The 230,686-nt window shown below is 35.4% G+C and carries 192 protein-coding genes, 10 tRNA genes and 11 pseudogenes (1 of these 213 running past the window's edge); 68 read left to right on the top strand and 145 right to left on the bottom strand.

What is annotated here, in order from left to right; all coding sequences use genetic code 11:
• Positions 1-234: 234 nt before the first annotated feature.
• Genes sfsA through radC form a run of 3 tightly spaced genes read left to right on the top strand, consistent with a single transcriptional unit; the run spans position 235 to position 2,583 of the window.
• Positions 235-948 carry a DNA/RNA nuclease SfsA gene (sfsA, locus tag BAR153v2_RS03130; RefSeq protein ID WP_078680275.1) on the top strand — a complete coding sequence of 238 codons (714 nt, stop codon included), beginning with the start codon at positions 235-237 and terminating at the stop codon, positions 946-948.
• On the top strand, positions 941-1,771 hold the full coding sequence (map, locus tag BAR153v2_RS03125) for a type I methionyl aminopeptidase (RefSeq protein ID WP_078680274.1): 831 nt from the start codon (positions 941-943) through the stop codon (positions 1,769-1,771). The genes sfsA and map overlap by 8 nt, the downstream gene beginning before the upstream one ends.
• Before the next feature lie 17 nt (positions 1,772-1,788).
• The gene (radC, locus tag BAR153v2_RS03120) at positions 1,789-2,583 is read left to right on the top strand and encodes a DNA repair protein RadC (protein WP_078680273.1); all 795 of its coding nucleotides are present in this window, start codon (positions 1,789-1,791) and stop codon (positions 2,581-2,583) included.
• Between the two features lie 42 nt (positions 2,584-2,625).
• Here the strand turns inward: radC and BAR153v2_RS03115 are convergent, their stop codons facing one another.
• Positions 2,626-2,838: a DUF3126 family protein gene (locus tag BAR153v2_RS03115; protein ID WP_078680272.1), complete on the bottom strand. Its 213-nt coding sequence runs from the start codon at positions 2,836-2,838 to the stop codon at positions 2,626-2,628.
• 769 nt (positions 2,839-3,607) lie between these two features.
• Between BAR153v2_RS03115 and tyrS the strand changes: the two genes are divergently transcribed.
• Together tyrS and BAR153v2_RS03105 are read left to right on the top strand one after the other, a co-directional pair.
• Positions 3,608-4,861 (top strand): tyrosine--tRNA ligase, encoded by a 1,254-nt coding sequence (gene tyrS, locus BAR153v2_RS03110; RefSeq protein ID WP_078680271.1) that lies wholly within the window; start codon positions 3,608-3,610, stop codon positions 4,859-4,861.
• Between the two features lie 145 nt (positions 4,862-5,006).
• Positions 5,007-5,486 carry a peroxiredoxin gene (locus tag BAR153v2_RS03105; protein WP_078680270.1) on the top strand — a complete coding sequence of 160 codons (480 nt, stop codon included), beginning with the start codon at positions 5,007-5,009 and terminating at the stop codon, positions 5,484-5,486.
• A gap of 10 nt (positions 5,487-5,496) precedes the next feature.
• Here BAR153v2_RS03105 and prfB read toward each other — a convergent pair.
• From prfB to BAR153v2_RS03090, 3 genes are all read right to left on the bottom strand, one after another.
• A protein-coding gene (prfB, locus tag BAR153v2_RS03100) for a peptide chain release factor 2 (RefSeq protein WP_143245207.1) occupies positions 5,497-6,622 on the bottom strand; the annotation gives its coding sequence in 2 pieces (ribosomal slippage) (positions 5,497-6,552 and positions 6,554-6,622; 1,125 coding nt in all).
• A gap of 152 nt (positions 6,623-6,774) precedes the next feature.
• On the bottom strand, positions 6,775-9,240 hold the full coding sequence (locus BAR153v2_RS03095) for a penicillin-binding protein 1A (RefSeq protein ID WP_078680268.1): 2,466 nt from the start codon (positions 9,238-9,240) through the stop codon (positions 6,775-6,777).
• A gap of 156 nt (positions 9,241-9,396) precedes the next feature.
• The gene (locus BAR153v2_RS03090) at positions 9,397-10,626 is read right to left on the bottom strand and encodes an N-acetylmuramoyl-L-alanine amidase (protein WP_078680267.1); all 1,230 of its coding nucleotides are present in this window, start codon (positions 10,624-10,626) and stop codon (positions 9,397-9,399) included.
• Between the two features lie 576 nt (positions 10,627-11,202).
• On the opposite strand from BAR153v2_RS03090, the gene BAR153v2_RS03085 reads away from it, so the two are divergent.
• Positions 11,203-13,800: a ribonuclease E/G gene (locus BAR153v2_RS03085; RefSeq protein WP_078680266.1), complete on the top strand. Its 2,598-nt coding sequence runs from the start codon at positions 11,203-11,205 to the stop codon at positions 13,798-13,800.
• A gap of 89 nt (positions 13,801-13,889) precedes the next feature.
• Here BAR153v2_RS03085 and BAR153v2_RS03080 read toward each other — a convergent pair whose 3' ends face one another.
• A complete protein-coding gene (locus BAR153v2_RS03080; RefSeq protein ID WP_078680265.1) occupies positions 13,890-14,507 on the bottom strand; it encodes an invasion associated locus B family protein in 618 nt (205 codons plus the stop codon).
• A 407-nt stretch (positions 14,508-14,914) separates the two neighbouring features.
• Between BAR153v2_RS03080 and BAR153v2_RS03075 the strand changes: the two genes are divergently transcribed.
• The gene (locus tag BAR153v2_RS03075) at positions 14,915-16,636 is read left to right on the top strand and encodes an extracellular solute-binding protein (protein ID WP_143245227.1); all 1,722 of its coding nucleotides are present in this window, start codon (positions 14,915-14,917) and stop codon (positions 16,634-16,636) included.
• Positions 16,637-16,680: 44 nt separating this feature from the next.
• Here the strand turns inward: BAR153v2_RS03075 and BAR153v2_RS03070 are convergent, their stop codons facing one another.
• The 24 genes from BAR153v2_RS03070 to BAR153v2_RS02955 all read right to left on the bottom strand — a co-directional run bounded on the left by BAR153v2_RS03070 (position 16,681) and on the right by BAR153v2_RS02955 (position 42,656).
• Complete coding sequence (locus BAR153v2_RS03070; RefSeq protein ID WP_078680263.1) at positions 16,681-16,995, bottom strand: hypothetical protein; 315 nt, start codon at positions 16,993-16,995, stop codon at positions 16,681-16,683.
• Positions 16,996-17,003: 8 nt separating this feature from the next.
• Entirely contained in the window at positions 17,004-17,564 is a 561-nt protein-coding gene (locus tag BAR153v2_RS03065) for a hypothetical protein (RefSeq protein WP_078680262.1), read from the bottom strand.
• Positions 17,565-17,692: 128 nt separating this feature from the next.
• Positions 17,693-21,193, bottom strand: a complete 3,501-nt coding sequence (gene mfd, locus BAR153v2_RS03060) for a transcription-repair coupling factor (RefSeq protein WP_078680261.1) — start codon at positions 21,191-21,193, stop codon at positions 17,693-17,695.
• Positions 21,194-21,198: 5 nt separating this feature from the next.
• Positions 21,199-21,489, bottom strand: a complete 291-nt coding sequence (locus BAR153v2_RS03055) for a succinate dehydrogenase assembly factor 2 (RefSeq protein ID WP_078680260.1) — start codon at positions 21,487-21,489, stop codon at positions 21,199-21,201.
• Positions 21,490-21,562: 73 nt separating this feature from the next.
• Complete coding sequence (locus tag BAR153v2_RS03050; protein WP_078680259.1) at positions 21,563-22,243, bottom strand: ABC transporter ATP-binding protein; 681 nt, start codon at positions 22,241-22,243, stop codon at positions 21,563-21,565.
• Positions 22,243-23,511: a lipoprotein-releasing ABC transporter permease subunit gene (locus BAR153v2_RS03045; RefSeq protein WP_078680258.1), complete on the bottom strand. Its 1,269-nt coding sequence runs from the start codon at positions 23,509-23,511 to the stop codon at positions 22,243-22,245. Before BAR153v2_RS03045 ends, BAR153v2_RS03050 begins: the two co-directional genes overlap by 1 nt.
• Positions 23,512-23,522: 11 nt before the next feature.
• A complete protein-coding gene (proS, locus tag BAR153v2_RS03040; RefSeq protein ID WP_078680257.1) occupies positions 23,523-24,848 on the bottom strand; it encodes a proline--tRNA ligase in 1,326 nt (441 codons plus the stop codon).
• 226 nt (positions 24,849-25,074) lie between these two features.
• The gene (locus tag BAR153v2_RS03035; protein ID WP_078680256.1) at positions 25,075-26,751 is read right to left on the bottom strand and encodes a ribonuclease J; all 1,677 of its coding nucleotides are present in this window, start codon (positions 26,749-26,751) and stop codon (positions 25,075-25,077) included.
• 52 nt (positions 26,752-26,803) lie between these two features.
• Positions 26,804-27,613: a biotin--[acetyl-CoA-carboxylase] ligase gene (locus BAR153v2_RS03030; RefSeq protein ID WP_078680255.1), complete on the bottom strand. Its 810-nt coding sequence runs from the start codon at positions 27,611-27,613 to the stop codon at positions 26,804-26,806.
• A complete protein-coding gene (gene nuoN, locus BAR153v2_RS03025; RefSeq protein WP_078680254.1) occupies positions 27,613-29,067 on the bottom strand; it encodes an NADH-quinone oxidoreductase subunit NuoN in 1,455 nt (484 codons plus the stop codon). The genes BAR153v2_RS03030 and nuoN overlap by 1 nt, the downstream gene beginning before the upstream one ends.
• A 17-nt stretch (positions 29,068-29,084) precedes the next feature.
• On the bottom strand, positions 29,085-30,554 hold the full coding sequence (locus BAR153v2_RS03020) for an NADH-quinone oxidoreductase subunit M (protein ID WP_078680936.1): 1,470 nt from the start codon (positions 30,552-30,554) through the stop codon (positions 29,085-29,087).
• Positions 30,554-32,518: an NADH-quinone oxidoreductase subunit L gene (nuoL, locus tag BAR153v2_RS03015; protein WP_078680253.1), complete on the bottom strand. Its 1,965-nt coding sequence runs from the start codon at positions 32,516-32,518 to the stop codon at positions 30,554-30,556. The genes BAR153v2_RS03020 and nuoL overlap by 1 nt, the downstream gene beginning before the upstream one ends.
• A gap of 6 nt (positions 32,519-32,524) precedes the next feature.
• Positions 32,525-32,833 carry an NADH-quinone oxidoreductase subunit NuoK gene (gene nuoK / locus BAR153v2_RS03010; RefSeq protein ID WP_078680252.1) on the bottom strand — a complete coding sequence of 103 codons (309 nt, stop codon included), beginning with the start codon at positions 32,831-32,833 and terminating at the stop codon, positions 32,525-32,527.
• A 13-nt stretch (positions 32,834-32,846) separates the two neighbouring features.
• Positions 32,847-33,467, bottom strand: coding sequence for an NADH-quinone oxidoreductase subunit J (locus BAR153v2_RS03005; protein WP_078680251.1), 621 nt, complete (start codon positions 33,465-33,467; stop codon positions 32,847-32,849).
• 96 nt (positions 33,468-33,563) lie between these two features.
• Complete coding sequence (gene nuoI, locus BAR153v2_RS03000) at positions 33,564-34,055, bottom strand: NADH-quinone oxidoreductase subunit NuoI (RefSeq protein ID WP_078680250.1); 492 nt, start codon at positions 34,053-34,055, stop codon at positions 33,564-33,566.
• A 13-nt stretch (positions 34,056-34,068) separates the two neighbouring features.
• The gene (gene nuoH, locus BAR153v2_RS02995; protein ID WP_078680249.1) at positions 34,069-35,115 is read right to left on the bottom strand and encodes an NADH-quinone oxidoreductase subunit NuoH; all 1,047 of its coding nucleotides are present in this window, start codon (positions 35,113-35,115) and stop codon (positions 34,069-34,071) included.
• Between the two features lie 25 nt (positions 35,116-35,140).
• Positions 35,141-37,210, bottom strand: a complete 2,070-nt coding sequence (gene nuoG, locus BAR153v2_RS02990) for an NADH-quinone oxidoreductase subunit NuoG (protein WP_078680248.1) — start codon at positions 37,208-37,210, stop codon at positions 35,141-35,143.
• Positions 37,211-37,274: 64 nt separating this feature from the next.
• A complete protein-coding gene (gene nuoF, locus BAR153v2_RS02985; protein ID WP_078680247.1) occupies positions 37,275-38,582 on the bottom strand; it encodes an NADH-quinone oxidoreductase subunit NuoF in 1,308 nt (435 codons plus the stop codon).
• A 118-nt stretch (positions 38,583-38,700) separates the two neighbouring features.
• Complete coding sequence (gene nuoE / locus BAR153v2_RS02980; protein ID WP_078680246.1) at positions 38,701-39,378, bottom strand: NADH-quinone oxidoreductase subunit NuoE; 678 nt, start codon at positions 39,376-39,378, stop codon at positions 38,701-38,703.
• A complete protein-coding gene (locus BAR153v2_RS02975; RefSeq protein ID WP_078680245.1) occupies positions 39,378-40,568 on the bottom strand; it encodes an NADH-quinone oxidoreductase subunit D in 1,191 nt (396 codons plus the stop codon). Before BAR153v2_RS02975 ends, nuoE begins: the two co-directional genes overlap by 1 nt.
• 155 nt (positions 40,569-40,723) lie before the next feature.
• On the bottom strand, positions 40,724-41,332 hold the full coding sequence (locus BAR153v2_RS02970; RefSeq protein WP_078680244.1) for an NADH-quinone oxidoreductase subunit C: 609 nt from the start codon (positions 41,330-41,332) through the stop codon (positions 40,724-40,726).
• Between the two features lie 13 nt (positions 41,333-41,345).
• Positions 41,346-41,927 (bottom strand): NADH-quinone oxidoreductase subunit B family protein, encoded by a 582-nt coding sequence (locus tag BAR153v2_RS02965; protein ID WP_078680243.1) that lies wholly within the window; start codon positions 41,925-41,927, stop codon positions 41,346-41,348.
• On the bottom strand, positions 41,918-42,283 hold the full coding sequence (locus tag BAR153v2_RS02960) for an NADH-quinone oxidoreductase subunit A (RefSeq protein ID WP_078680242.1): 366 nt from the start codon (positions 42,281-42,283) through the stop codon (positions 41,918-41,920). The genes BAR153v2_RS02965 and BAR153v2_RS02960 overlap by 10 nt, the downstream gene beginning before the upstream one ends.
• A gap of 296 nt (positions 42,284-42,579) precedes the next feature.
• Positions 42,580-42,656: transfer RNA gene (locus BAR153v2_RS02955), tRNA-Asp, on the bottom strand.
• A gap of 215 nt (positions 42,657-42,871) precedes the next feature.
• Between BAR153v2_RS02955 and BAR153v2_RS02950 the strand changes: the two genes are divergently transcribed.
• A tRNA-Val gene (locus tag BAR153v2_RS02950) sits at positions 42,872-42,947 on the top strand.
• Between the two features lie 336 nt (positions 42,948-43,283).
• Here the strand turns inward: BAR153v2_RS02950 and BAR153v2_RS07675 are convergent.
• Together BAR153v2_RS07675 and BAR153v2_RS02945 are read right to left on the bottom strand one after the other, a co-directional pair.
• The gene (locus tag BAR153v2_RS07675; protein ID WP_371325860.1) at positions 43,284-43,373 is read right to left on the bottom strand and encodes a hypothetical protein; all 90 of its coding nucleotides are present in this window, start codon (positions 43,371-43,373) and stop codon (positions 43,284-43,286) included.
• Positions 43,374-43,503: 130 nt separating this feature from the next.
• Positions 43,504-43,746, bottom strand: coding sequence for a hypothetical protein (locus tag BAR153v2_RS02945; protein WP_078680241.1), 243 nt, complete (start codon positions 43,744-43,746; stop codon positions 43,504-43,506).
• 248 nt (positions 43,747-43,994) lie between these two features.
• On the opposite strand from BAR153v2_RS02945, the pseudogene BAR153v2_RS07525 reads away from it, so the two are divergent.
• Positions 43,995-44,183 (top strand): annotated as a pseudogene (locus BAR153v2_RS07525) (integrase); the annotation flags it as partial.
• Positions 44,184-44,231: 48 nt separating this feature from the next.
• Here BAR153v2_RS07525 and BAR153v2_RS02935 read toward each other — a convergent pair.
• The 6 genes and pseudogenes from BAR153v2_RS02935 to BAR153v2_RS02910 all read right to left on the bottom strand — a co-directional run bounded on the left by BAR153v2_RS02935 (position 44,232) and on the right by BAR153v2_RS02910 (position 50,769).
• Positions 44,232-44,633, bottom strand: coding sequence for an SUF system Fe-S cluster assembly protein (locus BAR153v2_RS02935; protein WP_078680239.1), 402 nt, complete (start codon positions 44,631-44,633; stop codon positions 44,232-44,234).
• Positions 44,626-45,870, bottom strand: coding sequence for a cysteine desulfurase (locus tag BAR153v2_RS02930; RefSeq protein ID WP_078680238.1), 1,245 nt, complete (start codon positions 45,868-45,870; stop codon positions 44,626-44,628). Before BAR153v2_RS02930 ends, BAR153v2_RS02935 begins: the two co-directional genes overlap by 8 nt.
• Positions 45,871-45,880: 10 nt before the next feature.
• Entirely contained in the window at positions 45,881-47,149 is a 1,269-nt protein-coding gene (gene sufD, locus BAR153v2_RS02925) for a Fe-S cluster assembly protein SufD (protein WP_078680237.1), read from the bottom strand.
• Positions 47,150-47,160: 11 nt separating this feature from the next.
• The gene (gene sufC / locus BAR153v2_RS02920) at positions 47,161-47,916 is read right to left on the bottom strand and encodes a Fe-S cluster assembly ATPase SufC (RefSeq protein ID WP_078680236.1); all 756 of its coding nucleotides are present in this window, start codon (positions 47,914-47,916) and stop codon (positions 47,161-47,163) included.
• Positions 47,917-47,955: 39 nt separating this feature from the next.
• Positions 47,956-49,467, bottom strand: coding sequence for a Fe-S cluster assembly protein SufB (gene sufB, locus BAR153v2_RS02915; protein WP_078680235.1), 1,512 nt, complete (start codon positions 49,465-49,467; stop codon positions 47,956-47,958).
• Between the two features lie 148 nt (positions 49,468-49,615).
• Positions 49,616-50,769: pseudogene (locus tag BAR153v2_RS02910) on the bottom strand (cysteine desulfurase family protein).
• Between the two features lie 168 nt (positions 50,770-50,937).
• On the opposite strand from BAR153v2_RS02910, the gene BAR153v2_RS02905 reads away from it, so the two are divergent.
• The gene (locus BAR153v2_RS02905) at positions 50,938-51,624 is read left to right on the top strand and encodes an alpha/beta hydrolase (RefSeq protein ID WP_078680234.1); all 687 of its coding nucleotides are present in this window, start codon (positions 50,938-50,940) and stop codon (positions 51,622-51,624) included.
• A gap of 199 nt (positions 51,625-51,823) precedes the next feature.
• On the opposite strand, the gene BAR153v2_RS02900 is transcribed toward BAR153v2_RS02905, so the two are convergent.
• The 3 genes from BAR153v2_RS02900 to BAR153v2_RS02890 form a co-directional block, all read right to left on the bottom strand.
• A complete protein-coding gene (locus BAR153v2_RS02900) occupies positions 51,824-52,597 on the bottom strand; it encodes an alpha/beta fold hydrolase (protein ID WP_078680233.1) in 774 nt (257 codons plus the stop codon).
• On the bottom strand, positions 52,594-53,115 hold the full coding sequence (locus tag BAR153v2_RS02895; protein ID WP_078680232.1) for a DUF192 domain-containing protein: 522 nt from the start codon (positions 53,113-53,115) through the stop codon (positions 52,594-52,596). The genes BAR153v2_RS02900 and BAR153v2_RS02895 overlap by 4 nt, the downstream gene beginning before the upstream one ends.
• Positions 53,116-53,209: 94 nt before the next feature.
• Positions 53,210-53,785, bottom strand: coding sequence for a cold-shock protein (locus BAR153v2_RS02890; RefSeq protein WP_078680231.1), 576 nt, complete (start codon positions 53,783-53,785; stop codon positions 53,210-53,212).
• 326 nt (positions 53,786-54,111) lie between these two features.
• Between BAR153v2_RS02890 and BAR153v2_RS02885 the strand changes: the two genes are divergently transcribed.
• The 5 genes from BAR153v2_RS02885 to BAR153v2_RS02865 all read left to right on the top strand — a co-directional run bounded on the left by BAR153v2_RS02885 (position 54,112) and on the right by BAR153v2_RS02865 (position 58,964).
• Positions 54,112-55,281, top strand: a complete 1,170-nt coding sequence (locus BAR153v2_RS02885) for an ABC transporter substrate-binding protein (protein WP_078680230.1) — start codon at positions 54,112-54,114, stop codon at positions 55,279-55,281.
• A gap of 73 nt (positions 55,282-55,354) precedes the next feature.
• The gene (locus BAR153v2_RS02880) at positions 55,355-56,431 is read left to right on the top strand and encodes a branched-chain amino acid ABC transporter permease (protein WP_078680229.1); all 1,077 of its coding nucleotides are present in this window, start codon (positions 55,355-55,357) and stop codon (positions 56,429-56,431) included.
• A complete protein-coding gene (locus BAR153v2_RS02875) occupies positions 56,431-57,492 on the top strand; it encodes a branched-chain amino acid ABC transporter permease (RefSeq protein ID WP_078680228.1) in 1,062 nt (353 codons plus the stop codon). Before BAR153v2_RS02880 ends, BAR153v2_RS02875 begins: the two co-directional genes overlap by 1 nt.
• Complete coding sequence (locus BAR153v2_RS02870) at positions 57,485-58,267, top strand: ABC transporter ATP-binding protein (protein WP_078680227.1); 783 nt, start codon at positions 57,485-57,487, stop codon at positions 58,265-58,267. The genes BAR153v2_RS02875 and BAR153v2_RS02870 overlap by 8 nt, the downstream gene beginning before the upstream one ends.
• A complete protein-coding gene (locus BAR153v2_RS02865; protein ID WP_078680226.1) occupies positions 58,254-58,964 on the top strand; it encodes an ABC transporter ATP-binding protein in 711 nt (236 codons plus the stop codon). The genes BAR153v2_RS02870 and BAR153v2_RS02865 overlap by 14 nt, the downstream gene beginning before the upstream one ends.
• 1,423 nt (positions 58,965-60,387) lie before the next feature.
• Here BAR153v2_RS02865 and gatA read toward each other — a convergent pair.
• Entirely contained in the window at positions 60,388-61,878 is a 1,491-nt protein-coding gene (gene gatA / locus BAR153v2_RS02860) for an Asp-tRNA(Asn)/Glu-tRNA(Gln) amidotransferase subunit GatA (protein ID WP_078680225.1), read from the bottom strand.
• 30 nt (positions 61,879-61,908) lie between these two features.
• Positions 61,909-62,196 carry an Asp-tRNA(Asn)/Glu-tRNA(Gln) amidotransferase subunit GatC gene (gene gatC / locus BAR153v2_RS02855; protein ID WP_078680224.1) on the bottom strand — a complete coding sequence of 96 codons (288 nt, stop codon included), beginning with the start codon at positions 62,194-62,196 and terminating at the stop codon, positions 61,909-61,911.
• A gap of 152 nt (positions 62,197-62,348) precedes the next feature.
• On the opposite strand from gatC, the gene ruvX reads away from it, so the two are divergent.
• Entirely contained in the window at positions 62,349-62,840 is a 492-nt protein-coding gene (gene ruvX, locus BAR153v2_RS02850) for a Holliday junction resolvase RuvX (protein WP_078680223.1), read from the top strand.
• On the opposite strand, the gene BAR153v2_RS02845 is transcribed toward ruvX, so the two are convergent.
• Positions 62,814-64,442, bottom strand: a complete 1,629-nt coding sequence (locus BAR153v2_RS02845; RefSeq protein WP_078680935.1) for an acyl-CoA dehydrogenase family protein — start codon at positions 64,440-64,442, stop codon at positions 62,814-62,816. The two genes, ruvX and BAR153v2_RS02845, sit on opposite strands and share 27 nt — an antisense overlap.
• A gap of 125 nt (positions 64,443-64,567) precedes the next feature.
• On the opposite strand from BAR153v2_RS02845, the gene BAR153v2_RS02840 reads away from it, so the two are divergent.
• From BAR153v2_RS02840 to dprA, 4 genes are read left to right on the top strand one after another with little or no spacing between them, the layout of a single operon-like run.
• Positions 64,568-65,533: an aspartate carbamoyltransferase catalytic subunit gene (locus BAR153v2_RS02840; RefSeq protein ID WP_078680222.1), complete on the top strand. Its 966-nt coding sequence runs from the start codon at positions 64,568-64,570 to the stop codon at positions 65,531-65,533.
• A complete protein-coding gene (locus BAR153v2_RS02835; RefSeq protein ID WP_078680221.1) occupies positions 65,530-66,849 on the top strand; it encodes a dihydroorotase in 1,320 nt (439 codons plus the stop codon). Before BAR153v2_RS02840 ends, BAR153v2_RS02835 begins: the two co-directional genes overlap by 4 nt.
• Positions 66,842-67,468 (top strand): glycerol-3-phosphate 1-O-acyltransferase PlsY, encoded by a 627-nt coding sequence (plsY, locus tag BAR153v2_RS02830; protein ID WP_078680220.1) that lies wholly within the window; start codon positions 66,842-66,844, stop codon positions 67,466-67,468. Before BAR153v2_RS02835 ends, plsY begins: the two co-directional genes overlap by 8 nt.
• Positions 67,443-68,627: a DNA-processing protein DprA gene (gene dprA, locus BAR153v2_RS02825; RefSeq protein ID WP_078680219.1), complete on the top strand. Its 1,185-nt coding sequence runs from the start codon at positions 67,443-67,445 to the stop codon at positions 68,625-68,627. Before plsY ends, dprA begins: the two co-directional genes overlap by 26 nt.
• On the opposite strand, the gene BAR153v2_RS02820 is transcribed toward dprA, so the two are convergent.
• On the bottom strand, positions 68,587-68,793 hold the full coding sequence (locus tag BAR153v2_RS02820) for a hypothetical protein (RefSeq protein WP_078680218.1): 207 nt from the start codon (positions 68,791-68,793) through the stop codon (positions 68,587-68,589). The two genes, dprA and BAR153v2_RS02820, sit on opposite strands and share 41 nt — an antisense overlap.
• Positions 68,794-69,038: 245 nt before the next feature.
• On the opposite strand from BAR153v2_RS02820, the gene topA reads away from it, so the two are divergent.
• From topA to BAR153v2_RS02790, 6 genes are all read left to right on the top strand, one after another.
• Complete coding sequence (gene topA / locus BAR153v2_RS02815) at positions 69,039-71,633, top strand: type I DNA topoisomerase (protein ID WP_078680217.1); 2,595 nt, start codon at positions 69,039-69,041, stop codon at positions 71,631-71,633.
• A gap of 3 nt (positions 71,634-71,636) precedes the next feature.
• Positions 71,637-73,904, top strand: a complete 2,268-nt coding sequence (gene rnr / locus BAR153v2_RS02810; RefSeq protein WP_078680216.1) for a ribonuclease R — start codon at positions 71,637-71,639, stop codon at positions 73,902-73,904.
• Positions 73,905-74,452: 548 nt separating this feature from the next.
• On the top strand, positions 74,453-75,625 hold the full coding sequence (locus BAR153v2_RS02805; protein WP_078680215.1) for an MFS transporter: 1,173 nt from the start codon (positions 74,453-74,455) through the stop codon (positions 75,623-75,625).
• A 102-nt stretch (positions 75,626-75,727) separates the two neighbouring features.
• Positions 75,728-75,895 carry a 50S ribosomal protein L33 gene (rpmG, locus tag BAR153v2_RS02800; protein ID WP_005767215.1) on the top strand — a complete coding sequence of 56 codons (168 nt, stop codon included), beginning with the start codon at positions 75,728-75,730 and terminating at the stop codon, positions 75,893-75,895.
• A 446-nt stretch (positions 75,896-76,341) separates the two neighbouring features.
• Positions 76,342-76,914, top strand: a complete 573-nt coding sequence (locus tag BAR153v2_RS02795; protein ID WP_078680214.1) for a thermonuclease family protein — start codon at positions 76,342-76,344, stop codon at positions 76,912-76,914.
• 43 nt (positions 76,915-76,957) lie between these two features.
• Positions 76,958-77,593 (top strand): uracil-DNA glycosylase family protein, encoded by a 636-nt coding sequence (locus tag BAR153v2_RS02790; protein WP_078680213.1) that lies wholly within the window; start codon positions 76,958-76,960, stop codon positions 77,591-77,593.
• Positions 77,594-78,253: 660 nt separating this feature from the next.
• On the opposite strand, the gene cobT is transcribed toward BAR153v2_RS02790, so the two are convergent.
• The 6 genes and pseudogenes from cobT to BAR153v2_RS02760 form a co-directional block, all read right to left on the bottom strand.
• Complete coding sequence (cobT, locus tag BAR153v2_RS02785) at positions 78,254-79,243, bottom strand: nicotinate-nucleotide--dimethylbenzimidazole phosphoribosyltransferase (protein ID WP_078680212.1); 990 nt, start codon at positions 79,241-79,243, stop codon at positions 78,254-78,256.
• A 353-nt stretch (positions 79,244-79,596) separates the two neighbouring features.
• The gene (gene dusA, locus BAR153v2_RS02780) at positions 79,597-80,577 is read right to left on the bottom strand and encodes a tRNA dihydrouridine(20/20a) synthase DusA (RefSeq protein WP_078680934.1); all 981 of its coding nucleotides are present in this window, start codon (positions 80,575-80,577) and stop codon (positions 79,597-79,599) included.
• A 1,558-nt stretch (positions 80,578-82,135) separates the two neighbouring features.
• Positions 82,136-82,211: transfer RNA gene (locus BAR153v2_RS02775), tRNA-Thr, on the bottom strand.
• Between the two features lie 156 nt (positions 82,212-82,367).
• A pseudogene (gene accC / locus BAR153v2_RS02770) lies at positions 82,368-83,725 on the bottom strand (acetyl-CoA carboxylase biotin carboxylase subunit).
• A gap of 15 nt (positions 83,726-83,740) precedes the next feature.
• A complete protein-coding gene (gene accB / locus BAR153v2_RS02765) occupies positions 83,741-84,223 on the bottom strand; it encodes an acetyl-CoA carboxylase biotin carboxyl carrier protein (protein ID WP_078680211.1) in 483 nt (160 codons plus the stop codon).
• Positions 84,224-84,439: 216 nt separating this feature from the next.
• Positions 84,440-85,309 carry a DsbA family protein gene (locus BAR153v2_RS02760; RefSeq protein ID WP_078680210.1) on the bottom strand — a complete coding sequence of 290 codons (870 nt, stop codon included), beginning with the start codon at positions 85,307-85,309 and terminating at the stop codon, positions 84,440-84,442.
• 263 nt (positions 85,310-85,572) lie between these two features.
• On the opposite strand from BAR153v2_RS02760, the gene glpD reads away from it, so the two are divergent.
• On the top strand, positions 85,573-87,078 hold the full coding sequence (gene glpD, locus BAR153v2_RS02755) for a glycerol-3-phosphate dehydrogenase (RefSeq protein ID WP_198934315.1): 1,506 nt from the start codon (positions 85,573-85,575) through the stop codon (positions 87,076-87,078).
• Positions 87,079-87,863: 785 nt separating this feature from the next.
• The gene (locus tag BAR153v2_RS02750; RefSeq protein WP_078680208.1) at positions 87,864-88,646 is read left to right on the top strand and encodes an N-acetylmuramoyl-L-alanine amidase; all 783 of its coding nucleotides are present in this window, start codon (positions 87,864-87,866) and stop codon (positions 88,644-88,646) included.
• Between the two features lie 637 nt (positions 88,647-89,283).
• Here BAR153v2_RS02750 and BAR153v2_RS02745 read toward each other — a convergent pair.
• From BAR153v2_RS02745 to folE, 4 genes are all read right to left on the bottom strand, one after another.
• On the bottom strand, positions 89,284-89,799 hold the full coding sequence (locus BAR153v2_RS02745) for a hypothetical protein (RefSeq protein ID WP_078680207.1): 516 nt from the start codon (positions 89,797-89,799) through the stop codon (positions 89,284-89,286).
• A gap of 140 nt (positions 89,800-89,939) precedes the next feature.
• The gene (locus BAR153v2_RS02740; RefSeq protein ID WP_078680206.1) at positions 89,940-91,121 is read right to left on the bottom strand and encodes an alpha/beta hydrolase; all 1,182 of its coding nucleotides are present in this window, start codon (positions 91,119-91,121) and stop codon (positions 89,940-89,942) included.
• A gap of 202 nt (positions 91,122-91,323) precedes the next feature.
• Positions 91,324-91,408 (bottom strand) — tRNA-Leu (locus tag BAR153v2_RS02735).
• A 154-nt stretch (positions 91,409-91,562) separates the two neighbouring features.
• Positions 91,563-92,177: a GTP cyclohydrolase I FolE gene (folE, locus tag BAR153v2_RS02730; protein WP_078680205.1), complete on the bottom strand. Its 615-nt coding sequence runs from the start codon at positions 92,175-92,177 to the stop codon at positions 91,563-91,565.
• Positions 92,178-92,294: 117 nt separating this feature from the next.
• On the opposite strand from folE, the gene BAR153v2_RS02725 reads away from it, so the two are divergent.
• The 3 genes from BAR153v2_RS02725 (at position 92,295) to thrS (ending at position 95,167) form a co-directional block, all read left to right on the top strand.
• Positions 92,295-92,732, top strand: coding sequence for an iron-sulfur cluster assembly scaffold protein (locus tag BAR153v2_RS02725; RefSeq protein WP_078680204.1), 438 nt, complete (start codon positions 92,295-92,297; stop codon positions 92,730-92,732).
• On the top strand, positions 92,725-93,069 hold the full coding sequence (yidD, locus tag BAR153v2_RS02720) for a membrane protein insertion efficiency factor YidD (RefSeq protein WP_078680203.1): 345 nt from the start codon (positions 92,725-92,727) through the stop codon (positions 93,067-93,069). Before BAR153v2_RS02725 ends, yidD begins: the two co-directional genes overlap by 8 nt.
• A gap of 133 nt (positions 93,070-93,202) precedes the next feature.
• Entirely contained in the window at positions 93,203-95,167 is a 1,965-nt protein-coding gene (thrS, locus tag BAR153v2_RS02715) for a threonine--tRNA ligase (RefSeq protein ID WP_078680202.1), read from the top strand.
• 42 nt (positions 95,168-95,209) lie between these two features.
• Here thrS and BAR153v2_RS02710 read toward each other — a convergent pair whose 3' ends face one another.
• The 5 genes from BAR153v2_RS02710 to BAR153v2_RS02690 form a co-directional block, all read right to left on the bottom strand.
• The gene (locus BAR153v2_RS02710; protein WP_078680201.1) at positions 95,210-95,713 is read right to left on the bottom strand and encodes a MerR family transcriptional regulator; all 504 of its coding nucleotides are present in this window, start codon (positions 95,711-95,713) and stop codon (positions 95,210-95,212) included.
• A 172-nt stretch (positions 95,714-95,885) separates the two neighbouring features.
• Positions 95,886-96,197, bottom strand: coding sequence for an integration host factor subunit alpha (locus tag BAR153v2_RS02705; protein WP_078680200.1), 312 nt, complete (start codon positions 96,195-96,197; stop codon positions 95,886-95,888).
• A gap of 74 nt (positions 96,198-96,271) precedes the next feature.
• Positions 96,272-97,243 carry a beta-ketoacyl-ACP synthase III gene (locus tag BAR153v2_RS02700; RefSeq protein ID WP_078680199.1) on the bottom strand — a complete coding sequence of 324 codons (972 nt, stop codon included), beginning with the start codon at positions 97,241-97,243 and terminating at the stop codon, positions 96,272-96,274.
• Positions 97,244-97,280: 37 nt separating this feature from the next.
• Positions 97,281-98,354: a phosphate acyltransferase PlsX gene (gene plsX, locus BAR153v2_RS02695; protein ID WP_078680198.1), complete on the bottom strand. Its 1,074-nt coding sequence runs from the start codon at positions 98,352-98,354 to the stop codon at positions 97,281-97,283.
• Positions 98,355-98,484: 130 nt separating this feature from the next.
• A complete protein-coding gene (locus tag BAR153v2_RS02690) occupies positions 98,485-99,042 on the bottom strand; it encodes a DUF177 domain-containing protein (protein ID WP_078680197.1) in 558 nt (185 codons plus the stop codon).
• Positions 99,043-99,268: 226 nt separating this feature from the next.
• Between BAR153v2_RS02690 and BAR153v2_RS02685 the strand changes: the two genes are divergently transcribed.
• Positions 99,269-99,784 carry an outer membrane protein assembly factor BamE gene (locus tag BAR153v2_RS02685; protein WP_078680933.1) on the top strand — a complete coding sequence of 172 codons (516 nt, stop codon included), beginning with the start codon at positions 99,269-99,271 and terminating at the stop codon, positions 99,782-99,784.
• Between the two features lie 52 nt (positions 99,785-99,836).
• Here BAR153v2_RS02685 and nusB read toward each other — a convergent pair whose 3' ends face one another.
• From nusB to glyA, 6 genes are read right to left on the bottom strand one after another with little or no spacing between them, the layout of a single operon-like run.
• Positions 99,837-100,307, bottom strand: coding sequence for a transcription antitermination factor NusB (gene nusB / locus BAR153v2_RS02680; RefSeq protein ID WP_078680196.1), 471 nt, complete (start codon positions 100,305-100,307; stop codon positions 99,837-99,839).
• A 2-nt stretch (positions 100,308-100,309) separates the two neighbouring features.
• Positions 100,310-100,768, bottom strand: coding sequence for a 6,7-dimethyl-8-ribityllumazine synthase (locus BAR153v2_RS02675; RefSeq protein ID WP_078680195.1), 459 nt, complete (start codon positions 100,766-100,768; stop codon positions 100,310-100,312).
• 30 nt (positions 100,769-100,798) lie between these two features.
• Positions 100,799-101,416, bottom strand: a complete 618-nt coding sequence (locus BAR153v2_RS02670; RefSeq protein ID WP_078680194.1) for a riboflavin synthase — start codon at positions 101,414-101,416, stop codon at positions 100,799-100,801.
• Positions 101,398-102,522 (bottom strand): bifunctional diaminohydroxyphosphoribosylaminopyrimidine deaminase/5-amino-6-(5-phosphoribosylamino)uracil reductase RibD, encoded by a 1,125-nt coding sequence (gene ribD, locus BAR153v2_RS02665; RefSeq protein WP_078680193.1) that lies wholly within the window; start codon positions 102,520-102,522, stop codon positions 101,398-101,400. The genes BAR153v2_RS02670 and ribD overlap by 19 nt, the downstream gene beginning before the upstream one ends.
• Complete coding sequence (gene nrdR / locus BAR153v2_RS02660) at positions 102,515-102,997, bottom strand: transcriptional regulator NrdR (protein WP_078680192.1); 483 nt, start codon at positions 102,995-102,997, stop codon at positions 102,515-102,517. The genes ribD and nrdR overlap by 8 nt, the downstream gene beginning before the upstream one ends.
• Before the next feature lie 12 nt (positions 102,998-103,009).
• The gene (gene glyA, locus BAR153v2_RS02655) at positions 103,010-104,323 is read right to left on the bottom strand and encodes a serine hydroxymethyltransferase (RefSeq protein WP_078680191.1); all 1,314 of its coding nucleotides are present in this window, start codon (positions 104,321-104,323) and stop codon (positions 103,010-103,012) included.
• Positions 104,324-104,637: 314 nt separating this feature from the next.
• On the opposite strand from glyA, the gene argC reads away from it, so the two are divergent.
• The gene (argC, locus tag BAR153v2_RS02650) at positions 104,638-105,570 is read left to right on the top strand and encodes an N-acetyl-gamma-glutamyl-phosphate reductase (RefSeq protein ID WP_078680190.1); all 933 of its coding nucleotides are present in this window, start codon (positions 104,638-104,640) and stop codon (positions 105,568-105,570) included.
• A gap of 18 nt (positions 105,571-105,588) precedes the next feature.
• Here the strand turns inward: argC and BAR153v2_RS02645 are convergent, their stop codons facing one another.
• The 4 genes from BAR153v2_RS02645 to hfq all read right to left on the bottom strand — a co-directional run bounded on the left by BAR153v2_RS02645 (position 105,589) and on the right by hfq (position 110,297).
• The gene (locus BAR153v2_RS02645) at positions 105,589-106,665 is read right to left on the bottom strand and encodes a COX15/CtaA family protein (RefSeq protein WP_078680189.1); all 1,077 of its coding nucleotides are present in this window, start codon (positions 106,663-106,665) and stop codon (positions 105,589-105,591) included.
• Positions 106,666-106,813: 148 nt separating this feature from the next.
• Entirely contained in the window at positions 106,814-108,541 is a 1,728-nt protein-coding gene (locus BAR153v2_RS02640) for a hypothetical protein (RefSeq protein WP_078680188.1), read from the bottom strand.
• A gap of 141 nt (positions 108,542-108,682) precedes the next feature.
• Positions 108,683-110,017, bottom strand: coding sequence for a GTPase HflX (hflX, locus tag BAR153v2_RS02635; RefSeq protein ID WP_078680187.1), 1,335 nt, complete (start codon positions 110,015-110,017; stop codon positions 108,683-108,685).
• Positions 110,018-110,057: 40 nt separating this feature from the next.
• Positions 110,058-110,297: an RNA chaperone Hfq gene (hfq, locus tag BAR153v2_RS02630; RefSeq protein ID WP_078680186.1), complete on the bottom strand. Its 240-nt coding sequence runs from the start codon at positions 110,295-110,297 to the stop codon at positions 110,058-110,060.
• A 743-nt stretch (positions 110,298-111,040) separates the two neighbouring features.
• Here hfq and BAR153v2_RS02625 point away from each other — a divergent pair.
• From BAR153v2_RS02625 to mazG, 8 genes and pseudogenes are all read left to right on the top strand, one after another.
• Entirely contained in the window at positions 111,041-115,630 is a 4,590-nt protein-coding gene (locus tag BAR153v2_RS02625) for a hypothetical protein (protein WP_078680185.1), read from the top strand.
• 326 nt (positions 115,631-115,956) lie between these two features.
• Positions 115,957-118,311, top strand: a complete 2,355-nt coding sequence (locus BAR153v2_RS02620) for an NADP-dependent malic enzyme (RefSeq protein ID WP_078680184.1) — start codon at positions 115,957-115,959, stop codon at positions 118,309-118,311.
• Positions 118,312-118,485: 174 nt separating this feature from the next.
• Complete coding sequence (locus tag BAR153v2_RS02615; RefSeq protein WP_078680183.1) at positions 118,486-118,770, top strand: acyl carrier protein; 285 nt, start codon at positions 118,486-118,488, stop codon at positions 118,768-118,770.
• 10 nt (positions 118,771-118,780) lie between these two features.
• Complete coding sequence (locus tag BAR153v2_RS02610; RefSeq protein WP_078680182.1) at positions 118,781-119,956, top strand: beta-ketoacyl-ACP synthase; 1,176 nt, start codon at positions 118,781-118,783, stop codon at positions 119,954-119,956.
• A gap of 15 nt (positions 119,957-119,971) precedes the next feature.
• Complete coding sequence (locus BAR153v2_RS02605) at positions 119,972-121,246, top strand: beta-ketoacyl-ACP synthase (RefSeq protein WP_078680932.1); 1,275 nt, start codon at positions 119,972-119,974, stop codon at positions 121,244-121,246.
• A gap of 56 nt (positions 121,247-121,302) precedes the next feature.
• Entirely contained in the window at positions 121,303-122,331 is a 1,029-nt protein-coding gene (locus BAR153v2_RS02600) for a zinc-binding dehydrogenase (RefSeq protein WP_078680181.1), read from the top strand.
• A gap of 5 nt (positions 122,332-122,336) precedes the next feature.
• The gene (locus BAR153v2_RS02595) at positions 122,337-123,266 is read left to right on the top strand and encodes a lipid A biosynthesis lauroyl acyltransferase (RefSeq protein WP_078680931.1); all 930 of its coding nucleotides are present in this window, start codon (positions 122,337-122,339) and stop codon (positions 123,264-123,266) included.
• Positions 123,267-123,289: 23 nt separating this feature from the next.
• Positions 123,290-124,105 (top strand): annotated as a pseudogene (gene mazG, locus BAR153v2_RS02590) (nucleoside triphosphate pyrophosphohydrolase).
• Positions 124,106-124,168: 63 nt separating this feature from the next.
• On the opposite strand, the gene BAR153v2_RS02585 reads toward mazG, so the two are convergent.
• Positions 124,169-124,549 (bottom strand): iron-sulfur cluster assembly accessory protein, encoded by a 381-nt coding sequence (locus BAR153v2_RS02585; protein WP_078680180.1) that lies wholly within the window; start codon positions 124,547-124,549, stop codon positions 124,169-124,171.
• Positions 124,550-125,088: 539 nt separating this feature from the next.
• On the opposite strand from BAR153v2_RS02585, the gene BAR153v2_RS02580 reads away from it, so the two are divergent.
• Positions 125,089-125,165 (top strand) — tRNA-Pro (locus BAR153v2_RS02580).
• A gap of 194 nt (positions 125,166-125,359) precedes the next feature.
• Here the strand turns inward: BAR153v2_RS02580 and BAR153v2_RS02575 are convergent.
• Positions 125,360-125,863 carry an Hsp20 family protein gene (locus BAR153v2_RS02575; protein WP_078680179.1) on the bottom strand — a complete coding sequence of 168 codons (504 nt, stop codon included), beginning with the start codon at positions 125,861-125,863 and terminating at the stop codon, positions 125,360-125,362.
• A gap of 255 nt (positions 125,864-126,118) precedes the next feature.
• Between BAR153v2_RS02575 and BAR153v2_RS02565 the strand changes: the two genes are divergently transcribed.
• From BAR153v2_RS02565 to BAR153v2_RS02555, 3 genes are all read left to right on the top strand, one after another.
• Complete coding sequence (locus tag BAR153v2_RS02565) at positions 126,119-127,015, top strand: serine aminopeptidase domain-containing protein (RefSeq protein ID WP_078680177.1); 897 nt, start codon at positions 126,119-126,121, stop codon at positions 127,013-127,015.
• Positions 127,016-127,390: 375 nt separating this feature from the next.
• Complete coding sequence (gene cpdR, locus BAR153v2_RS02560) at positions 127,391-127,753, top strand: cell cycle two-component system response regulator CpdR (protein WP_078680930.1); 363 nt, start codon at positions 127,391-127,393, stop codon at positions 127,751-127,753.
• Between the two features lie 93 nt (positions 127,754-127,846).
• Positions 127,847-127,921, top strand: a tRNA-Val gene (locus BAR153v2_RS02555).
• A gap of 311 nt (positions 127,922-128,232) precedes the next feature.
• Here the strand turns inward: BAR153v2_RS02555 and BAR153v2_RS02545 are convergent.
• From BAR153v2_RS02545 to BAR153v2_RS02460, 18 genes are all read right to left on the bottom strand, one after another.
• The gene (locus BAR153v2_RS02545; protein WP_078680175.1) at positions 128,233-128,460 is read right to left on the bottom strand and encodes a hypothetical protein; all 228 of its coding nucleotides are present in this window, start codon (positions 128,458-128,460) and stop codon (positions 128,233-128,235) included.
• Positions 128,457-129,122, bottom strand: coding sequence for a lysozyme (locus BAR153v2_RS02540; protein ID WP_078680174.1), 666 nt, complete (start codon positions 129,120-129,122; stop codon positions 128,457-128,459). The genes BAR153v2_RS02545 and BAR153v2_RS02540 overlap by 4 nt, the downstream gene beginning before the upstream one ends.
• Before the next feature lie 14 nt (positions 129,123-129,136).
• A complete protein-coding gene (locus BAR153v2_RS07635) occupies positions 129,137-131,227 on the bottom strand; it encodes a hypothetical protein (protein WP_198934314.1) in 2,091 nt (696 codons plus the stop codon).
• A gap of 19 nt (positions 131,228-131,246) precedes the next feature.
• Positions 131,247-131,501: a hypothetical protein gene (locus BAR153v2_RS02530; RefSeq protein ID WP_078680173.1), complete on the bottom strand. Its 255-nt coding sequence runs from the start codon at positions 131,499-131,501 to the stop codon at positions 131,247-131,249.
• 9 nt (positions 131,502-131,510) lie between these two features.
• Positions 131,511-132,491 carry a phage tail protein gene (locus BAR153v2_RS02525; RefSeq protein WP_078680172.1) on the bottom strand — a complete coding sequence of 327 codons (981 nt, stop codon included), beginning with the start codon at positions 132,489-132,491 and terminating at the stop codon, positions 131,511-131,513.
• Positions 132,484-133,308, bottom strand: coding sequence for a transglycosylase SLT domain-containing protein (locus BAR153v2_RS02520; protein ID WP_078680171.1), 825 nt, complete (start codon positions 133,306-133,308; stop codon positions 132,484-132,486). Before BAR153v2_RS02520 ends, BAR153v2_RS02525 begins: the two co-directional genes overlap by 8 nt.
• Positions 133,305-135,692: a hypothetical protein gene (locus tag BAR153v2_RS02515; RefSeq protein ID WP_078680170.1), complete on the bottom strand. Its 2,388-nt coding sequence runs from the start codon at positions 135,690-135,692 to the stop codon at positions 133,305-133,307. Before BAR153v2_RS02515 ends, BAR153v2_RS02520 begins: the two co-directional genes overlap by 4 nt.
• Complete coding sequence (locus tag BAR153v2_RS02510; protein ID WP_078680169.1) at positions 135,685-137,478, bottom strand: hypothetical protein; 1,794 nt, start codon at positions 137,476-137,478, stop codon at positions 135,685-135,687. Before BAR153v2_RS02510 ends, BAR153v2_RS02515 begins: the two co-directional genes overlap by 8 nt.
• A complete protein-coding gene (locus BAR153v2_RS02505; RefSeq protein WP_078680168.1) occupies positions 137,478-138,509 on the bottom strand; it encodes a tail fiber domain-containing protein in 1,032 nt (343 codons plus the stop codon). The genes BAR153v2_RS02510 and BAR153v2_RS02505 overlap by 1 nt, the downstream gene beginning before the upstream one ends.
• A 1-nt stretch (position 138,510) precedes the next feature.
• On the bottom strand, positions 138,511-138,894 hold the full coding sequence (locus BAR153v2_RS02500; protein ID WP_078680167.1) for a hypothetical protein: 384 nt from the start codon (positions 138,892-138,894) through the stop codon (positions 138,511-138,513).
• A 41-nt stretch (positions 138,895-138,935) separates the two neighbouring features.
• On the bottom strand, positions 138,936-140,396 hold the full coding sequence (locus BAR153v2_RS02495; RefSeq protein ID WP_078680166.1) for a hypothetical protein: 1,461 nt from the start codon (positions 140,394-140,396) through the stop codon (positions 138,936-138,938).
• Positions 140,396-141,091 (bottom strand): hypothetical protein, encoded by a 696-nt coding sequence (locus tag BAR153v2_RS02490; protein ID WP_078680165.1) that lies wholly within the window; start codon positions 141,089-141,091, stop codon positions 140,396-140,398. The genes BAR153v2_RS02495 and BAR153v2_RS02490 overlap by 1 nt, the downstream gene beginning before the upstream one ends.
• A gap of 53 nt (positions 141,092-141,144) precedes the next feature.
• The gene (locus BAR153v2_RS02485; RefSeq protein WP_078680164.1) at positions 141,145-141,576 is read right to left on the bottom strand and encodes a hypothetical protein; all 432 of its coding nucleotides are present in this window, start codon (positions 141,574-141,576) and stop codon (positions 141,145-141,147) included.
• A 30-nt stretch (positions 141,577-141,606) separates the two neighbouring features.
• A complete protein-coding gene (locus BAR153v2_RS02480) occupies positions 141,607-142,722 on the bottom strand; it encodes a N4-gp56 family major capsid protein (RefSeq protein ID WP_078680163.1) in 1,116 nt (371 codons plus the stop codon).
• A 91-nt stretch (positions 142,723-142,813) separates the two neighbouring features.
• Positions 142,814-143,707 carry a hypothetical protein gene (locus tag BAR153v2_RS02475; RefSeq protein ID WP_078680162.1) on the bottom strand — a complete coding sequence of 298 codons (894 nt, stop codon included), beginning with the start codon at positions 143,705-143,707 and terminating at the stop codon, positions 142,814-142,816.
• A gap of 11 nt (positions 143,708-143,718) precedes the next feature.
• The gene (locus BAR153v2_RS02470; protein WP_078680161.1) at positions 143,719-145,761 is read right to left on the bottom strand and encodes a portal protein; all 2,043 of its coding nucleotides are present in this window, start codon (positions 145,759-145,761) and stop codon (positions 143,719-143,721) included.
• Entirely contained in the window at positions 145,746-147,071 is a 1,326-nt protein-coding gene (locus tag BAR153v2_RS02465) for a PBSX family phage terminase large subunit (RefSeq protein WP_078680160.1), read from the bottom strand. Before BAR153v2_RS02465 ends, BAR153v2_RS02470 begins: the two co-directional genes overlap by 16 nt.
• On the bottom strand, positions 147,052-147,387 hold the full coding sequence (locus BAR153v2_RS02460) for a hypothetical protein (protein WP_078680159.1): 336 nt from the start codon (positions 147,385-147,387) through the stop codon (positions 147,052-147,054). Before BAR153v2_RS02460 ends, BAR153v2_RS02465 begins: the two co-directional genes overlap by 20 nt.
• Positions 147,388-147,737: 350 nt before the next feature.
• Here BAR153v2_RS02460 and BAR153v2_RS02455 point away from each other — a divergent pair, with 350 nt between their 5' ends.
• Positions 147,738-148,694 carry a hypothetical protein gene (locus BAR153v2_RS02455; protein WP_143245206.1) on the top strand — a complete coding sequence of 319 codons (957 nt, stop codon included), beginning with the start codon at positions 147,738-147,740 and terminating at the stop codon, positions 148,692-148,694.
• 256 nt (positions 148,695-148,950) lie between these two features.
• On the opposite strand, the gene BAR153v2_RS02450 is transcribed toward BAR153v2_RS02455, so the two are convergent.
• From BAR153v2_RS02450 to BAR153v2_RS02395, 13 genes are all read right to left on the bottom strand, one after another.
• A complete protein-coding gene (locus BAR153v2_RS02450) occupies positions 148,951-149,178 on the bottom strand; it encodes a DUF6290 family protein (protein WP_078680157.1) in 228 nt (75 codons plus the stop codon).
• 96 nt (positions 149,179-149,274) lie between these two features.
• The gene (locus BAR153v2_RS02445) at positions 149,275-149,811 is read right to left on the bottom strand and encodes a hypothetical protein (protein WP_078680156.1); all 537 of its coding nucleotides are present in this window, start codon (positions 149,809-149,811) and stop codon (positions 149,275-149,277) included.
• 8 nt (positions 149,812-149,819) lie between these two features.
• Positions 149,820-150,275, bottom strand: a complete 456-nt coding sequence (ssb, locus tag BAR153v2_RS02440) for a single-stranded DNA-binding protein (protein WP_078680155.1) — start codon at positions 150,273-150,275, stop codon at positions 149,820-149,822.
• Between the two features lie 189 nt (positions 150,276-150,464).
• Positions 150,465-150,848: a helix-turn-helix domain-containing protein gene (locus tag BAR153v2_RS02435; protein ID WP_078680154.1), complete on the bottom strand. Its 384-nt coding sequence runs from the start codon at positions 150,846-150,848 to the stop codon at positions 150,465-150,467.
• A 31-nt stretch (positions 150,849-150,879) separates the two neighbouring features.
• Positions 150,880-151,746 carry a DNA adenine methylase gene (locus tag BAR153v2_RS02430; protein WP_078680153.1) on the bottom strand — a complete coding sequence of 289 codons (867 nt, stop codon included), beginning with the start codon at positions 151,744-151,746 and terminating at the stop codon, positions 150,880-150,882.
• Between the two features lie 2 nt (positions 151,747-151,748).
• Positions 151,749-151,916 carry a hypothetical protein gene (locus tag BAR153v2_RS07340; RefSeq protein WP_158078273.1) on the bottom strand — a complete coding sequence of 56 codons (168 nt, stop codon included), beginning with the start codon at positions 151,914-151,916 and terminating at the stop codon, positions 151,749-151,751.
• Positions 151,913-152,362, bottom strand: a complete 450-nt coding sequence (locus BAR153v2_RS02425; protein ID WP_078680929.1) for a hypothetical protein — start codon at positions 152,360-152,362, stop codon at positions 151,913-151,915. The genes BAR153v2_RS07340 and BAR153v2_RS02425 overlap by 4 nt, the downstream gene beginning before the upstream one ends.
• Positions 152,363-152,540: 178 nt before the next feature.
• Positions 152,541-152,933, bottom strand: coding sequence for a hypothetical protein (locus BAR153v2_RS02420; RefSeq protein WP_244548622.1), 393 nt, complete (start codon positions 152,931-152,933; stop codon positions 152,541-152,543).
• Entirely contained in the window at positions 152,917-154,137 is a 1,221-nt protein-coding gene (locus BAR153v2_RS02415; RefSeq protein ID WP_078680151.1) for a DUF1376 domain-containing protein, read from the bottom strand. Before BAR153v2_RS02415 ends, BAR153v2_RS02420 begins: the two co-directional genes overlap by 17 nt.
• Complete coding sequence (locus BAR153v2_RS02410; RefSeq protein ID WP_078680150.1) at positions 154,127-154,606, bottom strand: crossover junction endodeoxyribonuclease RuvC; 480 nt, start codon at positions 154,604-154,606, stop codon at positions 154,127-154,129. Before BAR153v2_RS02410 ends, BAR153v2_RS02415 begins: the two co-directional genes overlap by 11 nt.
• The gene (locus BAR153v2_RS02405) at positions 154,596-154,928 is read right to left on the bottom strand and encodes a dATP/dGTP diphosphohydrolase domain-containing protein (RefSeq protein WP_078680149.1); all 333 of its coding nucleotides are present in this window, start codon (positions 154,926-154,928) and stop codon (positions 154,596-154,598) included. The genes BAR153v2_RS02410 and BAR153v2_RS02405 overlap by 11 nt, the downstream gene beginning before the upstream one ends.
• 29 nt (positions 154,929-154,957) lie before the next feature.
• Positions 154,958-155,296: a hypothetical protein gene (locus BAR153v2_RS02400; protein ID WP_078680148.1), complete on the bottom strand. Its 339-nt coding sequence runs from the start codon at positions 155,294-155,296 to the stop codon at positions 154,958-154,960.
• Positions 155,297-155,338: 42 nt separating this feature from the next.
• Complete coding sequence (locus BAR153v2_RS02395) at positions 155,339-155,638, bottom strand: helix-turn-helix transcriptional regulator (RefSeq protein ID WP_078680147.1); 300 nt, start codon at positions 155,636-155,638, stop codon at positions 155,339-155,341.
• A 93-nt stretch (positions 155,639-155,731) separates the two neighbouring features.
• Between BAR153v2_RS02395 and BAR153v2_RS02390 the strand changes: the two genes are divergently transcribed.
• The 7 genes from BAR153v2_RS02390 to BAR153v2_RS02360 all read left to right on the top strand — a co-directional run bounded on the left by BAR153v2_RS02390 (position 155,732) and on the right by BAR153v2_RS02360 (position 160,135).
• Positions 155,732-156,031, top strand: a complete 300-nt coding sequence (locus BAR153v2_RS02390; protein ID WP_078680146.1) for a helix-turn-helix domain-containing protein — start codon at positions 155,732-155,734, stop codon at positions 156,029-156,031.
• 211 nt (positions 156,032-156,242) lie between these two features.
• Positions 156,243-156,623, top strand: a complete 381-nt coding sequence (locus tag BAR153v2_RS02385) for a hypothetical protein (RefSeq protein ID WP_078680145.1) — start codon at positions 156,243-156,245, stop codon at positions 156,621-156,623.
• Between the two features lie 56 nt (positions 156,624-156,679).
• The gene (locus tag BAR153v2_RS02380; protein ID WP_078680144.1) at positions 156,680-157,222 is read left to right on the top strand and encodes a hypothetical protein; all 543 of its coding nucleotides are present in this window, start codon (positions 156,680-156,682) and stop codon (positions 157,220-157,222) included.
• Positions 157,223-157,347: 125 nt separating this feature from the next.
• Positions 157,348-158,139: a phage recombination protein Bet gene (bet, locus tag BAR153v2_RS02375; RefSeq protein WP_078680059.1), complete on the top strand. Its 792-nt coding sequence runs from the start codon at positions 157,348-157,350 to the stop codon at positions 158,137-158,139.
• 1 nt (position 158,140) lies between these two features.
• Positions 158,141-158,764 (top strand): lambda exonuclease family protein, encoded by a 624-nt coding sequence (locus tag BAR153v2_RS02370; protein ID WP_078680060.1) that lies wholly within the window; start codon positions 158,141-158,143, stop codon positions 158,762-158,764.
• Between the two features lie 111 nt (positions 158,765-158,875).
• Positions 158,876-159,088, top strand: a complete 213-nt coding sequence (locus BAR153v2_RS02365) for a hypothetical protein (RefSeq protein ID WP_078680143.1) — start codon at positions 158,876-158,878, stop codon at positions 159,086-159,088.
• A 9-nt stretch (positions 159,089-159,097) separates the two neighbouring features.
• A complete protein-coding gene (locus BAR153v2_RS02360; RefSeq protein ID WP_078680142.1) occupies positions 159,098-160,135 on the top strand; it encodes a tyrosine-type recombinase/integrase in 1,038 nt (345 codons plus the stop codon).
• A 54-nt stretch (positions 160,136-160,189) separates the two neighbouring features.
• Here BAR153v2_RS02360 and BAR153v2_RS02355 read toward each other — a convergent pair whose 3' ends face one another.
• From BAR153v2_RS02355 to BAR153v2_RS02335, 5 genes and pseudogenes are all read right to left on the bottom strand, one after another.
• Entirely contained in the window at positions 160,190-160,489 is a 300-nt protein-coding gene (locus BAR153v2_RS02355) for a HigA family addiction module antitoxin (RefSeq protein ID WP_078680141.1), read from the bottom strand.
• Between the two features lie 17 nt (positions 160,490-160,506).
• The gene (locus BAR153v2_RS02350; protein ID WP_078680140.1) at positions 160,507-160,788 is read right to left on the bottom strand and encodes a type II toxin-antitoxin system RelE/ParE family toxin; all 282 of its coding nucleotides are present in this window, start codon (positions 160,786-160,788) and stop codon (positions 160,507-160,509) included.
• 702 nt (positions 160,789-161,490) lie between these two features.
• Positions 161,491-162,882: an amino acid permease gene (locus BAR153v2_RS02345; protein ID WP_078680139.1), complete on the bottom strand. Its 1,392-nt coding sequence runs from the start codon at positions 162,880-162,882 to the stop codon at positions 161,491-161,493.
• A gap of 421 nt (positions 162,883-163,303) precedes the next feature.
• A pseudogene (locus BAR153v2_RS07670) lies at positions 163,304-164,730 on the bottom strand (aromatic amino acid lyase).
• Positions 164,731-164,773: 43 nt separating this feature from the next.
• Positions 164,774-164,850: transfer RNA gene (locus BAR153v2_RS02335), tRNA-Arg, on the bottom strand.
• Positions 164,851-165,122: 272 nt separating this feature from the next.
• On the opposite strand from BAR153v2_RS02335, the gene BAR153v2_RS02330 reads away from it, so the two are divergent.
• Together BAR153v2_RS02330 and BAR153v2_RS02325 are read left to right on the top strand one after the other, a co-directional pair.
• Positions 165,123-165,896, top strand: coding sequence for an NAD kinase (locus BAR153v2_RS02330; protein WP_078680138.1), 774 nt, complete (start codon positions 165,123-165,125; stop codon positions 165,894-165,896).
• Positions 165,897-166,047: 151 nt separating this feature from the next.
• Positions 166,048-167,445 carry a DEAD/DEAH box helicase gene (locus BAR153v2_RS02325; RefSeq protein ID WP_078680928.1) on the top strand — a complete coding sequence of 466 codons (1,398 nt, stop codon included), beginning with the start codon at positions 166,048-166,050 and terminating at the stop codon, positions 167,443-167,445.
• Between the two features lie 48 nt (positions 167,446-167,493).
• On the opposite strand, the gene gltX (BAR153v2_RS02320) is transcribed toward BAR153v2_RS02325, so the two are convergent.
• The 5 genes from gltX (BAR153v2_RS02320) to rpiA form a co-directional block, all read right to left on the bottom strand.
• Positions 167,494-168,882 (bottom strand): glutamate--tRNA ligase, encoded by a 1,389-nt coding sequence (gltX, locus tag BAR153v2_RS02320; protein WP_078680137.1) that lies wholly within the window; start codon positions 168,880-168,882, stop codon positions 167,494-167,496.
• A gap of 11 nt (positions 168,883-168,893) precedes the next feature.
• The gene (locus tag BAR153v2_RS02315) at positions 168,894-170,570 is read right to left on the bottom strand and encodes an NAD+ synthase (RefSeq protein WP_078680136.1); all 1,677 of its coding nucleotides are present in this window, start codon (positions 170,568-170,570) and stop codon (positions 168,894-168,896) included.
• Positions 170,571-171,787: 1,217 nt separating this feature from the next.
• Positions 171,788-173,170, bottom strand: coding sequence for a glutathione-disulfide reductase (gene gor / locus BAR153v2_RS02310; RefSeq protein WP_078680135.1), 1,383 nt, complete (start codon positions 173,168-173,170; stop codon positions 171,788-171,790).
• A gap of 179 nt (positions 173,171-173,349) precedes the next feature.
• Positions 173,350-173,907 (bottom strand): DUF2059 domain-containing protein, encoded by a 558-nt coding sequence (locus tag BAR153v2_RS02305; RefSeq protein ID WP_078680134.1) that lies wholly within the window; start codon positions 173,905-173,907, stop codon positions 173,350-173,352.
• Between the two features lie 62 nt (positions 173,908-173,969).
• Positions 173,970-174,674, bottom strand: coding sequence for a ribose-5-phosphate isomerase RpiA (gene rpiA / locus BAR153v2_RS02300; protein ID WP_078680133.1), 705 nt, complete (start codon positions 174,672-174,674; stop codon positions 173,970-173,972).
• A gap of 466 nt (positions 174,675-175,140) precedes the next feature.
• Between rpiA and bfr the strand changes: the two genes are divergently transcribed.
• On the top strand, positions 175,141-175,626 hold the full coding sequence (bfr, locus tag BAR153v2_RS02295; RefSeq protein ID WP_078680132.1) for a bacterioferritin: 486 nt from the start codon (positions 175,141-175,143) through the stop codon (positions 175,624-175,626).
• 67 nt (positions 175,627-175,693) lie between these two features.
• Here bfr and BAR153v2_RS02290 read toward each other — a convergent pair whose 3' ends face one another.
• Positions 175,694-177,958, bottom strand: coding sequence for a ComEC/Rec2 family competence protein (locus BAR153v2_RS02290; RefSeq protein WP_078680131.1), 2,265 nt, complete (start codon positions 177,956-177,958; stop codon positions 175,694-175,696).
• Positions 177,959-178,072: 114 nt separating this feature from the next.
• Between BAR153v2_RS02290 and gltX (BAR153v2_RS02285) the strand changes: the two genes are divergently transcribed.
• From gltX (BAR153v2_RS02285) to BAR153v2_RS02260, 6 genes and pseudogenes are all read left to right on the top strand, one after another.
• Positions 178,073-179,488, top strand: coding sequence for a glutamate--tRNA ligase (gene gltX, locus BAR153v2_RS02285; protein WP_078680130.1), 1,416 nt, complete (start codon positions 178,073-178,075; stop codon positions 179,486-179,488).
• A gap of 264 nt (positions 179,489-179,752) precedes the next feature.
• Positions 179,753-181,057: a citrate synthase gene (gene gltA, locus BAR153v2_RS02280; RefSeq protein WP_078680129.1), complete on the top strand. Its 1,305-nt coding sequence runs from the start codon at positions 179,753-179,755 to the stop codon at positions 181,055-181,057.
• Between the two features lie 719 nt (positions 181,058-181,776).
• Positions 181,777-182,529, top strand: a complete 753-nt coding sequence (locus BAR153v2_RS02275) for a transporter substrate-binding domain-containing protein (RefSeq protein WP_078680128.1) — start codon at positions 181,777-181,779, stop codon at positions 182,527-182,529.
• 80 nt (positions 182,530-182,609) lie between these two features.
• Positions 182,610-183,324: pseudogene (locus BAR153v2_RS02270) on the top strand (ABC transporter permease).
• 4 nt (positions 183,325-183,328) lie between these two features.
• Positions 183,329-184,036: an ABC transporter permease gene (locus BAR153v2_RS02265; RefSeq protein ID WP_078680126.1), complete on the top strand. Its 708-nt coding sequence runs from the start codon at positions 183,329-183,331 to the stop codon at positions 184,034-184,036.
• 79 nt (positions 184,037-184,115) lie between these two features.
• Complete coding sequence (locus BAR153v2_RS02260; protein ID WP_078680125.1) at positions 184,116-184,895, top strand: amino acid ABC transporter ATP-binding protein; 780 nt, start codon at positions 184,116-184,118, stop codon at positions 184,893-184,895.
• 9 nt (positions 184,896-184,904) lie between these two features.
• On the opposite strand, the gene lpxB is transcribed toward BAR153v2_RS02260, so the two are convergent.
• The 13 genes and pseudogenes from lpxB to BAR153v2_RS02195 form a co-directional block, all read right to left on the bottom strand.
• Positions 184,905-186,098, bottom strand: coding sequence for a lipid-A-disaccharide synthase (gene lpxB, locus BAR153v2_RS02255; RefSeq protein WP_078680124.1), 1,194 nt, complete (start codon positions 186,096-186,098; stop codon positions 184,905-184,907).
• Positions 186,091-186,963, bottom strand: a complete 873-nt coding sequence (locus BAR153v2_RS02250; protein WP_078680123.1) for an LpxI family protein — start codon at positions 186,961-186,963, stop codon at positions 186,091-186,093. Before BAR153v2_RS02250 ends, lpxB begins: the two co-directional genes overlap by 8 nt.
• A gap of 2 nt (positions 186,964-186,965) precedes the next feature.
• A complete protein-coding gene (lpxA, locus tag BAR153v2_RS02245; protein ID WP_078680122.1) occupies positions 186,966-187,790 on the bottom strand; it encodes an acyl-ACP--UDP-N-acetylglucosamine O-acyltransferase in 825 nt (274 codons plus the stop codon).
• A gap of 15 nt (positions 187,791-187,805) precedes the next feature.
• Positions 187,806-188,273, bottom strand: coding sequence for a 3-hydroxyacyl-ACP dehydratase FabZ (fabZ, locus tag BAR153v2_RS02240; protein ID WP_078680121.1), 468 nt, complete (start codon positions 188,271-188,273; stop codon positions 187,806-187,808).
• A 1-nt stretch (position 188,274) separates the two neighbouring features.
• Positions 188,275-189,320, bottom strand: a pseudogene (gene lpxD / locus BAR153v2_RS02235) (UDP-3-O-(3-hydroxymyristoyl)glucosamine N-acyltransferase).
• 67 nt (positions 189,321-189,387) lie between these two features.
• Positions 189,388-191,784 carry an outer membrane protein assembly factor BamA gene (bamA, locus tag BAR153v2_RS02230; RefSeq protein WP_078680120.1) on the bottom strand — a complete coding sequence of 799 codons (2,397 nt, stop codon included), beginning with the start codon at positions 191,782-191,784 and terminating at the stop codon, positions 189,388-189,390.
• 168 nt (positions 191,785-191,952) lie between these two features.
• Complete coding sequence (gene rseP / locus BAR153v2_RS02225) at positions 191,953-193,125, bottom strand: RIP metalloprotease RseP (RefSeq protein WP_078680927.1); 1,173 nt, start codon at positions 193,123-193,125, stop codon at positions 191,953-191,955.
• A 20-nt stretch (positions 193,126-193,145) separates the two neighbouring features.
• Positions 193,146-193,955: a phosphatidate cytidylyltransferase gene (locus BAR153v2_RS02220; RefSeq protein ID WP_078680119.1), complete on the bottom strand. Its 810-nt coding sequence runs from the start codon at positions 193,953-193,955 to the stop codon at positions 193,146-193,148.
• 429 nt (positions 193,956-194,384) lie between these two features.
• Positions 194,385-194,945, bottom strand: a complete 561-nt coding sequence (frr, locus tag BAR153v2_RS02215) for a ribosome recycling factor (RefSeq protein ID WP_078680118.1) — start codon at positions 194,943-194,945, stop codon at positions 194,385-194,387.
• Between the two features lie 37 nt (positions 194,946-194,982).
• A complete protein-coding gene (gene pyrH, locus BAR153v2_RS02210) occupies positions 194,983-195,702 on the bottom strand; it encodes a UMP kinase (RefSeq protein WP_078680117.1) in 720 nt (239 codons plus the stop codon).
• A gap of 150 nt (positions 195,703-195,852) precedes the next feature.
• Positions 195,853-196,775 (bottom strand): annotated as a pseudogene (tsf, locus tag BAR153v2_RS02205) (translation elongation factor Ts).
• Between the two features lie 105 nt (positions 196,776-196,880).
• The gene (gene rpsB, locus BAR153v2_RS02200; RefSeq protein WP_078680926.1) at positions 196,881-197,681 is read right to left on the bottom strand and encodes a 30S ribosomal protein S2; all 801 of its coding nucleotides are present in this window, start codon (positions 197,679-197,681) and stop codon (positions 196,881-196,883) included.
• A gap of 161 nt (positions 197,682-197,842) precedes the next feature.
• Positions 197,843-198,667, bottom strand: a complete 825-nt coding sequence (locus tag BAR153v2_RS02195) for an EipB family protein (protein WP_078680116.1) — start codon at positions 198,665-198,667, stop codon at positions 197,843-197,845.
• Positions 198,668-198,798: 131 nt separating this feature from the next.
• Between BAR153v2_RS02195 and BAR153v2_RS02190 the strand changes: the two are divergent.
• The 4 genes and pseudogenes from BAR153v2_RS02190 to BAR153v2_RS02175 all read left to right on the top strand — a co-directional run bounded on the left by BAR153v2_RS02190 (position 198,799) and on the right by BAR153v2_RS02175 (position 202,394).
• A pseudogene (locus BAR153v2_RS02190) lies at positions 198,799-199,259 on the top strand (RidA family protein).
• Positions 199,260-199,388: 129 nt separating this feature from the next.
• Positions 199,389-199,823, top strand: coding sequence for an HIT family protein (locus BAR153v2_RS02185; RefSeq protein ID WP_078680115.1), 435 nt, complete (start codon positions 199,389-199,391; stop codon positions 199,821-199,823).
• Positions 199,824-200,737: 914 nt separating this feature from the next.
• Complete coding sequence (locus BAR153v2_RS02180; RefSeq protein WP_078680114.1) at positions 200,738-202,087, top strand: D-alanyl-D-alanine carboxypeptidase; 1,350 nt, start codon at positions 200,738-200,740, stop codon at positions 202,085-202,087.
• Positions 202,088-202,118: 31 nt separating this feature from the next.
• Positions 202,119-202,394, top strand: a complete 276-nt coding sequence (locus tag BAR153v2_RS02175; protein ID WP_078680113.1) for a hypothetical protein — start codon at positions 202,119-202,121, stop codon at positions 202,392-202,394.
• Positions 202,395-202,770: 376 nt separating this feature from the next.
• On the opposite strand, the gene BAR153v2_RS02170 is transcribed toward BAR153v2_RS02175, so the two are convergent.
• The 15 genes and pseudogenes from BAR153v2_RS02170 to BAR153v2_RS02100 all read right to left on the bottom strand — a co-directional run bounded on the left by BAR153v2_RS02170 (position 202,771) and on the right by BAR153v2_RS02100 (position 220,980).
• The gene (locus tag BAR153v2_RS02170; protein WP_078680112.1) at positions 202,771-204,168 is read right to left on the bottom strand and encodes an L-serine ammonia-lyase; all 1,398 of its coding nucleotides are present in this window, start codon (positions 204,166-204,168) and stop codon (positions 202,771-202,773) included.
• Between the two features lie 320 nt (positions 204,169-204,488).
• The gene (locus BAR153v2_RS02165; protein ID WP_078680111.1) at positions 204,489-205,175 is read right to left on the bottom strand and encodes a nitroreductase; all 687 of its coding nucleotides are present in this window, start codon (positions 205,173-205,175) and stop codon (positions 204,489-204,491) included.
• 882 nt (positions 205,176-206,057) lie between these two features.
• On the bottom strand, positions 206,058-206,444 hold the full coding sequence (locus tag BAR153v2_RS02160; protein ID WP_078680110.1) for a MerR family DNA-binding transcriptional regulator: 387 nt from the start codon (positions 206,442-206,444) through the stop codon (positions 206,058-206,060).
• 452 nt (positions 206,445-206,896) lie between these two features.
• A pseudogene (rpoC, locus tag BAR153v2_RS02155) lies at positions 206,897-211,107 on the bottom strand (DNA-directed RNA polymerase subunit beta').
• A 170-nt stretch (positions 211,108-211,277) separates the two neighbouring features.
• Positions 211,278-215,426 (bottom strand): DNA-directed RNA polymerase subunit beta, encoded by a 4,149-nt coding sequence (gene rpoB, locus BAR153v2_RS02150; RefSeq protein WP_078680109.1) that lies wholly within the window; start codon positions 215,424-215,426, stop codon positions 211,278-211,280.
• A 288-nt stretch (positions 215,427-215,714) separates the two neighbouring features.
• Positions 215,715-216,083, bottom strand: a complete 369-nt coding sequence (gene rplL, locus BAR153v2_RS02145; protein ID WP_078680108.1) for a 50S ribosomal protein L7/L12 — start codon at positions 216,081-216,083, stop codon at positions 215,715-215,717.
• A gap of 111 nt (positions 216,084-216,194) precedes the next feature.
• A complete protein-coding gene (gene rplJ / locus BAR153v2_RS02140; protein ID WP_078680925.1) occupies positions 216,195-216,704 on the bottom strand; it encodes a 50S ribosomal protein L10 in 510 nt (169 codons plus the stop codon).
• A 355-nt stretch (positions 216,705-217,059) separates the two neighbouring features.
• Complete coding sequence (gene rplA, locus BAR153v2_RS02135; protein ID WP_078680107.1) at positions 217,060-217,764, bottom strand: 50S ribosomal protein L1; 705 nt, start codon at positions 217,762-217,764, stop codon at positions 217,060-217,062.
• Positions 217,765-217,768: 4 nt separating this feature from the next.
• A complete protein-coding gene (rplK, locus tag BAR153v2_RS02130; RefSeq protein ID WP_078680106.1) occupies positions 217,769-218,197 on the bottom strand; it encodes a 50S ribosomal protein L11 in 429 nt (142 codons plus the stop codon).
• Between the two features lie 161 nt (positions 218,198-218,358).
• A complete protein-coding gene (gene nusG, locus BAR153v2_RS02125; protein ID WP_078680105.1) occupies positions 218,359-218,889 on the bottom strand; it encodes a transcription termination/antitermination protein NusG in 531 nt (176 codons plus the stop codon).
• Positions 218,890-218,909: 20 nt separating this feature from the next.
• A complete protein-coding gene (secE, locus tag BAR153v2_RS02120; protein ID WP_078680104.1) occupies positions 218,910-219,122 on the bottom strand; it encodes a preprotein translocase subunit SecE in 213 nt (70 codons plus the stop codon).
• 211 nt (positions 219,123-219,333) lie between these two features.
• Positions 219,334-219,406, bottom strand: a tRNA-Trp gene (locus tag BAR153v2_RS02115).
• 47 nt (positions 219,407-219,453) lie between these two features.
• Positions 219,454-220,629 carry an elongation factor Tu gene (tuf, locus tag BAR153v2_RS02110; protein WP_078680074.1) on the bottom strand — a complete coding sequence of 392 codons (1,176 nt, stop codon included), beginning with the start codon at positions 220,627-220,629 and terminating at the stop codon, positions 219,454-219,456.
• A 169-nt stretch (positions 220,630-220,798) separates the two neighbouring features.
• A tRNA-Gly gene (locus tag BAR153v2_RS02105) sits at positions 220,799-220,872 on the bottom strand.
• 24 nt (positions 220,873-220,896) lie between these two features.
• Positions 220,897-220,980: transfer RNA gene (locus tag BAR153v2_RS02100), tRNA-Tyr, on the bottom strand.
• 195 nt (positions 220,981-221,175) lie between these two features.
• Between BAR153v2_RS02100 and rlmB the strand changes: the two genes are divergently transcribed.
• The gene (gene rlmB, locus BAR153v2_RS02095; RefSeq protein ID WP_078680103.1) at positions 221,176-222,006 is read left to right on the top strand and encodes a 23S rRNA (guanosine(2251)-2'-O)-methyltransferase RlmB; all 831 of its coding nucleotides are present in this window, start codon (positions 221,176-221,178) and stop codon (positions 222,004-222,006) included.
• Positions 222,007-222,041: 35 nt separating this feature from the next.
• Here the strand turns inward: rlmB and BAR153v2_RS02090 are convergent, their stop codons facing one another.
• Positions 222,042-222,827: an ATP12 family chaperone protein gene (locus tag BAR153v2_RS02090; protein WP_078680102.1), complete on the bottom strand. Its 786-nt coding sequence runs from the start codon at positions 222,825-222,827 to the stop codon at positions 222,042-222,044.
• A gap of 1,418 nt (positions 222,828-224,245) precedes the next feature.
• On the bottom strand, positions 224,246-225,229 hold the full coding sequence (locus BAR153v2_RS02085; protein WP_078680101.1) for an RluA family pseudouridine synthase: 984 nt from the start codon (positions 225,227-225,229) through the stop codon (positions 224,246-224,248).
• Positions 225,230-225,439: 210 nt separating this feature from the next.
• Here BAR153v2_RS02085 and BAR153v2_RS02080 point away from each other — a divergent pair, with 210 nt between their 5' ends.
• Positions 225,440-227,227 (top strand): glucan ABC transporter ATP-binding protein/ permease, encoded by a 1,788-nt coding sequence (locus BAR153v2_RS02080; RefSeq protein ID WP_078680100.1) that lies wholly within the window; start codon positions 225,440-225,442, stop codon positions 227,225-227,227.
• A 94-nt stretch (positions 227,228-227,321) separates the two neighbouring features.
• Here the strand turns inward: BAR153v2_RS02080 and alaS are convergent.
• Positions 227,322-229,990: pseudogene (alaS, locus tag BAR153v2_RS02075) on the bottom strand (alanine--tRNA ligase).
• Between the two features lie 204 nt (positions 229,991-230,194).
• A protein-coding gene (gene recA, locus BAR153v2_RS02070; protein WP_078680099.1) for a recombinase RecA crosses the window boundary here: on the bottom strand, positions 230,195-230,686 show its end. The gene runs 552 nt beyond the window's last position; the window shows 492 of its 1,044 coding nt (coding positions 553-1,044); the start codon falls outside the window, past its right edge — the gene reads right to left on this strand; its stop codon occupies positions 230,195-230,197.

The following is a 230,686-nucleotide window of genomic DNA, read 5'->3' as shown; positions in this document are numbered from 1 at the left end:
AAATGAATATTTCATAAAATAACCTTATTGAGGACAGCCATAACTAATTTATCTTTGCAAATGATGCTTCTATTGATTGAATAGTCAATAGAATAATGAGCTTTGAAAGAAAAATAACTAAAATATTTATAACAATAATTATAAAGACGCTATTTAAGCGCTAAGCTAAAGTTAGTATAACTCTTTATTATGATCCGAGTTGAATTAAAAAATCATATATTTTAATAAGGTCGTATGTTCTTTGTTTCCAAACTTCATCCTGCAAAACTTATTTGTCGTTATAAACGCTTTCTTGCTGATGTTAAAAAGAATGACCAACACATCTTTACGGTTTCTGTTCCTAATACTGGCTCGATGCTTGGATTAACAACTCCTGATTCTAATGTTTGGCTTTCCTATAGTGATGATCCAAAACGGAAATATCCGTATCGCTTAGAAATTGTTGAAACAGATAATACCTTAGTTGGTATTAATGCAACTTTAGCAAATAAACTTGCTTTGGAAGCAATTCAAGATGGGATATTGCACGAATTTAGTGATTATAAAACAATTTTGAAAGAACAACGCTACGGCCAATCACGTATTGATTTTCTCTTACGCAATAACGATTTGTCTGAGTGTTATTTAGAAGTAAAAAATGTCCATTTTATTCGCCAAAAGCAATTAGCAGAATTTCCTGATACCATAACAAAACGTGGTGCACGCCATCTTGAAGAACTGATAAAAATTGTGCAACAAGGAAAACGAGCTGCCATGTTATATGTAATTCAACGAGAGGACTGTTCCGCTTTTAAAATTTGCCATGATCTTGATCCCATTTATGGATGTAAATTTGATTTAGCACTAAAATCAGGGGTAGAATTTTATGCTATAAAATGCCACGTAAGTGTCGAAGGTATTTTTCCGATTCATCAAGTAAAGATAGAAAATAATAAAAAAAATGGTTAGTTATATTGAATATAATAAAGCTCCTTTAAAATTTAATGGTCAAATCCGTATTTTCGATGATTATGCTTTTTCTCAAATGCGTAAAGTTGGTCGAATTGCAGCAGAATGTCTTGATGCACTCAGCGACATTATTAGGCCAGGTGTTACAACACAAGAAATTGATGATTTCGTTTTTGTTTTTGGAGCTGAGCGAAATGCTTTGCCCGCTGATCTGAATTATCATGGGTATGGTCATTCGTGTTGTACATCTATCAATCATGTTGTTTGCCATGGAATACCAAATGAAAAACCCTTACAAGAAGGTGATATTGTTAATATTGACGTGACATTTATTCTCAATGGTTGGCATGGAGACTCAAGCCGTATGTATCCTGTTGGAAAAATCAAGCGTGCTGCAGAACGCTTATTACAGATAACTCATGAAAGCCTCATGAGAGGAATTGCTGCAGTCAAACCTGGAGCAACGACAGGTGATATTGGTGCTGCTATTCAACATTATGCAGAATCGGAACGCTGCTCCGTTGTAAGAGATTTTTGTGGGCATGGAATTGGTCAACTTTTTCATGATGCACCAAATATTTTACATTATGGAAAACCAGGCGAAGGTGCAGAGCTTAAACAAGGCATGATATTTACTATCGAGCCTATGATTAATCTTGGCAAACCACAAATTAAGGTTTTATCGGATGGTTGGACTGCTGTTACCCGGGATCGCTCTCTGACGGCACAATACGAACATACAATTGGCGTAATAAGTGAAGGATGTGAAATATTCACTCAGTCTCCTAAAAATATTTTTTATACTTTAAATTCATGTAATTAAGTAAATGTAGAAATATCATGGCAAAAAAGACTAATAAAAATGGAGTCGCCGAAAATAGTTCTTTTGAACTAACATCAACTGTTCCAGCTCATCCAGTACCACAAAGGAATAATAAAAAAATTAAGAAAAATTCAAAAGTATATAGACATTATCAAGGACATCGTGAACGTCTTCGTAAACGCTATTTAAAAACAAAGGGTAACGCGATTGAAGATTATGAATATCTTGAACTATTACTTTCTCGTACTATTCTTCGAGCTGATATAAAACCAATAGCTAAAAATTTATTAGCGAATTTTGGTTCATTAGCCGATGTGTTGACAGCAGATATTCATCGACTTCAAGAAATTGAAGGATGTGGTCCAGCTACTGCTATCGATCTAAAAATTATTTCAGATGTAGCAGGACGCCTTGCTCGTGCACAATTGTATAAGCGTGATATTTTTTCTTCATGGGATAAAGTATTAGCTTACTGCAAAGCCGTAATGGCTCATGAAACGCGTGAGCAATTCCGTGTGTTATTTCTTGACAAAAGGAACGGTTTGATTTCCGATGAAGTACAACAAACTGGAACTATTGATCATACCCCTGTTTATCCTCGCGAAGTAATTTCTCGAGCTTTGCAATTATCGGCATCAGGATTGATCTTAATTCATAACCATCCTTCAGGTAATGCTTCACCTTCTAAAGCAGATATATCGATGACACATAGATTAAAAGACGCTGCAAACGCATTAGAAATTACTATTCATGATCACATTATTATCGCACGTAATAATTATACAAGTTTTAAAGAATTAAAGCTTATATAAAAATTCAATTAGAGAGAAATTCTATTTAATTACAATCATATATCAATTATCTAAGTCGATACCTAATATAGCCATAGAAAAATTGTAAGATACTTCATTGTCCTCTTCATCGCGATAAATAATACCTAAGAATTCATCTCCTATATAGACTTCGCAAGAATCATTCTTTTTAGGTCGTGCCTTTATTTGTAAGGATGAATTTTGAAATTTGGTTTTAAAATAACTATCAAGTTTTTTGATTTCATCAACATTCACTGTACTCTCCTCTATTTTCAAATTACTAACTTAAATACATTATTGTATCAATAAGCTGCTCTTATTACCATTGGTAAAGATAGAAAGTTTTGTCTAAATCCTCAATCAATAATACATGTATAAGCAAGATTACTTTTTATAAACTTTACTAAATGATCTTTACATAAAATTTGTAATGCTAAAATCTATCCGATAAATATATGGCGTAAAGGCTTTTTTTTGATGCATAAAAAAATCTTAGCACTCATTACATCTTTTAGAACTGTTATGATAGATAGATTCTATATTTCTTTGAATATACCACACGTTATTACTTACCTTTTATAAAATCTTATGGAAAATTTTTATTTAGATTTTTACTCATTCTGATATTAAAGAATAGATAATTTATTCAATGAATTAGTATTATTGATCTTCTAAAGCTAAGATTATAAATTCATTCTAAGTTCAATATCATACATTTTAATTATTACAATTATTCGTAAATCTCGTAATTGCGATTATTGTAATTTTTTTATAAAAGCTTGTATATTGGCGTTTTTTATCAAAAGCGAGCAATTGTATTATGCATAAAAATATAAGAATTTGATAAGGACACAAAAAATAAAAACATAATTTATTGTTTTTTATATATTTTTTCTTTTTATCAATCTATCATTATATTCGCTAAAATTCTCGTTTCTTGTGAAAAGTGTACCATTTGATAATAAAAATTGTATTAAGTGCATAATATATAAACAGATATTACAGTTAAGAGGGAATGAGATTCATGTTTGCTTTTAAATCTGAATTTTTGCATACTATAAGCGAACGGGGTTTCATTCATCAAATTTCAGATGAAAAAGGCTTAGATGACCTTTTTTTAAAGGAAACCGTAACTGCTTATATTGGGTTTGATCCAACAGCTTCGAGCCTACATGCTGGAAGCCTTCTTCAAATTATGATGCTTCATTGGTTGCAGAAAACTGGTCACCGCCCTATTATATTAATGGGTGGTGGAACAGGCTTAATTGGTGATCCTTCCTTTAAAGACGAAGCTCGGCGTCTTTTAACACACAATGATATTATTGAAAATATCATGAGCATTAAAAAAATATTTACGAATTACTTAACATTCGGTAATAAAAAAACTGATGCATGTATTGTGAATAATGCTGAATGGCTATGCCATTTAAACTATCTAGAATTTTTACGCAATGTAGGAAAATATTTTTCAATTAATCGCATGTTATCATTTGATTCTGTTCGACTAAGACTCGAACGTGAACATTCTTTATCATTTCTTGAATTCAATTATATGATTCTGCAAGCTTATGATTTCGTAGAGCTTAATAAGCGTTATGGCTTACGGGTACAAATGGGTGGTTCTGACCAATGGGGTAATATTGTAAATGGTATTGAATTAGGACATCGCTTAGGAACACCCCAATTATACGCATTAACTTCACCATTACTTACAACTTCTTCTGGTGCCAAAATGGGTAAGTCACTCAATGGTGCTATATGGCTCAATGCAGATATGTTTTCTCCTTATGAATTTTGGCAATATTGGCGTAATACAGAAGATCTTGATGTTACACGATTTTTAAAGCTTTATACTACATTACCAATGACCGAGATCGCTAAACTCTCTGCATTAAAAAGTGCTGAAATTAATGAAGCAAAAAAGATTCTAGCAACAGAAGTTACTGCAATGCTACATGGTCGCACTCTCGCAAATGAAGCTTTAGAAACCGCATGTAAGACCTTTGAAGAAAAAATGTTTGGAGAAAATCTTCCCAATATTAAAATCAATGCTACAGAATTAAAAGCAGGCATTGGAGTGCTTACTCTTTTAGTAAAAGCAGGGCTCGCTAGATCAAATAGTGAGGCACGTCGATATATCCAAGGCGGTGGTGTACGTGTAAATGATCAAATTATTGAAGATGAAAAGCATCTTATTGTTGAAAAAGATGTCAATGCAAATGAAGTAATTAAGCTGTCTTTTGGTAAGAAAAAACATGTTTTAATTAAACCAATATAATCATTTATAATTATTTTAGTTATATTAGTACACTATATTATGATAGAGAAAAGTTTTCTGAGGAATCTATCCTATAATTGAATAATTTTTTGCTATACATTCATATCTTATGCAATGATTTTACATAACAAAGAGAGATAATGTAATGACAAGACTAATGAAAGGTGATACCGCTCCTAATTTTAATTTACCGCGTGATGGTGGAGGGCAATTAAGCCTTTCTGATTTTAAAGGAAAACCAGTTGTTTTATATTTTTATCCAAAAGATGACACAAGTGGATGCACAAATGAAGCGATCGATTTTACCCGATTAAAAGAAAAATTTAATGAAATCGGAGTCACGATCATTGGTATGTCTCCAGATAATATTGCTAAACATGATAAATTTAAAATAAAACATAAACTTGATATTATCCTTATTTCAGATGAAGAAAAAACTACACTTGATGCTTACGGCGTTTGGGTTGAAAAAAGCATGTATGGACGTAAATATATGGGTGTTGAACGGAGTACTTTTCTAATTGATTCAACTGGAAAAATCGCTGAAGAATGGCGTAAAGTTTGTGTATCCGGACACGCTGAAAATGTTTTAGCCGCCGCATGTGCTCTGTGTGCTGTAGGATAATGCTACATAATTAATTAATATCTCTCAACTCTTGTTTCCCGTGAACGCGTTGAGCAAGTGCGGCTTCTATGAATGCATCTAAATCACCATTGAGTACAGTTTGTGGATCAGTATTTTCAAGTCCTGTACGCGAATCTTTAACAAGCTGATAGGGTTGAAGAACATAAGATCTAATTTGATGTCCCCAGCCAATTTCTGTTTTAGACGCCTCAACTGCGTTAGTTTCTTCTTCTCGTTTTTTAAGTTCTTCTTCATAAAGGCGTGCGCGTAACATTGACCAAGCTGTTGCTCTATTTTTGTGTTGAGAGCGTTCTGTTTGACATTGAACAACAATACCAGTTTTTATATGCGTAATACGTACTGCGGAATCTGTAGTATTAACATGTTGGCCTCCAGCTCCTGATGCACGATACGTATCAATACGAACATCTGCTTCTGAAAGGTCAACTTCAATATTTTCATCAACAACCGGATAAACCCAAATACTTGCAAAAGAGGTATGTCGTTTTGAATTTGAGTCATATGGCGAAATACGAACTAAACGATGAACACCTGATTCAGTCTTTAACAAACCGTAAGCATTATGTCCTTTTACAAGAATAGTAGCTGATTTTATACCTGCTTCTTCACCATCATGAGTTTCTAGTACTTCAACTTTCATTTTATGCTGTTCAGCCCAACGAGTATACATACGCAAAAGCATAGAGGCCCAATCTTGGCTTTCTGTTCCCCCTGCTCCAGCATGGATCTCTAAATAAGTATCGTTTGAATCTGCTTCTCCTGAAAGAAGCATCTCAATTTGTCGCTTGTCTATTTCGCTTTTAAGTTGACGTATTGTATTTTCAGTTTCAGCGATAATTCCTACGTCATTTTCTTCTTCACCCATTGCTATTAGCTCAATACATTCCTCAAGCCTTTGTGCAAACAACTGAGTGCTATTCATCGAGTCTTCGAGATTTTGACGTTCACGCATCATATCTTGTGCTTTTTGAGCATCATTCCAAAGCAACGGATCTTCTGCCTTTTGATTGAGATACTCAAGGCGTTTTAGTGACTCCTCCCAGTTAAAGATGCCTCCTTAGCAAACTAATCGCCTGCTGAATTTCATCAACTAATGTTTCTATTTCTGCTCTCATAATTTAATACCTTAGTCATTATTTTTAAAATAATAATTTTTTTGAATTTTTTATTCTAATAATTTTACAAAGTTATTTATTACATCTCAATTATGAACAACACGGCGAATATTATTCATATCTGTTAGCCTATCAAAAGAATTTTTTTCAAATCAATATAATCCACCGCTACCATCTTGAAGAGCTTTATTAACTTGTGGAGAAGTAGTGACGGCTGGAACCCCTTCTTGAAAAAAGTCTGTTCCACCAATCACTTGATATATATCAGCAGGACCAGTTCCTGGTTTAAATGCTTCTATGATAACATCGTTATCTCCTGCTTGAGCAAGCATACCTGTTTTGCGATTAATTGGCATTAAAATCATATCTTCTGGCACTTTAAACGGCACGTCTGGTTTGCCTTGCAGAGCAGCTTGTATAAATTCACCAAAGACTGGTACTCCTAATGAACTTCCTGTTTCGTTATATCCCAATGAAGCTGGTTGATCATATCCCATGAAAACACCAACAACAAGGTTAGGTGTAAATCCTACGAACCATATATCCTTAGAATTATTGGTTGTACCCGTTTTACCAGCGATATGCCGATTAAGATAACGTAAACGTGCAGCTGTCCCACGTTGAACAGCTCCTTCCATCATAGATGTAATTTGATAAGCTGTCATAGAATCAAGAACTTGATCTCGTTCATCGATTAATGTCGGTTCGCTTTGATTATCCCACGATTGAACATTACAATTCTCACATAGACGGTTATCGTGACGGTAAATAGTTCTGCCGTAACGATCTTGAATTCGATCTATAAGAGAAGGTTTAATAGAACGTCCACCATTAGCAATAACTGAATAAGCTGTTACCATCTTTAAAAGTGTTGTTTCTCCAGCTCCTAAAGCCATGGGAAGATAAGGTTGCAATTTATCTGTAAGACCAAAACGTTCTGCATACTCAGCAACAATAGACATGCCCATATCATTGGCAAGCCGCACAGTCATAAGATTACGAGAGTGTTCAATTCCATAACGTAATGTAGAAGGTCCTGCAAATGTACCACCATAATTTTTAGGTCGCCAGATTTGCCCATTAGTTTGACGTACTTCAACGGGACCATCTAAAATTACTGATGCTGGTGTATATCCATTGTCAAGCGCTGCGGCAAAAACAAAGGGCTTAAAAGCAGAACCTGTTTGGCGATAAGCTTGCGTTGCACGATTAAATTGAGATTCAGAAAAGGAAAACCCCCCTACCATTGCAAGAACACGTCCTGTATGAGGTTCCATAGCAACAATAGCCCCTTCAATTTTTGGGATTTGTTGTAAACGATAAGTATTATTACTATTTGATATTTTTTCGACAAAAATAACATCTCCAACCTGCAAGACACTCGATAAACTCTGAACAGTTTTCCGATTACCATTTTTGTCAATAACACTCAGTGCCCATTTTGATTCAGATTCGGATAATGTAGCAATTTCTTTTTTTTGTGATAATAAACCTGAATTTTGATGCTGTGGCTGTAAACCAATTTTTACTGTATTAATGTCAGTAGAAAGAACAACCGCTAAACGCCATTCAGGTACATCACTTAATCTAGCAATACCTTTGAGTACAATATCCCAATTATCTTGGATATTGATATGTTTATAAGGCCCACGCCATCCTTGCAAATGATCAAATCTAATTAAACCATTTCTCAAAGAACGTTGTGCAATAAGTTGAAAATTTGGATCAAGTGTTGCACGAACTGAAAGCCCACCTTCATAAAGTGTTTTGGTTCCATAGAGATTCATTAAATGACGGCGTATTTCTTCGGTAAAATAATCAGCAGCAAAAACATAGCTATCACGACCGCGTATCACTGTTCCCAAAGGCTTTTCTTTAGCTTTCTCACCTCGTTCTGGCGTTACATATCCATTTGCAACCATTCTATCTATAACCCAATTTCTCCGTTCAATGGCGCGCTGTATATGCTTGAATGGATCGTAATTTGCTGGACCTTTAGGAAGAGCCGCCAAATAAGCACATTCTTCTAAAGTAAGTTCACTCACAGGCTTATTAAAATAGGTCAATGATGCTGCCGCAACACCATAAGTACCACGACCAAGGTAAATTTCATTGAGATAAAGTTCAAGAATATGATCTTTTGAATAAGTTTTTTCAATACGCATTGCTAAGATGGCTTCTTTTAATTTACGCTCAAATGTTGCATCTGAGCTTAAAAAAAAGTTTTTAGCAACCTGCTGTGTAATAGTTGAAGCTCCTTGCGGACGTTGGCCAGAACCAATATTCATAATGTTTTTGATTAGAGCTCTAAAAAGCCCAGCAGGATCTAAGCCAAAATGATGATAAAAATTTTTATCTTCAGCTGCAATAAAAGCTTCTTTAAGAATTCTCGGTATTGTTTTGATAGGTAAATAAAGGCGATATTTGTTAGCAAATTCGGCCATAAGATGACCAGTCGCAGCATGAACACGAGTCATCACAGGTGGCTCATATAATGAAAGCACCTCATAATCAGGAAGCTCTTTAGCTTGATTAGGAGTCATTATTACCCACATCATTATTCCACAAAGCGCAATAACTTTAGAAAAACTCAAAAAACATCTAAAAAAAATTATCATTGAAATGGGTATCACTCTCTTTTAAATTTATCAGACGGAACATACTTTAATTTACCGCTAATAAAGTGTAATTTTTACCAATATTGAGACAAATATAAGACTATTATTTGTTTTCATATAAGATATTAATATTATTCACTCTATCACCCTATATACTTAAAGAGATTGTGTAGTTTTCTGCCGATCTGCTGCAAATTGGCGAATAGAGTTAGCGATAGCAGTAACCATTTTTTTTCTCCATTGGGAATCATTTAGTAATTGTTCATCTTCTTTATTAGATAAATAACCTATCTCTATCAAAATAGAAGGGATATATGAAGCTTTTAAAACTAAAAAATCAGCATATCGATGAGGTTTATTTATCAAATTGATTTTATTTTTCGATAAATTTAAAATAACACGATTAGCAAAATCAACTGAGAATATCTGAGTTTCACGTCGAATAAGATCAATTAAAATATCTGTAACTTCAGCTGCTTCTTCTGCTATTAATCCATCAAGAAAATCTACTTTATTTTCATGATCAGCTAAAGACTTTGCAATAGCGTCAGAGGCTTTATCAGAGAGAGTATATACTGTAACACCACGAAGAGAAGGAATATTAATGCTATCTGCATGAATGGATATAAAAAGATCAGCGTCAAAATCTTGTGTTTTTTTGACTCTTTCGCTTAACCTTAAAAATTCGTCAGAGTCACGTGTTAAGATAATCTGAATATTAGAGTCTTTTTTTAATTCCTCCCGTAATGCACGAGCAAAAACAAGCGTTATATTTTTTTCTAAAACTCCAGTAAAACCTTTTGCTCCACTATCAATTCCGCCATGACCAGGATCAAGAACAACGCGAAAATGACTTTCTGAACTTATTCGTTTTTTTATATCACGATAAATTGTTTCTTGAGTTTGTAGTGATTCGTTAAAAGCTTTCTCTGAACTTTGAGTAATATCAATTAATATTTGCCATAAACCATTATCTAATTTTTCTACTCTACTATTTTTTATAGAAAAGGCAGTTTTGCTTGTAAGAATAATACGTGAATCTCGCATATCAGAAAAATCATAATGTACATCTAATAGCATATCTGACAAAATATTTTTTTTGTTTAGAGATTTATCTTGTGCTGAAAAATCAACTATAGGTAAATTAATAACCAGACGCGTAGGCGTATTTAAAATCTCTAAATAAAAATTTGGTTCAGCATTAAAAAGTGCAATAATACGTGTAGACGAATTAACATTAACGGTTTGCAAATTAATAAATTTTAATGCGTTAGCAGCTTGAATATGAGGCTGATACATTAAAAAAAGTAGTAAATAGCATATAAGATGCAAAAAAACATTTCTATAACCAATTTTTGGCTTTTTATTAAAGAATCTTTTAATCATAAGTGAAATGCTTTTTTTGTATTTTCTATTAATTTTAAAGTATATATTATTTTTTAAATTTAAGCATTGAATCTTTTAGCCACAAAATATCAAAAAAATCAAATTTAAGACAGTGATTATATTGTATTATTCAGAAATTACATTATCACTTGCCAAAAGCATAATATCAACATAAAAGAATATATTAAGATTCTTAGGTGATGTAACTATCTAGTATTGGTAAAATTATTGATAATTCATATTAAGTTGTCTTTAAAAGATTTATCGCATACTATGCGTTTATGCTTTTTATAAGTAAAAAGTCTTTATTCCTCAATACAGTAGGATTCGTGATTTAAGATTCGTTGGTTTGGTTATCCAAACTATTATCGAAATTGTTTTGCCGGAGACTTAAAAATATGAGTCATATAAAACAGACAAGAGCAATGAAAGTAAATGCTGTAATGTGTTTGCATATGCCAGTCTGTTTAGCTATATCGGCCTCCCTTTTTTATGGCAGACAGCTCTTTATTTTTGCAAATAATTATACTGTTTATTTAAATAAAGTTATACATGTCGCCTTCAGGATTTTAACTTATGTCAAACAAAATGCTTATCGATGCCTCTCATCCAGAGGAAACACGTGTTGTTGTCGTTCATGGTAATAAAATTGAAGAACTTGACTTTGAGTCAGAACATAAAAAACAACTTAAAGGGAATATTTATTTAGCGCGTATTACGCGTATAGAACCATCGCTACAAGCTGCTTTTATTGAATATGGTGGTAATCGCCATGGTTTTTTAACCTTTGCCGAAATTCATCCTGATTATTATCAAATTCCTGTTGCCGATCGTCTTGCTCTCCTTGAAGAGGAGAAAGCTGTTATTAATGAAAATTATGAGGATGCTCCCATTGAGGAAACAACCCTCAATAAAAAACGCTTAAAAAAAAATAAAAATAATAAAGTTATAGCAACGAATATTGAAAACGATCTTATATCTGAAGAAATTATAGCTGATGATGTTGAAGAAATACTGGATTTTTCCAATGATGATATCGAAATGGTTGGAGCAGAAGATGCACTTGAAGAATTACCTGCCTATCCGCGTAAACAGGGTCGTCAATATAAAATTCAAGAAGTCATTAAGCGCCGTCAAATTTTATTAGTTCAAGTAATCAAAGAAGAGCGTGGTAATAAAGGCGCAGCACTCACGACTTATTTGTCTCTAGCGGGTCGCTATTCTGTTTTAATGCCTAACACAGCTCGAGGTGGCGGTATTTCACGGAAGATCACTAATATACAAGATCGCAAACGTCTTAAAGATATTGTAAAAGAACTAGAAGTTCCCAGAGGTATGGGAGTTATTTTACGAACAGCTGGAGCAAATAGAACAAAAGCTGAAATTAAACGTGATTATGAATACCTCATGCGCCTATGGGATACTATTCGCACTTTAACACTTAAATCAACGGCGCCGTGTTTAATTCACGAAGAAAGTAATCTTATAAAGCGTTCTATTCGTGATCTTTATGATAAAAATATTAATGAAATTCTTGTTTCGGGAGATCAAGGATATCGTGAAGCTAAAGACTTTATGCGCATGCTCATACCAAGTCATGCGAAAGTTGTTCAACCTTATCGTGATACTACTCCTATTTTTACGCATCATAATATCGAAACTCAACTTGATAAAATGTTGCATCCGCAGGTTAATTTAAAATCTGGAGGTTATTTGGTAATTAACCAAACAGAAGCACTCGTCGCTATTGATGTAAATTCTGGTCGCTCTACTAAAGAGCATTCTGTTGAAAAAACAGCCTTACAAACTAATCTTGAAGCTGCAGAAGAAATAGCACGCCAATTACGTTTGCGTGACCTTGCAGGTTTAATTGTAATTGATTTCATTGATATGCTAGAAAATCGGAATATTAAGCTTGTTGAAAAAAAATTAAAAGATTGTTTAAAGCAGGATCGCGCTCGCATTCAAGTTGGTCATATTTCACATTTTGGTCTTATGGAAATGAGTCGTCAACGTATTCGTGTATCCGTTCTAGAAAGCACTACACAACCTTGCCCACATTGTGCTGGAACCGGAAATATACGCTCGGAATCATCGATCGCGTTACATGTTATGCGTTCAATTGAAGAATATTTACTTCACAATTCACAACATAATATTATTGTACGCACACCCCTAACAATAGCACTCTATGTACTAAATCATAAACGCCATATTCTTGTTAATTTAGAAACACGTTTTGGGCTCAGTATTAACATTGAAGCAGATGATAGTGTTGGAACACAACACTTTGCTATTTCTAAAAGCTCAATAGCAAAAGGAGATCCTTTTTCTTCAACAGTTATTGAAGATAATGATATAAAAGAAATTGAAAATACTGTCCTAATTAAAAACAAAACCGTTGAAAACAACAAACAACGTCAGCGTAAAAAGCACCAGATTGAATCTAATAATGATAGTATTTCTTCTGCTACTGACAAAGATGATGCTCCCAATGGTGAAGATACTCATCGCCGCGGGCGTCGTCGTGGACGCCGTGGAGGCCGGCGTAATCAGAGTAATAATTATCAGCCTCGTGTTTCCTATGCAGAGCCTGTTGGAGATTTTGCTAAAAAAGCTTTAGAAGAAATTAAAGCAGAATATCACCAGTATCATAAGATTCCAGCCGCTGAGACTGTTGGTTTCAATGAAGACAGCCACTATAAAAACCATTTAAGCAGTACACAGAAAAATGAAATTATAGAAAGTTCTACTGCTATTAAATCTAAAAAGCGTAATGTAAAATCTTCAGAAGTTTTACAAAATAAACAAGTCCTTACAAAGAACAAAAATATAACAACACCAAAACAAGAACTTGTTGAGGAAAAGTTAGTTACCAAGTCTAATCGGAAAAGTAAAATAAAAGAAATAAATGAACTCGCGAATGAAGTGATTTCTACAAATACAAAAAAATTAACATTGAAAATACGAAGAAAAATAGCAACTAAAAAATCTGTACAAACGCCTGAAATGACAGAACAAGAACCTGTGATTGAAAAAAATGTTGAACATATTTCTTCTTCAGTTGCGATAACATCTACTGAACCTATTGTGACATCATCAGAAGCTGAAACTAATAAAAGAACTGAGCGTGTAGGTTGGTGGAAACGTAAAGGTTTTTTCTCAAAAAAATAATTAATAAAGAACCGCTATAAAATATTTTATAGCGGTTTAAACAGATGAATATTAAAAGGTAAATTGACAACCTTTTTAAATTTTTTTCTTTAATTCACTGTTTGTTTTGCTTTCTCTTGTTCAGCTTTCATACGATCTTCAATCTCTTTTTGCTTTGATTGAATAACTTTTTGTAATTTCATTTGTTCTTCTTGAAAAGCTTTTTCATCTATACCAGGCCCTGTATATGCGGCAGTAAAGCCCTTAAGAGAAAATTCTATAGGGTTAGCTGTTCCACGCACATTAACAGTAGTTATAACCATTTTTGAACCAGCTTTCATAGCAGAAATTAGCTTATCATCTAAAATATCGTTGGCAATACAGCTAGTTGCATTACAAACAATATAAGGAATTTTTTTAGAGAAATCATCTCCAATTTGAATATGCACACCTTCTGGTAACAAACGCCCCGTAGGTATTTGAAGACCTATGCGTCGTTCATTTTGTTTGCCTTTTATTTCGACTAAATTAATAGCTGTCAAAGGCTGACCGGTATCTGATACCACTGTGTTCATCGTATTACAAATATCAACATCATGTTGTTTGTTGCAAACTTTATACCATCCTTGAGATAAACTCTGTGCATTTACTGGAGTATGGATAGCAAGAAAAAAAGCAACAGCCCCAGCTAACACTGAAACAAAAAAGTAAGTATTTTTATACGCCATGATTAAGCTAATCCTTTCAATAGGCCTTCAGAACAATTTCTAAGATATAATAACTTTCAGATAGGACATTAAATATAATTTTCAATCAAGTATAATTAAATTATACAATGGTATTTCTTTATTTTACTTACTTTACTACAAAGAAAAAAGTAAACTCTAGAATAAGAAAGCTCATTGAATAACTAATTAACTTTTTATATACTATGTATAGCACACTTTTTTAGCTTATTAGCTTTTTTTTTAAATTGAACATAAATATTCTAATCTTTGAAATAAAATTAAAGAATCGTTGTTAGATTATAACGGAAAAAAACTCTATGTCATGCCATAATGCTCGTTACTTTAAATTTTTTCTTACTTTTGTAATTTTCTTTTGTTGCCATGATGTCATAGCAACAGGTATTGCTATGCATGGAACACCAAAATTATCTGATAATTTTGACTATTTTCCTTATGCTGACCCTAATGCAAATAAAAAAGGAAAAATTACCTATGGAGCCGTTGGGACATTTAATGGGTTAAATCCATTCGTCATCCGTAGTTTTCGTACAACTGCACAAGGTCTTGTGGCTGATGAACGATTTTCTGGCCTTGTTTATGAAACAATGATGGTACGTTCTCGTGATGAGGCCTTTACATTATATAATCTTCTTGCAGAAAAAGTTGAATTAAATGATGAGCGTACTGAAATTACTTTCTTTCTTAATCCAAAAGCTCGTTTTTCAGATGGAAAATCTATAACAGTCGAAGATGTTTTATTCACAATCGAATTGCTGAAAGATAAGGGAAGACCACCTTTTGACCGGTATATGAAACGCATAGAGTCTATCGAAAAAATTGGCTCTCATGGTATTAAAATATGTTTTTTACACTCTAAAGACCGTGAATTTCCACTTCTTTTGGCAAGTGTAATGCCAATATTACCAAAACATGCTATTAATGTTGATGATTTTGAAAAAAACGGTTTAGTTAAAATTCCAGGGAGTGGTCCTTATATTATTGAGCATGTTGATCCAGGTGAACGAATTATCTACAAACGCAATCCTGACTATTGGGGTAAAGATCTTCCTATTAATAAGGGACTAAATAATTTTGATACCATTCAAATAGAGTATTTTCGCAATGATACCGCACACTTTGAGGCTTTTAAAAAAGGACTCATTGATATTTTCGTTGAAGGCAATCCAAATCGCTGGCGACTTTCCTATAATTTTCCAGCTGTTCGTGAAGGGCGAGTTATAAAAGAAAATTTTTCGAAAGGTACACCTGCTGATCTTATTGGTTTTGTTTTTAATACACGCCGTTCTATTTTTAAAGATAGAAAAGTACGACAAGCACTTTCGATGCTTTTTGATTTTGAGTGGGTTAATCATCACCTTTTTAATGGTATCTACACTAGAACAGAAGGTTATTGGGATGGATCTGTTCTCTCATCTATTGGAAAGCCAGCAAGTGAAAAAGAAAAAGAACTTTTAGCGCCTTATCCTGATGCTGTTCTTCCTGAAGTCATGAATGGACATTGGCATATCCCCAAAACAGATGGCTCAGGTATGGAGCGTCAATTTGCTCAGAAGGCTTGGGCACTTCTAGAAGAAGCAGGCTTTACTAGAAAAAACAATAAAGCTATCACTCCTGATGGTTTGCCTTTTAAATTTGAGATTATGACTCAAGCACTTGAAGAAGAAAAAGTTGCGCTTGCATTTCAGAGCAATTTATCACGTCTTGGTATTGATGTTGAAATAAGAACTGTTGATGATAGTCAATATCAAAATCGCTTAGGAATGTTTGATTATGATATGATTATTGGCAAATTAAAAAATTCTCTGTCACCAGGTAATGAACAAATAAATCGGTGGGCTTCTGTTTCTCGAAATTTGAAAGGAAGTTTTAATTTTGCGGGAGCCTCTGATCCTGCTATAGATGCTATGATAACGGCAATACTTGACGCACGCTCAGAAGCTGAATTTATTGCAGCTGTGCGTGCTTTAGATAGAATTTTGATTTCTGGTAGTTATTATATACCGCTTTATCATTTACCTAAACAGTGGGTAGCAAGATGGTCATACCTTAAACATCCTACATATACATCATTATATGGTTATCGCCTTCAAACTTGGTGGCGTGAGTAAAAAAATACAAATGAAAAAACAGCCTATGAGAATTATTGCAAATCTTATTTATCGAAAAAGAGACTTTCAATATAATAGTATATGCGATGTATAATGCTTTTTCTCTTATCTGGAAGCATTATATTGTGTATCTCTTTGTATGCTTTACACTCTGAAGGAATTTCTTTTAGGTGTTCAAAATACCAAGCTTCATCACCTGTAGTGAACTTTTTTATAGTACTCAGCACTTCTTCTTTAAAATCAGAGGAAAGAAAACCTTCATATAAAGGCCTGAATTCATTTTTTAATGCGGGACTTAAAGCGATCGCATCTTTTGCCCAACTAAAGTCTTCGTCTTTCCAAGAGAAATTTTCACGCAATACAGGCCCTATATCACTTTTTTTAATACATCTCCTTGTGCTTTGCACACAAGGGCAGCCTGACACACCTCCAAATAAGAAAACGCCTGTGTCATCTTTTCTGACTTAAACTTGTTCCAATATTTTAGTGCTTTAATCTGTTTTTCCTCATATTCTCCTGTTGCATATTCTTTTGCTATAACACGCTTTTCTAACAGTGAGCGTACAATCCCTATTTCATGAAAAATCACCATACTTTCTGATAAAAGATTAGTTATTCTATTTAAAACTTTATTTTTGTCATCAAAAATATGTTCAGGTATAGGAGAATTTTTAGCTCTACTTTCACGAATTATACTCGTAAAAAAATCATTTTCTTTTTGAAGAGAATCATTTTCATTCTGAATAATTTTCTGTTGCTCTATAAGATACTTGAATCTCTCATCAAGAGTTAAACCAGAAAGGGATTGCTTTAGGGATTGTTTGAGTGATTCTTTACTTAAAATAGCTTCAGAACAAGCATACTTTATTCCCAATATTATATTGAGTAACAAAAGAGTTATAATTAGTAATTTTTTTGATACAATCATATTATAGTTATTTCTTTTCAAATTATTAAAGAAAATCATTACAATATTATACGCATCAATAAAAATAATAAATATATTATTAGAATAAAGTGTAAAGTAAAATAAGTATAAAAACTTTTTAATTTAAACTAAGCAGCACATTCTGTTGCTATTTCTGCAAGTTGTTTCATAATATTTGCTACACCAATAAGTCTTTCATTTACTTTAGTCCAATCACGAATAAAAACAATGCTTTGATCTGGTCGAATTTTTGCCATTGATCCTTGTTTCTCTACCCATTGAATAAGAGCAATACCATTTTCAAAGTAATTATTGCGAAATTGTATAACAATTCCCTTTGGTCCAGCATCTAATTTTTCCACATGTGCTTTTCGACATAATATTTTAATATAAAAGACTTTAAGTAAGTGTTGAACTTCGAGTGGTAAAGGACCAAAGCGATCTATTAATTCAGCTCCAAATTCATCAATTTTTTCTAAATTATCAAGCTCTGTCAAACGACGATAAAGCCCCATACGTAATGATAAATCAGGGACAAAATTTTCTGGTATAATCACTGTTGTACCAAGAGAGATTTGAGGTGACCACTGATTATCCCTATCATGTTGACCATCTTTTAATTCAGCAACGGCTTCTTCAAGCATTTTTTGGTAGAGCTCAAACCCAACTTCTTTGATATGTCCTGATTGTTCTTCACCTAATAAATTACCTGAACCTCGAATATCCATATCATGACTAGCCAGTTGAAAACCTGCACCTAATGTATCAAGAGATTGTAAAACTTTAAGACGACGGTCTGCTACAGGAAGTAAAACTTTACCAGAAGGAAAAGTAAAAAGTGCATAAGCACGTTGTTTTGAACGCCCTACTCTACCACGTAACTGATAGAGTGCAGAAAGACCAAACATTTCAGCACGATGTACAATTAATGTATTAGCTGTCGGAATATCAAGACCTGATTCAATAATAGTGGTTGAAAGTAATACGTTATATTGCCCGTCATAAAACGCATTCATAATATCATCAAGTTGTCCAGCTGGCATTTGGCCATGTGCTATAATAAATTTAAGTTCAGGTACATGTGTTTTGAGATATTCTTCTACATACGAAAGATCAGAAATACGAGGGCAAACATAAAAACTCTGTCCACCTCGATAATATTCGCGCAGTAATGTTTCGCGTATAACCATCACATCAAAAGGTGAAATAAAAGTACGTACAGCCATTCTATCAATAGGAGGAGTTGTGATGAGTGAAAGTTCACGTAGTCCCGATAAAGCAAGGCTTAAAGTTCTTGGTATAGGAGTAGCTGAAAGTGTAAGAACATGAATATCACTTTTTAGTTCTTTTAGACGCTCTTTATGTTTTACTCCAAAGTGCTGTTCTTCATCAATGATAAGAAGTCCTAACCGTGAAAAACTCACTGTGTCATTGAGTAATGCATGCGTTCCGATAACAATATCGATCGTACCCTCTGAAATACCTTTTTTAATTTGCGCCAATTCTTTCGGTTTTACAAGCCTTGACAAATGAGCAATCTTAACTGGTAGCCCTTGAAAACGGACCATGAAGGTCTTGTAGTGTTGTCGTGAAAGCAAAGTTGTGGGCACAACAACAGCAACTTGATAACCATTTAATGCTGCAACAAAAGCACTTCGAATAGCAACTTCTGTTTTGCCAAAACCCACATCACCACAGATTAAACGATCCATTGGTTTTCCTGATGCCAAATCATCTAAAACAGCATTAATCGCATCCATTTGATCATCTGTTTCCTCATAAGGGAAACATGCAACAAATTCATCAAAGAGCCCTGCTGGTGGAGTTAAAGCAGGTGCAGAACGCGTAGCGCGTTCTGCAGCTATACAGATCAATTGACCAGCAATTTTCAATAAATGCTTTTTAAGGCGTGCTTTACGTGTTTGCCATCCAACACTTCCTAATTTATCTAACGTAATATTTGTACTTTCTGATCCATAACGGGATAAAAGTTCAATATTCTCAATAGGTAAAAATAGTCTATCGCCTCCAGCATAGTTGATTTCTAAACAATCACGTAAAATCCCAGTTGCCATGATAGTCTTGAGACCAATAAACTGTCCAATACCATGATCAACATGTACAACGATATCACCAGAATTTAAGGAAGCAATTTCAGAAATAAAATGCGCATTACTTTTACGCTTTTTGGGTGATCTTACTAGTCGATCACCAAGGATATCTTGCTCTGCTATAACAACAAAATCTTCAATTTCAAAACCATGCTCTATCATTAAAACAGCAGCTAAAATCCGATCACGCGGTGTTGCTTTTACAGTCTGCAATGATTTTGTAATTTCTACTTTTTGTAGCCCATGTTCGTTAAGAACTTGCAATAAACGATCCATAGATCCTTCACTCCAAAAAGCCAAAAGTATTTTCTTACCAGAAGACCGCAACGAAGCAATATGCTCAACCACACTTGAAAAAACGTTTTTATCTGGAGCATTACGCTCTTTTATAAAATCATAGCCTTGTGTCGCATTTGTATGAATAACTGTTTGTTTAACTGTTTGTGAAATATTAAAAGGTGTAAAATCAATCCGCAGACCACACTGCTCTATATATGTTAAAACTTGTTCTGGTGTCCAATAAAGAAGATTAGGCTTTATTGGATGATAAGAAACATCATTCTCTTGATTACTTTCGCGTTCTTTGCGAGCACTATAATAATCTACAATAAGACGATATCGTTCAATGAGAGCTTCTTCTATAAGATGCTCAAAAACAACAGGTAGGCTACCACAATGATCAAAAAAGCTATTGAGATTTTCATAAAAAAATGGGAGCCAATGCTCCATACCTGAAAAACGCCTCCCTTGGGAAACAGCCTCATAAAGCATATCACTTTTTTTTGGTGCTCCAAAAGCACGAATATAATTGCTTTTAAATCTGCTGATAAACTCAGGAGTGAGGGTAATTTCACTCATCGGCTGCAAAAATAATTCTGTTTTATTAGCTATTGTTCGTTGTGTTGCTGTATCAAATATGCGAATTGTCTCCAAGGTCTGACCAAAAAAATCAAGACGAAAAGGCTCCGTATAACTAGGAGAAAAAATATCAATAATTCCTCCTCTTACAGCAAATTCACCAACATCACGTACAGTTGCAACGCGTTCAAAGCCATTGCGTTCTAAATAATGAAGCAAATTTATCATATCCATGCATTGACCAACACGCATATGGATAATTTGATCATCAATCATTGCACAAGGTGGTAGTTTTTGAATAATTGTATTGGCTGTTGTTAATATAATAGAACACCGTGGATTTTTACGCAAATCTGACATATGAGCCAAAGCTGAAAGACGACGTGCAGTAATAGCTATTCCAGGTGATACGCGATCATAAGGTAAACAATCCCATGCCGGAAACTGAAGAACAGGTAAATTAGGTTCAATGAAATTTAAAGCTTGCTGTAAATAAGCCATTTTTGTTCCATCACGGACAACGTAAACAAGTGGTTTATCTTGAGCAATTTCTGCACTTAATTTAGCAAGTGCAAAAGCTTCAAATCCATCAACAACACCATCAAAAATCATACAACTATGCATATTTGGGGGAATAATAATTTTTTTTAATATAGTCATTTTGATTAATTAAAATTTATACGAGAACAATAATTTATAATATCGCGAAAAAGTGGACTATCTACTTCAGATGGTACAGAAACTTCCCCTGTAATCCAGGTTAATAAATCACGATCTTCAAAAGACATAATGTATTCAAGTTTAGAAACTGTTTGATCACTCATCTTATTAATATGTGCATCAACATATTGACCAAAAATCAAGTCTATTTCACGAATACCTCGGTGCCATGCACGAAAAATCAATCGGCGACGACGTGAATCTAATTGATTTTCATTAATGGCCAAATTTGTCATAAAATCTCCTAACAGACGAAAATAAACATACACTATACTGTTATTTTTTTAGAATAAATTTTCTATCTCAATATTAAGGAAGTTCAATAATTTTTTTTTCTTTTATTGTAATTCGACGATGCATCTGTTTGGCTAAACCATAATTATGTGTGGCAACAAGAGCTGCAAGACCAGATTGGCGCACAAGTACTGATAAAGCTTGAAAAACATAAGCTGAAGTTACAGGATCAAGGTTTCCTGTAGGCTCATCAGCTAAAAGTACAGAAGGTGCATTTGCTACAGCACGAGCAATTGCGACACGTTGTTGCTCACCCCCCGATAATTCTGCTGGACGGTGCTTAGCTCGATGAGCAACACGAAGATAACTTAATAATTTTAAGGCACGATCTTCGGCAATAGATTTTTTCAATCCTGCGATCATTTGAGGAATCATAACATTTTCTAAAGCCGTAAATTCTGGTAGTAAATGATGAAATTGATAGACAAAACCAATATCGTTTCGTCTGATTGCCGTGCGTTCATCATCAGAACGTTTTGCACAAGAAATACCCCGTAATAAAATATCACCAGCTGTTGGTCTTTCTAATAATCCTGCGATATGAAGAAGTGTTGATTTTCCAGAACCAGACGGTGCCACAAGTGCTACAATTTCTCCACGTTTTAGAACAAAATTAGCTTTGTTCAAAATAACTAAAGGTTTACCATTGTCAAAAAAATGTCTCTCAATCTCAATAAGCTCTAAAATATTAGACATCATTCATACCTTAAAGCTTGTATAGGATCTAATTTAGCAGCACGCCATGCAGGAATGAGTGTTGCAAGAAAAGATAAAAACAAAGCCATCATAACTACCATAGCAGTCTGTCCCCACTCAATTCGAGCTGGCAACTTTGCTAAAAAATAAAGTTGAGGATTAAAAACATCAACATTAAACAGCCAAGATATAAAATCTTGAATATGATTAATATTTATAGTAACTATAATACCTAAAATTAAACCAAGTATCGTTCCAATAAATCCAATTACCATGCCAGTGGTAATAAATATATGCATAATTGCACTTTGATCTGCCCCCATTGTACGCAAAATTGCAATGTCGTGGCTTTTATCTTTTACAAGCATTATCAATCCTGAAATAATATTCAAAGCAGCAACGAGAATAATAAGAGAGAGAATGAAAAACATAACATTTCGTTCAACTTGTAATGCTGAAAAAAAAGCCTGATTTCGCATACGCCAATCAATTATATTAATTGGTTGAATAACTGTTTTCTCTATAATCGGCTTTATTTGATCAATAGCATCAGGATCATTAAGAAATAACTCTAGAGACTGAATTTTTTCATCTAAATTAAAGAAAATCTGTGCTTCATGAAGAGGCATAAAAACAAATATTGAATCATATTCTGACATACCAACCTCAAAGATAGCAATAACTTTATAAGCTTTGACACGCGGCGTAACTCCAAAGGGTGTATCATCACCATTTGGTGTAATGATGCGAAGATTACTTCCAACTGTAAGACCCAATTTTTCTGCCAGAGCACTGCCAATTGCAACACCTTCTTCTTTGTCAAATTGAGCGAGCGTACCTGAGATAATATTTTGGGCTACCGTTTTCAGTTTCCTCAAATCTTCTTGACGTACACCACGAACTAAAGCACCAGTTCCTCCTTCAATATTACCCTGGACAAGAGCTTGTCCTTCAATAATGGGTAGAACGAATTTTATATCCTTGATAGATTCTAGAGAAGAAATAAGAATATTATAATCAGTAAAATTGGAATCAATTGTTTGTACAACAAGATGCCCATTCATTCCTAAAATACGACTGAGGAGTTCTGTCCGAAAACCATTCATGACTGCCATAACAACAACTAAAGCAAAAACTCCTAGCATAATTCCAATTAAAGAAATAATTGAAATAATAGATGTAAACATATGTTTTTTATTAGGAATCATATAACGGAAAGCAATCATCCATTGATAAGATGAAAATCCTTTATTCCTCAAAACATTCATGATATTGCCTATCAAATTACTGCAAATCGGTGGAGTGCAGCTTCAACCGTTAAAACTTCTCTAAAACCTGTTTTTCGGTCTTTAATTTCAACTTCATTTTGTGTAACATTTTTAGGAGAAATAATCATTTGTACCGGCAAACCAATTAAATCCATTGTTGCAAATTTCGATCCAGGACGCTCACTCGTATCATCTAACAATGGATCAAAACCATTACGTATAAGCCCCTGATAAAGAGTTTCACATATATAACTACATTTTTGATCATCTGGTTTCATATTGATGATGCCAAAATCAAATGGTGCAACTGATTTTGGCCAAATAATACCATGTTCATCATGAGAAGACTCAATGACTGCCGCTACAAGACGCGAAGGTCCAATTCCATAAGATCCCATAGAAACCAAGCGCTCTTTTCCATCTTGTCCCATAATTTTTGCTCCCATCGGAGCAGAGTATTTTGTACCAAAATGAAAAATATGCCCTACCTCAATACCACGCGCTGAGAGCTTATTCATAGCAGAGACTTTATTCCATTCTTCTTCATTGTGCATTTCTTCTGTTGCAGCATATAAAGATGTCCATTGTCTAACAACATCAGCCAAAACATCCTTATCAGTAAAATCAATTGAAACAGAGGGGATGGTAAATTCCAAAAATCGTTTGTCACAAAATATAGAACTTTCACCTGTTTCGCTTAAAATAATAAATTCATGACTAAGCTCACCACCAATTGGACCTGTATCAGCACGCATAGGAATTGCTTTCAAGCCAATACGAGAAAAAGTACGTAAATAAGCAACAAACATACGATTATAGGATGTTTTTGCACTCGCATAATCAAGATCAAAAGAATAGGCATCTTTCATTAAGAATTCGCGTGCGCGCATCACACCAAAACGTGGACGAATTTCATCACGAAATTTCCATTGAATATGATAGAGATTAAGTGGAAGATCTTTATAAGAACGAACATATGAACGGAAAATATCTGTTACCATCTCTTCATTGGTTGGACCATAGAGTAAATCACGGTCTTGACGATCTTTAATGCGCAACATTTCAAGACCATAATCATTATAACGGTTACTTTCACGCCAAAGATCAGCAGATTGAATCGTTGGCATCAATATTTCTAAAGCTCCAATTCGTTCTTGCTCTTCACGAATGATCTTACAAATCTTGTCAAGCACTTTCTTACCTAGTGGTAACCAAGAATAAATTCCTGATGTTTGTTGACGTATCATACCAGCTCGCAACATAAATCGATGTGAAACAACTTCTGCTTCTTTAGGATTCTCTTTTAAAATAGGAAGAAAATATTGAGAAAGACGCATTAAAACTATTAACTCCTAATTAGACTTATCAAATTGCAGCAATTTATATGTGATATTTATAGCTATTTCTTAAGGCTGCAAATATGATAATAATATTGAAATATTATCTACTATCTTCTCTTTAACTGCACTTACATAAAAAGTATGGAATATGTGTTTATGCAATAAGCTAGTTGAATAGTTTTATCTCCTTTTTATATAAAAGTACTCGAATACTAAAATACTTTTATTTTGAACGATGTAAAAAAACTACACAAATAGGCTTTTTCCCCCAAATTTTATTAACAGCTGCTCTTACTGCACGCCTCGCAGCTTCTCGGATAAGTTCATTATCTTTTCTTTTGGCACGTGGAATATTATTAATGGCATTTTCAATAACATTTAAAAGAATATTTTCCAATAATTTCCCTGCTCTATCACTTTTAGGAATACCCAATGTTGTAAGAGCAATATCATCAATTAAATCATGCTTGCTATTCATGTGAAGAGAAACAGAGACATGCCCCACATAACTTAATTTGCAACGCTCACGGATTCCTAATTCATCTTCATTACCAAGCAGAAAACCATCTTTATAAATACGACCAACAAAGACTTGATCGATAATTTCTACTGGTTCTGGTGCAAGACGAAATATATCACCATTTCTAATCCTAGCAACAACTTTTATACCAGCTTGCTGCGCTAACGTTGCCTGAGCTGTAAGATGTACTGCTTCACCATGTACGGGAATAAGTATCTGTGGTTTTGTCCAATCGTACATTTGTAAAAGTTCCGAACGACGGGGATGACCTGAAACGTGCACGAGAGCATCACGATTCGTAATAATATTAATACCCTGGTCAATAAAACGATTTTGTATATCAATAATAGCTTTTTCATTGCCTGGAATATTACGTGATGAATAAATAACTGTATCACCGGGAGAAAGAATAATATTTTTCATTTCATTTCGCGAGAGTTTTGCTAATGCAGCGCGTGGTTCACCTTGACTGCCAGTTACCACCAAAACAATATTTTCCCGTGGAATATGCCCATAATCTTCTTCTGTTATAAATGGTGCTATATCATCCATATAATTAAGCTCTTGCGCCACCATAACACTACGCTTTAAAGAACGTCCTACTAAAAGAACCTGACGTCCAACAGATGCAGCAGCAAGAGCAATTGAGCGTATACGGCCAATATTAGAGGCAAAAGTTGTAATAGCAATTCGACCTCTAGCTTTCAAAATAATTTCAGAAATACTTTTCTGAACTTGTTGTTCCGATGGCGCTATACCATCTTGAAGTGCGTTAGTAGAATCACACAACAAGGCTAATACACCTTTATTCCCTAAAGCACGAAACCGTTCCTCATTCGTTATAGCCCCAAGTGAAGGCGTATGATCAATTTTCCAATCTCCAGTATGAATCACACTTCCTAAAGATGTTGTAATAGCTAAAGAAACGGCTTCTGGAATTGAATGATTAACAGAAATAGCTTCAATTGCAAATGGTCCGACCTGAAAGTAATCGCCAGATTGAAAAATATTGACTGGAATTTCATGAAATTCAAAATCTGACTGTCTCTTACTCTCTAATAATCCAGCTGTAAAACAAGTGCAATAAAGTGGAATTTTAAGCTTTGGCCATAAATCAAGAACAGCACCATAATGATCTTCATGAGCGTGTGTTAAAATAAGACCACAGATATTATGTTTTTCACTTTCTAAAAAACGAATATCCGGCAAAATAAGATCTACTCCAGGTAATTCAGGACCTGCGAAACTAACTCCCATATCAACAAGCAACCATTCACGGCAATCTTTAGGACCAAATCCATAGGCAGCGAGATTCATTCCTATTTCTCCGACTCCTCCTAAAGGTAAAAAAACCAATTCATTGTTGTTGGCAACAATCATAAATGTCTCCTAAATTATTAAGATAACTCATGCTGAAATAAAACTTTATAAGTCAATTACGGCCCACATCAGCAGAAGCAGCTAAACCAAAATGAACATCTCCAGATGTTATGATTACCTGCTGACCGTTTTTTTGTTTTACAATACAGTTAAAATCACAATCAAGACCATCAAAAATACCTTCAATGATCCTTTCATCACTGATCACTTTAATAGGTTGCCCAAGATGAGAACAAGATAAAAGCCATTTTTTACGAATTATATCACAACCACAGGGTTGTTTCCAAAGAAGATAATTTTCAGCAAAACATTGCGTTAGAGCCATAAATAATTCTTTTTTATCAATACTCAAACCAATATTCTTTATACTTGAAGTTGGATATGGTGCGTCTTCATAATGGTATTCTACATTCATGCCAATACCAATAACTAATGCATATTTTTGTGAAGTTAGTTTGAAAAGCTCAAGCAAAATCCCACAGCTTTTAGCTCCTTTAAGCAAAATATCATTTGGCCATTTCAAGCTAACAATATTATTAGCTTGTTTTTCATTTTTTATAAATTGTTTGATAGCCTCTAACATACTTACTCCTGCAACAAAACTAAGCTGAGCAGCAGTCTGATCGATAATATCATCAATTAATAAAAGGCTAGAATAAAGGTTTCCTTTTGGACTACTCCATATTCTTCCTCTTCTGGCTCTCCCTTGGGTCTGCTCATTCGCAACAATCCAAAGATAACCATGATGACCAGAATATGCCTTTCGCTGTGCAACAAGATTTGTTGAATCAACACTTTCATATGTCTCAATATCATACCCTTGTTTTTGTGCAAAATCTGACAATACATAAAACATATTCACTAAAACAACACTGCAGCGGCTTGTTCTGCTAATTCAGAAAACAAAACTCCAAAAAATACGTAAAATAAAATGAACAATGCAGAAAGACTAAGACAAAACTTAAGTTCACTTGATAAAGAAATAAAGTCAGCTTTTGCATTATCAAACCACATAATTTTGATGACACGCAAATAATAAAAAGCACCAACCACAGAAGTCAATACACCAACGACAGCAAGCGGAGTAAGACCTGCATGAACAGCTGCAGAAAATGTATACCATTTCCCAAAAAATCCTGCCATAGGTGGTATACTTGCTAAAGAAAAAAGTTGTATTGTCATAATAATAGCCATAAATGGATTGTTTTTTGCTAATCCTGCAAGGTCATAAATATTTTCAAGATTTCCATCATGCGATCGCATACCAAGAATGAAAGAAAATGAACCAAGTACCATAGCAAGATAAATAGTCATATAAATGATAACACCCTTTACTCCAAGCATATTTCCTGCAGCTAACCCGACAAGAGCATATCCCATATGACTAATCGATGAATAAGCCATTAGACGCTTAATATTACTTTGACCAATTGCAGCAAATGCACCTAATATCATTGATGCAATCGCTATAAATATTATAATTTGTTGCCACGCAGGCATAAGATTATCAGAGTTATTAAGTGGAATAAAAGCAGCAACAATTATACGAATAATTAATGCCATTGCTGCAACTTTAGGCGCACCAGCAAAAAACGCTGTAATAGGTGTTGGTGCACCTTCATAAACATCAGGAGTCCACATATGAAATGGAACTGCAGAAATTTTAAAAGCTAAACCAGCTAAAATAAACACAATTCCAAAAATGACGCCTAACTGTAAAGGCTTACCTTTTAAAGCCAATGCAATTTCATGGAAGCCAATCTGACCAGTAAAACCATAAAGCAATGAAATACCGTAAAGCAGTAATCCTGAAGACAATGCACCTAAAACAAAATATTTTAATCCTGCTTCAGAGGATTTAACATTATTACGATTAATAGCAGCTAAAACATACAAGGATAAAGATTGTAATTCTAAGCCCATATAAAGAGACAGCATATTACCTGCTGAAATCATGAACATCATACCAAGGGTCGCAAACAAAACCAATACTGGAAATTCAAATATATCAAATTTTTGAGCACAGGTAAAAGAAACAGACATAATGAGAGCAAATAATGCACCAATAAGCGTTAAGATTTTCATATAGCGGCTAAAAGAATCAATGATGAGCGCATCTGTAAAAAAGAGACCGCTTTTGGGAAAAATTATCATGACAACAATAGTTGCAATAAGAAGAGCAATTGCCAAACCTGTAACAGTTAAATATGAATGTACACCGGAATAAACACCTATTAAAAGTAGTGTTATTCCTCCCAATGCAATTAAAATTTCAGGAACAATTAATACTAATTGAGTTATTATTTCACTTTGCATGAGCGTTCATCTTTTATTTAATGCAGCTGCTTGATCAGAGATTCTACTGCAGATATTGTTGTTTTAAAAATTGGTCTTGGATAAACACCAAAAAATATTGTAAGAATAACCATTGGATAAAGGGTGAATTTTTCTATTGGCGATAGATCAAGAAGAACTTTTAAATTTTCTTTTTCTGAAGAGCCAAAAACGACGCGCCTATAAAGGTAAAGTGCATAAGCTGCTGATAAAATAACGCCAGTTGTAGCAAAAACAGCGACAAATTTATTAGCTTGAAAAACACCTATTAGAGTTAAAAACTCGCCTATAAATCCTGAGCTTCCAGGTAACCCAACATTTGCCATAGTAAAAATCAAGAAAACAACAGCATATTTGGGCATATTATTTACTAAACCACCAAACGCTGAAATTTCACGTGTATGTAAGCGATTATAAATTATTCCGACACAAAGAAATAAAGCTGCTGAAACAATTCCATGCGATAACATCTGATAAATAGCACCTTGAATACCTTGTTCATTAGCAGAAAAAATGCCCATCGTTACGTATCCCATATGCGCCACTGATGAATAAGCAATAAGTTTCTTTATATCATTTTGAACAAGCGCGACTAACGATGTGTAAATAATTGCAATAAGTGATAACGTGAAAACTAAAGAAGAAAAATCAGCTGAAGCAATAGGAAACATTGGTAACGAAAAGCGAATAAAACCATAACCACCTAATTTAAGTAATACACCAGCTAAAATAACAGAACCTGCCGTGGGTGCCTCTACATGTGCATCAGGTAACCATGTATGAAATGGCCACATTGGCATTTTAACAGCAAAAGAAGCAAAAAATGCAAGCCACAACCATATCTGCATATGTGTAGTAAACTGGTAGGTTAACAAAGTCGGTATATCAAGTGTTCCTGCTTCCCAATACATAACCATGATAGCAACCAGCATGAGCACTGAGCCAAGCAAAGTATATAAGAAAAATTTCATACTTGCATAAACACGACGCACTCCACCCCAAACGCCGATAATAATAAACATTGGAATAAGACTACCTTCAAAAAAGATATAAAATAAGATTGCATCAAGAGCACAAAAAACTCCAATAATTGCAACTTCGAGAAGAAGAAAAGCAACCATGTAATCTTTTAATCTATCCTGAATAGTATTCCAACTTGCTAAAATACAGAAAGGTAATAGAAAAGCTGAAAGGACAACAAAAAGTACAGAAATGCCATCGATACCCATATGATAACTAATACCACTACCTAACCAATGGAATTTCTCAACCATCTGAAAATCAGAGTTTGTAGTATCAAATCCTGCCCAAATAACTAAAGAAATAATAAAAACAAACACAGTCGTAAAAAATGCTACATTACGTATATTGCTTTTTGCTGCTTCACTATCATCCTTAATTAACAAAATCAGAAACACACCAATAAGCGGTAAAAAAGTAACAGTAGAAAGAATAGGCCAGTCGGTCATCAATTTAAGCTCCTGATCATCATCCATGTAATCAGTATTGCCACACCAATCAGGATTGCATATGCATAATGATAAAGATAACCTGTTTGCATGCGAACAACTTTATTTGTGATATTAATAATACGCGCCGCAATGCCATTTGGGCCTAAACCATCAATAATCTTATTGTCACCTATTTTCCAAAAAAAGTTGCCAATCCCCAAAGCAGAACGAACAAATAAAATATTATAAATTTCATCAAAGTACCATTTATTATAAAGAAATCGGTATAATATAGGTAAAAATTCAGCAATTCTTTTAGGAATTGAAGGAACTAAAATATAAAATAAATAAGCTAAAATACCCCCCAAAATCATCGCTGTAAATGGTGACCATTTTACCCAGTTGGGTACATTGTGCGCTTCATGAAGAATATGATTATGATTTCCTGTAAATAATGCCTCTTTCCAAAAAGAATCATAAAAGTCACCCCAAAAATAAGGTTGAAAAATTACGCCCGCAAATAGTGCTCCAATAGATAAAACAAATAATGGAATTAACATAACTGGAGCTGATTCATGCACATGATGCATAACATCAACAGTTGCACGCGTCTTACCATGAAATGTCATAAATACAAGTCGCCAAGAATAAAAACTCGTTAATAAAGCAGATAAAATAAGGAGCCAAAAAGCGTATTCTGATACAATATTATGCGATGCAAAGGTAGATTCTATAATAGCATCTTTTGAAAAAAATCCTGCAGTACCAAAAATAGTTCCAGGTATCCCAAAACCGGTTAATGCAATAGTCCCTATAAACATCATCCAATAAGTCGTTTTTATATGTTTATATAAACCACCCATCTTTCGCATATCTTGCTCATCAGAAACAGCATGAATTACAGAACCTGCACCGAGAAATAATAAGGCTTTAAAAAAAGCATGCGTAAAAAGATGGAAAATAGCTGCTCCATAAGCCCCAACTCCTAGGCCAACAAACATATAACCAAGCTGTGAACAAGTAGAATAAGCAATAACACGTTTGATATCATTTTGTACAACTCCTATAGTTGCGGCAAAAAATGCTGTGGTTGATCCAATAACAATGATTACTGTTAAAGCATTTGGAGAAAGTTCAAAAATCGGTGACATACGCGCTATCATAAAAACACCAGCTGTTACCATTGTGGCTGCATGAATGAGCGCAGATACTGGAGTTGGTCCCTCCATCGCATCAGGAAGCCATGTGTGTAAAAGAAATTGTGCTGATTTACCCATAGCACCAACAAATAAAAGAAGACATGTAATAGTAATTACTGTTTGTCCAGCAAAATGACCACCTAAAAACGTCATGCCTTTTATAAAATTATTGTCTGCAGCTTTTGTAAAAATATCTATAAAATTAACTGACTGAAATAAAACAAAAATATTGAAGATTCCTAATAGAAAACCAAAATCTCCAACACGATTAACTATAAAAGCTTTCATTGCTGCTTTATTAGCCGAATCCCGCTGAAACCAAAAACCAATCAGCAAATAAGATACAAGGCCAACACCTTCCCATCCAAAAAACATTTGAATTAGATTATTAGCCGTCACCAACATCAACATCATAAATGTAAATAAAGAGAGATAAGCAAAAAAACGAGCTCTTGAAGGATCATGATGCATATAACCAATTGAATAAATATGGACTAATGCTGAGACACTATTCACTACAACAAGCATAACAGCTGTTAACGTATCAATACGCAAAGACCAATCAAATACTAATTTACCAATACCTATCCATGGCAATAGCGGTATATCAACCGTTGAAGCATTGCCAAAAGTTACACTCAAAAAAGAGATCCATGATAATCCAGCAACAATCAGCATAAAACTAGACGTTACGAGCTCACTGACACGAGGAGCTATAGTCTTTCCAGCTATTGCAGCAATTAAAAAACCTAAAAGCGGGAGAAAAACGATCATATAATACATCAGTTATCAACCCTTCATCACATTAACATCTTCAACCGCAATGGAACCACGATTACGAAAAAAGACAACAAGAATTGCTAGAGCAATTGCTGCTTCAGCAGCTGCTACTGTCAAGATAAATAAAGAAAATACTTGCCCAACTAAATCATGAAGAAAAGCTGAAAACGCAACAAAATTAAGATTGACTGAAAGCAATATAAGCTCAATTGACATAAGAATAACAATCACATTCTTTCTATTTAGAAAAATACCCAAAATACCAATTGTAAATATCAATACAGAAACAATGAGATAATGAACGATATCAATGTACATAATAATTTTTCCGCTAAATACCTTTACCTGATTCAACTTTTTTGATTTCAATTGCATTTTCAGCTGTTCTCGCGACTTGAGCTGCAATGGACTGTCGTTTAATCCCTGATCTGTGACGAAGTGTCAAAACAATAGCGCCAATCATTGCAACTAATAAAATTATTCCTGAAATTTGAAAGTAAAAAACATAATCTGTATAGAGGATATCTCCTAGTGCTTGGGTATTTGTTCGTTGTGCTAAATCTGGCATTGGTTGTGTAATATGAACCCCTGAAACTAGAGAAAAACCGTTGCTAATAAAAACAAAAATAAGCTCTATAGCTATAATAATACCAATAAAAGAACCAATAGGAGCATATTTGAGTGCGCCACTTTTCAATTCAGCAAAGTCAACATCAAGCATCATAACTACAAATAAAAATAATACTGCTACAGCACCAACATATACAACTAATAAGATAAGCCCTAAAAATTCTGCTCCTGCAAGTAAAAATAAAACTGCAGCATTAAAAAACACTAATATTAAAAATAGAACTGAATGAACAGGATTACGCGCAGTAACAACAATGACCGCACTTATAAGCATAATGAAAGCAAAAATATAGAAAAATGCCACCGCTAGACCTGTTAGCATGGACTTCCCCTCAATCAATTAAACAATAGGCATAAAAATTCATACCTGACTATTCTTATCGGATACATTATCCGACTACTCCATTTAACAATACACCTAACGATAAGGTGAATCTATTAATATATTGCGAGCAATTTCTCGCTCCCAACGATCTCCATTATTTAAAAGCTTTTCTTTATTATAATAAAGTTCTTCACGCGTTTCTGTTGCAAACTCAAAATTCGGACCTTCTACAATAGCATCAACTGGACAAGCCTCTTGACAAAAACCACAATAGATACACTTGACCATATCAATATCATAACGAATAGCTCTACGTGTACCGTCATTACGTCGAGGACTTGCTTCAATTGTAATAGCCTGCGCAGGACAAATTGCTTCACATAATTTACATGCGATACACCGTTCTTCCCCATTTGGATAGCGACGCAAAGCATGCTCACCACGAAAACGTGCAGAAACAAAACCTTTTTCATGAGGATAATTAATTGTAGGTTTCGGAGAAAAAAACTGACGCATTGCTAAAAAAAAGGCACTTATAAATTCTAATAAAAGAAGTGATTTTGCTGCTTGAATAAGACTTGACATATAAGATTTCCTCTTAAGCTGAACCAGTATATTGCAAAACAGCAGCAGTCATTACAACCATTGCCAATGAAATAGGAAGGAATACCTTCCAACCAAGACGCATTAACTGATCATAACGATAGCGGGGTACAAATGCTTTAACCATAGCAAACCAAAAAAATACAAAACAAACTTTCAAAACAAACCAAATGACACCAGGGATCCAATTAAGCCACCATACATCAAAAGGAGGTAACCAACCACCTAAAAACAAAATAGTTGTCAATGCACACATTAAAACAATTGCAACGTATTCACCAAGAAAAAAAAGCATATAAGGAGTTGAAGAATATTCAACCATGTGTCCAGCAACAAGCTCAGATTCTGCCTCAACTAAATCAAAAGGGGGTCGATTTGTTTCTGCAAGTGCAGAAATGAAAAATATAACAAACATTGGAAAAAGAACTAACCAATTCCAATCAAGAAAACTACTGAATGGCAAACCAATATTCTTTCCAAAACCATTATTCTGTTCAAGAACAATTACTGTAAGATCTAATGAACCACTTACTAAAACAACTGTAACAAGAACAAGACCAATTGAAACTTCATAAGAAACCATTTGTGCCGCTGAACGAAGAGCTCCTAAAAAAGGATATTTCGAATTCGATGCCCATCCTCCCATGATAACACCATAAACTTCAAGAGAAGAAATAGCCAGTATATACAATAAACCAACATTAATACTTGCAATTTCCCAACCTTCATTAACCGGAACAACTGCCCATGTTGATAAAGCAAGTGCTGCTGAAACAAAAGGAGCAAGAAGAAAAACACCTTTATTAGCACCAGCAGGAATAATTGGTTCTTTAACAGCAAATTTTATTAAGTCTGCGAAAGACTGCAACAGCCCCCATGGACCAACAACATTCGGTCCACGCCGTAATTGTACAGCTGCCCAAATTTTCCTATCTGCATAAAGCAAATAAGCGATCAAAATCAAAAGAACAACTAAAAGAATAAGCGTTTTACCCACTATAATCAATAATGGCAATAGCCAGGCCATAAAGAAATCGCACATAATTGTTCCTTTTTCCCCTTTGTCCTTAGTTCATAGCTTCTGCAGTGTGACTTTTCGCAAGAGATGAACATTCTGCCATAACTGCAGAAGCACGTGCTATTGGATTTGTTAAATAAAAGTCTTTAATCATAGAAGTAAATTTTTGTGGTTTCAGAACAATTATTTGTGAACTCAAAGCTTTAAGATCATTTATACATGAAGGAGCTATATTATCAATGGCACAAAGATGTGGAAAATCATTAAATAAATTTTGTCTCAATTGAGATAATGAATCAAATGGAAGCTTTTTATTTAAAACATCAGATAAAGCACGTAAAATAGCCCAATCCTCCTTTGCTTCACCTGGAGCAAAACCAGCTCGATTTGTCATCTGAACACGACCTTCTGTATTAACATAAAGCCCTGATTTCTCAGTATAAGCAGAGGCCGGTAAAATCACATCAGCAGCATGCGCGCCGTTATCACCATGGCTACCAATATAAATTACAAAGGCTTTTTTATTGGTTAATTCTACTTCATCAGCGCTAAGTAAAAATAGAACCTCACAGGTTTTAACAATATTTTTAACTCCCAATTTATAGGTAAAACCAATATCTAATCCTCCAACAATCGACGCAGCATTATGAAGAATGCCAAATCCATTCCATTCTTCACTAAGAGCTCCAACAATATCCGCTAGTTTTGCAAGATTCTTTAAAACAGATAAACCTTCCTTACCTGAAATGGCACCCTCCCCAATAAGAATAAGCGGCCTCTCAGCTTTTTTTAGTACATCAAAAAATACATTCTCTCCACTAATAAGTGTATCTAATGCATCAGTACCAGCACCAAGATAAGAATATGGATAACGCAAATCGACCTGCTCTCCGATTAACGCAATTGGAATTCTTCCTACTCGTTGACGTTTTAAAATACGTGCATTTAAAACAGCAGCCTCAGCACGTGGATTAGATCCTACAATTAACAATGCATCAGCATATTCGATACCTGCGATAGTAGGATTAAAAATATAACTCGAACGCCCTAATTCAGGTGATAAAACCATACCCCTTTGGCGACAGTCAAAGGCCTTTGAACCCAATGAAAGCAATAATAATTTAAGTGCATACATTTCTTCAATAGATACAAGATCTCCAGCAATTGCTCCAATTTTTTTTGCTGAAGTTTTAGATATAACCATTTTAATTTTTTCAAAAGCTTCCGACCAACTTACAGGCTGAAGTTTACCATCTTTTCGAACATACGGTTTATCAAGTCTTTGAGTGCGCAATCCATCCCAAATAAAACGTGTTTTATCTGAAATCCATTCCTCATTTATATCTTTATTAATGCGTGGCACAATTCGCATAACTTCACGCCCTCGGCTGTCAATGCGAATAGCACTACCAAGAGCATCCATCACATCAATCGACTCTGTTTTAATCAATTCCCATGGACGCGCAGAAAATGCATAAGGTTTTGAAGTTAAAGCACCTACTGGACAAAGATCAATAACATTGCCCTGCAATTCAGATGTCATAGCTCTTTCAAGATATGTCGTAATTTCAGCATCTTCACCACGTCCAATTAAACCAAGATCTGAAACACCTGCAATCTCTGTTGTAAAACGAACACAACGTGTACAATGAATACATCGTGTCATAACAGTTTTTACAAGAGGTCCAATATACTTATCTTCAACCGCGCGTTTATCTTCTGTATAGCGAGAACAATCACGCCCATAAAAAATTGCTTGATCTTGAAGATCACATTCACCACCTTGATCACATACAGGACAATCTAATGGATGGTTAATGAGGAGAAATTCCATAACGCCTTCACGGGCTTTTTTGACCATTTCCGTATTGATAAATATTTCAGGCATCTCACCGTTCGGTCCTAATCGTAAATCACGAACTCCCATAGCACAAGAAGCCTGTGGTTTTGGAGGTCCACCTTTGACCTCAACCAAACACATACGACAATTCCCAGCAATTGATAAAGCTTCGTGAAAACAAAAACGTGGTATCTCAGCACCCGCGGCCTCAGCAGCTTGAAGCAATGTGTAGTGGTCGGGAACTTCAATTTCTTTACCATCAACTTTAATACTTATCATCACAAATCCAACCCGCGAATAACCTACTTAATTTGTATTTCATTATTTTAAAAAACAAAACTCTTTATTTTATTGTTTCCAAAGTAATATTTTTGCTTTGAACTGCACTTCGCGTATAATTATCAATTCTTTGTTCGATCTCTGAACGAAAATTACGAATTAAACCTTGTATAGGCCATGCTGCAGCATCTCCAAGTGCACAAATAGTATGGCCTTCAACCTGTTTAGAAACCTCAAATAGAAGATCAATTTCGCGTTTTTGCGCTCTTCCTTCAACCATACGCCCCAAAAGACGCATCATCCACCCAGTTCCTTCACGACACGGTGTACATTGACCACAGCTTTCATGTTTAAAAAAAGCCGCTATACGCCAAATTGCCTTAATGATATCAGTTGATTTGTCCATGACAATCGCACCACCTGTCCCAAAAGAAGAGCCAACATCCCGCATCCCATCGAAATCCATAATGGCATTTATCATATCTTCTCCACGCACAATCGGACAAGAAGCACCCCCTGGAATAACTGCTAAAAGATTATTCCATCCACCGCGAATACCACCTGTGTGTTTTTCAATCAATTCACGAAAAGAAACACCTAGAGCTTCTTCGAATGTACAAGGCGCATTAACATGTCCAGAAATCATAAACAATTTTGTTCCAACATTGTTTGGTCGACCAATCGATGAAAACCACGAAGCACCTCGACGTAAAATCGTAGGAACAACTGCAATAGATTCCACATTGTTAACAGTTGTTGGACAACCATAAACTCCCATATTTGCAGGGAATGGAGGTTTTAATCGAGGCTGGCCTTTTTTTCCCTCAAGGCTTTCAAGAAGGGCTGTCTCTTCACCGCAAATGTAAGCTCCAGCACCATGATGAACAATAATATCACAAACATGACCATACTTAGTCTTTTTGCCAAGTAATCCCGCTTCATAACACTCATCAATTGCAGCCTGAAGCGCTTCACGTTCACGAATATATTCACCACGGACATAAATAAAAGCAACATTTGCTCCCATTGCAAAAGTAGCAATCACACATCCTTCAATTAAAGTATGGGGATCGTGTCTTAAAATATCACGATCTTTACATGTTCCTGGCTCCGACTCATCTGCATTCACGACCAAATAATGAGGCCGACCATCACTTTGTTTTGGCATAAATGACCACTTCATACCAGTAGGAAAACCAGCACCGCCACGACCACGTAAGCCTGAGGCTTTCATTTCATCAATAATCCAATCACGGCCTTTTTCAATAATCGCTTTGGTACCATCCCAATGTCCACGCAATACCGCAGCTTTCAATGATTTATCTTTCAAACCATAAATATTGGTGAAAATGCGATCCTTATCAGCCAGCATACCCCACCTTTTTTTCTACAACTGAATGCATTTTTAGCATTTTCCTAATTCAATTTTTTAACATTTTTCCAAAAATTTTATTGTATATTTAGATGTTTTATTCAATTCAAAGAAATATTTATCCAACTTCTATGCCTTCATTTCTCTTTTTCTTTGAAGATTTAAATGATTTCATTTTATTTTTATTCCCATCAACTAAAGAAGTTAAACCACTAATAGGTTCTGATGATTTACGATTATTTTGTGGTCCTACAGCTATATTAGAACCTCTACCTGCCTCAAATGCATCGATAATTTCTTCAAGACGCTCAGCTGTAAGATCTTCATAAGTATCTTTGAAAATCATAACCATTGGAGCATTAACACAGGCACCAAGACACTCAACTTCCTCCCATGACAATGTGCCATTTTGATTAGTAACGAAAGGCTTATAATGAATTTTTTTTTGACAAACTTTGATCAATTCTTCAGAACCACGTAGCATACAAGGAGTCGTACCACAAACCTGAATATGCGCCTTTGTTCCAACTGGTTTTAGTTGAAATTGAGTGTAAAAAGTCGCGACCTCTAAAACACGAATATAAGCCATAGAAAGTATTTCAGCAATATGTTCAATTGCAGCACGGGTTACCCAACCTTCCTGTTCTTGAGCACGCATCAATAAGGGGATAACAGCAGATTGTTCACGCCCTACAGGATATTTCTTTATGGTATTTTGCACCCATACTTGATTCTCTTTCGTGAAAGAAAATTTCACTGGCTGATGGATATCATCGGCAAGACGACGTACAGACATTAACGATCAACCTCCCCAAAAACAATATCAATCGAGCCCAAAATAGCTGGTGCATCTGCCAGCATATGGCCTCGAGTCAGAAAATCCATAGCTTGAAGATGAGCGAAACCAGGAGCACGTAATTTAACACGATAAGGTTTGTTTGTTCCATCAGAAACTAGATAAACACCAAACTCACCTTTTGGTGCTTCTACAGCGACATAAACTTCACCAGGAGGAGTATGAAAACCTTCTGTATAAAGCTTAAAATGATGAATAAGCGCTTCCATCGAATTTTTCATCTCACTGCGTTTTGGCGGCACAACCTTATGATCTAAGCTTGATACTGGTCCATTTTTTTCAGAAGAAAGTAAACGATTCACACATTGCCGCATAATTTTTGTTGATTGCCTCATTTCTTCCATACGAATGAGATAACGATCATAACAATCACTATTTTTACCTACAGGAATATCAAATTCCATTTCATCATAACATTCATAAGGTTGGCTTTTACGCAAATCCCATGCTACACCAGCTCCACGAATCATTACCCCAGAAAAACCACGAGCCCAAGCTTCATTAATATTCACCACACCAATATCTACATTCCGCTGTTTAAAAATTCGATTGGGTGTTATAAGGGTATCTAATTTATCAAGAGCAATAAGAAATGGATCAATAAAATTACCAATATCTTCAATTAAATTTTCTGGTAAATCTTGATGCACACCGCCAGGACGAAAATAATTAGCATGAAGACGTGCACCACATGCACGCTCATAAAAAATCATCAATTTTTCACGCTGTTCAAACCCCCAAAGTGGCGGTGTTAAAGCACCAACATCCATTGCTTGTGTCGTTACATTAAGCAAATGATTAAGAATACGTCCAATTTCAGAGAATAGAACGCGAATCAATTGCCCTCGCTTAGGAACCTCAATACCCAATAATTTTTCAATAGCAAGCACAAAAGCATGTTCTTGATTCATAGGAGCAACATAATCTAAACGATCAAGATAAGGTCCTGCCTGAAGGTAAGTTTTTGTTTCCATTAACTTTTCTGTACCGCGGTGCAACAATCCGATATGTGGGTCCACACGCTCAACAACTTCACCATCCAATTCTAAAACCATACGCAAAACACCATGCGCAGCAGGATGCTGTGGACCAAAATTAATATTAAAATTTCGGACATTAACCTCAGGCACTATCAACCCCTTACTTCTCTCAATACATCCTAAAAACTGAATAGCAATAAATATTTGTTATTATAATGCACAACACGAAATAACTATTCACTGTGTATAAATAACTTACATGCAATGATAACTTTCTATACATCACCCCTACTGAAAATGCTCAATTATTTTTCAACACTTTGTTCTTTAACACATGACGAGACATGCTCATTACCTTCCCAAGGTGAAAGAAAGTCAAAATTACGCATTTCTTGTCGCAAAATAATAGGCTCATAAATAACTCGTTTTGTTTCATTATCATAACGACATTCAACAAATCCTGTTACAGGAAAATCTTTGCGCAAAGGATGCCCTTCAAAGCCATAATCTGTTAAAATACGTCTCAAATCCGGATGTCCTGAAAATAAAATACCATACATATCGTAAGCTTCACGCTCATACCATTCTGCTCCAGGATAAATCGAACAAGCAGAAGCAACAGCTACATTCTCATCAGTACGCACTTTAATACGTAAACGTAAATTATATCGTGGAGATAATAACTGATAAGACACATCAAAACGTTTTTCACGAGAAGGATAATCTACACCGCTAATATCGATAATACTAATAAATTGACAACGAGTATCATCGCGAACAAACATTAAAACATCAGTAATTGCATCAAGGCGTGACACAATTGTCAATTCACCAAATTCAAAGATACTTTCCTCTATCTTATCACCCAAATTATCTTTCAAATAGTTAGAAAGCTCAACTAATGTTTTACTCATTATTATAAAGTCCCTATCGCTCTATAGACCCAGTCCGACGGATTTTTTTCTGCAATAATAAGATACCATATAACAGTGCCTCTGCTGTAGGAGGACATCCTGGAATATAAATATCCACAGGGACAATACGATCACATCCGCGCACAACCGAATAAGAATAATGGTAATATCCCCCACCATTCGCACAAGATCCCATAGAAATCACATAACGCGGCTCAGGCATCTGATCGTAAACTTTACGTAAAGCAGGTGCCATTTTATTTGTTAAAGTGCCAGCAACTACCATCACATCTGATTGACGTGGTGAAGCGCGTGGCGCATAACCAAAACGTTCATTATCATAATGAGGCATTGAGCATTGCATCATCTCAACCGCACAACAAGCCAAACCAAAACTCATCCACATCAATGAACCGGTGCGTGCCCAAGTGATTAAAGCATCTGCTGAAGTTACTAAAAAACCCTTGTCTCCTAATTCAGTATTGATATCACTGAAAAACTTATTATTAGAATCTACCAGCTCAGCTGTATTTGGATCAATGATTCCTTTTGATTTTGGAGCAACAAGGATTGAATTATTAAACCTTAATTCCATTCAAGAGCTCCCTTTTTCCATTCATATATAAAACCAATCGTCAAGATAGTTAAGAACACAATCATCGACAAAAAACCAAATATACCTATTGAGGCAAATGAAACAGCCCAAGGAAAAAGAAAAGCAACCTCAAGATCGAAAATAATGAATAAAATTGAAACTAGATAAAATCGAACATCAAATTTCATTCGAGCATCATCAAATGAGTTAAATCCACATTCATAAGCCGATAATTTCTCAGCATCAGGAGCACGATAAGCCACCATATAAGGTATGATTAAAAGAACTCCAGTAATGATTACTGAAATAGCAATGAAAATCAATATCGGTAAATAAGAGCTCAATAAATGAATCATAATTCTTTTCCGCTTTAATGAGGTTTTGAATTAGCCTAATCCTCCAATGTTGTCTAGATAAAAATACAATAATCATCACGCTAATTTCGCTCATACAGCTTAAAGAGCATGCCGCGCAGTATCTAATCTCTTTGTTATAGTTATTGCAAAGAAAAGAAAGACGCAAGTCCTTATTCTGATAAAACTATATGAAAAAAGAAAAAACTAAATATCAGCTAAAAACTCTACAGAATGCGCTGTAATTATTATCATCCACAAAGAGAAAAGCACATGTTAAACAAATCAGGAAATTGAAATGGCGCGAGTGACGGGGCTCGAACCCGCGACCTCCGGCGTGACAGGCCAGCACTCTAACCAACTGAGCTACACCCGCGCACTTCTTTGAACCAATTAATATTGGTATCAACGGTCGTGTAGGACGTTCATTCGTTTCTGTCAAGAAAAATGAAACATTTTTTAAAAAAAATTAAATAAACAATAAAAGCTAACCTAATTCTATAAAAAACATTAATAAATAATATTTTTTATTCTTGCCTTTAATTTTTTTTTTCCTTAATAGGTGTTTATCCAATTGTAAACTATTACATTGGGCGATTAGCTCAGCTGGTAGAGCGCCTCGTTTACACCGAGGATGTCGGGAGTTCGAGTCTCTCATCGCCCACCAGATGCCTTTACTATAAATATAATATACTGATTTCATTGATTCTTTTCAAAGATACAGAATAGTGAAATAAAGGTTAGGGAATTTGAAAATAGGATTTACACTCTCTTTTGTACGCTTTAAAAATCAAAACTTATTTTCAAATAGATTTATAGTGCCTTTATTAAGCAATGTAGAGGGTTGAAAAAGTCGCGTTGTCCTTATAATTATAATGAAGAGTAGCAAACTATTTATCACTTAAGTCTACACAAAGCACTTTCTCTACCACCGCTCGTATTGACGCAAATCGGCTAAAAGCATAATTTGCGCTTTTTTTTGGAATAACCATGCCTTCAACAATCATAGGCTTACCGGCTTTTCTGTATGAGCAGATCCTATGATCCAAACGCCGGAAACATCTTGATAGGCATGAAGCTGTAAACCTGCCACTTCTTTAAATAGTTAAGACAACTTTCAGTGATTTTTCGTGCCATCATTTCATTACATTTTATAGATAAAGCTTGATTAATACGCCACCATCCCTACCCTTTTATTTGATGAATTTTATTTGATGAAGATGTTATATCTTTTCTATGAAAATAATCACCACCATAAACACTATCATTACCTTTAACAGCACAACCACTCCACATGCTAAGGCCACTATTACCGACTTGATTAGCATTTTCTTTATATTATCATCCTTACACACACCTTTTTGATAAGGTTTATTTGAGCCTCCACTCATAATAGATTGAATAACTTTTGTGCTGCTGCCTGTAAGATCACTATGAGTTTTTTGAACTTTTCCAATACTAAGCAAACTCTTTCCAAAAAACTTTTTGCTTTGTTCTTAAGTGTGTATAACTAACAGCAAAACTACTTTTGCCGCCAATGCCATCATAAAGACTATAACTCCCAGTATTGCCATCATCCCAAGCTCATGCCTCAAGCTCTGTCTTATCAGTGACGCCTTCTGCCCAAGGAATATCGGCGTTTCCTGTCATAAAAATTTCAATCGGTTTGCTCTTTCCATTACAATGACAGTTTTTATTGCTATTATTGTTGCTGATATTAAAATCAGCTTATAGTTTAAGAAAATTAGCGACAGCAAGATTTGCAAACTCAGATGCGATAGTAACACAATTTAAAGTAATTTTTAGCTGGACAGATGATACCATGGTAGCTCTTTATACAAAGAATGCTGATCGCAAAAAGTTAGCCATCGAAATGATAAGAAAGCTCAAAAGTGATGTATAGGACGAAAAAATTTAATAAAACATTGATTTTATTATTGTTTTATTTCTTTTAGTACCATCCAACAGCAATCTGTGCTTCTTCTGACATACATTCAGGTGTCCACGGAGGATCAAATGTCATAGTTACTTCAACACTTAAAACGCCTTCAACTGCACTTACAGCATTTTCCACCCAACCTGGCATCTCACCTGCAACAGGACACCCAGGAGCTGTAAGTGTCATTTCAATTTTTACCGAGCGATCATCTTCAATATCAATCCGATAAATCAATCCTAATTCATAAATATCAGCAGGTATTTCTGGATCGTAGACTGTTTTAAGAGCAGCAATAATATCACTCGTCAAACGATTAATTTCAGATTCCGGGATTGCTAATAAACAAGATTCTTCCTTTTCACTCTCTATACCAACAGTCTCAGCCGAATGGCATTTTTTAGTTAATCTAACCATTAAAAAATATCCTTGCTTTTTCTAACGCTTCAACCAATTGATCAATATCTTCGCGATTACTATACATTGCTAATGATGCACGACAGATAGATGTTAAACCAAGATGTTGTAATAAAGGCTGTGCACAATGCGTTCCCGCACGTATAGCAACTCCCTGTCGATCAACAAACATAGCAACATCATGTGCATGAATACCTTCAAGTTCAAAAGATATAATAGTACCTTTGTTAAAGGCGCGTCCATAGATATTTAATGACTGAACTGATGCAAGTCTTTCATGAGCATAATTTAAAAGTGCCATTTCATGCATATAAATTGCATCTCTATCCTTTTCTTGTATATAATCGATAGCTGCTGCTAACCCAATAGCTTCAACTATAGGAGGAGTACCAGCTTCAAAACGGTATGGAGGAACATTATAAGAAACCTTATCAAGTGTCACCTCTTCAATCATTTGTCCTCCCCCCTGAAAAGGACGCATTTCCTCTAGCCGATATTTTTTGCCATAAAGAACACCAATGCCTGTAGGACCATAAATCTTATGACCAGTAAAAACATACCAATCACAATCAAGATCTTGCATATCAATTGTTAAATGTACAGCTCCTTGAGAACCATCAACAAGAACAGGAATAGCATTTTGATGTGCTAATTTAACTATTTCTCTGATAGGAGACACACTCCCCAATATATTTGACATATGTGTAATAGCAACAAGACGAGTTCTATTACTTAAAGCATTTTGAAAATCTTCAATATGTAAAACACCATCCTCATCAACTGGTACAAAAACAAGTTTTACACCTTTTTGTTCACGAATAAAATGCCAAGGAATAATATTTGAATGATGCTCCATAATAGTGAGAATAATTTCATCACCTTCATTTAATTTAAACATTCCCCAACCATAAGCTATAGTGTTAATAGCTTCTGTTGCACTTTTCGTAAAGATAATTTCTTCAACTATTTGAGCGTTTAAAAATGCACGAACTGTTTCACGAGCATCTTCATAAAATTGTGTTGCTGTATTTGACAAATAATGCATTCCTCGATGTACATTAGCATAATGACATCGATAAAAATTATCCATAACATTAAGAACTGATAGTGGCTTTTGAGCAGAAGCTGCACTATCAAGATAAGCTAACCGCTTACCATAAATATTACTCTGAAAAATAGGAAAATCACACCGAATTTCTTCTACATTATAATTCAATGTTTTTATGTTATTTTCCATTTTTTCTACCTTAAACGTTCTTTTCTAACCATTTACTAATGATATTACTCAAAATAGCGTGAATATTATCTTGCTTGATGTCATCAATTAATTCTGAAATAAATCCTTTTACCAAAAGTTCACAGGCAGTTTTAAAAGAGATACCACGCGCCATTAGATAAAAAAGATGATCATGATTAAGTTTAGCAACTGTCGCACCGTGAGCACAAGTAACATTATCAGCAAAAATTTCTAGTTCAGGTTTTATATCAAATTCTGCATCATCAGAAAGAATAAGGCTATTGCAAGCCATACGAGCATCTGTTTCTTGTGCTTTTTGTGCTACGCGTATTACTCCTTGAAAAACACCATGGGCCTTATCTGTAACAACATTACGTACGATTTCTCTCGAAACTGATTTTTCTTCAATATGACGAACAGTCATTGTAAGATCATTATGCGTTTTTCCAGACAATAAATTTATTGCTCGCAATTGAAAATTAGACTTTTTTCCCAACAACTCAATATCAATTTCTTGACGATTAAGTTGGCTACTTATATTAATCACGTAAAGTGTTAACTCAGCATTTTCAGCAAGCACAGCATGAAATTGGCCAAATTGTGTAGTATTGCATCCCCTATCAGAGATAAGAATCCATGTTACATTGCTATTAGCAGCAAGATTTAATGAAAATACTGAACTAACAAAAGTATCTTTATCATTGCCAATTTGACGTTCAATAATGACAGCTTGACTATTTTTTCCAACTTTGATGCTTGAAAAAGTATGTGACTGCCCTCCCATTTGAATATTTTGTAATTCGATTGGTATATCCAATCTAATATTGTCAGCAATCTGGAAAATCCAACCATCGGTAACGAAGGCTGTATTCACTTGCCCAATAAAATTTTCATCAGCAACAGTTAAATTTATTTTAGTGCTATTTTTATCCAACGCCGTTGCAAGATGCTCTACTTCAACACCTGCTATTTTATTTGATGTAAGCGCTTTACCATTTTTAATAGAAAAAACAATATTTTCTGGAAGTAATGTATTAATCTGCTGTTCATCAATAAGTTCTGAAAAATTACTTACAGATTTTAATAAAACGCGTAAATTAGTATAATGCCAATACTCCATTTTGCGTGAAGGAAGACGTGTTTTTTGAAATAGCTCAATAGCTTTCTTACGTACAGCTTGCACTGTTTCATTACCAGGCAAATCATCAATGCGTTGATCAAAATTATTAATAATATCTGCTTCAACTGCTATTAATTCTGATTGTAAGTTTGTTCTCATATTTAATAACCTCAAGCAGTTTTATTTATAATATCAGCATACCCATTTTGTTCCAAATATAGTGCTAAAGATTTATCTCCACTCTTAATAATACGGCCTTTATGAAGAACATGTACCGTGTCAGGAGTAATATAATCAAGTAAACGTTGATAATGAGTAATAACCAAGAATGAACGTTCCTGACTGCGAAGTTTATTAACACCATCTGCAACAATTTTTAATGCATCAATATCTAAGCCAGAATCTGTTTCATCTAAAATGCAAAGCTTAGGTTCAAGTAGAGCCATTTGAAGAATTTCAGCACGCTTTTTTTCCCCACCTGAAAAGCCAACATTCAATGAACGTTTAAGCATAGCCATATCTATTTCAAGTTCAGAAGAAATATCTTTAATACGTTGAATAAACTCAGAAATTTTAAGTTCTTTATCACCTCGAGCTTTGCGTTGAGAATTCATTGCAACTTTTAAAAATTCCATTGTTGCAACACCAGGTATTTCCATTGGATATTGAAATGCTAAAAAAATACCACGTACTGCACGCTCTGTTGGACTCATTTTTAAAATGGATTGCCCATTATAAAGAATATCGCCTTCTGTTACTTCATAATCATCGCGCCCAGAAAGTAAGTAAGACAAAGTAGATTTTCCTGCTCCATTTTGCCCCATAATAGCAGCTACTTCACCATCTCGAATGGTTAAATTTAAACCACAAATGATTTCAGTATTAGTTTCAGAAATACGGGCGTGCAAATTTTTGATTTCTAACATAATTTAATCCTGTTATTGCTGTATTTGCTTAAATAGCAATTAGCCTACACTACCTTCAAGGCTAATACCGATCAGTTTCTGAGCTTCAACAGCAAATTCCATTGGTAATTTTTGAATAACTTCTTTTACAAATCCATTAATGATTAATGCAATTGCCTCTTCTTCAGAAATCCCTCGTTGCATAACATAAAAAAGTTGATCATCAGAAATCTTTGACGTTGTTGCCTCATGCTCAAACTGAGCTGTCGCATTTTTTGTCTCAATATAGGGTACTGTGTGAGCACTGCAATCATTGCCAATCAGCAAGCTATCACATTGAGTAAAATTACGTGCATTCTTGGCTTTTCTGTGTGCAGTCACTTGTCCACGATAAGTATTACTTGAAAAACCAGCAGAAATTCCCTTGGAAATAATACGACTTGATGTATTTTCTCCTAAATGGATCATTTTTGTACCGGAATCAATTTGTTGATAACCATTTGCAACAGCAATAGAATAAAATTCCCCACGTGAATTATTACCTCGTAATAAACAAGATGGATATTTCCAAGTAATTGCAGAACCAGCTTCAATTTGAGTCCATGAAATTTTAGAATTATCTCCTCTACAATCCCCACGTTTAGTTACAAAATTATAAATTCCTCCCTTTCCCTCTTTATCACCAGGATACCAATTTTGTACCGTCGAATATTTAATTTCTGCATTTTTTAGAGAAATAAGCTCGACAACCGCAGCATGTAATTGATTTTCATCACGCTGAGGCGCAGTACACCCCTCCAAATAAGAAACATACGAATCTTCATCTGCAATAATTAGTGTGCGCTCAAATTGTCCTGTATTGCGTTCGTTAATCCTGAAATAGGTTGAAAGTTCCATAGGACAACGCACTCCTTTAGGAATATAAACAAATGAACCATCTGTAAAAACAGCTGCATTTAAGGCCGCATAATAATTATCACCAGCTGGCACAACTGCCCCTAAATATTCCCGAATAAAAGCAGGATGCTCGATAATAGCTTCTGAAATAGAACAGAAAATGATACCAGCACGTGCTAATTCTTCTTTAAATGTTGTCACAACTGAAACAGAATCGAAAACAGCATCAACAGCCACTTTTCCTGCTGCATACATATTATCATCGCGTGTAGAAAGATCCTCCTGTTTTGTTACTCCTGCCAAAATTTCTTGCTCTTTTAAGGGAATACCAAGCTTTTCATAAGTTGCTAATAATTCAGGATCAACCTCATTTAAAGATTTTGGCCCTGTATGATTTTTAGGAGCAGCATAATAATAAAGTTCTTGAAAATTGATTTTTGGATATTCAATTCGTGCCCAACGTGGTTCTTTCATTTTAGACCACCGGCGAAAAGCTTGTAAGCGCCATGTCAACATCCACTCAGGCTCACATTTTTTAGCGGAAATGAATCGAATAATATCTTCATTTAAGCCTTTTGGAGCCTTATCCGTTTCAATTTTTGTTTCAAAACCATATTTATATTGATCAACGTCTATTTCACGTACTTGGCGTATTGTTTCTTGCACTGCCGACATTGACTTTCTCCATTTTTGCCGGCGTCAAGAACCGGTAATCAAAGATAAATACTTATTTCTTCACAAAATTAAAACATGCAGTTTTATATGGCAAAATGGGAGAACTCTATCAAGCTTAATCTTAATTTTTAAGAATAGTGCTCAATTTTTAAATGACTAATTTTATTTTGTTATCTATAATTTGAGAGAAAATCAATAAAAAATCATCAATATCTTTAGAAGTCGTATAACGTCCTGTCGAAACACGGATTGCACCATTCAATATATGATATCCCATTGCTTTCAAAACTCTGCTTTGTTTCACTTTTCCTGAAGAGCAAGCAGAACCCGCTGATACAGAAAATCCCGCTAAATCAAAGCTAATTTGCATCGTTTCAGCTTTTATACCTTGCACAGTAAAATAAGTAGTATTTGGCAAACGTTGAACACCTTTGCCAAAAATTGTAACATCATGACTAATTTTTTGTAAACCATCTTCTAATTTATTACGTAAATAAATTAATTGTTTTATTTCTTCTTCAGTAAAACAATCAGCCATTGCAGCTCCAAAAGAAGCAATAAGTGGTAAAGCTTCTGTTCCTCCACGTAGTCCTTTTTCTTGTCCACCAGCAATAATAAGAGGATGAGGAGTAAGAAGATTGCTACATGAAACAAATGCACCAACTCCTTTAGGCCCTCCAATTTTATGGGCCGATAATATAAAGAAATCACCCCGAAATGATTAATATCAATGAGATGTTTATCTACATACTGGACTAAATCAACAATGAGAGTACCTCTAGCTTCCCGAACAATAGTAGCTATTTCTTGAATATTTTGAATAACACCAGTTTCACCATTTGCAGCTTGAATAGCGATAAGGGGTAAACCCTTTGCATTATCATGCGCCATTAATAAAGATTTTAACTTATCCTGCTGGATCAAACCATGCTGATTAACATCAATTATACTAATCAATTCTTTAGAAAAACGCCCCCCTTCTGCAATAGACGGATGCTCACTCGCACCAATATAAAGGTGAGAAAATTGCACTTCAGAACGTCCCATATGATAAAAAGGTGTTAATAGAGTCATTGCTGCTTCACTGGCACCAGATGTAAATACAACATTATCCGGATTTGCCTTAAGTCTATCAGCAATTTGTCTACGGGATTTCTCTAAAAGCGCTTTAGCAGCACGCCCTTCTGTATGAACAGATGATGGATTCCCGAATATCTCTAAGGCTTCTAATAATGCCGTTCGCGCCATTTTTGTGAGTGGTGCCGTTGCATTATGATCAAGATATCGGCGTTTTACAGCCATTTTAAATCCTAATTATCTATCCTACAAATTGATTAAAAAATAATGCAATTTTCTTGAAAAACGCCTTCAAAAAAGGATATCTAATGATTAATTAAAGAAGATAATGGATTCTATTGTAAAATTTGACCAAGGTCAATGAAAACATTCACAGCTTTAAAGGAGCATTTAATGCCAGAAATCATTTTTAATGGTCCCGCAGGCCGTCTTGAAGGACGTTATCAACCTTCTCAACAAAAAAATGCGCCAATTGCGATTGTTCTGCATCCTCACCCTCAATTTGGTGGAACAATGAACAATAAAATTGTTTATGATTTATTTTATATGTTTCAACAACGTGGTTTTACTACACTGCGTTTCAATTTTCGTGGTATTGGTCGAAGTCAAGGGGAATTTGATTATGGTATAGGAGAACTTTCAGATACTGCCGCTGCTCTTGATTGGATGCAAACACAGCATCCTAATTCTAAAAATTGTTGGGTAGCTGGTTATTCATTTGGTGCCTGGATTGGAATGCAACTTCTCATGCGTAGACCTGAAATTGAAAGCTTCATATCTGTTGCTCCACAACCGAATATTTACGATTTCTCATTTCTTGCTCCTTGTCCTTCATCTGGCTTAATAATTCATGGTGATATCGACAAAGTTGCACCTTCGAAAGATGTTCAAAATCTTGTCGATAAACTAAAAATGCAAAAAGGTATTACTATTACACAAGAAATACTAAAAGGAGCTAACCACTTTTTCAGCGGATATAATGAAGAGCTTATTGAGCGATGTGCACAATATCTAGATAGACATATTGCAAACGACTTATCAACTCCTCCTTCACATAAAAAACCTGCACTTTTAAAATAATAAAATAAAGCTGCTTCAATTTTTAAACATTAATAAATAGAAAGAGCACTTATTGTCTAAATAATTTAAAAGCGGAATTCTTAAAAGAAATAATAAATTTGGGCATTAGAGTTATCCTATCTTTGATAGTTTTAATATGTTGAAGGTATCATAACAAATAGATTATTTTCTAATATATCGAATGCCTTTTAAACAATAGTTAAGTAATAGGATGACGAGCAAGAAAATCGATAACACCTTTTTTATAAACTTTATCTCCAACAGCAAGCATATGATCACGACCAGGAATTTGTAATGCCTCTCCGTGTGGCAACAAAGCTGCTAATGGTTCAGCTTCACCACTAATTTCATCCAATGAACCAACTGCAACAAGCGCAGGCTGCTTGATTTTACAAACTTCATCCTCTGTCAATTCCTGTTTCGACGTCATGATACAAGCAGCAAGAGCACGTCTATCGCTCTTAGTTTGTTCTGCAAATTTACGGAACATTAAACCACGCTGATTGGTAATTGCTGAAATATCTTTTTCTAAAAGAGCCTGAGCAACAGGCTCCCAATCACCTGACCCCGTTACCATACCAATTCCTAAACCACCAAAAATAACACTATGTACATATGTTGGATATAAAAGAGCCATAAATGCGCTAATTCGAGCTCCCATAGAATATCCCATAACATGTGTCTTGGATAACCCTAAATGTTGAAGCAATTTAACCGCATCACCCGCCATAGCTTGAAGCGTATAAAATAAAGGATCATAAATCTTATCCGAATCACCATGACCACGATTATCAAAAGCAATAACACGATAGCCTGCCTCAATAAGGATACGAAACCAACCTGTTACATACCAATTCATATGCGCAGAAGATCCAAAACCATGAATCAATAAAATAGGAGTACCCCGTCCTTCTTCACGGTAAGCAAAACGCAAACCATCGTGTTCAAAAAAACGAATTTCTTCTGCTGTCATGTTTCGCTCCTTTCACATTTCTCATAAATAATAGGATGCATCACACATTGTCCTTGCTTTATCTTTTTATCAATAACCTCACCAGCATTAAGCTCAATAGCAAAAGCTGCAGGTACTTTTGAGGAAATTATATTTTTTGAAAATGGAAGATTATTTTCAATAATTGAAACAATAACTCCCTTAGAATTTAAAAAAAGTATATCTAATGGTAAAGGTGTATGAGCCATCCACATAAACATTTTTTGTTTATCTTCTGCTATACTACCAAGAAAATTCTTGAATAACATAGCACGATTACGAGGAAAATGAGTACGATACATCAAACCAGCACTTGCTTGAGTTTCCGAAAATGCAATCTCTACTTCATAGAAAATTGTATTCTGTTTTGTATTAATTCTTAAAAAAGCCGGATCAACAGGAATCTCTATAGGCTTTCCTGCTGTAACCGTACTCGAAACATTGGCTCCCAAAAACAGAATAAACTGAATAATTTGTTTTCTCTTTAAAAATTTCAAAATTCTTATCCTGCACTATTATTATTTTTTTAAAGATAAATCACGCAGCTTAAAAAAAAACAGAGACGACACTTTTTGCCTTAGTAATATTAGAAATTTAATTTGTAATAAATGGCAGTGCTATATCAGGATAAATCTCTGCTGTCATCAAACCTTTTTTTCCCTTGCCAAAACGCACAAGGACAACCTGACCAGAACGAAGTTCTGCTAAACCAAAACGACGCAATATCTCCATATGAATGAAAATATCTTCTGTTCCCTGCCCCCGGCTAAGGAAACCAAATCCTTTTTCGCGATTGAACCACTTAACAATTGCACGTTCTAAACCACTTTCAGGAGTTACTACAACATGTGTACGTGCCGGAATTTCTGAGGGATGAGTAGCTGATGAGCAATCAATAGACTTAACTTGGATACATTTTAGTCCTCTCTCCGTTTGTTTTACAACACAAATAACTTTAGCTCCTTCTAAAGCTGTCTGAAAACCATCTCGCCGCATCACTGTCACATGCAATAATATATCAGGAAGACCTGGGAAATCAGGAATAATAAACCCATAACCCTTGCTGCCATCAAACCATTTAATGACACCACTAATTTCGATAATTTCACCACAAATACCCAGGTCATCTTCAGATGAAGAATAATCTTTTAATGTATCCTTACTTGTCATAACCAAACGCGATCCTGTAGGTTTGAATTCTACAAATTGATTCTTCTGCGTAAGTAGACATCGTAGTTACACCAACAAGCAAGACCTAAGATAAGATTTCCCCATGTTGTCGTATCTACACCTCGTAATGCCAGCTCATAAATCATAAATTTCGTCCAAGAAAGTCTATACACATCATGCATATAATATTTTAAAGACTTTCTGTATACACTCCACACACACTGATCAACTTTATTAAGACGTATAACTTGCATGATAATAAAGTTCAAGATAATGTGCGGAGTTTATAATAAAAAATTATAAATGAAAATAAGGAAAAGTGTTCAATGCAATTGAGAAAAATCCTTACAATAGCTTTTATAATAAGCGCATTTCTAACAAGCGCCTCTGCAGAAGATCCTATTAAGATTGGTGTTTATCTTCCATTAACTGGACAAAATGCGTTTGGAGGAAAACTCGAACTTGAGGGTATACAATTAGCGCATAAAAAAACTCCAGAAATACTAGGACGCAAAGTTGAACTGATTGTTGTTGATAATAAATCTGATAAAGTAGAAGCAGTCAATGCTGTAGCACGTTTAACCGCTAATGAGAAAGTTAATGGAATCATAGGAACCTATGGTTCTTCTCTATCATTAGCGGGTGGAGAAGTATCTGAAAAAGCAAAAACACCTACTATCGCAACCTCATCAACAAATCCATTGGTTACACAAGGAAAAAAGTATTATTTTCGTGCGTGTTTCACTGACAGCTATCAAGGTATAGGTGCTGCAACTTATGCAATCAAAACTTTACATGCCAAAAAGGCAGCTATCTTAAAAGATATATCTAATGACTATGCAATTGGTCTTGCACGTTATTTTATCAGTTCATTCAAAAAGTTAGGTGGTGAAGTTATTGCAAATTTAAATTATAATTCTGGAGACCAAGATTTCTCAGCTACTCTTATACAAATCATAGCACAAAAACCTGATATCTTATTCATCCCATCTTATTTTTCTGAAGGCGCCATAATTATAAAGCAAGCACGTGAATTAGGAGCAAAATTCCGCATCATGGGTGGGGATGCTATGGACAATCCAGAAACTATTGCAATTGCAGGACGAGCTGCAGAAGGATTTTTGCATACAACACTTCCTTACAATAATGCTATGCCAAACATATCAAAAGCTGCACAAGAATTTACAAATAAATGGAAAACCGTTTATCCCAATAAACAACCAAATATCAATTCAGTTTTGGGCTACACCGCATATATGATGTTTATGCAAGCTATTGAAAATGCTGGTAGTGTTGATCGTGATCAAATTACAACTGAACTGAGCAAATTAAAAGATTTTCAAACTCCTTTTGGAGCTATATCCATAGATGAAAATCATAACCCTCAAGTTTCTATTGGTGTAATTGAAATAAAAAATGGAAAACGTATTTATTTACATGAAATACAGTCTAGTGACTTAAAAAAAACAATTCAAAACAATAAGTTGCTCAATTAAAAGTACAAAATTGGTTAATGTATTTCGAGACTAGACCATTTAGAACAATCATATTTCATAAAAGGAACAAGAGATGAGCACTGAAATGTTGTTTCAATATTTCTTTAATGCGCTAGCATTAGGATCACTTTATGGCCTCATTGCAATTGGTTATACCATGGTTTATGGTGTTTTAAGATTAATTAATTTTGCTCATGGTGATCTCTTGATGTTGGGAGCATATTTTTTTTCCTTTTCCACAATTAGCTTTATGCCTACATGGATTGCTATTTTACTTATATTGTTCGCAGTCTTCATTTATTATTCGATCTTTATTGGATTTCAAAAAAAACAAAAAATTTATTGGATTTCTGTCTTTTTTATTCTTGTTTTAGAGCTTATTTATTACTCACAAATTTCTCCACAAGATTTTAAACCCATCTGGATTCTAGCTATTTTTTTTTCCATTTTTATTACGGGCGCAGTGGGAATTTTTGTAGACCAGTTAGCCTATAAGCCTTTGCGGAATGCTCCGCGTATTTCGGTTCTTATCAGTGCAATTGGCATTTCTTTTCTTATTGAGAGCCTTGCAATCATGTTTTTTAGCAGCATTCCAAAAGCTGTAAAACAACCAGATTTTCTTGTAACACCAATCTTATGGTCTTTCGGACAAGATGCCAAGAGTATCATCCGAATTGCTCCCATGTTTCTCATCGTTCCTATTATTTCATTTATTCTTGTTATTATTTTATTATGTATCATCAATAAGACAAAGCCTGGTCTTGCTATGCGTGCAATATCATATGATATTGAAACAACTCGTTTAATGGGTGTTTCCGTTAATAAGGTTATTGCATTTACATTTTGTATAGGTTCTGCATTAGCTGCCATAGCAGGCATTATGTGGTCTTTACGTTATCCTCAAATTCATCCTTATATGGGTTTGCTTCCTGGATTAAAAGCTTTCATCGCAGCCGTTATTGGAGGTATAGGTTCAATTCCAGGAGCAATGCTTGGAGGCTTACTATTAGGATTTATTGAAATTATGGTCGTTGCCTTCTCCCCGACTTTATCTGGATATAGAGATGCTTTTGCTTTTATCCTATTGATTCTTATCTTATTAATAATGCCAACTGGTTTAATGGGTAAGAAAAATCAGGAGAAAATTTAATGGCAAAATCATTAAACATTTTTCTATCACTTGTTAGCATTATAATTTTTATTAGTTTTTTATTTTATGCTGATAACCATTTTAATGACTACACATTACGCATTATTAATCTTATCGCCATCAATGCAATATTAGCAATTTCACTCAATTTGATTTATGGGTTTACGGGCATGTTTTCTTTGGGACATGCTGGTTTTATGGCTATTGGTGCTTATGTATGCGCAATTTTTCTTCTCTCTCCTGAACAAAAAGAAATGATGTGGATTTTAGAACCAATAGCTGAACCCTTAAAAAATTTGCAATTATCGTTTTTCGTTGCCGTTAATATAAGTGGTTTATCTGCTGCAATTATAGGTTTGCTAATTGCTTTCCCTGTTTTACGTCTTGGTGGTGATTATCTTGGAATCGCAACATTGGGCTTTGCAGAAATTATTCGTGTTCTCATTATTAATGCTATACCTTTAACGAATGGTTCATTAGGAATCAAAGGAATACCTCAATATGCTACATTATGGTGGAATTTTGGTTGGTTAGCATTTACAATAATTTTTATTAGTCTTTTATTACAAAGTAATACAGGTAATGTATTACGTGCTATTCGTGATGATGAAATCGCTGCGAAAATGATGGGAGTAAATACTTTTTTCTATCGCTGTTTTTCCTTTACGGTTGGTGCATTTTTTGCAGGCATTGGTGGTGCATTAACCGCTGCTCTTATTTCAACTATCGACCCCAAAATGTTCAATTTTATCTTAACTTTTAATATTTTAATGATTGTTGTGGCTGGTGGTCTTGGTTCTATTACAGGCAGCGTTATAAGCAGCATTATTATTACCATAGTGCTTGAATGGCTTCGCATTGTTGAAAATCCATTAAACCTAGGCTTTATATATATTCCGGGAGTACCAGGTCTACGAATGGTTATTTTTTCACTTATGTTGCTAGCAATTATCTTATACTGGCAAAAAGGATTATTAGGCCAACGTGAATTTTCATGGAATTGGATTTATAATCTTTTAATGAGAAGAAATCTCTTCAAAAACGAAAAAAATCATGAATGATACGATCCTTTCGCTCAATAATCTTACAATGCATTTCGGTGGATTAATTGCTGTAAACAATGTTAATATGGCTATTAAACGAGGAACAATTACTGGACTAATTGGTCCAAATGGTGCTGGAAAAACAACTATTTTTAATATGATTTCTGGTTTTTACGCACCAACAAATGGAACAATTCTTTTAGATAATAAAAAAATTTGTGGCCTTCCACCTTATACTATCTGCAAACTTCATATTGCACGAACATTTCAGAACATTCGTCTTTTTTCAGGATTAACAGTCTTACAAAACATCATGGTAGGCGCTCATATTCGACAAAAACAACCATGGTTTACTGCAGCGTTATTATTACCAAGCGCACTTAAAGAGCAAAGACAAATTCATAAAAATGCAATGGAACTTCTTAAGAGACTTCAGCTTGATCATCTCGCTAATCAAAAGGCAACCACCCTACCTTACGGAGCACAACGACGTTTAGAAATTGCTCGAGCTTTAGCAACAAAACCAAAACTGCTTCTTCTTGACGAACCTGCAGCAGGTATGAATCCACAAGAAAGTGACGAATTAAGACAATTTATAGAAAAAATCAAAAAAGAATTTGATCTTACAATCCTTCTGATTGAACATGACATGAAAGTTGTTATGAAACTTTGTCAATATATTTGTGTATTAGAATATGGCTGTTGTATCGCTAATGGCACACCTAATGAAGTGCGTAATAATCCTAGAGTTATTAAAGCTTATCTCGGTGGAGATATATATGAATATTCTTGAAATAAAAAATCTTCATGTGCATTATGGTGCGATTAAAGCTGTTCAAGGCCTTTCTATGTCTATAAAAGAAGGAAGCATAGTTACTTTAATTGGAGCAAATGGGGCAGGAAAAAGTAGCACTATAAACTCTATTGTAGGTCTCAATCGATCAACTCATGGAGAAATTATATATAAAGGTAAATCCATCATTGAAAAACAGCCGGAAGAAATTTTGCGATTAGGTATTGCATTAACTCCTGAAGGAAGACGTATTATACCTCATTTTACTGTTTTAGAGAATCTTCAACTAGGAGCTTATATCTGTAATGATAAAACTGTTATTGCTCGCAATATCGAATGGATATTTGATTTATTTCCACGATTGCGTGAAAGATCTCAGCAGTTGAGCGGTACAATGTCAGGTGGTGAGCAGCAAATGTTAGCTGTAGGTCGCACCCTTATGAGTAATCCTGATATAGTTATATTAGATGAGCCATCTCTCGGTTTAGCACCTCTTCTTGTACGTGAAATCTTTTCGATTATTAAAAAAATTAATAATATGGGAAAAACTGTTCTTCTTATTGAACAAAATGCATCTGCAGCACTTTCCATTGCTAATTATGCTTATATTTTAGAAGTAGGAAAAATATTATTTCACGATGAAGGCAAAGCTTTACTTTCCGATCCACGTGTTAAAGATGCATATCTTGGAAATTAAAAAAATTATATTACTTATATCCCTATTATTTAACTTTAATGATTATGCAATTAATTAAAAGCTTCTTCTTGTCGATAAATCATTAGAAATATGTTTTCAAAATGAATAAGTTTTATATATTTAATTAGCTTTCTATTTATTTTTTACATTACCTAAACCAATGTAATTTAATTACTATTATTAAGACATGATAATTATATTGATGAGATGTATTAATATAGATAAAAAACTAGAACTAAATAATATAAATACTCTATATTTTGAATATCATAGCTAATTTATCAGAAATTTTTGCTGTTGAATATACATTCTGAACTGCAAAAAAAATATAATACATTATACAATAAGATAATACTTACCTATCTTGTAATATAATAAAAACATAGCTTTTATGGAATGAGTGCATTTTTGTAAAGATATTTTTAGAGCTCAGAAACTTTTCACAAGCAAGACTTTTTTATCACTATGAAAGCATAACACCTAAGCATAAATCGTATCTGGCGAGCTTTCTGTACATAAGTAATGATAATCTCTTATCATAGTTTTCTTGCATCGTAATACTGATTTTGTATAAATTTTTCTTTGCAAAGATAATCAAAAAAATTAGTGTAATCAGTATTTTTATATACTCCATTCATAATGCTTAGCGTATATTTCAAGATCCATAAGTTTTTTCCTGCTCTTGCAAAAGCCCATTGCATTCTCTAATTCTTTCTTTAACTTCAAGCATTATTTTTATACCATTGTATTTTTTGTTTTGCTGTTTCTATCAAAGCAATCCTGCATGAAAAAAAATAAAACAGTGTCATCCCTATGCTATAATATGATATCCTAACAGCGTATGATAAACCCTGATCGTTTCTCATATATATTTTAGTAAGCTCTTACTCCCATTGAGCGCATCATCTTCATTTACAATGCGGCTTTAATCGTAATCTTTTTTGTTAGATATTAAAAATCTCTACGATTAATGATTTTTTGCATTGTTATCTTAGTATACAAATTAAATTGGCCTATAATACAAAATATTGCTCTTTTAAGCTATTTCACAAAAACTGTTATTCTACTTTTCAATTTTGTACTTAAATATTCAAAGATGAATTTAATTATTACTTTTCATGTTTTATCTTAATTATTTAAATCAAAAACATACATTTAGTTGTTATTCATAACCAAATATCTAAGAGATTTTTAAAGTCTGTACTTTTTACGGTGCACAATTGTTTTTTTGTTAGGTTTTCAAATGTAATAGATTATTTAATTAAAAAAGGGAATGTTTTTACTTTAATTATTTTATTTACTTTTCTAACATAGTTAAAAAATCATAATACACTCATAATGTATCTTTGCTTTAGTTGTGAATTAAAATTACATATTTGATTGTGATTTATAATTATTTTTTAACCGCCATTAAAATTATAAACTATATTTTATGCCACCATTTTTCAGCATTTAGTTTTCCTGCTGCTTGTTCTATAATATATGCTATTTGAAAAATTACTTCCTCAGAAAAAGATCTACCTATCAATTGTAATCCCAGAGGCAAACCATCTAATGATAAACCTGCAGGAACAGAAATTCCTGGCAAGCCAGCCATATTAACTGGCACAGTAAAAATATCATTGAGATACATGGCTATTGTATCATTTTTTATTTTTTCATCTGTAATACTAAAAGCGGATGTCGGTGTTGTAGGCGTTAGAATAGCGTCAATACCAAGTTCAAAACAATGATCAAAATCACGCTTAATTAAAGTTCGTACTTTCTGAGCTTTAAGATAATAAGCATTATAGTAACCCGCTGAAAGAACATAAGTTCCAATCAAAATACGTCGCTTAACTTCATCGCCAAAACCAGATGAACGGGTATTCTCATACATTTCAATAACGTCTTTTCCTGGTATACGAAGTCCAAAACGAACACCATCATAGCGTGCCAAATTAGAGGATGCTTCTGCAGGAGCTACAATATAGTAAGCAGGCAAAGCATACTTTGTATGAGGTAATGAAATATCAATAATCTCTGCTCCTGCATCTTTTAGCCAATTAATTCCTTTTTGCCAAAGATCAAAAATTTCATCAGACATCCCTTCAATATAATATTCTTTTGGGATACCAATTTTCATCCCTTTGATCGATTGACCAAGATAGCTTTCATAATCAGGTACTGGTAAATCAACTGAAGTTGAATCTTTATCATCGAAGGAAGCCATTGATTTTAACATAATTGCACAATCACGCACATCTCGTCCAATAGGCCCTGCCTGATCAAGCGATGAGGCATAAGCTATCATTCCCCAACGCGAACACCGTCCATAAGTTGGCTTTATACCTACAGTCCCAGTAAAAGCTGCTGGCTGACGTATTGATCCACCAGTATCAGTTGCTGTTGCTCCCGCACAAAGACGAGCTGCAACAGCAGCAGCAGAGCCTCCTGAAGAACCACCAGGAACAAGCTTTTCATCTGATTCTTTTTTTCGCCATGGATTAATAGTTGGACCATAGCATGATGTTTTATTGGATGATCCCATAGCAAACTCATCCATATTCAGCTTACCTAACATAACTGCTCCATCTTTCCATAAATTAGCAGTTACAGTTGATTCATATTTCGGTTTAAAACCATCAAGAATATATGAACAAGCCTGAGTGTGTACATCTTGTGTTGCAAAGAGATCCTTAATGCCCAATGGAATACCTTCTAAAATACCAGCTTTTCCTTTCGCCAAACGGATATCAGATTCAGCTGCCATTTTTATTGCTTGTTCTGCAGTTACTGCTACATAAGCATTCAAAATTGGATTAGCCAATTCAATTGCTTTCAAATAAGCTTCTGTTAATTCAGTTGCTTTCAGGTCTCCCTTTTTTAAAACATCACGAGCTTGTGCAATTGTTAAGGTTATTAAATCGGTCATGTTGTTTCTCGAATTTTAAAATGTAAAAAATTATTCGACTACTTTTGGAACAAGAAAAAAATTTTCTTCTGCTAAAGGTGCGTTTTCTATAATATCCGTGGCCTTATTACCATCCGTAACCTCATCTTCACGTTTTCGTAAAGCCATCGGAATTACTGATGTCAGTGGTTCAACTTCATTAACATCAATTTCATCAAGCTGTTTTACAAAATCTAAAATGGTATTAAACTCCTCTGTTATACGCTCAACTTCATCATTATGGATAGCAATACGCGCTAATTTTGCTACCCGCTTGACTGTTTTACTATCAACAGACATATTACACCTTTCTACTTGATTTACTCTAATATTATTAACCTATTCATTTTTTGGCTATACAAGTCTACATCTATAAGCGCAAGAATATTGGTATATACACCCCAATTTTTATTGTAACCAACCAAAATATTATGATACTCTAAGCATACAATATGGCCATCATCAGCATAAATGAAGTTACGATACATCTTTTATTTGGGCAAACAATAGCAAGTTTAGATTTGGGTACCAAAACGATTGGAATTGCTATTTCTGACATTAGTTTAACATTTTCAAATCCGCGACCTGTTATTTATCGAAAAAAGTTCACATTAGATGCTTTGACACTTATAGAAATCTTTAACAATGAAAATGTAGGAGCTATTATCGTTGGCTTACCCATTAATATGAATGGAAGCAACGGTCCACGTGTTCAAGCAACCAAAACTTTTGTTAGTAATATGGCAACATATACAAAAATTCCTTTTATTTTTTGGGATGAACGGTTATCGACAATTGCTGCAGAACGTTATTTCTTAGAAATGAATATGTCGCGCTCTAAAAGAAAATCACGCATTGATTCAGCTGCTGCTGCTTTCATTTTGCAAGGCGCTCTCGATAGAATTAAGACTCTGCAATCAAACAGCAGGATAGAGAACGTCTAATAATTGTGTTGGACTATATCTTGCGATCAACATACCATAAGATGACCTCCATTGTCCTCCAAGACGACTTTCCATATAAGCATTTACAACATGTTCAACTTCTGTATAACGTAACGCTGCACTGGCAGATGCATATGCCATCTGTTCAACAAAAAACCTACCAGCTCCTTCATTTACCGATGCCATATTCACAGCGGATTTAATAATTTCAATCGCTCGTGGACCAGCTTGTCCAATATCAGCTGCAATTTTTTCTAATAATTGCTGAAATAACCCGGGTGCTTTATCACCTATAAGAATTGCATCCCTTACCAATTGATTAACACCACTATTTTTAACTATTCGTGCAGGACTATCACGCAATATTTGCAACAAAGGATTACTATCCGTGAAACTCACTATACCAACCTGTGCAATAATTTCACCAATAATCGGAATAACTAATTGACTGACATGACAAGCAACAATAGGTGTCATAATTCTTGCGAAAGCTGCCTCAGAACGATTATCTGCAGCATTATCAAACGCTCGTGCTAAACGCATAACCAATGCTTGCGAAGCAGCTATATCAAGTGCAATATCCGCAAAAATACGCTCTGTTAATGGTGGGAAAGGCTGATTTGGAGTTTGCTTCCGAAGAAAATCTATACTAAATTGAAGCGCAGAACGCAAAACACCTGCTGATATTATAGCCTGATCGAAACGCATCATGGTTTCGATATCCTTAATCACCTTAGCCCCTTCTCCTATGTTACCGACAAGCCAACCATAACAACCTCGGAATTCGATAACTCCTTCTGGAGCTGAATATTCTCCAGACCGCTGAATTAAATAACGCGTTAATATAACACCATTTAATAAGCCATTTTCTTGTATACGTGGAATTAAAAAGCAGCTTAAAAGGCCATCTATTTCTGCACTTACAATATATCCGTCAGCCATCGGATTAACAACATTAGTTTTTATAATATTTAAACGATATAGATCACGCCCCATTTTTTCATCAAAAGAAATCCTTTGAACAGCTGGAAAATTAAAAGTATATTTTTCACTTTCCTCAATATTATCAAAAGCACAAGTTAGTGAAGCTCCCCTTTTATTCTCAATAGATCTAGAAGACAAATCATATTGGCGTGATAAAAGCGCATCTTGCCATTTTTTAAATAATTCAATATCACCAATTAACACTGCAATAGCAGCACTTGCTACAGTGATCTCATTCAAATGTCCTGTTTCCAAACCAGCCAATAAAGCCAAGCGAATAGCACGTGCCTGATAACGCACTCCATTTTCTGAAGTCGTATTTTCCCAAAGCGAAGAAACTAAACCTGCTTGTCTAGAATATCGTTGAAGAGTATGATAAGAAGGGTGAATATCTAATTCTTCTTTTGATTGTCTCCATCGGTTGTTATAGTGCAACGTGGGTCGGTGACTGTTTGCTAAACGTGCAAGATCCCACGCTTCATCGCTAGCGACAAAAGCTCCTATTTCCTCAAAGCTTGGCAGTAAGGAAGTAGGTAAAGTAGACGCGATACGAAACATAAGCGTATCACTAAGAAATGCATTTTTTCGCTGGGAATTCTCCGTGGATACAACATTCATAAGTATATTCCTATTATTAGAATCACTCATATCATAGACTATTTGCCTTTTTACAGCTAAAAACATTTATTATATTTAAACAAATGCTCATTTAAGCTCTTTAGAGATCTATAGAAAAGAATACTATGCCTCATAATACTATTTTTCCAATTTTTCCTCACCGGCACCTTTTAGGGATTAAGCAGCTTAATGTACAAGAGCTTAATATATTACTCGATCGTGCAGATGAGAATGTACTTTTTTCCAAAAACATTGATAAAAAACAATCTATATTACGTGGGCATACTCAAATTAATCTCTTCTTTGAAGCCTCCACAAGAACTCAATCTTCGTTTGAATTAGCTGGCAAACGATTAGGAGCAAACGTAATGAATATGGCTATTAGCAATTCATCTGTAAAAAAAGGAGAAACATTAATTGATACAGCAACAACTCTTAATGCAATGAAACCTGATATACTAGTTATTCGCCATAGCTGTGCTGGAACTGCAGCCCTTTTAGCACAAAAAGTTGATTGTTGCATAGTTAATGCAGGTGATGGTGCACATGAACACCCAACACAAGCTTTATTAGACGCTCTAACCATTAGAAGAATAAAAGGTCAGATTGAAGGATTAACTGTCGCGATTTGTGGCGATATTTTACATTCACGCGTTGCACGTTCTAATATTATCAGTCTCAATGCTTTAGGAGCTCGCGTTCGCGCTGTTGCGCCATCAACGCTTTTACCTACTGGAATCTCAAATATGAGCGTTGAAGTATTTAATACAATGAAAGAAGGCCTAAAAGATGCTGACGTTATTATGATGCTACGCTTACAACGCGAGCGTATGATAGGTACTTTTATCCCTTCTATTCGTGAATATTTCCATTATTTTGGTTTGCATAAAGAAAACTTAGCGTATGCTAAAAATGATTGTATTATTATGCACCCTGGCCCAATAAACCGTGGTGTAGAAATCGCTTCTGATATAGCAGATAGCACACAAAGTGTGATTCATACACAAGTAGAAATGGGTATTGCTGTGCGCATGGCTGTCATGGAAGCTTTATTAGATTTGCGGCAAAATTGGAGTAAAAAAAAGAAATGACAAAACCAATAGTTTTTCAAAACGCCCGCATTGTTGATCCTTCACGCGCAATTGATGAAATTGGTACAGTTATCATTGAAAATGGACTGATTGTAACCGCAGGAAAAGAAGCCTTAAATCAAGGAGCACCAGAAGGATCAGAAATCATTGATGCACAAGATAAAGCAATTCTCCCTGGGCTTATTGATGCTCAAGTCTTTATCGAAGAACCAGGAGCTGAACATCCTGAAACGATTGATTCAGCAAGCCAATCTGCAGCGGCCGGTGGTATTACCTCATTTCTTATGATGCCTGATACACAGACGATAATTGATAATGTGGCTCTTATTAAACTTATTACATGCACAGCGCATGAAACATCATTAGTTAATATTTATCCAGTTGCTGCTATCACACAAGGTCTGAAAGGACAAGAAATTACTGAATTTGGTTTATTGAAAAATGCAGGAGCAGTTGCATTTAGTGAAGGAAAAAAGACACTGCAAAATTCAGCTATTATGCGGCACGCAATGATTTATGCACGTGATTTTGATATCACATTGATCCACGAAACACAAGACTACGATCTTTCTAATCAAGGCGTTATGAATGAAGGTCTGTTAGCAAGTTGGCTTGGTTTTTCTGGAATTCCGCGTGAAGCAGAAGTCATTCCACTAGAAAGAGATTTACGACTAGCTGTTCTAACACAAACACGCTACCACGCAGCACAAATATCAACAGCTATGTCTGCTGACGCTGTTCGTTTAGCAAAACAACATAGTGAAAAAATTTCAGTTGGTGTATCCATTAATCACTTATCTTTGAATGAAAATGATATTGGTGAATATCGTACTTCTTTCCGCTTAATGCCCCCATTACGTGCAGAAGAAGATCGTATAGCAATGATTAATGCAATAAAAGATGGGACAATCGATATCATTGCTTCTTCCCACAATCCTCAAGGAGTTGATGCAAAACGTTTGCCATTCCAAGAAGCTGCAACAGGCGCTATTGGCATGGAAACTTTGTTAAGTGCGGCTTTACGCCTTTATCACAATGGAACCGTACCTCTTTTACGATTAACTGAACTTTTATCGACAGCACCTGCAAAACTTTTTGGTCTCAATGCTGGAACACTTATGAAAGGTGCTCCTGCAGACCTTATTTTGGTTGATTTAGATGAGCCATGGCTCTTATCCTTAGAGATGCTACATTCACGTTCAAAAAATACTCCTTTCGAAAATGCTCGTTTCCAGGGACGTGTTCTCCAAACTTTTGTAAAAGGACAATCAGTATTTAAAATTAATCAACAAAGCAAACGAGATTCTTATGAGTGAAGTAGAAATACTTTTGCAATTCAATACATGGCTTATTTTCCTGATATCTTATTTCATTGGTTCTATACCATTTGGACTACTTTTTACAAAATTTTCTGAATTTGGCGATATAAGAACAATTGGTTCTGGAAATATTGGCGCAACAAATGTTTTACGAACAGGAAATAAAAAAATCGCAGCTCTTACCCTTTTATGCGATATATTAAAAGGAACTTTTGTTATTTGGATGACAAAATTCTTATTTCACACTGTAGAAATTGCTCTTCTAAGTGGATTTTTAGCCTTCTTAGGGCATCTTTATCCCATATGGCTTAAATTCAAAGGAGGTAAAGGTGTTGCAACTTATCTAGGTATATGCTTAGGTTTTTATTGGTTAGCAGCCCTTATTTTTATTATTGCCTGGATAGGAGCATTTGTATTGACTCGCTATTCTTCATTTTCTGCACTTGTAGCTGTAATTATTACTCCAATTTTTATTTACTGTTATTCCTCTTCTCTCTATGTTGCTTGCATAATAATAACAATGAGCATACTCGTTGTTATAAAACATCATACTAATATTCGCAGATTATTAGCAGGGAAAGAAAATAAAGTTGATACCACAAATAGGAACAAATAAAGGAATTTTGCTTACTGATCAGCAACGGTTAAATTGGTTGCGATTATTACGCAGTGAAAATATTGGAGCAGTTACTTTTCGTAATTTGATTGAGCATTATAAAACAGCAGAAAATGCTCTTGCTATGCTTCCTCAACTTAATAAAAAGGGAGGACTTGCTAAATCTATTCGAATCGCGACATTAGATGATGCTGAGAAAGAGATGCAACAAGCTGAAAAACAAGGCATTCGCTTCATCGGTATAGGGGAACCAGATTATCCACCATTACTCAAAGTAGTGGAAGCATCGCCTCCACTTATTGCTATAAAAGGCGATTGCTCAATTTTTCAAAAACCCTCTGTTGGGATTGTTGGTTCTCGAAATGCCTCTGCAGTTGGCAAAAAATTAACTAGCCAGTTTGCTCATTTTATTGGTAATGCTGGTTTTACGATTGTTTCTGGACTTGCACGTGGAATTGATAGCACTGCTCATCAAGCAAGTTTGCTAACAGGCACAGTTGCGATCATGGCTGGTGGTATTGATTACATTTATCCTCCTGAAAATAAAAAACTCTATGATGATATTCTTACTAATGGTGGAGCAATTATTAGCGAAATGCCCATTGGTTGGAAAGCACGTGCTAACGACTTCTCAAGAAGAAATCGTATTATTGCAGCTCTATCGCTTGGTCTTTTAGTGGTAGAAGCAGCTATGCGATCAGGCTCCTTAATTACAGCACGCCAAGCTGTTGATATGGGACGATTGATTTTTGCTATTCCCGGTTCTCCACTTGATCCAAGAGCAATTGGTACAAATAATCTTATCAAAGAAGGTGCTTTGCTGGTTACACATCCCTCTGATATTATAGAAACACTCACACCGTTAACCTCAAAGACAACCGATCCACAACTCAGCTTTTTTGAAGAAACATATTCAATTCAATTTCCACAAGGAAATGCTCATTCACCTAATAAAATAACTAATGAAACTCCTTTAATTGGAGATGATATAGAACGTGCAGCTGTCCTTTCAGCTCTATCAAGCACTCCAATTGATTTAGATACACTCAGCATTTATTCAGGTGTTTCGTTACAAAAACTCCACCTTTTGCTAATTGAACTCGATCTTGCTGGAAAGCTTATTCGGCACTCTGGTGGTTACGTATCATTGTCGAGTTAGGATCTTCTCCAAGGGCTTCAGCACTATTAATAATACTTTGCCCCTCTTCAGCTACCATATCCAAAAGCAATGCTAAAAGTGGACTATGAGCTTGACGTGCCATCTGGCTCATTTGTTTTGACATATCTGTAATATAGTGGATAATCTTTAAGTGCTTTATAAACATAATCTTTTATCCTTGAGCATTCTCCCCACCTCTCAATAGATGTTATCTTAGTATTTTGCCGTATACTTTTTATATTAGCTGTGGAAAATAAGCTATATGATTTCTTTTATAGGGTGTATTTTAAATAATAACAATCAAAAGTTGTATAATGTAGTTTTTTTTATGTGCTCTTGACCAATTGTCATTAGCTATTCATTTGAAAGAAGTTTATAAAGAGATTTTTGTTTCAACATTCGGATAAAATTATGGATATTGTTATCGTTGAATCTCCAGCAAAAGCAAAAACAATCAATAAGTATCTTGGATCTCAATACAAAGTCATAGCATCATTTGGGCATGTACGTGATTTATCTGCAAAAGATGGCTCTGTTCTGCCTGATAAAGATTTTGCTATGAAGTGGGATATCAATACTGCTTCTGCAAAACGTTTGAATGAAATAGCAAAAGCAGTCAAAGATGCTGATACCCTTATCTTAGCAACTGACCCTGATCGTGAAGGAGAAGCTATTTCATGGCACATCCTCGATGTTCTAAAACAAAAAAAAGTTTTAAATGATCAACTTGTTAAGCGAGTTGTTTTTAATGCAATCACAAAAAAATCCGTTCTTGATGCTATGAAGAATCCACGTGATATTGATATATCACTTGTAGACGCCTACCTTGCACGTCGAGCTCTCGATTACTTGGTTGGATTTACTCTCTCTCCTGTTTTATGGCGCAAATTACCTGGTGCTCGTTCTGCTGGTCGTGTTCAATCAGTTGCCCTGCGTATCATTTGTAATCGCGAATCAGAGATAGAGCAATTCATTAAAGAGGACTACTGGTCAATTAGAACGTACTTGAAAACACTTCAAAATAACATTTTTCATGCGCGGTTAATAGAATTTAACCATAAGAAACTTGGTAAGCTTGATATTCAATCCCAAGAACAAGCTGATCAAATTCTTTTTATGTTGGAAAAAGCAAATTATCGCACATTAAGTATTGAAGCCAAGCCTATAAAAAGGAATCCTTCTCCACCATTTACAACATCTACATTACAACAAGCTGCTTCTTCAAAATTAGGTTTTTCAGCTTCTCGCACAATGCAAGTTGCTCAAAAGCTTTATGAAGGTGTTGAAATCAATGGTGAAACAGCAGGACTTATCACTTATATGCGTACTGATGGAGTACAAATGGTTTCAGAAGCTATTGATGCAGCAAGAAAAGCAATTATTGATTCTTTTGGAAAGCACTATGTTCCTGAAAAACCGCGTTTTTATTCAACAAAAGCTAAGAATGCACAAGAAGCACATGAAGCTATTCGCCCTACAGATTTTACACGTCATCCTAATCAAGTGCGCAATGTTCTCGATAGTGATCAAGCAAAGCTCTATGAATTAATATGGAAGCGCGCTATTGCCAGCCAAATGTGTTCTGCTGAAATTGAACGTACAACTGTCGAAATTGAAGCATTGCAAAAAGAAAATCATGCCCATTTGCGTGCGATAGGTTCTGTTATTTGTTTTGATGGCTTCATTTCTGCTTATACAGATCCAAAAGAAGAAGAAAATAGTGAGGAAGATGAAACAGGACGTCTTCCGCAGATTAATGTTGGAGAATCACTTATAAAAGAAAAAGTTGAATCGATACAACATACAACAGAACCACCTCCTCGTTATTCCGAATCGGCATTAATTAAAAAACTTGAAGAATTAGGAATTGGCAGACCTTCAACTTATGCCTCTATATTAAGCACACTTTGCGATCGTGGGTATATCATAACTGATAAACGCAAACTTATTCCTGATGTTAAAGGACGTATAGTTACAGCCTTTCTTGAAAATTTTTTTAATCGCTACGTAGAATGTGGTTTTACAGCAGCTCTTGAAGAAAAATTAGACCTTATATCAGATGGAAAACTTTCCTGGAAAGATGTTTTACGCGATTTTTGGGATGAATTTAATGCATCTGTTACGAATATACAAGAACTGCGTATAATGAATGTTCTTGATGTTTTAAACATAGCGTTAGCCTCTTTTGCTTTCCCTACGCGTGAAGATGGAAGCGATTGCCGCTCTTGTCCCCTTTGTACAAACGGGCAATTGTCATTAAAATTAGGGCGTTATGGAGCATTCATTGGTTGTTCTAATTATCCTGAGTGTAAATATACATGCCAATTGGGTTCAGATACAGAAGAACAAAGTAAAGCCATGCACAATGATGAACCTGTTATGCTTGGTATTGATCCTGAAACAGGGAAAGATATTTCTCTTCGTAATGGCCGCTTTGGTCCGTATATTCAACTTGGCGAAGGTAAAGAAATTAAGCGTGCAAGCTTACCTAAAGGATGGCAAATAGAAAATATTGATTTTGATAAAGCCTTAGCTTTACTATCTCTACCTCGTGAAGTTGGAACTCATCCTGAAACAGGAAAAATAATTACAGCCGCAATTGGACGCTATGGTCCTTATCTTGCTCACGATGGACAATACACAAATCTTTTTAAGACAGATGAAGTTTTTGATATTGGCATTAATCGTGCCGTTACAATACTTGCTGAAAAAAAAGACAGCGCAACCAATCAACGTAGAATAACGCCTACTGCGCTAGCAACACTAGGAGATCACCCAGAAGAAGGTGGGACAATTACTATACGCGATGGGCGTTACGGTCCATATATTAACTGGAATAAAATTAATGTTACCTTACCAAAAGATAAAGATCCAACTACAATCACACTTGCAGAAGCATTAGAACTTATATCAACTAAAACATCAATTAAAAAAACAGCACAAAAAACTACTTTAAAAAAGAAGGCAACATCTAAACAAACTTCATCCCGCAAAAAGAAGGCATAAATTTTGGCTAAAAGTGAGAAAAAAAAATATTTTCAATCATCTAATATTAAGCAGCTACCTAGTAAATCAGAAATCCTATCCTTTATCACTAATAATCCTAGCCAATCGAGTAAACAAAAAGTTGCTAAAGCTTTTAACTTGAACAGCACTTCTCATATGTGGTTAAAAGATATATTGCGTGACTTAAAAGATAATTATGCAATACCACAAAAACGTAAAAATTTAATCATCAAAAAGGCATTACCATCGATTACTTTGGCCAAAGTTAGTGCTTTTGATAAAGACGGTAATTTTATTGCAGAACCTCTTGAATGGCCCAATGATACAAAGCCTAATATTTTTGTCTCTTCTTCTTATCGCATAAAAGGAGTCAGCATTAGTATTGGAGATCACGTTCTTATAAAAATTTTTCGAAAAACAGTTTTGCAAAATTTTTCCTATACAGGACGAATCATCCGCAAGATTGATAAGAAAAAAAGAAACATGCTTGGTATCGCGAGAAAATTAGAAAATGGCGAATGGCGGCTTGATCCCATAGAACGTAAAAATAATGAACTTATTATTGATATGGCTACGAACATAGATATAAAAGTTGGTAATCTGATCGAAGCTGAAATTAAAGATAGTACTAACTACAGCTTCAAGCAAGCAAAAGTAAGAAATATTCTAGGACACATTGATAATGAAAAAGATCTTTCAATGATTGCCCTTATATCAAAAGAAATTCCTTATATTTTTCCTTCAGATGTCCTTGAGGAAGCCGAAAATGTAGAACCTGATAATACAATTAATCGCGAAGATTGGCGACAATTATCATTTATTACAATTGATCCTGCAGATGCAAAAGACCATGATGACGCAGTTTATGCAATAAAAGATGAAAGCCCTACCAATAGCGGAGGCTGGATTATCGTTGTCGCAATTGCAGATGTTTCTTGCTACATAAAAGCAGGAAGTATTCTAGACCAGGAAGCTTTAAAACGAGGAAACTCTGTTTATTTTCCTGATCGTGTTGTACCAATGCTCCCAGAACGTATTTCTAATGATCGATGTTCATTGCATGAAGGAAAAGATAGACCCGCACTAGCTGTCCGTATGATTTTTGATGCGAATGGAAATAAACGTAAACATAGTTTCCATCGTATTGTAATGCGTACAGCAGCCAAATTATCCTATCAAGAAGTACAATGTGCAATTGAAGGAAATACAAATAAAAAAACAGCTCCCTTGCTTGAAAACATTTTACAACCATTATGGGATGCATATTCCTGCCTTAAAATTGCACGCAATCGTCGACAACCATTAGCATTAGAAATACCAGAAAAAAAAATTATTCTTGATCAAAATGGATATATTAAAGATGTTGTGGTTTTATCTCATCTAGAAGCACATCATTTAATTGAAGAATTCATGATACAAGCTAATGTTGCGGCTGCTGAAACATTAAAAGAATATCACCAACCTCTCATCTATCGTATTCATGATAAGCCATCTCTTGCAAAACAGGAAATGCTCCAGAACTTTCTTAAAAGTCTCGGGATATCACTTGCTCGAGGAACTGAACTTACATCAGCACAGCTTAATAATATCCTTATAAAAGTTATGAATACACAACAACAGGAATTGGTAAATCAGGTTATTTTACGCTTGCAATCTCAAGCCGAATATAATCCTGAAAATATAGGCCACTTTGGTTTAAATCTACTTAACTATACACATTTTACCTCACCAATTCGCCGTTACGCTGATTTAATTATTCATCGAGCACTTATAAAAGCTCTGCAACTAGGAAATGATGCACTCACAGATGAACAAGAGCAAAATCTTGCAAAAATCGCCAATCAGATTTCTTTATACGAACGTCGTGCAATGATAGCAGAACGAGAAACTGTTGATCGGCTTGTTGCCCATTATTTAGCTAATAAAATCGGAAATTCATTTGCAGCCCGTATTTCAGGAGTTACAAAAGCAGGTCTTTTTATCGCACTTGATAAATTAAACGCAGATGGTTTTGTACCTCTTTCTACACTTAAAAGTGATTATTACTATTTTGACGAAGTACAGCATGCCCTTATAGGAAAACATAGCCATAAATGTTATCAACTTGGAGATGCAGTCGAAGTAAAGATTTTAGAAGTACAACCTTTTTCTGGTGCTTTATGTTTTGAAATGTTAACAAAACCTCGCTTGATAACTTTCTCACCTATCTCCTATCACAAAAATAAATCTATAGCGAAAAAACGCAATTATATTTTTTATAAAAGAAGATAGCACTCAATAAAGAATTCAAAAATTAAAATTATATCTCTACATACAAAGATTGAAAGCTATAATAAACTCATAACAATATTTAATTTAAAACCTAATTGATTGTTAACGACATCAGTATAAAAGTGTTTTAAGCTCATTGCTAGACGAACAGTGATTTAAGAAAAATCTTTATTTCAACATCTTTTTTAAAATGTAAGAAGCGTTATATAGTTAATAATTTTAAAGTAAAAGATTATTTAAAAACCTCTTGTCATTGTATTATTATTTGATGCGTACTGTCTTTTAGTTATGTATAATAGCCTGATATGATTCTTTTTTGTTTCAGAAGAGGTCAAAAAGACTTTTATATCGAATATATTAAAGAATATGCAACATATAGACTTATCTAGCTTTTCTAGCTTTTGTCATCTAAAAATCTACACAATTATCGCACAGACTACGTGCTATGCTGTAAATGCTATTTTTTTAACTGCAATTTTCTTTTTCTATTTTCAACTAAATTTATTCCTAACCATATGATCTAAATAATTCATAATTAAACTTCCCTCATGATAAACAAAACTTTCAACTTTCCAAATAGTTCTTTACGTGCAATTATTGCCGCAATTACCACCATTGCTTCTGTCGGTATAGCATTAGGAATGGGAACACAACTTATTTCGTTGCTAATGACTGAAAAAGGCTTCTCAAATAGTATCATCGGTTATAGTGGAGGAGTCAGTGGAATTGCCACAATTATTGCAGCTGCTCTAACTACTCGAATCGCCTTATATTTCGGTGTTGTCGAATCGATATTACTTATGATGGTTATTGGTTCTCTGAGTTTTTTAGGCTTCTATTTCTTTGAATCGATATGGATGTGGTTTATTTTGCGATTTACACTGCATTTCGCCATGACAATTATATTTATTCTATCAGAGTTTTGGATTAATAACGCGTCTCCACCTCATAAACGCAGTTTAGTAATTTCTATCTATGCCATTACTTTAGGTCTGGGATTTATTTTAGGGCCAATGCTTCTTGAAAAAATAGGAACACAAAATTTTACACCCTTTGGTAGCGGCTGCCTTCTTATCATAATTGCTATCATACCCCTTCTTTCTGCCTGGAAATTAAGCCCCAAATTTCAGAGTAAGGAAAATATAGCATTTTTTTCACATATTTTACGTGTCCCCACCTCCACAATGGCAGCACTTATTTATGGTGCTATACAAATGGGAACGCTAACACTTCTAACGCCTTTTAGTTTATCAATTGGATATAATAAAAATGAAACCCTACATTTTATGGAAATTCTTGCTCTTGGTAATATCCTACTTTTAATTCCTATCAGCCTCATAAGTGATTATTTAAAAGATAAACGCTATTCCCTTATGGGCTGCGCTATTTTAGGATTGATTGGAACCCTTATTATACCACAGATAGCAGAGCATAAAATGATTTTTATGATTGATCTTTTTTTTCTTGGTGGTATACCTGCAGGTCTTTATACAATTGGACTTGCACAACTCGGTGAATGCCTTAAAGGACAAGAGCTTGCTGCAGCTAATTCTGCTTTTATTTTTTGCTATGGAATTGGTATATTGATTGGACCAGCTATTATTGGTCAAACAATGGATATTTTAAAACCATTTGGCTTTTCTTTGGCAATTGCCTGTTTTTTTAGCTTATATATTATTTTAGTGCTTATCCAATTAATGAGAAAATTAAACAACTCTTGACTTTTTGTAGAACATCCGTAGTGTCATATGTAAAATGTAATTGCATCAAAAATAAATTTTGATAGCGGAATAGTATTATTTTACTATAATAGGACTCTTATTATGGCTAAGGCAGCAACCATTAAGATTAAGCTTTTGTCAACTGCAGATACTGGCTTTTTCTATGTAACAAAGAAAAATAGCCGCACAATGACAGATAAAATGAGTAAACGTAAATATGATCCAATTGTTAAAAAGCATGTTGAGTTTAAAGAAACAAAAATTAAATAATTAGTCTTTTGTTTAAATTATTTAAATTGAGAAACAGAGAGTGTATTGTAATATTTTTATGATTTAAAGCTTTTTCACAATAGCTCTTTTATTGTTAATCCTTTTAAAAGGGGGTGGAAGTGTAGTTGTACTCTTTTAAGATAAGTGTCTAGCTTTTCTAGCTGAAATTTTGACATTTATTTTTTTGCAAAGTAACTTATTGCTCACACTGATAATAAAGAGCGATATATTACTAAGTGTATTTTATCAAATTATATAAACAATCTTTATTGATACAAACCTAAGCGCTCATAAATAATTATATTATCTTATGATTATTAGTATAAATGCTAACTTAAAATATATAGATAAAGCATAATAAATCCTTTTTAAAATGAAAAAATGAGTACAATTAGCAATGTCTTTCTTGGCTCATACTATAAACGTATTGTTATAATTTCTAGTTCATGAAAATAAATAACTCTCCTTCTAATCCGAATAGTTTTAACAAAAAACTTATTATTTTCAGTATCATTATAATAATTATTGTTCTTATCAATGGAACAATTTACTCGAAATGTACTGCGGCATCTCCTCCCAACATAATTTCTATTTCACCAAAATCTCTAAAAGGTAATGCATTGGTCATTGATGGTGATTCAATCAAGATTTCTAATGTCATAATTCGACTTGCAGGAATCGATGCTCCTGAGCTTAATCAATTTTGCGGCATACAAAAAAAACGCTATGCATGTGGCTTCCAAGCCAAAAAAGAATTAGAAGAACTTATAGCTCATCAATCTGTTACATGTTATTGGTCTAAAAAAGACAAATATCATCGTGTTATTGCTATATGTGGAACCCAAAAAATTAATAATATTAATGCAGCAATGGTGCGTAATGGTTGGGCTATCAGTTTTTATAGCTACCATAAAGAAGAACAAAAAGCCAAAAAAGAAAAAAAAGGAATATGGCAGTCAAGTTTTCAAAAACCGCAAGAATGGCGTAAAGCTCATCCTCGCATAAAAAAAATAAAGTAATTTCTTTACTTCATAAAAATATCTTTCTAATTTCTCATTTATCATGAACAAACAACAATGTGATCATATTATCAAATTAGAAAAAGATATTCATTCTTGTCGTGTTTGTATCAAACATCCACATTATCTTCCTCCCCTTCCCCATGAACCAAGACCTGTTGTCTATTTATCGAATACTGCTTCCATTGCAATTGCAGGCCAAGCTCCAGGATTGCGTGTGCATGAAAGTTTTATCCCTTTTAATGATCGTTCTGGCGTAAGATTACGTAATTGGCTGGGCGTAACCAGTGATGAATTTTACAGTAGATCCCTATTTGCTATTGTTCCTATGGGATTTTGTTTTCCTGGCTATGACCAGAATAAATCCGATTTGCCACCAAGAAGTGAATGTAAAGAAATATGGCATGAAAAAGTATTTCAAGCTATGCCACAAATAAAACTTGTTCTTGCTATTGGAAGTTATGCACACAAATGGCATATCACAAACCTACAACATAAAACTGTCTCGGAGACCGTCAGTGATTGGAAAAATATCTTATCCATACGTCAACCCCGAGGATATAATGTTATGCCTTTACCCCATCCGTCATGGCGAAATACTTTTTGGTTTAAAAAACACCCATGGTTCAATGATGAGCTTATTGTATATCTCCGCTGTTTAGTACGTAAATTCTTATGAATTTGGTGTTATATCAGTTTTTTATCAAACTAGCTAACTTTAATAAAGTTTATAGTGGCACATGAACAATATAACAGATTATCAATGTCAAATATAATGGATTAATCAGGATAGTTTATACTATAAGATCGAACCACTATGCATAATAGCAGCATTCTTATCTGATGTGTTGTAGCACTCAATATCCCACTAAAATTGTTAATAAAAACTCTACTTAGTTAAAATGCTATTATTATAACTAATTGAAATAACATCTAATTTTAAATATAAATTCACTAAAAGAAGATTTTAAATTTATAACCTATAAGATAATATTTTGTTGCATTAGAAGCCGCGAGTAAAGCCAATATACCTAGGATATATTGAAATGATTAGTAATCACTAAAGGCTCCAGCTTACACTCTCAAAATTTAGATATTACGAAAATTTGTAATTCATTCGTGATATGCTTTTTTCAACTGAAAAATACCAATGAAAAATGTGAAACCAGCTAATTAAAATGAAAGAGCAATAATATGAGATATCCATCTTTTAAAATTACACTATCAAAATACCTCTTGATGTGAAAAAATGAATAATTTTAGGAAGCTTAAATTTTATAGTTTGATAAAGTTTTTTAATATTTATGATCATACTTTCACTTTTTAATATTAAATTTTTCTACCCAGGCATTCCCATTTGCGCGTGGACTAAGACGGCTGCTTTAACAACACCAGCTGCTATAGCTGCGCCTGTTCCTTCACCGAGACACATTTCTAAATCCAAAAGTGGTTTTTTCCCAATTTTTTCTAAAAGTTTACGATGAGCTGCTTCAGAAGAAACATGACCAACGAGTGTATGATCAAGAGAGCTTGGATTCATTTTATACAGCACTGCTGCTGCTGCTGTTGCTACAAATCCATCTAAAATAACTGGAATTTTTTCCATTCTTGCAGCTAAAATAGCTCCTATCATAGCAGCAATCTCACGCCCTCCTAAGCGGCGCATAATTTCAAAAGGATCATTAAAATAATTCTTATGTAAAGAGATTGCTGTTTTTACAGCCATGACCTTGCGCTGATAAAATTCTTCGACAGCCCCCATACAAGATCCTATCCATTCCTCAGCTTCTCCACCAAATAAAGCAAGACATAAAGCTGAAGCTATAGTAGTATTGCCAATTCCCATCTCTCCAATACACAAAAGATCTGTTCCTCCGGCAATTGCTTCCATTCCGAATGCCATTGTTGCGGCTGCACTACGCTCATCCATTGCAGCATCTTTTGTAATATTCATTGTTGGATATTCTAATGCCAAATCATATATTTTCAATCCAAGATCATATGCTACACAAATCTGATTGATAGCAGCGCAACCTGTTGTAAAATTTTGTACCATCTGTTGTGTCATAGATTGTGGAAATGGCGTAATACCCTCATCAGTAACCCCATGATTCCCAGAAAAAACAGCAACTAGAGGCTTCATTATAATTGGTTTTTCTTCGCCTCTCCATCCCGCATACCAAACTGCAATATCTTCTAATTTTCCTAATGCACCTTTTGTTTTCACTAATTGTGCATGCCGTTTTTTTGCTAAAGTCATTGTAAATTCATCAGCAACAGGTAAATTTATTAGTAAAGCACGAAAATCATCAAATGGCCTAGCAATCATGAAAATACCTTTTTAAATCTACAATATATAATTAGAATTTTCTTTTATAGATAAGATATAAATAATTTATTGTTTTTTTTTCATGCTACAAATGTAAGATGCACTACTTAATAAGTATTTAGGATGATAAGAGAGCGAATATTGAAAATCTCTTTAAAGGTAACATATTAAACTGATATCTTGCTGTATATAATTATTGTAGCAAACTTTCATATCTTTTTAAATTTTTAACAGAGCTTAACTCTAATCAATTAAGATATTTATTTTATCTCTTCCCTGAAAACTACAATTTTTTCATAATTATTCATAAATTACAATTTATTATACAATATTAAAATTTCTATCAAATTATCTTAACTGATAGCAGCAAAAGCTTCTTTTAAAATATGTGTATTGGCATCCGTCTTTGTTGCATTATGTGATAATATTTGTCGCCATCGTCGCGCACCGTCACGTCCTTGAAATAAACCAAGCATATGACGTGTAATGTGAGAAAGACGCCCTCCTGAAGCTATATGTTTAGCACTATACTCACACATAGCATTAATCAGATCATAATCACTAAGATTATTCTGCGGTTCGCCATATATTTCAGAATCAATAAGGCACAGCCAAATGGGATTATGATAAACTTGTCGTCCAACCATAACGGCATCACATGATCTTAAGTGCTCTTTTATTTCACTGATTGATTTTATCCCACCATTTAATCCAATAAAATTGTTTTCATATTTACGCTTTAAATTATAAACCCTTTTATAATTAAGTGGTGGAATATCACGGTTTTCTTTTGGGCTTAATCCTTTTAACCACGCTTTACGCGCATGTACCCATAGCGCATCACAGCCTGCATTCCATACACGATCAGCTAAAAAGTCTAAAGCCAATTCTTCATCCTGATCATCTACACCAATACGGCATTTAACAGTCACAGCTATAGTAACAGTTCGTTTCATCGCTTCTACAAGCTGCGCCACAACATCAGGATGCAACATTAAACAAGCACCAAATATACCTGCTTGAACACGATCTGATGGACAACCAACATTTAAGTTAATTTCGTCATAACCAAAGTCTTCGGCAATACGTGCAGCTTCTGCTAATTTTTTGGGGTCTGATCCTCCTAATTGTAATGCAATTGGATGTTCTTCATCACTGAAAGCCAATAATTTTTTACGGATGCCATGAATCACAGTATCAGCTACGAACATTTCAGTATAAAGTAGCGCCTTTTTCGTCAAAAGACGATAAAAAAATCTGCAATGCCGATCTGTCCAACCCAACATTGGCGCCACAGCAAATTTTACCAATGGTGGAGAGTGATAAAATGTTATAGGAGTATTATTCATATATTTCTATTATTATCCTATTAAGCAAACAAATAACTTCCTCGTCCTATCTCATCATATAGATATTTTACTCTCTCTCTCATTTTTGAGAAAATAAAAATGCATTCTATATTTACAAAGCTTTTAATTATCTAAATTCTTTCTAATAATTAACAAAGAGATACAATTGCTTATTTAATTATTTGCCTTTTTTTCTAAAATAATTTTTGTATCTGTATACATTATTAGTATTTCTATTTTTTCTAATTAATCAGCTAATATATCTTAAATAGTAAAACTCAATATTATGACTCAACATATTTTATGAAATATATAATATTAAAAATATCTATAATTTATAAGATTTTGTAAGTGAAAATTGAGAATATTATTTTAATATAATTAATCTAACTTTTTAAAAACATCTATAACTTGATATATCTAATAACGTGATATAATTGTATTTATATAAAGAGCACAACCATACCAATATCATTTGTGCATGTGCTTCCTAAAACGATAGGAAAAACCGTAAAATACAAAGATTAAAATCGTCATTATGATAATGAAAAGGCTAAAATACTTTAAATATCTCTAATAGGGGAATAGAAAATTAGTATAAATGAGAATTCTAACTAATTAGCTACCAAAGTAAACTACTGTTAACACTGGCATAAAGAATTAAAGCTTATAGTGTTATTCAAATTACTGTTAAAGCTACAAAATTAATTCAATGCAAGTTTATTATACACTCTTTGAAAAAGAAAACCAGAAATTCCAAAGCTTAAATACTTTTCCATGGAAACTCAATTTTCATCTATCTAAAAAATCTCTTGAGCAATGGATCACACATTTTATTTTTTTGATATCCTTTTCATTTCAGAGCATCTCTAGCTAATCTTATCAGAAGTCATAAATTAATAGGAATCGAATACCAAAGCTAGTAATTCATTTATACTTCTTTACTAAATCTAAATATACTTTTTAAATCCAATCTTTAAATGATGTTTAGAGTACGGAAATAGTGTAATTTTTTGAGCTTTAAGCTTACACTTCACTTATCAGTTATCAGTTTAGGTATCAAAATTTATCTCATTTAACGTTATGCTAAATAGATTGAACATATCAATAAAAATATCGAAGTATTTTTAGAAAAAACAGACAAAGTATGAAAGAAATTTAATCAAATTCTCTGAACATGATGCAAATGTTTCCTAAACTTCGCTCCATTTACATAACCTAAAAATAGAACAGCTACAGCTAATGAAATAATATTTGATGATAAATGATAGATATATAACGACACGTGCATACACGACTTTTTAATGTATCCAAAACAATGCTTCATAATTAAGTACTTCAAAGGGTAGTTCCAGAACCATATAGGTTAGATAGAATAATGAAATAGAAAAAGAAACCCTAGCATTCACCCCAAAGAAAAATATAGAGCAAATAAAAACAAATTAAGTAAAACCGCATCAATCATAAAGGATAGCCTAAAGATGTCCTTAAAAACAAAAATTAAAAGAAAATCTATATCTTTCAAGATGTTAAAGACATAAAATGGTGCCCCCAGAGAGACTCGAACTCCCGACCCCCTGATTACAAATCAGGTGCTCTACCAACTGAGCTATAAGGGCATGCCATATATTGGAAATAGCATAAACTCATAAAAAGGCAAATAAAAAATGATAAATGTAGTTTATATGTTATAAATATATATACCTAAGCCAAATTATTTGGATGCTTTACTGATATTTATATTGATAAACAAGTTTTATATATAAACTTACTATTTATAAGTCGGAAGAGACTAATTTATCAGAAAGATATTTTTCTAACCAATGTATATCATAATTACCATTAGCAATGTCTTGATTGTCAATAAGATCACAAAATAAAGGTAATGTAGTTTTAATCCCATCAACCACAAACTCACTTAAAGCACGCCGTAAACGCATCATACATTCCAAACGTGTACGACCATGAACAATCAGTTTTCCGATTAAGCTATCGTAATAGGGAGGAATACGATAACCTGAATAAGCTCCTGAATCAACACGAACTCCTAATCCCCAGGTGTGTGAAAATGGGTAATAAGTCCTGGAGATGGTATAAAATTAATTGGGTCTTCAGCATTAATACGGCATTCAATGGCATGACCAGAAAAATGGATATCTTTTTGGGTAACTGAAAGCCCTAAACCAGATGCAATATGAATTTGTTCATGAACCAAATCTATACCTGTAATTGCTTCAGTTACAGGATGTTCAACTTGTAAACGGGTATTCATCTCAATAAAATAGAATTCACCATTTTCGTAAAGAAATTCAATGGTACCCGCCCCACGATATCGGAGCTTCGCGCAGGCATTTGCAACAATATTACCAATTTTTTTCCGCTCAGTTTCATTAAGTACAGGTGAAGTCGCTTCTTCCCATACTTTTTGGTGGCGCCGTTGAAGTGAACAATCACGTTCTCCTAAGTGTATAGCATTACCAGCTCCATCACCTATGACCTGAATTTCAATATGACGTGGTTTCTCTAGATATTTTTCAATATAAACTGAATCATCATTAAAAGCAGCGTTAGCTTCTGAACGTGCTGTTTTGAGAGCTGTTAAAAGTTTTTGTTCGGAATGAACAACTTTCATACCGCGTCCACCACCGCCTGCAGAAGCTTTAATAATAACTGGATAGCCAATTTCATTAGCAATGCGTAAAGCTTCTTTTTCTTCAACTATAGCCTCATTAGAGCCTGGGACGACGGGGATACCAAGGTCCTTAGCAGTTTTTTTAGCTTCTATTTTATCACCCATAATACGAATATGTGCTGCTGTTGGACCAATAAATGTAATATTATGAGCTTCCAATACATCTGCAAACTTTGCATTTTCAGAGAGAAATCCATAACCTGGATGAACAGCGTCCGCTCCTGTAATTTCACAGGCCGAAATAATCTGATAAATATTTAAATAAGAATCGCGAGACTGTGGAGGACCAATACATACACTTTCATCAGCAAGTCGAACGTGCATAGCATCAGCATCAGCAGTTGAATGAATAGCTACGGTTTTAATCCCAAGTTCTTTACACGCTCGCAGAATGCGAAGAGCAATTTCTCCTCGATTAGCAATGAGGATTTTTTGAATCATAGCTATCCCTCCGCTTTATTCAACTATAATAAGTGGTTCGTCAAATTCAACTGGTTGACCATCTTCAACTAAAATAGCAGTTACAGTACCTGCATGCGGCGATGAAATTTGATTCATAGTTTTCATTGCTTCAATAATCAGTAAGGTCTGACCTTTAGAGACACTTTGCCCTACTTTTACAAAAGGTTGTGTACCTGGTGCAGGAGCAAGATATGCTGTACCAACCATTGGAGATAGTACTTCATTTTTTGATTTCTCTTTTTTTGTAGAATCTTCAGTTTCTGCAAGTGAAGAAGGAACTACTGTAGAGCCAGAAATAGGTGCATAAACTGTTTGTTCAGAAGAAGATGTGTTTTGTCGCGCTACACAAATTCGAACTCCACCTTGTTCAATTTCAATATTGGTCAAATTTGTATCATTCAAAATTTCAGCAAGGTCACGGATAATTGCTGTATCAATCCCAGTATATTGGTTAATATCTGTTTTTTTTGTTGCCATTTTATTCCAACTCCTTGACCGATAAAATTGCTAGTACTTACTATCCTTATGACTAAATATCTTTTAAATTTTAATGAAACTTTTCCTAATTATTATGTACACATTGTAATTAAATTAATCTGCGATACAAATCTACATTTATAAATCTGTTAACAAAAAATTAAAGAATCAATATATTGATGTATTTTTCAAGAATCTAATTGAGAAAAGAAAAGTCTATTGTGCATTTTCTATTGCTGCTTGCAAAATATTTTTTTCCACAGCTCCAATAAATATTTTATCTCCAATAATATAAGCGGGAGCACCATTGATATTCAAGGCAGAAGCAATTTGAATATTCTCTTGAAAGAATTTCTGTAAGTTTGAGTTTTGCATTGCATTACGTAGTTCTTTTTCATTTGCTCCTAAAGAAACTGCTATTTTTATAGCCTTAGCTTCATTTGTACGACCTTGGCTCATTAAAAGTTTTTTATGAAACTGCAAATACTTCTCTGGAAAGAGTTTTCTAAAAACATATGCAATAATATGTGTTTCTATGGAATCAGACCCTAAAATTGGTAAATCTTTGATAACTATTCGTAGATCTGAGTATTCTCGTGTTAGGCTTATTAAATCGGAATAGGAACGTTTACAATGTCCACAATTGTAGTCAAAAAATTCAACAAGCACTATTTTGCCATTTGGATTTCCTAAAACGGCATCATAAGGAGATTGAAAAATTTCCTTTTCTAATAACTTAATAATTTCAGCTTGTTTTTGCGCTTCCTGTTGGCGACGCTGCTCAAATTTTTCTTGAAGGATAAGTTGCATTTCAATCATAATCTCCGGATTATTAAGTAGATAGCCTCTTATAATCTCTCGAATATGATCATCATTGATATTTTTTGTGCTTTTCTCTCTAAGCTTCGATAAAAAAGCAGAATCTTCCAGAAGTTGTATTTTAAGATTTTCTATAGTCAGATTATTTGATATTTGTTCGTTTGTTTGCGCATATGATAAAAAAGAGTACGTAAAAACACTCAATACGATCGCTATTAAAAAAAATTTCATGAATGGTAATTCAAAATATTGAGCTCGATCGATCATTTATCTATCTTTGTATTTGGCTTAAGTGTTTATAAACTTATATGATCAAGTATCATATTTATGCAACAAACCATTTAAATTATAATATATAATTTAGCAAATTATGAAAGCCTGTTTTTATTATCTAATATATAGAATATTTTCATGCATATTTTTTTATTAAAAAAAATATGCCAATATTTGCTATAAAATACTTATCTTGATCACTCAAATATTGACACCATTAACTCCTGTAAAGCCAACTTAATATGGAAAAAAAGACAATGAAAGCCACCACGCATTACGATCTATTTATTATTGGTGGCGGAATAAATGGATGCGGAGTAGCCAGAGATGCAGCTGGTCGTGGATTTAGTGTTGGATTAGCTGAGATGAATGATCTTGCATCGGGTACATCAAGTGCATCAACAAAGCTTATTCATGGTGGTCTTCGTTATCTTGAACACTATGAATTCAGATTAGTTAGTAAAGCATTGAAAGAACGTGAAATTATTTGCCGTATGGCTCCACACATTGTACATCCTGTACGCTTTATCCTACCTTATCATAAAAAATTACGGTCTTCTTGGATATTACGTTTAGGACTTTTTATTTATGATTATCTTGGTGGTTGGAATCAAATATTTCAGCGTACCAGAATGATTGACTTTTCAAAAAATTTTTGCACCTCTCTTAAAAAAAAATATCATAAAGGTTTTGAATATTCTGATGCAATAGTAGATGATGCTCGCTTGGTCATTGCTAATGCACGAGATGCAGAAAAATGGGGGGCTGATATAAAAGTACGAACAGAAGTTCTATCCTTAACAATAGAAGAGAACAAATGGCTTATTACTCTTCATGACAAATTAAGTGATAAAAAATATTGCGTTACAGCTTCTTATGTTGCAAATATGGTTGGCCCTTGGATTAATCATGTTTTAGAGAATGTTTTAAATTCTACAGAACTTCCACCTATCCGGCTTGTTAAAGGATCCCATATTTTGGTCCCAAAACTTGACACGTATAATCGCGCTTATATTTTACAAAATAGCGATAATCGTGTTATTTTCGCTATTCCATATCAGGAAGAATTCACATTAATCGGAACAACAGATTGTGATTATCAAGGTAATCTTACTGATGTATCTATTAGTGATGAAGAAATCGATTATATTTGTGCAGTAGCAAATGAATATTTCACGCAACCGATATTGCGTGATAGCATTATATGGACCTATTCGGGTGTTCGTCCTCTTTATGATGATGGTACTTCAATAGCTCAAGAAATAACGCGTGATTATGTCCTAAAAGAAATAGGAATAGAAAATACACCCAAAATTCTTAATCTGTATGGTGGGAAAATAACGACCTATCGCATATTGGCTGAAGATGCAATGAAATTTATTGAAAAAGCGCTTGGTTCTAAGAAAGGACCATGGACAATGAATTCTGTACTCCCTGGAGGTGATTTTCCATATAATAGATTAGACCTGATTGAAAAGAGAATTTCTGCTTTACTTCCAGATTTAGATGCTTTTACTTGCCGTAGGCTTGCTCGTTCCTATGGCTTAGAGACATTTATAATATTTGCGAATGGGAATGTGGATAAAGGAAAATATTTTGGACATGGGCTTTATGAAATAGAAGTGAAATGGTTAATGAAAAAAGAATGGGCAAAAACATGTGAAGATATATTATGGCGCCGTTCAAAACTTGGCCTTTTTTTTACTAAACAAGAAACTGACGCTCTTGCTAACTATATAAAAAGTGTAAAAGAAAATGGATAAAACATACCTCTCTTTAAATTATACAAAATTTGATATCTGAGTTTTGATTAGTTTACAAAAAATTATTATTAAAATAATAATAACATTATATATATATCAAAAATAAAAAAATACTTAATAATACTTTTAATTATTTTACTTTTTATATAAATTAAATATTATAAAGCAATGTACAAGAAATATTTAATCTAAGTAAGTCAGTTTATAATTATATGTTAAGCAGCATTAAAGTTTTATATTAGTTAACAAATAAGTCTGAGCACCTAAGGCTATTTTTACTATTACATCAAATATTTCTAATCAGCAAGAATCTCAAAATAAGCAATCTATTCACCTACACAGAATAATTCTCAAATCAAATACAAATCATATTAGTGTCATAATCATCCTCAATTTTTAATCTCTTCTTAATTTAAAACACATATATCTTAAGAGAATAACTGAAATTGCTAAATATTAACATGCATATGAATTATCTGGATTTTAAATCTATACAATAGCCTTAAAGTAATAAAAACAATTTATCTTCATAAATTATAAATAATAATTCTAAATAGAATTTTAAATATATTATTAAATTACTTTTTCATATGTTTCTCGCTTTTTTCTATCAACTACATAATATTTATTAATATGTTATTCTTAATAATAAATATAAAAAAATTTGTTTCTTTTATCTATAAATAAAATTTATTATTATAATAACAAAAGTATTAAATTTATTTAATAAGTTTTTTAATAATTATTATGCTATAGTTTAAAGATTAAATAAAAGGGGATTTATTATGTATAAAATTGATTATAATAGCTATCGTACTGTACAGGGCTTTAATCGTCGAGTTCGTTTTCTAGTAATGCATTACACTGCAGCCAACTTTAAATCATCTGTTGCAACTCTTACAGGACCCTCAGTCAGCGCCCATTATCTTGTTCCTGATCCTTCAGAACAGACTTACATGGATGCAGGTTTTAAAGATGTGCGCATTTTTAATTTGGTAGATGAAAATGAGCGTGCATGGCATGCTGGTGTTAGTTCATGGGCTGGACGTAACAATCTAAATGATACATCTATTGGAATTGAAACAGTCAATCTAGCAACCGATAATAACGGAAAATTTACATTTCCACCTTTTCACCCAAAGCAAATTGATGCAATTAAAGAACTTACATTTAATATTCTTCAACGTTATCCAAATATTTCACCAACTAATGTTGTTGGCCATAGTGATATTGCTCTTGGAAGAAAAATAGATCCAGGTGCGGCTTTTCCGTGGAAAAAACTTTATGATGCAGGTATAGGAGCATGGTATGATGAAGAACAAAAATATGCTTATCAAAAAGAATTTGCTAAAAATCTTTCATCATTTATAAAAGCAAAAACAGAAGTCATAGCTAAACTGAAAAAGTATGGATATGATACTTCAACTGCAAATACTGAAAGCGGGTATAAAAACTTGATTATAGCGTTTCAGCTTCATTTTCGTCCAAAAAATTATGATGGAATTTTGGATACTGAAACCGCAGCAATTATTTATGCATTGGTAGAAAAATATTTCCCATCAAAATAATTTAACTTATTTAATTAAAATATACGAGAGCACTATAGAAGATTTTTTTTTCTTCATAAAATTGCTAGAACTAAAGGCTAGATAGTTTATATTTTTTTGAATATTACAACTATCTATATTGCTTATAGTTATAATTTAAAATAGATAAAAGGAAAGTGCGGAGCTTTTGCAAATCCTTTTATCTTTGATAAGCATAAAGAATTTCTTTTAACCTTAGAATAAATTTTCTAAAAGGGGAAAAAACGATTATATTTTTAGTTCTTAAATCTATAAAATAGTTAATACATAAACTTTAGTTAGATTTCACAATCAATTTAAATTAGAATTTTTGCAGTATTAATGATTTCATGTAAGATTTAATAAATTTTTTCTCAAACCCTTATAATTAAAGAATCAAATAAAAATATCTTTAAATATAATAAAGGTAATAATATTTTTTATTAAATTTCTCTTATAGAATTATTTTTTCAACGATATCAACACTCCTGCTTCTCATTTTTGTTTAATGAAATCTTTTTTCTTCCTTATCAAATTATTTAATAATAAACACAAGAAATTCATGTGCCTTTCCTTAGTGGCATTATCTAATTTAATCCATTTACAAAACTATTTATAAAGCACTAAATTATCATACATTTTAGTTTTTATTTTGAACTGCAGTATTATTTTCAAAGAGATGAGGATTCTCAAAAGCAAGATTCTGCCGTGCCTTTTGTAATTGTTGAATAATATCATCAATTTTAGATGAAGAATAAGACGTTTCCTGATTATTAGTTAATGAATGTTGTTTCTCTTCACCTTCATAAAAATACTGAACTTGTGATTGAATCGTTCGTATTTCTTGGAATAAAAGACGACTAGTTTCTTTAAAACTATTATTAAGTGAAAAAATTTGATCGGAGATTGATATTAAAATTTGTTTTAAAAAATGTTCGCTTTCTTGACGTTTGCGATATTCTAAAACAAGAGCATAACTTATTTCATCTAATTGCTGTTTAGTAGAATCAATTTTATGCAATAAATCTGGCGCTCCATTTATATTAGCTTTTTTTATTTTCAAAAGCATAGCATAAATATTTAATAATCTAACTGCAGAATAAGATAAATAATCAACTAATGTAAGTGTCTTAGTATAGTATTTTTGTTGAACCATTATAATTCTACCCAGTGATTAGTTGTATACATTTATTCCACTATTCATTTTAAATCCTATAGAATCATTCTAAAAAAAGTGCTAAAAAAACCTCTTTTCTAATTTACTTATATTAAATTATTATATTTGATTTTTTATATTTAATAATTAGTTAATGGAGATAAGAGATGTATAGGCGTATAAAGAATAAAATCTGCTGTTCTCTTTAAAATATTGTGACCATCAGCAAGAATCGCCTCACGAGGTGACAATTCTGTCCCTTGCATAATTGTTGAAGCTAAAGATCCTTCTCGAGATAGAGCCATTAATGTTGGTGATGATGCAAATACATTATGCGCGCCACCATCAATATTAGATAAATCAAGAATAGCTATTCCATTCTTCAATAACATTTCAATATTTGAACCATCTCCTACACGAGGATGTCCACCTGTAAGGCGCCCTGAAATAGCAAGAGCTTTATCCTTACGAGATACCAAAATAGCTGTGGGTTGAGGTAATATTTTAATATCATTAAGTTGACGCTCAAATACATCAAAATCAATATCAGGCGCTGCCATTAAAAAACTCGTAATACGATGAATTAGCTTGTACTTTCCTTGTAATGCTAGAGTTCTAAACGCTTCCATCGTAACGAAATTACCCATAGAGTGTGCAATAATTGATACCTTATCAGCATCTGTTTCACTGATAGTCATCAGAAGCTCTATCAGTCCATCACGCGCAAAATTAGCGCTATCACGATCATAAATATAAAGAGGTATTGCACCAGCCGAAGGCCATGAATAATGCACATTAACAACATTCAAAGAATAATCGTAAGCGAACTGAGCTGTACGGAATGTACCATCTGCAAAATTGTTATTATAGCCATGAATAAAAAGAAAAATTTCTTTTTTTCCTTTTGTTTTTTTTGCTAACGCAATATTTAATTGTTGTTTAAACTGTTCTTTATTATCATATTTTTGCAAAGCAACTGCTGCAAAATATTTATCATGACTAGGCTTATAAGCATTTGTCTCAACCATACCTTTCACATGTTGTTGAGGAATTCCTATATCAACACGATTGTAATATACTTTATTTGACCGTTCTGCTCCATAAGGCTGAGAATAATTATCCTGCATCATACGACTTGTAGCAACGTAAACTGGAATAACAGCTTTTGGAAGAATTTGTTTTTCAACTTTTCGCTGTGCAGCAACCATAGACGGTGTTGCATGTATTCCATGCCAAAGTACAGCACGCGACCCACCACACGCAACCAAAAAAGTAACACAAATAAAAAGTACTAAATGCTTTAACAGTAATACATTTTTCACTGTAATACTACCTAATCTTATCAGATAAACAAAAACTCATATTTCGTACCTATAATAATAACACAAGATACAGTTTTCTAATAACCTGCGACAAAGCAATTAATTATATAAGACATTAGAAAAAATGTACACAATTCGCATCTTAATGCTCACTATTACAGCTTTTATCTGCATTTTAAACATCAATCACAAAAAATATAAATGGTGCGGTCGAGAAGACTCGAACTTCCACGAGTTGCCCCACAGCGACCTCAACGCTGCGCGTCTACCAATTCCGCCACGACCGCACATGGTATAAGCAAAATACATTATCTCCGCATTTAACAAATCATACAATAGGGTACAAGTTTATTTTTATATTCTCATAATTTATTTTATTTCACGCTACTTCACATTTAATAATATAAATCCTTAAAGTGCATATTTTACAGATTACCATAATTAGTGTATTAATGACATAAAGCTATCTTGTGCCATTTGATTACTTTGATAATATCCATGAAAACTTGTTGTAATAGTCGTAGCACCTTGCTTTCGTATCCCTCTCATACCCATACACATATGCTCAGCCTCAATCATTACAGCAATACCACGAGGCTTTAGATGTGTCTTTAAAGCATCAACTATTTGAGCCGTCATGTTTTCTTGCGTTTGTAAACGACGAGAAAAAACATCTACAACACGTGCAATTTTTGAAAGTCCAACAACTTTTTTATCAGGGAGATAAGCAATATGGGCTCTACCAATAATCGGAAGCATATGGTGTTCACAATGTGAATAAAAAGAAATATTCTTTAATATAATTGGTTCATTATATCCTGAGACTTCCTCAAAGACTGTATCTAAAATTTCTTTAACTGATTCAGTATAACCAGCAAAAAGCTCACGATACGCTTTAGCAACACGACTTGGAGTATTTAATAGCCCTTCTCGCTTTGGATCTTCTCCTATCCATAATAGTAATGTGTGAATCGCCACCTTCACTTCTTCAATACTAGGCTTTTTTTGCTTAGAGAGAAATAGATTAGTTGCTCCTCCTTTCATGATATCACACATTTAAAAAACTCCAACTTAATTATGTAGTATAAGATATTTATTATTTTTTATATAATCTTTATATAAATGAATTAAAAGCTTAAACAGCAATAACTCTCAAAAATCAGATAATAGCTTATGATTGACAATATCTATAGCAATAAAATACTTGAACATGCTGCACATATAAGCAAAATTGGTCGTCTTAACAATCCAGATGCAACATCAAAAAAGTGTGCACGTTTTTGTGGATCAACTGTTACCGTCGACCTAAAAGTAGAAAATAGCACTATCATAGATTTTGCTCATGAGATATACGCATGTGTACTTGGACAAGCTTCATCTTCTATTCTTGCATATCATATCATTGGTCAAAAAACGCAAGACCTTAAAATACTACATAAAATTATTCAGGATATGTTAACAAAGAACGGCCCTCCCCCTTCAGCCCCATTTGAAGCATTTGCTTGTTTAAAACCTATTAAAGACTATCAAACACGTCATGCATCGATAATGCTTACTTTTGACGCAGTTATAGATTGTATTAAACAAATTGAAGAAAAAATGAATGGCTAAACAACAAATAAAAACAAATAAAACATACACAAGAAACTACATGGGACCTTGGCAGAAAACGCCTGGACGATTAATTGGTATCGGACTAATACGTTTCTATCAAATAACCCTGTCTAGCTTTATAGGCATTCATTGTCGTCACAGACCAACTTGTTCAGAATATGCCTACGAAGCGATTGCACGCCATGGTCTATGGGCAGGCGCATGGATGGGATTTTTTCGTCTTATACGTTGTTGTCCGTTTGGAACAAATGGCTTCGATCCAGTACCAACCTCTATTGAAAATTCCTATAAACCTTGGTACTACTGGAAGATTTCTATCAAACGTAATAAATAGTCTTTTCTTTTTTAATACGTTATGCCTAAAAAAGGGTTGATAAGAAATTAGCCTATTAGCTTTAATTGATTATTGCTAAATGTTCACGAAACCATCTGCAATCGTTAGCAGAATTGGATTAAAAGGGTTCTTTATGTCTTGCTCTATTTTTCTTTCTTTTCCTGATGGTTCAAAGCGCAATTATCCAAGTGAAACAACTGGTTTAGAATTAGCCGCATCTATTTCTAAGTCACTTGCAAAAAAAGCAGTTGCTTACAGTCTTGACGGAGCTCTTAAAGATCTTTCAGATCCATTAGAACAATCTGGACAAGTAGAAATCATCACCCGCGATGATCCACGTGCACTTGAATTGATACGCCATGATTGCGCACATGTTTTAGCTGAAGCAGTACAAGAGCTTTTTCCTGAAACACAAGTTACAATCGGCCCAGTTATTGAAAACGGTTTTTATTATGATTTCGCACGTAAACAACCTTTTACATTAGATGATCTTACTACCATTGAAAAGAAAATGCATGAAATTATTCAACGCAATAAACCTTTCAGAAAAGAAATTTTGTCTCGTGAAAAAGCTAAGAAGATTTTTTCTGAAAAAAATGAATTCTATAAAATTGAGCTTATTGATTCTATCCCTGATGATCAAGATTTGAAAATCTATTATCAAGGCGACTGGTTTGATCTTTGCCGTGGTCCACATATGCAATCTACTGGTCAAATTGGTAATGCATTTAAATTGATGAAAGTTGCAGGCGCTTATTGGCGTGGTGATTCCAATAATCTTATGTTAACAAGAATTTATGGTACAGCATTTACTAATGAAAATGACTTAAAAGCCTATCTTCATATGCTAGAAGAAGCGGAAAAACGGGATCATCGCCGCTTAGGACGAGAAATGGATTTATTTCATTTTCAAGAAGAAAGCCCAGGAATGATTTTTTGGCACCCAAAAGGTTGGAAAATGTTCCAAAATTTGATCAGTTACATGCGTCGTCGCCTTGATAATCATAAATATGCTGAAGTTCAAGCGCCTCAAGTTCTTGATAAGTCACTTTGGGAAATATCAGGTCACTGGGAATGGTATAAAGAAAATATGTTCAAAACAATCCCAGCTGCTGATGACTGGAATAATGAACATATTTATGCTCTTAAACCAATGAATTGCCCTGGCCATGTACAGATCTTTAAACACGGTTTAAAATCCTATCGTGATTTGCCCATTAGACTAGCTGAATTTGGCCTTGTTCATCGTTATGAGCCTTCAGGTTCTTTACATGGACTTATGCGGGTACGTAGTTTCACACAAGATGATGCACATATTTTTTGTACTGAAGAACAATTAGCTGATGAATGCCTTAGCATCAATGATTTGATTTTATCAACCTACGCAGATTTTGGTTTTAAAGAAATCAGTATTAAGCTTTCAACACGCCCAGAAAAACGTGTTGGCTCAGATGAATTATGGGACCATGCTGAAAGTATCATGACATTTGTTCTTAAAACTATTGAGAAAAAATTTTCAGGACGTGTTAAAATAAGCATTCTTCCTGGGGAAGGAGCATTTTATGGACCGAAATTTGAATATACACTGACAGATGCTATTGGCCGCGAGTGGCAATGTGGAACAACACAAGTAGACTTTAATTTACCTGAGCGCTTTGGAGCATTTTATATTGATAAGGATTCAGAAAAACGCCAACCTGTTATGATCCATCGAGCTATTTTTGGATCAATGGAGCGTTTTCTTGGTATATTAATTGAGAACTTTTCTGGGCATATACCATTTTGGCTTGCACCTCAACAGATTGTTGTAGCAACGATTACATCCGATTCGAATGAGTATGCAAAAAAAATAACAGAAAAACTCAAGGCTATCGGTCTTTTAGCAACTTTAGATTCCCGCAATGAGAAAATTAACTACAAAATACGCGAACACTTTTTACAAAAAATTCCTGTAATTTTGGTATGTGGTAAACGTGAAGCCGAAACAAATAGCGTCAATATGCGCCGCTTAGGAAGTGTAAAGCAAACCTTTTTACCTATAGAAAAAGTCTTTCAACAATTGCTGGATGAAGCAACACCACCAGATTTACGTTCTTAATTAACTCCTGATACCATAAAAAGACTATATAACAGATTATTATTATCGGGCTTTGTCAAGAATACGTTTACACTCAATTAAATTAAATAGCACTTCCTGTAGCAATACTTTATCAGTTTTATCTCGATAATTATTTATAGCACCGATAGATGCTTCTCCTTCATTCTTCATAAACCCCAAAAGCCCAAATGCTATCTTTTTTGACTTAGTAGGAACAGATTCAGATTCCTGTTCTGCACATTTTTTTTCTATTAAAATATTCATAGCGTCAAGATCACCATTGCCAAGAGCAATAATAAAAGGAGTTCCCTTTTCTTTTAAAATACGTTGTACACCTTTTATAGTATAACCTTGTCCATAAAGTAATTGTTTTATACCATTGAGTAAATCAATATCATTAGGCCGATAATAACGACGTCCGCCCCCACGCTTCAATGGTTTAATCTGAGTAAACCGTGTTTCCCAGAATCTTAATACATGCTGCGGGAGCCCCAATAGATCAGCTACTTCACTAATTGTGCGAAAAGCATCGGGGCTTTTATCCATTTTATAATACCTCACCTAAAATTATATCAATATTTTACAATGACTGATCAATTTAATATTCTTATTGAGATTGATCACAATACCAAATCTCTTTAATAAGAGACTCTTTACTTAAAATATAAGATTCTTTAACAAAGAACAAACATCTTAATATTGTCTATTTAATATAAAATTATTTTTTCTTTGCACGATGCGTATCTAAAATTCTTTTCTTAAGCACGTTTGCAGCCTTGAATGTTACCACACGCCGTGGTGGAATGGATGCTTCGACACCTGTTTTTGGGTTGCGTCCAACTCGTTCACTTTTATCTCGAACTTGAAAAGTTGCAAAAGAAGATAATTTAACCATTTCACCTTTGACAAGTGAATTGCATATTTCACCCAAGACTAACTCAACTAAATCAGCTGATTCAGTGTGTGACAAGCCCACTTTTCTACAAACAGCGCCAGCCAAATCTGCACGTGTTACTGTCTTACTTGTCATTATTCACCTATTTAAATATTAAAAATTACAAAAAACTTATACGTTTTATTTAAATGTGGTCAAGCCGCTATAACTTACCAGCGGATGAGAATCGCTCCCCATGTAAAACCTCCACCCATAGCCTCTAGCATAATAAGATCTCCTTTTTTAATTCTCCCATCTTGAATAGCAGTCGCTAAAGCTAACGGTACCGATGCCGCAGATGTATTACCATGCTGATCAATGGTAATAACAATCCGATCTTTCGTGATCCCTAGCTTTCTAGCTGATGCTTCAATAATACGCTTATTAGCTTGATGAGGCACAAACCAATCTAATTGAGAAGGCTTCATCTCAACTGCTGCAAAGCAATCATCAACTACATCAGTTATCATACTAACTGCATGTTTAAAAACTTCTCGTCCATCCATGCGTAAATAACCTGTTGTTTGTGTTGTTGAAGGACCACCATCAACATATAGCTTATCTGCATACGCACCGTCAGAACGTAATTTGGCCGACAATATACCAGAATCAGCAAAAGTACCTTCAAACTCTTGTGCTTCTAAAATAGCTGCACCTGAACCATCGCCAAATAAAACACATGTTGTACGATCTGTCCAATCTAAAATTCGAGAAAATGTGTCAGATCCAATCACCAAAATTCTCTTTGCTACTCCACAACGTAAATAAGCATCTCCTGTTACCAATGCAAAAATAAAACCAGAACAAACAGCTTGAACATCAAAAGCAAAGCCATGTTTCATTCCTAAAGCATGCTGAATCTCAACAGCAGAAGCAGGAAAAGTACGATTAGGTGTTGAAGTTGCTAGAATAATACAATCAATATCTTTCACTGTCATACCAGAATTTTTTAGAGCTTCTTGTGCAGCTTTTATTCCTAAAGAAACAGTAGTTTCATTATTATCAGCAATATAACGTTGACGAATTCCCGTGCGTTGAACAATCCACGAATCAGATGTTTCAACAAACTTTGTAATCTCATCATTCGATAAGCTTTTTTTTGGTAAGGCACTTCCTACACTACACATAACTGATCGAATCATGTCGCCTTAACCTTCTCCTTTACACTGCAAATCTCTATCATACTCCCTCCATCATATTCATCTCAGCTTCCCTTTCATCCTCAAAAAGTAATGCTTTACTCTCATGAAAAAGTCGTAAATCTGTGGCTATTTCTTTTAAGAGTCCATTACTTACCATTTCATAACCAACACGAATAGCAGAAGCAAAACCGTTAGCATTAGCACTACCATGGCTTTTTATAACAACACCATTTAGGCCTAAAAGCACACCACCATTAACCCTATCTGGATCCATTTTACGTTTCAATTTACGAAAAGCACTTCGTGATAAAAGATATCCAAAATATGAAAGAATAGAACTACGCATAGCAATATTTAAGGTTTCGGCCATCTGTCGAGCGGTTCCTTCTGCAGCTTTTAAAGCAATATTACCGGAAAACCCCTCAGTTACAACAACATCAACAGTTCCTTTTCCAATATCATTTCCTTCAACAAATCCTTTATATTCTAAACCATCTAATTGTACTTTACGTAATATCATTCCCGCTTTCTTTATTTCATCCAAGCCTTTAACCTCTTCAACTCCCACATTTAACAACCCAACGCTTGGTTTTTCAATATGATATAAAGCACGGAACATTCCAGCACCCATAACTGCTAAATCAACCAATTGACTAGCAGATGCTCCAATTGTCGCGCCAATATCTAAAACAATACTTTCACTACGAAGAGTTGGCCAAATACCAGCAATACCAGGACGTTCAGCTTCTGCCATCATTTTTAAACAAAAGTAAGACATTGTCATGAGTGCACCAGTATTACCGGCAGAAACACAAGCATCAGCTTTGCCATTTTTTACGGCCTCAATCGCATGCCACATTGACGATTTACCACGCCCATTACGAAGTGCTTGGCTTGGTTTTTCATCCATACGTGTATAACCCTCTGTAGGATAAAAGCATGATGCTGCAACCAAATGAGGGTATTTTTTTAAAATCGGTTCAACAACTTGATCTATTCCATAAAACAAAAAATGAATATTTTGTAAATATTTCTGAGCAATTGCAGCTCCCGCGAGAGTAATTTCTGGACCATAATCACCACCCATTACATCCACAGAAATTTTAATCACGCTTGCTTATCCTATATCTTTAAATTTACATCGCAACTGTTTGCTATTAAACAATTATAAAAATTATCGCTACAATTTCTTTTTAGAAAAGTTTACACAAGTATACAATAGACAATTTATATCTTTACAATCACTTCCGCTCTTTCAAAATAGAGAATGGTGAGGAGTTTTGTTTAATTTTTTCTAAATCTTTAACTGTATCTAGACTAGCCCCTTCTTTACGTGGGTATTGATTAATTGATAATTCTAAAAATTCTTCCATGACTGCACCAATATCAATTTTATCTCCATAAAATATTTCTGGTATATCTGGTCCTTCTGCGTCTAAAAATAATTCACCCGTACCTTCTGATATTTTAGGTTTAACTAAATTTGAATCTTCAGGAACAAAAACAACATTAATATTCTCATGGATAATATCTTCTAGCAGCTCTAATGTAATAACGCATGATTGTATTATACGTGCCTTTAATAAACCTTTTACACGTACTCCACGTTTTTTCCATGGTAAAATACAAAATTCTCCCTCAAACAATTTTACATCAACTAAACCATGATTCTTAGCTAAATATGCACATTCCTGTCGATCTGCGCAAATATGGACTCTTATTCCTTTTATAGGTAATGAGCGCACTGATACTGGATAAGTGAAAGCAAATTCCATTCGAGAAATACTTGAAACAGTCATTAGAAACTCCAAGATATAAAAAAGAGTATATTATACTGCGTTTTCTATTTGACCAGATTATATTTATGCTTTTTTTCTTTTCTAGAGAAACTCTATATGGCATTATAATAGTAAAAGTCATCGTAAGATATGGTGAATAATAATTAAATCAAAAATTTAAGAAAGACTTGAGATCACCTTTTCATCATATATTACTAAATGTAAAATGGAGATATCATTGTTTCAAATACCCCACATACTAATCACTAAACGTAAATTACTGATTGCCTTCTCAATAGTAAGCATCATGGGCATCACAGGCTGTAATCCACTTAATTATTTAAACTCAAGTCAAATATATAACTCTCTCAATTCAAGCCAAATATATAAAGAAGGTTATATTCTTGATCAAAGTGCTCTTGATTCTATTTCTGTTGGTTCAAGTCAAGAACAAGTTCTTTTAGCTTTAGGATCCCCCTCTCTGAAAACGCAATATAATAATGAAGTTTTCTATTATATTTCACAAACTCGATACCGAAAAATGCAGTTTATGAAAACCAAAATTACTGATCGCAAAGTTTTGGCAATTTATTTTAACAAAGATCGTCAAGTTATAAAAATAGCCAATTATGGTTTACAGGATGGGAGAATTTTTGATTTCATCACACAAACAACACCAACTGGTGGTAATGATCAACCGTTTTTGATCCAACTTATCAAAGGCGCTCCAGATCCTGCCGATGATCCGGTTGTTAACCATTAGTTTTTACATATTCAATTAAAATCCCAATATTATTGGGATTTTTTTTACAACTTTATTGACACATTTCCTTTGCTATACTGTCAAGAACTGCATTTACAAGCCTTGGTTCATTACTTTCAAAAAAAGCCTTGGCTATATCGACGTATTCGTTCATAATAACAGCAACAGGCACATCTTTGCGGTTGATCAACTCCCATAAACCAGCGCGCAAAATTGCCCGTAATGTAGAATCAAGACGTGAAAGCGCCCATTCTTCAGAAAGTTGTTGATGAAGCATAGGATCAAGCTGCTTTTGGTCTTTTACAACTCCAACAACAATAGAGCGAAACCATTGAAAATCAGCATCAAGGTACTGACTGCCATCAATATCTTTTCCTAAACGATAAGCCTTATATTCAGCTATTACTTCCCTCACACCAATACCAACTATATCCATTTGATAAAGCGCTTGTACAGCAGCGAGTCTTGCTGCCCCTCGTTTATTAGCTAAAATTAAAGAATCTTTGCCTTTTATATCATCCATATTTAATGATTATCTCCAAATTTTTTCTTTAGAGCAATCATAGATAAAGCGGCTTTAGCAGCAAAACCAGCCTTATTTTTTTCATCATTTCTCACACGTTCCCATGCTTGCAATTTATCTTCAACGGTCAAAATTCCATTGCCAATAGCAAGTTGTTGATAAACGGTTAAATCCATTAATGCGCGACAAGAATTATCAGCCACAATTTCAAAATGATAAGTTTCTCCCCGAATAATACAACCAAGAGCTATATAACCATCGTAGTGTATTTCATTATTTTTTTCAGCTAGAGTTATTGCACAAGGAATTTCTAATGCTCCTGGAACCGTCACAATATCATAACTCACTTCAGCTTGTTGCAAAACACTAACCGCGCCTGCAAGGAGAGAATCAGAAATCTCATCATAAAAACGCGCTTCAACAATCAAAACATGCAACTTTTTATGTGTATTTTTTGTCATATGGCCCCCTATCAGAAAAATAAAATAATTTTACACCTTATTCATTTTAAAATCTGAAAGCCTAGCTACATAACGAGCCAATTGATCAACTTCCAAGTTCACCTGATCTCCAACCTTAGCTTGGCCCCACGTTGTCATCTCAAGCGTATGACGGATAATCAGAACATCAAAAATATTATTTTCAATATAATTAACAGTCAATGATGTTCCATTAAGTGCAATAGAACCTTTTTCTGCAATAAACGGAGCTAATTTCATTGGAGCCTGCAGATGAAAACGAGTCGCATCACCTTCATTTTTTTTCTCAAGAATTTCAGCCAAACCATCGATATGGCCAAAAACTAAATGTCCTGCCACTTCATCACCAAGCCGTAATGATCGCTCTAAATTAATAAAAGTTCCTTTTGTCCATTGTGTAAGATTAGTTAAACATAGTGTTTCTTCCCACGCTTCAACAGTAAAACAATGAGCAACTGTGGGCTTTGATGTGCGCTCAACAACTGTCAAACAAATACCTGAACACGCAATTGATGCACCTATCTCTAAGCTCTCCACATCATAATGAGTAGAAATATTTAAACGTATTCCCTGTTTTAAAGGTTGAATATCTTCAACGCAACCAATATCCGTTATGATTCCCGTGAACATAATATCTTACGTCTCCATTTACACAAACGATCATTCCCCAGCATTCTCATTTCAATTTCATTAAACTCTGAAAGATAAGATTGAAAATGAGGGGCCTTAATTCGATCTTTTCCTAAAATAATCGGTGCATAAAAACATATTAAACAATCTACACAACCAGCATCTAAAAATATTTCTCCTGTCTTTGCTCCTCCCTCAAGTAAAACACTATTGATTTTACGCTGATAAAGCAGTTGTAAAATAGTAAAAGGTGATATCACATTATTGTTAGTATCCACTGAACATATGCTCACACCATATTGTTCTAAAGCTATTTTTTTTCTTTTTTTCGAAAGGACTGTACCACAAATAACCCATGTAGGTATATTTGCTGCTGTTTGAACGACTTTCGCATCAAGAGGAATGCGTAAATCCTTATCCAAAATAACGCGTATAGGTGAACGCATTCCAAGTCCTGGCAAACGACAATCTAATTGTGGATCATCTGCTAATATAGTGCCAATACCAACCATAATCACGTTATTTTGAGCACGCAAAATATGAGTTTGTGCACGAGAAATTTCTCCACTAATCCCTACACTACTTTTCCCCTTTTTGCCTATACCATTATCTGCGGAAATAGCCATTTTTAAAGTGACTTCACAGCGCTGTAACTTCTTTACACATAAATAAGCACTTAATGTTTCAAAAGCTTCTTCAGCTAAAACTCCTTCAGTAACTTCAATACCTGCTGCACGTAAAAGAGTAATACCACAACCATAAACTCGCTGATCGGGATCTGAAAGAGCAATGACAACTCGAGTAATACCTGCATTAATAAGTGCATTAACACATGGTGAAGTTTTTCCATAGTGTGAACATGGCTCTAAAGTAACATAAGCGGTCGCACCATAGGCCAAAGGACCAGCCATAAGTAAAGCTTTCACTTCAGCATGAGGTCTTCCTCGAAGAGCAGTTACTCCATAACCAACAATAGAGGAGCCTGTCTCTTTATTTTGTACAATTAATGCACCAACAGAAGGATTTTCACCCGTAAGACCAATGTGACGTTCTGCTAAACGAATAGCGGCAGCCATAAATCGCTTATCTTGTGCTACTTTATTCATCAAAACAAGATTCTATATCCGTTGCACCTTTTGATAATTCATCTATCACATTATGAAAATCAATCGCATTACGGAAATCACGATATACAGAAGCGAAACGAATATAAGCGATATCATCGATACCTTTTAAAGATTCCATTACAAGATGACCAATTTTTTCTGAAGAAATCTCAGGCTCTCCTAAACTCTCAAGTTGTCTCACGATACCGGAAATCGCCTGTTCAATATGCTCAGGATCAATATCACGTTTACGTATTGCTATATTAACCGACCGCATTAATTTATCACGATCGAACAACTCACTCCGACCACTTTTTTTGAGAACAAAAAGTTCACGCAGCTGGATACGTTCAAAAGTTGTAAAACGACCACCACAAACAGAACACACACGTCGACGACGAATGACTGTTGCCTCTTCCGCAGGACGTGAATCTTTAACCTGCGTATTTTCACATTGGCAATAAGGGCACCGCATATTTTCTACACCTCAACAAGACATCAAATAAGAATAAAGAGGAAATTCACTTGTCATATCATGCACCTTCTTTTTGACAGCTATTTCGACTGAAGTATTCTCTCCATCGCTTCCTGCCAAACTAAGACCATCAAGAACCTCTGTAATAAAATTTCCAATTTGAGTGAATTCACTTTCTGTAAAACCACGTGTTGTTGCAGCAGTTGTACCCAAACGAATTCCTGAAGTTATTGATGGCTTTTTAGGATCAAAGGGAATACTATTTTTGTTGCAAATAATATTAGCACGCCCCAAAGCTTGTTCCGCACCCTTTCCTGTTATATTTTTAGAACGTAAATCGACTAAAAATAAATGATTGTCTGTACCACCAGAAACAATATTTAAACCATTACTTTTTAAGCTTTCTGCTAAAGTTTTAGCATTAACAACTACATTAGCAATATAATCTTTAAAAGTAGGTTGCAAAGCCTCTCCCAATGCAACAGCCTTAGCTGCAATGACATGCATTAAAGGACCACCCTGAAGACCGGGAAAAACTGCCATGTTAATTTTTTGGGCTAAAGCTTCATCATTTGTCAATATCATACCACCACGGGGACCACGTAATGATTTATGCGTTGTTGTAGTGATTACATGAGCATATGGTACAGGTGAAGGATGAGCATTTCCAGCGACTAAACCTGCAATATGAGCCATATCAACCATCAAGTATGCTCCAATTTCATCTGCAATTTCACGAAACAATTTCCAATTCCATAAGCGTGAATAGGCTGTGCCACCTGCTAAAATAAGCTTTGGGTTATGCTCTTTTGCTAAACGCTCTATTTCTTCCATATCTAGAAGCTGATCTTCTTGACGCACACCATATGAAACAACATTAAACCATTTGCCTGACATATTAACAGGCGAACCATGGGTGAGATGGCCACCAGAATTCAAATCCAACCCCATAAACGTATCACCAGGCTGTAGCAAAGCTAAAAATACAGCTTGATTCATTTGGCTACCAGAATTAGGCTGCACATTTACAAAAGCTGCGCCAAAAAGCTTTTTTGCTCGCTCAATTGCCAATTCTTCAACCAAATCAACAAAATGACAACCACCATAATAACGCTTTCCTGGATAACCTTCTGCATACTTATTGGTTAAAATAGATCCCTGAGCTTCAAGAACTGCCCTTGAAACAATATTTTCTGAGGCTATCAATTCAATCTCAGAGCATTGACGTCCAAGCTCGCCACTAATTGCATCAAAAACTATAGAATCAGCAACTTGTAAACTATCATTAAAAAAACACTTACGCAGATCATTTGCTTGCTTGCTCATAAAACGTGTCCTAAATTAAAGTAATGGAAGGTAACACAGCAAATCTTATAGACAAAATCTTTTAAAAATTTAAGTTCAAAAACTGTAAATACAGTAAGAGTTCAGCTTATATTTTTTTATAAAAGCAATAAAATTCTATCTTCATAAAAAATAAATGACGTAAAAATTACATGTTAAAACTTATATATGTAATACTATTATACTCTTTTCAAACAAGAAAAATAATAAATTTATATTTCAAGATATTCAGTCATTTAATTAGACAGGGTATTATAAAGTGGGATCACAGAAAAAATTGAATTCAAGGATAATAGATGGCAACAAAAATTTTTATTGATGGTGAACATGGAACAACCGGACTACAAATACAAAAACGATTGGCAAAACGTTCTGATTTAGAATTGCTATCTATCCCTCACGAAAATCGCCATAACCTTGATTCTCGAAAAGACTATCTTAATCAAGCTGACATTGTTATTTTATGTCTTCCAGATGAAGCGGCACGGGAAACAATTAAACTCCTTAAAAACAATAAAAAAATTAGAATTATTGACAGCTCAACAGCACACCGCACTGCTACAGACTGGGTCTATGGCTTTCCTGAAATGACAAAAGGACAGAAAAAACGTATCCAAGAAGCACACTATGTTGCAAATCCTGGATGTTATCCAACCGGTGCAATTAGTTTGATTCGACCATTACGTGAAGCAGGCTTAATAGACTCTAATTACCCAATATCAATTAATGCTATATCTGGCTATACAGGTGGTGGTAGACAATTAATTGCTCAAATGGAAAATCAATCCAGAAAAGATTCTTTGGAAGAAAACTATTTTATTTATGGTCTGAATCTTAATCATAAACATATTCCCGAAATCAAAACTCATGGACAAATTAGCCAAACACCTGTTTTCGTGCCAAGCGTTGGTCGTTTTCCTCAAGGAATGATTGTTAATATCCCCCTACATCGCAATTTATTTACAAAATCAGCTAGCTGTTCTGATCTTCGTGAAATTTTTTATATCCATTACAATGAACAAAATACAATATCTATTGCACCACAAGAAGAAACCGAAGCACTAACTAAACTAAATCCAGAATCCTTAGCACATAAAGATAGTATGAAACTTTTTGTTTTTGGCAATGACAATGATGGTATTTTCAATCTTTGTTCTATATTAGATAATTTGGGGAAAGGAGCATCCGCATCGGCTGTTCAAAATCTTGATTTAATGCTCTCAGGCTGAAATGTTTTTTAAAAATTGTTATTTAAGAGCAAGGTATGCCCCCTTTGTGGCTCGCCAATGAACAACTGAAAAGCATAATACTGCTAACGCAACACTTTGATGAATAAGCCCCCAACTAATTGGCACTTCATTTAACAATGCAATGATACCCAAAAATGCCTGAACAACTATGATAATAAATAACAACAATGCACGACGAGCATGCATTGAACGAGGATTTTTTTTGCTTACATACAAAACATGAACAATCGCTATAATAAACAAAAAATACGCAAAAACACGATGTATAAATTGCACTGTTAAAGGATTTTCAAATAAACTGAGCCAAACGGGATTATAATTCAATAATCCGTCAGGTATAATCTGTCCATCCATTAATGGCCATGTATTATAAACCTTGCCTGCATGAAGGCCTGCAACTAAAGCACCAAAATAAATCTCAACTAAAATGCAAAAAACAAACCAACCTGCGAAACGTTGCACAGCTCGATCTGCCGGTTGTTCTGAATATTCTGTGAGCCCTCGAGATAAATAAGTAACAAAAATAATTACAAAGCATGCCGTTATTAGATGAAGCGCTAAACGATATTGACTAACGCTTGTTAAATTACTTGTCCCCAAACCAGAAGCTACCATCCACCAGCCAATAACACCTTGAACAGCAATAAGAACCGGTACGGATACAAGCTGAAGAAAAATATTTTTTTCAATACGCTTAGTTGCCCAAAACCAAATTAAACCCAACAAAGCTACAAGGCCAACCAAACGACCAAGAAAACGGTGTCCCCATTCCCACCAGAAAATCACTTTAAATGCATTTAAAGTCATATCATGATTGAGTATCTTATACTGCGCTATCTGTTGATACTTCAAGAACTCTTCTTGCCATTGTTCTATACTAATCGGTGGAATTACACCATAAATCGGCTTCCATTCAGTTATTGATAATCCGGATCCCGTTAAACGGGTAGCTCCGCCTATTAAAACAATTGCTAAACAAAGCAGTAAAACAGCATAAAGCCATATCTGTATCTGTTTTCTATTTTGTTTTTGTAGTGGCGTCAAAGCTATCTCATTCAACCTTTTTATTGTCATTTTCGATTATCTCCAGTTCATCTACAACTACAAATTTGCAAAATTTAAACATTAAGCTTTAGTTATTACGACATATTTATTCATCAATTCACTATAAAAACCAAAGTCCTGCTAAGATATAATTTACCACTGCTTTGGTACATTACAACTATGTATTGACACGATAAACCTTTTTGGGGAATTTATATACCATCTGCGCTATCCAATTATGTTTATAAAGTGGAACACCACAAACATAATAATCTGTCCATTCTACAATTTCTTCAAGTCCATATTGAGGCTCGATAGTCATCTCTAAAATAATAAAATCATAATCTTTTTTAAATTCTTGTAATATAATAGGAATAGCATTTGAAAATTTTTTTGCACGCTCAGCACTTGTGATACCACGTGGTAAAATATCAATCCCTGTATCATAATCATGATAAATAACATCATGCAATTGTGCACATCCTGTTAAGACGTCGCTCAATCCTGAACGTGGGCCAATCACTTTTTCTATTTGTTGCCCAGAAATGTCTACCAACAAGATTGTTTTATATTCTTTGATAAGATGAAGAGATAATTTTGCTGCTATTCGTGCAGCTTCTGGTCCGATTATTGAAACAACTGTCGAAACACGTGATTTCAGGAAAGCTGATAATTCCTCTATTGTACTCAAAGTTTCAGAACTTCTTTTTGTCTTGAATAAGGAGATACTAGTATTACATTTAAGACTTTCTTTCTCTGAGTTCTTTTTTTTTGTTCCAGAATATTTTTGCAATAATAGCCCTCCTCCCAAAGCGATTAAGCTTACAAATATAATAACAAAAATATTTCTGCTATAAAAATCCATAAAAGAAATTGAGGTTACTTCTATTGGAGTTATCACATGAATCTTTATATTCTGTAATGAAAGAGTATCCTTACTTATTTCTTGGCTTTGTATATCTATCACTGCTTTTATTTTATTTTCTAACTTATTTAACACCTGGTTTAAGGATTGAGACTGATCCTCCACAAAAGTACTAATTTTCTCTCTTAACTGTGTTTCAACACTCTCTGCAATGATCTCATCTAAACGAGTTTGGTCAACAATCTGCGAAATTTTACTTTCTAACTGAGTAGAGAGTTCCTCTATTTCTGCAATCATTGCCTTGATTTGAGGATGTCCCCAACCTAATTGAACGACCATATGAGCTTTTTGTGTATTCAAGAGATCAAGTTTAGCCTCAAGAGCTATAACAGCAGAATTATCTGCTATAAATGACAAAGATAATAAAGAGTGTCCTTGTTGACGCATCATTTTAATAGTTGAATTTAAACTTTTTAAACGAATACGTCTCAAAATTGTATCCGTTAACTGTGCATAAAGGCTATTTAACTCGGCCTGTTTGGCTTCATGACGAATGGTAGAAACAATAGATGAACGAAATGTTTGAAAAATATGAAAAAGTGTACTTTTATCATATTTTTTATCTCGCTTCATGAGCTTATCAGAAAAGTTAGAAAACCAAGTTTCTAAGCCTTGTCGAGCATCTTCAATAGTTTTTGCTTCAAAAGAAAGATCAATAAAATTGCCTTTGCGTAATAATTGAATATTTTTATAAAAACTTTTTACGTATGAATCATAAGAAATTGCCCTGTCAGAACTTGAATAATTTAGAAGAAGAGGTTGCGAAAACAGTAATGCGATAATATTATTTTCTTTATCAGTCGATAATGGTACCCCACTAGAATCGGATAACATAAATGTTAATGTTGCTTGATAAGTTTTTGGATAAACAAAATAATATAACAAAATTGACAATACACAGTGTATTGTTACTAACAAAGCAATTAGAGCTTTTCGCGGCATTATGCGTGCTAACAGTTTTTTATCGCACTTAAAATTCATTTTTATTTTAATCCCCAAAATACATTACTCTTTTTTATTTAAGAAAAAGTAGTAACTATCCCCTTAACTAAAGATTATATTATTGAGAGATAAGAAAACATAAAAATAATTTTTTTATTTACGATAACTTTATTGCATATTTTATTTTATATAGTGCAATCGTTTTTTTGCTTCAGCAGTAAGTACTGCTTTAACAATAATAGAGCCATCATCATTACTTTTTTGTTCTATTTGACTAGAGTTCTTATAGAACCAATCAATAATCCTCATTTCATTAGGCTTTAAAATCAGCTCAACACTCTGTATGTCTCCAAAAATTTTCTTTTCAATAAGGGCTAACAATTGATCTACCCCTTTACCAGTAAGGGCTGACATCATTAGTACAGAATTTAACATTTTTTTTGAGTTTGTCTGCAAAACACCCAATGCGTGCTGATCCAACATATCAATTTTATTCCAAATTTCCACGATATGATCTATGTTATTAATATCAATCCCAAGACTTGAAAGTATTTCAACAACATCTTGAGCGTGAGCATGATGATCAGGATCGGATGCATCTCTTACATGGAGAATTAAATCAGCTTCTATCACCTCTTCAAGGGTTGCTCTAAACGCTGCAATTAAATGTGTTGGTAAATTAGATATAAAACCCACAGTATCGGATAAAAGAACTGTTTGCCCGTGAGGTAAAACAATTTTACGTAAAGTGGGATCAAGAGTTGCAAACAGCATATTCTTTGCCAACACGTTAGAATTACTTAAACGGTTAAAAAGTGTTGATTTTCCTGCATTTGTATATCCCACCAAAGCAATGACAGGATGAGGTATCTTTTTCCTTTTAGCTCTATGAAGAGCGCGTGTTTTAACAACGGTTTCTAATTCGCGACGAATACTGATAATTTTATTTTGCAAAAGACGTCTATCTGCTTCAATTTGAGTTTCACCAGGACCACCTAAAAAGCCACTACCACCACGTTGCCTCTCTAAATGTGTCCAACTACGAACAAGCCTACTTTTTTGATAAGATAAATGCGCCAATTCTACTTGTAGAACCCCTTCCTTTGTTCGCGCCCGATCACCAAAAATTTCAAGAATCAAAGCTGTTCTATCAATAACCTTACAATTCCATAATTTTTCCAAATTACGCTGCTGCACTGGCGTTAAAAAATGATCAACAATTGAAAGCATAATTTGATGCTCATTTATATAATGTGCAAATTCATTTACCTTACCTATTTTAAACAAAGTTGAAGAACATGGTCTAGCAATATTGATAATTTCATAATGAATAACATTCAACTTAATAGCACGCGCTAATCCTAAGGCTTCTCTTACTCGAGAATCTACTGAGCGTTCAGTGGAAGTCTTTTGCTGCTTGTATCCGTAAGAATAGATCGGTACAAAAATAGCAACACGCATCGGCTTCTCAATCTGTGAAACAAACTTTCCAGATTTCTCATTTTTACCTATCATGATAATTTAAATATTATAAAAAGGATAAAAGATATACAATTTATTTATTATCTTCGTTTTCGAAAAGCTGTACAGATTGCCCTGGCATAATTGTAGAAATAGCATGTTTATAGACTAGCTGCTCATGCCCGTCACGGCGTAGAAGAATACAAAAGCTGTCAAATGATGCTACAATACCTGTCAGTTTAACACCATTCACAAGAAAAATTGTAAGAGAAATTTTTTGCTTACAAACTGTATTTAAAAAAATATCCTGCAGGTGTTGTGATTGTTCTGCCATTATTTTTACACCTTTTGTTGTGAAATGCATAAATATTTATCACAATATTTTCTAATATATATCGACTGAAAGTACTAACTTGTCAATGTATTCGTACTAAAAATTTTATAAGATATTATTTTATATTAATATGACTTATGAGCACAACAATTAGTAAAGTCCAATACAAAGAAAGTATGGTAACCTCTTAGTACTTACTGTACATTAATCAATATTATTTCAAGGCTCACTTTTTATTTTTCGGTAAAATATGATGTTTTTTAATTAAAGAATAAAAACTATATTTATTTTATAAGTAATAAATGATTAATCTATCTAATTCAGAAATACAGTAATAGTAATTTTATAAAATAAACTTGTATTCAAACGCATTTTAAACGTAATTTTTAACATCACGTCTTCTTATACAAAAAAGCAAACTAATATGACTTAGAAATTTCCTCACCATATTTAAATACAATTTCGATTAAATCGACCCCATAAAATGCACTACATTCGTAATGTTTTCTATCAATTCGAGTTATCTATAGATAATTCCGTGATAGTTATAATTTTATTATGATATTGTTTTTAATATATTTTTTATTATTTTTGAGCACAAAAAAAAGTCGCGTTAACTTTATCTTGATAAGTTTTTAAATTTTTCTTTAAACGTATTCCTTTCTAAACAATTAACGGTTAGTATATAGAATTATCTGGATAAGGGCGTATTCCTTTTCCATCTGTAAGAGTATGAGGCGAGTATGGCACGCAGAACCAAATTGCAAACATTTGAAATCGAAGTCGAAGAAGCTCTTGAAAAAGCAATGAACTTTGATTTTGATAACACAGAGATTGAAGAAATAATATCAAGTAACTCTGAAAATCTAATTAATGTAGATGATTTGCTTCAAAAAATTGCAACTTCAGAAGAAGAAATCCTTTCTGAAAATGAAACTTCAGGTCTCACCTCATCTAATATTCATGATAATGCTGTTGTTGATGAATCAGTCGCTGAATTACTTTTTGGGCAAAAACCGATTCATGAACTTTCAGGTGGAACTGTACGTGATACACTATTACCCACACACCCTCTCCCTGCGAATGATGATATAACGGTACCTTTCAATTTCAAATCACTAAAACAAAATGCTGTTTCTCGAATTTATTGGAGCACAACAGCTCTCAGCGCTCTATGGGTAACAGGAGGTGCTTTTATTGCTCATAAACTAGCTCCTTCTGGATTAAGTTCTTTAGCAAATATCATTGCCTTCGTTACATCTCCCCTTGGATTAGCTGTAGCAGCAGGAACTACAATTCCTATCCTTATGTCTTGGGGAGGAGCACAACTAATAAAACGTTCAAATGAATTGCGTAATATTGCCATTCTTATGACCAATGCTGCACAACGCCTTAGCGAACCACAGAATATCTCTGAAAAGAAAGCAATTGCTATAGGTCAAACCATTCGTAAAGAAGTGGCTGCAATGAATGAAGGAATCGAACGCACCCTCAATCGTGCTATTGAACTCGAAGCTATCATTCAAAGCGAAGTTCATAATCTTGAACGGGCCTATTCTGAAAATGAATCACGTATTTATACCTTAATTAAAGAATTAAATAATGAACGTACAGCAATCTTAAACCATGCTGATCGCGTACAAACAGTAATCAAAGGAACACAAGAGCAACTGAGCGACGAATTTGATTTAGCTACTTCCAAAATTGCCACCAATGTCGAAAAACTTGCGCAAACTCTTACTCAAACATTACAAAAACAAGGGGAAGACCTTGTTAAAAAGCTCTCTTACGCAGGTGACGATGTAACAAACCAGCTCTTTGAAAAATTTAATGAAACAACATTACAAGTTCAGCAGAAAAATACAGAATTTTTTCATGTATTAGGGAAGACCTTTGATACTTTTGCAGAGCGTTTTGATAATAATGAAAAACAATTAGAAAAAACTTTCAATGAAACAGCTGCTAAAGCTGAAATGCACATTGCTCAACTTTCAACACATATACAAACTGCAACTGATCAAACTTTATCCAAAGTTGATGAGAAATTTAAAACATTAGATGCAGCAATTATTGGCCGTAATAATCAATCATTACAAGATTTTGATGAAAAAATTATGCAGCTTGATCAACAAGCATATAAACTCTCTTCTAAATTTGATAATATCACCTCAGAAGCAATTGAAGCGTTTGGAAAGCGTTTGGGAAGTGTTGACTTATCTCTAAAAAAACACAGCGATACCATTATCGAATCCTTCGTTGCACGCAGTAAAGAATTAGAAAATAATGCTGAAAAGCTCAGTAACTTTCTGGAAGCTCATGCCTCTCAAATCAACGTAAATCTTAAAGAAATAACTACTGATATTACTAATGTATTTACAAATGGACATGATCAGATTTCTTCTGCAGTTAATGCAAGCAAAAAAGTTTTGCAAGAAGAAATCAAAAATGTTGATAATGCAATTATTGACATTATACATGAACGCTCACAAGACTTCAAAACACAAATCGCCAATCAAAGAGATGTAATGGCGATTATGCTCGATAGCGAGAAAAATAAAATTGCTGACACATTAAAAGATCAAATTGATGTATTGACAAAAAATGTTTCAGATGTTGAAAAAATGCTGAGTCAGAATATTCAAATCGTTGATCAACATGCTAAAGAGCATGCTACTAACATCGTTCAATGTACAGAAAAACTACAAGAATCCATCACGCAAAGCTGTGAAACAACTAAAAATGCTGTAGAAGAACAAATTAAAAATATTGATATACGTGCCGATGCTCTTCGTGATTCCTTAGCTATTAATAGTTTTTCTCTTAATGAAATTCTTGCAGATCAAGCACGTGCACTCGAACAACGTATGGAGACAATTCATAATCTTATCGCTAAAAGCGATATACATGTTGATATGGCATTAAAACAACAAGCAAACTTAGTTGAAAATGCAATTATTAATAATAACAAGGTCGTCACAGAAACTGTTCAAAATCATATAAAAAATCTTGAAGGACATACTGATCTCCTTAAGAATACTCTTTCTCAATCAAATGATTTACTCCTTGATACTCTTCAGACACACATAGGATTATTCGACGAAAATTTGGAAAACCGTGCACGTCAAGTTTTTGAACGCGCCGCTACATTGGAAGAAACGTTATCCGAAAAACTTGAGAAAGTATGCGAAACTATTGACATAAAAACATCCACTTTTGAGGAACGATCCGATAGCCTAAAAAGATCTATGGTTCTTAATAATGAACATAGTCAAACAATCCAAAAAGCGCTAGAAGAAAGCGCAGATAATATACGTATCTCATTAGAAAGTTCTGTTGGTGCAATTACAGGTAGCGTACAAGAAAAGTTCATCAATATTTCTGAAAAATTAGCATCAATAATGGCTAATGAAACAGAAAAGTCAGAGGCTTCTCTTGTCGCTGCTGGTAACCAATTTATTTCATCTTTTGCAGATGTTGCTATTAAAGCAACAAATATTATTTCAGAATCTAGCAACCGTATTACATCAAATGTTGAACAAACAGTCCATGAAACTAGTGAGAAAATCGTTTCTACCCTAACTGAACAGACAACTCATACTGCAAATGCCTTCGCAACAGTAACTAATAATGCGCAAGCACTGATTAATGAAACAATTCATGCTTCAGCAGAAGCAGTTAATCAATTACTCAATGAACGCTCTAATGTTCTTCATCAATCGATGTTAGCTTTTGAAAATAATTTAAATCATCAATTAGCTAATGTAAACAATCTCTTAGAAGAGGCAAAAGATCAAACGTCCGAAAAAATTTCAGGACATATGGCACAATTAACAGAATTAACAGGTTATTTGAATCAAGCTACATATAATACAACTGAATCCATTGGGAATTTAACACAGCAAATTTGTGAACAGCTTTCTCTTTCAACACAAGAAGCTGAACAAAGAATTTATGCGCAAAATGAATCCTTAGTGAATACTCTTGCACAAAAAAATTCCGAAACTATTCAAACCATGGCTACTGTACAAGAAGATCTTATCAATAATGTTTCAGCTGTGCTCGAACAATTAAACCAGTCCATTTATAATATTCATGAAAATAGTAACATATTGATATCAACAGTTCAAAGTCTTGACGGTCAGTTAAATGAAACTGCGAATAATTTCTTCCATAATACCAATCAAGTAGCAGAATACTTATCAACATCAAATCAAGAGCTCAATAGCAACGTAGAGACTCTACAAGGACTTTCTCAAAATACATTTGAGCAAATTAGTCATATAACAAATAATTTTGGTGAACATGCTAAAACGCTTTCTGAAGCTATTCGCGTTCTTGAACAATCAGAAAACACACTTAATATAACACTCCAAGAAAAGCAAAACGCACTTTCTGTATTAAGTAACGCCCTTGTTTCAAAATCTGATGAAGTTAATCAACTTATAAAACATTACGAAAATGTTCTTAGCTTAACCTTTGAGCGTACTGATGAAAATACACGTAACTCTACACATTTAATGCAACGAACACTTCATGAATTAATTAATGAAGCTTCAACACGTTTTTCAGAAGCTGCAGAAAATATACGCTTTTCAGCCAATGAAATTCGCTCAGAATTTTCAAAAATTAATAACGATATTGATGAAAGTATTCAAAAATTACCAGAAAAAGCCAAAGAAACAACACAGACAATTCGACATGCCTTAAGTGAACAAATTACAGCACTAAAAGACCTGACAAATATTATGCAAAATACTGAAAAAGACCAATCAGCAGCAACAATACCCGCGTTGTTAACGTCGAATAGTGTAACTCCTGAAATCAATAAAAAAATAATACCACCACAACCTGTTGTACAACCAGGACAAAACAAAACAAAACAAAACAAATGGGTATCAGACCTTTTAAAGAGGGTCTCACATGAAGAAATATTATATTCAGAAAAAAATAACAATTTCTCTTCTTCACCAGAACAAAAAAAGCCCGATTCTATGAATGAATCTCTTAACTCATTAGTAAATAGTATTGTTCAAACCATTAATCATAATGCGGCTGTTGAGTTATGGAATCGTTATAAACGTGGACAAAAAAATATCGTACTTGAACAGCTCTATACACCGAACGGAAAAATAATATTTGAAACAATTAGAAAAAAATATCTAAATAATATAGACTTTAGAGATTCAGTTAGTCAGTATATTTCAGATTTTGAAAAATTATTACGTGATATATCTCGCAATTCTGGAGATATCCGTTTAGCCCGCCAATATCTGACATCAGATACTGGGAAAGTTTATACTATGCTTGCTCATGCAAGTGGGCGAATTCAATAAAATAAAAAGAAAGGTGAAAAAGAGAAAATTTTTCACCTTTTTTCTTTTCAATTTTATCCATTGTACGTAATTATATTATATCTTTACTGAAAGCTTAATCTATTTAAAGTAACAAACATCATAAAACTTTCCGTCAGAAGGATAAAATAATATACTAATATTAATGAACTTATTAATTAATACACTCTCACAAATTGGTTTCGCAATCTGGAAAAATTAACTTATCCTTATACTTTAATATAAAAAAAATCAGAGCCTGTAGTGGATAAAATTGATTATAGATAACAACGCTTCTGTAAATACATACTAACTCGGATATTATAAAAATGTCTAAAAAACAAAATAGCAATACTCGCTTGCAAGAAACTGAACTTGAAAGTGCAGCACTTTTTTATCACCAACATCCAAAACCTGGAAAACTAGAGATACAAGCAACAAAGCCCTTAGATAATCAACGTGATCTAGCACTTGCTTACTCTCCGGGTGTTGCTGCGCCATGTCTTGCTATTTATAATGACCCACAACTTGCATCTCAATATACTTCTCGTTCTAACTTAGTAGCTGTTATATCAAATGGAACCGCCGTTCTTGGCTTAGGAAATATTGGGCCACTTGCTTCCAAACCGGTTATGGAAGGAAAAGCTGTTTTATTTAAAAAATTTGCAAATATTGATGTTTTTGATATCGAACTTGATGCTCCCGATATCACAAAAATGGTAGAAATTGTGTCTGGATTAGAACCAACATTTGGTGGCATCAATCTTGAAGACATTAAAGCTCCAGAATGCTTTGAAATTGAAGAACAACTTCGTGCTAAAATGAATATTCCGGTTTTTCATGATGATCAACATGGAACTGCTATTATCGCTTGTGCTGCCGTATTAAACGCCTTAAGTCTTGTTAAGAAAAAAATTGAAAATGTAAAAATAGTTTCCTCAGGTGCAGGTGCAGCTGCCTTGGCTTGTATTAACCTTTTAGTCTGCCTTGGAGCAAAAGTTGAAAACATTTGGCTTAGCGATTTAGATGGTGTCGTGTATAAAGGTCGCAAAACACTTATGGATCGTTGGAAAATTAACTACGCACAAAAAACTGATGCGAGAACCCTAGCCGACATTATTGATAATGCAGATATCTTTTTAGGTCTTTCAACAGCTGGAGTTTTGAAACCTGAATATTTAAAAAAAATGGCTTCAAAACCTCTAATTCTAGCGCTTGCCAACCCAATACCGGAAATTATGCCAGAAGAAGTAAGTGCACTACGACCCGATGCAATGATCTGTACAGGACGTTCCGATTATCCTAATCAGGTTAATAATGTTATTTGTTTTCCTTATATTTTTCGTGGTGCATTAGATGTTGGTGCAACTGCAATAAATGAAGAAATGAAAATGGCCGCAGTTCATGCGATTGCTGCCCTCGCTCGTGAAGAAACTTCAGATGTTGCAGCATGTGCATATTCAAAAAAACCACCTAGTTTTGGACCAGAGTACCTCATTCCTTCTCCTTTCGATCCGCGTTTAATACTACGCATTGCTCCTGCCGTTGCCAAAGCAGCAATGGAATCAGGTGTAGCAGCACGACCCATTGAAGACATGGAAGCCTATCATGATACCCTTAATCGTTTTGTATTCCGTTCTGGTCTTATAATGAAACCTGTTTTTGCAGCAGCCAAAACAGCAAAATGTAAACGTGTAATCTATGCTGACGGTGAAGACGAACGTGTTCTTCGTACCGCACAAATTGTTCTTGAAGAACAAACAGCTATTCCTCTTCTTATTGGTCGTCCACATGTAATAGAAACAAGATTAAAACGCTTTGGTTTAAAAATTCGTCCTGGCATAGATTTCGAAATCACAAATCCAGAAAATGATCCACGTTTTCGTGACTATGTTAATTTATTTCTACATTATACAGGCAGACGTGGTGTTTCACCTGAAGCTGCGAAAACAATCGTAAGAACATCAACTACAGCTATTGCAGCTCTTGCTGTTATGCGTGGTGAAGCTGATGCAATGATTTGTGGTCTAGAAGGACGTTTCGAACGTAATCTTGAATTAATTAAACAAATTATTGGACTTAATCCAAATGTTAATCATTTTTCTGCAGTCAGTCTCCTTATCTCTACACGTGGTACTCTCTTTCTAACGGATACTTACGTTAATGAAAATCCTTCCGCAGAAGAAATAGCAGAAATGGCAATCCTAGCAGCACAAGAAATTGAAGCATTTGGTATAAAACCAAAAGTAGCTTTATTATCACATTCAAATTTTGGTTCTAAAAATACAGCGAGCGCACGCAAAATGCGTCGTGCTACCGAAATTCTCGCTGAATTATATCCAAATTTGGAAGCAGATGGGGAAATGCACGGTGACGCTGCACTGTCCAAAATTCTTCGTGACCGTGTTTTCCCTGCTTCACGCCTTACAAGCGAAGCTAATTTGCTAGTCTTTCCAACACTTGATGCAGCTAATATCACGCTTAATATCGCCAAAAATTTAACAAATGCACTGCATGTAGGTCCTATTTTGATTGGAGCTGCACGTCCCGCACACATTCTAACACCTTCAGTAACTTCACGAGGTGTTGTTAACATGACAGCTCTTGCAGTCCTCGCTGCAAATAGAAAAAATCTTACAATAAAACAAACGAAAACAAAAAATCCTCACGTAAATAAAACTTAAAAGTCTCTTATAGAAATACTTTAGAAACCAAGCTAAATTTATTGTAAAGTTATTTTCAATATTGAAAAGACAATTGTATTTTGGATTAAGTCTTTTTTTTTAAGGTAAAAAAGGCTAGATAGAATCGTAATTGAAGTTTTTGGTAAAGCTATTAACATAATAAGGAATCATACATTGTCTTCTACTTTTGACAAAGTCGCTGATATTATTGCAGAAATTAGTGAAATTGATCGCGACATGATTACACCTGAAAGCCATACAATTGATGATTTAGGAATTGATAGTCTTGATTTTCTTGATATTGTTTTTGCCATTGATAAAGCCTTTGGAATTAAAATCCCACTAGAACAGTGGACACAAGGAATCAACGAGGGTTCAATTGCAACTGAAGAGTACTTTGTTCTTAAAAACCTTTGCACAAAAATTGATGAACTCATTGCTTTAAAACAAGCTGACTAATTTTTTGGCTATGCAGAATCATGCTGTATTCATTACTGGTATAGGTATTATAAGCTCTTTAGGTGAAGGGACTGTTCATCATTGGAATCAATTAAATAATCCCGCAATTAAACCAAATCTTGATTGTATAACTTTTGCACCTTATGCTGTTCACCAACTGACAGAAGTTGATTGGAATCTGCAAATCCCAAAACGAAGTGACCAACGGCAAATGGGAATATGGCAACGCCTTGGTACCTATGCAGCTGGTCTTGCTCTTGATGATGCAGGTATGAAAAATGACCAACAGTTAACATCAACAATGGATATGATCGTAGCAGCGAGTGGAGGAGAACGTGACATTGCTGTCGATACACAAATTCTTGCAAAAGCACGTACAATCACTCATTATGAGCCTATGTTAAATTTAACCCTTTCGACTGAACTTCGGCCAACTTTATTTTTAGCGCAACTATCAAATCTTCTAGCTGGGAATATTTCTATTGTTCATAAAATAACTGGGTCTTCTCGTACCTTTATGGGTGAAGAAGGAAGTGGACTTTCTGCTATTCAAATTGCTGCTGCACGTATTCGCTCAGGACAAAGCACACACGTACTGGTAGGTAGCTCCTATAATGCAGAAAGCTATGATATGCTGTTAACTCATGAGCTTGGAGGGCTCTTAACACGTGGTGAATGGACACCAGTTTGGTCACGTAATAATTGCCCTGGTGGTGGATTAATTACTGGCTCTGGTGGTGTTTTTCTTGTTCTTGAAAATGGTGAACAAGCTCAAAAACGTAATGCACGCATTTATGCTGAAATTAGTCAAATTATCACGAATCAAACAAATAGAACAAAAAATTCCCTTAAAGATACAATTACTACAATGTTAAAAACAGTAAAAGCTGAATCTTCCTTTACAATTTCAGCTGCCTCAGGTTGTCATGATGTAACAAGAGCAGAGCAAAGTGCTCTTGACAATGCTAATATATTTTACCGTGGTATTACGACATTATTTGGCTATATGCGAGAAGCACAATTTCCTTTAGCACTTGCATTAGCTGCTATTGCTGTTAGAAAAAAACGTAGCTTTCCACCCCTAAGTTCTCATGAAAAGTTATTTTCTGAAGAAATACGTGAAGCATTTATCACAACCATTGGTATAAAAAGAGCTGAAGGTATAGTACGCCTCACTGTTGCATAAAAGAAAGTTTCTATGATGAAATATAAAGATCATCTCGGACGTCCGCTTGTAGCGATCACTGGAGCAGGAGTTGTAACATCATTGGGACAAGGAAAACAGGAAAATTGGAACAAATTAATTAATGGTGTTAGCGGCATCCATAAAATTACACGTTTTCCTGTTGAAGGATTAAATACACATATTGCAGGAACAATTGATTTTCTTGAAGAAAGTACAATCAGTGCTATAGCTCTTTCCGAAAAACTAGCGCATCTTGCTGCAAAAGAAGCTTTAGAACAAGCAAAACTTGATAAAGAAGATTTTAATGGACCATTGTTTTTGGCTGCTCCTCCAGTCGAACTTGAATGGAAAGCGCGCTTCGCTCTTGATAAAGAAGCCATATCTAATGATGACCCCACTTATGCACATCTTCTTGAAGTTTGTAGCCGAAAACCTCATCATGAGCTTTTTGAAACTACTCAATTTGGGACAATTGCAGAAAAAATTCAAGAAAGATTTAGAACAAAAGGGCTTCCCATTACACTTTCAACTGCCTGCGCATCTGGTGCAACAGCTATCCAGTTAGGTGTTGAAGCAATTCGACGAGGTGAAACAGATCGTTCCCTCACAATTGCCACTGATGGTTCGGTTTCAGCGGAATCCCTTATCCGTTTTTCACTATTATCTGCTCTTTCTACCAAAAATGATCCAGCAGAAAAAGCAGCAAAACCATTTAGCCGCGATAGAGATGGTTTTGTGATGGCAGAAGGATCAGCTGCTCTTGTCCTTGAGTCTGTTCAAAGTGCTTTAGCTCGTAAAGTAGAAATTCTAGGGATTTTGGCAGGCTGCGGAGAAACAGCCGATGATTTTCATCGTACACGTTCAAAGCCCGATGCATCACCTGCAATTGGAGCAGTCCGTAAATCCTTAGCTGATGCAAAAATAACTATCAATGAAATTGATTACATCAACGCGCATGGAACCTCTACACCCGAAAATGAAAAGATGGAATATCTAGCACTATCAACAGTTTTTGGTGATATCTTAAAGCATATTCCAGTCTCTTCTAATAAATCAATGATTGGTCATACATTAACTGCTGCAGGAGCTATAGAAGCAGTTTTTTCGCTTCTAACCATCCAAACAGGGATACTCCCCCCTACAATTAATTATGATGATCCTGATCCTACAATTCCTTTAGATGTTGTTCCTAATCGTAAGCGGAAAGCTTGCATAAATGCAATTTTATCTAACTCATTTGGTTTTGGAGGCCAAAATACCAGCCTTGTTATTACAGCGTATAAAGGATAATTAATTAAATTGATCTGAAAACTATCAATCTTTATAGACACTCAAAGAGAATAATAATGCGTGCACTACAACTAATTAATGAGCGCCAACTTAAAATTACTGATATTACTCCTCCACCACCACCAAATCCGGGTGAAGTCACAATACGTATAAAGACCGTTGCCCTTAACCATATCGATGTATGGGGATGGCGTGGGATGGCCTTCGCGAAAAGAAAAATGCCGCTTATTATAGGTGCGGAAGCTTCTGGTGAAATTGCTCAATTAGGAGATGGCATTGAAAATTTTCAAGTTGGGCAACTTGTTTCAATTTACGGAGCTCATACTTGTGGTCTATGCCAAGCCTGCTGCAAAGGAATTGATAATCTTTGCGATCATGTAAAAGGTGTATATGGTTTTCATCTTGATGGATTTGCATGTGAACTTGTCAATCTGCCAGCGCATTTATTGGTGCCAGCTCCCTTAGAATGTGATGAAATAAAAGCAGCCGTTGCCCCTATTACCTTTGGAACCGTAGAGCATATGCTGTTTGATAACGCGAAATTACAAGTTGGAGAAACAATTCTAATACATGCGGGTGGTTCTGGTATTGGATCAGCAGCTATTCAGATTGCAAAAAAGGCGGGATGTACAGTCATTACGACAGTGGGTTCAGACAACAAAATTGAAAAAGCACAATCTCTCGGAGCAGATCACGTTATTAATTACCGTAAAGAACGTTTCGAAGGTATTGTTCGTAAATTAACTCAAAAAAAAGGTGTTGATGTTGTTTTTGAGCATGTAGGCGCTGATACATGGGCAGGTTCTATGCTGAGCATGAAACGTGGAGCACGTTTAGTAACTTGTGGTTCAACTTCTGGTATTTCAACATCTATAAATTTAATGCAACTGTTTCAACAACAACTGAAAATATTTGGTTCATTTGGTTGTCGTATGGAGAATATGACAAATGCCATGCAGAAAATGGCGCAAGGAATTGTATATCCTGTCATTGATACAATTATTAATTTTGATAAAATCGATATAGCTTTAAAACGCATGGAAAGCCGTGATGTTTTTGGAAAAATCATCCTAATGATTAATTAATTATGATAAAGTGTTATATTAAAATTTTAATGCATCGTATTAAAATTAATACAAAAAATTGTTTTAATTTTCTGTGGGCATACCTATTAATCGGTTTTTTAACCATTCTACGATATCTTCCTGCTAATATTGGCTTTTCTTTTTTTTCCTGGTTAGCAAAAACATTTGGTCCTTTTGTACCTCGCCATAAAATTGTACTTTCTAATCTTCAAGCTGCGTATCCAGAAAAAACAAAACAAGAATTGCGTAGAATTGCAATAGAAATGTGGAAAAATATGGGGCGGCTTCTAGCCGAATATGTTTTTCTTGATAAAATTTTTGATTTCGATCCTAATGCTGATAAACCAGGATTGGTTGAAGTTAACGGCATTGAAATATTTCAACGGCTAAAGAACGAAAAAAAACCATATATTTTTTTTACAGCCCATACTGGAAATTTTGAGCTCCTTCCTATATGCGCTCAAAGTTTTGATCTTAACGTCACAGTATTATTTAGGCCACCCAACAATCCATATATTGCAAAACAAGTTCTTAAAGCTCGCAGAAACTCTATGGGACATCTTGTACCATCCAAAGCTGGCGCAGTCTGGACACTGGCAGCTAAATTAGCAAAAGGTGAAAATATTGGTGTTCTCGTCGATCAAAAGTTCCGTCGAGGTATTCCTGGAACATTTTTTAACCGACCAGTTAAAACAAATCCTTTAATTATAAAACTCGCTCGGCAATATAATTGTGATATTTATCCGGCACGTTGTATCCGACTCCCTGAAGGGCGTTATCGTCTAGATTTATATGAACGTGTAGACTTACCTCTTGACGAAAAAAATGAAATTAATATAGCTGCTGCCATACAAAAATTAAATGATATTGTTGAAGCTTGGGTACGTGAATACCCTGAACAATGGATGTGGTTTCATAGACGTTGGGATGTATAATTATAGCAGATAAAAAAACATTAATGTTAGCATCAAAAGATATTAATGACCTTATTTCAACTGTAACAGCATTACGAAATCATGAGAGTGCTTGCGCTTGGAACATAAAACAAACTTTTGCATCTATTATACCTTATATGCTTGAAGAAACTTACGAAGTTATTGATGGCATTGAATGAGGTAATCGAACAGATCTTTGTGAAGAACTCGTCGAGTTTCTTTTAAAGGTAGTGTATCAGGCTACGATTGCTACAGAAGAAAAAAGTTTTACTTTTGAAGATGTTGTTTATGCAATTACGGAAAAAATAATTCGCCGTCATCCTCATATTTTTGGAAATGCAGAGCAAAAAAAGCCGTGTTTTTTTAGAAGGAATATAGAAACATAGAAAGAAAATGGAAAAAGCTAAACAGACAAAACAATATGAAGAAATAAGTGTAGCAGATAATAGGACTAATAAGTTATTTTATCCAAGAAAATCAGCTCGACCAGCAGATCAAGAAGCACTCGCATTACAAAGCATAGCTGCTAAAGTTGGTTTTGAGTGGTATGAAAATGATCAAATTTTTGCAAAAATCAAAGAAGAAATCAATAAACTCAAAAAAGCAATAAAAATCAAAAAATCCGATATAGAAATAGAATTTGGTAATCTTTATTACACGTTATTGTATCTCGCACGTCACTTGAATATCGATCCCAAAAAGTACTTTAAAAAACTAATATAAAATTTTGAAATCGCTTTGCGAATATTGAAGAAAATCTATCAACTCAATCTAAAATGCTAATCGGTGTATCTTTACAAGAAATGGAAGATCTTTGGAATAAAGCCAAAAATGAATAATAAAAAAATTATTTATAATAGCTTAACAGATATAATTAGAAATATTATATAACCATCTGTTATTTAATTAAATTTATTGTATATTTCATTTATCTTATTTTGTGAGACAGGACGAATCTCTACGGATTCACCGCATCCACAGGCCGAAACTTGATTAGGATTATTAAATATAAAACCTGAGCGCAATGTTGTTATCTCATAGTCCATCTGCGCTCCTAATAAAAATAATACTGCATTGCGTGCAATAAAAACACGAGCACCATTAACTTCAACAACATCAGCATCATGGATCTCTTCTGTTACAAGAGTTATTGTATATTCCATACCCGCACACCCACCTTTCTTGACACCAACAAGAATACCGTATGCATTTTTTGTTTCCATAATAGCTTTAACGCGATCTATGGCAGCTTCTGTCAAATTTATTACTGAAAAACGGCTCATCGTTTATTCTTCTTTCACGAACAAAGATTTTAGCTGCGATAATATTATTTTTAATATTAAAAACAAGGCCGGATTAAACAGATAAAATTATGTATACATCTCTTTAGATTTTTATGGCTACTCCTTTTACACTCTCTTTAAAGTAGTTAAAAAGTTCTTTTTGTTCTATTTAATCTATAACTGTCTCAATATAATTATAATTGATTTATCCTTAAAGCAGATTCTCAGCATACAGAGAAATATGAATGAGAGTTCCTTTCTCTTCCACCAATACCGCAGTTAAAAATCTATCCACTTTTTCTATCATTATACTATAATAATCCTTAAGCTATACATACAGAAGCTACTAAAAATTAGTAAATAAAGAAAAAACTTTGTGATCTGATTACTTATACCAAACAAATTATAAACACTGGATTATAAAATCTTTCTTTCATCATCTTAGTGGTTCTTTCTTGTCACAAAAGACTACTCTGGTAGATTTCATGTTATTTTTTCTTGCCTTTAAAGAAAGAGTTGTTTAGTCGTGCTAAATAGTTCGGAGCGTAGCGCAGCTTGGTAGCGCACTTGACTGGGGGTCAAGGGGTCGTGGGTTCAAATCCCGCCGCTCCGACCATCCTTTAGAATCAAGAAGAGAAAGGGTCTTTTCCTAAAGAAAAAATTTCTCCAATTTTCATATATAATTTAAAAAATCTATCTACTTTTTCAATTATTTATGGCCGTTCTTTACATAAAGAATCTTTAGAATTTCTTTTCAAGGCACCATAAAAAACGCGAGATTTTATCCCGCGTTACTCAAATAACCTTAAACTATAATTGTTCTTTTGCCTTAAGTTTTAAATTTTCTGTACATGTATTGTGATTATTATTATTTTTAGTAGCAGATGGTGATGTTTGCACAACTATTTTTCTTGGCTTTAATTCAGCTGGCATTTCCCTTTTAAGTTGAATATGGAGAAGACCGTCACTCAGTTCAGCTCCAATAACTTTAACATGATCAGCTAAATGAAAACGACGTTCAAAAGCCCGTGAAGCGATTCCTCGATAAAGAAATTCACGTCCTGCACCGTCATTTTCTGGTATTTTCTCACCCTTAATGGTTAGCTGATTACAATGTATTTCAATATCAATTTCATTTTGTGAAAAACCAGCAACAGCCATAGAAATTCTATAAGAATCCTCACTTAAACGCTCAATATTATATGGTGGATAAGAAGAAATATCATCCAATTGTGTCCTGGAATCAAACCAATTAAGAAGATGGTCAAAACCTACTGTTGAACGATAAAACGGTGAAAAGTCTACTTGACGCATAAGCTTGCCCTCCTTTAGAGCGACTATAATTGATCCTTCAAGTCTCCAAATGGCAGATATATTTGCAGACCAACAGTCCCATCACAGCGACTGTAATGTTTATTTGGTAATAAATCTTTTTTATTTCAACTCTTTTGTATTTTAATTTGCAAAAATACACTAAATAACTGTTTTTTAACTCTTCATCAGCATTACAAGTAGCAATTTTTTTATTTTGCATCAACCTGTGCACATACATCAACAAAGGATGCCTAATTGAATACACCTCTTTATTCTCCAGACTATAATTCTTCTCTGTCTAATACATGTAGTAGCTATTTCAAAATAACTAATGGTCGTCAGATTCATTTTGCAATAACAAATTCTGCAATAGAAAAAGCTAAAGGAACGGTTATTATTCTCAAAAACTATGCAGATACTTTAGAAGAATACTTTTTAGCAATGAATGAAATCTCTCAACGCGGTTTTTATAGCACAATATTTGATTGGTTTGATCAAGAAAAAAAACAATTTAATAAACAGAAATGGTATCGACATAATTATTTTAATATTAATAATTATATAAATAATTTATATGAATTTCTTAAAACAATTATTTATCCTAATTATCCTCCACCTTACTACATGCTTACTTATGGTATGGGAGGACTAATAGCACTTAACGGGCTAAGCCTTATCAATCATCAGTTTAACAGAATGCTTTGCGTTTCTCCTCTTTTTGCTCCGTTAGGCAATAAAACAAATAGTTTTCAACATAAAATAACACAATTTTTTTCTGATATAGGCCTTGGCTTTTTACCTATTAAAGATGGAAAAAAATTAAACCGGGAAAATACACAATCTAATCTTTCTTTTAATTCAACCACATCCCAATGCTTGTCTTCAACACTTAATGCAATCGACGCAATGAAAACAAATATATTTCATGGGAAGTTACAAATTCCAACACTGTTTATCCTTGCTAATCAAAATAATATTACGAATAATATTGAAGTACGGCAACTATGTCGATCAACACGTTTAACAGAGAGTATTACAATTATAGGAGCTGAGCTTGATACTATTATGCATGAAGAATACTATTCTAAACAATTTTGGGCTGCATTTGACTCTTTTATTTCTAACAGCCACCAAAAATATAAAATTTTTTAATAAATACATAGTTTTCATATTATCAAAGGTGCTACCTTATCATATAAACTTTCAATATAGAATAAGTTTTTAATATTAGCAGCTCTTAAAACTGATAAAATAATGAAATGTATATAATCAATATAAGAAGTGAAAAGAAATAAAGCTTGCAATTAAGTGAGCTGAAAACTTCTAACTATCTGTTTCTTAAACAAAACTATGTATATAATGAATTTAAAAATTAAAAATAATATGCGAATTCTGAAGAACAAGCTAAGAAATTAACCATTTCGCCATTCATTTTGATTATAATTATTTTATAGCTTTTTCTATAAATGCTCTCATTGTATAAATCAATATGATAAATTCTGATAAACAAAGCAATTGGACATAATGATGAAACGAATCTTGCTTGCAGAAGATGATAATGATATGCGTCGCTTTCTAGCAAAAGCACTCGAACGTGCAGGCTATGAAGTTACTGATTTCGATAATGGAGTTAGCGCATATGAATGTTTACAAGAAGAGCCATTTTCTCTTCTACTTACCGATATTGTGATGCCAGAAATGGATGGAATTGAATTAGCACGACGCGCAACTGAAATTGATCCTGATTTACGAGTAATGTTCATTACAGGCTTTGCAGCAGTTGCATTAAATTCAAATCATGATGCTCCTCCTGATGCTAAAGTACTGTCTAAGCCATTTCATCTACGTGAATTGGTTAATGAAATTGAAAAAATACTTATAGCTGCTTGAAAAAGATATTTTAAATTATTCGTAATTTTATTATAAAAATTCAATCGAGCATTAACATTTATAGTTTTATATGGGATGCTAGCATTATATAATGGGCGTGTAGCTCAGCGGGAGAGCACTACGTTGACATCGTAGGGGTCACAGGTTCGATCCCTGTCACGCCCACCAGGCATGTTTTCTTTTAGCATAAGATATTGATTTTATACATGTTTTTTTAAGGTGCGGGATGCTTAAATAAAGGTTAGGGAATAGGATTTTATGTTTTCTCTAAAATATATTGCCAATTAATGTCTTCTTTTGAGTTATTTTTATCCATCTTTTATCTTTGTGATTCGATTTTTTGTGCACCTTTCCACCCACATACATGAGCGCCTTGTTTATTGTGCTTTAAGATCTCTCTTGCTAAGTGTGAACTGATGGCGTTTAAATCTTGCCGGCTTAAGTAAATAGGCAACCAACCAACACAAGAAGACGCAAGCTTATTTGTCGCGCACCCACTCAGAGAGATCAGCACGCACATCGGCATCATTTTTCTTATTAACTTCATTTTCTATTTCCAGCCGTGTTATTGCTCTTTTGACTATGCTCTCTCTTTGTTTGTGCCGTTCAGTCTTCTTACCCAAACGAAAAACCCTCATTAAAGCTATAAAAAAAGCGGTTAAAACCGCCATCATCACTGCAAAATATTTTTTTCCCAGAAAAATCATAAACGTTGCTCACACAAGCGCTTAACAATAAACACTAACCCTACACAGGATGCAAAAACCATAATCGTCGCTAAAGCCCATTGCATAGGACCGCTCCCTGCTAATAATTCCCCAAATCCCGAAAAAGAAGCTATGATAGGGGCAAGAATTTCTGCTTTGAAAAGCCCTGTGGACTCTAGCTTTTCAACTGGCTGATAATTAGACGAAACATACGCACTCTTAGCCCATAATCCTGCCTCTGCTGCACGACGATGGACGAGACCTTTCAAACGCTTGCCTCCTGCTTTTGTCCATTTCTGCAATTCAATGGGTACAGATTCATAATCCCCTTTATTAAGCTTCCTAAGCAAGGTAGAATTTTGAAAAGCTCTTATCCCTATATTATAACAAAAGGAAACAAGAGCTCCAAACTGCTCATCACTTAAGTTGACATAAACCGCTTTCTCTACCGCCCGCTCATATTGACGCAAATCCGACAAAAGCATAGTTTCCGCCTTTTTTTCTGTAATGACCATGCCTTCAAAAACGATTGGTTTACCGGCTTTTTCCGTATGACCATATCCTATGGTCCAAATGCCAGAAGCATCTTGATAAGCATAAAGCCGTAGCCCTTCCCATTTCTTTAAATAATTGAGACAATTTTTACTGATTTTTCGTGCCATTATTCACTTCCATTCTATAAGTAAACCTTGATTAATACGGCGCCATCGCCACCATCGCCACTAGATGAGGACGTTGCATCTTTTCCAGGAAAATAACCGCCACCGCCACCGCCAACACCATTACCACCACGACCACCCTTACCGCCCCACATGCTACCGCCACCATTACCACCACGACCGCCGCCATGACCACCACCGCCGCCGCCGCCGCCATAAATACTATCACCACCATCACCGCCATTACCACCGCTACGACCGCCACGACCGCCGCCACCACCGCCGCCATAAATACTACTCCCACCACGACCACCCTTACCACCCCAACCGCCATTACCGCTATTGCCGCCACGAAAACCATTACCACCCATCCCCCCTAACCCTCCTCCACCATAAACACTATCACCACCATCACCGCCATTACCACAATTACCTTTGTTAATGGGCAAACCACCGTTACCGCCCTTACCACCATTGGATAAAAAATTATCACCACCATGACCACCACGACCGCCGTTATCACCGCCCTTACCACCCAAACCGCCATTACCGCCATTGCCGCCAAGAAAACCATCACCACCAGCACCAAGTTCAGCATTTTCACCGTCAAATCCACCTGTTTGATGAGGTTGTAATGAGGCTCCACCAAGAGCTATAATAAATTGACCAACTTTTGTTTCTCTGCCACCATGATCATCATCAGTCCTTCCTCCTCTTCCAATTTTCACTGAACTCTTGCCAAGAAACTTTTTCCTTGTTCTTACGTATGTACAACAACCACCAGCACCACCACAGCCAACAGAACTACTAACCCCAGCATTGCCTCCTCCCCAAGCCCATATTTCAAGTTCTGTCTCATCAGTAATACCTTCTGGCCAAGGGATCTCTCCACTTTCTGTCATCAAAATTTCAATCGGTTTCAGAGCTCCGTTACAACTACAACTCCCACCGCCGCTGCTATTGCTGCTATGTGCTTGTATCGAAGCGAGGAGATGAACCGGTGAGATTAGACCACCCTCTGTTTTGGTGCCATTAATCCAGTCTTGCTGTTCAAAAGCTTGCATGAGATCAACTTTTTCCTGCACCTTATCCGCTGTCTCTTTCGCTTTATCAGCTGTTTCTTTCACAGTACTGATGGAATCTTGTGCATCCTGAGCTGTACTTTGTGCAATAGTAGCAATAGCTTGTGCTTCTGAAGCATGAACTTCTGCTTTCTCCGCTCTATTGAAAGCGCTCTCAGCAGTTTCCTTTGCTTCACCTGCAATACTCGCACATCCTTGAGCCGTAGTTTGTGCATCCACAGCTTTAGTTTCTGCACCCTTTGCTATACTTAATGCGCTGTCCGCAGCTTCTTTTGCTTCATGAGCTGTATGAACCCCACATTCCGCTGTCTCTTTGGCATCATGAATGCCTTCTTTAATCGCCTCAATCTCTGCTATCTGTATGCGCTCTTCAGCTGTTAAGATAAAATGCTTCTCTCCCTCTCGCATATTGTCCATATCAAAAGCATCTTTGCCCACTTTTTGTGGATCATAGACCGACTTTGACATCCCAAGAGACTTCGACAACGAAAAGTAATGGATGGTATTTTTCAGATCAACAGGCGAAATAGGATAGTTGATCCCCTCATCGCCTGCATGCCACTTTTCTATCGTGGGACCCAAAGAACTAAGCCACTGCAACTTTAATCTTTCTTCCTCAGACAAAATCTTTTTTGTAGGACCCTCACTCATATTTTCCATCGAAAACGCACTTAACCTGATATTGTCTGGGTCATAAAGTGAGGCTTTCATATCACCAACCTCTAAAGAGGATGGTGTGACCCAACCAGCCCCGGATAAAAGCGTCTCTTCACCAGGATAACCGCTGGCTTCTATATCATAAACTGTGGCTTTATCTTTGTAAGCAAGGGCCCCAATATCTCTCTTAGCAACGGCATCATCGGCCTTTTTGCCTTGAGCAGCGGTTGCAAAATAATTGACAGAATAAGCTGCTGCACTGCCTACTGAAACAGGGGCAAGAGCCTTACTGTCTGAAAGACCTTCTTTGACTTCTTCTTTGGTTGCTGGTTCAAGCGTAAATGTATGTGTATGGTGTGGAAGAGGCATGGCATTCAATTCCTTAAATTCATTTTTGAGGGGGTGTGGAAGGGGAACACTGCAAACGTAACTCATCGATCATTTTTTGTAGAGTTTCCAGGCGTTCATCTGTTGCTTTTTGCTGCTCCATAAAAGCACTGGAAAGATCATGCTGAACATCCTTTTTAATCATAGCGATGATCTTATTTAACGGTGCATGAACTATTCTATGACTGGCATAAAAAAGAACGCGGATTTGCTCCGCGTCAGTAATATCATCAATAGCAGAGGGATGATTAAACATTCAAAAACTTCATGATTTTATGGCATAAACAACCGTTGCATTCACAGGACGGGTTTCTGTCTCACCTGTTGAAGAAAGACTGACCTTATGTGTATGTTCACCAGCAGAATCTGTCGCACTTCTTCTGTAGGTAGTCCTATAAGCTGGATTTCTTGCACCAACATTAGGCCCCCCTTCCATAATGGAATAATAATCAAACCCGTGGTTATGTCTGCCTGATTTTTCAATAGTGCAATTGTGGGTATGCGATTTGATGCTATCTTTCTGCATTTCAGCAAATGTTCTTTTGCTATCTAAGCCACGACCATCATCAAAGCCACGCAAAAACATTCCTCTAAAATCGGGAACTTTAAAGGTTTCATCACTGTCTTTCCCCCACTGAACCCCTATAGCTTTGAATAAGTCTGGATAATCTCTACGCTTATAAACAGCACCATTACAGAGAAGCCAACCACCCGGGAGGTCTTGCATAGCAAATGTCGCGACAAAACCAGCAGGAAAGCTTTTTACCTGGGGCGGAGTTTTGGGTGTAGGATTGATTAAATACCAGCCATCAAGATCTTTTTTTGAAGCATCCTCACTATAAACGATTTCATAAATACCGCCCGCTTGTAATTCACCACCCTCTAAGGAGACAACACCAGCATCCGTTGCTTTGTAAACAGGCTTCTCTCCTATGTTGTTCACTGTGAGTGTTGTCGGACCAATATTGACGCCACAAGCCTTAAAACGCAGAATAAGATCATTTTTATACATCGTTATTGGAGAAACCGTCGTCAGCGTAATGGATGTTGTCTTTTCCTGATCATTCACATTAAAAACCGAATGAAGAGATCCCCCATTATCTGCGAGATATTCCCGCACACGTTGCATCATCGCCCGTGCACTGTCGTTAACAGAACTTGGTGGCTGACCTTCTGCCCAATTGATCAAATCATCTGAGTGTGCATTGGCATCAGCTGTAAGCGACCAGTCATAAATATCAGACATGATAAACCCCTCCTCTCTTTAATAATTCTTCTCGTGAGTGCTTATCTCTTTGCTGGCCAGAAAAAGCAGCAAACTGCCGCCTTGAGGGATCAATTAACGGTGTTAAATCTATAGGAGGACGGGTGCCAAACTGCATCCCCCCTCTCATGCTGGGTTGCTGCTGTGCCCTCTGCTCTTCCTTATTGTATATCTCTGCACTCTGTTTCATTAAGTCAGCGAGTTTCATTAAACCGTTTTTAAAAGAAGGTGTGTTCTTCATCAGGGATTGATCACCCTCAATCGCTTTTTGAAATCTCTCAATTCCTTGTGAAGCTCTTTCTTGCTGTGAATGCGTCATCATATTTGAAGCAGCACCCGTTTTGTTATAAAGCTGATAAACATGATTCATAAAATCACTTGCCGTGTTTTTCATCTGTCCACCATTCAATGTTACCGCCTGTTGACCTAAAAGCTGTCCTGCAGGAAGCGTGGGATTTTTAATCAATCTGGCAGCCCCTGCTGGACCTTGTTGATGCGCTAAATAAAGCTCTGTTTCTGAAGGAGCTCTCCCCAAAGCTGTTTGCAAATAACGCGTATTATCCTTCGTCAATCGCGCCATAGCATCCGTTGCTTCAAAGGGATCAAACTTATTCTTTAAGTGATACTGCTCGGCTGTTGAATCTAAAAATTGATACAACCCTCCTGCACTACTGTTCTTATTTTGTGCAGTGGGATTACCATTACTTTCTATCATGGCCACCCGCTGAAGAAAGCTTTCCGGTAAACCATACTTCTGCGCTGCCTGAGAAATCGCAGACTTAACGTTAGGATGAATCATTTATTTGCAATCCTTCTAACAGCAGTGTCATTCAAAAGAAGAGAAAGAAGACTGATGAATTTTGCAACATCTTCTTTCTTTATTAAGCGTTTCTTTTCTGCTTCATGAAACTTCTTAAGAAGTTCAACCGCTTTTTTCCTTGATAATCCAATATTTCCCTTCTCACGCGCTGTTATAAGAGCTGCAATATCCCTCTCTGTATCTTTGTGGAATCCTCGCATTCCGTTTGCCCATGGTCCTGTAAAAAACTTCATTAATGCCTTACCTGGACTGAGATTCTTTGTATTCTTATCGTTTTGCGCTGCCCTTTCTCCTACTTCTCCTATATGTTTTGGCAGTTGTGCAAAAAGCTTTGATCTCTCCGCCTCTGGTTTCAATATTTTCATCAATTGATCTGCTTTATTCTCACCATAAATATGCTGTAGTTTCTCTTGAGTGTTTTGTGTATCGAACAAACTCAACAAATTATGCTCTGGGTTATTGGCATTTTTTGATGCGGTCTCTATTTGTCCACGAACACCTTTTTTAAAGGCATCTTGTTCCAATGCGCTCATGCCTGCAAGCTGGCTTTTAATCGTATCCAAATCAATATTCTTCTTGAGCGCTTCTTTCCCTTGACTTAAAGCATCACCAATTTCGAGTTCGCTCCGATAAAGGTTCCGCGCTTTAGCATACCCTGGAGAAGAGGTTTCCAAAACATCAAGAAGTTCTTGCTTAACATTCATTAACTCTCTAGAATATCCCCGTTCTCCTTTTATAGCAGCAGAGTTAATCTTATCATCCAGTACTTCTTTCGCCTTGTGCAAAAGCCGCATATCTAACTGTGGACTGCTATTGCTTGCCAGAACCTTTGAATCCAAATCATTAAGCACTCTTACCAGTGCTTTTTCGGAGGCGTCTTGAAATGCAGGTCTTTTTTGCAAAATCCGTAATTTCTCTTGAACAGTCTTAGCAATTGGCATTGCCTTTGCCTTCTCATACAGTGGCCCAGCCTTTGCCTTCGCTCGGTTAATAATCTCCTGTTGTAAATCATTTGTATTGACTTTTGGACCAAGCACCCTTGTTATTCCGTCGTCAATCCGTCGATAAGTTTCATTTTGCCTGGCTCCTAAACGGTTTCTTACAATGGAATAGGCATCATGATCTTTTTGGGCAGCCTCAAAAGCCCGTGCAGCAAGACCATCATGAAGATCAATGATCATTGAGTCAGGACCACGCCGTTTTAATGTCTGTTCAAGATTGTCCATAACATCATCCCCTAAAGAATGACGGATTTCCCTCAATGCTTTAGGGCTTATTCCATGGGTTGCAGGTTGTGTCTTCCTAACCAATTCACCTAAACTACGGAGTGCAGCAGAAGGCATTTCTTTAACAGAAGAAGGTATAGCTTTTGAGATTCCACCAATGGCAAAAGGCGCCGCTACTCCTAGCACTGCTCCAGTGCCTGTTGTGCCTAAAGTATTCCAAAAACCTTCGCCTTCACCACTTCCTGCTATAGCACCATAGATGGCTCCGTTTCCTATTGCACGTCCCCACTTAAATTTTGCAGCCTCTTTGCGTGCTGCTGCTTTCCTTGCGGCAAGAGCTGCTGCTTTTGCGGCTGCTTGTCCTGCACCTTCCGCCAAGGCCGATTGAGCAGCTCTTTCTCCTGCTGCAAGAGCGCTGCTTGTTATTTTTGCTCCTTGATTCCCCACTGCTTTTTCTGCTGCACGCTTTGCAACTTGTTTTGCCCCATCTAATAAAGCTTTACCAGTTAGTTGTCCTTCCGGAGCTGCTATATTTCTTCCAATCTTTGCTGCACGCCTTCCAAGCTTTGCTGCTGCTTGCTCTGCTCCATCTAACAAAGCTTTACCGGTCATTTTTGCTCCCGAAGCTGCTGATCGACCTTTCCAAAGATAGGGTGCAGCACGCATTAGATAGGGTGCAGCACGCATTGCAGAACCAACCACTACCTTCGCTCCTGTAGCTATAGGCGACACAAGTATGTTCATTGCAGAACCAGCCACATTACCCGCAATAGATAAATAAGGATGATCTCTATCCGCCGCTTTTTGATAGTCACGCCATCTCTTCGCTACTTCATCATATTTTTTGACTGCTTCCTTATCACCCTTCCAATATTTTACAGGGCCTGCTGCTAACGCTCCTGCTACTTCATCATCATAACCCCAAGCTGCTCCGTGAACGGCTCCCCATCCAAAAGCACCTGCGGCAGTCGGCTTCAACGCGTCTTTTCCTGTTGCCTCTTTATTCTCTGGAATAGAACCATTAAGCCTTTCTTTATTCTTCGAAAAAAGCTCTTGAAGTTGTTCGGGAGTATAGTCACTGATATGCCCAATGACTTTTGTATTTTTACGATGAATAAGAGGGGGGAGCTCAGCCATTGATTTGTTTCTCCTTAATGTGGCCATCACTATCAACAAACATCATCCCTTCCGGTAATGCTTCGAAATATTTGTTGAATTGATGATCGGATCCTTCACTCTTCTCATCATTTTGCTTATCAGGCGTAATCCCATAGGCTTCTTCAACAAGTTCAACTGTTAATGCTTCTTGCCCAAAAAGAAGAATCTTCGTTGCTCTATTCGCTTTACTGTAAGTCTCAATAATTGTTTGAAGAGATTTTTTCATTTGCTCTGCTGTAAGATTCGTACCCAATGCTGCAATCGAATTCTGCAGCGCTTCAAATTCAACATTTGATAAGTTTCCAAAGCCCGATGCTCCATTCGGAGCCAAAGCTTTCATTTTTTGCAATGTATCAATGGCAATGTTACTTTTCAGAGTCTTCAATATAGCCGCAAAATCAGCTCCGTCCGACCCTGGTATCTTGGAGAGAAGATGACCAATCGTCCCAACGATCTTTGGATTTTCATCAAGGATCTTCATTAAATCTTTTGATGTGTTAACAAGCCGTTCTCCACGGGCAATCCCCTCGGCATAGCGTAATAATGCTTCGTTCTTTTCTTTGATTAATGTACGTTCTGCGGCACTTCCTGTAATGGGTATGGCGCGTAAACCACTCTGTGTACTTTTATCCTTCACAAGCGTGTAACCAGCTTCAGCAGCAGATCTAGAACCCTGCATCCCCTGTACCGGGATGATTTTCCCTGAGCTTGAAACCTGGAAAGGGATATCTTCTGGAAGTCCATACTCCGCCTTTTCTTCTGCTGTAAGCGTTCTATATCCTCCCTCAGGACTTGAAACAGGAATGATTTTCCCCGAGCTTGAAACCTGGAAAGGGATATTTTCCGGAAGTCCATATTCCGCCTTTTCTTCTGCCGTGAGTGTTCTATACCCTTCCTCAGAATTCAAGGTATTTCCAATCATTTTTTGAACAACATCAGGATATTGCATAAGGGCTTTTGCATCTTCAGCGCTATATCCCTTTGAGCGTAAAAATTCTAAAGTTTGCTGACGTTGTGCACGTTCAACATTCCCCTGTCGCAAAGCAATCCCTGCATTGGAAAAACTTTCCTCTGGTGTTTCTCCTTGTGAAAGACCAGAGAAAAAATCCATTAAATGCTCTGAAAACTCCGATTTCTTCAAGCGATCCCAAAAGTTACTCCCGTTTTCACCTTCATCCTTTGCTGTCCGGCCATCAAAAACATTCTTGTCTTGTAAGGCTCGTTCCTCTGTCAAAGGACGAGGAAATTCCTCATTATTGAGTGGAGTGCCCTTATTCTGTAAGTCTTCTTGTGTAGGTTTTCTGTTAATCTCAGAAATATAATCCATCACATTTTTATACTGTGCGTGTTCTTCGTTCTCATCCGCTTTATCAATACTTGAAACAAATGCAGGTTGAGGGCTCAATGAGACACCCTGTTTCGGAAAATTCTGTCTCTCATCCTCTAGGAGCTTATAATTCGAATAATCAGGAAGTGGAGGTGTTTGCTGCTTTAAATCATCCGTTGACATAATCAATGCTGTTGGATTTTTTGTGTTCGATTCCCCGAATACCGTATTAACACCTCGGATCAATGCACTAAGATCGTTTTTTTGCGAATGATCAGATTTTTCAGAATCTGTAATAACCGCAGACGATGAATCTGGAAGCGTAGGCTGTTTGAGAAAATACCCTGGCAATTGAGGAATAACCTCATGCATCAAAGGACGCAAAAATTTGGGATCAAAAAATTTCGAGAAAGAAAAAGATTCTTTTTTTTGCTCCATCACAAAACCCTTTCCATGGTAAAGCCAAGCTTGTTATAGTCAACATGCAAAAAGCCTGTAGCAGTGTTCAAAAAAACGGCCTCAGGATTTGCTTGAAAAACCTCTTGCGCGATGACACCACGATAGCGCTCGGGATAACCCTTGTAGTTATAATCATAAAGCTTATGACCATTTTTCTGTCCCACTGCGATAATGTTTTCTTTTGCCCGCACATCACTAAGCCCAGCCCAGTTTCCAAGAATGCTTCCAGCGTTTCCAAGAATTTTCCAAGGATTTTGTTTTTGCTGTGTAAGCGATGTTTGTGTTCCATAGCCTCCAGCAGCAGCGCCTCCAGCTGAAAGCAACTTACTTAAATGATCCCAATCAAGATTATTCTGTTGTTCCCATTTTTGTCGTTCTGCATCTAATTTTTGTTGATTATTGGCATCAATCAAACTTCCTCCCGTCAAAGCATTCATATTGGACTGACCTTGCCCTTGAAAAAAGTTATTCGCCCCGGCCAATTGATTTTGGTTCGCTTGATCGATTAAACCATTGGCATTCATCATATGACTGACATCTTGGTTATATTGCTGCGATAACGCTTGGGTTGCCATGCCCCCTAATTCATTTGCAAGAACCCCTGTATGGGCACCAGAACCATAACGACCAGCACCCGCCAAGGAACTGTTAATGGAATTCGTCGCTTTGTTTAACGCATTTTGAAGCGCATCATTAAAGTAAGGGTTATTCCCTATTTGTTGGCCAGAAGCCATCTCACTTAAGTTTTTACTGGTTGAATTTTGTCCTGTCGCCAATCCATTCAAATAACTATTCTCATAGTTCTGAGCAGTATTGTTAAGCCCATTGATCGCATTCTTTGTTTGATCACTGAGACCTGTGACACGCTCACCGTCATAAACAGCCTTTCCACTGCCTTTATTATAGAAATTCATGGCATCCTGAGCGGCTTGCTTAAAAATCCCTTGCGCCCATTGAGGGGGGGCACTTGTTTGTGTTGTTGTCTGAGTGGGTTTGGTACTTTTCCCCATGTTAAAGCTGCTTTCTATATTCTAAAAGATTAACGACGTAGCCATGCGATTGAAGAGATTTTTTCCATCCACGCCGGCCTATGATAAGAAGCTCTTTCGCTCCCTTTTCCTTATAATAAGCTTCAATCTGAGGAATAACCTGGCTTAAGTGTTTTCCGCCTCTTCCGCTAAGCGTTACAATAACAGCGCGCAGGGTTCCTGTGATGAGTTTCTGTAATTCTGTTGTGACATGAGCCATAAAATTTTCATGCGCATCAACAATAATCCAAAGAATTTTATCGCCATTCAAAATATCATTTAAAATAGTCTCTGGAGCGTAATCCTCAGCAAACTTCTTGTTAAAGCTAACAATGGATTTTAAGACAGGATCAAAATAGGGTGCCATCTGGTCCGCACTCCATTTTTCCGTATTATAAATCTTAAAGTTCATCTTATGCCTGCGGGTTTAAGCGTCACATCAAAACCCGTCATATGAGTCCATTGGGTCCCTTCTGGAATTCTAAGACGCAAAGCGTGATAACGGGCCCGAGACCGAAGAGTGTACATCCCATTATTATTATAGGCCGCATAGCGTTCTTTGTCCCAGTTTAACTTATTTCTCTTATCAATGATAAATGCAGAGCCAACACTTAAACGACCTTTTATTGTGTCCGCTTGAACAAAGGCTTCCGTCATTAAATTGATCTGTCTTCCTGTGTCTCCTACCGTTTGTGAAGCAATCACTGCTTCCATCGGTGCTCCCGCAAAAAGCCCAAATCTATTGTCTTCAGTAAAAGCTCCCAACACCGGTGCGCCATTTTGCCACATCTTACTATCAAGGGAAGCGGGTAAATCTATAAGGCGCTCTGAGACTTCGTCTAAACCTTCCAATGTATAACCCGCTGCAAAGAGAGGAAATAAAAGGAGATCCTGTCCCTTAATAACACTCCAGATTTGGAGCAGCCAGTCATAAACATAGATACTGCTTCCTGCAATGTCATCATAAAGAGAGAAATAAACCCGTGAATAGATGGGATCAATACACGCTTTCATCTCATCAAGAGCAAAATTACTGTAGAGTGTAAAAATGGTTTTATCCACTTTACCAAAACCAATAGGAACCATTTCTCCTGTACTGTTGATCTGGTAAAAACCATCATCAGAAATAAAAAAAGTGTTGTTGCCACGACTTGCAATAGCCGTACTGCTTTTAGCCCCCATTTTATCTTTTATCTTGGCAAAGCTGAAGATAATTTTAGAGCCCGGAACAAATGTTGCATGATAGATAGCCGAGCGCATAAAAATAAGCGGATTGGTCGCTTCCGTTGAGCCTTGAACATATTCCCCATCGGGAAAATCTTGATAGTCGCAATTCTTTTCACCAACAGTCCACCATTCAGCATCATTCAATCCAGACCACTGAACACGGTTGGGCTTATCGGTCAGCTTCATCAAGCAAACAAAATCTCCCCATACACGAACAAGACCCGCACGTGGGGGATTGCCGCCTAAATCATCAAACTTTTCATCCATCTTCAGCACAAGCTTTTGAGGAACATCGTTGCTATTAACAGCAATGATATGCTCTCCAAAAGAAGCAAAAGACCATGGCGCGTTTTCATTCGCATGATATTCAGTCCCTGGCTTGCTGATATCTTTCCATCCACGCGTACTATTGTTATACTCATACAGCTTTGTCGGTGAACCTATGATAATCCGCACACCATTTAAGGACCGTAGAGCATAAACACCCAAGATAACATCAGGAAAAGGATCCGATGCCGGTGCAACCATTGGAAATGGAATATAGGACTGAGGAGCAGGCAAAACATTTACGATCTCATTCGAATAGCCACTATTAATAAAGGCGATGTCTGGCCGAAATTCAGCAATAGGAATAAAAGTCATCAAAAATCTGTGTGTTGTATCTGAAATAAGTTTTTACGTCGTGAAGTCTCGATGGTCAGGGCTTCTAATTGTTCCTGAAACATCGCAAAAGCCGCTGCAGCCATTTGTGGTTCTTTGAGTATGTTCGTATAAAGTTCGTACTTCGCCCGCGTTTTGATAAGCTCATACGCTTCCAAAAACCAGATGGAATCCTCTTGCATAGTCTCGATCTCTTTTATTCTCATGGGATTAAGAATAAGCCGTATGGAGTAAGCATCATCTGGGATTGGAGACAAGACAAGCTTTTGTTCAAAATAGGCATAACGTGTTGGGATACCACGATCCAATTCATTCTCAGAGCTTTCAAGCATGATCGGGTCTGTCTGCAAAAGCTTGAACTTATGGGAATGCTTATAAAGATAAACATCAACAATCTGAACAGCCTCTGCAATAAAGGGACTGACCTCCCTTCCATAACGATTTTTGCCCCTTAAAGTCGTAAAAACAACCTCACGGCTTTCATTAAAATAAAAGGGCAAGCGTTCACAAAACCGAAGTGCAGAAAAGATCGCCTTCTGTACTTGATCTATATATTCATCGGTTTGATCATCTATTTCATCTTGAATGTCCTTTAACATCTGAATAAAGTTTTTGTTACGCGGAACAAAGGTACCTTTTTCTTCAATCGGACCACTGGTCTGTATCGTTATTGCCATCATCAATGCTTTCAAGAATTTCGGGGGACGAAAGGAGCAAACGTCCCCCTTTTTTAACGATTTGTGTAAAACTCAACAATGACTTCAGCCTCCCCTTGGGTACTTGTCTTATCTCGTGTAACGTAAATCGTGTTTTCAAATTCTAACGGAACGTTTCGCACAGTGAGAGGCAAATCAAGCTCTTCAACACCAGAGGTCGCCAGCGTTGCTGTGCCATAATCACTGTCATGAGGTTTTTTTCCAAACTTTGCTGTTGCGCCATTAAAATCGCTAAGCGTATAAACACTGATGCTCTTAATGAAAGCATCTCGAGGCAAAATACCAACTTGTGTTGTAAGGCCACGATCGGTATGTTTAATCCGAGTCCGAAAAAAACTGACTTGTTGTGTATGGAGATTCCGACCTTGTAAAGCGATCGGCATTCCATCATCCGTTGTCTCAGCACCATCAAAAGATGAACGTGCGAGGGAGTGTTTCTTTTCCATAATTTAATCCTCTTTATGTGCTCAATATTTTTATAGGGCTTCAGAAAAAGATGGGAGAACTATCGTGCCAAAATCTTGCCCTCCTTGCTCAGAATGAGGCAACGTGTAACGTGACTTTTTCATCCCAATAATGGTTTTGGCAGCAATGCCAAATTCGCGTTCATAGTCAAACAATTTCTCTACAAGATGATAACGCGTTTTACCCTTACTATGACCATAAGCCATAATCACACTTTGCGCTCCAAGCAAAACAGCGCGACGAACAGAAAGAACAGGCTCTTGCGTTTTTGAATGAACACCATGAGGAACATGTTCGGACTCCCGTAAAATGACACCGTTATACATGCCCAACGAACCATCAAAAATGGGGTTTTTAGCGCGGCTTCCACTATAAACCGCTTTGGTAATGTCAAGCCACTGGCCAGCATCTGTATTCGTGCGCAATTGTGTCACCTGTTTTGGGTGAAGATACACCACATAGACACTTTCTCCATTGACACGCACCGGTCTAATTTTAGGATTAGCCAATTTCGCACGTTCCACAGCATCATCGATAAGAGATAATGTAAACTTATCTTCTTTTGTGAGTTCTTCATCAGCCTTTTTCTTTCCTGGGCGAATAACGCGCAATTTACTGGGCTCCAATGGCGCATTAAAACCATAATGCACTGGTTCTATCGTCGTTGTACGACCCTCAAACTTCATCCATGGAGCTGTATATCCAGTAGCCTGGATAAAGAACATCATACTCAGTCGATCAGCATACCAATCAACAAGTCCAGTCTTTGCTTCTGCACGCAAATTAAACGGAACACGTTGTTGATCAATTGTTCCTTCATATTTAACACGCGCAGCATGAGAAAGCTCATTGAGCCGCACTGTTTCATTCATAAATTGAAGCCCCTCTTCATTTCCTTCCAGCGTTTGCCCTTCGGTAACACCAGCTCCCATAAGCTGAACACGCAGTCCACTCGTGACTGAATCACCCGCTGTTTTATTCAAGCCTTCCAAAACTTGGATGACATTATTTTTATCTTTTCCCATAAGAGGAGCTATTGGTGTTGCTTTTGAGCTTTCTGCGTTAAGCAGCTTAGCCCAAATCTGAACAGCTAAGGGACTATTAATGTTTACGTTTGTTGTTGCCATTTCAAAAAATACCTTTCTTGGTTTTTAAATGAGCCTTGCGGCATAACCAAGCAACCACTTGGTTATCTCTTCTGCACCACTGCGCATCTCTTCACATCCTGTCCATGATGTGTTCAAATTTTTCTTGATTCTTCTCAACCCATGCAGCTAACTCAGCTTCCGACATGGAAGAGAGTGTTCTTATATCAACACCGCCTAAGGGAACCTGTCCACCACGCGCAGCTAAGGTCCGCGCTGCTGTGTTACGCTCTTGGAGAGCTTCAACTTCATTCTTGTTCTGGGGACCACTATAGCCAAAAGCTTTTGCCTTTTGCACAAGCACCTCGATGGGGTTAAAACCCGATTTTTGGCACTGCTGGCAGATTTGGCGTAATTCAGCACCAATTTGCTGCTGTCTCAGTGCAGGATCTTCCCATTGGGGGTAGAGACTTGCTTGCGCTTTTAATGAATTATCGGCAATCTCATAGAGATAATTTGTGATATTGTCTAAATCTGGATATTTGTCTTGAACCTGGGCCTTGGCTTCTTCAAAATAAGCCCCTAATTGCTGCCTTTCATAGTGCTCTTGATTTATACGCTCCTGCTCCTCTCTCATAACAGAAAACTCATTCAGCAATTTCTGTTGTTCTTGCACTTTATGGCTAAGCCAGGCGATATGCGCTTTAGGATCATCTTCTAAAGTCGGGACATTTTTATCATACTGTTGAGCAATTTCTTCCTGCATAGCAGCATATTGCTGCGCAATCTCAATAGCAAGCTCACGTGCTTCTTCAGCACTTTGCTCTGCCTTTTGGCGGGCTTGTCTCTCCTGTTCTATCGCTTCATAATCATACGGTTTCTGAGGCTGTTCATCGAACACCTGTTCAGAATTCTCATGCGATTCAATCGTGTCAATCACTTGCTCAGGCTCAACAAGCTCAACAGAATAATCATTAGCTTGTGCATCGTAAATCGCTTGTTCTTCTGGCGTCAATTGTTCTTCCATCTTTTGTTCCTTTAATATATTGTTGCTCTTCTAGTTACAGCACGATACTGTTCTGACTGTGCTTGTAATGCTTTACGCTCTAAATCACGCTGCGCTAGCGCATTCTTGGCTCTTTGAAGCTCAAGCTGCATCCGCGCTTGTTCCTGCTTCAAGAAAAGCTCAATATTTTTCTGCTGTAAGGCAGCTTGTTTCTGCTGTGCATCAAGGTGATAGAGAGTGCTTTTTGCCTGTGTTTCCTGCTGTAAAGCTGCAATCTTTGCTTGTTGCTCTGGACTTAACTGTGGCCCCTGGTTTTGTTGCATCATCTGCTGTTGCTGCTGTTGTTCCTGTGCCTGCTGTGCCTTGGCCGTTAAACTCGCCACAAGCGTAGCGGGTAACGGTGAAAGCTTCAGAAGATCGGGGATCATCTCCGGTGTTAAAAAACCACCAAGCAACGGTAACATCTGAGTAATCGCTGCAAAAGTTTTCTCTTTTTCATTCGGACTGGTCGGAGAGTCATCAACAATAATATCGTATTCAAGACTTGTCACAGCTTCACGCGTTAACGGAACATACTGAGCATTCTCAGGACCAGAAATCCGTACTAAACGACCATCAGAAAGATAATTCTGGATCAAATAAAGAATAATTTTTCCTTGCCTGCAACGGTAAAGCTTGAGATTATCAAATAAACTGGCAAGCAAATTCAATGTGGATTGTCGGCGGGTATTTTCCAGGACATTCGCTTGATTAACCTCCCTGGTCCCTATAAACTCAGCAGATAATCCTGTAACATGCGTGATGGCCTCACGCGATTCATTAAATAACTGGAAAAAACCCGAAGGAAACTGCGCACTCGGCTTCGGCTGTATCTTTCCATTGGTCAAAGCTCCATTCTTCAGCCATGTGATCGCATCCGTTCGCGACCAACTGTCCAAAGCCTGACGTTCATCGTCAAAAGCATCGCGTTCAGCCATCAAACCGCCTTTGGATTGGCTGTTGAGGATATACATCACCTGACTAAAATATTTATTAGACCATTTTTGCGGATCTTTTGCAGGACGAACAATCCCGTAAAATTGGTTCTTAAGCTTATCCAATGTGCCTGTAATACATTCCCACCCCAGCTGTCCGTCAGGCGCTAAAGGTCGATCCGGCTTTGCTAAAAGGCGACGGCCAAGAAAAGCGCGCTTGACAATTTTCTTCTGAAAGCGAGCTCCTTGGAGTTCAGGCAGAACAGTCTGAAGCTCTTCAAACTCTTGTTGGCTATAATCGCGCATCTGACCCGTTTGGGGATCCGGTGCCTTATAATAAGTCTCATACTCAAACCAACGACATTCAACAAGGGTCACAAACCGCTTTTCTGAAAACGGTAAGCCTCCAGTGTGAGGATCGCTATAGGCATCAAGCGATACAGGGTAATCTTCAGAACCCACAGCACCCTCTACAGACCAGTCCGCATTCAGATCTTCTAAAGCCATATCAGGAAAAAGATTTTTAGCATCCTCAATGGATTTGCGATCCACATACCACAAGCGCTGCGCATCAACCAAATTCGACCTCACAGCATTCGCATCCCAAACCATTTTTAGCGGATCTAAACGCCTAACTGTGGGCACACCTTCCGGATTTGTTTCATAATCCAAACGTGTATCCGTCCATCCCATGCCACAAATGATCATATCTTGAAAAGCATCGGAATCTGCATATTCAGCTTCCGCTTCATCTCGAAACCATTCCGCTGCTCCCGTTAGCAATTCATTGGGGATTGCAGCACCAACTTGCCGCGGTTGAAACTGTACTTCTCGCTTATTATTCCGCTCCGCTCCAACAATCGCATTCACCAAAGGCGCTATCCGATTAAAGGTCATCACAGGACGCCGTTGCGTTCTTAAAACCGCAAGATCTTCCTCTGCCCACTGACGACCATTGTAAAAATCAAAGTCTTCACGCGCTTGTTCCCGCCATTCATTAACAGGCTTAATATCTTCAGCATACCAAGACTTTAAGCGTCGATAGAGTGCATAATCGTCAAGATATGCTTTCTTTTTATCGTTCTTTAAAAGGCCATCCATGAGGCTGTTTCTCTTTCTATAGCGTAATAACGATTTTGCTGTGTCTTCATGCGTGGCGCTTCATAGGTGATGCACATCAAGCCAAAAGCATCGGCTCCATGGCTCGACCAATCATGTTCAGCTCCTAAACCAATGCCACGTTTGTCATCCCACTTTTCGTGATACCAACTTAATGCCTTGCGGCCACCAACCGTTGTCTCTTCATGAAACCAAACAGACGGTAAAATACGACGCACTGCCTCTATCCGCATCTTGACCGCTCCAGGGCCTTGATTAGGAATAACCTGCGTTTCAAAACCTGCCTCATTCAAGGCACTCTCAAAACTCACATTATGCACGCGATCCTTCGTGGCACCATCATGTGGCAAAATCATCAGTGCCTTCTCATAGCCATTCTGACGCAACCATCCGATATGCTCCGATAACGGCTGTCCTTGTGCTTCGTAATAATCCAAAACACGGATTTCTCTGCCAACAAACTGTGCTATCCAAATCGCCGTGGCATCTGCCTTCGCTCCCGTCCCTCCAATATCCCAAAAGGCACGGAGCTGCATCAGAGGATCACGAGCAACACGCCCGATCCGACCCTCTTGCTCGGCAGCCAACATTTCCTTTTGGAAATAGGCTCCCTGAACCGCTTTTAAATAACCACCTTCCCAAATATGCTGATAGCTCTCTGCACGGTTCTTAAGATCATCCAAACGTGCCTCATTCAATATCTGCGGAAACTTCGGATTGTCTGACCAATTGATCTCAACACCCTTAATCCCTTCATTCTCTGAAAAACGAAACCGCCTCTCAACAGGAGCATTCTCACGTAAAGGATTCCATGTCACCCATAACTCTGCACGCCAGCCATCGCCCTCTTCCCGCAAAGTCGGTATCAGCGTTTGCCAAGCTGTCTCTGTAACAGGCTCTGCCTCATCAACCCAACAAAGCAAAATCCGACCCATCGATTTGATACTGGCTATATTCCGGTCTAGTCCTGAAAACTGGAAAGATATTCGACCATCCTTCGACTTAATCGTGGACTCCCCAACCTTATAATAATCCTTTAAAAAATCATGCGCTTCAACAGCGCGCTTAATTTCCTCCAAGGAACTCTCTGCTAACGAATTCTGAAACTGACGCGCACAAAGGATCGTCCCAGAGATCCCTCCCATACCAAATTGATAACCTTTCAAAGCGGCCATCAAAGCAAAGGATCTTGTCTTCCCTGATCCTCGTCCTCCCCACGCCGCACGCACCGCTGCTCTTCCTGAAAAAATCGGTATGAGCTTGGGAACAATCTTAATCTGTCTTATGGTCATCAACCAAAGGCGCTATTTCAACGCGCCCTATCATTTTAATCGCTCCACCGTCCTCTCCGGTAACCTGTAACGGTAAAACCTTACCAAGCAATGCTAAATAAGCTGCTGGGCAGCTGACAGCTTGCTTTTCTAAATAAGAGACCAATCCATCATTTCCTATTTTATTGCCCGCATTCTCAGCAGCCTTAATCACAGCTTCTTTCAAAAGACGCGTTATTTTATTCGGAACACCTTTGACACGACCACTCCCTGCCTTCGGAGGAATACGCTTCTTAAGTGGTGCTTGAAGAGGCTGAGTGGTATTTTCTGATGTCATTAAATACACCCTCTAAATAACAAAAAACCCCGCATTTGCAGGGCATACAGAAGAAATACAACATAATTTTAGATACAACACGACTAAGTACAGTGACATCATTAAATATGATTTCCTACACAATGTCAACAAAAAAATCTAAATATTGTGCTTTTTTTATTTCCCTCACCTAAATCTAGTGTTTTTAACACCAAATGAGACATTATTGTATCATCTAAACGAATCCATTATACGGTAGCACCAAGTTATTGATTAGCAAAAAGTGGGGGGGAATAATGGGAATAATCATAGTCATAGGAGGAATATTAATAATAGCAACTTTTCTGTTGTCTTTTAGGGGCTATTTAAGAATGAATGACTATGAAGAACAATTCAAGTTACTTCAGGAACAGAAAGATCGAGAAATAGAAGTATACAAAGAACAAATTACGAAATCGGATATAAGTCTTTTAAAGAAGGCTCAAGAAATATCGCGAAAATGGATTAAGCAATGGAATACAGAAATTAGACGGTGGGAAAAGGATATACTAAGAATAAAAGATCCCATAATGATAGGTGAAGATTATGAACATCACCATCCCATCATAAAAGATATCTGTACTCAAGGATATAAAGAAATACCGTTTCTCTATAAGAAAGCTTTGGAAACAGAACCTTCTGCTGAGCATTGCGAAAAAATCAATGTATTCAAGAAACACATAGCTTTTAAGAACAGCTATCTAAAAACAATGCGACTCATGAAAAAAAACGGGATAGTTGTTGAAAAAATCGTAGATCCCCTTACAGAAAAAACATGTCATAAATCTACAATGTTTTTGTTGCATTGGTGGTTATATGTGGTTGATGATATGATCATAGCCGAGTACGAAAAACAAGCGTTACATGGGTTTTATAAAAATGATAAATCGCTTGACATCTACTGGGATGAAATGTCTAAAAATACAGAATACGAAGAGATAGAAGAAATACTGACATCATGGCATTTGCCTCCTAAGTATGAATGCCTAGTAGGGATAAAAAAATATTTACTGACATTGTTGTATGACATTTCGGATGACTATAGAATAGCAAGAGAAATTTTTATTCATTATAAGAGTCTTCTTGAAACTGTTACAGAAGGATATATTGCTTTAGATGAGGATTGCTCTGCCGACGAGGTGAAATGGCAAGTAAATCAGTATAAGGAAAAAGATAAAGAACTTATAAATAAAAAAGATAGCTATAATCTACAGAATTCTGAAGATATTCCAACATTTGAGAGAGCTTATCAACTAGGAGTAATAGAAAGAATTAAATCAATGCTATGATAGGTTAAGCTATTGGAATACACTTATAGGACAAGAGAAGCTAAATATAATATTCAGTGCTGAAAAAATGAAAACATTGAACGAGGCTTTCAACGAAGAAAGCAGACAGTTTAATATTCAAATGCGAGAGGCGATTTTTAAAAATAAATATTTTAATTTCGACAGATCTTACGGACACTTGATACAGTATCTGTTATGATAGAGAAATGATTATATACTTTGGTACAAAATATCTTCTAATTCTAGTTTTTCATATCTAATCGTCCAAGCCAAGCTCTTTCCTCACCTCTTCAGAGCTATAAAAAGTAGCCTCTCCTCTTTGAATGCGCTCTCTTACTTGTGAAGCTAAATAGTAATCTTCTGCTTCCTCTATTCCACGTTCAATAATTTCACGCAAATAAAAAGATTTTGTACGTCCTGTCTTAGAAGCTAAATTATTCAAACGTGTTTCGAGATCACTTGGCAACCGAATAGATATCGTCATAACGCAATCCTCATATTTGTATTCACTGTAATACAAATACAACGTATTGTACAGAAAAACATTTTACGTCATGCTACAAAAAACTTCATAAAACATTTAACATTTAGTTTTTCTGACAAAATATTTCTGAAGCGCATTCAGAATAATCCGCAATGAAGATACAAGATATGGCAATTCTTTATCTTCTATCACAAGATATTGTAGCGCAGCGTAAAGATTATGTTGTCGATAGAAGCCTTGTGTTTCTCTTATGACCTCTTGTACATTTGAAAATTGCTCTGTTACCAATTTAACCCATTTATCCCTTTCCTTCTCATCAGAAGAGGAAGGCATTTCATCATAAACAGCATTAGGCAATCCTTTTGCACAGAGGTAATTGTTTTTGATTTGTAGATACTTTTGTGCTGCGTCATATTGCTCTTGAGTGAGCTCATCTTTCAAACAAAGCCGCCCTATGTAAGTACTGGAAAGTGGATTTTTTGCATCTTGTTTTGTCAAACCAAAATGCTTAGCCCGCATTTCAATCGCTAATTGATCAGCAGCAACAAATGGCTTTTTAGCCCGAGAAATACGTCCATTTGGTTCTCGGAGCTTCCCTAATATTTTGGGTCTTCCTCTTTGTCTCATGACCATCCTGTTGATTAAAACGGCATACCATCATTGAAAGAAGTCTTTGGCATTTCTGAAGGCTTTTGAAAGCTCTGTTCCCATGGCTTTGCTTGCTCTTGTATGGATTCTTCATGATCATCATCTTTAATACTCTCAAGCAACTTTAACTCGCCTTTGTACTGAGGCAGAACAATTTCTGTTGTGGAATGATCTTGTCCATTTTTATCTTTCCATTTACGTGTCTGAAGCTGTCCTTCAAGGTAAACCTTACTTCCTTTCCTGATATATTGGAGAGCAATTTTTGCTAAATGTGGATTAAAAATCACCACAGAATGCCATTCAGTTTTTTCTATTTTTTGATTGGTCTTTTTATCTGTATAGCTCTGCGAAGTAGCCATACGAAAATTCACAATCTCTGAACCAGAAGGCATCATTTTTCCTTCTGGATCAGCACCAAGGCGTCCGATTAATGTCACTTTATTCAGCATGTTTTTCCTGACCTTAAACTTGTATTTTATAGACATAAGATCTTAACATGATTTGCTTATTTTTTCAATTATTTCAATGATATATTATTATAATTTAACATATTAAATTATGTTTTGCAGCGTGTTTATAAGATAAAGAAATTATTTATTTTGCAAGCAACATTTATTTTATCTGTTTCATTAGTTTTTTTATTTTTTATCTTCTGAAGTAATGTTACTCAGCATACCAATCAACAAGAGTTGTTCCACTTCTTTTACTTCATCTTCTGAAGTAATTTTATCTACAATTTTAGCAAACATACGAACAAGTCGACCTTTGGATGAATTAGAAAGCTGTATTGTAACACTCTTACGGCAAGCATCAGCCTCTTTTCTTAAGAGTGAAGCCATATCCTGATCTAAAGCGTACAACTTGATGATTTTTTCTTCCATACCAATGGGCACAGATTTTTTGCCAATCTCGACAGAAGATAAAAACACTTTAGACACACCTAATTTCTTAGCCATATCCAAAAGACGTTCTTCATGATCAATACGGAGTTTTCGTAAGGTTTTTCCAAATGATGTAAGCATTTAATTAAAGCTCCTATTAATGTATCTGCAATCAAGCTGCTTTGAGAAGTGAACCTATATTCTTTTCTGCGAATTGAGGTATTTTGATTTTAGGAGAAAAAATCATGAGTTCGGTAGCTTGTCTTTTCTTTTGTAGAGAATACTGTAAGCTAAATTCTATTGAGGTATATTGCTTATACAAAAATTTAATTTCTTCTACGTTATCATAAGTTATTAGCCAAGGAGCTTTCACATGTTGGGAGATGATATTTTCTAAATTGTGGTGATCATTAGCTTGATAAAACGAAGTATAAAGCCCTTTTCCTTTTTTAAAATAAGGAGGATCCATATAAACAAAGGTATTTTCATCTGTTCCATAACGCAGTAAAAATTCCTGCGCATCCAGTTGCGTTAAATGTATCCTCTCTTTTTGTTTACTTATGCAAAGAATGCGTTCAATTATATTCCCTTTATTAAACCGGCAATCTATTTTATAAGTACCGATTTGTCCTTTTCCTCCAATTGGACCAGCATTTTTAATGATTCCTGATCTATTTGTGCGATTCAAAAAAAGTGCTGCAAATCCTGTGCTAAGCACATCTGCTGTTTCAGGAGAAATTTCTTTTTGTATGTACCATTCTTCTAAACTAATGGTAGTTGTGTTAATTTTTTCTATTAATTCTTCTGTCTTGTGCAAAACACAATGCCAAAAACTCCAAATGAATGGATCATTATCGTTAATGTGAATATCTTTAACATCACCATTTAAAAGAAGCTTTAGAGCAAGCCCGCACCCACCAGCAAATGGCTCTCTATAGGAACAGCCATTTAATGCATTTTTCTCAAATATTTCTTTGACTTTTCCATAAAGTACAGCCTTGCCGCCCGGATACCTTAATGGTGAGTAGAGATGAGTCATTGTTACGTGCCTTTTTCAATAATTTTTTGAACAAAGTCAGCCATAGCGCCTGTTTCTTTAAGAGCATGACAAATTTTCAGAAATATTTCTTTCCAGTTTTTGCCAGAACGCTTAACTTGATTTATTACAACCTTTTGTAAAATAGGTTTAAGCGACCTCAGTACTGTCAAATTTCTTTTGAAATGCTTTTCTTTTTTGCGGATTTCTTAAATTCTTGATGAAGAGCTTTCTCTATCTCCTTTTCCATTTTCTTCAACATTGGTTCATCATCTCGATCGTCCATCACCATCTTTACAGAATGTTTTTTGATGTTTTTGTTCACCTCTTCTATGAGAGGCTCGACATTCAGAATATTCCGTGGCACATTTCCCCCATAGATCCAGGCCTTTACCTGCGCTTTGGTACTGAAATCCGCATTTTCTGGTATGGTATAATACTGGCCACCATCAAACTTTTCACACTCTCTTGTGCCATCTTCATATTCGTAGAGATTGTAAAAATATTCTGCCACTCCATCCCCCCATGGCACATGACCAATTGCCGTTGCTACAAACTTCTTTTGCATCGGCTGTTGACGGTTTGTTAAGAACAACTGTTTTAAATTTAAAATCTGCATCTTTTTTCCTATTTTTGCATCATGCTCTGTTTGACTCAAATTTGACCACACAGCGACTTTCATGTTTCTCATGTGGAATTCATCAAAAAACTATCAAATCTCTTTCGACGGTGCCTTTCTGTCGATTTAAACACATATCCAATCACAAAACGATCAGCACTTTTCACTATTTTGCTGTTTATCCTTCAATCCGTTTTAAAACCTCTTCAAGCTCTTGCTTGTGAATAAGCGTTAGTGGTCTAAAATGCTCTTGCGCTGTTTTTTCTTGGAGTGCTTTCTTACGTGTATTTTCAATTGCTCTACGGACATTTTCGGCTTTTGAAAGAAGCGTATTTTCTACTGTCTGGCAATAAGCTAAGAGCTCTCCACAAGTTGGCATAAACGTTTTTGATATCCCAAGTGCTTGACCAGTTACGATATCTTCAACACCCTTTTTCAGAGCATATGACGAAATGCGATCCAGCATCATGCCATAGGATAAAACCACGGCTTTGGCATCTGTATTTGCAGGGACTCTCATGCTTGAGAGGAGGAAAGAAGCTTGCTCAATCTCCTTAACTGAAGCTTTCACAGAGAGCAACACTTGTAGACGATTGCAAGAATCTAAGGCTTGCTCCTCCTCCTGTTTTGTCAATGAATTCCCAGCTTTCAGCGTCAACGGGTACCCCGGACTGATCATTTCGATAATCTTCTCCAGATGAGAGATGATCTCTGAGTTCGTTGAAGCCTTCTGCAAGCTGTTCTGTGAAAGTTTTCTGAGGGAATTTGCCATAATGATCACCTAACCGTTTTTCCTGTTCTAATCTTGCTTTTTTCTTTGCTAGCATTCCATAGTCGGGATTTGTAACCCAACTGTACCATGTCCTTTGCCAATCCCGTTTGTTTGCATTTTTACTTGGATTTGCTAACCAGTAATTTGTGAACCGCTCAAATTCTAACAGCGCCTCATCATGTGCTAAGCCTTTATCGATTGCGTATTGGAAATTAGGTTTGAAATCCTCAGGCAGTCGACAGCCTCGATCACTTCTCGACCGTTTTGCTTTTTTGGAAATGTTCTCTTGCTCGTGAATGGGAGGTTGGTTGTCTGATGAGGTTGCGATTTGCTCTGGTCGGCTTTCGCAATCACGAACCTCTGTTGGCTCATCAACTAAATCGATAGGTTCTAAACTTTCAGAACCAATTTCTTTTTTTGCTAATACGATAGTATTAGTTTTTTTATTATAACTGTTAATGTTATTGTTATTGTTATATATATAGGCATCATTAAGCATGTCGTAAGCATCATGCTTAGCATCGTTAAGCATACTGTTAGCATCATGCTTAATAACTTTAGCATCATTTTTAGCATAGTTTTCAGGATTTTCAGGGGCTTTAGCATCATCGCAAGCATCATTTTTATGTTTTTCCCATCTTGCCTGCGCTGCTTTTTGTGCTCTCTCCGATAATTTCTTTGACCGAGATGTTTTCGATATCTTCTCTAAACTCTCATTAGAGTTATTGAGTTCTTCTGCAACTTTTAAACTCCACAAATACCCATCATCTAAACGTTCGATATGACCTGTTTTTAACAAAACATCTAACGCTTTCATAAACATTTTTACTGAACAGCCAGTGTAATTAGCCCAGATCTTCATATCATTTAAAAGCGGCTCTCCAGTATAAAGCATTTGCAAACGCAATTTGATATAAACATTGCATTCAATGGGAGATAAACAAGAGAGATCAAGAATCCACTTATCTGCAAAAAGTCTCGTCCAAGGTAATTTACTGGACATGTATACCCCCTTCTTTTTTTAAATATAAAATTGCCAAAGCATCTGCTTCATTATCATCACAAGGTGCATGCCCTTTGGAACACATTGCCTCTATCATCTCTTCTTTCGAAGCATTTCCTTTTCCTGTTGTTGCTTTCTTTATCGTACCAACAGGGATCCCTTCATACGGGATCTGGTGATGTTCACACCACGCTGTTAACGTTGCTAAAAAGCCGCCATAAACATGGGCAGCATCGGTACCAATATGACGTCTCACCTCTTCAAAATATACTGCGTCAATTCTATCAACGGACCGATTGATCTCCATAAGCCACTGCTTAAAACGCAAATAACGCATTCCACCGCCTTCAAAACGGCGTGATGGAAAATGTTCTGTATCACTTATTATATGACCATCTGCACCGCAGAGCGCCCAACCAGTCTTGGTGCCTAGATCAAGGCATAAAATGTTTTGTGCGTTAGTGATCATGATACTTCAGCCTTTCTTTTAGCCGATTATCACAACCAATCTGTTGGGTTTCGTACTCCATGAGAAAAAGAAGACAGCAAACTGCGTGAGCCAAGTGTGGTAATCCGCTTTCAAGGTCCTTATCCTCTCCACCAAACCAAGCTAATAAATGACGTAAAGAAGCTCCATACAAACGGCTCCAATTCATGCCAGAACGCCAATTATTAGCACCATACTTGTTGGCTCCAAATTCCAAAACACGACCAATATCAAGCAATGTAAGTGGTGGAATAAGATCAACACGCGATTTACCAATATCATTCTTATGAGCTTTAAAAACCACGATTATCTCCCCTCAAGACTATAACGTGCTTATATTATGTGTTCACCACATCGTATGTATTTCTGTAAACTATCTATGAAATGCTTTTTGAAACCGTACGCACTACTATATGCCTTTATAGACAATGATGGTCCTAAAGCACTTTTAGCTATTAAATTATCATTTTCATCAAGAGAAAAATCCCAATCAGAATCGCTAAAAACAATTGTGCTGCCATCTGGAAAATGCATTTCTTTTGTTAAATCTTCTAAAATGCAAAAAGTATAAGATAAGTTTTGTATTTTTTTACGAAAGACATAAAAACCAACAAAAAACATGATTACATTGACTATAAAAAGCATAATCATCGCTGCCAAACTGTAATCCATCTTTATTTTCTTTCTTTATATTGAATTATATTATCATACTCTCTAAAGCCGTTGCATATCGTTGCACTCACACTCATCTCTGCAACCAGAAAAATTATCGCAAAATGAAGAGGAAGAGGATATTTCTTTTTTTTGCATTACAGTAGTACAATTTTCTTGATACCAATCACTAGGACTTACATAATTATTCGTAATCTTTGCTATTTTTTTTATTATCTTAGGATGAGGAAATCTCTTGTTACTTACGTAACGTGCTATTGATGTCTGCGTAACACCTACAGAAACTGCAAACTCAGCATAAGTAATATTATTCTTCAACAAATATGATTTTAGCTTAAACATTTATTTTTATTACCATATCGGTAATTTTAATGCAAGAAGATTTTTACCATATTGGTATTTGAAAGATATTTTTTTTTAAATAGGATAAGAATCATGAATAATTTGAAATTTTTCAGAGAAAAAATGGGGTTAAGCTCCAAAAAATTAGCCGAATTAGCAGGCACGAGTCAGCCACAGATTTTTCGCTTAGAAAACGGACATCGAAAGCTAACAAAAGAATGGGCTATGCGTTTAGCTCCTCATTTAGCGGTTACACCTAAGCAATTAATGTTTTCAGAACAACAAACAAATAGCTTAGATGAACAAATAGAAGATATGCTCGAACACCTAAGCTATGATAATAAAGTTAAGCTTCTTGATCTTCTTTCTTCATTTTATCAAGAAAAAAAGTGATAAATTTCTTTTTTTCGTCTTCTGTTAATTTTTTCCAAAATGCTAGTATTTGTGCATTAATCAGTAGATTTTTATCTATCATTTTCCCCTCTTTCAGATATAAAAATACAAAAATAACCATTTTGGTATTGACTAAATATTACCATTATGGTATACATTCATCTATAAACAAAACACAAGCAACTGTCGCAGGGCATTAGAGGGGGTAATAATGAAAAAGCTGATTTTTATTAATTCAGATGAAATTCTTTTAGCAATGTGCAGCAATGAAAGTGAAAACACTGCACGTTCTGGTCCTTTTTACGATGAAACAGAAGTATTGAACTTTTTATCGGGTATCGATGATGTTGAAAAAATTATTCGCATCGAACTCTCAACAAATCGATGGGAAGATATTTCCGAAGAAATTGCTGAAGAATATTTAGATCAAAGCAGATGGATGCTTGATGAAGAAAGCGATGTTCCTCCTTTTGTAGAATACAGTAATGCCTATGAAATCTTTAAAAAAGATCTAGAAAATCAAAAAATTGATGATGAGATCTATGGCACTTATGAAGAGCAGCACCGCCTCAGACTCTCTGATGTGATTTAAAGAGCCTCTAAACTTCCTTTGAAAATACTCTCATCATACTAAGAAATGAATTTATCATGGAAAAGAAATACGAGCTCACTGATGAAACAATTGAAGTTAATGGAAAAACTCTGCACTGTATCAGGGCACTAAGAGACTTTAGAAATGTTAAAAAAGGTTACTTAGGTGGCTTTATACAAAAAGAAGATAATTTAAGCCATGAGGGAAATTGTTGGGTTTGGGATCAAGCCAGTGTTTGTGATAACGCTAAAGTTTTTGGTAATGCACAAATATTTGAAAATGCAAAGATTGCAGACAATGCGCGTGTTTATGACAATGCAAAAGTTTGTGGAGATGCTTGTGTTGAATACGATGCGCAGATTTTCGGCAATACACAAATTTATGGTAAAGCTCGGATTTATGGGCTTGTTTGTGAAAATGCCCGTGTTTTTGGCAATACTTTTATAAGTGATAAAGCACACATTTCCGGAGATGTTATAATTCAAGATAGAGTATATGTTTTCGATTATGTAAGGATTTCTGGTGATTTTGAAATTCGTGGAGAAACTGCAATCGTCTCCAAAAGTAAATATTTAACAAGCTATATAAGCCGTTTCTAACCACACAAACAACTTTTTAACACAAGCGTGTTTCACGAACGGGTGAATTGCGCTTCAATGGAGGAAATCAAGATGAATAAACAAAACACTAACCTAACAGATGTAATTTAAAGAGGAGAATTTACATGACACATTCTCCTTTAGCCCTTATTTCACAAAAATATGGCTTCTCAGAACAAGAGTTTCGTAAAACCATTATTAAAACCTGTATCAGCCATAACTTCTCTGATGAAGAGTTTGCTGCTTTTATTTCCGTCGCTAATACTTATGGACTCAATCCACTCACAAAAGAGATTTACGCTCTTCCTAAAAGAGGGGGCGGGATTATTCCTGTTGTCTCTATTGACGGATGGATCAAGATTATCAAATCAAATCCTCAATTTGATGGGATGACCTTTCAAGATCAACTTGACAAGAATGGCCAGCTGATAGCCATCAAATGTGCTATTCGTTTGAAAGAAATTAAAGATCCTATTGAGGTCACTGAATATCTTAACGAATGCAAACAAAAAACTGACCCGTGGCAAAAGTATCCTGCACGCATGTTGCGTCATAAAGCGGTCATCCAATGTGCCCGTTATGCTTTCGGATTTTCTGGTATTTACGATGAAGATGAAGCTGAACGGATTAATCAAGGCTCTCATTCACAAAGGCAGCTTGTATCCGATGAAATGATCATGGAAATCCAAGGCCTCATGCATGAAACACAAACAGATGAAACAAAAGTTTTGAGCTTTGCAAATGTCAAAAATATAACAGATCTTTCTCTGCAAGAAGGGCAAATTGTTTTGCAGCTCTTACAGAAAAAAAGAGAAAAACAACCCCCTCAAGAACAACAGCCGGTTGAAATTGTCTATGACTATGATGACATCTACAGTCAAGACCGTGTTCATCCCCCAGAGCAAAGGGTGGTGTAAAATGAAGCAAAGAACTGCAGAATGGTTTCAAGCACGTTTAGGGAAAGTCACCTCTTCAAATATTTACAACGTCCTTAGTCGAACTTCTAAAAACTTGCCCACAAGCAAATATGAAGAATACAAAATCAAACTCATAACAGAACGTTTCGTCGGTGAAATAAGCCAATCTTATACAACAGCAGCGATGCAATGGGGCATTGAACATGAAGAGAATGCATTGAAAGAATATGCCTTCATTTACGATACAGAGGTCACTCAATGTGGTTTCATCCAACATCCTACCATTCAAATGGCCGGAGCAAGTCCTGATGGGCTCATTGGTGAGGACGGGTTAGTTGAGATTAAATGTCCCCAGTCTGCAAACCACCTTCGTTTCTGGATGACAGAAACAATCAAACCAGAATATTTAGCACAAATGCACTTTCAAATGGCTTGTACAGGACGTCAGTGGTGTGATTTTGTAAGCTATGATCCTCGGTTTGCAGGACAATCCGCTCACTTACGTCTTAAGGTTCAGCGTATTCATCGCAATGATGAGCAGATTGAAGCCATCAATCAAGCGGTTGAAACCTTTTTAGAAGAAATCGAACAAGACATAAAACAGATTACAGCTCAAGCTGCTTAAAGTTAGGGGGTGCTCTCTCCTCCCAGCACCCCCACCCTTTCCTAAAAACTTTTAAATACAAGCGTGCTTCACGCCACGAGTGAGTTGCATCTCAATGTAAGGAGAAAAAACATGGCACATCGCCTTCCTACTATAACACAACCAGCTATTGCTCGTGCTTTAAGAGAAGCTAAAAAACAAGGATGCGAACTCATAGAAATCAAACCTACGGGGGAACTCCTCATCTATCTCAAATCCGATATCCCAATTCCAAACTCAGCAACACATCCCGATAAATTCTGGAATCTTTCAAACGATGACCACGATTTTGATATCGTCTTATAAGCCCTATCCATGCCCAAACAACGCCCTCCCCACCTTGTCAAGGAAATCACACGCCATGGTAAAGTCATATGGTATGTGCGTATTGGACATGGACAACGTGTTAGAATCTACGGGACTTACGGAGCACAAGAATTTATTGATAACTACAAAAGAGCTATTGCTCAATTGCAAGGACTTATACTTCCTAAATCAAAACCTGGTAAACTTGTTGAAGGATCATTTGCATGGCTCCTTAAACAATATTTTAATAGCGTTAATTGGTATAGTTTAGCCAAAACTACACAAAGGCAAAAAGAACTCATTCTAATGAAAGTTTGTGATTCTGTAGGAAGTATCCCATACAAAGCAATTAACAAAAAACATATCATAGCAGGAGTCGAACGACGTAAAGAAACACCAGCAAGTGCTCGAAATTTTCTAAAAGCACTCAATGGGCTTTTTACGTGGGCAATTGAGCAAAACCTCTTAGATGAGAACCCAACTTTAAATATCAAAAGGCCTCCACTCAAAAACAAAGATGGATTTCCTGCTTGGACAGAAGAGGATATAGAGAAATATTATAAGCAATGGCCTCATGGTACGCATGAACGCGTTTGGATTGATGTTATTCTCTATACAGGATTACGACGAGGTGATGCCATGCGCATTGGTTGGAAAGATGTGAAAGATAACATCATTCATCTTAAAACAGAGAAAAGCAAATTCCAAACAGATGTTTTTCTCCCTATTTTACCAGAGCTCGCAGAAACTCTTAAAATTGGCCCTATCGGAGATGAAACATTCATTTGCGGCAAAGGTAATAAGAAATTAACAAAAGAAAGCTTTGGCAATCTATTTAGAGAAGCTTGTAATACAGCAAGTATTAAAAAATCAGCTCATGGTTTAAGAAAATTAGCAGCAACACGTGCCGCAAATTCAGGTGCTACAGTCTCACAACTCAAAGCAATTTTTGGCTGGACAAATGATAACATGGCCTCTCTTTATACAAAAAGTGCTGATCGTAAAAAACTTGCTCTTGAATCAATCAAAAAACTCCAAAAAAGTTAGCCTCACAAACTCACAGCGTAACAAACCAAATTGTTATCAAAAATATTAACAAAATCAAAGCGGCGGTTGAGCTGAATCAGAAACAAGAGGAGAAATAGATGGTTGTAACTGTTGCATTGTTTGCCACAAGTTATAGTTTGTTTGCATATCCAACCAAAATTTTGCTTTACTAAAACCAGCTAATTCTAATTTAACTGCAAGCTCTGTGCTCATAGAAGCATGACCGTTAATCACTCTAGATAGAGAAGCTCTTGTTATATGAAGATGGTCGGCTAATTTTTGTATTGATAGCCCCATTTCTTCCAAGAAAGCTACTTTTAGAACTTCGCCTGGGTGTGCGGGGTTATGCATCATTTTTTTTATTCCTTTCATCAATGGTAATCTTGATAATCAACAAGTTCAACATCCGTTCCGATAAAGCGAAAGGTAACACGCCAATTACCATTGACCCATATAGAATAGTAACCTGTATAGTCGCCTTTAAGAGAATGCATTTTAAAAGCAGGAGCTTTCAACATTTCAGGACATGTAGCACTTGTTAAAGCCGTTAAGATAACGCGTAATTTTTTTGTGTGAGTTGCTTGAATAGCTTTTGTAGATCCCGTTGTATAAAATAATTTCAAGCCTTTATGTTTAAAACTCACAATTGCCATTACCATTCCTTATCGTATACTATTACTATACGATCAATAGAAATAAGAATCAAGCAGCGTACTAATAAATTTTATTTCACAACAGGCTAAAACAATTGAGATATAAGTCATAAAAAAAAAATCCCAAAAAAGTTAGGGATAAGCCCCAAAAAAACATAATAAAATCAATAACTATAGAATCCCTTACTTTTACAATAAGTATTTGATTTTAATTAATTTTATGCCGCCTGTCACGCCCACCAGATTCTTTTATATATAAAAAAAGATGCAGAAATTAGGATTTTATACTTTCTTCTAACAAGATTTCGTGGATCGATATCTTTTTTGAATTGTTTTTCCATTTTTATAAGTTCTTGAACTTTTATAGCTTAATCTTTTTTAAAATAAAAGAACTAAAGTCAAAATTAAGATGTAGAATTTTCAAACTTATTCTATAATCTGTGATGTTTTTCTATCTTTACTTTTTCAATTGATTTTTTAAACTTTTCTATGTCTTTTTGTTAAAAAGAATTAATAATTATTATAAATATAAAAATAACTTTTCAAGACAAGACAATAAGTATAAAATTCTTAGAAAAGATTACCCTCTCTTCTTAAAATAGCAACGCTATCTTAAAATCACATCACCCAATAATTTTTTTATATTTGAAAGTAATCCCCTCAACTATAGATCATTATATGGAAATTGCACTGCTTTGGATTTTAAACCTTCTTTTCTTTTTGATAGATTTTTCTTTTCTTTAAATTATAAAGTTTAAGTGCATAAAAACAAATAACAAGGGAAGAAAGCCAAATAGCACCTATAATCAACACTGATCTCGTATTATCAAAAAACCATAATAAAACAAAAATAAAGACCATAAATACAGTAGCAAAAATTGATCCTATTGGCCAAAATGGCATTGGAAATTTTAGATCAAGGCGTTCTTCTGAAGACATTTTAAGCCGCATAAAAATTTGCGAAAGCAAAATCATCTTCCAAACAAAAACTGTCGCAAATGTCGCCATTGCTGCAATGAGAAAAAAAAGGTGATTATGATAATAATAATTAAGAATAACACCAAAAAGAAATACGCTAAATATGAGTAAAATAACAAAAATCGGTACACCATTTTTTGATAAATACTGGAATTTCTTAAATGCATAACCTTCCTGAGACAAACCATGTATCATGCGGACTGCACCATACATTTCACTATTAATTGCAGAAACCACGGCTGTAATAACAACAATATTAAGAATATGGGCTGCTGACGAAATACCGAACCTTTCAAAAATTGTAACAAAAGGACTACTAATAAGGGGAATTTCATTCCAAGGATAAAGTGACATTAAAACTGCTAAAGTCATAACATAAAAAAGCAAAATTCGAATTGGAATAGAATTAATTGCTCTCGAGATTGTTTGATTAGGATCCTGTACTTCCATTGCTGCCATTCCAATAATCTCTACGCCACCAAAAGCAAAAACAACAACACTAAAGCAAGCTAAAAAACCAAACAAACCATTTGGAAATACTCCACCATTTTGCCATAAATTATGAAACCCAATAGTAGAGAATGTATTTGTATTCGAATCAAAAAAAATAATTGCTATGCCTAAAATAATCATAGTGATAATGGCGATAATTTTGATGGAAGAAAGCCAAAATTCTAGCTCACCATATACTTTCACTGCTGTTAGGTTAACACCGGTAATGATAAGTGTAATGCTCAATGTCCATATCCAAGGAGCAACGTCAGGATACCAAAAATTCATATAAGTTGCAAAAGCCGTAATATCAGCTAAACCAACAAGTACTACCTCAAAAACATATGTCCATCCTGTTAAAAAACCAGCTAATGGCGATATATAAGTTGTAGCGTAACGAGCAAAAGAACCAGGCAGCGGATTATGAATAATCATCTCACCTAAAGCACGCATAACTATAAAAATAGCTAAACCAGAAATACAATAAGCAATTAAAACACTTGGACCAGCCAGATTAATCGCCTGCGCAGATCCATAAAAAAGCCCTGTCCCAATAGCAGAACCAAGAGCTAAAAATATAACCTGACGCTGGTTTATACCGCGTTTAAGATTATTTGTTGTCATTTCTATCCTTCATCAAATATCATTCCAGCCTTTACAGAACAAAATTGGCAGATTAATAAGAATCAAAACTGATTGAAATGTGAAAAAACTTTAAAATATCTGAAAAACTTGAATTTTTATTTTCTTTAGTTCCATAAAAAAATACAATTCATAACGGCTAAGATGCATAATCTCATCTCGTATGGCAATACAACGTATACCGTTTACAACAAAAAAAAACTGCGCCCTTCCTTCCCCTTCAGCTTTGAGGAAACATGGATAAATTATGTTACGATAATACACATTGCTTTCTTGATTAAGCTAAGTAGCTCCTAAATTTATCAAAAAAAATTTCGATGAGCAAGTATCATTAAAAAAAACGAATCTCTAGTTTTTCTCTATTATAACGTCCTGATCATAGTTCAAAATTAATTGCTTATTACTAATGGTGGAAAATTGTTTTTGTGAAAATCGATAACAAGTATCCTTCGCTCACAAAAATGCACCTGCTTTTCCAAGATCTGAAGCCATGTGTGATCTTGTTCTAGAATCTTAATATGTGCACGTAAATGCTTCATCACAAATTGTAATAAGTAGCTTAAAAGGAATACGGTATTCAATTCCTTGTGCTGCAAAAAATGCCTTAATATCAATAGCCAAGCTTCTCATTTTTCACCAACAACTAACGAACACCGTAACAAGCCATTGAAACATGATCTTCTTGATTTGCCAAAGTTTGTGTCGAATCAACCGAAGCAGGATATGCCATTTGTGCATTTCTAGACAATAAAGTAGCAGCTACCATCACAATACGTCTTTGAAAAATTGCTCATATTTCACATAAAAAGCGTAATCTAATCAGCAGCAAATGTTATACGCTTAACATGAAAATTCCACCGGATACAATATTACCATACCTTATTAGCATACCTTTAAATTAATGGATTATTTGTAACTGCATTTGTTTCAATAATTAGTGTTTGTGCTACTGCCATCAGAATATCAAAACACGCATCCATAATTTGTGCTTGATAACGTATACAACAAGAATCTTGAACACACTTATCTTAACACAAATATGCCTCCCGAATTTCTGAATTTTCTACAAGATTTTCTAATGTTTATGACACAACAATTTTTCTGTAATGGCCACTCAGAATATGAATATAAGGATGAAATAATGTAGTTGAACTCATAGCAACATCTGTTGTTAATGCGCCCGAAAAAATCCGCCACACAGTTTTAATAACATGAAAAAGGCCTGAAAAAGAAAACACTGTCGATGTTTAAGTATCATTGATCAGGGCTAATTCTTCTTACTTTTCTAAAAAATGAGGAATAATCCTTCTTTTTCTAAATCAGCCTTCTCGCTCATACAAATACTTTGAAAAAATTCTTCTCCTTCTTCCATTACCACAGCAGCCATATGAGAAAAAGAAGCCAAACTAACTGATGCGCTCATTGAGCCTTTTCGGAAATGACAGGAATAAGTCCATTTGCAAGCATGTTCTCTAGTAAATACCTAATTGCAGATGAATATTTGAACCCACTCATCCCCGAGAAATAAGCTTCAAGCTCATCATTAATCGTACAACATTTTCAGGAGTAGGCACCCCTACTCTATAACAATGTGACAAAATATGATTCTTTGCAAAATGAACATATTTATCTATATCAATTTTAATCGAAGCTAATTCGCCAAATCCAGTATTAATCCCATAAACTGGTTCACTGCTAACAGCAATTTCAGCAATATGTGCTGCTTCTTTTAATAACCAAATGTATATCATGATAAAGCTTGCTCGTTTTACCATCTCAATAAACAACAGTTTCAAGTTCATCCAAAGTAACTTTACCTGATTTCAATATTTAAAACAGTATTTATAAGAAATATGAAGCAAAGTAGGAAATTTGGTGCACCCGACAGAATTCGAATCTGTGACCTCTGCCTTCGGAGGGCAGCGCTCTATCCAACTGAGCTACGGATGCTTAAAGATAACTATTAAAATTGTTATATTCCTTTAGCTGATCATACTCTCAGCTTCAATAATGAATTACTCCTTTTAAAAACTTAATAAAGAATATATGCTTATTTTGATAAAATTATATTATTTTTTTATCCTATTTTGGATACATATCTATCTATTTTAATAGATTACTTTCCACATAAAATTCTTTCTTTTACCAAAACAATCCTTATATAAACTTTTTAAATTCTAAAAAAATTTTAAAATAAGTTGCGAATATTAGGACAATTCTTAATGACTACACCACCAAGCCGCTTTCATTTCATTTCTGCCGAAACTGAAGAAGCTATTAAAGCTACCAATAAATTAATATCTATTTATGGTCACTCTTCTCTTGAAGAAGCTGATGTCATTGTTGCACTTGGTGGAGATGGAACAATGTTGCAAACAGTACGGGATGTCATGAATACCAACAAACCTATTTATGGTATGAATCGAGGCTCAGTAGGTTTTCTAATGAATGAGTTTCATGAAAAAAAATTACCAAACCGTATTGCTGCTGCACATAAAAAAGAAATTCATCCCTTACGCATGATCGCAAACGCACAACCTCAAGGACATATCGAAGCACTTGCGATCAATGAAGTATCCTTATTTCGTCAATCATATCAGGCCGCTAAAATTCGTATCAGCATTGATAACAAAGTCCGCATGGAAGAATTGATTTGCGATGGTATTCTGGTTGCTACACCAGCAGGTTCAACCGCATATAACTTATCAGCACAAGGGCCTATTTTACCTCTTATGGCACCCCTTATGATTCTTACTCCCGTTAGCCCTTTTCGTCCTCGAGGCTGGCATGGAGCCTTACTTCCAAATACTGCCACAATATGCTTTGATATGCTTGAATATGACAAACGTCCCGTCAATGCAGCTGCCGACAACGTGGAAATGAAATCTGTCTATTCAGTTATTATTTCATCAGCAACAGAAATAACAGTCTCCATCCTTTTTGATCCTGACCATTCTTGGGATGAACGCATCTTATCAGAACAATTTCGTTATTAATTTTTTTATCATTCTTTTTGCGGATATTATAGTAGTTACAGTTGACTTTTTTTTAAATGCACCTTAACCCGTCTTCAAGAGGATGGAATGTTTACTTGGCAAATACCCTAAAAAATCGTTAAAATTGCAGAGTAATCAGCAAGAAGAAAGAATGATACTAGCTTTGGACAGTTTCGATAATTTGGGCCTTTCAAAAAAGGTTATTAATGCTATAAAATCAGCAGGATATACGATCCCAACACCTATTCAAAGTGGGACAATTCCTCATATTCTTCAAAAAAGAGATATTTTAGGGATTGCTCAGACAGGTACTGGTAAAACAGCCTCTTTTGTTCTCCCCATGCTTACCTTACTTGAAAAAGGGCGTGCAAGAGCAAGAATTCCTCGTACCCTCATATTAGAACCAACACGAGAGCTTGCTACCCAAGTTCAAGAAAATTTTGATAAATATGGTGTTAATCATAATTTAAATGTTGCACTGTTAATCGGTGGTGTGTCTTTCGAACAACAAGATCGTAAACTTGAACGAGGTGCGGATGTTTTGATAGCAACACCGGGACGTCTACTGGATCATTTTGAGCATGGTAAATTACTCCTGTTAGGTATTGAAATTCTAGTCATTGATGAAGCTGATCGCATGCTAGATATGGGTTTTATCCCTAACATTGAACGCATTTGCAAATTGACTCCTTTTACACGTCAAACCTTGTTCTTTTCAGCAACAATGGCACCAGAAATTACAAAATTAACAAAGCAATTTTTACATTCCCCCGTATATATCGAAATTACAAAAGCATCTTCAACAGCAAAAAAAATCACTCAACGACTTGTTAAATCTGGAAGTAAACCATGGGATAAAAGAGCTATTTTAAGAGAACTTATTCACAAAGAAGGTGACGAACTTAAAAATGCTATCATTTTCTGTAATCGAAAAAAAGATATTTCTGAGCTTGTCCGATCTCTTATTAAACATAACTTCAGCGTGGGCACGCTTCATGGTGACATGGACCAACATTCACGCACAAGCACATTAGCTAATTTCAAAGACAATAAACTTACACTTCTTGTTGCTTCTGATGTTGCTTCTCGTGGACTTGATATCCCAGCAGTCAGCCATGTTTTCAACTATGATGTACCAACACATGCAGAAGATTATATTCATCGTATCGGTCGCACAGGACGAGCAAAACGTAGTGGTAAAGCTTTCACGATTGTCACAAAAGCCGATGAAAAATATATTAGTGCTATTGAAGAAATAAGCCAAGAAAAAATTGAGTGGCTCAATGGTGATCTTTCTACTTTAATAGATTATGATGAAACAAATGACACTGTTGCACAGACAAAAGTTGCAAGGTTACAACAGAAAACTGCTCAAAAAAAGCATAAAACTCAAACAAAAAAAATACTAGAAAAAGAAAAACTAGCTTACGTTAAAACTAAAGATAATAAAGAGGAATTATCAAACCAATGTCATGAAAAAAAAACTCCTATTCCAATCGGATTTGGCAATGATATTCCAGCTTTTATGCTTATAAAAAAACATACTTAAACTCTCTAATTTTATTACTGAGAAATAATAGCGAGTGCTTTACTAGGCTTAAAGTTTTCCGCTGCATACCGTGAGCAGTCTTTTTACTATCTTTTCACGCCCTAAAAGGGGCAAAAATTTTCCCATTTCAGGCCCATGTGTCATCCCTGTAAGAGCTTGACGCAACGGCATAAACAAAGTTTTTCCTTTACGACCCGTTTTTTCTTGTAATGCCGTCGTCCAAATTTTCCAGCTTTCATCACTCAATACCCCCTCAGGTAAAGAATGAACAGATTGTTGCGCATAAGCGCAATCTTCAGGCAAAGTTATATCAAAGCTCTCATCAGTATGAATAATTTTCCACCATAAGACTGCATCATTCACCTTAGTAATATTGTTTCTTACCGTATTCCAAAAACGTTCTGCTTGTTCTCCATAAATAGAAAATTTCTCAAGTCGTGTTCTAATGTCTTCATAAGTCAATTCATGAACAAAATGCCTATTCAGTACAAGAAGATCAACCATATCAAATTTTGCTGCTGATTTTGATATATCTTGGAGATCAAAATGATTTAAAAGAGCAGCTTGATTAGGGTATGCTTGTACATTTTGCGATGTCCCAAGTAATACTGCAAGACATTGGACAGCCATAGATTCAAAGCCATCTTCGCGCAAAGAACGAATGGAAAGATCACTATTCCGTTTTGAAAGCCCTTCTCCTGAAGCTGTCGTTAATAAATTAATATGACCAAAAATTGGAGGCACTGCATCGAGAGCCTCAAAAAGAGCAACCTGCACACCAGTATTGGTAATGTGATCACTTCCACGAATAATATGTGTAATAGCCATATCTATATCATCAATGATAGAAGGTAGAGTATAAAGATAGCTTCCATCTTCACGAATTAAGATAGGATCTGACATAGAAGCCAAATCAATCGTCTGCCTACCTTTTATAATATCATGCCAATGAACTTCGGTTCGTTTAGTTTGAAACGGATTATTTTCAAAATTAGGCAAAAGAAAACGCCAATGAGGCCTACGACCTTGTTTCTCAAAGGCTTTTTTATCTTCTAATGACAATTTTAATGCATCACGATTATAAACAGGAGGTAATTTACGTGAAAGTTGTATTTTACGACGCCGATTCAATTCCTCTGCCGTTTCATAACAGGGATAAAGAAGTCCACGTTGTTTTAAAATTTCTGCAACTTCATCATATCTATTAAAGCGTCTAGACTGATAATAAACTTCATCTGGTTGAATATTAAGCCACTCGAGATCAACCATAAGAGCGTCAATGTATTCTTGTTTGGAGCGCTCAACATCCGTATCATCATAACGTAAAATAAATATACCATTATGCGCTTTCGCATACAACCAATTAAATAATGCAATACGAGTATTGCCTATATGAATATAACCTGTTGGAGATGGGGCAAAACGAACTTTTATCATCAAAATAATGCTCAACTTTTATCGCGAAAATGATTGGTAATAGGATAACGACGATCGCGTCCGAAGTTTTTATAACTAATTTTTACACCTGGTGCAGATTGTCGTCTTTTATACTCAGCTAAATAAAGCAAATGTTCAACTTTCTCAACTGTTTGCCGTAAATGTCCACGTTTAACAATATCACAGACACTCATGTCATCTTCCACAAGAGATTGCAAGATATCATCTAAAATAGGATAAGGAGGAAGAAAATCCTCATCTTTTTGATTTTCTCGAAGTTCTGCAGAAGGCGCTTTCTCTATAATATTAGATGGAATAATAATTCCTTTTGGTCCCAATAAATTCTGCAAGTAATTTTTATTACGCCACTCAGCTAATTTATAAACCTGCATTTTATAAATATCTTTAATGGGATTAAAACCACCATTCATATCGCCATAAAGTGTCGCATACCCAACAGCCATTTCCGATTTATTACCTGTTGTTATTACCATAGAATCAAATTTATTTGAAAGGGCCATTAAAACACTTCCACGTATACGACTTTGAAGATTTTCTTCTGTAACATCAGTTTGCAACCCCGCAAAAATAGGGGCCATTATGCTCAAAAAACTCTCAACAGGTTTAAAAATGGGTATTACCTCATAACGACACCCCAAAAGATGCGCACAATGTTTAGCATCCTTTAATGATTCCTGTGATGTATAACAATAAGGCATCATCACAGCACGAACCCTTTCAGCTCCAAGAGCATCGACCGCAATTGCAGCACAAAGTGCTGAGTCAATTCCTCCTGAAAAACCAAGAAGAACATCTTTAAAACGGTTTTTATTGACGTAATCCTTTAATCCTAAAACGCAGGCATGGTAATCAGCAGCTATCCCATCTAAAAGCTCTTCATTTGGGCCAGAAATACATTGCCACCCAATAGATTTTCTTTGCCAATGGCTCAAAGAAATATGATTTTCAAAGTGCTTCATTTGAAACACTATTTGACCGTGCTCATCAACTGCAAAAGACCCCCCATCAAATACTAACTCATCTTGTCCGCCTACTTGATTAGCATAAATAATTGGTACATATGATTGAACAGCTTGTGCCCGAACAATGTCTAAACGTTTTTGTGTTTTATTACGCTGATAAGGCGAGCCATTAGGAACGAGAATAATTTCAGCTCCTTTATGGCTAAGCTCAGCACAGATAGAAGGATCATTCCAAATATCTTCACAAATCACAACTCCTAACGTCATCCCACGATAAACAACAGGTTCAGGACGTGGACCAGGAGAAAACACGCGCTTTTCATCAAATTCACAATAATTAGGTAAATCACACTTAAAGCGTTCCGCAATCACCTGTCCATCATCGAGAAGCATGATACCATTATAAAGGTCATTATCACGTTTTAACGGAATACCAATAATAATTCCCGGCCCCTCTTTCGTAAGCTGTGCTAACTTTTTAACAGCATCTTCACATGCTTTTGTAAAAGCATATTTAAGAACAAGATCTTCAGGGGGATAAGCACTTATGAAAAGCTCAGTCAACAAAACAAGATCAGCATCCTGTTCGTAAGCTTTTTGATATGTCATTTCTGCAAGAGCGAGATTTCCTTCAATATCACCAATAATGGGATTTAATTGAGCAATTACAATCCGCAAATTATCTTTTATAAGTTTTTGTGCCATTGCATCAATTTAGTGTGATCATCAATTAGTTTCAATCATCAAAGCATTTTTTATCAAAAGTGCTGAATTCCATAAAAATTAGGAATAAATAACAGGATAGGATTATTATCTAAACCTTCTTTCCGACAATTAACGAATCAGTATCACGGCTTTCTTCAGGAGTTCAGCAACAGAAAAAGTTAATGCAGTGATTGATTCGCACCCAATCTTGGATTATAATGGATACGATAGTAATCAGAAAGATCTTTTTCTGAAAGAGTATTCGTATTATCTGCACATTTAGTTACATTGATTTCTGTCATTACAGAATGGTATTTGGGCGAATAGCTTCATTCTTAATGAACTGAGAAAAATTCCCAACTTCTTTTAAAACATGAGCAAAAGAATGCGTTTATAACCATTAGCCATAATCGTATTGCCATGCATTGAATCATAAAACTAAACACTACTATGCTTCTTGCTTTAAACTGTACGAATTAATTTAGGAATATAATCCTAAACTCTATCATAACTAAAACGGACAATAAGGGTAAGCTAACCTGGTTTACAAAATTGAGAATATCAATTAATTTTAAAAGTTCGTCAGAATTAATAGAAGGATCATATTTGAATCCAATAAAATTTTTAATACTATGAAATATTCTACACGTATATGACCAAGCTGGCACGTACGATCGCTAATCTATATAACTTATGGACTAATGCTACTACTAATCATTAGAGGTTGTATCGGTTGTGTCAGATTCTCTTCATACCCATAATGATATCTCCTTCATAAAATGGCAGCTCCTCTGCACCTTTTCTTTCATATCAGAAAAGCGTGGCTTCTCAAATTGGCTAACAACATAACCAATTTAATAACCAGTTTTAAGCTGCCAAAGATTAAAATAATTGCCATTTGTAAAAATAAATGAAAAAATTATAAAGATTATCAGTCTTATCCGATATAAAGCTTTCTGTATTATAACATTCCTTGCAATAAAAAAGCTTGACCTTCCGCAACCAATACTAATTCATTCTTTAAAATGCACATTTCATCACTAAAAAACAAAAGAGGCTATTTGTCCAATTCCTTTTCAATTTCCGTAATGCAGATTTACCGGAATAAGTTGGAACTTGTTTAATTGGTTTTTATCTTCAAGATTCGCACCCATTTTTTATCATCAAGAGAACCTAATCAGCCTACAGATACAAAAGCTTTCTGTAATTCTCTTTATTTAACTTTCTAATTTTTTTCCATTTTTATATATATAACTTGGTTTATACATCGTCACTAGCTCTTCTGCTGCTGTTGGATGAATTGCCATAGTTTCATCAAATATATCTTTCGTCAGTTTTCCTTTTAGCGCTATTCCAATAAGCTGCGCCATTTCAGCAGCCCCTTCTCCTAAAATATGTGCACCAACAACAATACGACTCTCGCCATCAACAACTAATTTCATAAACATCTTTTCTGAATTACCAGAGAGAGTATTACGCAAAGAACGAAATTGCGTACGATAAATTTCAACATACTTATAACAACGTACAGCATATTCTTCTGAAAGACCAACCGTCCCAATTTCTGGCTGCGAAAAAACAGCTGTCGCAATTAAATTATAATCCGGTATAGTTGGAATTTCCTCAAAAGCAGTTTTAATAAAACACATTGCATCGTGGATAGCAACAGGTGTTAACTGAACATGACCCGTGACATCACCAACAGCCCAAATATGAGATACACTTGTTGTCATTTTTTCATCAACAATAATGGCTCCATTTTCATTAAGTTTAACACCTATTTTCTGGAGCCCTAAATTCTTTGTATTTGGCACACGTCCTGTAGCCAACATAACTTGATCAGTGCTAATAATTTGCCCATTTGATAAAACAACTTTATAGCGATTGTTTTTGGCTTCAACCTGAGCAACTGTAGCCCCATAGATAATAGAAATGCCCTTTTCGATCATCGCATCACTTAGTAATCGCCGCAAATCATAATCAAAATTACGAAGAATTAAATCACCACGATGAACTAATGTTGTTTTCACACCTAATTCGTGAAAAATACTAGCAAATTCAAGCCCAATATAACCACCACCAACAATGACTATTGATTTTGGTAATTTTTCAAGATCAAAAATCTCATTAGAAGTAAGACAGAATTCACTGCCTTTTATTGCAGAATTTGGAGCAATCATTGCTCCTGTCGCGATCAAAATCTTTTCTGCTTTCACTCGCTCGCCAGTTGCAGAAAGCTCTAATGTATGCTCATCAATAAAAACAGCGCGACTTTTATAAATGTGAACATTGTTATTTTTTAATCCCCTACAATAAAGCTCTTCTAACCTCGATATTTCTTTATTTTTGGCTTCAATTAATTTACTCCAGTTAAAAACTGGATCAACACATTTCCACCCAAAACCAGCGCTATCCTTAAATTCGTGTGTATATTGCGAAGCATAAACAAACAATTTTTTAGGAACACAACCGCGAATAACACAAGTCCCGCCTACACGATGTTCTTCTGCTATAGCGACACGCTTACCAAGCTGCCCAGCAAGACGAGCAGCACGTACTCCACCTGATCCCCCTCCAATAACGAACAAATCAAAAAGCATTACATAGTATCCCTTCCCATACATTTTTACTGTACAGGTATTGCTTCTTGTCATCAAATAAAAATTTTTTCTTTTTTCCGAAAATAATTTTTTGTGTAAAGACCAATACTTTCAGTGTGCTCTCTTTTCTTTAAAGCAATAATTAACTACTGCTTTTAAACAAAATACTTATGAAATTATTATATTGGAGATTTGGAAGAAGTAGACTCCATAGGAGTAATAGAATTATTTAAGTTAAGTGTTTGAGACATTTCTTTTTCTACATTTCTTATAAGATTCTGCATTATAGTAGAACACCATGCATCAAATACAGAATAAGCATCGCGTGCAACATCCGGAACTTTCATCAAAAATTTTTTACCAACATCAGAACTATAAAATGCTGAAATTTTATCGAGTTCTTCCTCACTAAAATGTTTTGCATATACATGAGCAACTTCTTTTTCCAAATCAGCACGTCGTTTAGCTAAAGCAAGTGCTTGTTTATCAACAATCGTAGCAATATTTTTTTCTAAGTTTGGATCAGTACTTATTAATTTTTCTTTAATATCACGTGCTGCCATTGGCAAAAAACTATCAAACTGATCAGTTGCACGAATAGTATTAATTACATTTTTGGCTGAATTTAAATGTTTATCACTCACATCTTGCGCATAAGCTATTCCAATATTCACAATCAAAATAGCAACTGCACTAAACGATAATATAAATTTTTGAAAAAAAACTGTTGTTCTCATTATAATGGTGACTCCATAAATATCATAGCTTAAATTTATTATTTTAAATTTCTAACGACTCTTTAATTACCAGATGACTCTAAAACCTTTATTGTACTATCTGCCATAGCTATAATTGCACGAGAAGCAAAACCTAAAAAAAGACCATGTTCAACAACACCAGGGACTCTCAATAACGCATCTGATAATACTTTTGGATTTAAAATAGATCCTAAAAATGCATCAAAAATAAAGTGACCACCATCAGTTTCAAAAGGGATATCTCCATTCATACGTAACCTAATTTCTCCTGAGTGTCCTAAATCATTCACTACTTTTTCAATTGCTTTACATGTAGCATTCATTCCAAATGGATTAACTTCTATTGGCACCCCACAAGCACCAAGTGTTTTTACCATCTTTGTTTCATCAGCAATAATAAGCATCTCGTCAGATACAGATGCTACAATTTTCTCATGCAACAATGCCCCACCTTTTCCTTTTATCAAGGTCATCTTAGGATCAATTTCATCAGCTCCATCAATACAAAGATCAAGCTCAGATACTTCATCTAAAGTAGTGATAGACACTCCAAATTGACGACATAACTGCTCAGAATAATAAGAAGTAGCAACAGCAGTTATCCTTAAACCATCTGCAATGCGCTCACCAAGAAGACGAATAAATTCATTTACGGTGGAACCAGTGCCTATACCGAGACGCATATTATTTTGCACAGACTCAAGTGCTTTAGCAGCCGCTATTTTTTTTAATTTTTGGATATCCATATATTATCCTTTCTTCATATAAATTAGCAATATCCATTATGAATTATAAAAAATGACTTATTGCTCTAATCAGCTATAACTTTATTTGTTGTCTTATTGAAAATAATATTTTTTACATAGAGTATAGTAATTAACTATTTTGTTTTTGTAATAAAAGAGCTATAATTCATTAAACAATTATTTGAAAATCCTAATACAAAGAGCATTCCTGCAAACTTATAAAGCAAATAAGGATCAAAAAAAATACCTACTTTTAAAAAATGATTATTAACTACTGATTCTTTCTAATTAATTTAGAAATTAATGGAATAGGGTAGTAAGATGTGGTAATTATTTTCCTCATGTTATCGGATCTTTAACATTAAGGAGAGAAAAGATTCGCCCACACTTAATCAAAACAATATATAAAATATCATTTCTTGTATTAGTCGTATCTAGTACTACAAAAATAGGACAATAGAATACTATGAAAGGCCACCTACAAGTTATCGAGCAGCTCAACAAAGCCCTTTCTCTTGAGCTTAGTGCTGTTAATCAGTATTTGTTGCATTCTTCTCTTATAGAAAACTGGGGCTATATCAAATTAGCCAAAATAGAACGTAAAGAATCTATAGAAGAAATGGAACATGTAGACAAACTCGTTAAACGTATTACTTTTCTTGAAGGCCATCCAAATATTCAAGTTTCTGGGCCATTACGCATTGGAAAAAACCTCAAGAATATTTTAGAATGTGATCTTGCAAGTGAATATGAAGCTCGAGAACTTTACTTAAAATCACGTGAAATTTGTGCTAAGCTTTCTGATCATATCTCAAAGAAATTATTTGATGGATTGCTTGAAGACGAGGAGAAACACATTGATTTTCTTGAAACTCAACTTCAGCTTTTTAACACAATGGGAGAAGAGAAATATAGTCAGCTCAATGCGAATTCTACTGAATGTGAATGCTAAAAAACCATTGTCTCATCTGTGAAAAGCTTATTATAAATTATTATAGAGGTTATAAATTAGCTAGTTTTTATAAGCTTTTTCTATGAATATTCCATGGTCTATTAAAACCTGAAGAAGACCAAAGAGTGTTTTTATCTTTATTAAGTATAATACTCCCTCGCGATAATAATTGTTGAGGTGTAAATATTATTGCGTTTGTTGTATCGCATGTTCGATTACTTGTTGCATGTTTTCTAATTATAATATCTGCTTTTACACAGTGATCTGTTTCTCCATATAAGATAGCAATTTTAAATCCATTTTCTAATAAAGTTGTACAGATGTTATCATCGCAAATAAATTGTCCTTTGAGAGATGGACCAATCTTTGTTGGTTTAATGGTTTTATTTATGCGAAATGATTTTTCCCATAGAGATATCGTAAACTTAGAAGGATGATAATGATCAATATATAATATATCGTCATTGAGAACACCCACAATTTTCATATTATCTGCTATTATTAATTGTATAGGCGACTGCATTATACAAACTAAAATACCTCCTAAAATAAAGAAACCAAAAAAGAATCTAATAGCTGTTTTTAAAAAAGTGAGTCCAACTAAACCGATGCTTAATAAAATCAATGCAGATAACGGGATAAATCCAGGATTTAAAACAGGAGAAATAGCTTTTACAACATAAGCAATTTTTATCATAAGGCTCGTTCCAAATCCCATAACCTGTAATGGCCACCATTCAAGGCCTAAAAACATTGAAAAAACGGAGAGTAGTCCAAATGGAATGATGAAAATTGATACAATAGGAAAAGCTAAAACATTGCTGATAATACCTAAAAGAGCTACATTAGAAAAATGATAAGCTGCGTAAATCCCACTTGCAGAACCAGCAACCAATGAGGACATGCAAGTTGAAACAACAGATAAAAAGACAAAACGAAGTACCCTTCCCCCAACATAAGAAGGGGCTGTATTTCCTTTATAAGAAAAATGCCCCTCACTCCACCAAGCAAAAGCAGCAATCAAAGCCGCAGTTGCAGAAAATGACATTTGAAAACTAGGCCCTAATATCTCATGCGGACTTATAGCTACAGTTACTAAACCAGCAATAGCAAAATTACGCATTGTTATAGCAGAATGGTTACATAATATAGCAGTCAACATAACAGCAACCATTAAAAAACTTCTTTGTGCGGCAATATTTGAACCAGACAATATCAAATAAAAAGCTGTAACTATTAATGCAGCAATAGCAGCAATTTTTTTAACTGAGTAATAAGATGAAAAGACTGGAAAAAATGCAAAAAAACTCCGTACAATAATAAAAACCACACCACTGAGTAATGCCATATGCAAACCTGATATTGATAAGATATGTGCCAATCCAGCTATACGTAATGCTTCATTAGTATTATTTGAAATCCCCCCTCTCTGTCCTGTTATCAAAGCAGCAGAAACTTTTCCTTCTTCTCCACCAACTGCTTTACTAACTTTCTCAGTCATTTGCATGCGTAAATTTTCAATTTTTTGTAAAACTGTTCCTAACATCGTATTAGGCTGAAAAACCAATATCTTTTTTGGTGTTCCTAAATAAAATCCCTGAGCACCAATTCTTTTAAAATAATTATGAAAACTAAAATCATAACTTCCTGGACGTATTGCTCCAGATAAAGCACGAAGCTTTACTTTTCCATATAAGCCGTCTCCAGGAGTTAACCCATATGGTAAAGACTTTGCGACTAAATGCACTCGATTGAGTTTATAAGGTAAAGTAGATCGCTCTGTCTTCAAAACATCTACTTTTAAATGAAATCCCCCTTTTCCTACAGACTTAATAGAAACAATTCGTCCTGTTAGCATAGTTATAACATCGCAGTTCAACATTGGAGTAGACATATGCCATGTTTCTATTTTTGCTGCCAAAGCGCCTAATACAATACAAAACAAAAACCCAGTTATAATCCATATTTTCTGATAACACCGTAAAAGATATAACAAGCCAGGGAATATAGTAATCAATACAACAAATTGTTTCCAACTCGGTTCTTGCTCTAAACTGAAATAAAAAATAATACCTGTACAAAAAAATACCAAAATTAATGAGAAAAGCAGTCCAAAAGAAATTTCCTGCTTTACGCAATCTATCAGCCATTCCCACAAAAAAACTACTTTTTCCTTTAAAAAAGAAAATAAAGAATCCTCTTGCCCATTATAGGTAGCATTGCTTGCACCATCAATAACAGACGGATCTCCCTTCTGTATCAAAATAAGACGTTTTCTCTGTGAGAAAAGACCTCTTGATAGATCATCTTCAACTTTATTTTGATTTAACATCCGCAAATCCCCACTTTACTTGCAACGCGGCTGTTGCACACCCTAATACCTATGTTAACATAGTTCTTCAATAAAATATCATAAATAATATCTCAACTTTAGAGGATAAGATCTGTGTCTGTTATTACTCGTTTTGCACCATCACCTACAGGCTTCCTTCATATTGGTAGCGCTCGTACCGCACTTTTTAATTGGCTTTATGCGAAACATACTGGAGGAAAAATGCTTTTACGTATTGAAGATACAGATCGAGAGCGTTCAACAGAAGCTGCAGTTAAAGCTATCATAGAGGGTCTGCACTGGATGGGACTTCACTATGAAGGAGATCCCATTTCGCAATTCAAACGAGCAGAGCGTCACCGTCAAGTCGCTGAACAACTCGTAAAAAATGGCAAAGCTTATTATTGCTATGCAACACCTGAAGAATTAGCTGCAATGCGAGAGGATGCCTTTGCAAAAGGTCTCCCACCACGCTACGATGGGCGCTGGCGTGACCGTGATATTGCTGAAGCCCCCAAAGGAATTAAACCTGTTATTCGAATTAAAGCTCCACAAGATGGCGAAACGATTTTACACGATCGTGTTCAAGGTGATATTCGCTTTCCTAATAAAGATCTAGATGACTTTATCATTTTACGTTCTGATGGTTCTCCAACTTATATGCATGCTGTTGTTGTTGATGATCATGATATGGGGATAACACATATTATTCGCGGTAATGATCATCTTACGAATGCAGCTCGCCAAGCAATTATCTTCAATGCAATGGGATGGGATATTCCTATTATGGCCCACATCCCGCTCATCCATGGTGAAAACGGTGCAAAATTATCAAAACGGCATGGCGCACTAGGTATCGATGCCTATCGAAAAATGGGATATCTCCCTGCTGCCTTGCTCAATTACCTTGTTCGTCTAGGCTGGAGCCATGGTAATGATGAGATTATTTCAATAGAAGATATGATTGCTTGGTTTGATATTGATGATATAAATAAAAGTGCTGCCCGTTTTGATTTCAAAAAATTAGATGCCATCAACGGACATTATATGCGTCTAAGTAATGATGAAAATCTATGTGATGCTGCTCTTAATATTTTACAGGAAAATGCAAATGAATTAAAAATAACAAAACAACTTGATGAAAAATGTCGTGCTCAATTTCTAGCTGCAATACCAAGTTTAAAAGAACGTTCAAAAACATTACTTGAACTTATTAATAACGCATCATTTATTTTTACACAACGACCGTTACCTCTTGATGAACAAGCAAAAACACTCTTAAATGAAAATGGTCGAACTATTTTAAAAGGAATTTATCCTATCCTAATATCGTGCTCAAATTGGGACGCAAATACTTTGGACAAAACCATCAAACATTATGCACAAACACAAGAACTTAAATTTGGAGCTGTTATTCAACCGCTTCGAGCGGCTCTTACAGGACGCGTAACATCACCAGGAATTTTTGATATACTTATCTTATTAGGAAAAGATGAGTCTCTTAATCGCATCAACGACCAAATTACCTGAATAGCATATTAATGAATATATACAAAACTAGCAAAATTAAAGTATAATTCTCTTAATGAAAAATAAAATTGTTTTTAAATTTAAAAAATTGAAATAAATATTTTTAAAAAAACTATAATAAATAATATTTCACATTGGCTTAAACAAAATTTTAGAGTCAATATATTCTTAACATAAATAGGAAAAGCTTTAACTATAAATTGCCATAGCGAATAAACCAGCATATTAAGTTAAAAAAATGGAAGCACTGAAAGGAAATATTTAATGTCAGAAAATAAAGCATATATGACTGTCAATGGTAAAGAAATAGAATTACCTATCCGTAAAGGTACTATTGGCCCTGATGTCATCGAGATTGCCTCTCTTTATAAAGAAACTGACACCTTTACTTATGATCCTGGCTTTACCTCAACTGCCTCTTGTGAGTCAAAAATCACGTATATCGATGGTGACAAAGGAGTCTTACTTTATCGTGGTTATTCTATTGATCAGCTCGCTGAAAAAGGAGACTTTCTCGAAAGCTGCTATCTTTTGCTTTATGGAGAATTACCAACAAAACAAGAAAAAATTGACTTTGATCAGCGTATTATGCAACACACAATGGTACATGAACAATTTGCAAGATTTTTCCATGGCTTTCGTCGTGATTCTCATCCTATGGCTGTTATGGTTGCTTGCCTTGGAGCGATGTCTGCATTCTATCATGATTCCATTGACATTACAGATTCCCAGCAGAGAATGATTGCTTCTATTCGTCTTATTTCCAAAGTGCCAACTCTTGCTGCGATGGCATATAAATATAGTATTGGGCAACCATTTGTTTATCCGCGTAACGATCTAAGTTACGCTGCAAATTTCCTTCACATGTGCTTTTCCGTTCCTTGCGAAGAATATAAAATTAATCCAGTGCTTGCTCGAGCTATGGACCGAATTTTCACTCTTCATGCAGATCATGAACAAAATGCATCTACATCAACAGTACGTCTTGCTGGTTCATCAGGAGCTAATCCATTTGCGTGTATAGCAGCAGGTGTAGCATGCCTTTGGGGACCAGCGCACGGTGGTGCTAATGAAACGTGTCTAAAAATGCTGCAAGAAATAGGCAATGTTCAAAAAATTCCTGAGTTTATTGCACGTGCAAAAGATAAAAATGATCGTTTCCGTCTTATGGGTTTTGGTCACCGTGTCTATAAAAATTATGATCCACGTGCGAAAATCATGCAGCAAACCTGCCATGAAGTCTTAAAAGAACTCAATATTCAAGATGATCCACTTCTTGATATTGCTATGGAACTTGAAAAAATTGCTTTAAATGATGAATACTTTATTGAAAAAAAGCTTTATCCTAATGTTGATTTTTATTCTGGTATTACATTAAAAGCTTTAGGTTTCCCGACTGAAATGTTTACTGTTCTCTTTGCGTTAGCGCGCAGTGTTGGCTGGGTTGCACAATGGAAAGAAATGATTGAAGATCCAGCACAAAAAATTGGCCGTCCACGCCAACTGTATACAGGTCCTACAGCACGCGAATATATCCCGATGAACAACCGTACAAACTCAAAAAAATAAAAAATTAATCAATAAAGCCTCAATTTATTGGGGCTTTATTTTTGTATTTTCTTCAAATTATCACTCTCATTTTTAATTGATCTTTCTATTTTTCAAAACATAGAAACGTCATATTAAGTTAAGATTTAAAATAAGGTTTCATATTACGTCTAACTCTTACTTAGTAAGGGCTTAAATTGCGCGCCTATAGACCAGCGGTCTTTGAAAAGATGCAAAGTCAACATGTCAATAACAAAAAAGCAATACAAACTGCTTCAAGGCATGAAAAGTTTTAATTACCTTATTTAAAAATGAGTAAATCTATTCTATCGTTGCTTTTTTATCTATGTTTCACCACTCACAAACTTATTTATCGTATTTTCTACGCTTTTTACATGTTTTTTGCTAAATTCAAGCTGACAGAATTAAAAGCATGTTATCATGACATAATAGAATATGTGCTCAGCCATTCTCAAAATATCAAGCTATCACATCATTAATAAAAACAAATTGAATAATTTAAAATAATTCTTGTATAAAGATAATAAAATACAATTCATATTTTACTTACTGTGAATTTTTTCCTGTGCGTATATTATACACTCCTAACATAATAAAGACTTGTTATGATTATAAAAAAATAAATACTAATAAATTTTTGTATTGCTCTTCATAAAGCTTACAGATTATAAAATATGTAATAGCGTAGTATCTCTTTGTGCATTTCATAGGAGAGGATAATGAAATTATTGGCTGTAGCCTTCATAATAAGCGCAACACTATTTTCCCAGTTAGCTAATGCTAAAACGTTGAAAATTGCAACTGAAGGTTCCTATCCTCCATTCAGTTATATTGACTCAAATAATAAACTTCATGGTTTTGATATTGATATAACTCATGCACTTTGCGAAAAAATGAAAATTGAATGCGTCATCACTATTCAAGATTTTGATGGAATTATTCTCGGTCTTCTTGCTCAAAAATATGATGCTATTATTGCGTCCTTATCCCCAACACAAGAGCGACTAAAAAAAATTGACTTCACAGATGCTTATTACAGCACAGAATTAGCTGTAATTGTTCTTAAAGATTCACAAATTAAAGAAATCTCAGCAGAAGCATTTAAAGGAAAAAATCTTGGTGTACAATTAAACACAACACAAGCTATATACGCGGAAAACCATTATGTATCTAAAGGAGTCAACATTAAATTTTATCCCACAACAAAAGAAGTAATACGCGATTTGTTAAGTAACCGCCTTGATATTGTTATTCTTGATAAATTACAAATATTAGATTGGTTTAAAAACAAAGGAAAGGATTGTTGCCACTTTTTAGGAAGTATTAAAGGAACTCAACTTCCTATTGCAATTGCTATTCGCCAAAATAACGACGATCTTAAAAGCCAGTTCAATAAAGCCATAAAAGCAATTCGTGATGATGGAACATATGATAAAATTACTAAAAAATACTTCCCAAGTGATACTTATTAAACATAAAATTAATTACAAATTGAGCAAATGATTTACATTTTCAGCAAATAACTACTCAAACCTTTATTAGGAGAATGGAGATGATTGACAGTTTATCATTGCTATCATTTAGCAATGGTGGGTGGGGTGTGGTAATACTTACAAGTGCAGGAATGACATTATCATTAGCTCTGTGCTGCCTAATTTTAGGACTTCCTTTAGGGCTTATGAATGCAATAATGATTCAGTCCAATATCAAGATACTTAAAGTTACAGCAACTTTATTTTCATCGGTATTTCGCGGGCTACCAGAAATTTTAACATTGTTTTTTGTTTATTATGGCTTACAAAACTTTATTCAAGCTATATTTGATTTCTTAAATATTGACATAATATTTAGTATTAATGCTTTTATTGCTGCTATTATTGCATTCAGTGCGGTTTTTGCAGCTTTTTCTTGTGAAGTTTGGCTTGCGGCATTTAATATGTTTGATAAAAGCCAATATGAAGCAGCTCAAGTTTTAGGTTTGCCGTGCTCGACAACGTTTTTCCGGATTGTTTTTCCTCAACTTTTCCACAATGCCTTACCAGGACTTTCTAACAATTGGCTTACTTTGCTTAAGGATACATCTCTTGTTTCAACTATTTCACTTCTTGATCTCATGCGACAAACTAATTTAGCTGCGACAGCAACTAATGAACCTATTCTGTTTTATCTTGTAGCATGCTTACTCTATCTATTGTTTTCAGCAGCTTCTTCCACAATTTTACATTATCTAGATAACATGCGCTCAAGTAGGATATAAAAGGTACTGATCTAATGTTTCTTGAATGGCCCTATTTTCTTTTTAATCCTGTACTTTTAAGCCGTTATAGCTTAAAATTATTCGATGGCTTTATTGTTACTTTGAAACTTGTTTCTATTTCTTGTTCAATAGGACTTCTTCTTGGTATATTGATTACACTCATACGTGTATCTAACAATAAACCCTTACAATATTTGGCACGTGCTTATATCTACTTTTTTCGCAGTTCTCCTTTATTGGCACAGCTCTTTCTCTTTTACTATGGACTTGGATCATTAAGCAGCTTCTGGCAACAAATTGGCTTATGGTGGTTTTTTCAAAATGCTTGGTATTGCTGTCTTTTTATTTTTTCGCTTAATTCTTCTGCCTATCAAGCTGAGATCTTTAGGGGAAGCTTGCTAGCAGTAGCAACAGAACAACGAGAAGCATCAAAAGCTTTAGGACTGGATCGCTTTACAATATTTTTCAAAATTATTTTTCCACAAGCAATGGTTGCAGCATTACGCCCCTTAGGAAATGAATTTATTTTAATGACCAAATCTAGTGCTATTGCTTCACTCGTAACTGTCTATGATTTAATGGGCACAACTAAACTAATCTACTCACGTACTTTTGATTTTCAAGTTTACGTTTGGGCTGCTATTATTTATCTTATTATCGTCGAGTTTATTCATCGAGTTATTATTCTAATTGAACACTATCTAACCCGATATTTACGATAGATAAAAATAATTATAAAAACTCTTCACCCAATCAAAATATTAAATTAATTGATTTATTCATCAATTGAGAGAATAAAAAATGAATCTAGAAAATAAAAATAATCATCCTCTTGATAACGCAAAAAGCTTAATTATCTCTATCCGCCACTTAAATAAATGGTATGGGAACTTTCAGGTACTATGCGACATCAATTTAGATATAGAAACTGGCGAACGTATTGTTATTTGTGGCCCTTCAGGATCAGGAAAATCAACTTTAATTCGTTGTATTAATCAACTAGAACAAGCACAAGAGGGTTCAATCTTACTTCACAATGTTGATATTAATAAAGCTCCTATACAACAGCAAAAAAGTATTTTACGCACAATAGGAATGCTTTTTCAAAACTTTAATTTATTTCCCCATATGACTGTTATACAAAATTGTATTTTAGCACCTATAGCAGTTCAAAGACTTTCCAAACAACAAGCAACAGAAAAAGCAATCCATTATCTTACACAAGTTGGCGTTGAAAAACACTGTAATAAGTATCCTTTACAACTATCTGGTGGACAAAAACAGCGCGTAGCTATAGCACGTGCTCTTTGTATGGAACCTCAAATAATGCTTTTTGATGAACCGACATCAGCACTTGATCCAGAAAGCGTTGGAGAAGTCTTAGAGGTTATGGCACAACTAGCAAATACCGGAATAACAATGCTTTGTGTTACCCATGAAATGGGTTTCGCTCGCAAAGTTTCAGAAAGGATACTCTTTTTAGAAAACGGAAGAATTATCGAAGATACAGCATCAAGCACATTTTTTACTAATCCTAAAAGCCAACGTGCTCGTGATTTTCTAGCTAAAATCAAACACTAACCATAAACATTATGGTATCAACAATTTTAAACGTTCTGTTTTCTCCTTAAGAAAGCGTATAATGGTTTGAGCAGCAATGTCTCCTGATGGCATTTTTGTTTTCATTTTCGTCTCTATTATATCAAAAGAATCAAATTGTACACGTCGTAATAAGTGGTTATTTAAAAGTTGTTCTATCTGCCTTGCTAACATACCAGGTCGCAAAAATTCATTAAAATATTCCGAAACAACAGGCTTATCAGCAATAATATTTGGAAGAGCAGAGCTCCATAGTAATACTTTTGAAAAAAAAAATAATTTAGAAAAGCAATCAAGTTTATAGCAAAGAACCATTGGAATTCTTGCCAGTGCTAATTCAAGTGAAACTGTTCCTAACGCCGCAAGTGCAACATCAGCTTCTGCAAAAGCAGACCATTTTGCATCTTCACCAACAACAATCTCAACCTCATTTTTCCAGTCTTGAGCTAAAATACGAATCTCATTTATTAACTCTGGTAAAGTTGGTAAAATAATACGTAAATGAGGAATGCGTTGCTTAGCAATTTCTATTACTTGTCCAAAAATAGGCATCAAATTGCGTATCTCTGAATTCCGTGATCCTGGTAAAACAACAACTGTAGGTTGTAATATTTGTTCATTACGTAAACGTTTTTTTTTCGCTTGAACAGCTAAAAGCGGTGAGTAGGTTAAAAGGCGATGCCCAACATAAGTTGTAGCTGGCCCATTCAAATCTTTTATAATCTTTTCTTCAAAAGGAAAAATTGCCAATACATGATCAATAAATTTATGCATAATTTTAGCACGTTCTGGCCGCCATGCCCAAACAGTTGGAGCGACATATTGAATGATAGGAATAGAAGGCGTTAAAATGCGTACTCTTTTTGCAACACGATGAGTAAAATCAGGACTGTCAATAATAATTAAACAATCAGGTTGTTCCTGTGCAATGAACTTAGATAAATTACGAATATGCATCAATAGTAATGGCAGTTTCTTTAACACTGCTCCTAAACCTATTAAAGCAATATCATTAAAGTTAAAAAAGCTTTTCAGACCTAATGCTTCTAAATGTCTGCCTCCAACACCAATCAAATGAATATCGCATCTTGTCTGTTTAGATAAAGAAGAAATTAAGTCTGCCCCAAGTAAATCACCAGATTCTTCACCTGCAATAACAGCAATTTTTAAAGAACTATTATTCATTGTCCGTTGTCCTAAATGTTTCTATAAACAAAGAACGTTTGTTGGCTTCTTCTATCGTTTTTTCTAAAGATAATATCAAACTTTTCTTTGCTTCCACTGCAATGCCAGACAATCCACTTTTGGCAGCATTAATTACTGTTGTAGGTCCAATTGATGGCAAATCCACCCGATAATCTTGTTGTGGTTTTACACATTTCACAAGCACACCACCTTGCGGCACAATTTGCTGCTTTTCCCGCATTTCCTGGACTCGCTTTAACATATTATCAGTTCCTTCTGCATCTTCTACTGCAACCACTCGTCCATCAATAGCTACAGCTGCTTGTCCAATATCTAATCGACCTAACATCCTTGCTGCTTCAACCGCTAAAAGAATATCAGCATTCTGCTTGGGAGTAGCACGTTGCACTGTTAAATCAAATTCTATTGGAGCGAGCAAATCTGGTACAATTTCATGGGCACCAATAACACAAAAACCACGATCCTCCAGAATACGTATAAAGCTTCTTAATAATGTATCATCTCCACTTCTCAATGCCTTAAACAACTTTGATAAAGCCGATAAAGTTGCCCAATCGGCTCGCAATTGCAAAAGAGATGGACGCTTTTTCACACCACCTGCCAAAATAACATTGCGAATTTCAGTTGCTTTTAAAATTTTAAATAATCGTGCTAATTCTACAATTGATAGTTCACAATATTCATAACTATAAAGTGCTACATCGGCTTCACCACGCAAAAGAACAAGAAAAGGATTTTGTCCGCGTTTTTCAAGTTCCTGAGCAACTACTCTAGGTAAAACACCACTTCCAGCAATGATGGCAGTTCTACCGGCAAGACAATTTCTAACATTAGAAAAAGGCACTTTTAGTCCTTATTTGAATTTATTATATTATCTTCAAATCTAGGCGTACAATAAAAACGTTTTCCTTTTTCTTGAATAAAATTAATTACATCAATTACAGATTGCGAAGTAGAATAAGAAGAAAAAACATCATTAACACGTTCTTTAAACGGTTTATTACGATCAAAAAGCATAAAAACTGCATGACGTAAAGCATGAATCTCTTTACGTGCAAGACCAGCACGCTTCATACCAATAATATTTAGTCCGGCAAGTTTTGCTTGTACACCGACAGCTGTTCCATAAGGAATCAAATCTCCAACCAATGCAGATACACCACCAATAAATGCATGATGTCCAATACGAACAAACTGATGAACAGCAGCACCACCACCAATAATAACATAATCACCAACCGTAACATGGCCGCCAATCATTGCATTATTTGCAAATGTCACATGATTCCCTACACAACAATCATGTGCAACGTGAGCATAAGAAAAGAATTGACAATTATCGCCAACAACTGTTGTTCCTAAGCTTGTATCCGAACCTCTATGCATCGTAACGCCTTCACGAATCATACAGTTTTTACCAATAAAAAGAGTTGTATGCCCCCCTTTATGTTTATTATTCTGTGGATCTCCACCCAAAACTGCGTGAGGAAATATCTTACTATTTGCACCTATCACTGTCTCGCCCATTATTACAACATGACTCATTAGATGACATCCATCATCAATAACAGCTTTTGGACCAATATGACAAAACGGCCCTATTGATACATTTTTACCAAGTTGTGCTCCTTTTTCTACAAAAGCAGTTGGATGGATTTTTGTATCAGACATTCCAAAATTCCTAATTTACTTTGATTCAACAATCATCGCAGAAATTTCTGCTTCAGCAACGCGAATATCTTCTACTTTTGCAATACATAAAAAACGTCTAATATTCGACCGCTTTTTTAATAGTTGGACATGAATCTTCAGTTGATCACCAGGTATAACCGGTTTACGAAATTTTGCATTATCAACAGTCATAAGATAGACTAGACCTAATTCCGTACTATTTAAACTCAAAAGTGAAATCGCTCCTGCTGTTTGTGCCATAGCTTCTAAAATGAAAACACCAGGCATAACTGGTTTTTCAGGAAAGTGTCCCATAAAATGTGGTTCATTAATTGTTACATTTTTAATACCAATAGCTCCGTGATCACCATCAATTTCGATTATACGATCAATCAATAAAAATGGATAACGATGTGGTAATATTGATAGCAATTTATCAATGTCTATAGCCCCTAAACTTTTAGTCTCTTCAGTATCGGTCATATCACCGTTTCTCCCTTTTTACTTTCCCGATACTACGTAATGCCGCTACTTCGCGAAACCACTGTTTAAATGGTCGCGCCGGACTACCTCCCCACTTTTCTCCATCTGGGATATCATTCATAACACCACTACCAGCAGCAATTTGAACACATTCACCTATTGTAATATGATCCGCAATTCCAACACTTCCCCGAGCTGAGACATATCTCCTATAAATGTGCTTCCAGCAATTCCGCATTGAGCAGCAATAAGACAATAACGACCAATCTTCACATTATGAGCAATCTGCACCAGATTATCAATTTTGCTCCCCTCACCTATGATTGTATCATCAAATGTACCACGATCAATCGTCGTGTTTGCACCAATTTCTACACCATCTTGAATTATCACACGACCAAGATGTGGAATTTTTTCAACGCCAACGGCACTTTTAACATAACCAAAACCATCTTGCCCAATACAAACACCAGGATAAATATAAACTCTATCACCTATTAAAGAATATTGAACCGTTACCTTAGGAGCAATATAGCAATCACGTCCAATACGACAATTTTCTCCAATAACAGCTGTTGATGAAATAAGAGTACCTGAACCAACTTCAACATTTTTAGCAATAACAGCTCCTGCCTCAACACACACATCATTTCCAAGCTTAGCACTTGAATGAATATGAGCATGTGGTGAAATTCCTTTTTGACCGAACCAAGGTATTGGCCTAACAGAAGCAGGAAATAAAACACGTCCCACTTGAGCAAAATCACGTTGCGGCGTAGATGTCACTAAAATCGCAATAGTTTCAGGCACTTTAAAAGCAATATCACTCGTACAAAAAACAGCAACCGCAGAACTCCCTAATAGAGCATCAGAAAGCTTTTGATTCTCTATAAAGACAAGAGAACCCTCCCTAGCACTCTCAACAGAAGAAAGAGTATTTATAACTGTATTAGAAAACTCTGGATTAAGAAGTTTTGCACCCGTCAACTTTACTAGGTCAGCAACCGTTAACCGCCGAGACGGCGTAAAAAAAAATGTATCCGCCATCAAAACACTTTCTCTCCCAGTTTAATGTAATTCCCCTTAAAGTTTAACCTCCTGGAGAAAATCCAAATTAAAACTTGGTAGAAATACCAAAGTTCAGACTTTGCACATTATCGCCTTCTTGCTTAGTTAATGGCCAAGCATAATCAAAACGAAGCGGGCCAAATGGAGATTCCCACATTAAACTAACCCCCGCAGATGTACGCCATGAACTATGGCTATTTGTAACTGGTGCCTCATTTGTCAGAACAGGCTTATAATTATTGCCATAGAGTGTTGCAGCATCTAAAAATACAGCACCGCGGAATCCTAAACTATCGGGCACAATAGGTATAGGAAACTGCACTTCAGCAATTCCATTCATATACGTTGTACCACCTAAGAAATACACTTCACCCTGCTCAGAAATCTGGCGAGGCCCTATTCCATTATACTTAAAACCTCGAATCATATCATTGTTGCTTTTAAACATATCAAAAATACGAAGACCATTATCACCTATTCCATATATATAACCCGCACCAACAGAAAATAAACCAACAACATCCATTCGATCAGAGAGTGTTTTGTACATCATCGCTTTACCAGTTGTCTTCAGGAACTGCGCATCTCCACCAAGCCCTGCATACTCCTGAAGAAGGCGTGCATATATGCCATCATGAGGATTTTTCATATCATCTATAGAATTATAAGTTAAACCATAACTAATAGATGAACGATGCCAAGGACTATGCTTAGCAGCTTGAACGATTGCACCAGAATATTTTTGGTATAATTCTCTTATAACTGCATCATCAGTTAAATCATATTGTGCACCAAAATCATATTCCTCTTGCACATAAGAATAAGCTAAATTAGCAGATAATTGATCATTAATTGGTAGCCCAAACCGAAGCGAGCCACCTGTTTGCCGTACATCATATGCTTTATCAGCACGATAAGTACTGCGAAAAATATCAAGACCAGCAGATGAACGATAACCTAAGAAATGGGGATCAACAAACGATAAATTATAATTACGGGACTTCTCTTGACCAGCCCCTAGCCCCAAACGTACATATTGGCCACGCCCTCCGAGATTACGCTCAGTAACAGATACTTCAAGTGACATACCTGGACTTGTACCACCTGTCGTATAGCCTCCAGAGAAAGAAAGATCTCCAGTTGGAACTTCTACTACATCTATAACCAACGTAACCTGATCAGATTGATCCGTCGGAACCATTGAAATATTAACTGCTTTAAAAAAACCCAGAGATTCTAATCGACGTTTTGCACGTTGCACCAACGTTTGATTGTAAGCATCACCTTCATTTAAATCAAGCTCACGCCGAATAATATAATCACGTGTCTTTTCATTACCACGTATCTCAATTCGTTGAACATAGGCTCGAGGACCTTGCTCAATGTTGTAAACAATTGAAATTGTGTGATTCTTAAAATTACGGTTTCCCCTTGGATCAACCTTAGCAAAGGCATATCCAGAGTCAGCAACTTTATTATTAATAAGTGTTACAGACTGCTCAACATATTCCGCATTATAAACATCACCTGTACGGGTCTTTATAATCTTTTTTAGAGACTCAGTATCAACCCCTTCAATATCGCTCTCAATCTGAATATCACCAATTTTATAGCATGCCCCTTCATCAAGAATGAAATGAATTTTATAGGCATTATTGCTTTCATCATAAACTGCCTTAGATGAAACAACACGAAAATCAGCATAACCACGACTATAATAAAATCTGCGGAGAGCCTCTTCATCAGCAGCTAGACGATCTTCTGTATAAACATCTCCCTTCAATAATAATGAGAATATCCCTGACGGCTTCGTTAAAATCACATCACGCAAACGACGCACTCCAAATGTCTTATTCCCTTGAAACGTAATATCGGCAATTTTTGTCCTCTGGCCTTCAACAATATTGAAAACCACATTTACACGTCCTTCACCTAAATTAATAGTTTGAACTGTAACAGAAACATTATTGCGACCAACAGTCCTATACGCTTCACGAATCACTTTTATATCAGCTGAAAGCTTATCAGAACTGAAAGCTTCATTTTGTTTCAGAGTAATGAAACGCTTAAGATCAGGATCTTTAAATGTTTTATTTCCTTGAAAGAGTACCTGATTAACAGTCTCATATTCCTTAACAGCTACAACAAGCTTATTGCCTACTTGATTTATTTTAATATCATAAAATAATCCTAGCTCAAAAAGGCGCTTTACTTCAGCATCAATATCACCTTCAGAAAAATTTCTTCCAGCTTTAATTTTCATATTATCTCTAATAGTCTGAGCACCTACATACTTATTACCACGAACTTCAATAGAATGAACAATTGATGCCTGTGTTTCCTCAACAGTTGCGATTGACATAACAGCTGCTGCTGGAACAACTGCAACTATAGCTAGCACCAATGCAGATGTTGCGTTTAAAAATCTTGAACTCGCAGTCATTAGCCTCTTCACCTTAATACTCTTTTATTTCTAGACATATACCCTAATAAATTAAGCTACAACAACTTTATTATTAGGAACCATTTAGCACTTAAATTACTACCCATAGCTCACTACGCCACAATATTTTGTGAATATAGTAAACAACCTCTTAATCTTCATTATTCCTCAATTTGTAAAATATTTTCCATAGCTAATAGCCAAATCACAAAAATAATCATTAAATAGTGCAAAAACCGTAAACACGATGACAGTAAAAAACCCTATATGAAAAGCAATTTCCTGAATTTTAGCAGGAACTGGCTTACCAACTATAGCTTCAATAATATAAAACAATAAATGTCCACCATCAAGCGGTGGAATAGGAAAAAAATTAATAAGCCCAATACAAATTGAAAAAAAAGCTGTAAAATACAACATAGAGGAAAAACCTGTTTCATTAATTTTCCAAGCAATCTGCACAGTTTTAGAAGGACCACTTAATTGGCAATGATCTTCTTGCCCACCGATTAAACGACTAAAAAAAGAGATTGTTTGGATAATAATCAATATTGTACGCCTTAATGACTCTTTTATTGATTCTATCCAATTATAGTGAATATGTTTCTTATAAACCGGATCTAAATGCTCAGGGTTATCACCAACAACAGGAGCTCTTATACCAATCATACCGACCCGAACCTGATTGCCAAATCCATCATCCCGCTTAATTACTTTAGGTGTAATTATTACAGTTAAAATTTGCCCCATACGATCTATTTTAAATTCTACAGGATCTCGACCGCGCAAAGCTACATAAGCTACTAAATCTCCAAAACTTTCAATCTTTTTACCATCCATTTTAACAAAACGATCACCTGGCATTAAACCAGCTTGAATAGCAGGAGAATCTTTTTCTAAATAACCAACAACGGGTTCAACAACTACACGGCCATAAAAAAAGAAAAAAAATGTTAAAACAACAATAGTAAATAAAACATTAAATAAGGATCCTGCAAAAACCGTCATCGCTCTTTTCCAAGCATGAGCAGCCATAAATGAACCAGGTGTAAATGAAGATGATTTTGATGATGATATTATTTCTTTACTATCTTCAATAAATTTTACATATCCCCCTAAGAAAAAAAGCCCTAAACGCCACCGTGTACCCCGTTTATCTGTATAATTCAGCAATTCTGGTCCAAATCCAATCGAAAAAACAGATGCCTGAATACCACACCATCTGCCCATAAGATAATGTCCCATCTCATGTACAAAAACAATAATTAAAATGGTGAAAACAACATTTAAGCCTCTTAAAAAGAGATCACTTACATTAAGTATATGTCTTAAAAACTCCAAAGTATCATTTTCCAATAAAATCATATAAAAAAGATTGACGGTATATTCATATGAAATATAAATGAGCCAATTATATAAAAAAGGCAAGTAGCAGCAATCAACCCATCCATACGGTCCATAAACCCTCCATGTCCAGGTAATAAAAAACCAGAATCTTTAACAGAGAATCGCCTTTTAAACCATGATTGCCCTAAATCACCTATTTGTGAAATAATGGATAACACTAAAGCAAGAGAGAATATCAAATAATCCACTGCACCGATACCAAAAACATAAATCACAATCATTATGCCACTAGAAAGTCCAGCAAGTGTTCCGACAATTGCCCCTGACCATGTTTTATTAGGAGAAAATCTTGGTGCTAACTTAGGCCCCCCAAATGCACGACCACCGAAATACGCAGCAATATCTGTGCTCCATACTACTGTAAATAAAAAAATCACTCTCCAAAAACCCAATGTGCTAAAATCTCGTAAAAAAGACAAAGCCCCTACTGGAAAAGACGCGTATATAAATCCTCCAAAAGTCCAACCAGCATTTCCAATAGATGGAAAAGCTAACAATACTGCTAAAATCATTAAAACACTGAAAAGTAATGAAGCAGGTGCACCGCCAATCAATAAGAAACCAAAAAGAAAATAAAAAACACTAGCTAATATTTTTTGTAAGAAGCTCCACTTCTTTTCAGTGATATGAATCCATTCATAAAGAATAAAAACACCTATTCCCCACGTAAACAAAGAAAATAAAGTCTCGCCATACCACGTTAGATACAAAGTAATAGCGCCCAAAACAATGGCTGTCAGAATGCGAGACATAAGATTAGACAAAACAACCTCCAAACGATAAAAAAAGAATCAAATGAAGAAATAATATCTAAAATTTGCTACGCAACATTTTATACTCACACTTTTCTAAGATTTACTAATAATTATAATAAAACCTCGATAAAAAATAGCACCTACAAAATCAATCATCTTTTAATAATTGCTTCAAAATTTTATCTATTAAAATTGAAATAAAATACAGTTTAAATATGTTACTCAATGTAAAAATTAAAAAACTTCTTTTTATTACTGATACAAATAATTAAGCTTGAGATTTATATTCTATTCATATTAAGATATTTTATTATTACAATCATAAATAATTTACCCAAGAGTTGAAAGATTATGCGAGATAATATCTTTTCACCTTTTCTTATCTAAAACAAATGGCAGATAATAAGAATATGATATCCTTATCTAATGATAGAAAATTTAAATTTGCATAATTTCAGTTTCTTTCAAAAGCAAAATTTTATCAATCTCAGCGATGGTTTCATCCGTAAGCTTTTGAACTTTCTCAGACAAACTACGCGCTTCATCTTGTCCAATTTCTCCTTCCTTTTCTAACTTCTTTAAGTTGTCCATACCATCACGACGAACATGGCGAGCAGCAATACGGGCTTGCTCGGTATATTGATACGCAATTTTTACCAATTCTTTTCGGCGTTCTTCATTTAATTCAGGTAAAGGAATACGCAAATTCATGCCATCAGTAATAGGATTTAAACCAAGACCAGAATCACGAATAGCACGCTCAACAGCCCCAATCATCGTTTTATCCCATACAGAAACTGATAGCATCCGTGATTCTGGAACAGAAATATTAGCAACTTGATTTATTGGGACAACAGAACCATATGCCTCAACCGTCAAATGTTCTAATAAACTAGCTGATGCTCGCCCAGTGCGCAAACTACCTAACTCATGTTTAAAAGATGAAATAGCACCCTCCATGCGACGTTTCAGATCATCCATAATTAGTGTTATATCCATATTTATGTTTCCCTTCATTATATCCTGAAAATCACTTTTATTCTGATACTATCGTAAATTGTCCCTCTCCATTCAATACCTTAGCTAAACCACCCTTTTCATGAATAGAATATACAATAATGGGTACATTATTTTCACGTGCTAAAGTCACAGCTGTTGTATCCATGACAGATAACCCCCATTGCAAAATCTCAATATGCGTTAATTGATCAAAACGCTTAGCCATAGGGTCTACTTTAGGATCTGCAGAGTAAATGCCGTCTACTTGTGTTCCCTTCAATAACACATCCGCACCTATTTCTGCTGCACGTAAAGTAGCTGCAGAATCAGTGGTAAAAAATGGATTACCTGTACCACCAGCAAAAATAACAACTTTTCCTTGATTCATATAGCTTATCGCTTTGCGCTGCGAAAAACTTTCGCAAATTTGCGGCATAGCAATCGCCGATAATACAACTGATTCAATCCTTAATTTGGTCAATGATGTCCGTAATGCCAAAGAATTAATAGCAGTTGCAAGCATTCCCATATGATCACCAGTTACACGATCCCCACCACGTGAAGCAACAGCAACCCCACGAAAAATATTACCTCCACCTATTACAATAGCAACCTCTACACCCATTGCTCGCGCTTCAGCGATATCAGTAGCAATACGATCTACAACTGAAACATCAATGCCAAAGCTTTGTCCTCCCATCAGTGCTTCACCAGACACTTTCAATAGGACACGTTTATATCGAAGAGCTAATGTCATTGATAATCTCCCAAAAAGCATTTGTACTTTTTGTCTTCGATACACTAAGGGCATCACCTTGTCACGCAACACCCTTGGAATAATTACAATTTATATTAATATTACTGTGCTATAATTTGAAATTTATTATCAAATAATTCAAAAAAATAACTAGCTCTTTGCTACAGCTGCAACTTCTGCAGCAAAATCAGACTCTTCTTTCTCTACACCTTCACCCAAAGCAAAACGGATAAAACCCGTGATTTTCACTGGTGCACCAATCGATTTCTCTGCGTTTTTCAAAGCAGCCTCAACAGTAATATCAGGATTCATAACAAAAGCTTGAGAAAGCAAAACAACTTCTTCATAAAATTTGCGCATGCGTCCTTCCACCATTTTTTCAATGATATTTTCAGGCTTTCCAGATTGGCGTGCTTGATCTAAAAAAATCGATTTTTCGCGCTCAATAGCACTAGCATCAATATCCTGCGCCGTTACTGCTAACGGCTTAGTTGCAGCAATATGCATAGCAACCTGACGACCAAAGGCATCAGCAGCTTCTTTATTCCCAGAAGTCTCAATAGCAACTAAAACACCAAGTTTACCAAGGCCATCAGCAACAGCATTATGCATATAGGAAGCAACAACACCATCGGTAACAGATAATTTAGCTGAACGACGAAATGTCATATTCTCGCCAATTGTACCAATGGCATCCTTAATAACTGTCTCTACAGTCTCTTTAGAACCTGGATAAACAGAGGCAGAAACAGACTCAGCATCCCCCTCGTATCTAAAGCAGCAATTGCCACATTGCGAACTATTTCTTGAAATGCATCGTTACGAGCAACAAAATCTGTTTCAGAATTAACTTCAACTAAAACAGCACTAAAACCTTTTGATACAACACCAATCAATCCCTCAGCTGCCGTACGGCCAGCCTTTTTGTCTGCTTTAGCTATCCCTTTTTTACGAAGCCAATCAACTGCAGCCTTCATATCACCATTGCTTTCTGCTAAAGCTGCTTTACAGTCCATCATACCAGCACCTGATAATTCTCGAAGTTCTTTCACTTGTGCAGCGGTAATACCCATATTTTCCTCTTTAATTTTATAACAATGAAAGCACGTATAGAAAAATCCCGTGCACATTCAAAACCTTTACTATACAAAACAAGCGCTTTAACAGAAGTTTTCAAATTATTCTTCAGTAATAGCAACTGAATCTTTTAAAACCGGTTCTACAGGCACATCTAAAGCAGGCTCTATGGGCGCATCAACTTGAGCTCCTAAATCAACTCCCATTGTACTTTGCTGACGAGCGATACCATCAAGAGCAGCACGCGCAATAAGATCACAATAAAAAGCAACTGCACGCGAAGCATCATCATTACCTGGAATTGGATAATCAATATTATCTGGATTGCAGTTAGTATCAATAACAGCAACAACTGGAATACCTAAACGCTTCGCTTCTTGGATAGCAATATTCTCTTTATTCGTATCAATAATAAACATAAGATCTGGAACAGATCCCATATCTTTAATACCACCAAGGGCACGATTAAGTCTTTCACGATCACGTTCAAGATTTAAACGTTCTTTTTTAGTAAAACCTTGGATCTCAGAAGAAAGAGTTTTATCCAGCTTCCGTAAACGATGTATCGAATTAGAAATTGTTTTCCAATTTGTTAGCATACCACCAAGCCAACGTGCATTAACATAGTATTGCGCGGAACGATTAGCTGCATCAGAAATAATATCAGATGCCTGCCGTTTAGTACCAACAAATAAAACACGCCCTCCACACGCAACCGTATCTGAGACAACCTTAAGCGCTTGATGTAAAAGTGGAACAGTCTGAGAGAGATCAATAATATGAATATTATTACGCTCACCATAAATATAAGGAGCCATCTTTGGATTCCAGCGATGCGTCTGATGACCAAAATGCACACCTGCTTCTAAAAGCTGGCGCATAGTAAAATCTGGTAATGGCATAATTTTATCCTTTCCGGTTTGACCTCCGCGGTAAAAGTAAGCAAGCTTACTACCGGTGGACATTTGCTAGAATTACTCTATCAACACCCAAAAATCCGCGTGTGGAATGATATCACCATATAACATTTGATTTTTTTTTCAAGTTATTTTCTGTACATTATTCAATGTTTGCAGTTATCCAGATTATTTTTCTTATCGAAAAATTGAAGACTCTTCAATTTTGAACGTATTGAAAAATCTCCATAATCTATAAACAAATCACGCATCACACCATTTTCATACAAATGGAAGCTCTCACGATAAATTGGTAAACCATCCTTATTTTTTGTATCATCAAAATGAGAAATTGTGACATGCCAATAGCTACTCTCATTTAATTTTTTCAATTCCTTTATCTCAGAATTAGATATTGATTTTTTCTTTTCCCCAATAACAACACTTGTTTTTATCACTTTATCGCCTCCATTATCTCCATCGAATAGAGTTGCATGATAAAAACGATGACCAGCCTTTGCTTGTCGAATAATATTTTTTAGACTTGTAATTGGAAAATCAGCTTTCGCAAGCTTATAAACATTTTCTTTTGGTTTCTTTACTTTAACTAAAGTTTCATCTTGAGTACGCTCAGCAACTCCTTCGATGCTCTTTTCAATATTTTGTTCCATTGTCTTTTTTATGTCAAAGGAGAATATGCTGCCATCACCTGCTTCATAAGCTTTTATCTCCTGATTCATTAAGCGGATTGGCATACCTTCCGTATAAACGCGAACAATAAAACTAGCACGTATTGTATACCCCTCACATGCAGAACCCGTGATCTCATGAACCATGCGCCCAAATATTCCTACAGCTGTCATTTCCCGAGAAGCATTATCTAACTGAAAATCATAAACTGCCCGATGAGGAACCAAAAAAACAGATTCTTCAGCTCTTACAGAACATAAATAAATAATATAAAAACCTATTATAAAAAAAAACTTAAGCATTTTTAACTTCCAACCTCATCTCATCCCCATCAGATAATGGAAAACAAAGAAAGCTTATACCTTAATTAACGACAGCATTTTCATTAAATAAAAATTACGCAACAATTTATTATATATTATGGAGCTAAAATATGACCGAATCAATCGAAAAGCGTTTAAAAGAATTCAATATTATCATTCCTGAAGCATACAACCTGTTGCAAATTATATAACAGTATCACAAAATGGCAATCAGCTTTTTATCTCTGGTTGGCTACTACTTGCTAATGGAAAACCAGTAGCGATTGGAAAAGTTGGTGTAACTGTCAACATTGAACAAGCTCAAAAATCAGCACAAGTGTGTGCTATCAATATCTTTGCACAAATAAAAACAGTCCTTGGTAATTTTAATAAAATAAAAAAAGTAATTAAAATCAATGTTTTTATCGCAGCAGATTCCAACTTTACTGATATCTCTCTTGTTGCTAATGGAGCTTCTGATTTATTTGTAAACATCCTTGGTGAGGCTGAAAAACATGCTCGCTCTGCTATTGGGGTTGCTGTTCTTCCTATGAATCTCCCAGTAGAAGTTGAAGCTATTACAGAAATCTAATATCTTCAACAAAAACAAAAAAAATAATTCATATTCTATCAAATTTTCACATTCCTTCTTTTGTTTTAAGATCTAAACATTGTAACTAATGCTCTTCTGGATTAAAAATGCTATAAAAGGAAATGCTTCATGCAACAAGTTTATGATAATAATAATATTTTTGCTCGATTAATTCGTAATGAAATTCCCTCTATTAGAGTTTATGAAAATAAAGATGTTATTGCATTTATGGATATCATGCCTCAAGCGCAAGGTCATACACTAGTTATTCCTAAAAAAAGCTGTAGAAATTTATTGGATGCAGATCCTAAAATATTATTTCCAGTTATTAAAGCCGTTCAAAAAATTACCAAGGCAGTAAAAAAAGCCTTTGAAGCAGATGGAGTAACAGTTATGCAATTTAACGAAGCAGCTAGTAAACAAACAGTTTTTCATCTTCATTTCCACATTATACCTCGTATGGCAGGAGTAGAGCTCAATGCCCATACTGATACAATAACTCCCACACAAATACTTGAAGAAAATGCAAAAAAAATCCGAGCAGCTCTTTTAACACATCCCTAAATTATAGAAGTTCTTCTGATACGTTTTTGATAGAAATAAATGAAATGCTATCAACTTTTCCTATTTTAAAAAACACACATACTAGAAGGTGAAGCTTTAACAGCAACTTCCCTTCTCCTTTATCTAATTTGGGGATAATTATACTAATTGTATTACCATTTCATAGTTTACCAAATAAAATTTCATCAGCTATTATAAATATAAAATCAGTTATTTTAAAATTGGCTTTTCGATTCATCCAATTGTGCCTTAAGCTGAAAAATAGATTTTTGCATAATCTAACTGATAATTATGCAATATATTCTAACAAATTCAATAGCTTATTGTATTATATTTGAGCTATTAGCATAATTATCATGATTTAAATATACAACAATCAAATTTCCTTACTATTCTAGCCTATCAACTAACTATAATGTACTATCTCCAACAAAATATTAAATAACTTTGGGTAAGCTTTCTCAAGCTCATCTAACAATACAACTGTATAAATTTTAATCAATGATATTTATAAAAAACAAATATGATATAATTTAGATCTTTAAATTTATTGAATAATATGATATTTAATTGTGAAAGTTTGTTTATTGCTTCCTTAATTTTTTACCTTTTTCTTCATGTATATGGTATAAGATATAAAATTGGTGTTTTATTTTTATATCATTATAATCTTATTATTTAGCATACTCCTCTATTTTTTATGAATTTCAAACAGCTATTGTAATGTGATTGCACATAGAATAAAAGCCTTCCTTAGCGGCTAAATTCTTTATACTTAGATTAAAGTGAGCATAAAAACTCATAAAATGATGCTTATAAATAAATTAGTAATATCATTCGTTTAAATTTATATAAAATAAACTAAAATGAAAATATTAATAAAAATTTCTTAGCATAAATAGGATGTTATTTAAGTGTATATCAACTGGCGAAAAATTGTACATTGTTATAAAAAAGTAGGAATTTCCCTTACCCTTTTAGTCATTTCTCACTCTTGGGCAGTAGCCACTCCTAAAGAGGCTCATCCCGATAAATATGCAGCTATTGTTATAGATGCAAATACAGGAAAAACATTATTTCAAGCTAATGCAGCTTTGAAGCGTTATCCTGCTTCTTTAACAAAAATGATGACGGTATACATGATCTTTGAGGCTATAAAAAACGGTCGTGTAACACCAAATACACCCATTCCTATTTCTAATTATGCAGCAACACGTCCACCAACAAAAATTGGTATTAAGGCAGGACAAACAATTTCTATAGAAGCTGCTACTAAAGCCCTTATTACAAAATCAGCAAATGATGTAGCTGCTGCTATTGGAGAATATCTTGGTGGAAGTGAACAAAAATTTGCTCAAATGATGACTATAAAAGCGCGCAAACTTGGCATGAAAAATACTCGTTTTGCCAATGCTTCAGGCCTCCCCGATACACGTAATTATTCTACAGCACAAGACATAGCTACTTTAGCATTAGCCTTACGCAAACATTTTCCGGAACAATACAAGTTATTTAAAACAACACATTTTACATTTCGTGGACAGACAATTAATAACCACAATACACTAATCAAAACAATAAAAGGTGTTGACGGAATTAAAACAGGCTATACGCAAATGTCAGGTTCTAATTTAGCTACATCAATGCGTATCGATGGACGTTCTATTGTTGCTGTCGTTATGGGAGGAAAGTCATCTACCACACGTAACATTCATATGGCTAACTTATTGAAGCAGTACTTACCAAAAACAAGTCGTATAGAAACTAATAAAAATTTAGTAGCTACTGTCCACTATAAATTACCCACTGTATCTGCAACACCTATACCTATTATAAAGGATAATTTAATTAATTCTGACGATGAAATTTCTAGCCTTTTAACAGCACTTGCAGAACAGTCTAACGATCCTAATACAGCTGTAGCCGCTGTAAATCAAGTTATTATACCAATTCCTAATCCTCACAAAACTAAAACTGTCAAAATAAATAAAGTTATTTCTGCTTCTTTATCTAGCAACAGCGGATGGGCTGTGCAAATAGGCTCCCTTCCTAGTGAAAAGCAAGCTAAGCTTATGCTTGCAAAAGCAACGAACGCCGCTCATTCTACTCTACAACATGCATCTCCACATATGCAACCCTTTAAAAAAGATGGACGTCATTATTATCGCGCTCGATTTATTGGCTTTCCATCAAAAAAAGCTGCACTTAATACCTGTACTGCTTTAAGGAAAGCAAATTTTAACTGCTATACTGTAGCTTATTAAAAATTTTGAATTCTACGTTAAGGATAGTGCTATGACACATAATGCTACTACCCCATCAAAAAAAGAAAAGCTTTTAAAACAACCCTCTCTTCTTTCATTACGATCCCTTCATGAAGCTGCAACGAAACTAGCTAATTCAAAACATAACTCAACTACATTGAATACTCATTCTCTTGTCAGCCTTTTCATTTGTCAAACGACTCGAAATCGTCGTTTAGCAATGCCTTCTGTACACATCCACTTACGTGTCGCAAGTAAAACTGGCAGTGTACCTGTTAAACTCCGCTTAGGAGCAACAAATAAATAACTATAACCAAATTTCAGAAAAATATTTTATAAATAATATTAATATCTGTGATTTTTAAAATTTGAATAATCATTGTCTTAAAAACTATAAAGATTATGCTAAAAGTCCTCATTTATGGCTCAATACCTTTTATTGCTAGCTTTAAATAATATTATCCTTAAGAGAAAAGTTTAAAATATTATATTTCCTTAATCTATTAAAACTAATTGTATTTTTTATTATCAAAAAAGAAAATGCTATAAAGACTAACAACCATATGCAGTATTTTTTTAAATAACTTAAAAACTTTCTTCCGCAGTACATTCCTGCCTAAGTAAAGCACATATATTATTGAACTTCTTGACTAGATTGATGTCTACCCTACGCGCTAAATAATTTAACAAGATAAAACATTCAGCGCAAGACCACCCTTACTTGTTTCTTTATAACGCTCACTCATATCATGTCCTGTCTGACGCATTGTTTCAATACAAGCATCAAGAGAAACAAAATGGCTTCCATTGCCATGTAAAGCAAGAGAAGAAGCTGTTACAGCTTTAACAGCACCCATTGCATTACGCTCAATACAAGGAACCTGAACAAGACCAGAAACTGGATCACAGGTCATACCTAAATGATGCTCAAGAGCAATCTCAGCTGCATTTTCAATCTGCGCTGGCGTGCCACCCAATGCAGCTGTCAATCCCGCTGCCGCCATAGCAGACGCCGCCCCAACTTCACCCTGACAGCCAACCTCAGCACCAGAGATAGAAGCATTATGCTTAATTATACCACCTATAGCTGCTGCTGTTAACAAAAAATTATGTATTCCTTCTCTATCTGCGCCATCATGAAATTGAGTATAATAGTATAAAACAGCGGATACAACACCAGCTGCACCATTTGTTGGAGCTGTAACAATACGACCACCAGCAGCATTCTCTTCATTCACTGCCATAGCATATACAGATAGCCAATCATTTGCTAAAAGCGGTTTATTGCAGTTTTTTTTCTGCTCCTCCAATAGCTTATCATGAAGTTTTTTAGCTCGCCTTTGGATATGTAATCCACCTGGTAATTCGCCTTCTTGTAAAAGCCCCCTATTAATACAATTTATCATAGCATAAAAAATCTCATCAAGTGCAATATTAAAGGCAGCACGTTCCATTTTTGTTTCTTCATTTATACGTTTCATTTCAGCAATTGAAAAACCTGAAGTTTTTGCCATTGATAACATTTTATCGGCCGAATCAAAGGGATACGGCACCTGTGATATTTTTAATTTTGTATTATAATCTGCACGATTTAATTCATCTTCTGTTACAACAAAACCACCACCAATAGAATAATAAACCTGCCTTAAAAGAACATTTCCTTCGGCATTAAGCCCTTCAAATGCAAGACCATTAGCATGCCCAGGTAAAATCTTTTTTCTCTCAAAAATGAGATCACTTTCTAAATCAAAGCGATAAACAGGATGGCCTCCTGGCCACACTTTTTTTTCACGTTTAACTTGTTCAAAAAGCAATTCCATACAATCAGGATCAACAGTAGAGGCTTTTTTCCCTAAAAGCCCTAATACAATAGCTCTATCGGTAGCATGACCTATTCCAGTAAAAGCTAATGAACCATGAAGATAAACCCGAATATGAGAAATCTTAAGATGAGATAGCTGAGAGAGATTTCTTGTAATAATCTCTTGCAAAAATATATTAGCAGCTAACATTGGACCCATTGTATGGGAACTCGAAGGACCAATGCCAATCTTAAAAATTTCAAAGACAGATAAAAACACCGCTCACCTCAAAATCAAACGCGGATCTTGAGTACACGTTTTTCATTAAAACTAAATTGTAAAATAAACAAAAAAAATAACAACCACAAACATGAAGGTCGCACGCCTTGCTACCGTCCAACAATCCTTTTCTACAGCGTTTTTCATATCTAATCCTTAAGGAATAAATAATAACCCAAAACAACCCCACCTTTTACTATATGAAATATAGTAAAATAAGCATTAATAAGCAATATTAAAATAAAATGTAAAATGAGAAGTCTCATAAAACATTTTGTATCATGCTTTATTCTATATTAAAATAAATAAACAATGCCTACTTAACACGACTGAACAAAACGCACAAAATTTTTGATCGGTTCACGCTCAGTCTCGAAATTATTCTCTGGAGCATCTGAATCACGATAACCAAGAGCCATACCACAAATAAGACGCTGTTCGGAAGGTACTGACAAAAGTGCACATAATTGCTTATGATAATCAGCAAACGCAGCTTGGGGACACGTATCTAATCCAAAGCCACGTGCAACTAACATAATGGTTTGCATAAACATACCCAAATCGAGCCAACTGCCAATCTCCATGTCTTGATCCATCATAAATAAAAGTCCAACAGGCGCACCAAAAAATGAAAAATTCCGTGCTTGTTGGTGAATTATCTTTTCCTGCTCATCTTTTTGAATTCCAAGACTTTTATAAAGATCCAAACCAATTTTTCTACGTCGAGAAAGATAAGGCTCACGCCATTGGCGTGGATAATATTGATATTCACGCTCCCCTTTTACGCCCAATAATACGAGTTGTGAAAGTTCCTCTCCGACTTTCTGCAATGCTTCCCCTGTCAAAACAATCACTTTCCAAGGTTGAAGGTTTGTTCCAGATGGAGCCCGTGCCGCAAATTTTAATATTTGCTCGATTACTTCTTGCTTAACAGGTTGATTAATGAAAGCTCGAATTGATTTTCGTGATAAAACGGATTGAAAAACATCAACAATAGAATCCTTCATTGTTCTTACTTTCTCTTATATGAAGATAATTTAAATACCGTTCTTCTTTTTTACTTAATGAAACAAAATGAAAAACTCTTACATTCCTAATTTAATATCTCCAATCACTGAATAAGGCAAGCTTGTCAAGCACATACTTTACCTGCTAATCTTATCTCTTTTTTCTGACCTGTTATAGCTTTCTCTCACCAACTAAATTATATAAAAACATGATACAATCAACAGATCCATATTTTAAAAATCATTTTCAGAAACTATACTTTAATGCATGCTTCAATTGCCTTTTCTTTATAAAAGAGAAAAACTCGCCAAACTTTAACAAAAAATATCAATGGGCGAATAGCAACGCAGATATCATAATGCATATAAATATCCAATAAAGTATAAAATAACTTTTATTATTATAGCACCAAAGCGCGTAACATGTTCTTATCATAACATCACGAAGCACTCATTAAGACTACAGTAGTTTAAAATTATCAATAAAACCAATGATATATATTTCTAGAAATCTTATTTTATGTAACAACTGAAATTATTAACTACGAAAAATATGCTTGTGTAGAAAAAAATTATAAAAACATAGAATATTGAATAAAAATAAAGCACAAGGCAAAATATATTATACCAAACATAAACGAAATATGCTATCTCTTGAGCGCTTATTATTTACATTATTTTGCGTAAAATCCTATCATAAAGTATGATAATTAAAATTACTCAGCTCAATTTGAGTTTAGTGCTTCTCAATTCAATTCTCGATATTTAGTGTTTTAATTTTACACGTGATTTCTTTTTATATCAGTGTAATCACTAAAACAAACACCTTAAATTTAAGATAGGCTTCTACTAAAATTTTAGTCAAATTTATAAAACTGCAAATTAACGATTAACTCCTAATTCAGCTAAACTCTCAAAAAAAGTCTCTTCAATACATTCTAAATCATGCAACAAATTATCAATATCACGCCGCATCTGCTGCAAATCGATACGTTTTTTATTGATATCTGCAATTAATGCTTTAAGTTTTTTTTCATTATCAGGTGGTTTTCTATCTATTGCGAATATATTAGATATCTCAGATAAGGAAAAATTAACCCTTCTAGCCTGTAATATTTGTTTCAATTTATAACGGTCCATTTGTGTATACAACCGCTTATACCCATGCCGAACAGGCATAAGTAGTCCTTCTTCTTCATAATAACGCAGAGTCCGAGCAGTTATTGAAAATTCTCGCGTTAAATCATTAATTGAATAATATCCTTGCATTCTAATATCTGTTCAATAAATCAACTACATTGTGACCTAAAATGTATACGTTCTTTATCAAATCTTAGATAGGATTTTCTTATTGTTTTCTTTTGAAAAATGAAAGATATAAACTAAAGCAAACTCTCTAAAAAGAGTAGATTTTTATCTGATAATCCGCTCTTTTCCTTTTATTTCTTGAAAGATAATAGTCAATTACATCTATTTTATAGATCTTTCAATTTTCAATATACCCAAATAAACTTCTCTTCTTAATTACCTAAATATCGCAAACTTATAGTAAAATAATAAAAATACTGAATACTATAATTAAAAATCTTATTTTCATCAAAATTTCTTAAATCTAAGATTGCCTTATAAAATTTACAAAAACAACACTATTCTGAATCTTAAAGCCTAATAAAACGCCTAATTTTGTTTCAGACGCTTTACGCCATTTTTTAGCATTATTATCATTCTACAACATTACTAGCTGTCATATTTGTTAACATAGCTTTCGCAGCTTCGCCATCACTGGATTTTCGGCGCTCATTCATAATCAAATCATCACGAACAGTAGCAATACGACGAATTTGGGCAATCGCACCACCTGTACCTGCAGGTATAAGCCGACCAACAATAACATTTTCCTTAAGTCCTTGTAGAGTATCAATTTTTCCTGAAACTGCTGCTTCAGTGAGCACACGCGTTGTTTCCTGGAATGATGCTGCTGAAATAAAAGAGGGTGTCTGAAGAGACGCTTTTGTAATTCCAAGAAGTATAGGATTACCCGCTGCAGGTTTTTTACCTTCCGTAATTAGATTATCATTGATTTCATCTAATTCAATGCGATCAACATGATCACCTGAAATATAACCAGAATCACCAGGTTCAGTAATTTCAACTTTTTGCAACATTTGGCGAACAATCACTTCAATGTGCTTATCATTAATCAAAACACCCTGTAAACGATAAACTTCCTGGATCTCATTAACAAGATAAGACGCCAAAGCTTCAACACCTTTAATTGCTAAAATATCATGAGGTGCTGGATTACCATCAAGGATATAATCACCTTTCTCAATCTGATCACCCTCTTGCAAATGAAATAATTTACCCTTCGGAATTAAATATTCTATTGGTTCAAGGAATTCATCATGTGGTTCAATGATAATACGGCGTTTATTTTTATAACCACGACCAAATCGAATTGTACCACTAATTTCAGCAATAATAGCGTGATCTTTTGGACGACGTGCTTCAAAAAGCTCAGCTACACGTGGCAAACCACCCGTAATATCTTTAGTTTTAGCGCTTTCCATTGGTAGGCGCGCAATAACATCGCCTGCCTTAACATAAGAACCCGGCTCAACAGAAAGAATTGTCTCTACCGACATCATATAACGGGCTTCACCACCTTTATGCAATTTAGCAATAGCCTCATTCTTCTTATCTGTATAAATGATAATCGCTGGTTTTAGCTCAGCACCACGTGGGTTAGCACGCCAATCAATAACCAAACGCTTAGTAATACCTGTAGATTCATCAGCCGTTTCAGTAACTGATAAACCATCAACCATATCTTCGAAACCTATATAACCATCAACTTCAGTCAGAACTGGCCGTGTATAAGGATCCCACTCTGCGATACGTTGACCGCATTTTACAACATCACCATCATCAACGAAAATGCGTGCACCATAACTAATACGATGCACAACACGTTCTTTGCCAGCCTCATCCTTAATTATAATAGCCATATTGCGCCCCATAACCACCAAATGGCCTTCAGAATTCCGAACCACGTTACGATTACGAATTTCTATTGTTCCCTCATAAGACGCTTCAAAATAAGATGAATCAACAACCTGTGCTGTTCCACCTAAATGGAAAGTACGCATTGTAAGTTGAGTTCCTGGCTCACCAATTGATTGAGCTGCAATAACACCAACTGCCTCCCCTGATTAACTAGTGTTCCACGTGCTAAATCACGACCATAGCACTTAGCACAAACACCAAGACGCGTTTCACATGTCAAAGCAGAACGTATTTGGACAGACTGAATTCCTGCTTCTTCAATCTTAGCAACATCAGCCTCTTCGATCATTGCACCACCTTCAAGAATAACTTCACCAGAAACTGGATGCAAAATATCAAGAAGTGCCGTACGACCAAGGATTCTCTGACCAAGAGAAGCAACAATTTGTCCTGAATCAACAATCGGCTGCATAGTAAGACCTTTTACAGTACCACAATCAACCGCTGAAATAATAGCATCCTGAGCAACATCAACAAGACGCCGCGTTAAATAACCAGAGTTAGCAGTCTTTAATGCAGTATCAGCTAGCCCTTTACGTGCACCGTGAGTTGAATTGAAGTATTCATTAACAGTCAAGCCTTCTTTAAAATTAGAAATAATTGGTGTTTCAATAATTTCACCCGATGGCTTTGCCATCAAACCACGCATCCCAGCCAGTTGCCTCATCTGATTAGCAGAACCACGAGCACCAGAATGCGACATCATATAAATTGAATTCATCTGACGTTTACGACCTGTTTTAGGATCAAATTCAACTGCCTGAATACGCTTCATCATCTCATCAGCAACACGATCTGTACATTTACCCCAAGCGTCAACGACTTTGTTATATTTCTCACTTTGGGTAATTAAGCCATCACTATATTGTTGCTCATATTCCTTAGCAAGAGCTTCCGTTTCTGCTACTAAACGAGACTTACTATCAGGAATAACCATATCGTCTTTACCAAATGAAATTCCAGCACGACAAGCATGAGAAAAACCAAGCTGCATAATACGATCACAGAAGATCACTGTTTCTTTTTGCCCACAGTGTCTATAAACTTGGTCAATCATTTTCGAAATATTCTTTTTAGTCATTTCTTGATTAACAATATCAAATGAAATATTCGGATTCTTTGGTAAAAGTTCACCAATAATTAAACGACCAGGCGTTGTATCATAGAGTTTGGAAACAATTTCACCATCTTTATTAAAATCTTTAAAACGGCCTTTAATTTTCGTATGCAAAGTGACAATTTTATTTTCTAAAGCATGATGCAACTCACCCATATCTGCAAAGGCCATTCCTTCACCCGGTTCTTTTTCAGAAACAATTGAAAGGTAGTAAAGACCAAGAACCATATCCTGTGATGGAACAATAATTGGTGCACCATTAGCTGGATGAAGAATATTATTGGTTGACATCATCAAAACACGAGCTTCAAGCTGTGCTTCAAGAGAAAGAGGGACGTGAACAGCCATCTGATCACCGTCAAAATCTGCATTAAATGCTGTACACACTAACGGATGAAGTTGTATAGCCTTCCCTTCAATCAAGATAGGTTCAAAAGCCTGAATTCCTAAGCGGTGAAGCGTCGGTGCGCGATTCAGTAACACAGGATGTTCACGAATAACCTCATCTAAGATATCCCAAACTTCTGGATGTTCTTTTTCAACAAGCTTCTTGGCTTGCTTGACAGTAGATGAATAACCCTTTGCATCAAGTCGCGCGTAAATAAAAGGCTTAAATAACTCGAGAGCCATTTTTTTCGGAAGACCACATTGATGTAATTTCAATTCAGGACCCGTTACGATAACAGAGCGACCTGAATAATCAACACGCTTCCCCAGTAAATTCTGACGGAAACGTCCTTGCTTACCTTTTAACATATCTGAAAGAGATTTTAATGGACGCTTATTTGCTCCAGTAATCACACGCCCGCGACGACCATTATCAAACAATGCATCAACGGCTTCTTGCACCATACGCTTTTCATTGCGGACAATAATTCCAGGGGCACGTAACTCCATTAACCGCTTTAAACGGTTATTCCGGTTAATAACACGTCGATAAAGATCATTCAAATCTGATGTCGCAAACCGACCACCATCTAATGGAACTAATGGACGCAAATCTGGTGGGATGACTGGAATAGTCCTCATAATCATCCACTCCGGTTTATTCCCAGATTCAAGAAAATTCTCAACGATCTTAAGTCTTTTAATCAGTTTTGCCTGTTTTAATTCTGAAGTTGTTTCAGCTAATTCAGTACGTAAATCATTTGCAATTTTATCCAACTCCAGCCCCGCAAGCAGCTCATAAATAGCCTCTGCACCTATCATAGCTGAAAATTGGTCCTCTCCGAATTCATCAACAGCAAGCATATATTCTTCTTCTGATAGAAGCTGATGTAGCTTAAGAGATGTCAATCCTGGTTCTGTAACAATATAATTCTCAAAATAAAGAACTCTTTCGATATCTTTTAAAGTCAAATCTAAAAGAGTAGAAATACGACCAGGTAATGACTTAAGGAACCAAATATGAACTACTGGAGCTGCAAGCTCAATATGACCCATACGTTCACGACGTACCCGTGAAAGAGTGACTTCTACACCACATTTTTCACAGATAATACCCTTATATTTCATACGTTTATATTTACCACATAAACATTCGTAATCTTTAATAGGACCGAATATACGCGCACAAAAAAGACCATCACGCTCTGGTTTAAATGTTCGGTAGTTGATAGTCTCTGGCTTCTTAATTTCACCATATGACCAAGACAGAATCTTCTCAGGACTCGCAATTGAAATACGAATAGAGTCAAATGTCTGCACCGGTGCCTGAGGATTGAAAAGATTCATGACCTCGTGGTTCATGCTGTTCTCCTTCAAAGATTCTAAAACTAACCACAATAGCTTTTTTCTTTGTGAAAGCTTTATTTAAGACCTGTTTTCATTTTTTATATATTTTTCCATCTAATAGAAATTTTTCTATTATAATTTTATAAAAAAATCAGAGCACACTATTTTAATATGCTTCCTCAAAATTAACCTTCTGAATCAGATAATGCTCGTTGCGCGATAAGTTCACGTGCATCATCAAGCTCTACATTAAGACCAAGAGAACGCATCTCCTTAACTAATACATTAAAGCTTTCAGGAATACCTGCCTCAAATGTATCATCACCACGAACAACGGCTTCATAAACTTTTGTTCGACCAGCTACATCATCCGATTTAACTGTTAACATCTCTTGCAAAGTATACGCAGCACCATAAGCTTCAAGCGCCCAAACCTCCATCTCACCAAAACGCTGACCACCGAATTGAGCTTTACCTCCTAACGGTTGCTGTGTAACAAGTGAATAAGGCCCAATTGAACGCGCATGTATCTTATCATCAACGAGGTGATGCAATTTAAGCATGTAGATATACCCTACAGTCACTGGACGATCAAAAGCCTCTCCAGTACGACCATCATAAAGCGTAACTTGTCCTGAACTATCTAAGCCTGCATCTTCCAACATCATATTGATATCAGCTTCATGAGCTCCATCAAAAACAGGCGTTGCAATCGAAACACCATTTCTCATCTGAAGTGCTAACTTAAAAATACTTTCATTATCATAGTGGCGAACTGGTTCATTACGGTCATCATCAGGGATAATATTTTCAATACGTTGACGCAAAGGCGATATATCTCCGGTTTTCTGATAAAGCTCTATTAAATCACCAATTTTTTTACCCATACCTGCACACGCCCACCCAAGGTGTGTTTCAAGAATTTGACCAACATTCATACGACTGGGTACCCCCAAAGGATTTAAGACAATATCAGCATGCGTTCCATCCTCAAGAAATGGCATATCTTCTACTGGAAGAATACGTGACACAACACCTTTATTACCGTGACGTCCTGCCATTTTATCACCTGGTTGAATTTTGCGCTTCACTGCAACAAAAACTTTCACAATTTTCATAACACCAGGAGGCATTTCATCGCCTCTTTGAACTTTTTCAACCTTATCCATAAAACGACGTTGCAGTGCTTTTTTTGATTCATCATACTGCTTATGTAAAGCTTCAATTTCACTCTGCAGCTTCTCATCTTCAACAGCAAACTGCCACCATTGATACCGTGGATACTGCTCCATTACTGTACTATCAAGAGTCTTCCCTTTGGGAAAACCTTTTGGACCTTCTATCACAACCTTGCCTGTTAATATATCTGCGAGACGTGCATAAACACTTCGATCCAGAATTGATTGCTCGTCATCACGATCTTTAGCCAAACGCTCAATTTCTTCACGTTCAATTGCCATTGCACGCTCATCTTTTTCTACACCATGGCGATTAAAAACACGAACTTCTACAACAGTACCAAAAGTTCCAGGCGGCATTCGCATAGAAGTATCACGAACATCCGAAGCTTTTTCACCAAAAATCGCGCGTAAAAGCTTTTCTTCCGGCGTCATTGGACTTTCGCCTTTTGGTGTAATTTTGCCGACTAAAATATCACCAGGATGGACTTCGGCACCGATATAAACAATACCAGCTTCATCAAGATTTCTTAATGCTTCTTCTGCAACATTAGGAATATCTCGGGTAATTTCTTCTGGCCCAAGCTTTGTATCACGTGCTGCAACCTCAAACTCTTCAATATGAATCGAAGTAAATACATCATCAGCAACAATACGCTCAGAAAGTAAAATAGAATCTTCATAATTATAACCATTCCAAGGCATAAATGCCACAAGAACATTTCTCCCAAGAGCTAAATCACCAAGATCTGTAGATGAACCATCTGCAATAATATCGCCTTTTTCTATCCGATCTCCTACATGTACAAGAGGACGCTGATTAATACAGGTAGACTGATTGGAACGCTGAAATTTCTGTAAACGATAGATATCAACACCAGACTTTGAAGGATCTAAATCCTCTGTTGCACGAATAACAATACGCATTGCGTCAACTTGATCAACAATACCACCACGTTTTGCACCAATAGCAGCACCTGAATCACAAGCAACTATCGCTTCCATACCTGTACCGACAAGAGGCGCTTCTGCACGTAAAAGTGGAACTGCTTGGCGCTGCATATTAGATCCCATCAATGCGCGATTTGCATCATCATTTTCCAAAAATGGAATAAGTGCGGCAGCTACAGAAACTAACTGTTTTGGTGAAACATCCATCAAATCTATATGATCACGCGGCGCCATTAAAACTTCACCAGCATGACGACAGACAACAAATTCTTCTGTAAAACGTCCTTCTGTATCCAATGAAGAATTTGCCTGAGCTACATAGTGTTTTGATTCTTCCATAGCAGAAAGATAGATAACTTCTTTCGTCACCTTACCATCAATAATTTTGCGATATGGACTTTCAATGAAACCATACTTATTAACTCGAGCGAATGTTGCTAAAGAATTAATCAGACCAATATTTGGCCCTTCCGGTGTTTCAATCGGACAAATACGACCATAATGCGTAGGATGCACATCGCGCACTTCAAAACCTGCCCGCTCACGAGTTAAACCACCTGGACCAAGAGCAGAAAGACGACGCTTATGAGTAATCTCTGACAATGGATTAGTTTGATCCATAAATTGCGATAACTGTGAGGATCCAAAAAACTCGCGAACTGCGGCAGCAGCTGGCTTTGCATTAATCAGATCCTGTGGCATAATCGTGTCAATTTCAACCAACGACATACGCTCTTTTATTGCGCGTTCCATACGAAGTAAACCAATCCGATATTGATTTTCCATCAATTCTCCAACCGACCGAACACGACGATTGCCAAGATTATCAATATCATCAATCTCACCACGACCATCACGCAATTCAACTAACATCTTAACAACGGCAAGAATATCTTCTTGGCGCAAAACGCGAACTGTATCTGGACAATCAAGCCCCATACGCAAATTCATCTTAACGCGTCCAACAGCTGAAAGATCATAACGCTCTGGATCAAAAAACAATGAATGAAACATAGCCTCTGCTGTGTTAATTGTTGGCGGTTCACCTGGACGCATTACTCTATAAATATCGAATAGAGCATCCTGTCGGCTTTCATTTTTATCTATTTTTAAGGTATTACGAATGTACGCACCAATATTCATATGATCAATATCAAGAATATTAATCTGATCAGCACCAACATCAGACAAAATCTTTAATGTTTTTTCGTCAATTTCATCTCCAGCTTCAAGATAAATCTCACCTGTTTGATAATTTACGATATCTTCTGCAAGGTAGGCCCCCAACAAATCATCTTCACTAATTTCAATTGCTTTTAGACCTTTTTCTTCTAAAAGCTTTGCAGCACGAACTGTTAGTTTTTTACCAGCTTCAGCTACAACTTCACCGCTATCTGCATCAACAAGATCAGAAACGAGCTTCATGCCCTTAAAACGATCAACTGAATAGGAAATACGCCACCCATTCTTGGTACGTTCATAAGAAATTTTATTATAAAATGTCGATAAAATATCTGATGCATCCATACCCAATGCCATTAAAAGACTGGTCACTGGAATCTTGCGCCGCCGATCAATACGAACATAGACAATATCTTTAGCATCAAACTCAATATCAAGCCACGAACCACGATAAGGAATCACACGAGCCGCAAAAAGAAATTTACCTGATGAATGTGTCTTCCCTTTATCATGATCAAAAAAGACACCAGGAGAACGATGCATCTGCGAAACAATAACACGTTCTGTACCATTAATAACAAATGTACCATTATGGGTCATTAAAGGCATATCACCCATATAGACACCTTGCTCTTTAATATCCTTAATATCTTTTGAACCAGTATCTTCATCAACATCAAAGACAATTAAACGTAATATCACCTTTAATGGTGCTGCATATGTCAAATCACGTTGATGACATTCTTCTACATCAAATTTAGGTGGATCAAATTCGTAACGAACAAATTCAAGCATAGCTGTACCGGAAAAATCCGAAATAGGAAACACCGATTTAAAAACAGCCTGCAAACCTTCATCTAAACGCCCACCCTCCGGTTCCTCAATCATAAGAAATTGATCATATGAAGCTTTCTGAACTTCAATAAGATTTGGCATTTCTGCTACTTCAGGAATCTTACCAAAAAACTTGCGCACACGTCTACGGCCATTAAATTGGGACATCATCGCTAAAGTCTGAGCCATTGTTGCTCCTCAATCTTTACTCCTCAAGGTAGACTAAACCTTGATAGCTCCATGTCATCAGCCTGCATATATACAGACCAGCTCATTTGATACCCTTTTAAGTATCACTTAATTTTATATACCTAAACAACCAATTTTCTATTTAATTTGACTTTACTATTAGGTTGTTTACAATGACTCCTTTCCTTACAGCTACTAAACTGTAAGGAAAAGGCTTTTCTCAATCAAGCCCCTTTTCTTGGAGGGGAGTGAAATCAATACACATTAATATTTACCAATAAAATAAACTTATTTAAGTTCAACTTTAGCGCCAGCAGCTTCAAGTTGAGCCTTAATTTTTTCTGCTTCATCCTTAGAAGCGCCTTCTTTAATAGGCTTAGGCACTCCCTCAACCAAATCCTTTGCTTCTTTAAGTCCAAGCCCTGTAAGAGCACGAACTTCTTTAATAACATTAATTTTTTGAGCACCACCATCAGTAAGAATAACATCAAATTCTGTTTTCTCTTCGACAGCTGGAGCAGCAGTACCAACAGCAGCAACAGCCACAGGAGCAGCAGCGGAAACACCCCATTTTTCTTCAAGTAATTTCGAAAGCTCTGCAGCCTCCAAAACAGTAAGGTTAGAAAGATCTTCTACGATCTTTGCTAGATCAGCCATTTTAAAATTCCTTCACTTAAAAGATTTGAATTATTGTTTAGAATTTACCAAAAAAACAGAAAACATTAAGAACCTCTGTAAACTTGGATTACAAAAAACAGCACAGCTGCTTTATCCTCCCCGAGCATATACACCAATAACACGCGCAACCTGACCTGCAGGCGCATTAACAACCTGAACAATACGAATCGCAGGAGTAGAAACCATACTCAGAATTTTTGCCCGCAATTCATTCAGTGAAGGCAATGAAGCCAAAGACTTTATAGCATCAACACTTAAAGTTGTTGCACCCATTGAACCACCAAGGATAACAAATTGATCATTAGCCTTGGCAAAATCAACAGTAACTTTCGACGCTGTAATTGGATCTTCTGAATAAGCAATAAGGGTTTGTCCAGTGAATAGACCCATCATTGCTTCAGATTTTGTACCCTGAAGAGCGATTTTAGCAAGACGGTTTTTGGCGACTTTAATAGCACCACCTGCTTCACTCATTTTTGAACGAAGATCGTTCATTTGTGAAACAGTCAAACCGGAATAATGTGCAACAACAACAGAACCTGACTCTTGAAAAGTCTTGTTCAGCCATGTAACAAATTTTCCTTTTTCTGCTTTATTCACTATTTTTCTCCATTTAACAGGCTTACTAAAATAAACCTGTTGGTTACCTTTGATAGCATGAAATTCTTCTATGCTAACGACGAGGATCCTGCCCCCTTCTTCACGCACAAACGATCAAAGGCAATCCTGGCTCAAACCTTTTAAGTTTATCAACTTCAAAGCTCTTACCCCAATCTCATGCAGGCTTTTTCTAATTAAGATACCTAAACAAAGTATCGCCTACAATCTCGGACAGGACATTCCGGAATTCCTCCCGGTATGACCTGAGCTTAATAAAGCTCAGATAATTGAATGCCAACAAAAACTGACAACGAAAATATAATCTCAACCATCAGATACACAAAAATTACAAGTTTCATATTGACTCTGCACGAACTGTTGCAGGATCAACTTTTATTCCAATACCCATCGTTGAAGAAACTGCAATTCGTTTAATATATTCACCCCTTGCACCTTGCGGCTTAGCTTTAGCAACTGCACCAACAAAAGTTATAATATTTTCCACTATTTTCTCAATTCCCAAAGAAGCTTTACCGATACCAGCATGCACTATACCAGATTTTTCAACACGAAATTCAACAGCACCACCTTTAGAAGCCTTAACAGCATTAGCAACATCAATTGTCACAGTACCAACTTTTGGGTTTGGCATCAAACTCCGTGGGCCAAGAATTTTACCAAGACGACCAACAAGAGGCATCATATCGGGTGTTGCAATACACCTATCAAAATTAATCGTTCCTTTATTAACAATTTCAAATAAATCTTCAGCCCCCACAATATCTGCACCAGCAGCTTTAGCTTCTTCGGCCTTAACACCACGTGCAAAAACAGCAACACGAACATTTCGTCCTGTCTCATTAGGCAAATGAGCAACTCCCCGAACCATCTGATCTGCATGACGAGGATCAACACCTAAATTCATTGAAATCTCAATTGTTTCATCAAATTTAGCAACAGCACGCTCTTTGATCATTGAAATAGCATCTGTTAAAGCATAAAGCTTATTAAAATCAACACCCTCACGAATTTTATGTATTCTCTTTGCCATCTTTACCATAATATTAGCCTAATACCTCTAAGCCCATAGAGCGAGCAGAACCTTCAACCATGCGCATTGCCGCTTCGATATCATTTGCGTTAAGATCTTTCATCTTTGCCTCCGCAATCGAATGAATCTTATCACGAGAAATCGTACCCACAAACATCTTACCTGGCTCTTTCGAACCACATTTTAAATTTGCTGCCTTTTTCAAAAAAAAGGATACCGGAGGTGTCTTCAACAAAAACGTAAAAGACTTATCTTGATAGTAAGTAATAACTACTGGAATCGGCGCACCTTTTTCCATTTCCTGCGTCGCTGCATTAAACGCCTTACAAAACTCCATAATGTTAATACCACGCTGCCCAAGAGCAGGACCTATTGGAGGTGATGGAGTAGCCGCTCCTGCAGGAATCTGTAATTTCAACTGACCTACACTTTTTTTTGCCATAATACCCTGCCTCTAAATTTATACTGGTAAATTGGCTATTTGAAATTATGCCAAAAACCCACTGCAGTTTGATAGTCCGGATCATTAAGCCGGCAAAAGCTATAAATCACCTTCCATCCTAATCTATTTTCAAAGCGATCAAAAAACCACTTTAATCACAATCAAAGCTTTTCAACCTGATCAAACTCCAAATCAACAGGCGTAGGACGCCCAAAAATTAATACTTCAACCTTAAGGCGAGAACGCTCTTTTTCAACCTCTTGAACAATACCATTAAAAGAAACAAAAGGCCCATCTGCTACTCGAACTTGCTCACCCACTTCAAATGACATAGAAGATTTTGGAGACTCAACTCCCTCTTCAACTTGTTTAAGAATCTGCTCAGCTTCGCGATCAGAAATAGGAACAGGACGCGCATCTGAACCTAAAAATCCCGTCACTTTAGGAGTATTTTTAATGAGATGATAAACCTCATCCGTCAACTCAGCACAAACAAGAATATAACCAGGAAAGAATTTGCGCTCGGAATCAACCTTACGACCACGACGAATTTCAACAACACGCTCAGTCGGAACAAAAACCTTTTTAAATAAATGATCAAGCCCTTTTTGCTTTGCCTCTTTATCAATAGCTTCCGCTACCTTTTTTTCAAAGTTTGAATACACTTGAACAATATACCAACGAGCAGCCACAGTCACACTTCCTTGCACTATTAACTAAAAAGATACTTTAGAAGATCAATACCCTGCCATACACCAAAATTTACCGTCTGATCCACAACAAAAAAGAAAACTGAAGCTAACGCCGTCACTATCAACACCATAACAGTAGAAATCACTGTTTCACGACGTGTAGGCCATTTTACTTTAGCTGTTTCTGCACGAACTTGTTTCAAAAAGGTAATAGGATTGATTTTAGATGCCATTAATCACACTACATTCTTTCTAACCTTATTGCAAACTCCACAATAAAAAACATGACAAAAATGCAAAAAATTACAACCATCCTTATACAATCTCATCATCTTTCATTCAATACAGATTCATGTACAAAAAAACAAGCCCTATATAAAAAAAAGAAAATAAACGTAATCAATCTATCCTCTCTCTAATTATAATTCAAATCACAATTCACGGCAGGGGCAGCAGGGCTTGAACCCGCGACCTGCGGTTTTGGAGACCGCCGCTCTACCAACTGAGCTATACCCCTAATCTTTTAAGAAACACCTTAAATACATTCTAAATAATTTATTTCAGCTATTCAATAATTTTAGATACGATACCGGCTCCAACGGTGCGCCCCCCTTCTCGGATAGCAAAACGAAGCTTCTCTTCCATTGCAATTGGCACAATCAAAGAAACATCCATAGCAACATTATCACCTGGCATAACCATTTCCGTTCCTTCAGGGAGTGTAACTATACCGGTGACATCTGTTGTACGAAAATAAAACTGCGGGCGATAATTCGTGAAAAATGGTGTGTGACGGCCCCCTTCATCTTTCGTTAAAATATACGCCTCAGCTTTAAACTTAGTATGAGGCGTAACAGAACCAGGCTTCGCCAGTACTTGACCACGCTCAATCCCCTCACGATCAATGCCACGAAGCAAAGCTCCAATATTATCACCAGCCTGACCTTGATCTAAAAGTTTGCGGAACATTTCAACACCAGTAACTGTCGTCTTAGATGTAGGACGTATACCAATAATCTCTATTTCCTCACCAACTTTAATAACACCACGCTCAACACGACCCGTAACAACCGTTCCTCGACCAGAAATAGAAAAAACATCCTCTATAGGCATCAAAAACGGCTGATCAACTGGACGCTCAGGCGTTGGTATATACTTATCAACTTCACTCATCAAAAGACGAACAGAATCTTCCCCTATGCTCTTATTAGAATCCTCAAGCGCCGCTAAAGCCGAGCCCTTAACTATGGGAATATCATCACCAGGAAAATCATATTTCGATAAAAGCTCGCGAACTTCAAGCTCCACAAGTTCTAAAAGCTCGCTATCATCAACCTGATCAACCTTATTGAGAAAAACAACAATCGCTGGTACACCAACCTGACGCGCCAACAAAATATGCTCACGCGTTTGAGGCATAGGTCCATCTGCTGCAGAAACAACTAATATGGCCCCATCCATTTGCGCCGCTCCTGTAATCATGTTCTTAACATAATCTGCATGACCAGGACAATCAACATGAGCATAGTGACGGCTCTCCGTTTCATACTCAACATGCGCAGTAGATATCGTTATACCACGCGCCCGCTCTTCAGGCGCCGCATCAATTTGGTCATATGCTTTAAATTCACCAAAATACTTCGTAATCGCTGCCGTCAATGAGGTCTTCCCATGGTCAACATGACCAATCGTTCCTATATTAACATGCGGCTTCGTACGTTCAAATTTGCTCTTTGCCATCGCTGTCAATCTTTCGTCTTAATTAGTTAGCACAAAAAAGGATCTCGAAACCAAATCAAACCGGCCCAATACCCTCAGTCCGGCATAACAATTATAAAACGAAAATATTCGTCTCTATTTTATAATGGAAAAATACTTCCACCATTTTACTCAATCACCAGTTTATATTTGGAGCGGGTAGCGGGAATCGAACCCGCGTATTCAGCTTGGAAGGCTGCTGCTCTACCATTGAGCTATACCCGCAATATATCAGCTCTATTTGATGAATGGTGAAGGGGGTTGGATTCGAACCAACGTAGCATACGCAACGGATTTACAGTCCGTCCCCTTTAACCACTCGGGCACCCCTCCATTACATCGGCAGAGCTGGGCGATAAAGCATCACTACAACCAATCTCTTTCTACTAAGTTCAGACTAGCTGAAGGTTGGTTATGGCGTTTAGTATTGTATCTGTCAACAAAATAAATATGGTTCTTTACAAATTTCCTACTAAATAATTTAAAATTTTATATTTTTTCTATATACAAATGCATTATAATTGTAATATGAAAAAAAATATACCTCAAGACTCTCGTTACGCTCGTCTTCGTCGCCAATATCGCGATATAAAGGGCTCTTTTTTTCAATCTTCAACATATGTAAAACAACCGTTTATTCCATTACAAAAAGCACAAATTTACCTTTATGGTATTCATCCAGTTCATGCAGCATTGAAGAATCCTCGAAGAATCTTAAGGCATTTGTACGCTACACCAAATGCTTTAAAACGTCTTAATATAAACGAATCGAATATACCGTGCTCTATAACATCATGCTCACCTAAAAAACTGGAAACATTTGTAGGAAGCGAAGCCGTTCATCAAGGAATTGTATTAGAAACTGAACCTCTAAAATCACATTCTTTATCGGAATTGACAAATACCAATCTTATCATTGTCATGGACCAGATTACTGATCCGCATAACGTTGGCGCTATTATGCGCTCTGCAGTAGCATTTAAAGCTGGAGCAATCATTACTACTAATCGCCATTCACCACAAGAAAGTGGCGTACTTGCCAAAGCAGCTTCTGGAGCTTTAGAGCTCATTGAATATATCACAGTACATAATCTTTCTAAAGCACTTAAAGAACTTCAACAAATGAACTTTATTAGTTTTGGACTTGATTCAGAAGGTGGATTTCCTTTAGAGACGGCATTAACAGGAAATAAAATCTCTCTTATCCTAGGAGCAGAAGGTAAAGGGCTACGTCAAAAAACACGCGAAAATGTTTACTCATTAGTACGCCTGGATCTGCCTGGAGATATTAAGTCATTGAACGTTTCAAATGCGGCAGCAATTGCGCTTTACGCAGCTCACAAATATCTTAGACGATAATTTTTATTTCACTATAGTAAATTGAGATGAGAATTTCACTTAGAGCAAACAGCAATAATTGTAGCTGCTGCATTAAATTCAGCCTTTTTATAAGCACGACGTGCTATTGTTTCCTCATCTTTTCCCCATTGTTCCATTGTCCAATCTTCATCTAAATGCGCCATAGCCCAAGCATCATCTGTACAAATTTTCCTCTCAGCCACAGCCAAAGCAATAAGAGCTGATCCTGTTAAAGTAGTCATCGCATGAAGCGCAGCCAACGTGTAAGGAGACTCTATCTTGCGTAAATAATTGCTCACCGCTTGAATAGACTCAGGTGGTTGTTCGACATGCATAAGCCCTTCCACCAAGTTAAAATGTGTACCTAATTTTTCTTCTGCCCAATCAAGTAAAAAATCCCATTTTTCAGATTGTCGTTTCACTAGTTCTTTTGGTGTTTGTGCTCGATAAAAAATCATATCACATGAAACAAAACGCAACAAATGTTCAAAAATAATTTGCATATTATCAATTATACCGTCAATAACAGTATTGACCAAACGCGTCATCGGCATTTTTACTGGATCAATCACCGCTTTTTGTACAACAAATTCTTGCGCTACTAATGTAGCAAGCGTTTCTACCGGTACAAAAAAATCACGTTTTGCAGGTGTCTTTAATAGCCTCCCATCTAGTAAAATAAAAAATTTTTCCTCTTTAAAGATAACATTTACTTTTTCATAAAACCGCTTAGGTAATGGCCGATATAATAACTCCTGAGGATGACGAAGAGATTTACCTTCATTCAATAAAATATCAACATCACCTAAAATTTCACGCATTTCGTTCTACCTTTAATATTTTCAATAAGCCTAACTAAATTTCTAGAATAAAATTTGCAATTATATGCACATTTAACTATCAACAATCTTATACTACATCTCTGAATGATAATCTCAACATCAGCTCATAATCTCTTATAATCATTGATTTATAACTCAATATCCTTAAATATTTTTCATATAACAACGAATGCTAAAATACTTTCTGATAAAGGTGCTATCAAATTACATAAAACACTATTTTGTAGAAAATTTAAATTCTTAATCATTTATTTTCTCATATAAAGAAGTATTTGATATTATAACTTTGTATAACATTTATATATGAAGGGATTTCTTCATATTCCTCCTGAGATTTAAGGATTTTTTAGAAAAAAAGAGCTATTATTTTCTAATGTGCTTTTTTATGCTGATCAAATATGATGAATAATGCTGATAGCTTTTGCTTATAAATTCATAGAGTTTTATCTAACCTTCATATCTTTTTTTATGCATCAATAATAGACCCTTAATATCTATTAAAGGTCATTTGCTAAAATTATTTAGTCATACGAATACAATTCTTAGTCTGAGCATAGTCTACAACGCATCACCACAAAGTACACAACCTTTTGGATTTTTTAATAAGCTATACCATAGTATTGATCATATAATACTCTGCAGAAAATATAACTTTTTGGACTATCATAATTTTGTATAATCAAACGTGTACCTATCTTCAAAACAAGTGCAACCATAAAGTTAGAGATTACTATAAAGCCTTTACTTCATAAGAAACATAAACATTTATTGAGATGTTTATGTAATATTATAACCTGAGTTTTAAAAACGAAAAAACCAATTTTAATATCTATATCTAAGTAGTTATTTTTCAAAGTAAAATTATGATGCAACATAGAAATATCTACAAATGAAATAACTATTTTGTACAAAAGATTCACCAAATATTACTTATGGCTATAATACCATCATCTAATAATGAAGCAAGGAAGGATTGAGTTTAAAAAGCAATGCAATTTTAATAGATAACATCATACCCACACGCTATACTATATCAGTTATAGAGTTTTTTTTATTAGCATATTCAGTATTTAAGCTACATATGCTCGTGATGCTTTATAAGTACCTGCTTTAATTTTAATTAAGGTAGATGACCCATTAAAAGGTGGTTTTAAAAAAATCTCCTAGCTAATATTTTGATCCCATTACTGATTACAGAGCTCTCAAACGATTTTTATTTATACGTCAATTATTCTTGTAACATGCAAATAACTTCTTTATTTCTTTTCAAATAGACTAAATTCCAATAAGATAACGTTTCTCTTTCTTACATTTTCATTCAAAATAAAAATGATATATTATCATTACAAATCAATTAATTATTAATCTTGAAAAACAAAGTACAGTGTTTTTTTCTATTATTCTGTGCCACCATCGAGTTCGTTAAAAGCGAAAAGATTAAAACTTTGCAGCATATGAGGTGGTAAAGGTGCAGTAATATCTAATATACCTCCTGAAGGATGAGGTATACGAATACGACGTGCATGAAGATGAAGCCGATTTTGCATTCCTCCTGGCAATGCCCAATTACTATCAGGAAAAAAATATTTTGAATCGCCAATAATAGGATGCTTCATATAAGCAGCATGAACACGTAATTGATGTGTTCTACCTGTATAGGGCTCCATTTCAAGCCAAGAAAGGGCTTTTCCTCGTGTATCCAAAACACGATAATAAGACACTGCATGATTGGAATCCGCTTGTCTACGTTCACAAACACGCACTTTATCACCTTGTTCAGTTATTTCTCTGACCATCCATGTCGAAATTTTATCTTGTTTTTTTCTAGGTACTCCCCGTACCAAAGCCCAATAAGTTTTCTTTGTTTCTCGTGTTCTAAAAGCAGCAGTCAAAGCCTGTGCCGCTCCTCTTGACCGTGCAACAACAAGAACTCCCGATGTTTCACGATCAATGCGATGAACCAATCGTGGTTTTTCACCTTTTTTATTGCGCCATACTTCAAGCATACTATCAACATGACGCGTCAAACCAGAACCGCCTTGTACAGCTAAACCTGCCGGTTTATTAAAAACAAAAATTTTTGAATCTTCATAAAGGAGCATATCTTTTAAAATTACTTCATCCTCCTGTCCAAAAATGATTTTATTGAATACAGGAGCACTATCCTCCTTATCTATAAGGAAAGGGGGCACACGGATAGATTGGCCGACAACAAGACGCACATCATTTTTAACACGTCTACCATCAACCCGTATTTGTCCAGAACGTAGAAGCTTTTGCAAATATCCAAACCCAACATCTGGATAATACACCTTAAACCAGCGATCTAAACGCATTCCACTTTCATCTGCCTTAACCTTTTTTATTTTTACACCCACCATAACAATTCTCTTGCTATAAATTTGTTATTAACATTCCCATCCTACTGTATATAAACACAAAAAACGATCTTATAAATTGATGCTATCACGCTTCATTACAATCCGTATCCAAAATTGCATTCTCCTCTTGCATAAATTTTATTAGTTCAAAGACTAATCACTAATATTAGAGAATCAAAACCTGATCGTGAGAATTGGAGATAATCATCTGTGTCTTTATTTAAAATTTATGCTCGTATTCTTTCTTACCTCAACAAAGAAAAAAATGCATCTATTTTAATCTGTTCAGCTAATGTTATTTTAGCTATAATTACAATTATAGAACCTATTTTATTTGGACAGGTTATTGATGCAATTGCAGATAAATCGGGCATTATTTCTACCCTCACAATGTGGGTAGGCTTTGGTGTTTTTAATATTATTTCTTATGTACTCGTAGCGCGTAGTGCTGACCGCTTAGCACATAGATGTCGCTTAACTGTTTTAATAGAATCTTTCGAACGTATCATTGCTATGCCATTAATTTGGCATCAGCAACGTGGAACTTCTAATGCTTTTCATACATTACTACGTGCAATAGACGCTATGTCAACCATATGGCTTGACTTTATGCGTCAACATCTCTCAACTCTTGTTGCATTATTTGTTCTCGTGCCAATAGCTTTTAAAATGAATTGGCGTCTTTCAATAGTTTTGCTTGTCCTCGCTATTATCTATGTATTAATTGCACGCTTAGTGATGCAAAAAACAAAAGACGGACAAGCAGCAGTAGAACGCTACCACCATGATCTTTTTAAACATGTCAGTGATTCCATTTCCAATGTTGCCATTGTACAAAGTTATAATCGAATAATAGAAGAAACCTGCACGCTTCATCAACATGCAGATAATCTTCTTAGAGCTCAGAATCCTGTTTTAAATTGGTGGGCTCTCGCTAGTGGATTAAATCGAATGGCCTCAACAATTTCCATAGTATGTGTCCTTCTTCTAGGTGCCTTTTTTGTAACAAAAGGCCAAGTTCGAGTAGGAGAAGTTGTTGCTTTTGTTGGATTCGCTCAATTAATGATTAATCGCCTTGATCAAATTAGCAATTTCATCAATTTAGCTATATCTTCACGGGCAAAACTAAAAGATTTTTTTGAAATGGAAGACTCTACTGTTCATATCAATACACCGGAAAACCTTCCTTCTATTCAAAATGTTAAAGGTGTCATTCAATTTCATCATGTATCTTATAAGTTTCTTAATTCTTCTGAAGGTGTTTTTGATATTTCATTTAAAGTTAAAGCAGGACAAACCGTTGCAATTGTGGGGCCAACGGGTGCTGGAAAGACAACATTAATCAATTTGTTACAACGCATATACGATCCCACATTTGGACACATCAGTATTGATGGAATAGATATACGAACAATTAATCGTGAGTCTTTGCGTAAAGTTTTAGCAACAGTCTTTCAAGATTCTGGTCTTTTCAACCGGAGTATCCGCAATAACATTTTAATAGGCAAAGCAAACGCAACAGATGAAGAACTCTATGAAGCCGCAAAGATAGCTGCTGCTCATGACTTTATTTTAAGAAAAAACGATTGTTACAATACGTTAGTGGGTGAGCGAGGCTCACAGTTATCAGGTGGAGAAAGACAACGATTAGCAATCGCACGTGCCATCTTAAAAAATGCACCCATCCTTATTTTGGATGAAGCAACAAGTGCTCTTGATGTTGAAACAGAAGCTCGTGTTAAAAATGCTATCGATTGTGTAAGTCAAAACCGCACTACCTTTATTATAGCACACCGTCTTTCAACAATTCGCAATGCTGATCTTATATTATTTTTAGATCATGGCCGTTTAATTGAAAAAGGTAGTTTTCAAGAACTTATAAGCAAAGGCGGTCGCTTCTGTAAATTATTACAAACTAGCGGTTTAATGATTGATCAAGAAGCAATAAAAACAGAAAATGAAAACATAGTGCTATTACACAAAGCCATTGCATCATAAAATTGTTTCTTTCTGTGCCTTTAAATAAAAATTCAATTTAACTATATCCAATCGAAGCCTTCTTAAAAACTGAAACATAAAACAAGAATAAAAATTACCCTTTAAGAAAAGCCTTTAACGCCGTAATCGCTTCCTCAGCTTTATCTCCTTTGGAACCACCGGCCTGTGCCATATCAGGGCGTCCACCGCCACCCTGACCACCAAGAACAACAGAAACAATGCGCACTAAATCAACAGCATTTAACATATTTATTAAATCATCAGTAACCCCAACAACAGCGCTTCCTTTGCCATCTTCCGAAACACTAACAAAAGCAACCACTCCAGATTTAATTTGCTTTTTTCCAGAATCCACCAATGTTTTAAGATCTCGTATTGCAATGTTTCTAAGAACACCCCCCATAAAAGAAATGCCATTAATATTAATAGTTGTAATTTCCCCTTTTCTACCCTGTAAAGCCTTACCATTTAGAACAACATTCTTTCGTGTATTGTTCAACTCTTTTTCAAATTTACGACGATCATTAAACAAATTCCTTACACGTTCTTCCAAATTAGCAGGAGAAATTTTTAAAAAACTAGCAATTTCATAAATTCGCTTATCTTGTTGACGCAAATAAAGGCGCGCAGTTGTACCCGTTAAAGCTTCAATACGACGAACTCCAGAAGCTACAGAACTTTCAGCAACAATATGAATTAAACCAATATCACCTGTTCTCTGTACGTGAGTACCCCCACAAAGCTCAATTGACCAATGCTTTTTTAATGCTATTGGCTCACACCTCTCTCCCATAGAAACGACACGAACTTCATCGCCATATTTTTCACCAAACAATGCCACTGCCCTTCAAAAACTGCATCATCTAGCGCCATTAAGCGGGTTGTGACCTGACTATTTTGTAATACAATATCATTTGCCAAATCTTCTACTCTCTTTAGCTCTTCTGATGAAATTGGCTTTGGATGAGAAAAATCAAAACGCAACCGACTAGGAGATACTAAAGATCCCTTCTGCGCAACATGAGGTCCCAATATACGACGCAAAGCTTCATGCAATAAATGAGTAGCAGAATGATTGGCACGAATTTTTCTACGACGCTCAGAATCAACAGTAAGTTCTACACAATCAGATATCTTTGCTTGACCAGATTTTACTTTTCCAATGTGAATAAAAACACCATCACCCCTTCTCTGGGTATCACGCACCTCGAAAACAAAAGACTCACCAGAAATAACACCACTATCACCTATCTGCCCGCCAGACTCAGCATAAAAAGGCGTTTGATTGACAACAAGCATGGCATCTTGCCCTGAAGAAATATGATCAACAATTTCACCATCACAAATAAGAGCCGTAATAACGCCTTCAGCTTTTTCTGTTTCATAACCTAAAAATTCTGTAGTTCCTACCTGATCACGAATAGAAAACCATATTGTTTCTGTTACTGATGCGCCAGAACCAGACCAATTGGCACGATTTTCTGCTTTCTGAAGCTCCATTGCTTTTTCAAAAGCTTCGATATCAACAGATATTCCCCGACGTCGAAGAGCATCTTGCGTCAAATCAAGTGGAAAACCATATGTATCATAAAGTTTAAAAGCAACTTCACCATCAAAATGATCACCTTCTTTAAGATCAGTGCTTGCTTCATTTAATAAACTAAGTCCTCGTTCAAGAGTTTTATGAAAACGCGTTTCTTCTAACTTTAAGATTTCTGAAATTAAGGCCTCAGCACGCACTAATTCGGGATAAGCTTGCCCCATTTCGCGAATTAAAACAGGTAAAAGTTGCTCCATTAATAACTCTTTAGCACCAAGAAAATGAGCATGACGCATAGCACGACGCATAATACGACGCAAAACATACCCCCGACCTTCATTGGAAGGAAGGACACCATCAGAAATCAAAAAAGCAGAAGAACGCAGATGATCAGCAATAACACGATGGCTAGCAATAAATTCACCCGTTGCTTTTACTCCTGTTATCTCTTGTGAAGCAGAAATTAATTTACAAAAAAGATCAGTATCATAATTATCATGAACACCTTGCAAAACAGCTGCAATGCGTTCTAATCCCATACCAGTATCAATAGAAGGACAAGGTAATTCAATTCGCTCTTCTTTATTAACTTGCTCATATTGCATAAAAACAAGATTCCAAATTTCAATAAAGCGATCACCATCCTCATCAGCACTTCCCGGAGGCCCGCCAAAAATTTCACCGCCATGATCATAAAAAATCTCTGAACAAGGACCACAGGGACCTGTATCTCCCATCGACCAAAAATTATCATTGGTCGTAATACGGATAATTTTTTCGTTTGGAAGTCCCGAAATTTTACGCCATAACTCAGCTGCAATATTATCGGTATGATAAACTGTAATCAATAATTTATCTTTCGAGAGACAAAACTCTTTGGTTAAAAGATTCCACGCAAAAAAAATTGCTTCTTCTTTAAAATAATCACCAAAAGAAAAGTTCCCAAGCATTTCAAAAAAAGTATGATGACGTGCTGTATAACCAACATTATCAAGATCATTATGCTTTCCACCCGCACGGACACATTTTTGTGCTGTGGTTGCCCTTTTATAAGGGCATTGCTCAAATCCAGTAAAAACGTTCTTAAACTGAACCATTCCTGCATTTGTAAACATCAATGTAGGGTCATTACGTGGAACCAGTGGACTCGAAGAAATAATTTCATGCCCATTACGACGAAAATAATCCAGAAAAGTTGACCGGATATTATTAACACTATTCATATTTACACCTGTAGAATAAAGTAAAAAATCGCAAAAAACAAATGACTATCTAAGACAGCAATTTTTTGCTAACTTTAGAACTTTAATCAAGACAGAAATATTCTCACAGAAAAATAAAAGTAAACAATCTTGTATTGCAAAATTCTAACAAATAAAAACAGAATAAACTTTAAATAAAGGAAACCTATTCAAATTAATATTGTATCAGATTGATTCATCATCCTCTGTACTTTCTAATCCAGAATTTTCTAGCAATTCAATTGCAATTAAACCAGCGTTTTGTCGTAAAGCTGTTTCAATCTCAGAAGCTATCTCTGTATGCTCACGTAAAAACTGCTTTGCATTTTCACGCCCCTGCCCTAAACGTTGAGAATTATAAGAGAACCATGAACCAGATTTTTCTACAAGGCCAACTTTAACACCTAAATCTACCAATTCCCCCAATTTAGAGATGCCCTCTCCATAAATAATATCAAATTCAACTTGCTTGAATGGAGGCGCTAACTTATTTTTTACAACTTTAACACGAGTCTGACTTCCAATAATTGTGTCACGATCTTTAATAGCCCCAATGCGACGAATATCCAAACGAACGGAGGCATAAAACTTTAAAGCATTTCCACCTGTTGTTGTTTCAGGAGAACCAAACATTACACCAATTTTCATACGAATTTGATTAATAAAAATAACCATACA

Origin of the sequence: Bartonella sp. AR 15-3 (assembly GCF_002022445.1) — a bacterium.
Lineage (GTDB): Bacteria > Pseudomonadota > Alphaproteobacteria > Rhizobiales > Rhizobiaceae > Bartonella.
Note: the sequence above shows the minus strand (reverse complement) of the source record. Positions and strands in the feature narration are given on the sequence as shown.

Coding starts and splice junctions, on each gene's coding strand:
- sfsA (WP_078680275.1), top strand. CDS start 235: ATGTTCTTTGTTTCCAAACTTCATCCTGCAAAACTTATTTGTCGTTAT.
- map (WP_078680274.1), top strand. CDS start 941: ATGGTTAGTTATATTGAATATAATAAAGCTCCTTTAAAATTTAATGGT.
- radC (WP_078680273.1), top strand. CDS start 1,789: ATGGCAAAAAAGACTAATAAAAATGGAGTCGCCGAAAATAGTTCTTTT.
- tyrS (WP_078680271.1), top strand. CDS start 3,608: ATGTTTGCTTTTAAATCTGAATTTTTGCATACTATAAGCGAACGGGGT.
- BAR153v2_RS03105 (WP_078680270.1), top strand. CDS start 5,007: ATGACAAGACTAATGAAAGGTGATACCGCTCCTAATTTTAATTTACCG.
- BAR153v2_RS03095 (WP_078680268.1), bottom strand. CDS start 9,240: ATGATAATTTTTTTTAGATGTTTTTTGAGTTTTTCTAAAGTTATTGCG.
- BAR153v2_RS03090 (WP_078680267.1), bottom strand. CDS start 10,626: ATGATTAAAAGATTCTTTAATAAAAAGCCAAAAATTGGTTATAGAAAT.
- BAR153v2_RS03085 (WP_078680266.1), top strand. CDS start 11,203: ATGTCAAACAAAATGCTTATCGATGCCTCTCATCCAGAGGAAACACGT.
- BAR153v2_RS03080 (WP_078680265.1), bottom strand. CDS start 14,507: ATGGCGTATAAAAATACTTACTTTTTTGTTTCAGTGTTAGCTGGGGCT.
- BAR153v2_RS03075 (WP_143245227.1), top strand. CDS start 14,915: ATGCATGGAACACCAAAATTATCTGATAATTTTGACTATTTTCCTTAT.
- BAR153v2_RS03065 (WP_078680262.1), bottom strand. CDS start 17,564: ATGATTGTATCAAAAAAATTACTAATTATAACTCTTTTGTTACTCAAT.
- mfd (WP_078680261.1), bottom strand. CDS start 21,193: ATGACTATATTAAAAAAAATTATTATTCCCCCAAATATGCATAGTTGT.
- BAR153v2_RS03055 (WP_078680260.1), bottom strand. CDS start 21,489: ATGACAAATTTGGCCATTAATGAAAATCAATTAGATTCACGTCGTCGC.
- BAR153v2_RS03050 (WP_078680259.1), bottom strand. CDS start 22,243: ATGTCTAATATTTTAGAGCTTATTGAGATTGAGAGACATTTTTTTGAC.
- BAR153v2_RS03045 (WP_078680258.1), bottom strand. CDS start 23,511: ATGAATGTTTTGAGGAATAAAGGATTTTCATCTTATCAATGGATGATT.
- proS (WP_078680257.1), bottom strand. CDS start 24,848: ATGCGTCTTTCTCAATATTTTCTTCCTATTTTAAAAGAGAATCCTAAA.
- BAR153v2_RS03035 (WP_078680256.1), bottom strand. CDS start 26,751: ATGATTGTTGCCAACAACAATGAATTGGTTTTTTTACCTTTAGGAGGA.
- nuoN (WP_078680254.1), bottom strand. CDS start 29,067: ATGCAAAGTGAAATAATAACTCAATTAGTATTAATTGTTCCTGAAATT.
- BAR153v2_RS03020 (WP_078680936.1), bottom strand. CDS start 30,554: ATGACCGACTGGCCTATTCTTTCTACTGTTACTTTTTTACCGCTTATT.
- nuoL (WP_078680253.1), bottom strand. CDS start 32,518: ATGTATTATATGATCGTTTTTCTCCCGCTTTTAGGTTTTTTAATTGCT.
- nuoK (WP_078680252.1), bottom strand. CDS start 32,833: ATGTACATTGATATCGTTCATTATCTCATTGTTTCTGTATTGATATTT.
- BAR153v2_RS03005 (WP_078680251.1), bottom strand. CDS start 33,467: ATGCTAACAGGTCTAGCGGTGGCATTTTTCTATATTTTTGCTTTCATT.
- nuoI (WP_078680250.1), bottom strand. CDS start 34,055: ATGTCAAGTCTTATTCAAGCAGCAAAATCACTTCTTTTATTAGAATTT.
- nuoH (WP_078680249.1), bottom strand. CDS start 35,115: ATGTGCGATTTCTTTATGGCCTGGCTATTGCCATTATTGATTATAGTG.
- nuoG (WP_078680248.1), bottom strand. CDS start 37,210: ATGATAAGTATTAAAGTTGATGGTAAAGAAATTGAAGTTCCCGACCAC.
- nuoF (WP_078680247.1), bottom strand. CDS start 38,582: ATGCTGGCTGATAAGGATCGCATTTTCACCAATATTTATGGTTTGAAA.
- nuoE (WP_078680246.1), bottom strand. CDS start 39,378: ATGTCTGTACGTCGTCTTGCCGATGATATCCATCAGCCAGTGAAATTT.
- BAR153v2_RS02970 (WP_078680244.1), bottom strand. CDS start 41,332: ATGAGTAAAACATTAGTTGAGCTTTCTAACTATTTGAAAGATAATTTG.
- BAR153v2_RS02965 (WP_078680243.1), bottom strand. CDS start 41,927: ATGGAATTAAGGTTTAATAATTCAATCCTTGTTGCTCCAAAATCAAAA.
- BAR153v2_RS02960 (WP_078680242.1), bottom strand. CDS start 42,283: ATGATTCATTTATTGAGCTCTTATTTACCGATATTGATTTTCATTGCT.
- BAR153v2_RS02935 (WP_078680239.1), bottom strand. CDS start 44,633: ATGGTTAGATTAACTAAAAAATGCCATTCGGCTGAGACTGTTGGTATA.
- BAR153v2_RS02930 (WP_078680238.1), bottom strand. CDS start 45,870: ATGGAAAATAACATAAAAACATTGAATTATAATGTAGAAGAAATTCGG.
- sufD (WP_078680237.1), bottom strand. CDS start 47,149: ATGAGAACAAACTTACAATCAGAATTAATAGCAGTTGAAGCAGATATT.
- sufC (WP_078680236.1), bottom strand. CDS start 47,916: ATGTTAGAAATCAAAAATTTGCACGCCCGTATTTCTGAAACTAATACT.
- sufB (WP_078680235.1), bottom strand. CDS start 49,467: ATGTCGGCAGTGCAAGAAACAATACGCCAAGTACGTGAAATAGACGTT.
- BAR153v2_RS02905 (WP_078680234.1), top strand. CDS start 50,938: ATGCCAGAAATCATTTTTAATGGTCCCGCAGGCCGTCTTGAAGGACGT.
- BAR153v2_RS02900 (WP_078680233.1), bottom strand. CDS start 52,597: ATGACAGCAGAAGAAATTCGTTTTTTTGAACACGATGGTTTGCGTTTT.
- BAR153v2_RS02890 (WP_078680231.1), bottom strand. CDS start 53,785: ATGACAAGTAAGGATACATTAAAAGATTATTCTTCATCTGAAGATGAC.
- BAR153v2_RS02885 (WP_078680230.1), top strand. CDS start 54,112: ATGCAATTGAGAAAAATCCTTACAATAGCTTTTATAATAAGCGCATTT.
- BAR153v2_RS02880 (WP_078680229.1), top strand. CDS start 55,355: ATGAGCACTGAAATGTTGTTTCAATATTTCTTTAATGCGCTAGCATTA.
- BAR153v2_RS02875 (WP_078680228.1), top strand. CDS start 56,431: ATGGCAAAATCATTAAACATTTTTCTATCACTTGTTAGCATTATAATT.
- BAR153v2_RS02870 (WP_078680227.1), top strand. CDS start 57,485: ATGAATGATACGATCCTTTCGCTCAATAATCTTACAATGCATTTCGGT.
- BAR153v2_RS02865 (WP_078680226.1), top strand. CDS start 58,254: ATGAATATTCTTGAAATAAAAAATCTTCATGTGCATTATGGTGCGATT.
- gatA (WP_078680225.1), bottom strand. CDS start 61,878: ATGACCGATTTAATAACCTTAACAATTGCACAAGCTCGTGATGTTTTA.
- gatC (WP_078680224.1), bottom strand. CDS start 62,196: ATGTCTGTTGATAGTAAAACAGTCAAGCGGGTAGCAAAATTAGCGCGT.
- ruvX (WP_078680223.1), top strand. CDS start 62,349: ATGGCCATCATCAGCATAAATGAAGTTACGATACATCTTTTATTTGGG.
- BAR153v2_RS02845 (WP_078680935.1), bottom strand. CDS start 64,442: ATGAATGTTGTATCCACGGAGAATTCCCAGCGAAAAAATGCATTTCTT.
- BAR153v2_RS02840 (WP_078680222.1), top strand. CDS start 64,568: ATGCCTCATAATACTATTTTTCCAATTTTTCCTCACCGGCACCTTTTA.
- BAR153v2_RS02835 (WP_078680221.1), top strand. CDS start 65,530: ATGACAAAACCAATAGTTTTTCAAAACGCCCGCATTGTTGATCCTTCA.
- plsY (WP_078680220.1), top strand. CDS start 66,842: ATGAGTGAAGTAGAAATACTTTTGCAATTCAATACATGGCTTATTTTC.
- BAR153v2_RS02820 (WP_078680218.1), bottom strand. CDS start 68,793: ATGTTTATAAAGCACTTAAAGATTATCCACTATATTACAGATATGTCA.
- topA (WP_078680217.1), top strand. CDS start 69,039: ATGGATATTGTTATCGTTGAATCTCCAGCAAAAGCAAAAACAATCAAT.
- BAR153v2_RS02805 (WP_078680215.1), top strand. CDS start 74,453: ATGATAAACAAAACTTTCAACTTTCCAAATAGTTCTTTACGTGCAATT.
- rpmG (WP_005767215.1), top strand. CDS start 75,728: ATGGCTAAGGCAGCAACCATTAAGATTAAGCTTTTGTCAACTGCAGAT.
- BAR153v2_RS02795 (WP_078680214.1), top strand. CDS start 76,342: ATGAAAATAAATAACTCTCCTTCTAATCCGAATAGTTTTAACAAAAAA.
- BAR153v2_RS02790 (WP_078680213.1), top strand. CDS start 76,958: ATGAACAAACAACAATGTGATCATATTATCAAATTAGAAAAAGATATT.
- cobT (WP_078680212.1), bottom strand. CDS start 79,243: ATGATTGCTAGGCCATTTGATGATTTTCGTGCTTTACTAATAAATTTA.
- accB (WP_078680211.1), bottom strand. CDS start 84,223: ATGGCAACAAAAAAAACAGATATTAACCAATATACTGGGATTGATACA.
- BAR153v2_RS02760 (WP_078680210.1), bottom strand. CDS start 85,309: ATGATCGATCGAGCTCAATATTTTGAATTACCATTCATGAAATTTTTT.
- glpD (WP_198934315.1), top strand. CDS start 85,573: ATGAAAGCCACCACGCATTACGATCTATTTATTATTGGTGGCGGAATA.
- BAR153v2_RS02750 (WP_078680208.1), top strand. CDS start 87,864: ATGTATAAAATTGATTATAATAGCTATCGTACTGTACAGGGCTTTAAT.
- BAR153v2_RS02745 (WP_078680207.1), bottom strand. CDS start 89,799: ATGGTTCAACAAAAATACTATACTAAGACACTTACATTAGTTGATTAT.
- folE (WP_078680205.1), bottom strand. CDS start 92,177: ATGTGTGATATCATGAAAGGAGGAGCAACTAATCTATTTCTCTCTAAG.
- BAR153v2_RS02725 (WP_078680204.1), top strand. CDS start 92,295: ATGATTGACAATATCTATAGCAATAAAATACTTGAACATGCTGCACAT.
- yidD (WP_078680203.1), top strand. CDS start 92,725: ATGGCTAAACAACAAATAAAAACAAATAAAACATACACAAGAAACTAC.
- thrS (WP_078680202.1), top strand. CDS start 93,203: ATGTCTTGCTCTATTTTTCTTTCTTTTCCTGATGGTTCAAAGCGCAAT.
- BAR153v2_RS02710 (WP_078680201.1), bottom strand. CDS start 95,713: ATGGATAAAAGCCCCGATGCTTTTCGCACAATTAGTGAAGTAGCTGAT.
- BAR153v2_RS02705 (WP_078680200.1), bottom strand. CDS start 96,197: ATGACAAGTAAGACAGTAACACGTGCAGATTTGGCTGGCGCTGTTTGT.
- BAR153v2_RS02700 (WP_078680199.1), bottom strand. CDS start 97,243: ATGATTCGATCAGTTATGTGTAGTGTAGGAAGTGCCTTACCAAAAAAA.
- BAR153v2_RS02690 (WP_078680197.1), bottom strand. CDS start 99,042: ATGACTGTTTCAAGTATTTCTCGAATGGAATTTGCTTTCACTTATCCA.
- nusB (WP_078680196.1), bottom strand. CDS start 100,307: ATGGATGATATAAAAGGCAAAGATTCTTTAATTTTAGCTAATAAACGA.
- BAR153v2_RS02675 (WP_078680195.1), bottom strand. CDS start 100,768: ATGACAAAAAATACACATAAAAAGTTGCATGTTTTGATTGTTGAAGCG.
- BAR153v2_RS02670 (WP_078680194.1), bottom strand. CDS start 101,416: ATGTTCACGGGAATCATAACGGATATTGGTTGCGTTGAAGATATTCAA.
- ribD (WP_078680193.1), bottom strand. CDS start 102,522: ATGAATAAAGTAGCACAAGATAAGCGATTTATGGCTGCCGCTATTCGT.
- nrdR (WP_078680192.1), bottom strand. CDS start 102,997: ATGCGGTGCCCTTATTGCCAATGTGAAAATACGCAGGTTAAAGATTCA.
- glyA (WP_078680191.1), bottom strand. CDS start 104,323: ATGAGCAAGCAAGCAAATGATCTGCGTAAGTGTTTTTTTAATGATAGT.
- argC (WP_078680190.1), top strand. CDS start 104,638: ATGGCAACAAAAATTTTTATTGATGGTGAACATGGAACAACCGGACTA.
- BAR153v2_RS02645 (WP_078680189.1), bottom strand. CDS start 106,665: ATGACAATAAAAAGGTTGAATGAGATAGCTTTGACGCCACTACAAAAA.
- BAR153v2_RS02640 (WP_078680188.1), bottom strand. CDS start 108,541: ATGAATTTTAAGTGCGATAAAAAACTGTTAGCACGCATAATGCCGCGA.
- hflX (WP_078680187.1), bottom strand. CDS start 110,017: ATGATAGGTAAAAATGAGAAATCTGGAAAGTTTGTTTCACAGATTGAG.
- hfq (WP_078680186.1), bottom strand. CDS start 110,297: ATGGCAGAACAATCACAACACCTGCAGGATATTTTTTTAAATACAGTT.
- BAR153v2_RS02625 (WP_078680185.1), top strand. CDS start 111,041: ATGGCACGCAGAACCAAATTGCAAACATTTGAAATCGAAGTCGAAGAA.
- BAR153v2_RS02620 (WP_078680184.1), top strand. CDS start 115,957: ATGTCTAAAAAACAAAATAGCAATACTCGCTTGCAAGAAACTGAACTT.
- BAR153v2_RS02610 (WP_078680182.1), top strand. CDS start 118,781: ATGCAGAATCATGCTGTATTCATTACTGGTATAGGTATTATAAGCTCT.
- BAR153v2_RS02605 (WP_078680932.1), top strand. CDS start 119,972: ATGAAATATAAAGATCATCTCGGACGTCCGCTTGTAGCGATCACTGGA.
- BAR153v2_RS02600 (WP_078680181.1), top strand. CDS start 121,303: ATGCGTGCACTACAACTAATTAATGAGCGCCAACTTAAAATTACTGAT.
- BAR153v2_RS02585 (WP_078680180.1), bottom strand. CDS start 124,549: ATGAGCCGTTTTTCAGTAATAAATTTGACAGAAGCTGCCATAGATCGC.
- BAR153v2_RS02575 (WP_078680179.1), bottom strand. CDS start 125,863: ATGCGTCAAGTAGACTTTTCACCGTTTTATCGTTCAACAGTAGGTTTT.
- cpdR (WP_078680930.1), top strand. CDS start 127,391: ATGAAACGAATCTTGCTTGCAGAAGATGATAATGATATGCGTCGCTTT.
- BAR153v2_RS02545 (WP_078680175.1), bottom strand. CDS start 128,460: ATGATTTTTCTGGGAAAAAAATATTTTGCAGTGATGATGGCGGTTTTA.
- BAR153v2_RS02540 (WP_078680174.1), bottom strand. CDS start 129,122: ATGGCACGAAAAATCAGTAAAAATTGTCTCAATTATTTAAAGAAATGG.
- BAR153v2_RS07635 (WP_198934314.1), bottom strand. CDS start 131,227: ATGCCTCTTCCACACCATACACATACATTTACGCTTGAACCAGCAACC.
- BAR153v2_RS02530 (WP_078680173.1), bottom strand. CDS start 131,501: ATGTTTAATCATCCCTCTGCTATTGATGATATTACTGACGCGGAGCAA.
- BAR153v2_RS02525 (WP_078680172.1), bottom strand. CDS start 132,491: ATGTCTGATATTTATGACTGGTCGCTTACAGCTGATGCCAATGCACAC.
- BAR153v2_RS02520 (WP_078680171.1), bottom strand. CDS start 133,308: ATGATTCATCCTAACGTTAAGTCTGCGATTTCTCAGGCAGCGCAGAAG.
- BAR153v2_RS02515 (WP_078680170.1), bottom strand. CDS start 135,692: ATGGCTGAGCTCCCCCCTCTTATTCATCGTAAAAATACAAAAGTCATT.
- BAR153v2_RS02510 (WP_078680169.1), bottom strand. CDS start 137,478: ATGGAGCAAAAAAAAGAATCTTTTTCTTTCTCGAAATTTTTTGATCCC.
- BAR153v2_RS02505 (WP_078680168.1), bottom strand. CDS start 138,509: ATGGGGAAAAGTACCAAACCCACTCAGACAACAACACAAACAAGTGCC.
- BAR153v2_RS02500 (WP_078680167.1), bottom strand. CDS start 138,894: ATGGCACCCTATTTTGATCCTGTCTTAAAATCCATTGTTAGCTTTAAC.
- BAR153v2_RS02495 (WP_078680166.1), bottom strand. CDS start 140,396: ATGACTTTTATTCCTATTGCTGAATTTCGGCCAGACATCGCCTTTATT.
- BAR153v2_RS02490 (WP_078680165.1), bottom strand. CDS start 141,091: ATGGCAATAACGATACAGACCAGTGGTCCGATTGAAGAAAAAGGTACC.
- BAR153v2_RS02485 (WP_078680164.1), bottom strand. CDS start 141,576: ATGGAAAAGAAACACTCCCTCGCACGTTCATCTTTTGATGGTGCTGAG.
- BAR153v2_RS02480 (WP_078680163.1), bottom strand. CDS start 142,722: ATGGCAACAACAAACGTAAACATTAATAGTCCCTTAGCTGTTCAGATT.
- BAR153v2_RS02475 (WP_078680162.1), bottom strand. CDS start 143,707: ATGGAAGAACAATTGACGCCAGAAGAACAAGCGATTTACGATGCACAA.
- BAR153v2_RS02470 (WP_078680161.1), bottom strand. CDS start 145,761: ATGGATGGCCTTTTAAAGAACGATAAAAAGAAAGCATATCTTGACGAT.
- BAR153v2_RS02465 (WP_078680160.1), bottom strand. CDS start 147,071: ATGACCATAAGACAGATTAAGATTGTTCCCAAGCTCATACCGATTTTT.
- BAR153v2_RS02460 (WP_078680159.1), bottom strand. CDS start 147,387: ATGACATCAGAAAATACCACTCAGCCTCTTCAAGCACCACTTAAGAAG.
- BAR153v2_RS02455 (WP_143245206.1), top strand. CDS start 147,738: ATGAATGACTATGAAGAACAATTCAAGTTACTTCAGGAACAGAAAGAT.
- BAR153v2_RS02450 (WP_078680157.1), bottom strand. CDS start 149,178: ATGACGATATCTATTCGGTTGCCAAGTGATCTCGAAACACGTTTGAAT.
- BAR153v2_RS02445 (WP_078680156.1), bottom strand. CDS start 149,811: ATGGTCATGAGACAAAGAGGAAGACCCAAAATATTAGGGAAGCTCCGA.
- ssb (WP_078680155.1), bottom strand. CDS start 150,275: ATGCTGAATAAAGTGACATTAATCGGACGCCTTGGTGCTGATCCAGAA.
- BAR153v2_RS02435 (WP_078680154.1), bottom strand. CDS start 150,848: ATGCTTACATCATTTGGAAAAACCTTACGAAAACTCCGTATTGATCAT.
- BAR153v2_RS02430 (WP_078680153.1), bottom strand. CDS start 151,746: ATGACTCATCTCTACTCACCATTAAGGTATCCGGGCGGCAAGGCTGTA.
- BAR153v2_RS02425 (WP_078680929.1), bottom strand. CDS start 152,362: ATGCAGATTTTAAATTTAAAACAGTTGTTCTTAACAAACCGTCAACAG.
- BAR153v2_RS02415 (WP_078680151.1), bottom strand. CDS start 154,137: ATGTCCAGTAAATTACCTTGGACGAGACTTTTTGCAGATAAGTGGATT.
- BAR153v2_RS02410 (WP_078680150.1), bottom strand. CDS start 154,606: ATGATCACTAACGCACAAAACATTTTATGCCTTGATCTAGGCACCAAG.
- BAR153v2_RS02400 (WP_078680148.1), bottom strand. CDS start 155,296: ATGGATTACAGTTTGGCAGCGATGATTATGCTTTTTATAGTCAATGTA.
- BAR153v2_RS02395 (WP_078680147.1), bottom strand. CDS start 155,638: ATGTTTAAGCTAAAATCATATTTGTTGAAGAATAATATTACTTATGCT.
- BAR153v2_RS02390 (WP_078680146.1), top strand. CDS start 155,732: ATGAATAATTTGAAATTTTTCAGAGAAAAAATGGGGTTAAGCTCCAAA.
- BAR153v2_RS02385 (WP_078680145.1), top strand. CDS start 156,243: ATGAAAAAGCTGATTTTTATTAATTCAGATGAAATTCTTTTAGCAATG.
- BAR153v2_RS02380 (WP_078680144.1), top strand. CDS start 156,680: ATGGAAAAGAAATACGAGCTCACTGATGAAACAATTGAAGTTAATGGA.
- bet (WP_078680059.1), top strand. CDS start 157,348: ATGACACATTCTCCTTTAGCCCTTATTTCACAAAAATATGGCTTCTCA.
- BAR153v2_RS02370 (WP_078680060.1), top strand. CDS start 158,141: ATGAAGCAAAGAACTGCAGAATGGTTTCAAGCACGTTTAGGGAAAGTC.
- BAR153v2_RS02365 (WP_078680143.1), top strand. CDS start 158,876: ATGGCACATCGCCTTCCTACTATAACACAACCAGCTATTGCTCGTGCT.
- BAR153v2_RS02360 (WP_078680142.1), top strand. CDS start 159,098: ATGCCCAAACAACGCCCTCCCCACCTTGTCAAGGAAATCACACGCCAT.
- BAR153v2_RS02355 (WP_078680141.1), bottom strand. CDS start 160,489: ATGATGCATAACCCCGCACACCCAGGCGAAGTTCTAAAAGTAGCTTTC.
- BAR153v2_RS02350 (WP_078680140.1), bottom strand. CDS start 160,788: ATGGCAATTGTGAGTTTTAAACATAAAGGCTTGAAATTATTTTATACA.
- BAR153v2_RS02345 (WP_078680139.1), bottom strand. CDS start 162,882: ATGACAACAAATAATCTTAAACGCGGTATAAACCAGCGTCAGGTTATA.
- BAR153v2_RS02330 (WP_078680138.1), top strand. CDS start 165,123: ATGACTACACCACCAAGCCGCTTTCATTTCATTTCTGCCGAAACTGAA.
- BAR153v2_RS02325 (WP_078680928.1), top strand. CDS start 166,048: ATGATACTAGCTTTGGACAGTTTCGATAATTTGGGCCTTTCAAAAAAG.
- gltX (WP_078680137.1), bottom strand. CDS start 168,882: ATGATAAAAGTTCGTTTTGCCCCATCTCCAACAGGTTATATTCATATA.
- BAR153v2_RS02315 (WP_078680136.1), bottom strand. CDS start 170,570: ATGGCACAAAAACTTATAAAAGATAATTTGCGGATTGTAATTGCTCAA.
- gor (WP_078680135.1), bottom strand. CDS start 173,170: ATGCTTTTTGATTTGTTCGTTATTGGAGGGGGATCAGGTGGAGTACGT.
- BAR153v2_RS02305 (WP_078680134.1), bottom strand. CDS start 173,907: ATGAGAACAACAGTTTTTTTTCAAAAATTTATATTATCGTTTAGTGCA.
- rpiA (WP_078680133.1), bottom strand. CDS start 174,674: ATGGATATCCAAAAATTAAAAAAAATAGCGGCTGCTAAAGCACTTGAG.
- bfr (WP_078680132.1), top strand. CDS start 175,141: ATGAAAGGCCACCTACAAGTTATCGAGCAGCTCAACAAAGCCCTTTCT.
- BAR153v2_RS02290 (WP_078680131.1), bottom strand. CDS start 177,958: ATGTTAAATCAAAATAAAGTTGAAGATGATCTATCAAGAGGTCTTTTC.
- gltA (WP_078680129.1), top strand. CDS start 179,753: ATGTCAGAAAATAAAGCATATATGACTGTCAATGGTAAAGAAATAGAA.
- BAR153v2_RS02275 (WP_078680128.1), top strand. CDS start 181,777: ATGAAATTATTGGCTGTAGCCTTCATAATAAGCGCAACACTATTTTCC.
- BAR153v2_RS02265 (WP_078680126.1), top strand. CDS start 183,329: ATGTTTCTTGAATGGCCCTATTTTCTTTTTAATCCTGTACTTTTAAGC.
- BAR153v2_RS02260 (WP_078680125.1), top strand. CDS start 184,116: ATGAATCTAGAAAATAAAAATAATCATCCTCTTGATAACGCAAAAAGC.
- lpxB (WP_078680124.1), bottom strand. CDS start 186,098: ATGAATAATAGTTCTTTAAAAATTGCTGTTATTGCAGGTGAAGAATCT.
- lpxA (WP_078680122.1), bottom strand. CDS start 187,790: ATGTCTGATACAAAAATCCATCCAACTGCTTTTGTAGAAAAAGGAGCA.
- fabZ (WP_078680121.1), bottom strand. CDS start 188,273: ATGACCGATACTGAAGAGACTAAAAGTTTAGGGGCTATAGACATTGAT.
- bamA (WP_078680120.1), bottom strand. CDS start 191,784: ATGACTGCGAGTTCAAGATTTTTAAACGCAACATCTGCATTGGTGCTA.
- frr (WP_078680118.1), bottom strand. CDS start 194,945: ATGGATATAACACTAATTATGGATGATCTGAAACGTCGCATGGAGGGT.
- pyrH (WP_078680117.1), bottom strand. CDS start 195,702: ATGACATTAGCTCTTCGATATAAACGTGTCCTATTGAAAGTGTCTGGT.
- rpsB (WP_078680926.1), bottom strand. CDS start 197,681: ATGCCATTACCAGATTTTACTATGCGCCAGCTTTTAGAAGCAGGTGTG.
- BAR153v2_RS02195 (WP_078680116.1), bottom strand. CDS start 198,667: ATGCTTAAGTTTTTTTTTATAATAGGTTTTTATATTATTTATTTATGT.
- BAR153v2_RS02185 (WP_078680115.1), top strand. CDS start 199,389: ATGCAACAAGTTTATGATAATAATAATATTTTTGCTCGATTAATTCGT.
- BAR153v2_RS02175 (WP_078680113.1), top strand. CDS start 202,119: ATGACACATAATGCTACTACCCCATCAAAAAAAGAAAAGCTTTTAAAA.
- BAR153v2_RS02165 (WP_078680111.1), bottom strand. CDS start 205,175: ATGAAGGATTCTATTGTTGATGTTTTTCAATCCGTTTTATCACGAAAA.
- BAR153v2_RS02160 (WP_078680110.1), bottom strand. CDS start 206,444: ATGCAAGGATATTATTCAATTAATGATTTAACGCGAGAATTTTCAATA.
- rpoB (WP_078680109.1), bottom strand. CDS start 215,426: ATGGCTCAGACTTTAGCGATGATGTCCCAATTTAATGGCCGTAGACGT.
- rplL (WP_078680108.1), bottom strand. CDS start 216,083: ATGGCTGATCTAGCAAAGATCGTAGAAGATCTTTCTAACCTTACTGTT.
- rplA (WP_078680107.1), bottom strand. CDS start 217,764: ATGGTAAAGATGGCAAAGAGAATACATAAAATTCGTGAGGGTGTTGAT.
- rplK (WP_078680106.1), bottom strand. CDS start 218,197: ATGGCAAAAAAAAGTGTAGGTCAGTTGAAATTACAGATTCCTGCAGGA.
- secE (WP_078680104.1), bottom strand. CDS start 219,122: ATGGCATCTAAAATCAATCCTATTACCTTTTTGAAACAAGTTCGTGCA.
- tuf (WP_078680074.1), bottom strand. CDS start 220,629: ATGGCAAAGAGCAAATTTGAACGTACGAAGCCGCATGTTAATATAGGA.
- rlmB (WP_078680103.1), top strand. CDS start 221,176: ATGAAAAAAAATATACCTCAAGACTCTCGTTACGCTCGTCTTCGTCGC.
- BAR153v2_RS02090 (WP_078680102.1), bottom strand. CDS start 222,827: ATGCGTGAAATTTTAGGTGATGTTGATATTTTATTGAATGAAGGTAAA.
- BAR153v2_RS02085 (WP_078680101.1), bottom strand. CDS start 225,229: ATGGTGGGTGTAAAAATAAAAAAGGTTAAGGCAGATGAAAGTGGAATG.